The organism is Martelella endophytica, from assembly GCF_000960975.1.
In the GTDB taxonomy this organism is placed as follows: Bacteria; Pseudomonadota; Alphaproteobacteria; order Rhizobiales; family Rhizobiaceae; genus Martelella; species Martelella endophytica.
Genome location: NZ_CP010803.1, coordinates 3,024,420 through 3,251,071 on the forward strand (window position 1 = coordinate 3,024,420; position 226,652 = coordinate 3,251,071).

Annotated in this window: 204 protein-coding genes and 3 pseudogenes (2 of these 207 cut by a window edge); 89 read left to right on the top strand and 118 right to left on the bottom strand. The window is 61.8% G+C overall.

The window, feature by feature from the left end; translation table 11 throughout:
- The 7 genes in view from TM49_RS13825 to nusG are tightly spaced (each overlapping or abutting the next) and all read left to right on the top strand, a layout consistent with a single transcriptional unit that may run on beyond the window.
- On the top strand, positions 1 to 51 hold the final stretch of the coding sequence (locus TM49_RS13825; RefSeq protein ID WP_045682094.1) for a hypothetical protein. 195 nt of this gene lie to the left of the window's left edge; only the last 51 of its 246 coding nucleotides appear in the window; its start codon lies off the left edge, out of view; the stop codon is at positions 49 to 51.
- Positions 48 to 560 carry a GcrA family cell cycle regulator gene (locus TM49_RS13830; RefSeq protein WP_045682096.1) on the top strand — a complete coding sequence of 171 codons (513 nt, stop codon included), beginning with the start codon at positions 48 to 50 and terminating at the stop codon, positions 558 to 560. The genes TM49_RS13825 and TM49_RS13830 overlap by 4 nt, the downstream gene beginning before the upstream one ends.
- Positions 554 to 1,294, top strand: a complete 741-nt coding sequence (locus TM49_RS13835; protein ID WP_045682098.1) for a hypothetical protein — start codon at positions 554 to 556, stop codon at positions 1,292 to 1,294. The genes TM49_RS13830 and TM49_RS13835 overlap by 7 nt, the downstream gene beginning before the upstream one ends.
- Positions 1,294 to 2,373, top strand: a complete 1,080-nt coding sequence (locus TM49_RS22670) for a hypothetical protein (RefSeq protein WP_052699846.1) — start codon at positions 1,294 to 1,296, stop codon at positions 2,371 to 2,373. The genes TM49_RS13835 and TM49_RS22670 overlap by 1 nt, the downstream gene beginning before the upstream one ends.
- A complete protein-coding gene (locus TM49_RS13845) occupies positions 2,357 to 2,800 on the top strand; it encodes a hypothetical protein (RefSeq protein WP_158498638.1) in 444 nt (147 codons plus the stop codon). The genes TM49_RS22670 and TM49_RS13845 overlap by 17 nt, the downstream gene beginning before the upstream one ends.
- Entirely contained in the window at positions 2,787 to 3,530 is a 744-nt protein-coding gene (locus tag TM49_RS13850) for a hypothetical protein (protein WP_144409567.1), read from the top strand. Before TM49_RS13845 ends, TM49_RS13850 begins: the two co-directional genes overlap by 14 nt.
- Positions 3,527 to 4,222 carry a transcription termination/antitermination protein NusG gene (gene nusG / locus TM49_RS22675; protein WP_082074743.1) on the top strand — a complete coding sequence of 232 codons (696 nt, stop codon included), beginning with the start codon at positions 3,527 to 3,529 and terminating at the stop codon, positions 4,220 to 4,222. Before TM49_RS13850 ends, nusG begins: the two co-directional genes overlap by 4 nt.
- Positions 4,223 to 4,669: 447 nt before the next feature.
- Here the strand turns inward: nusG and TM49_RS13860 are convergent, their stop codons facing one another.
- Positions 4,670 to 5,575 carry an AraC family transcriptional regulator gene (locus TM49_RS13860; protein WP_045682103.1) on the bottom strand — a complete coding sequence of 302 codons (906 nt, stop codon included), beginning with the start codon at positions 5,573 to 5,575 and terminating at the stop codon, positions 4,670 to 4,672.
- Positions 5,576 to 5,674: 99 nt separating this feature from the next.
- Here TM49_RS13860 and TM49_RS13865 point away from each other — a divergent pair, with 99 nt between their 5' ends.
- Both TM49_RS13865 and TM49_RS13870 read left to right on the top strand, forming a co-directional pair.
- On the top strand, positions 5,675 to 6,433 hold the full coding sequence (locus tag TM49_RS13865; RefSeq protein WP_045685241.1) for an SDR family oxidoreductase: 759 nt from the start codon (positions 5,675 to 5,677) through the stop codon (positions 6,431 to 6,433).
- A 37-nt stretch (positions 6,434 to 6,470) separates the two neighbouring features.
- Positions 6,471 to 7,427, top strand: coding sequence for an alpha/beta hydrolase family protein (locus TM49_RS13870; protein ID WP_045682106.1), 957 nt, complete (start codon positions 6,471 to 6,473; stop codon positions 7,425 to 7,427).
- Positions 7,428 to 7,508: 81 nt separating this feature from the next.
- Here TM49_RS13870 and TM49_RS13875 read toward each other — a convergent pair whose 3' ends face one another.
- From TM49_RS13875 to TM49_RS13885, 3 genes are all read right to left on the bottom strand, one after another.
- Complete coding sequence (locus tag TM49_RS13875) at positions 7,509 to 8,171, bottom strand: NAD(P)-dependent oxidoreductase (protein WP_045682108.1); 663 nt, start codon at positions 8,169 to 8,171, stop codon at positions 7,509 to 7,511.
- Positions 8,172 to 8,241: 70 nt separating this feature from the next.
- Positions 8,242 to 8,715 carry an SRPBCC family protein gene (locus TM49_RS13880; RefSeq protein WP_045682110.1) on the bottom strand — a complete coding sequence of 158 codons (474 nt, stop codon included), beginning with the start codon at positions 8,713 to 8,715 and terminating at the stop codon, positions 8,242 to 8,244.
- A 54-nt stretch (positions 8,716 to 8,769) separates the two neighbouring features.
- On the bottom strand, positions 8,770 to 9,639 hold the full coding sequence (locus TM49_RS13885; RefSeq protein ID WP_045682112.1) for an SDR family oxidoreductase: 870 nt from the start codon (positions 9,637 to 9,639) through the stop codon (positions 8,770 to 8,772).
- A 108-nt stretch (positions 9,640 to 9,747) separates the two neighbouring features.
- Between TM49_RS13885 and TM49_RS13890 the strand changes: the two genes are divergently transcribed.
- On the top strand, positions 9,748 to 10,638 hold the full coding sequence (locus tag TM49_RS13890; protein WP_045682114.1) for a LysR family transcriptional regulator: 891 nt from the start codon (positions 9,748 to 9,750) through the stop codon (positions 10,636 to 10,638).
- Positions 10,639 to 10,915: 277 nt separating this feature from the next.
- On the opposite strand, the gene TM49_RS13895 is transcribed toward TM49_RS13890, so the two are convergent.
- Positions 10,916 to 11,518: an acyl-CoA-like ligand-binding transcription factor gene (locus TM49_RS13895; protein ID WP_045682117.1), complete on the bottom strand. Its 603-nt coding sequence runs from the start codon at positions 11,516 to 11,518 to the stop codon at positions 10,916 to 10,918.
- Between the two features lie 8 nt (positions 11,519 to 11,526).
- Complete coding sequence (locus TM49_RS13900; protein WP_158498639.1) at positions 11,527 to 12,711, bottom strand: FAD-dependent monooxygenase; 1,185 nt, start codon at positions 12,709 to 12,711, stop codon at positions 11,527 to 11,529.
- A gap of 211 nt (positions 12,712 to 12,922) precedes the next feature.
- On the opposite strand from TM49_RS13900, the gene TM49_RS13905 reads away from it, so the two are divergent.
- Positions 12,923 to 14,083, top strand: a complete 1,161-nt coding sequence (locus TM49_RS13905) for an alpha/beta hydrolase (RefSeq protein ID WP_045682118.1) — start codon at positions 12,923 to 12,925, stop codon at positions 14,081 to 14,083.
- A gap of 381 nt (positions 14,084 to 14,464) precedes the next feature.
- Here the strand turns inward: TM49_RS13905 and TM49_RS13910 are convergent, their stop codons facing one another.
- From TM49_RS13910 to TM49_RS13920, 3 genes are all read right to left on the bottom strand, one after another.
- Entirely contained in the window at positions 14,465 to 15,934 is a 1,470-nt protein-coding gene (locus TM49_RS13910; protein WP_045682120.1) for an aldehyde dehydrogenase, read from the bottom strand.
- Positions 15,935 to 15,966: 32 nt separating this feature from the next.
- Positions 15,967 to 16,545 (bottom strand): flavodoxin family protein, encoded by a 579-nt coding sequence (locus TM49_RS13915; protein ID WP_045682122.1) that lies wholly within the window; start codon positions 16,543 to 16,545, stop codon positions 15,967 to 15,969.
- Positions 16,546 to 16,624: 79 nt separating this feature from the next.
- Positions 16,625 to 17,020, bottom strand: coding sequence for a DoxX family protein (locus TM49_RS13920; protein WP_045682124.1), 396 nt, complete (start codon positions 17,018 to 17,020; stop codon positions 16,625 to 16,627).
- A 119-nt stretch (positions 17,021 to 17,139) separates the two neighbouring features.
- Here TM49_RS13920 and TM49_RS13925 point away from each other — a divergent pair, with 119 nt between their 5' ends.
- The gene (locus tag TM49_RS13925; RefSeq protein WP_045682126.1) at positions 17,140 to 18,045 is read left to right on the top strand and encodes a LysR family transcriptional regulator; all 906 of its coding nucleotides are present in this window, start codon (positions 17,140 to 17,142) and stop codon (positions 18,043 to 18,045) included.
- A gap of 868 nt (positions 18,046 to 18,913) precedes the next feature.
- Here the strand turns inward: TM49_RS13925 and TM49_RS13930 are convergent.
- From TM49_RS13930 to TM49_RS13965, 9 genes and pseudogenes are all read right to left on the bottom strand, one after another.
- Positions 18,914 to 19,993 carry a Gfo/Idh/MocA family protein gene (locus TM49_RS13930; RefSeq protein ID WP_045685243.1) on the bottom strand — a complete coding sequence of 360 codons (1,080 nt, stop codon included), beginning with the start codon at positions 19,991 to 19,993 and terminating at the stop codon, positions 18,914 to 18,916.
- A 36-nt stretch (positions 19,994 to 20,029) separates the two neighbouring features.
- Positions 20,030 to 21,016: pseudogene (locus TM49_RS23070) on the bottom strand (Gfo/Idh/MocA family protein); the annotation flags it as partial.
- 10 nt (positions 21,017 to 21,026) lie between these two features.
- A complete protein-coding gene (locus tag TM49_RS13935; RefSeq protein ID WP_082074744.1) occupies positions 21,027 to 22,154 on the bottom strand; it encodes an ABC transporter ATP-binding protein in 1,128 nt (375 codons plus the stop codon).
- A gap of 72 nt (positions 22,155 to 22,226) precedes the next feature.
- Positions 22,227 to 23,093, bottom strand: coding sequence for a carbohydrate ABC transporter permease (locus TM49_RS13940; RefSeq protein WP_045682128.1), 867 nt, complete (start codon positions 23,091 to 23,093; stop codon positions 22,227 to 22,229).
- Positions 23,083 to 23,985, bottom strand: coding sequence for a carbohydrate ABC transporter permease (locus TM49_RS13945; protein WP_045682130.1), 903 nt, complete (start codon positions 23,983 to 23,985; stop codon positions 23,083 to 23,085). The genes TM49_RS13940 and TM49_RS13945 overlap by 11 nt, the downstream gene beginning before the upstream one ends.
- 47 nt (positions 23,986 to 24,032) lie before the next feature.
- A complete protein-coding gene (locus TM49_RS13950) occupies positions 24,033 to 25,322 on the bottom strand; it encodes an ABC transporter substrate-binding protein (protein ID WP_045682132.1) in 1,290 nt (429 codons plus the stop codon).
- A gap of 106 nt (positions 25,323 to 25,428) precedes the next feature.
- Positions 25,429 to 26,367, bottom strand: a complete 939-nt coding sequence (locus TM49_RS13955; RefSeq protein ID WP_052699849.1) for a LysR family transcriptional regulator — start codon at positions 26,365 to 26,367, stop codon at positions 25,429 to 25,431.
- 657 nt (positions 26,368 to 27,024) lie between these two features.
- Positions 27,025 to 28,299 (bottom strand): sulfatase family protein, encoded by a 1,275-nt coding sequence (locus TM49_RS13960; protein ID WP_158498640.1) that lies wholly within the window; start codon positions 28,297 to 28,299, stop codon positions 27,025 to 27,027.
- 53 nt (positions 28,300 to 28,352) lie between these two features.
- A complete protein-coding gene (locus TM49_RS13965) occupies positions 28,353 to 29,630 on the bottom strand; it encodes an ABC transporter substrate-binding protein (protein ID WP_045685246.1) in 1,278 nt (425 codons plus the stop codon).
- A gap of 261 nt (positions 29,631 to 29,891) precedes the next feature.
- Here TM49_RS13965 and TM49_RS13970 point away from each other — a divergent pair, with 261 nt between their 5' ends.
- Entirely contained in the window at positions 29,892 to 30,821 is a 930-nt protein-coding gene (locus TM49_RS13970; protein ID WP_045682137.1) for a LysR family transcriptional regulator, read from the top strand.
- Between the two features lie 390 nt (positions 30,822 to 31,211).
- On the opposite strand, the gene TM49_RS13975 is transcribed toward TM49_RS13970, so the two are convergent.
- Positions 31,212 to 32,240: a LacI family DNA-binding transcriptional regulator gene (locus TM49_RS13975; RefSeq protein ID WP_158498641.1), complete on the bottom strand. Its 1,029-nt coding sequence runs from the start codon at positions 32,238 to 32,240 to the stop codon at positions 31,212 to 31,214.
- Between the two features lie 422 nt (positions 32,241 to 32,662).
- Here TM49_RS13975 and TM49_RS13980 point away from each other — a divergent pair, with 422 nt between their 5' ends.
- From TM49_RS13980 to TM49_RS14000, 5 genes are read left to right on the top strand one after another with little or no spacing between them, the layout of a single operon-like run.
- Positions 32,663 to 33,556 (top strand): carbohydrate ABC transporter permease, encoded by an 894-nt coding sequence (locus tag TM49_RS13980; RefSeq protein WP_045685247.1) that lies wholly within the window; start codon positions 32,663 to 32,665, stop codon positions 33,554 to 33,556.
- Positions 33,557 to 33,560: 4 nt separating this feature from the next.
- Positions 33,561 to 34,418: a carbohydrate ABC transporter permease gene (locus TM49_RS13985; RefSeq protein WP_045682141.1), complete on the top strand. Its 858-nt coding sequence runs from the start codon at positions 33,561 to 33,563 to the stop codon at positions 34,416 to 34,418.
- Between the two features lie 27 nt (positions 34,419 to 34,445).
- The gene (locus TM49_RS13990; RefSeq protein WP_045682143.1) at positions 34,446 to 35,735 is read left to right on the top strand and encodes an ABC transporter substrate-binding protein; all 1,290 of its coding nucleotides are present in this window, start codon (positions 34,446 to 34,448) and stop codon (positions 35,733 to 35,735) included.
- Between the two features lie 60 nt (positions 35,736 to 35,795).
- Complete coding sequence (locus tag TM49_RS13995) at positions 35,796 to 37,304, top strand: sulfatase family protein (RefSeq protein WP_045682145.1); 1,509 nt, start codon at positions 35,796 to 35,798, stop codon at positions 37,302 to 37,304.
- Positions 37,301 to 38,404, top strand: coding sequence for an ABC transporter ATP-binding protein (locus tag TM49_RS14000; RefSeq protein ID WP_045682147.1), 1,104 nt, complete (start codon positions 37,301 to 37,303; stop codon positions 38,402 to 38,404). The genes TM49_RS13995 and TM49_RS14000 overlap by 4 nt, the downstream gene beginning before the upstream one ends.
- A gap of 265 nt (positions 38,405 to 38,669) precedes the next feature.
- On the opposite strand, the gene TM49_RS14005 is transcribed toward TM49_RS14000, so the two are convergent.
- A complete protein-coding gene (locus tag TM49_RS14005; RefSeq protein WP_045685248.1) occupies positions 38,670 to 40,145 on the bottom strand; it encodes a protein adenylyltransferase SelO in 1,476 nt (491 codons plus the stop codon).
- Positions 40,146 to 40,363: 218 nt separating this feature from the next.
- Positions 40,364 to 41,257 carry a LysR substrate-binding domain-containing protein gene (locus TM49_RS14010; protein WP_045682149.1) on the bottom strand — a complete coding sequence of 298 codons (894 nt, stop codon included), beginning with the start codon at positions 41,255 to 41,257 and terminating at the stop codon, positions 40,364 to 40,366.
- Between the two features lie 134 nt (positions 41,258 to 41,391).
- On the opposite strand from TM49_RS14010, the gene TM49_RS14015 reads away from it, so the two are divergent.
- A complete protein-coding gene (locus tag TM49_RS14015; RefSeq protein ID WP_045682151.1) occupies positions 41,392 to 42,468 on the top strand; it encodes an NAD(P)H-dependent flavin oxidoreductase in 1,077 nt (358 codons plus the stop codon).
- Positions 42,469 to 43,221: 753 nt separating this feature from the next.
- On the opposite strand, the gene TM49_RS14025 is transcribed toward TM49_RS14015, so the two are convergent.
- The 3 genes and pseudogenes from TM49_RS14025 to TM49_RS14035 all read right to left on the bottom strand — a co-directional run.
- On the bottom strand, positions 43,222 to 43,803 hold the full coding sequence (locus TM49_RS14025; protein ID WP_045682154.1) for a hypothetical protein: 582 nt from the start codon (positions 43,801 to 43,803) through the stop codon (positions 43,222 to 43,224).
- Between the two features lie 2 nt (positions 43,804 to 43,805).
- Positions 43,806 to 44,861, bottom strand: a complete 1,056-nt coding sequence (locus tag TM49_RS14030) for a DUF4238 domain-containing protein (RefSeq protein ID WP_045682155.1) — start codon at positions 44,859 to 44,861, stop codon at positions 43,806 to 43,808.
- Positions 44,858 to 45,586: pseudogene (locus TM49_RS14035) on the bottom strand (DNA adenine methylase); the annotation flags it as partial. The gene TM49_RS14030 and the pseudogene TM49_RS14035, both read right to left, overlap by 4 nt.
- Positions 45,587 to 45,779: 193 nt before the next feature.
- On the opposite strand from TM49_RS14035, the gene TM49_RS14040 reads away from it, so the two are divergent.
- The 4 genes from TM49_RS14040 to TM49_RS14055 all read left to right on the top strand — a co-directional run bounded on the left by TM49_RS14040 (position 45,780) and on the right by TM49_RS14055 (position 52,240).
- A complete protein-coding gene (locus TM49_RS14040) occupies positions 45,780 to 46,571 on the top strand; it encodes a response regulator transcription factor (protein ID WP_045682156.1) in 792 nt (263 codons plus the stop codon).
- A 182-nt stretch (positions 46,572 to 46,753) separates the two neighbouring features.
- Entirely contained in the window at positions 46,754 to 48,511 is a 1,758-nt protein-coding gene (locus tag TM49_RS14045) for a ShlB/FhaC/HecB family hemolysin secretion/activation protein (protein WP_045682157.1), read from the top strand.
- Between the two features lie 75 nt (positions 48,512 to 48,586).
- The gene (locus TM49_RS14050) at positions 48,587 to 50,161 is read left to right on the top strand and encodes a serine hydrolase domain-containing protein (RefSeq protein ID WP_045682158.1); all 1,575 of its coding nucleotides are present in this window, start codon (positions 48,587 to 48,589) and stop codon (positions 50,159 to 50,161) included.
- Positions 50,162 to 50,437: 276 nt separating this feature from the next.
- Positions 50,438 to 52,240, top strand: coding sequence for a DEAD/DEAH box helicase (locus tag TM49_RS14055; protein WP_045685250.1), 1,803 nt, complete (start codon positions 50,438 to 50,440; stop codon positions 52,238 to 52,240).
- Positions 52,241 to 52,323: 83 nt separating this feature from the next.
- Here the strand turns inward: TM49_RS14055 and TM49_RS23935 are convergent.
- From TM49_RS23935 to TM49_RS14065, 3 genes and pseudogenes are all read right to left on the bottom strand, one after another.
- Positions 52,324 to 52,443 (bottom strand): annotated as a pseudogene (locus TM49_RS23935) (DNA adenine methylase); the annotation flags it as partial.
- A 36-nt stretch (positions 52,444 to 52,479) separates the two neighbouring features.
- A complete protein-coding gene (locus TM49_RS14060; protein ID WP_045682160.1) occupies positions 52,480 to 52,782 on the bottom strand; it encodes a putative quinol monooxygenase in 303 nt (100 codons plus the stop codon).
- Positions 52,783 to 52,838: 56 nt separating this feature from the next.
- Positions 52,839 to 53,855, bottom strand: a complete 1,017-nt coding sequence (locus TM49_RS14065) for an NADP-dependent oxidoreductase (RefSeq protein WP_045682163.1) — start codon at positions 53,853 to 53,855, stop codon at positions 52,839 to 52,841.
- An 85-nt stretch (positions 53,856 to 53,940) separates the two neighbouring features.
- On the opposite strand from TM49_RS14065, the gene TM49_RS14070 reads away from it, so the two are divergent.
- Positions 53,941 to 54,843: a LysR family transcriptional regulator gene (locus TM49_RS14070; protein WP_082074748.1), complete on the top strand. Its 903-nt coding sequence runs from the start codon at positions 53,941 to 53,943 to the stop codon at positions 54,841 to 54,843.
- A 16-nt stretch (positions 54,844 to 54,859) separates the two neighbouring features.
- On the opposite strand, the gene TM49_RS14075 is transcribed toward TM49_RS14070, so the two are convergent.
- Together TM49_RS14075 and TM49_RS14080 are read right to left on the bottom strand one after the other, a co-directional pair.
- Entirely contained in the window at positions 54,860 to 55,369 is a 510-nt protein-coding gene (locus TM49_RS14075; RefSeq protein ID WP_144409569.1) for a GNAT family N-acetyltransferase, read from the bottom strand.
- A gap of 7 nt (positions 55,370 to 55,376) precedes the next feature.
- The gene (locus tag TM49_RS14080; RefSeq protein WP_158498643.1) at positions 55,377 to 56,993 is read right to left on the bottom strand and encodes a sensor histidine kinase; all 1,617 of its coding nucleotides are present in this window, start codon (positions 56,991 to 56,993) and stop codon (positions 55,377 to 55,379) included.
- Between the two features lie 169 nt (positions 56,994 to 57,162).
- On the opposite strand from TM49_RS14080, the gene TM49_RS14085 reads away from it, so the two are divergent.
- From TM49_RS14085 to thrS, 4 genes are all read left to right on the top strand, one after another.
- The gene (locus tag TM49_RS14085) at positions 57,163 to 57,789 is read left to right on the top strand and encodes a uracil-DNA glycosylase family protein (protein WP_045682168.1); all 627 of its coding nucleotides are present in this window, start codon (positions 57,163 to 57,165) and stop codon (positions 57,787 to 57,789) included.
- An 84-nt stretch (positions 57,790 to 57,873) separates the two neighbouring features.
- Entirely contained in the window at positions 57,874 to 58,359 is a 486-nt protein-coding gene (locus TM49_RS14090) for an Lrp/AsnC family transcriptional regulator (protein WP_045682170.1), read from the top strand.
- Positions 58,360 to 58,461: 102 nt separating this feature from the next.
- Entirely contained in the window at positions 58,462 to 59,148 is a 687-nt protein-coding gene (locus TM49_RS14095) for an outer membrane protein (protein WP_045682172.1), read from the top strand.
- Between the two features lie 137 nt (positions 59,149 to 59,285).
- Positions 59,286 to 61,265, top strand: coding sequence for a threonine--tRNA ligase (thrS, locus tag TM49_RS14100; RefSeq protein WP_045682173.1), 1,980 nt, complete (start codon positions 59,286 to 59,288; stop codon positions 61,263 to 61,265).
- Positions 61,266 to 61,362: 97 nt separating this feature from the next.
- Here the strand turns inward: thrS and TM49_RS14105 are convergent, their stop codons facing one another.
- Both TM49_RS14105 and TM49_RS14110 read right to left on the bottom strand, forming a co-directional pair.
- Positions 61,363 to 62,160 carry a glycosyltransferase family 25 protein gene (locus TM49_RS14105; protein WP_158498644.1) on the bottom strand — a complete coding sequence of 266 codons (798 nt, stop codon included), beginning with the start codon at positions 62,158 to 62,160 and terminating at the stop codon, positions 61,363 to 61,365.
- 98 nt (positions 62,161 to 62,258) lie between these two features.
- Positions 62,259 to 63,206, bottom strand: a complete 948-nt coding sequence (locus tag TM49_RS14110) for a hypothetical protein (protein ID WP_045682174.1) — start codon at positions 63,204 to 63,206, stop codon at positions 62,259 to 62,261.
- Between the two features lie 122 nt (positions 63,207 to 63,328).
- Here TM49_RS14110 and TM49_RS14115 point away from each other — a divergent pair, with 122 nt between their 5' ends.
- Both TM49_RS14115 and TM49_RS14120 read left to right on the top strand, forming a co-directional pair.
- Positions 63,329 to 63,907, top strand: coding sequence for a nitroreductase family protein (locus TM49_RS14115; RefSeq protein ID WP_045682176.1), 579 nt, complete (start codon positions 63,329 to 63,331; stop codon positions 63,905 to 63,907).
- 1 nt (position 63,908) lies between these two features.
- Positions 63,909 to 64,511, top strand: coding sequence for a flavin reductase family protein (locus TM49_RS14120; protein ID WP_045682178.1), 603 nt, complete (start codon positions 63,909 to 63,911; stop codon positions 64,509 to 64,511).
- Positions 64,512 to 64,679: 168 nt separating this feature from the next.
- On the opposite strand, the gene TM49_RS14125 is transcribed toward TM49_RS14120, so the two are convergent.
- On the bottom strand, positions 64,680 to 65,360 hold the full coding sequence (locus TM49_RS14125; protein WP_144409570.1) for a hypothetical protein: 681 nt from the start codon (positions 65,358 to 65,360) through the stop codon (positions 64,680 to 64,682).
- A 225-nt stretch (positions 65,361 to 65,585) separates the two neighbouring features.
- On the bottom strand, positions 65,586 to 66,158 hold the full coding sequence (locus TM49_RS14130) for an NADPH-dependent FMN reductase (RefSeq protein ID WP_045685257.1): 573 nt from the start codon (positions 66,156 to 66,158) through the stop codon (positions 65,586 to 65,588).
- Positions 66,159 to 66,323: 165 nt separating this feature from the next.
- Here TM49_RS14130 and TM49_RS14135 point away from each other — a divergent pair, with 165 nt between their 5' ends.
- A complete protein-coding gene (locus TM49_RS14135) occupies positions 66,324 to 66,719 on the top strand; it encodes a winged helix-turn-helix transcriptional regulator (protein ID WP_045682181.1) in 396 nt (131 codons plus the stop codon).
- 20 nt (positions 66,720 to 66,739) lie between these two features.
- Here TM49_RS14135 and TM49_RS14140 read toward each other — a convergent pair whose 3' ends face one another.
- Complete coding sequence (locus tag TM49_RS14140) at positions 66,740 to 67,450, bottom strand: L,D-transpeptidase (RefSeq protein ID WP_045682183.1); 711 nt, start codon at positions 67,448 to 67,450, stop codon at positions 66,740 to 66,742.
- A gap of 234 nt (positions 67,451 to 67,684) precedes the next feature.
- Here TM49_RS14140 and TM49_RS14145 point away from each other — a divergent pair, with 234 nt between their 5' ends.
- Positions 67,685 to 68,449: a glycosyltransferase family 25 protein gene (locus tag TM49_RS14145; protein WP_045682184.1), complete on the top strand. Its 765-nt coding sequence runs from the start codon at positions 67,685 to 67,687 to the stop codon at positions 68,447 to 68,449.
- A gap of 51 nt (positions 68,450 to 68,500) precedes the next feature.
- Here the strand turns inward: TM49_RS14145 and TM49_RS14150 are convergent, their stop codons facing one another.
- From TM49_RS14150 to parE, 4 genes are all read right to left on the bottom strand, one after another.
- A complete protein-coding gene (locus TM49_RS14150) occupies positions 68,501 to 70,210 on the bottom strand; it encodes an alpha/beta hydrolase (RefSeq protein ID WP_082074749.1) in 1,710 nt (569 codons plus the stop codon).
- Between the two features lie 16 nt (positions 70,211 to 70,226).
- Entirely contained in the window at positions 70,227 to 71,156 is a 930-nt protein-coding gene (locus tag TM49_RS14155) for a patatin-like phospholipase family protein (RefSeq protein WP_045682186.1), read from the bottom strand.
- 211 nt (positions 71,157 to 71,367) lie between these two features.
- Positions 71,368 to 72,501, bottom strand: a complete 1,134-nt coding sequence (locus TM49_RS14160) for an esterase-like activity of phytase family protein (RefSeq protein ID WP_045682188.1) — start codon at positions 72,499 to 72,501, stop codon at positions 71,368 to 71,370.
- A 172-nt stretch (positions 72,502 to 72,673) separates the two neighbouring features.
- Complete coding sequence (gene parE / locus TM49_RS14165; protein ID WP_045682190.1) at positions 72,674 to 74,731, bottom strand: DNA topoisomerase IV subunit B; 2,058 nt, start codon at positions 74,729 to 74,731, stop codon at positions 72,674 to 72,676.
- A 470-nt stretch (positions 74,732 to 75,201) separates the two neighbouring features.
- Here parE and tpiA point away from each other — a divergent pair, with 470 nt between their 5' ends.
- From tpiA to TM49_RS14185, 4 genes are all read left to right on the top strand, one after another.
- The gene (tpiA, locus tag TM49_RS14170) at positions 75,202 to 75,987 is read left to right on the top strand and encodes a triose-phosphate isomerase (protein WP_045682192.1); all 786 of its coding nucleotides are present in this window, start codon (positions 75,202 to 75,204) and stop codon (positions 75,985 to 75,987) included.
- 111 nt (positions 75,988 to 76,098) lie between these two features.
- Positions 76,099 to 76,539 carry a preprotein translocase subunit SecG gene (gene secG, locus TM49_RS14175; protein WP_045682194.1) on the top strand — a complete coding sequence of 147 codons (441 nt, stop codon included), beginning with the start codon at positions 76,099 to 76,101 and terminating at the stop codon, positions 76,537 to 76,539.
- Positions 76,540 to 76,732: 193 nt separating this feature from the next.
- On the top strand, positions 76,733 to 78,364 hold the full coding sequence (locus TM49_RS14180; RefSeq protein WP_045682196.1) for a CTP synthase: 1,632 nt from the start codon (positions 76,733 to 76,735) through the stop codon (positions 78,362 to 78,364).
- Positions 78,365 to 78,432: 68 nt separating this feature from the next.
- Positions 78,433 to 79,185, top strand: coding sequence for a glycosyltransferase (locus TM49_RS14185; RefSeq protein WP_045682198.1), 753 nt, complete (start codon positions 78,433 to 78,435; stop codon positions 79,183 to 79,185).
- Between the two features lie 15 nt (positions 79,186 to 79,200).
- On the opposite strand, the gene TM49_RS14190 is transcribed toward TM49_RS14185, so the two are convergent.
- From TM49_RS14190 to TM49_RS14215, 6 genes are all read right to left on the bottom strand, one after another.
- Positions 79,201 to 81,783: a sensor domain-containing protein gene (locus tag TM49_RS14190; RefSeq protein ID WP_052699854.1), complete on the bottom strand. Its 2,583-nt coding sequence runs from the start codon at positions 81,781 to 81,783 to the stop codon at positions 79,201 to 79,203.
- A gap of 224 nt (positions 81,784 to 82,007) precedes the next feature.
- Positions 82,008 to 82,559: an RBBP9/YdeN family alpha/beta hydrolase gene (locus tag TM49_RS14195; RefSeq protein WP_045682200.1), complete on the bottom strand. Its 552-nt coding sequence runs from the start codon at positions 82,557 to 82,559 to the stop codon at positions 82,008 to 82,010.
- A 13-nt stretch (positions 82,560 to 82,572) separates the two neighbouring features.
- On the bottom strand, positions 82,573 to 83,880 hold the full coding sequence (gene purB, locus TM49_RS14200; protein ID WP_045682202.1) for an adenylosuccinate lyase: 1,308 nt from the start codon (positions 83,878 to 83,880) through the stop codon (positions 82,573 to 82,575).
- 88 nt (positions 83,881 to 83,968) lie between these two features.
- Positions 83,969 to 84,679 carry a DUF2259 domain-containing protein gene (locus TM49_RS14205; RefSeq protein WP_045682204.1) on the bottom strand — a complete coding sequence of 237 codons (711 nt, stop codon included), beginning with the start codon at positions 84,677 to 84,679 and terminating at the stop codon, positions 83,969 to 83,971.
- A gap of 42 nt (positions 84,680 to 84,721) precedes the next feature.
- A complete protein-coding gene (gene rpe / locus TM49_RS14210) occupies positions 84,722 to 85,429 on the bottom strand; it encodes a ribulose-phosphate 3-epimerase (protein WP_045682206.1) in 708 nt (235 codons plus the stop codon).
- Between the two features lie 2 nt (positions 85,430 to 85,431).
- On the bottom strand, positions 85,432 to 86,505 hold the full coding sequence (locus TM49_RS14215; RefSeq protein ID WP_045682207.1) for an ABC transporter substrate-binding protein: 1,074 nt from the start codon (positions 86,503 to 86,505) through the stop codon (positions 85,432 to 85,434).
- A gap of 269 nt (positions 86,506 to 86,774) precedes the next feature.
- Between TM49_RS14215 and TM49_RS14220 the strand changes: the two genes are divergently transcribed.
- Complete coding sequence (locus TM49_RS14220; protein WP_045682209.1) at positions 86,775 to 87,266, top strand: flavin reductase family protein; 492 nt, start codon at positions 86,775 to 86,777, stop codon at positions 87,264 to 87,266.
- Between the two features lie 394 nt (positions 87,267 to 87,660).
- Here TM49_RS14220 and TM49_RS14225 read toward each other — a convergent pair whose 3' ends face one another.
- Together TM49_RS14225 and TM49_RS14230 are read right to left on the bottom strand one after the other, a co-directional pair.
- Positions 87,661 to 89,151 (bottom strand): DEAD/DEAH box helicase, encoded by a 1,491-nt coding sequence (locus TM49_RS14225; protein ID WP_082074750.1) that lies wholly within the window; start codon positions 89,149 to 89,151, stop codon positions 87,661 to 87,663.
- Positions 89,152 to 89,292: 141 nt separating this feature from the next.
- Positions 89,293 to 89,754, bottom strand: a complete 462-nt coding sequence (locus TM49_RS14230; protein ID WP_045685262.1) for a peroxiredoxin — start codon at positions 89,752 to 89,754, stop codon at positions 89,293 to 89,295.
- 178 nt (positions 89,755 to 89,932) lie between these two features.
- Here TM49_RS14230 and TM49_RS14235 point away from each other — a divergent pair, with 178 nt between their 5' ends.
- Positions 89,933 to 93,349, top strand: a complete 3,417-nt coding sequence (locus TM49_RS14235) for a YhdP family protein (RefSeq protein WP_045682211.1) — start codon at positions 89,933 to 89,935, stop codon at positions 93,347 to 93,349.
- A 54-nt stretch (positions 93,350 to 93,403) separates the two neighbouring features.
- On the opposite strand, the gene tyrS is transcribed toward TM49_RS14235, so the two are convergent.
- The 7 genes from tyrS to TM49_RS14270 all read right to left on the bottom strand — a co-directional run bounded on the left by tyrS (position 93,404) and on the right by TM49_RS14270 (position 100,711).
- Positions 93,404 to 94,657, bottom strand: coding sequence for a tyrosine--tRNA ligase (gene tyrS / locus TM49_RS14240; RefSeq protein WP_045682212.1), 1,254 nt, complete (start codon positions 94,655 to 94,657; stop codon positions 93,404 to 93,406).
- A 100-nt stretch (positions 94,658 to 94,757) separates the two neighbouring features.
- On the bottom strand, positions 94,758 to 95,579 hold the full coding sequence (locus TM49_RS14245) for a GNAT family N-acetyltransferase (RefSeq protein ID WP_045682213.1): 822 nt from the start codon (positions 95,577 to 95,579) through the stop codon (positions 94,758 to 94,760).
- A 2-nt stretch (positions 95,580 to 95,581) separates the two neighbouring features.
- The gene (locus TM49_RS14250) at positions 95,582 to 96,328 is read right to left on the bottom strand and encodes an aspartate/glutamate racemase family protein (protein WP_045682214.1); all 747 of its coding nucleotides are present in this window, start codon (positions 96,326 to 96,328) and stop codon (positions 95,582 to 95,584) included.
- A 6-nt stretch (positions 96,329 to 96,334) separates the two neighbouring features.
- Positions 96,335 to 97,153, bottom strand: coding sequence for an ABC transporter permease (locus TM49_RS14255; protein WP_045682215.1), 819 nt, complete (start codon positions 97,151 to 97,153; stop codon positions 96,335 to 96,337).
- Between the two features lie 3 nt (positions 97,154 to 97,156).
- Positions 97,157 to 98,059 carry an ABC transporter permease gene (locus TM49_RS14260; RefSeq protein WP_045682216.1) on the bottom strand — a complete coding sequence of 301 codons (903 nt, stop codon included), beginning with the start codon at positions 98,057 to 98,059 and terminating at the stop codon, positions 97,157 to 97,159.
- Positions 98,060 to 98,291: 232 nt separating this feature from the next.
- Positions 98,292 to 99,584 carry an ABC transporter substrate-binding protein gene (locus TM49_RS14265; RefSeq protein ID WP_045682217.1) on the bottom strand — a complete coding sequence of 431 codons (1,293 nt, stop codon included), beginning with the start codon at positions 99,582 to 99,584 and terminating at the stop codon, positions 98,292 to 98,294.
- 41 nt (positions 99,585 to 99,625) lie between these two features.
- On the bottom strand, positions 99,626 to 100,711 hold the full coding sequence (locus tag TM49_RS14270) for an ABC transporter ATP-binding protein (RefSeq protein WP_045685264.1): 1,086 nt from the start codon (positions 100,709 to 100,711) through the stop codon (positions 99,626 to 99,628).
- A gap of 240 nt (positions 100,712 to 100,951) precedes the next feature.
- On the opposite strand from TM49_RS14270, the gene TM49_RS14275 reads away from it, so the two are divergent.
- Positions 100,952 to 101,665, top strand: coding sequence for a GntR family transcriptional regulator (locus TM49_RS14275; RefSeq protein ID WP_045682219.1), 714 nt, complete (start codon positions 100,952 to 100,954; stop codon positions 101,663 to 101,665).
- Between the two features lie 4 nt (positions 101,666 to 101,669).
- Here TM49_RS14275 and recQ read toward each other — a convergent pair whose 3' ends face one another.
- Positions 101,670 to 103,511 carry a DNA helicase RecQ gene (gene recQ, locus TM49_RS14280; protein WP_045682221.1) on the bottom strand — a complete coding sequence of 614 codons (1,842 nt, stop codon included), beginning with the start codon at positions 103,509 to 103,511 and terminating at the stop codon, positions 101,670 to 101,672.
- A 131-nt stretch (positions 103,512 to 103,642) separates the two neighbouring features.
- On the opposite strand from recQ, the gene TM49_RS14285 reads away from it, so the two are divergent.
- On the top strand, positions 103,643 to 104,437 hold the full coding sequence (locus TM49_RS14285; protein WP_045685266.1) for a DUF1295 domain-containing protein: 795 nt from the start codon (positions 103,643 to 103,645) through the stop codon (positions 104,435 to 104,437).
- A 3-nt stretch (positions 104,438 to 104,440) separates the two neighbouring features.
- The gene (locus TM49_RS14290) at positions 104,441 to 104,959 is read left to right on the top strand and encodes a hypothetical protein (protein ID WP_045682223.1); all 519 of its coding nucleotides are present in this window, start codon (positions 104,441 to 104,443) and stop codon (positions 104,957 to 104,959) included.
- Here the strand turns inward: TM49_RS14290 and TM49_RS14295 are convergent.
- The 3 genes from TM49_RS14295 to TM49_RS14305 are packed head-to-tail and all read right to left on the bottom strand — an operon-like array spanning position 104,956 to position 108,309.
- Positions 104,956 to 106,167, bottom strand: coding sequence for an SAM-dependent methyltransferase (locus TM49_RS14295; protein ID WP_045682225.1), 1,212 nt, complete (start codon positions 106,165 to 106,167; stop codon positions 104,956 to 104,958). The two genes, TM49_RS14290 and TM49_RS14295, sit on opposite strands and share 4 nt — an antisense overlap.
- On the bottom strand, positions 106,136 to 106,948 hold the full coding sequence (locus TM49_RS14300) for a DUF1365 domain-containing protein (RefSeq protein ID WP_045682227.1): 813 nt from the start codon (positions 106,946 to 106,948) through the stop codon (positions 106,136 to 106,138). Before TM49_RS14300 ends, TM49_RS14295 begins: the two co-directional genes overlap by 32 nt.
- On the bottom strand, positions 106,945 to 108,309 hold the full coding sequence (locus TM49_RS14305; RefSeq protein ID WP_045682229.1) for an NAD(P)/FAD-dependent oxidoreductase: 1,365 nt from the start codon (positions 108,307 to 108,309) through the stop codon (positions 106,945 to 106,947). Before TM49_RS14305 ends, TM49_RS14300 begins: the two co-directional genes overlap by 4 nt.
- 235 nt (positions 108,310 to 108,544) lie before the next feature.
- Between TM49_RS14305 and TM49_RS14310 the strand changes: the two genes are divergently transcribed.
- Genes TM49_RS14310 through TM49_RS14320 form a run of 3 tightly spaced genes read left to right on the top strand, consistent with a single transcriptional unit; the run spans position 108,545 to position 110,184 of the window.
- The gene (locus TM49_RS14310; RefSeq protein ID WP_342021363.1) at positions 108,545 to 109,093 is read left to right on the top strand and encodes a sigma-70 family RNA polymerase sigma factor; all 549 of its coding nucleotides are present in this window, start codon (positions 108,545 to 108,547) and stop codon (positions 109,091 to 109,093) included.
- Entirely contained in the window at positions 109,090 to 109,758 is a 669-nt protein-coding gene (locus tag TM49_RS14315; protein WP_045682231.1) for a ChrR family anti-sigma-E factor, read from the top strand. Before TM49_RS14310 ends, TM49_RS14315 begins: the two co-directional genes overlap by 4 nt.
- Before the next feature lie 9 nt (positions 109,759 to 109,767).
- Positions 109,768 to 110,184 carry a DUF2177 family protein gene (locus TM49_RS14320; protein ID WP_045682233.1) on the top strand — a complete coding sequence of 139 codons (417 nt, stop codon included), beginning with the start codon at positions 109,768 to 109,770 and terminating at the stop codon, positions 110,182 to 110,184.
- On the opposite strand, the gene TM49_RS14325 is transcribed toward TM49_RS14320, so the two are convergent.
- A complete protein-coding gene (locus TM49_RS14325; protein WP_045682235.1) occupies positions 110,181 to 112,373 on the bottom strand; it encodes an EAL domain-containing protein in 2,193 nt (730 codons plus the stop codon). The genes TM49_RS14320 and TM49_RS14325 overlap by 4 nt on opposite strands.
- A complete protein-coding gene (locus TM49_RS22680; protein ID WP_052699857.1) occupies positions 112,357 to 114,228 on the bottom strand; it encodes a sensor histidine kinase in 1,872 nt (623 codons plus the stop codon). Before TM49_RS22680 ends, TM49_RS14325 begins: the two co-directional genes overlap by 17 nt.
- Before the next feature lie 502 nt (positions 114,229 to 114,730).
- On the opposite strand from TM49_RS22680, the gene grxB reads away from it, so the two are divergent.
- Both grxB and TM49_RS14340 read left to right on the top strand, forming a co-directional pair.
- Positions 114,731 to 115,372, top strand: a complete 642-nt coding sequence (gene grxB / locus TM49_RS14335) for a glutaredoxin 2 (RefSeq protein ID WP_045682237.1) — start codon at positions 114,731 to 114,733, stop codon at positions 115,370 to 115,372.
- A 22-nt stretch (positions 115,373 to 115,394) separates the two neighbouring features.
- Positions 115,395 to 116,384: a Gfo/Idh/MocA family protein gene (locus TM49_RS14340; protein WP_045685270.1), complete on the top strand. Its 990-nt coding sequence runs from the start codon at positions 115,395 to 115,397 to the stop codon at positions 116,382 to 116,384.
- An 84-nt stretch (positions 116,385 to 116,468) separates the two neighbouring features.
- Here TM49_RS14340 and TM49_RS14345 read toward each other — a convergent pair whose 3' ends face one another.
- Positions 116,469 to 116,939, bottom strand: coding sequence for a RidA family protein (locus tag TM49_RS14345; RefSeq protein WP_045682239.1), 471 nt, complete (start codon positions 116,937 to 116,939; stop codon positions 116,469 to 116,471).
- A gap of 64 nt (positions 116,940 to 117,003) precedes the next feature.
- Positions 117,004 to 118,608, bottom strand: a complete 1,605-nt coding sequence (locus TM49_RS14350; protein ID WP_045682241.1) for a GMC family oxidoreductase — start codon at positions 118,606 to 118,608, stop codon at positions 117,004 to 117,006.
- A 332-nt stretch (positions 118,609 to 118,940) separates the two neighbouring features.
- On the opposite strand from TM49_RS14350, the gene TM49_RS14355 reads away from it, so the two are divergent.
- The 4 genes from TM49_RS14355 (at position 118,941) to pflA (ending at position 126,366) form a co-directional block, all read left to right on the top strand.
- Complete coding sequence (locus TM49_RS14355; RefSeq protein WP_045682244.1) at positions 118,941 to 120,782, top strand: ABC transporter ATP-binding protein; 1,842 nt, start codon at positions 118,941 to 118,943, stop codon at positions 120,780 to 120,782.
- The gene (locus TM49_RS14360; RefSeq protein WP_045682246.1) at positions 120,775 to 122,670 is read left to right on the top strand and encodes an ABC transporter ATP-binding protein; all 1,896 of its coding nucleotides are present in this window, start codon (positions 120,775 to 120,777) and stop codon (positions 122,668 to 122,670) included. The genes TM49_RS14355 and TM49_RS14360 overlap by 8 nt, the downstream gene beginning before the upstream one ends.
- Before the next feature lie 635 nt (positions 122,671 to 123,305).
- The gene (gene pflB / locus TM49_RS14365; RefSeq protein WP_201777005.1) at positions 123,306 to 125,570 is read left to right on the top strand and encodes a formate C-acetyltransferase; all 2,265 of its coding nucleotides are present in this window, start codon (positions 123,306 to 123,308) and stop codon (positions 125,568 to 125,570) included.
- Positions 125,571 to 125,583: 13 nt separating this feature from the next.
- Positions 125,584 to 126,366 carry a pyruvate formate-lyase-activating protein gene (gene pflA / locus TM49_RS14370; RefSeq protein WP_045682250.1) on the top strand — a complete coding sequence of 261 codons (783 nt, stop codon included), beginning with the start codon at positions 125,584 to 125,586 and terminating at the stop codon, positions 126,364 to 126,366.
- 10 nt (positions 126,367 to 126,376) lie between these two features.
- On the opposite strand, the gene TM49_RS14375 is transcribed toward pflA, so the two are convergent.
- Positions 126,377 to 126,772 carry a winged helix-turn-helix transcriptional regulator gene (locus TM49_RS14375; RefSeq protein ID WP_045682251.1) on the bottom strand — a complete coding sequence of 132 codons (396 nt, stop codon included), beginning with the start codon at positions 126,770 to 126,772 and terminating at the stop codon, positions 126,377 to 126,379.
- 50 nt (positions 126,773 to 126,822) lie between these two features.
- Between TM49_RS14375 and TM49_RS14380 the strand changes: the two genes are divergently transcribed.
- Positions 126,823 to 127,632 carry an SDR family NAD(P)-dependent oxidoreductase gene (locus tag TM49_RS14380; protein ID WP_045682253.1) on the top strand — a complete coding sequence of 270 codons (810 nt, stop codon included), beginning with the start codon at positions 126,823 to 126,825 and terminating at the stop codon, positions 127,630 to 127,632.
- Positions 127,633 to 127,664: 32 nt separating this feature from the next.
- On the opposite strand, the gene TM49_RS14385 is transcribed toward TM49_RS14380, so the two are convergent.
- Entirely contained in the window at positions 127,665 to 129,731 is a 2,067-nt protein-coding gene (locus TM49_RS14385) for a lytic transglycosylase domain-containing protein (protein ID WP_045682255.1), read from the bottom strand.
- 208 nt (positions 129,732 to 129,939) lie between these two features.
- On the opposite strand from TM49_RS14385, the gene dapA reads away from it, so the two are divergent.
- Complete coding sequence (dapA, locus tag TM49_RS14390; RefSeq protein WP_045682257.1) at positions 129,940 to 130,821, top strand: 4-hydroxy-tetrahydrodipicolinate synthase; 882 nt, start codon at positions 129,940 to 129,942, stop codon at positions 130,819 to 130,821.
- An 82-nt stretch (positions 130,822 to 130,903) separates the two neighbouring features.
- Positions 130,904 to 131,383 (top strand): SsrA-binding protein SmpB, encoded by a 480-nt coding sequence (gene smpB / locus TM49_RS14395; protein ID WP_045682259.1) that lies wholly within the window; start codon positions 130,904 to 130,906, stop codon positions 131,381 to 131,383.
- A gap of 62 nt (positions 131,384 to 131,445) precedes the next feature.
- Here the strand turns inward: smpB and TM49_RS14400 are convergent, their stop codons facing one another.
- A complete protein-coding gene (locus TM49_RS14400) occupies positions 131,446 to 132,027 on the bottom strand; it encodes a LabA-like NYN domain-containing protein (protein ID WP_045682261.1) in 582 nt (193 codons plus the stop codon).
- Between the two features lie 290 nt (positions 132,028 to 132,317).
- Here TM49_RS14400 and rpoZ point away from each other — a divergent pair, with 290 nt between their 5' ends.
- The 9 genes from rpoZ (at position 132,318) to recO (ending at position 139,738) form a co-directional block, all read left to right on the top strand.
- A complete protein-coding gene (rpoZ, locus tag TM49_RS14405; protein ID WP_045682263.1) occupies positions 132,318 to 132,710 on the top strand; it encodes a DNA-directed RNA polymerase subunit omega in 393 nt (130 codons plus the stop codon).
- A 117-nt stretch (positions 132,711 to 132,827) separates the two neighbouring features.
- Positions 132,828 to 135,032, top strand: coding sequence for a RelA/SpoT family protein (locus tag TM49_RS14410; protein ID WP_045682266.1), 2,205 nt, complete (start codon positions 132,828 to 132,830; stop codon positions 135,030 to 135,032).
- 189 nt (positions 135,033 to 135,221) lie between these two features.
- Positions 135,222 to 135,395: a hypothetical protein gene (locus tag TM49_RS23670; RefSeq protein WP_158498645.1), complete on the top strand. Its 174-nt coding sequence runs from the start codon at positions 135,222 to 135,224 to the stop codon at positions 135,393 to 135,395.
- 54 nt (positions 135,396 to 135,449) lie between these two features.
- On the top strand, positions 135,450 to 136,028 hold the full coding sequence (locus TM49_RS14415) for a DUF2062 domain-containing protein (RefSeq protein WP_045682267.1): 579 nt from the start codon (positions 135,450 to 135,452) through the stop codon (positions 136,026 to 136,028).
- A 27-nt stretch (positions 136,029 to 136,055) separates the two neighbouring features.
- Positions 136,056 to 136,448 (top strand): holo-ACP synthase, encoded by a 393-nt coding sequence (gene acpS, locus TM49_RS14420; RefSeq protein WP_045682269.1) that lies wholly within the window; start codon positions 136,056 to 136,058, stop codon positions 136,446 to 136,448.
- 90 nt (positions 136,449 to 136,538) lie between these two features.
- Positions 136,539 to 137,285 carry a signal peptidase I gene (gene lepB, locus TM49_RS14425; protein ID WP_045682271.1) on the top strand — a complete coding sequence of 249 codons (747 nt, stop codon included), beginning with the start codon at positions 136,539 to 136,541 and terminating at the stop codon, positions 137,283 to 137,285.
- Positions 137,286 to 137,999 (top strand): ribonuclease III, encoded by a 714-nt coding sequence (gene rnc, locus TM49_RS14430; protein ID WP_045682272.1) that lies wholly within the window; start codon positions 137,286 to 137,288, stop codon positions 137,997 to 137,999.
- Between the two features lie 80 nt (positions 138,000 to 138,079).
- Positions 138,080 to 139,003, top strand: a complete 924-nt coding sequence (era, locus tag TM49_RS14435) for a GTPase Era (protein ID WP_045682274.1) — start codon at positions 138,080 to 138,082, stop codon at positions 139,001 to 139,003.
- Between the two features lie 6 nt (positions 139,004 to 139,009).
- Positions 139,010 to 139,738 carry a DNA repair protein RecO gene (gene recO / locus TM49_RS14440; protein WP_045682276.1) on the top strand — a complete coding sequence of 243 codons (729 nt, stop codon included), beginning with the start codon at positions 139,010 to 139,012 and terminating at the stop codon, positions 139,736 to 139,738.
- A gap of 3 nt (positions 139,739 to 139,741) precedes the next feature.
- On the opposite strand, the gene TM49_RS14445 is transcribed toward recO, so the two are convergent.
- The 7 genes from TM49_RS14445 to TM49_RS14475 all read right to left on the bottom strand — a co-directional run bounded on the left by TM49_RS14445 (position 139,742) and on the right by TM49_RS14475 (position 144,523).
- Positions 139,742 to 140,590: an MOSC domain-containing protein gene (locus TM49_RS14445; protein WP_045682278.1), complete on the bottom strand. Its 849-nt coding sequence runs from the start codon at positions 140,588 to 140,590 to the stop codon at positions 139,742 to 139,744.
- 49 nt (positions 140,591 to 140,639) lie between these two features.
- Positions 140,640 to 141,536 (bottom strand): mechanosensitive ion channel family protein, encoded by an 897-nt coding sequence (locus tag TM49_RS14450; RefSeq protein WP_045682280.1) that lies wholly within the window; start codon positions 141,534 to 141,536, stop codon positions 140,640 to 140,642.
- A gap of 84 nt (positions 141,537 to 141,620) precedes the next feature.
- Positions 141,621 to 142,133 (bottom strand): tyrosine phosphatase family protein, encoded by a 513-nt coding sequence (locus TM49_RS14455; RefSeq protein ID WP_045682282.1) that lies wholly within the window; start codon positions 142,131 to 142,133, stop codon positions 141,621 to 141,623.
- Positions 142,130 to 142,750 carry a YfbR-like 5'-deoxynucleotidase gene (locus TM49_RS14460; RefSeq protein WP_045682284.1) on the bottom strand — a complete coding sequence of 207 codons (621 nt, stop codon included), beginning with the start codon at positions 142,748 to 142,750 and terminating at the stop codon, positions 142,130 to 142,132. The genes TM49_RS14455 and TM49_RS14460 overlap by 4 nt, the downstream gene beginning before the upstream one ends.
- 2 nt (positions 142,751 to 142,752) lie before the next feature.
- Complete coding sequence (gene ygfZ, locus TM49_RS14465) at positions 142,753 to 143,586, bottom strand: CAF17-like 4Fe-4S cluster assembly/insertion protein YgfZ (protein WP_045685271.1); 834 nt, start codon at positions 143,584 to 143,586, stop codon at positions 142,753 to 142,755.
- A 101-nt stretch (positions 143,587 to 143,687) separates the two neighbouring features.
- Positions 143,688 to 143,945 (bottom strand): hypothetical protein, encoded by a 258-nt coding sequence (locus TM49_RS14470; protein ID WP_045682285.1) that lies wholly within the window; start codon positions 143,943 to 143,945, stop codon positions 143,688 to 143,690.
- Positions 143,946 to 144,097: 152 nt separating this feature from the next.
- Complete coding sequence (locus TM49_RS14475) at positions 144,098 to 144,523, bottom strand: NUDIX hydrolase (protein WP_045682287.1); 426 nt, start codon at positions 144,521 to 144,523, stop codon at positions 144,098 to 144,100.
- Between the two features lie 60 nt (positions 144,524 to 144,583).
- Here TM49_RS14475 and TM49_RS14480 point away from each other — a divergent pair, with 60 nt between their 5' ends.
- Positions 144,584 to 145,327, top strand: a complete 744-nt coding sequence (locus tag TM49_RS14480; protein ID WP_045682289.1) for an SOS response-associated peptidase — start codon at positions 144,584 to 144,586, stop codon at positions 145,325 to 145,327.
- A gap of 6 nt (positions 145,328 to 145,333) precedes the next feature.
- On the opposite strand, the gene pssA is transcribed toward TM49_RS14480, so the two are convergent.
- The 4 genes from pssA to TM49_RS14500 all read right to left on the bottom strand — a co-directional run bounded on the left by pssA (position 145,334) and on the right by TM49_RS14500 (position 150,606).
- Positions 145,334 to 146,221, bottom strand: coding sequence for a CDP-diacylglycerol--serine O-phosphatidyltransferase (pssA, locus tag TM49_RS14485; RefSeq protein ID WP_045682291.1), 888 nt, complete (start codon positions 146,219 to 146,221; stop codon positions 145,334 to 145,336).
- Positions 146,221 to 146,919 (bottom strand): phosphatidylserine decarboxylase, encoded by a 699-nt coding sequence (locus tag TM49_RS14490; RefSeq protein WP_045682293.1) that lies wholly within the window; start codon positions 146,917 to 146,919, stop codon positions 146,221 to 146,223. Before TM49_RS14490 ends, pssA begins: the two co-directional genes overlap by 1 nt.
- A 185-nt stretch (positions 146,920 to 147,104) precedes the next feature.
- Complete coding sequence (locus TM49_RS14495) at positions 147,105 to 148,991, bottom strand: ABCB family ABC transporter ATP-binding protein/permease (protein WP_045682295.1); 1,887 nt, start codon at positions 148,989 to 148,991, stop codon at positions 147,105 to 147,107.
- 187 nt (positions 148,992 to 149,178) lie between these two features.
- Entirely contained in the window at positions 149,179 to 150,606 is a 1,428-nt protein-coding gene (locus tag TM49_RS14500; RefSeq protein ID WP_052699858.1) for a LysM peptidoglycan-binding domain-containing protein, read from the bottom strand.
- 182 nt (positions 150,607 to 150,788) lie between these two features.
- On the opposite strand from TM49_RS14500, the gene TM49_RS14505 reads away from it, so the two are divergent.
- Positions 150,789 to 151,409 carry an LOG family protein gene (locus tag TM49_RS14505; protein ID WP_045685273.1) on the top strand — a complete coding sequence of 207 codons (621 nt, stop codon included), beginning with the start codon at positions 150,789 to 150,791 and terminating at the stop codon, positions 151,407 to 151,409.
- On the opposite strand, the gene rarD is transcribed toward TM49_RS14505, so the two are convergent.
- From rarD to cysS, 5 genes are all read right to left on the bottom strand, one after another.
- Positions 151,396 to 152,331: an EamA family transporter RarD gene (gene rarD / locus TM49_RS14510; RefSeq protein WP_045682297.1), complete on the bottom strand. Its 936-nt coding sequence runs from the start codon at positions 152,329 to 152,331 to the stop codon at positions 151,396 to 151,398. The genes TM49_RS14505 and rarD overlap by 14 nt on opposite strands.
- 113 nt (positions 152,332 to 152,444) lie before the next feature.
- Entirely contained in the window at positions 152,445 to 154,064 is a 1,620-nt protein-coding gene (gene cimA / locus TM49_RS14515; RefSeq protein WP_045685274.1) for a citramalate synthase, read from the bottom strand.
- A gap of 42 nt (positions 154,065 to 154,106) precedes the next feature.
- Positions 154,107 to 154,577 carry a GFA family protein gene (locus TM49_RS14520; RefSeq protein WP_045682299.1) on the bottom strand — a complete coding sequence of 157 codons (471 nt, stop codon included), beginning with the start codon at positions 154,575 to 154,577 and terminating at the stop codon, positions 154,107 to 154,109.
- Positions 154,574 to 155,062: a GFA family protein gene (locus tag TM49_RS14525; protein ID WP_045682301.1), complete on the bottom strand. Its 489-nt coding sequence runs from the start codon at positions 155,060 to 155,062 to the stop codon at positions 154,574 to 154,576. Before TM49_RS14525 ends, TM49_RS14520 begins: the two co-directional genes overlap by 4 nt.
- A 345-nt stretch (positions 155,063 to 155,407) precedes the next feature.
- On the bottom strand, positions 155,408 to 156,802 hold the full coding sequence (gene cysS, locus TM49_RS14530) for a cysteine--tRNA ligase (RefSeq protein ID WP_045682303.1): 1,395 nt from the start codon (positions 156,800 to 156,802) through the stop codon (positions 155,408 to 155,410).
- 369 nt (positions 156,803 to 157,171) lie between these two features.
- Here cysS and TM49_RS14535 point away from each other — a divergent pair, with 369 nt between their 5' ends.
- Both TM49_RS14535 and TM49_RS14540 read left to right on the top strand, forming a co-directional pair.
- The gene (locus tag TM49_RS14535) at positions 157,172 to 157,852 is read left to right on the top strand and encodes an outer membrane protein (RefSeq protein ID WP_045682305.1); all 681 of its coding nucleotides are present in this window, start codon (positions 157,172 to 157,174) and stop codon (positions 157,850 to 157,852) included.
- A 73-nt stretch (positions 157,853 to 157,925) separates the two neighbouring features.
- Positions 157,926 to 159,065, top strand: coding sequence for an MFS transporter (locus tag TM49_RS14540; protein WP_045682307.1), 1,140 nt, complete (start codon positions 157,926 to 157,928; stop codon positions 159,063 to 159,065).
- A gap of 3 nt (positions 159,066 to 159,068) precedes the next feature.
- Here the strand turns inward: TM49_RS14540 and TM49_RS14545 are convergent, their stop codons facing one another.
- From TM49_RS14545 to rpsF, 11 genes are all read right to left on the bottom strand, one after another.
- Positions 159,069 to 159,641, bottom strand: a complete 573-nt coding sequence (locus tag TM49_RS14545; RefSeq protein WP_425283293.1) for a DUF1349 domain-containing protein — start codon at positions 159,639 to 159,641, stop codon at positions 159,069 to 159,071.
- Positions 159,642 to 159,660: 19 nt separating this feature from the next.
- Positions 159,661 to 160,404 (bottom strand): SDR family NAD(P)-dependent oxidoreductase, encoded by a 744-nt coding sequence (locus tag TM49_RS14550; RefSeq protein ID WP_045682311.1) that lies wholly within the window; start codon positions 160,402 to 160,404, stop codon positions 159,661 to 159,663.
- Positions 160,405 to 160,489: 85 nt separating this feature from the next.
- Positions 160,490 to 161,980, bottom strand: a complete 1,491-nt coding sequence (gene purF, locus TM49_RS14555; protein WP_045685275.1) for an amidophosphoribosyltransferase — start codon at positions 161,978 to 161,980, stop codon at positions 160,490 to 160,492.
- A gap of 65 nt (positions 161,981 to 162,045) precedes the next feature.
- On the bottom strand, positions 162,046 to 162,621 hold the full coding sequence (locus tag TM49_RS14560; protein ID WP_045682313.1) for a CvpA family protein: 576 nt from the start codon (positions 162,619 to 162,621) through the stop codon (positions 162,046 to 162,048).
- A 60-nt stretch (positions 162,622 to 162,681) separates the two neighbouring features.
- Positions 162,682 to 164,079, bottom strand: a complete 1,398-nt coding sequence (gene radA / locus TM49_RS14565) for a DNA repair protein RadA (protein ID WP_045682315.1) — start codon at positions 164,077 to 164,079, stop codon at positions 162,682 to 162,684.
- 20 nt (positions 164,080 to 164,099) lie between these two features.
- A complete protein-coding gene (gene alr, locus TM49_RS14570; protein WP_045685276.1) occupies positions 164,100 to 165,269 on the bottom strand; it encodes an alanine racemase in 1,170 nt (389 codons plus the stop codon).
- 62 nt (positions 165,270 to 165,331) lie between these two features.
- A complete protein-coding gene (locus tag TM49_RS14575; protein ID WP_045682317.1) occupies positions 165,332 to 166,816 on the bottom strand; it encodes a replicative DNA helicase in 1,485 nt (494 codons plus the stop codon).
- Positions 166,817 to 167,249: 433 nt separating this feature from the next.
- Complete coding sequence (gene rplI / locus TM49_RS14580) at positions 167,250 to 167,879, bottom strand: 50S ribosomal protein L9 (RefSeq protein ID WP_045682319.1); 630 nt, start codon at positions 167,877 to 167,879, stop codon at positions 167,250 to 167,252.
- A 12-nt stretch (positions 167,880 to 167,891) separates the two neighbouring features.
- Positions 167,892 to 168,851, bottom strand: a complete 960-nt coding sequence (locus tag TM49_RS14585; RefSeq protein ID WP_045682320.1) for a membrane protein — start codon at positions 168,849 to 168,851, stop codon at positions 167,892 to 167,894.
- Positions 168,852 to 168,992: 141 nt separating this feature from the next.
- Positions 168,993 to 169,241: a 30S ribosomal protein S18 gene (gene rpsR / locus TM49_RS14590; RefSeq protein WP_045682322.1), complete on the bottom strand. Its 249-nt coding sequence runs from the start codon at positions 169,239 to 169,241 to the stop codon at positions 168,993 to 168,995.
- Positions 169,242 to 169,267: 26 nt separating this feature from the next.
- Positions 169,268 to 169,714, bottom strand: a complete 447-nt coding sequence (gene rpsF, locus TM49_RS14595; protein WP_045682324.1) for a 30S ribosomal protein S6 — start codon at positions 169,712 to 169,714, stop codon at positions 169,268 to 169,270.
- 545 nt (positions 169,715 to 170,259) lie between these two features.
- Here rpsF and poxB point away from each other — a divergent pair.
- Positions 170,260 to 171,978, top strand: coding sequence for a ubiquinone-dependent pyruvate dehydrogenase (gene poxB, locus TM49_RS14600; RefSeq protein WP_045682326.1), 1,719 nt, complete (start codon positions 170,260 to 170,262; stop codon positions 171,976 to 171,978).
- A 266-nt stretch (positions 171,979 to 172,244) separates the two neighbouring features.
- On the opposite strand, the gene TM49_RS14605 is transcribed toward poxB, so the two are convergent.
- The 4 genes from TM49_RS14605 to TM49_RS14620 all read right to left on the bottom strand — a co-directional run bounded on the left by TM49_RS14605 (position 172,245) and on the right by TM49_RS14620 (position 175,255).
- The gene (locus TM49_RS14605; protein ID WP_045682328.1) at positions 172,245 to 172,748 is read right to left on the bottom strand and encodes an SRPBCC family protein; all 504 of its coding nucleotides are present in this window, start codon (positions 172,746 to 172,748) and stop codon (positions 172,245 to 172,247) included.
- Positions 172,749 to 173,081 carry an ArsR/SmtB family transcription factor gene (locus TM49_RS14610; RefSeq protein WP_045682330.1) on the bottom strand — a complete coding sequence of 111 codons (333 nt, stop codon included), beginning with the start codon at positions 173,079 to 173,081 and terminating at the stop codon, positions 172,749 to 172,751. It lies immediately after the preceding gene.
- An 88-nt stretch (positions 173,082 to 173,169) separates the two neighbouring features.
- Positions 173,170 to 174,090 carry a sodium:calcium antiporter gene (locus tag TM49_RS14615; protein ID WP_082074916.1) on the bottom strand — a complete coding sequence of 307 codons (921 nt, stop codon included), beginning with the start codon at positions 174,088 to 174,090 and terminating at the stop codon, positions 173,170 to 173,172.
- Between the two features lie 121 nt (positions 174,091 to 174,211).
- Complete coding sequence (locus TM49_RS14620; protein WP_045682334.1) at positions 174,212 to 175,255, bottom strand: aldo/keto reductase; 1,044 nt, start codon at positions 175,253 to 175,255, stop codon at positions 174,212 to 174,214.
- Between the two features lie 207 nt (positions 175,256 to 175,462).
- On the opposite strand from TM49_RS14620, the gene fabD reads away from it, so the two are divergent.
- The 7 genes from fabD to gmk all read left to right on the top strand — a co-directional run bounded on the left by fabD (position 175,463) and on the right by gmk (position 182,266).
- Positions 175,463 to 176,407 carry an ACP S-malonyltransferase gene (fabD, locus tag TM49_RS14625; RefSeq protein WP_045682336.1) on the top strand — a complete coding sequence of 315 codons (945 nt, stop codon included), beginning with the start codon at positions 175,463 to 175,465 and terminating at the stop codon, positions 176,405 to 176,407.
- Between the two features lie 28 nt (positions 176,408 to 176,435).
- A complete protein-coding gene (fabG, locus tag TM49_RS14630) occupies positions 176,436 to 177,173 on the top strand; it encodes a 3-oxoacyl-[acyl-carrier-protein] reductase (RefSeq protein ID WP_045682338.1) in 738 nt (245 codons plus the stop codon).
- A gap of 272 nt (positions 177,174 to 177,445) precedes the next feature.
- A complete protein-coding gene (locus TM49_RS14635; protein ID WP_018062986.1) occupies positions 177,446 to 177,682 on the top strand; it encodes an acyl carrier protein in 237 nt (78 codons plus the stop codon).
- 339 nt (positions 177,683 to 178,021) lie between these two features.
- Positions 178,022 to 179,284: a beta-ketoacyl-ACP synthase II gene (fabF, locus tag TM49_RS14640; protein ID WP_045682339.1), complete on the top strand. Its 1,263-nt coding sequence runs from the start codon at positions 178,022 to 178,024 to the stop codon at positions 179,282 to 179,284.
- A gap of 175 nt (positions 179,285 to 179,459) precedes the next feature.
- On the top strand, positions 179,460 to 180,599 hold the full coding sequence (mltG, locus tag TM49_RS14645) for an endolytic transglycosylase MltG (RefSeq protein WP_045682340.1): 1,140 nt from the start codon (positions 179,460 to 179,462) through the stop codon (positions 180,597 to 180,599).
- A 131-nt stretch (positions 180,600 to 180,730) separates the two neighbouring features.
- Positions 180,731 to 181,618 (top strand): YicC/YloC family endoribonuclease, encoded by an 888-nt coding sequence (locus tag TM49_RS14650; protein ID WP_045682341.1) that lies wholly within the window; start codon positions 180,731 to 180,733, stop codon positions 181,616 to 181,618.
- A gap of 3 nt (positions 181,619 to 181,621) precedes the next feature.
- Positions 181,622 to 182,266, top strand: coding sequence for a guanylate kinase (gmk, locus tag TM49_RS14655; protein WP_045682343.1), 645 nt, complete (start codon positions 181,622 to 181,624; stop codon positions 182,264 to 182,266).
- A 13-nt stretch (positions 182,267 to 182,279) separates the two neighbouring features.
- On the opposite strand, the gene rsmA is transcribed toward gmk, so the two are convergent.
- From rsmA to TM49_RS14690, 7 genes are all read right to left on the bottom strand, one after another.
- Positions 182,280 to 183,110: a 16S rRNA (adenine(1518)-N(6)/adenine(1519)-N(6))-dimethyltransferase RsmA gene (gene rsmA / locus TM49_RS14660; RefSeq protein ID WP_045682345.1), complete on the bottom strand. Its 831-nt coding sequence runs from the start codon at positions 183,108 to 183,110 to the stop codon at positions 182,280 to 182,282.
- A complete protein-coding gene (gene pdxA, locus TM49_RS14665; protein ID WP_045682347.1) occupies positions 183,107 to 184,111 on the bottom strand; it encodes a 4-hydroxythreonine-4-phosphate dehydrogenase PdxA in 1,005 nt (334 codons plus the stop codon). Before pdxA ends, rsmA begins: the two co-directional genes overlap by 4 nt.
- A gap of 4 nt (positions 184,112 to 184,115) precedes the next feature.
- Entirely contained in the window at positions 184,116 to 185,069 is a 954-nt protein-coding gene (locus tag TM49_RS14670; protein WP_045685277.1) for a peptidylprolyl isomerase, read from the bottom strand.
- A gap of 212 nt (positions 185,070 to 185,281) precedes the next feature.
- The gene (locus TM49_RS14675; protein ID WP_045685278.1) at positions 185,282 to 187,567 is read right to left on the bottom strand and encodes an LPS-assembly protein LptD; all 2,286 of its coding nucleotides are present in this window, start codon (positions 187,565 to 187,567) and stop codon (positions 185,282 to 185,284) included.
- A gap of 53 nt (positions 187,568 to 187,620) precedes the next feature.
- Positions 187,621 to 188,691: an LPS export ABC transporter permease LptG gene (gene lptG / locus TM49_RS14680; RefSeq protein ID WP_045682348.1), complete on the bottom strand. Its 1,071-nt coding sequence runs from the start codon at positions 188,689 to 188,691 to the stop codon at positions 187,621 to 187,623.
- On the bottom strand, positions 188,688 to 189,854 hold the full coding sequence (locus tag TM49_RS14685) for an LptF/LptG family permease (protein WP_045685279.1): 1,167 nt from the start codon (positions 189,852 to 189,854) through the stop codon (positions 188,688 to 188,690). Before TM49_RS14685 ends, lptG begins: the two co-directional genes overlap by 4 nt.
- 51 nt (positions 189,855 to 189,905) lie before the next feature.
- Positions 189,906 to 190,652 (bottom strand): phosphatase PAP2 family protein, encoded by a 747-nt coding sequence (locus TM49_RS14690; RefSeq protein WP_045682350.1) that lies wholly within the window; start codon positions 190,650 to 190,652, stop codon positions 189,906 to 189,908.
- A gap of 234 nt (positions 190,653 to 190,886) precedes the next feature.
- On the opposite strand from TM49_RS14690, the gene TM49_RS14695 reads away from it, so the two are divergent.
- Positions 190,887 to 192,377, top strand: coding sequence for a leucyl aminopeptidase (locus TM49_RS14695; RefSeq protein ID WP_045682352.1), 1,491 nt, complete (start codon positions 190,887 to 190,889; stop codon positions 192,375 to 192,377).
- A gap of 6 nt (positions 192,378 to 192,383) precedes the next feature.
- Positions 192,384 to 192,833, top strand: coding sequence for a DNA polymerase III subunit chi (locus tag TM49_RS14700; protein ID WP_045682354.1), 450 nt, complete (start codon positions 192,384 to 192,386; stop codon positions 192,831 to 192,833).
- 259 nt (positions 192,834 to 193,092) lie between these two features.
- Here the strand turns inward: TM49_RS14700 and TM49_RS14705 are convergent, their stop codons facing one another.
- On the bottom strand, positions 193,093 to 193,383 hold the full coding sequence (locus TM49_RS14705) for a hypothetical protein (RefSeq protein ID WP_045682357.1): 291 nt from the start codon (positions 193,381 to 193,383) through the stop codon (positions 193,093 to 193,095).
- Positions 193,384 to 193,479: 96 nt separating this feature from the next.
- Entirely contained in the window at positions 193,480 to 193,695 is a 216-nt protein-coding gene (locus tag TM49_RS14710; protein WP_045682359.1) for a DUF2842 domain-containing protein, read from the bottom strand.
- A 126-nt stretch (positions 193,696 to 193,821) separates the two neighbouring features.
- Between TM49_RS14710 and TM49_RS14715 the strand changes: the two genes are divergently transcribed.
- Positions 193,822 to 194,913 carry a COX15/CtaA family protein gene (locus TM49_RS14715; protein ID WP_045682361.1) on the top strand — a complete coding sequence of 364 codons (1,092 nt, stop codon included), beginning with the start codon at positions 193,822 to 193,824 and terminating at the stop codon, positions 194,911 to 194,913.
- 3 nt (positions 194,914 to 194,916) lie between these two features.
- Here the strand turns inward: TM49_RS14715 and TM49_RS14720 are convergent, their stop codons facing one another.
- Complete coding sequence (locus TM49_RS14720) at positions 194,917 to 195,768, bottom strand: DODA-type extradiol aromatic ring-opening family dioxygenase (protein WP_244464732.1); 852 nt, start codon at positions 195,766 to 195,768, stop codon at positions 194,917 to 194,919.
- Between the two features lie 91 nt (positions 195,769 to 195,859).
- Positions 195,860 to 196,786: an N-acetyl-gamma-glutamyl-phosphate reductase gene (gene argC, locus TM49_RS14725; RefSeq protein ID WP_045682362.1), complete on the bottom strand. Its 927-nt coding sequence runs from the start codon at positions 196,784 to 196,786 to the stop codon at positions 195,860 to 195,862.
- A 383-nt stretch (positions 196,787 to 197,169) separates the two neighbouring features.
- Between argC and TM49_RS14730 the strand changes: the two genes are divergently transcribed.
- Together TM49_RS14730 and TM49_RS14735 are read left to right on the top strand one after the other, a co-directional pair.
- A complete protein-coding gene (locus TM49_RS14730; protein ID WP_144409573.1) occupies positions 197,170 to 198,573 on the top strand; it encodes a hypothetical protein in 1,404 nt (467 codons plus the stop codon).
- A 64-nt stretch (positions 198,574 to 198,637) separates the two neighbouring features.
- The gene (locus TM49_RS14735) at positions 198,638 to 200,017 is read left to right on the top strand and encodes a hypothetical protein (RefSeq protein ID WP_045682366.1); all 1,380 of its coding nucleotides are present in this window, start codon (positions 198,638 to 198,640) and stop codon (positions 200,015 to 200,017) included.
- Positions 200,018 to 200,174: 157 nt separating this feature from the next.
- On the opposite strand, the gene TM49_RS14740 is transcribed toward TM49_RS14735, so the two are convergent.
- Positions 200,175 to 201,428, bottom strand: coding sequence for an AGE family epimerase/isomerase (locus tag TM49_RS14740; RefSeq protein ID WP_045682368.1), 1,254 nt, complete (start codon positions 201,426 to 201,428; stop codon positions 200,175 to 200,177).
- A 298-nt stretch (positions 201,429 to 201,726) separates the two neighbouring features.
- On the opposite strand from TM49_RS14740, the gene metH reads away from it, so the two are divergent.
- The gene (gene metH, locus TM49_RS14745) at positions 201,727 to 205,497 is read left to right on the top strand and encodes a methionine synthase (RefSeq protein ID WP_045685281.1); all 3,771 of its coding nucleotides are present in this window, start codon (positions 201,727 to 201,729) and stop codon (positions 205,495 to 205,497) included.
- 62 nt (positions 205,498 to 205,559) lie between these two features.
- Here metH and TM49_RS14750 read toward each other — a convergent pair whose 3' ends face one another.
- The 3 genes from TM49_RS14750 to TM49_RS14760 form a co-directional block, all read right to left on the bottom strand.
- The gene (locus TM49_RS14750; RefSeq protein ID WP_045682369.1) at positions 205,560 to 206,189 is read right to left on the bottom strand and encodes a glutathione S-transferase family protein; all 630 of its coding nucleotides are present in this window, start codon (positions 206,187 to 206,189) and stop codon (positions 205,560 to 205,562) included.
- 130 nt (positions 206,190 to 206,319) lie between these two features.
- Positions 206,320 to 206,946 (bottom strand): glutathione S-transferase family protein, encoded by a 627-nt coding sequence (locus tag TM49_RS14755; RefSeq protein ID WP_144409693.1) that lies wholly within the window; start codon positions 206,944 to 206,946, stop codon positions 206,320 to 206,322.
- A 137-nt stretch (positions 206,947 to 207,083) separates the two neighbouring features.
- Complete coding sequence (locus TM49_RS14760; RefSeq protein WP_045682372.1) at positions 207,084 to 208,298, bottom strand: NADP-dependent isocitrate dehydrogenase; 1,215 nt, start codon at positions 208,296 to 208,298, stop codon at positions 207,084 to 207,086.
- Positions 208,299 to 208,544: 246 nt separating this feature from the next.
- Here TM49_RS14760 and TM49_RS14765 point away from each other — a divergent pair, with 246 nt between their 5' ends.
- The 3 genes from TM49_RS14765 to TM49_RS14775 all read left to right on the top strand — a co-directional run bounded on the left by TM49_RS14765 (position 208,545) and on the right by TM49_RS14775 (position 211,663).
- Complete coding sequence (locus TM49_RS14765) at positions 208,545 to 209,681, top strand: carbohydrate kinase (RefSeq protein WP_045682374.1); 1,137 nt, start codon at positions 208,545 to 208,547, stop codon at positions 209,679 to 209,681.
- Positions 209,662 to 210,594: a pseudouridine-5'-phosphate glycosidase gene (locus tag TM49_RS14770; protein WP_169749069.1), complete on the top strand. Its 933-nt coding sequence runs from the start codon at positions 209,662 to 209,664 to the stop codon at positions 210,592 to 210,594. Before TM49_RS14765 ends, TM49_RS14770 begins: the two co-directional genes overlap by 20 nt.
- A 70-nt stretch (positions 210,595 to 210,664) precedes the next feature.
- Positions 210,665 to 211,663 (top strand): MDR family oxidoreductase, encoded by a 999-nt coding sequence (locus TM49_RS14775; RefSeq protein WP_045682378.1) that lies wholly within the window; start codon positions 210,665 to 210,667, stop codon positions 211,661 to 211,663.
- A gap of 6 nt (positions 211,664 to 211,669) precedes the next feature.
- Here TM49_RS14775 and TM49_RS14780 read toward each other — a convergent pair whose 3' ends face one another.
- The 5 genes from TM49_RS14780 to pstS all read right to left on the bottom strand — a co-directional run bounded on the left by TM49_RS14780 (position 211,670) and on the right by pstS (position 216,357).
- Entirely contained in the window at positions 211,670 to 212,347 is a 678-nt protein-coding gene (locus tag TM49_RS14780) for a hypothetical protein (protein ID WP_045682379.1), read from the bottom strand.
- A gap of 91 nt (positions 212,348 to 212,438) precedes the next feature.
- The gene (gene pstB, locus TM49_RS14785) at positions 212,439 to 213,269 is read right to left on the bottom strand and encodes a phosphate ABC transporter ATP-binding protein PstB (protein ID WP_244464733.1); all 831 of its coding nucleotides are present in this window, start codon (positions 213,267 to 213,269) and stop codon (positions 212,439 to 212,441) included.
- A 17-nt stretch (positions 213,270 to 213,286) separates the two neighbouring features.
- Complete coding sequence (pstA, locus tag TM49_RS14790) at positions 213,287 to 214,189, bottom strand: phosphate ABC transporter permease PstA (protein ID WP_052699860.1); 903 nt, start codon at positions 214,187 to 214,189, stop codon at positions 213,287 to 213,289.
- A gap of 20 nt (positions 214,190 to 214,209) precedes the next feature.
- Positions 214,210 to 215,181, bottom strand: a complete 972-nt coding sequence (gene pstC, locus TM49_RS14795; protein ID WP_045682381.1) for a phosphate ABC transporter permease subunit PstC — start codon at positions 215,179 to 215,181, stop codon at positions 214,210 to 214,212.
- 135 nt (positions 215,182 to 215,316) lie between these two features.
- Positions 215,317 to 216,357: a phosphate ABC transporter substrate-binding protein PstS gene (gene pstS, locus TM49_RS14800; RefSeq protein WP_045682383.1), complete on the bottom strand. Its 1,041-nt coding sequence runs from the start codon at positions 216,355 to 216,357 to the stop codon at positions 215,317 to 215,319.
- Positions 216,358 to 216,714: 357 nt separating this feature from the next.
- Between pstS and TM49_RS23940 the strand changes: the two genes are divergently transcribed.
- Complete coding sequence (locus tag TM49_RS23940) at positions 216,715 to 218,046, top strand: threonine/serine exporter family protein (protein ID WP_244464734.1); 1,332 nt, start codon at positions 216,715 to 216,717, stop codon at positions 218,044 to 218,046.
- Positions 218,047 to 218,164: 118 nt separating this feature from the next.
- On the opposite strand, the gene TM49_RS14810 is transcribed toward TM49_RS23940, so the two are convergent.
- A complete protein-coding gene (locus tag TM49_RS14810; protein ID WP_045682385.1) occupies positions 218,165 to 218,509 on the bottom strand; it encodes a hypothetical protein in 345 nt (114 codons plus the stop codon).
- Positions 218,510 to 218,577: 68 nt separating this feature from the next.
- Here TM49_RS14810 and TM49_RS14815 point away from each other — a divergent pair, with 68 nt between their 5' ends.
- Positions 218,578 to 219,006, top strand: a complete 429-nt coding sequence (locus TM49_RS14815) for a CoA-binding protein (RefSeq protein WP_045682387.1) — start codon at positions 218,578 to 218,580, stop codon at positions 219,004 to 219,006.
- 33 nt (positions 219,007 to 219,039) lie between these two features.
- On the opposite strand, the gene TM49_RS14820 is transcribed toward TM49_RS14815, so the two are convergent.
- On the bottom strand, positions 219,040 to 219,429 hold the full coding sequence (locus TM49_RS14820; RefSeq protein WP_144409574.1) for a DUF6455 family protein: 390 nt from the start codon (positions 219,427 to 219,429) through the stop codon (positions 219,040 to 219,042).
- A 142-nt stretch (positions 219,430 to 219,571) separates the two neighbouring features.
- On the opposite strand from TM49_RS14820, the gene TM49_RS14825 reads away from it, so the two are divergent.
- A complete protein-coding gene (locus TM49_RS14825; protein WP_045685289.1) occupies positions 219,572 to 220,858 on the top strand; it encodes an O-acetylhomoserine aminocarboxypropyltransferase in 1,287 nt (428 codons plus the stop codon).
- An 85-nt stretch (positions 220,859 to 220,943) separates the two neighbouring features.
- On the opposite strand, the gene TM49_RS22685 is transcribed toward TM49_RS14825, so the two are convergent.
- A complete protein-coding gene (locus tag TM49_RS22685; RefSeq protein ID WP_158498646.1) occupies positions 220,944 to 222,350 on the bottom strand; it encodes a GGDEF domain-containing protein in 1,407 nt (468 codons plus the stop codon).
- 109 nt (positions 222,351 to 222,459) lie between these two features.
- Here TM49_RS22685 and clpP point away from each other — a divergent pair, with 109 nt between their 5' ends.
- From clpP to lon, 3 genes are all read left to right on the top strand, one after another.
- A complete protein-coding gene (gene clpP, locus TM49_RS14835) occupies positions 222,460 to 223,086 on the top strand; it encodes an ATP-dependent Clp endopeptidase proteolytic subunit ClpP (protein ID WP_045685292.1) in 627 nt (208 codons plus the stop codon).
- A gap of 312 nt (positions 223,087 to 223,398) precedes the next feature.
- Positions 223,399 to 224,676, top strand: a complete 1,278-nt coding sequence (gene clpX / locus TM49_RS14840) for an ATP-dependent Clp protease ATP-binding subunit ClpX (protein ID WP_045685293.1) — start codon at positions 223,399 to 223,401, stop codon at positions 224,674 to 224,676.
- Between the two features lie 230 nt (positions 224,677 to 224,906).
- Positions 224,907 to 226,652, top strand: partial view of an endopeptidase La gene (gene lon, locus TM49_RS14845; RefSeq protein ID WP_045682389.1) — the 5' portion only. 672 nt of this gene lie beyond the right edge of the window; the window shows 1,746 of its 2,418 coding nt (coding positions 1–1,746); the start codon lies at positions 224,907 to 224,909; the stop codon falls past the right edge of the window.

A 226,652-nucleotide genomic window follows, 5' to 3' on the forward strand; every position in this document is an offset into this window, starting at 1 on the left:
CTGGCGGACGGATCCGGCCTGACGGTCGATCGGAAGGCTGGTGCAGCATGAGGTACTGGGACCGTCAGGCGATCGAGGCAATGGCCGCGATGCGCCGGGATGGCAAGGCGCTGACGGCGATTGCCGCGGCGTGGGGTGTCTCGCGCATGGTCGTAGCCGGCATTGCCCGCCGCAATCCGGACCTGTTTCCCGTCAGGGAGAGGAAGACCGAAGCGGAGAAGGCAGCCGCCATCGAGGCCGAACGCAAGGCGAAGGCTGCAAGGCTGCTGGCGAAGCGGAAGAAGAAGCCTGCACCAACAACTGCCATCGATGCACCGATCCGCAGGCAGGTGCCGATCGAGGCCTATGACACACAGCACATGCAGCTCCCGGGCAGTCCCACCGTGCCGTTCATCGACTGCGGCGAATTCCGCTGCCGACTGGTGCTGACCCCGGGCGGCGAACGGCTCGGCCCGGATGCACCCTGCTGTGGCAGACCGGTGGCAGAAGGCGCTGCCTACTGCCCGGAACACCAGAAGCTGATGTACCGCCCTTACGAGAGGAGGACGCCGGCATGGTGATCGCCTCACCTCCGCTTCGCCACTTCGAGCGCACCACCGTCGCGCACGGCAGCAGCATGGCTGCAGCCCTGCGGATCGTCTGCGGCTGCTGCGAGGCGAGCGGCTACGCGATCCTCACCGCCACGCTGCGGCAGGCACCAGCCGAGGCCATCACGGACCACTTCCGCACCGGCGGCTGGAAGGTCGGAGCCACACCGGCAGACGACCGGTGCCCGGCCTGCCGCCGAAACACCCGAACCCAAACGAAAGGACAGGACATGGCAACCGCAAAGCCGCGAAAGGCTGCAACGAAGGCCTTCGCCGTGAAGGCAACAACAGCCCTCACAGCAGCCCCGGTATCCTCAGAGGCCACCACCGCGCCGCAGGCAGACCCGCCACCGGCGATGGACCGGGAAGACCGGCGGATCATCACCGAGAAGCTGGATGACGTCTATGGCGACCGCGGCTATCGCGGATCCTGGACCGATGCCACGCTCGCCCGGGACCTGAATGTTCCGCGGGCCTGGGTGAGCGACGTCCGCGAGGCCTTCTTCGGGCCGGAGGGCAGCAATCCGCTGCTGGACGAATACACCGCCGAGAAAGAAGGTTTTGACCGTCTCCATGCCGGCTTCATGGCGGCCCGCAAGGCGCACTGCGAGGAACATGACCGGCTCTTGAAGCTGGCCCTGGATCTTTCCGGCAAGGCCGACGAGATTGCCCGCATCGGCAAGCGGATCGAGCGGGAACTCGGCTGATGACCCCGGTTGCCGCCCTCATAGCCGATCTGGTGCGTGCAGGCGTTGATGCCGATCTGATCGGCCGCACGGCTGCGGCGCTGGCCGAGCGCGAACCTGTGTTCGTGCCGGTTGGTACCGGAGAGGCGGATGACGTCATGGTCGCAGAAGGCCATGGCGGTCGTTCGGCTGCGGCCAGACGACAGGCACGCTATCGGGCACGGAGGGCGGCAAAACCGGAGGCAGACCGTAACGCAGGCATAACGCGTGACGTAACGCGTGACGGTGGGCAGGAGGCAGGCGAGAACGGCAGAGCCCCTGAGATTGCTGGCGAAACGGCAGATCGGACCGCGGTCGGTGACGCTTCAGACCGTAACGCGGCGTTACGCTGTGTTACGGGTGACGTAACGCGTTACGGTGAGCCACAAAAAGACACTTCCCCCCAAACCCCCTATCAGAAAAATTCCCCCCTGAAAGAAAAGGCCCCTAAAGGGGCCCAAAAGAAAGCTCCCCCCATCGGGGCTGAAGCGGGTCTGTTTGCAGCAGAACCGGATGCCGGTCTCAACACCGGTCCCGGGGCAGGTCTCAGGGCCGACCTCGGAGGCGAACCGGAGAGGGCAGGGGCAACAGGCGACACCGTCAGCACCGGCAAGCGCCGGTCCCGTCGACACGGTGGCGATATCACCGGGCTGACGGCGGAGTTCGATGACGCTGTCTGGCCGATCTATCCGCAGAAGGTTGCCCGCAAGACGGCGCTGAAGGCATGGGCTTCGGCACGGCAGCGCGCCGACTTCGACACGATTATCGCCGGCCTGAAGCGCTACGTCGCCAAGACCGACGACCGGCCGTGGTGCAACCTCTCGACATGGCTCAATCAGGACCGCTGGACCGACAGGCCGGCCCCGGAACCCGTGTCCACGCCCGCCGCATCATCGGCCCGGTCGCCGCCATGGCCAGTAACACGCGCCGATCATCTGCGTGAACACCACAGGCGGGCGCAGGCATCCTTCGACAAACGCACAGGGCAGAACAATGGCAAACGAGATGCAGACATCATCGACATCGACAGAACTGACTGGACGGTTGAGAGCCGCACTTGAACCGGCAGGTGCACACCGCTCCGACCTGATGCTGGCGAAGCTGATGCAATACGGCTTCATCCTCCCCGACAGCATCGATCCGGAGATGGCGCCGGAGCTTTATGCGGACGTGCTGAGGGACAAACCCGTCGGTGCCATGCGCCGGGTGTTCGAGAACCTCAGGCTTGGCCGCTATGAGCGCTTCCGCTCGTTTCTGCCGAAGCCGGCCGAACTCTCCGCCCTCGTCGATGAAGCCGCCCGCCATGACCGGGAGATGCTGCGGATCGAGCGCGAGCGGGTGAGTGGCATCGAAGAACGCCGACGGCTGTCGGCATCGCTCTCGCCGGAGGAGAAGCAACGGCGCCGGGAGAAGGTCGCAGCCGCGAAGGCCCTGATCGCCGGAGCCGCGGCTCACCGAACCACAGGAGGGCACGATGACCGGCACTGACAGCGAAGACCGCAGGATGGTGCGAAAGGCCTTCCTGAAGTTCTACCGCCAATGGCCGACCTTCGGCGATGACAGCGACGAGCGGGCCTTTGCCGAATGGCAGGGACTGACGGCGGAAGACCGGGAGAGGGCCTCGACCCTGCTGCCTGCTTTCCTCACCCTTGCCGCGATGAAGGGCAGGGCGGTGAAGTTTGCTGCCAGCACCTATCTCAGGGACAAGCGCTGGCAGGATGTGCCCGAAGGCATGGAAGCCCCGGCAACAGGCCCTGCCATGGCCGCAACGTTCGGCAAGGCGTGGATGGCCGAGCGCTTCATCCGGCTTGCAGAACCCTGCACACCGCTGCCACCGCTCACCCGGTTCCAGGAGCATGAGATCGCTGCAGGCAGAACGGACCGCAACGCCCTCCAGCATGAGCGGATGCAGAAGATGGGCTGGCCTTCCGTGAATGCGATGCATGATCAGGCGGTGCGCTATCCGGGCCGAGGTGTCCGGGTCTCGGCGGAAACGGTGCTGCTCGGCTCTGACTTCGAGCCGGTGAAGGTCGGAAGCGATCTCTGGCTGGCATGGGAGCAGGAGCACAGGGCCCGGGGTTATCCGTGGCTGACCGATACGGGCAGGGCGGAATGGGTCTACTTCCCGCCGCTCGATGACGGCACGCCGGCAACGGCGCTCAACGGCTTCTTCGACAGGTTACAGCGGATCGGACAGAGCGAGGCGGCAGCACAATGACGATAGTGGGGATGGTGGCGGAGATGACGGCAGCAGCAACGGCAAGGATCACAATGACGAGCAGCATCGAAGCGGAACTCGGCGAACGCAGCCTGCGCAAGCTGGAGCGGGACGATGCGATTCGGCGGATGCGGCGGGACGAGCAGGGGGCGCTAGCTTCCGACACCGAAAGCGACACGGCGTGCTGGTATGTGGCCGTTGTTCATCCGGGCCATGAGCAGGAGACGGAAGCAGCCCTGAAGGCGATCGGGGCCGAGGCGCTGGTGCCGATGCGCCGGGGCAAGCGACGCAAGCGCCGTGGCAAGTTGCTGCCGCCGCAGGACGAGGTGCTGATGACCGGCTATGTCCTCGTCCGCTTCGTCAGCACGGCGAAGGCGCTGAGAGGGCTGCTGAGGCAGGAGCATGTCACGGCGATCCTCGGGGGATGGGAGACACCCTATGCCCTCAAGGCCGATGCCATCTCAGCTCTCCTGCGCAAGGCGGACAATGGAGCCTTCGACTACGAGCGGCAGAGCGATGTACTGGTCGTTGCCGGTGACAGGGTGACGGTCGAGGACGGGATATTCGCCGGGCAGTTGGGGACGGTGGTGACGCCCAACACCATGGGCAAGGGTGATGTCGTAATCGAGGTCGATCTGTTCGGGCGGATGACGCCGATGGTCATGCCGTTGGCCTGTGTCAGCAAGGTGTAGCAGAATGGCTGGATTGTCGGCGTCATTGATGCGTTGCTAAATCATCGCGTTCCCGGCGGCCAGATTCAGGCCTTCTGACTGAGTGCCTGGGACGGGTGCAGAAGGGCGGATCGCTTCGGCGGTCCGCCCTTTGGTTTACGGGGTCCGCCAGCCTTCAGAAAACGGCGGGTCCTTCCGCAGCCCCTTGCCCTTGCGGGTATTTGGCACCGCGCGGGTTGCCCAGTCTGAGGCTAAATTCGAAGCCTAAAGTAGGCGCTAAAGTTTAGGGTGGGGGTAAAGTGCTCTTCCAACTAGCTGCCGTTGGGCTTCCGTTAAAAGTTCCGGCGCGCGGACGCCTGTCAAGGTCGCTGAAGACTGAACCCGCAAGCGCGAATGCCGGACTAACAGATGCTAACCTTGGCTCTGATGCGGCATTGAATTCCCCACATATGGAAAGCGGTATACACCTTAATCCGCGACGGGCGTATTGCCTCTTGAATATGCTCCTGGTGACATACCCACATAGCGGCTGAACGCTGTGCTGAAGGCGCTAACCGAGCCATAGCCGACCCGCTCAGCAATCTTCGCGGTGGCCACCTTCTGCCGCAAGAGCTGCTTTGCAAGTGCCATGCGCCAGCCAGTAACATAATCCATCGGAGTAACGCCGATCTCGCGTTGGAAGCGGGCATAGAACGTAGACCGTGACATTGCTGCCTCGCTTGCAAGGCTTTCGGCGCTGATACTGCGGGTCGGGTCTTCATGAATACGCTTCAGCGTCGGGGCCAGTTTCGGATCGGCCATGCCACGCAAAAGACCCGGCGTGGCCTCAGCGCCACCCGTCGAGCGCAGCGCTTCGATGAAGAGAACTTCCAGCAGATGCGAAAGCACGATCTCGCGGGCAGTTCGTCTGGCGCCGGTTTCCTCGTTGATCATCTGCACCAGCAGCATCAGCCGTTTTGCGCCGCGCACATGAATGAGATCCGGCAGAAGCGAAGCCAGAAGCGCTTTGTCGTCGGAACCGAAGGCGCAATGGCCGACCATTGCCCGGATTTCGACAGGCGTTGCGGGATCGCCGAGCCTGAAAACGCCGGGACTGGTTTCCAGCCGCTGGGCGAGCGCCCCGCGCGGCGGCGGCTGAAGGCTGCTCATGGTGAAGGAGTAGGCCTCCGGAATGAGGATAAAGTCACCGACCTTTAGCAGCATGGGCTTCCTGCCCGCAATTGTCAGAAGGCATTCGCCCTCGACGATGGCGCAATAAAACGGACTGCCAAGCTCGGTGCGTTCCACGAGCCACGGCCCGCCGCCTGTCACCTGCTTGGCGATGGAGGGTTGCGGTTTCAGCAGTGAGACGACTTCTGCGACCGGATCGGTCATATTTTCGGACTTTCGATAAATAATAACGGACATACAATTATAGAATGTCCGGGAGCGCAAGCCCATTTTGGTGCAAGTTCAACAACAGGAGATATGAACATGCCCAGGATGCTTGTGAGCGGCGCCTCTTCCGGATTCGGTCTCGCCATCGCCCGGACCTTTCTTGCCAAGGGCTGGGACGTGGTGGCGACAATGCGTGATCCGAACACCAACCAATTGCCCGCCTCCGACAGGCTCACGGTCCTGCCTCTCGACGTCACAGACGCGGAAAGCATCGCGGACGCCGTTACAGCGGCCGGGCCGCTCGACGCGCTGGTCAACAATGCCGGCGTCGGCATGCTGAATGTGCTTGAGGGCGCGGACATGGAGAAGGTGCGCGAATTGTTCGAGACCAATGTTCTCGGCGCAATGGCGATGACCAGGGCGGTGCTGCCGCAGATGCGGCTTCGAGAGACGGGCGTTATCGTCAATGTCAGCTCCAGCGTTACCCTGAAGCCATTTCCGGCCCTGTCTGTCTATAGTGCCAGCAAGGCGGCGCTGAATGCCTTTACCGAGAGCCTTGCCCTTGAGGCGAAATTGTTCGGCGTACGCGCCCGCCTCGTTCTGCCGGGCTCCGCGCCTGCCACAGGCTTCGGCAAGAACGCCGTGGCGCGGATGGGGATGGAGATCCCAGAGCCCTACACCGCCTTCGTTCACGACTATCTGGCAACGCTTCGCTCCGGCACCCTGTTCACGACGCCGGAAGATGTGGCCGAGGCCGTCTGGCAGGCCGTGACGGACGACAACGCTCCGATGATGATCCCTGCTGGCGCGGACACGCGGGCTTTGTTCGAAGGCGAACATAACGCCACAGCCTGAACCCGTCTTTCACACCTCCATTTCAGGAGTTTGATCCATGAATAATCTGATCGATCTGGCGCGGCACATCCCCGCACCTGAGGCGGCGCTGACTGTTGCCTATACGCCGATCCGCCTCGCAATGGCGGGCCGCCAGCCACTGGAATTGCGGCTGACGATGCCCGCAAGCGGAGACAGGTTTCCCATCGTGCTTTTGTCCCATGGCTTCGGACCATCGAACTATATTCCTTCCAAGGATGGCTATGCCCACCTTGCCCAGTTCTGGGCGGAACGCGGCTTTGCGGTGATTCAGCCGACCCATGCCAGCTCGCGCGTCGGCGGCATGCCTGCGGAAAGAGAAGGCGCGCCGTTCTTCTGGCGCGAGCGGGTGGAAGAGCTTAGGGCCATTCTCGACCGTCTGGACGAAATCGAGCAACAGGTAGGTGGCGTTGCCGGAAGGCTGGACGGAAAACGCATTGCGGCGGTTGGTCATTCCTTCGGCGGGCACACGGTTTCCCTGCTGCTGGGCGCGACATTGCAGGGTGAAGATTTCGCCGATCCGCGCATTTCGGCCGGCATTCTGCTGGCAGCACCCGGGCGCGGCGGTGACGATCTGACGGAGGAAAACCCGGCGCGGCTCCCGTTTTTCGATGTCGATTTCTCAATGATCGCCGCACCAAGCCTGGTCGTTTGCGGTGCTGAGGACAATCCGCATTTCACCCCGCGCGGCCCGGAATGGCACGCCGATGCTTTTCATGATGCAGTGGCCTCGGACCGCGATCTGCTGACACTCCACGGTGTTGGCCACGGCCTTGGCGGCATTGCCGGACTGGACGCGAAGGAGACGGAAACCGAGGCCCCCGATGTGCTCGAAGCGCTGAAGCGTTTGTCTCTTGCGTGGCTCAAGTCGGCCCTTGGCGCCGATCCAGCGGCGTGGGCGAAAAGCCGCGCAGCGCTTGAACAGTACGCTCCCTCGCTTGGAGATGTGATCGCCCGGCAGGCTGAAACGCGATAAGGACCCGTATCCGCAGCCGCACTTCAGACGATTTCGGCTCCGCCTGGCGCGGAGCCGTCATGTCGGAGGAGCCCGGTTTTCTCATGCGGTGATCAGCGGCGACTGGTGCAGCCATTCATCCGAAACCAACTGATCGAGCACGAAACGCGCAACGTCTTTGCGGGCAATGCTGCCGCCGTGAAAACCCTGAAGGTCGGTCAGGGCGCGAACGAACTGTGTTCCCGGCTTGTTGGTGAGGATGGTCGGGCGGACGATAGTCCAGTCGAGGCCGCTTTTGCGGATAATGTCTTCCTGCCGGTTCTTGTCGGCATAGACTCTGCGCAGCAGGATCGGGAAAATGGCCTTGTCGAACAGCGCACCGCCGTGACCGCGACTGTCGCCCGCGCCGAGCCCGGTGATCGCGATAAGGCGGGAGACATTCTCCGCCGTCATGGCCTTCACGAGCGCTCGTGTGGCCGTCGACAGGAGAGTGACGTCGCGAAACGGACTAGCAGGCGTGCCGAGCGCACTGATGACGGCATCGCGTCCCTTCAGCGCCTGACGCAGCGCCTTTTCGTCGCGGGCATCGCCAACGACCAGCTTTGCGCCTTTGAGCTCTGCCGCCTTTTCCGGCGAGCGAGCCAGAACGGTAACATCATGGCCGCGCGAGACGGCCTGGGCGACGAGGTGGCGGCCGGTTGGGCCGGTGGCGCCGAGGATGACGATCTTCGGCAGTGGAGATGCGTGGATTTCGGTCGTGGACATGGCGTTCAATCCTTTCGGGGCGGCGGGGCGCCTCTTTCAGGACGCCCGCCGTGGAGTGAGACAGGGGTGATCAGAGCTTGCCCTCCGCGACCAGTTCTCGGGTGCGTTTGAGCGTTGAGGTGAGCGCGGCCTTGTAGCCGTTATCGCTGTCGAACTGTTCCTGTTCGGCCTGTTCTTCCGGGCCGTCCGGCTTTTTGCCGCGAAGCCCGATATAGCAGTAGAAGCGAAGCTGGAGTTCTCCCGCCTCATCCTCGAACAGCTCGTTGACGATGGCGCCTTCGCGCGGACCGGTGGCCTGGAAGAAGGTCACTTTCTTCAGCGGTTCCAGCGTGATGATCTCACGAAGATCGGCGCCGGCAATCGTGACCTCGCGGACGAAATGGGTTTCGCTTTCCTCCGTGACATCGCAGCGTGTGCAAAGCCCAGGCGGGAGGAACAGGCGCGCATCACGTGCCTTCAGTTCCAACCCCTTCCATACCTGCTCGCGGGTGAGCGTAGTTTCGACTGCCGGATTGACTGGAATTGTGGCGGTTGAATAGATCATGACAGAATTCCCTTGTTTGAAAGACAGTTGTTTGAAAGACAGTCGGGCGCGCGCTTAATCGGCGGCGACGGCTTCCAGGATGAAGTTGCGATAGGTGCGCAGCGGGCGGCCGAGAAGGGCTTCGAGGCGGGCAACGTCGCCGCCTTCCGGCAGCATGCCGTCGGTGAGAAAGCGCTCGCCCATCATCCGCATGTCGTAGGCCATCCAAGGCGGCATGAACTGCTTCAGATTGCCTTCGAAGGCGTCCGTGTCGTCGCCGGCATAGGCGATGGTGCGGCCCAATGCTTCCGACCAGATGGACGCCACCTCGGCGCCGGTCAGCGTTTCCGGGCCCACCAAGTTGATCCGGTCAAGGGGAAGCGGCGCCGGCGCGGTTTCGCGGCGCAGCAGTTCGAGGGCGGCAATCTCGGCGATGTCGCGCACGTCGATCATGGCAAGACCCTTGTCGCCGACGGGCATCGGGTAGACGCCGTGGCTGGTGATGGCATCCTTGATCATCATTTCGTTCTGGATGAAGTAGGCCGGGCGCAGGATCGTCGCGCTCATTCCCATCTGCTCGATCATCCGCTCGACGGCGAATTTGCCGGCAAAGTGCGGCACATTGACATAGACATCGGGGTGAATGACCGAGAGGTAGACGATGCGCTCGATACCGGCGGCGCGGGCGACATTCAGGGCAATCAGCGCCTGGGTGAATTCGTCCGGCACGACGGCGTTCAGCAGGAACAGCGTCGAGACGCCGTCAAAGGCGCTGCGCAGGCTGTCGACGTTCAGAAAGTCGCCCTGGACCACGTCGACGCCTGCCGGAAATTCGGCTTTGGACGGATCGCGGACAAGGGCTTTGACGTCTGCGCCCTGGCTTACGAGATGCTGGACGACCTGATTGCCGATATTGCCGGTGGCGCCTGTCACAAGAATAGTCATGATATTTTCTCCGGGTTGGTGTGTTTGCTTGACAACCCGAATATGGATGATCCATTCTTGGTCCAATAGATCGCTAATTTAGACATGCCGTCTCAAAGATGGAACGATATGGACCTTCTTGCTCTGTCTGATTTCAATCTCGTCGCCCGCCATGGCGGCTTCGGCAAGGCGGCGCGCGCCTCCGGCCGGCCCAAGGCCACGCTGTCGCGGCGCGTCGCAGAACTCGAAGCCGCACTTGAACTGCGGCTGTTCGAGCGCGGCGGACGCGATCTGAAACTGACTGAAGAAGGCCGGGCTCTTCACGAGCGCACGGCCGCCCTGCTGACGGAGATCGACGAAACGGCGGCCAGCATTGCCTCGGGCGGGGACACACCGCGTGGCCGCTTGCGCATCAGCGCGCCGCTTCTTCTGTCGCAGACGGCCATGGGCAGGATCGCCGCGGGCTTTGCGCTGAAATATCCCGACGTCCGGCTGGAAATCACCACCGAGGACCGCCCCGTCGACATGATCGAGGAAGGCTACGATCTGGTGATCCGGGTTAACCCGGACGAGGATGAAACGCTGATCGGCAAACCGTTCCTGCACGACCGTCTGGCGGTCGTGGCGGCTCCCGGGCTTGTGCGAAACGAAGCCGACAAACCCGTTCCGGGCGTTGTGCGCGGCGCGAACGTTGCGCAAAGCTGGGAGATGACAACGCCGAAAGGTCTTGAGACCGTCGATGTGGAGCCGGTGCTCGCCTTGTCATCGCTGATCATGGTGCGCGATGCTGTGCTGACCGGTGTGGGCGTCGCCCGCCTGCCGATATCGCTCGTCAGCCACAGTCTTTCCGACGGCAGCCTTAGCCACTGGGGCGATATTGAGGGCTCCGAGATCGCACTTTGGGCGCTCTACCCCTCGCGGCGACTGCTCAGCAGCCGCGTCTCGGCCTTCCTCGCCTATCTGAAAGAGGCCTTCCCGAACGGGACGCCGGATGAGCTTACTGCGTATATCGCCCGGTAGCGTTCATGCCTTTCATGGAGCAGTGGAGACGGCCCCCCTCTGAGCCGCAGTGTGTCGCAGCCGTGTAAGATGCTACCGACCTGCCGGCAAGAGCGGCCTGCAAGACACCGGCTGAACCTGAGCCGTCCATGGTGATGGACAGCTCTAAGGTCTTGATGGGATTCGAACTGTCTATCCCTGATCGAGTTGCTCACGGGCATCGCCACAGAGGGCTTGTCAGTTGAACCTGCTGCCAGTCGCCGCGATCTCAACGACCTCCTACCCGCAGGCCAGAATCCTAGTGGGCCGCGATGTCTTCAATACAGAACTGAGCCATGACCTGCCTAAGCACATCGCTCAGCGAGCCATCCTCGCGGTCGAGCCATAATTCGACAGCCGCATGGATGGCGGCAATCACCACCGCGGCGGCGAGACGTGGCGCCAGGTGCGTCGTGGGATCGACTCCCGCCCGTCGGCCAATTTCAGCGGCGACTTCCTGTTCGATCAACCTATCTGCCTTGGCCGCCTCGGCGAAGAGCGAAGGCTCTGCACGGATGAGACGCGCGCGGGCGATCCAGTCGCGGTCGGGCTCTTCCTCGAAGAGCGCGATCACCGTGGAACGGAGCGCGTCATGAAGGGCAAGCCCGTCTGGCTGACTGCTCAGGATTTCGCAAAGTTGCTCGGCCCGTATCGTCGCACTTCCAACGATTGCGGCTTCCTTGCTCGGAAAATAATTGTTGAATGTACGCGGGGAAACGTCCGCCTCGGCGGCGATATCCTCGATACGGACGTGCGAGACGCCGCGCTCGAGCGCAAGGCGAAGGGCGACATCGCTGAGTTTGACGCGCATGGCGCGCTTCTTGCGCTCGCGCAGTCCGATGGGGGAAATACCAGTGTTCATGCGGCTAATTATAACTGGGCTGACAAGAAAGTGTATGTGCGAAGGACGTCTGTACTGTCGGATTTCCAGCGCGACAAGACGCCCGTCAACGGCGATGACAGAAACAGATTGCGCGCGAGAATACCCGCTCGCGTGCGCGGAACGGTGATGCCGGTGAAAAGTTGCGACTGTTTCAGCTTGACCAGAGGGCGCTGCGCCGCCTCGTATCGCGCCAGAGCCGAGGCGGAAATTCCGCCCTCTGACAGTTCGCCCGTAAGCCGGTAGGCGCCGGTCAGCGCCAACAGTGCGCCGGCCCCTGAGGCTGGAGACGCGCAATAGGCTGCATCGCCCACCAGCACCACGCGGCCATGCGACCAGCACGGCATCTTCGTCTGAGCCAGGGCATCAAAATAGAAGTCTTCGGCGTTGTCCGCAGCATCGAGCAGATCGGGCATATGCCATTCCATCCCGGCGAAGGCATCGCGCAGCAGGCGGCGCTGTGCCGCAACGTCGCGATGGTGGTAGGCAAGCGGCTGGTCGCTCCGGAACATGAAGGTGATCTGCCCCTCTTCGGCGCCGGCGCGATAGACAGCCGCGGACCGGCCCGCCTCATTGAAAAAGGTGGTCCAGCCAGGCTCGCCGATATCCATGTCCGCGGCCACGGAGGCAAAATAGTGCTGGCGGAACTGCACGAAGCTATCCTCGGGGCCGAAGACGATCCGACGGATTGCGGAATGCAAACCATCCGCCCCGATGACAAGATCGAAGCGCCGTTGCACTCCGCTGTGAAACGTCACATCGACGCCCTGGTCATCCTGAGCGAGCGCTGCCACCGCATCGTTGAAAATATACTCCACATCCGCATGTGTGCCCTGGTAAAGCAGCGCCGACAGATCGCCGCGCGTGATCTCGACATCTTCCGACCCGACCATTTTTTCGAGCTCGGAAGCCGCGATCCGCGCTCGCTCTCGGTCGCGCGCATCAACGAAGCGAAGCCCCTCAACGTGAACAGCCCGTTCGAGCACTGCCGCGTCAAGGCCCATGCGGTCGATAACCGCGAGAGCCTCGGCACGAATATCGACGCCGTTGCCGCCTTGGCGCAGCGCGCTGGCCCGTTCGACGATTGTCACGTTGAACCCAGCGCGCACGAGCCAGAATGCTGCAGCAGGACCAGCAATGCTGGCCCCTGAAATCAAGATTGCCGATTTGGTCATGGAACAGAACTCCTGAAGGTTTCGCATGCCTTCTTTCATATATTTGCCTATTTAGCAATCTTTCGTGATGAGCAAACTTGCTTGACACGCACTTTTATGCGAGGAAAGTTTTCGCAAAGACCGCTTCTGGCTCCCGTGCCGCCGACAACGCTGCGCCTTTGCCGGGCCGGTCTCTGCGAAAAACTAGGCTGTTGCTAAAGGAGCAGATACGATGACGATTGAATTCAGCCACTGGCCCCAAAATTATGGAAAGTCATTCCAGGTCACCAAGATCCTCGGCCTTGCCTCCCTCGGCTTCGCCGATGTCACGGAGATTTTCGAGGCGTGCAAACGGATCGATCCCGCGATCGACGAGACATGGGTCAGGGAGTGGCGTGCGACCGCAGAGGCTGTGGAACGGCATGGCCGGGAGGCCGAGGCGACCGGAAACTGGCTCTCCGCGCGCGATGCCTATGCACGCGCCTGCAATTACATCAGAACCGCGGAATTCATGGTGAAGGATGACGAGGCGGAGAAGCTGCGCATGATCCGCAAGTCGCAGGAGCTTTTCGAAGCCGCGGGTCAGTATTTCGATGTCAGGCCCGAAAAGGTGCAGGTCCCCTATGAGGATGCTGTGCTTGACGGCTATTTATTCTCGCCGCACTGGATAGAGGGACCGAAACCGACGCTGTTTGCCCTGAACGGCGGCGAAGAACACTCCACGGAGAACTATTTCAACCTCGGTCCGGCCTTCATCGCGAGCGGCTACAATTTCTTCGTTTATGATCAGCCGGGAACGGGGCTTTCACTTTACGAGAAGGGCAAGACCCGCCGCGCCGACAGCGAGGCTTTTCATTCCAAGGCGATCGATTTCCTGCTCACGCGGCCAGAGGTGGATCCGGACAGGATCATCGTATTCGGAGAGAGCTTCTCCGGCTACGATTCCTTGCGCTTCGCCGCCTTCGATCAGCGCATCGCCGCCGTCATCTCGGATGGCGGCACGCACAAGTTCGACTGGCCGGCCATGCTTAAGTGGATGCCCCCAAGCCTTGCCGCCCATGGCCTGCGCATCCTTGGCGCAGAAAGCCCGGAGGATTTCGCCAACAATCCCCGGTTCGCTTATGATCTTGAGGGCGTTCTGCACCAGATCGAATGTCCGCTCCTGGTCGTGCACGGCGCGGAAGAGGCTCTGGTTCAGCCAAATCCGCTCAAGCAGGCCCTGACGAACTTCGAACAGGCCGGCTCCAGCAACAAGACGTTTTTCCCGATCGAGGATCGGCGTCTTGGCGGCCTGGAGCACTGCCAGGTCGACAACAAGCATGTAGCTCGGGAAGTGGTGTTGAACTGGCTTTGCACCATCGGCCTCGGCCCGTCAGCACCGCGCTCCGCATAATCCGAGCCCATCGGCCTGATCTGGCCGGGCCGATTTCGTTTCGGGCCGGCCAACAAGGACGTTCGGGTGCGTACTTTGGGCTCGGCTATCTCAGCTAAAAACTGCTGTTACCAGCGACGGCCGATTATCACACCCATTTGCGCCGGGATCGTAGCCTTGCGGGCAATCTCCCAGATGATTTCGCCCACATTGCTCGTGTGCATCGCGAGGACTTGAAGGGATATGAACCTAAAACCCGTTCACTGGAGTCGCTGAACGGTTGACCGCAAGCGGCTGAACTGGGCGGCATGAATTTGCGCCATTACTGGCGGTCTTCGGCTTGAACATAGTGACGGCTTTGCCCTTCGCCAAATACCTTGCGCCGGCCGGAGCGTAGTCGCCCTATTCAGAGAACGGATAGCGCGGAGCCCTGGGACCTTCGATCGTGATCCACTGGACGTCTGTGAATTCCTCGAACCCGATGGCGCCGCCCGAGCGTCCGTAGCCACTGTCCTTGACCCCGCCGAAAGGGATCTGCGCCTCATCATCCAGTGTGGCCCCGTTGAGGTGGGACATTCCGGCGTTGAGGCGTTTCGCCATGTCGAGCGCCAGTGTCACGTCACGGCTGAAAATCGCCGAAGACAGACCATAGTCGTTGTCGTTGGCAACGCGCAGGGCGTCCTCCGGGCCATCGACGATCACCACCGAGGCGATCGGGCCGAAGGATTCCTCCTGGTAGAGACGCATCGCGGGCGTGACACCCTTCAGCACGGTCGGAGCAACACATCGGCCATCCGCCGTGCCACCGGCCAGACACTCGGCGCCCTTGGAAACGGCATCCGCGGTCATCTCGACCAAGCGCGTTGCCGCAGCCTGGTTGATCACCGGCCCCAGAACGGTGCTTTCCTTTCGCGGATCGCCATGCGGCACCTTCCGCGCCACGGCGGCAAGGCGCTCACAAAATTCGTCCGCAATGGAACGGTCGACGATGATCCGCTCCGTCGAAAGGCACCCCTGGCCGGCATTGGCGAAAGAGCCGAAGGCTGCGGCGCTGACCGCCCGGTCCAGATCGGCATCGGCGAGAACGATAAAGGGCGCCTTGCCGCCGAGTTCGAGCACCGCGCGTTTCAGATGGCCTCCCGCCTTCTCCGCGATGATCCGTCCAATGCGCGTCGAGCCCGTGAAGTGGATGCGGCGAACGTCGCGATGCGCGATCAAGGCATCGACCACCTCGGCTGCGTTATCCGGGGCGTTGGTAATCAGGTTGACGACACCGTCGGGAAGGCCTGCGTCGGCAAAGCATTGCACAACGAGCGCCTGTGTCAGCGGCGTCTGCTCCGAGGCCTTGATAACCGCCGTGTTACCCACGATTAGGGCTGCGGGCACCGAGGCGCCGACCAGTAGCACCGGCGCGTTCCACGGAACGATGCTCACCACGACGCCGGCAGGTTTGCGGATCGCCATCATAGTGCGGTCGGGATTGTTGGAGGGGATCGCTTCTCCGGTCAGGCCCTGGTAGGCCGCGCCGGCTGCAAAGCGGAGCTTCTCGCAAAGCACCTTGACGTTGTAAGCCCCCCAGCCGGCAGGGCCGCCCATCTCGGCGGTGATCGCGGTCGCGATTTCTTCGGCACGGGCTTCGACAGCATCGGCCGTGGCCATCAGGTAATCTCTCCGCATATGCGGCGCAAGCGAAGCCCAGGGAGCGAAGGCCTGCCGGGCTGCCTTGATGGCCCGATCGACGTCACCCGCTCTGGCGGCAGCGGCGCGGGACGCAATCCCGCCGGTATAGGGATCAAGGCAGGTATAGGTTTGTCCGGTTTCGGAGGGCGACCAGCGCCCGCCGATGAAAAGCGTATTCTCATTCGTCGTCATGTATGTTTTCCTTCCGTGCAACGCTGCTCGGATCAGGCCGCGCGTCCCGCGGCGAACTGGGTTGCCACGGCGGCAACGCGCGCGCCATAGAGACGTGCAGTCTCTAGGTCGCCTTCCGACATCTCTGCCGGAGCGGCATCGGCATCCGACTGGGCCATCGGACCAACATAGGCGCCCATCCGGTTCAGGTCGTCGCGCTTTGCGGCCTTGGTGTTGGCGGGCTTGATTGCGAGCGACACCCAGTGCCCGCCATGCTGACCGGCGAGAAGCATGAAATACTGGAGCGTGTTCAGCTTGTCGCCATTGATGCTGGCGGAGTTGGTGAAACCGCCCATGACCTTGTTTTCCCAAGCGCCGGCGAACCACGGCTTGGAGGAGGCATCGGCAAATTTTTTGAACTGCCAGCTGGGGCCGCCCATGTAGGTCGGCGCACCAAAGATTATAGCATCCGCGGCAAGGAGGGTTTCCCAGGCACTGTCGGGGATATTGCCCTCGGCATCAATGGCGATCAGCGTTCCACCGGCGCCCTCGGCAACGGCCTCGGCGACGCGAAGGGTATGGCCGTAGCCCGAGTGATATACGACTGCGGTGAGAGTGGTTTTACTGGTCATTTTTACATCCTGATGTTCTGAGGATTGGGTGCGTCAGCAGAAAAGCACCGGCACACACTTTTGATGGGCAGATGATGCGTCAGCGACGGATCGGAAGGAGGTCGCGAAGACGCGGGTCACGCAGATAAAGACCACCCCAGGCCAGAAGGCCCAGCAGAAGAGAGAGAAGCTCGGGCGGAGACCCGATTTCGCCCAGGCGGAGGTGCGCGCAGATCGCGCCACCGAGAAAACCGGTGATCAGGATTGCGCCGAGGAAAGAGGTGGCCGGAATGGCATAAAGGATTACGCAAGCAAGCATGATCATGCCCAGAACCGGGGCGATGGTCGTCTCAAACCCCGCCTCTCCAAGCATGCCAGCGGCAAGATCCGGGACAAAGAACTGCACCGAGGCGTCCAAAGGCAGCGCCACGATGACCAGGGCGCTTGCTGAACGTCCGATCCAGAATAGGCGGTCTGGCCTCACTCTCTCCGACATGATGTTCCCTGTGTGAAGTGTCGTTACGTCCCCCTGTCTATCGGACACCATCTATGTCATAAATCATGATAAGCAGAACGCATTGTTACTCTCAGAGAGAACAGATATCGGGCGGGCGTATGTACAATCTCGAACACCTCCTCATTTTCATCCGTGTCGCAGAGATGCGCAGCTTCAGTCGGGCGGCGGAAAGCCTGGGTATCCAGAAGGGGCGCGCCTCGACCGTCGTGCGGCAGTTGGAGGACGAGCTGGGCGTTCGGCTTCTGCATCGCACGACACGCAGCGTGCAATTGACCGAGGACGGGCGAAGCTTTCAGGAGCGCGCGCGGGAACTGCTGACCGATTTCGACGAACTGCAGTCGATGTTTGCAGAGGACGGCGTCGGGCTGCGGGGGCGCCTTCGGGTCGATCTGCCCACCGAACTGGCACGCACGACGATCGTGCCGGTCCTGCCGGACTTCATGGCCGCCTATCCCGCGTTGGAGCTGGAGATGTCGAGCACGGATCGGCAGGTTGACCTGGTCGAGGAAGGGTTCGACTGCGTGTTGCGCCTCGGGCCGGTCGGAGACGAAACGTTGATCGCCCGCCCATTGGGCCGGCTGCGCATGGTGAACGCCGCCAGCCCGGCCTATCTCGCGCGGCGCGGCACCCCACGAACGCTGGAGGATCTGCGGCTTCAGGATCACCGGACGATCCACTACAGCCGGTCCCTCGGCGCAAAACCCTATGGCTGGGAATATCCGGATGGCGATGGCTATGCCACTTTGCCCTTGCCCGGTGCCCTGCATGTCAACAGCGTGCAAAGCTATGAGGCCGCGGGCCTCGCAGGCCTTGGCCTGATCCAGGCTGCACAGACGGGTATTCACCGTCATTTGGAGAGCGGAGCCCTGGTGGAGGTTCTGCCCGATTTTCGCCCGGAACCACTCGACGTATGTCTCGTCGTAGCGCACCGCCGCAACCTCTCGCGCAGGGTTCGCGCATTCATGACATGGATCGCAGAGGTCCTCGCGCCCTACCTGGAATAGCACGACAGTTGCGTATCTATTTGTTTCTTATGGTGACAAATTGAGTCCGTCGTGTTGGTGGTCTCCGCGTCCATTTCCGGATTTGGCCATGTGGATAGGCTCAGGCAGGCGATCACGCAGCGTGATTTCCGACACCTTTTGCCTTTCGGCAACGGTGGGGGATGGTCAGTTCTCAACGGCAATCAATAACTCAGCAGGTCAATCCGTACGCTCAAGAAATCGTGGCTTCGAACAAGGATGTGAACCGGGCGTCGATTCACAGGTCATTAACTGATACGACCCCACGTGGACATGGAATGCCGTACCTGACGCACCTCCTTGAGGTTGTTGGCGTACTTTTTGAGCTACCTGACTAGATCCTTCCAATGAACCCGCTATTCGGACGCTTCACCGCGAGAGTCCGCTCTCGGGACGCAGGGCCGCTTCTTTGAATGACCGATATGGGGGCGCCTTCCGGACCGGCAGCAAGGGGGCCGACTGCTGACTGGCAGGTTTGGTCTCACCAATTAGCGAAGCGGACGTTCGGGCTTGAGAGGCATATAGTCGCTTTCGGCCCAGAGCCGACCTTCGTGCCAGGCGCGGCGGATGACCTGTGTCCGCCCAAAGCGGCTGATGCCAGATGGTAGTGAAAGCGGGTTATGGCGAATGCGCACTGCAAGATGCCCAAGACTCTCCGGAAAAATGGAGGGAAGTCGGGTCTCAGATCACTTCGCGTCTCCCGCTTGTTTCCTCCTCTTCAAACCGTTTCCGGGCCGTTTCGGTTCCCGAGCGTTCGAGGATTTGCAAGAGGCGAGGCCGCAAGCGGGTGTCGAACGAAAAAGGCCGCGCTCGGATGGACGCGGCCTCTGGTCGTCTTCGGCGATATGTTTCAGACCAGCGCGGCTTCCGGCAGCCAGGAGCGGTAGAGCGGGTGGTCGGCCTTGATCGGCATTGGCGTCGGCATGCCGGTGCGCTGGGAATGATAGGCGGCGGTCACAAGCTCCAGCGAACGGCGGGCGTCCTCGAGTGTCACCGGAGGTTCGGTGCCGTCGACGAGCGCCTTGTGGAGGAGCTGGAACTGGCGGGTATAGCCGTCCTCCTCCTCCTTGTAGCCCGAAAGCGCTTCATTGATGCGTGCCTGATGTTCTTCAGTGCCGGCCGTGAAGGTCCAGGGATCGCGGCCCATCGTGTAGGGCTCCAGCACGCTTTCTGCGACGAGATCGGCAAAGCAGAAGCGCAGGCGCGAGATCTCCTTGCGGGAGCCGAGCGTCATCGAAAGTGCTGCGAGCGAGCCGTTCTCCATCTTCACCGACAGTGTCGCGGTGTCCTCGACCTCGATCGGGTTTACCAGCGTCGTGCCGTGGCTGAAGACTTCAGCGCAAGCGCCCTGGACATAGTTGAGCATGTCGTGGGCATGGATTGCGTGGCCAAGCAGGCCGCCGCCGAGTTCGCTCTTCCACTTGCCGCGCCACGGAACCGCGTAGTAATCCGGCCCGCGCCACCAGTGGGTCTCGATGGTGGTGAGATAGGCCCGGCCCGTCAGCCCGTGCTCGATGAGATATTTGAGCTTCTGCAGGCCGGTGCCATAACGATACTGGAAGATCGGCATCACCACACGATCGGTGGTGCCGACGATCTCCATCATCGCGTCGACATCGGCGATCGAGCCGAAGAGCGGCTTCTCGCAGATCACATGCTTACCGGCCTCGATGGCGCGCTTGCAGAGTTCGAAATGCGAATCCGGCGGGGTGCAGATGTCGATGATGTCGAGGTCGTTGCGGGCAAGCAGCGTGTCCACATCCTGGGTATAGTCGGCAATCTTGTGCTCGGCGCAGAGCGCGCGGCCGCGCTCCTCATCGAGCGAGCACAGCACGGCGACCTCGAACAGGTCCGGGTTCCAGCCGAAGCCGGAAAGATGCCGTGCGGCGATGCCGGCGCCGATCACGCCGACGCGAAATTTCCTGGTCATTGCAGATTTCCTCCCTAGCCGCCGATCCGGGCGGCATTTTGCCTGCGCCTCGAGCGAGAGGCGGCAGACTTCATAGACATGCGCCTGCGACATTGCCGTTTCGGTGCGCTCACCGACATCATCGACAAAGGCGCGGAAATAGATGAGCTCCTCGCCGCTGCAATCGATGTAGGTCTTTTCCTCACCGTTGACGAGGAACAGGTGATCCTTGCCGGGCCGGCCGCAGATGTCGATATACTTGCGCAGTTCGATATAGCCCTCGGTGCCGAGGATGGTCAGTCGGCCGTCGCCCCAGGTGCCGAGCGCGTCCGGCGTGAACCAGTCGACGCGGACATAGCCGGTGGCCTTGTCGGAGCGCAGCAGCAGGTCGCCGAAATCCTGGAAGGCGGGCTTTTCCGGCATGGAGAAGTTGCCGACGCTGCTGGCCACGACCTCGCCGCTGGTCGAGCCGGTATAGAACAGGAACTGGTCGATCTGGTGCGAGGCGATGTCGACGATGATGCCGCCGAAGCGCTCGGGATCGAAGAACCAGTCGGGCCGGGTGGGAAGCTGCAGCTTGTGCGGCCCGGTGCCGATGGTCTGGACCACCCGGCCGATCGCGCCCTCCTGCACCAGCCTGCCGGCCTTGACGGCGGAGCGGACGCTGTGGCGCTCGGTAAAGCAGATCGAGAAGATCCTGCCGGTCTCTTCCTGGGTCTTGCGAACCTCGGCCAGTTGCTCGAAGGTCGTCAGACCCGGCTTGTCGACCATCACGTCCTTGCCGGCCTTCATGGCACGGACCGCGAGCCCGGCGCGGTCGGCGGGGATGGCAGCGATGCAGATGACGTCGATCGTCGGATCATCGAATATCCTGTCGCGATCGAGCTTGGGGACGTCCGGATAGCTTTCCTCCATCGCCGTGACGACACCGGGCGCGGTGGTTTCCGGGCAGTAGCCGACAAATTCGGCGCCAGCCGCCAGAAGCCCCTTCACATGGTCGAATATATGGCCGTGGTCGAGACCGACGGCTGCAAACCTCAACATTTCTCACTCCTCATTCCGGGCCGGTCCCTGCCGGCCGCGTCCTCGAATTCCTGTTTGTGCTCGATAAGGCATCCTCCGTGGGCTTCACGGATATGCTCTGTTCTCGGCTGTCGAAAAAATGGGCCTTGTCGAAATCGAAGAACACCTCGACCTGGTCGGCCACCCGCGGCTGCCCATCAAGCAGAACTGTCAGAGGCTGGCCGTCGGCGAGGCTGGCATAAACCACGGTCTGGCCGCCGAGATTCTCCACCAGGTCGACGCTTGCAGAGCCAAGTCTGATGCCGCCGTCACGAGGTTCGATCCGGATATGCTCAGGGCGGATGCCGAAAGTCGCTGCCGGCGTCACGGGAGCGGGCGCCGGCAGCGATACGCCGCCCACTCTGATGCCGTTGGTCGCGGGCTCCGTGGTCAGGAAGTTCATCTTCGGCGAACCGATGAAGCCGGCTACGAAGCGATTATGGGGTGTGTTGTAGAGATCAAGCGGTGTGCCGACCTGCTCGATGCGACCGTTGTTCAGCACCACGATCTTGTCGGCCATGGTCATTGCCTCGACCTGGTCGTGAGTAACGTAAATCGTCGTGTTGCCGAGCCGCTTGTGAAGCTTGGCAATCTCAACGCGCATCTGCACGCGAAGCTCGGCATCGAGGTTGGAAAGCGGCTCGTCGAACAGGAAGAGCTTCGGTTCGCGCACGATAGCTCGTCCGATCGCCACGCGCTGGCGCTGGCCGCCGGATAACTGGCGCGGTTTTCGCGCAAGGAGTTGTTCAATCTGCAGGATCTCCGCTGCATCTTGAACGCGGCGCTTGATTTCCGCCTTCGACATTTTTGCCGTTTCCAACCCAAAGGCGAGATTTTTGTAAACCGACATGTGCGGGTAGAGCGCATAGGACTGGAAGACCATGGCGATGCCGCGTTCGTAGGGGGCGATCCGATTGACCTTCTCCCCGTCGATCATCAAGTCGCCGCCGGTGATCTTCTCGAGGCCAGCGACCATGCGAAGTAGCGTCGACTTTCCGGACCCGGACGGGCCGACGAAGACCACGAATTCACCGGGGTCGATATGAAGGTCGACGCCGTGAACGACTTGAAGTTCGCCGTATGACTTAAAGATGTTGTGCAACTCAACGGTGGATGACATGGATTGCCTCCCGGATGGGCTTAAGTTCTGTGTTCTGGTGGTCGCCGAAGAGGCGGTAGGCCAACGCTCTCGTCATCGCTTCATCCCCGTGGTGGCTATGCCCTCGATGAGTAGCTTCTGGAACACTAGGAAGAAGCCGAAAACGGGCACCAGCGACAGGACGGACATGGCGAACAGGCCGCCGAAATTCGACACGCCGGTCGAATCCACGAAGGTCCTGAGGCCGAGCATGGCGGTATATTGCTCCATGTCGTTCAGATAGATCAGCGGCCCGAGGAAATCGTCCCAGGTCCAGATGAAGGTGAAGATCGAGGCGGTGGCCAGCACCGGCATCGACAGCGGCATGATCACCTTCCAGTAGATCCGCCAGGGCGAGCAGCCATCCATCATCGCCGCCTCGTCGAGTTCCTTCGGGATACCGCGGAAGAACTGCACCATCAGGAAGATGAAGAAGGCATCGACTGCGAGGAATTTCGGCACCACCAGCGGCAGGAAGGTGTTGACCCAGCCTAGTCCCCGAAACAGCACATATTGCGGTATCAGGGTCACGTGATAGGGCAGCATCAGGGTCATCAGCATCAGCGCGAAGAACACGCGTCGGCCCCTGAAATCTAAACGCGCGAAGGCGAAGGCGGCGAGCGAGCAGCTGAACACATTGCCGATAACGCAGAGGATCGCGACCAGGAAGGAATTGCTGAAGAACCGGCCGAAGCTGACCGGAAGCCCGTTCCAGCCCTCGATGTAGGACCTGAGGCTGAAGCTCGATGGGATCAGGCTTGCCGAGGAGAAGATTTCGTTCTCGGGCCTGAACGAGGCCGACAGCATCCACAAAAGCGGATAGATCATCGCGATCGAGGCGCCGATCAGCAGCACGTGAACGAGAATGCCGACGAGGCGAGAACGCGTCGTGGCTTCGGAAAGCGTGGCGTTATTCGTCATAGTGCACCCAATAGCGGCTGGTGAGGAAGGCAAAGGCCGTGAACAGCGCGATGATGATCAGTAGCACCCAGGCAAGCGCTGAAGCGTAGCCCATGCGGAAATAGCCGAAGGCTTCCTGATAGAGATAGAGGGTGTAAAACAGCAGCGAATTGACCGGGCCGCCCGAACCGTTCGAGATGATGAAGGCGGGTGTGAAGGTCTTGAACGCGTCAATGGTCTGGATGATAGCGTTGAAGAAGATCACCGGAGTCAGAAGCGGCACGGTGATTCGCACGAACTGCCGCCAACGGCTGGCGCCGTCGATCTGCGCCGCCTCGTAGACGTCGGCGGGAATCTGCCGCAGGCCGGCGAGGAAGACGATCATCGGGGAGCCGAACTGCCAGACGGCGAGGACAATCAGGGTCCACAGCGAATAGTTCGGGTTCGATATCCAGCTTGGACCCTCGATACCAAACTGGGCGAGGAACTGGTTGACCAAGCCATTGCCGGCAAAAAGCTGCCGCCAGAGGATGGCGATCGCGACGCTCGCGCCGAGGAGCGAGGGCAGGTAGAACAGCGCCCGGTAAAGCGGCAGGCCGCGGATACCGCGGTTGAGCAGGATCGCGACGACCAGAGCGAAGACGAGCTTCAGCGGAACGGAAAACAGCACGTAGACGAAGGTGACCCTGACCGAGGTCATGAACTTGGCGTCGGCCGTGAACATACGGACGTAATTTGCCGTTCCGACCCAGTCCGGAGCCGTCAGCAGGTCGAAATCCGTGAAGGAAAGATAGAGCGACCAGAGGATGGGACCGAGGGACAGACACAGGAAACCGATCCCCCAGGGGAGCAGGAAAAGATAGCCTGCGCCTTCCGCTGAGGCGTACCACGGGCGAGCCTTTCCCCTAACCATCCCCCCGCGCGGGGGGACGGCGTCAGAAGGCGTTGTGATCGTCATGGTCAGCTCCGGCTCAGGAGTTCGTTCGCCTGCTGGACCAGGTCGGGACCTGCGTCGTCAGGCTTCTGCATTCCGAAGGCGACCTGCTGGCTGATATTGGCCAGAACCGACTGGTTGATCTCGCCGGCCGCCGTCGGCGGTGAAGGCGGGATCGGTCCGAGGATGTCGCCGAGGCTCGAGACATATTCGAGGCTTGCCCGCTCGAGCGGCGTCAATGTCGGGGCGAGCGCCTCACGCACCGCCTCCGAACACGGGATACCGCGCTCGGTGCCGAGAACCTTCGCCGCTTCAAGGTCATTGACGAAGAAGCTGAGGAATTTGGCGGCTTCGGCCTTTGCGCGCGACGAGGTGGCGATCGAGAAGAACATCGAAGGCTTGCGATACTGACCGCCGGTCGCATCGGCCGCGATCAGCGGAAAGGGAGCGAGAGCGAGCGGATCCTGCATCAGGGCCTGATAGGCAACCAGGAGATTGGAGTTGTCCGTCTGGATGGCCGCCTTGCCGGTCACCAGCATGGAGGATTCCATCGGTCCCGTACCAAGCGCGGTGTCCTCGGCGGAAACGCAAACGCCGGCATCCCGCAGCTTCGACCACATGATAAACCACTCGGTGGCGTCGTCGGCGTCGAAGGCGAGCTTGCCATCGGCGGTGTAGAGCGCCTTTTTGCGCTGGCGTAGCCAGCTTTCGAGAACCTGTTCGTTGCCGGAGGAATCGGTGATCACGCTGATGCCCTTCGGCAGGCCGGCCTGCTTGAAGAGATCGGCATATTCGTAGAGCTGGTCATAGGTGAAACCGCCCTGCGGCAGTTCGATCCCGGCTTTCTCAAGGATGACGGTATTGTAGACGCAGGCCATCGAATTCGCACCGAGGCTGATGCCGTAGAGCTTGCCGTCGACGGAGCCGCCCTGGATCTGGTCTTCGTCGAAGTCGTCGAGATTGAGCTGCTGGCCGACGAATTCGTCAAGCGGCGCAATCGCGTTGCGTGACGCGTATTCGGTGATGTAGCGGTAATCCATCTGCACGACGTCGGGTGCATTGCCGCCGGCGATCTGGGTCGCGAGCTTGGTCCAGTAGTCGTTCCACGACAGAAACTCGTTCTGGACGGCGATGCCGGTCTTGTCGGCGAAAATCGCGCTGGCCTGGCCCGTCTTGTCGGCGCGGGCCTGTCCGCCCCAGAAGATAAGGCGTAGCCTGTCGGCTGCGGCGTGGGCGATGTTGCTGCTCAAGCCGGCGGTGACTGCTGTAAGGCCGGCAATCTGCATGAACTGACGGCGACCAATGTGATTGATCATATGCTCCTCCTTTGATGCCGAATTCTCCTCAATCGGCGAGAAATGAGGTTATCAACCGGCCAAGCATATGAAAAATACGATTTTCCGACAGCGTTATAGATTCGATCTATGTGTTAGGTTTATCTGGAACGTCAAATCGCGCTAAGCCCAATGCACGAATTTCATCAATCAGCGCGGCGGTTCTTGGGTTCTGATCGGCGTCCTGAGTGGCGTAGATTCCGACATTCTCAAGCGGATTGGTATGGCTAGGCAGCAATGCGACCTCCCTCAGGCCCTTCTCCACGAGCTTATCAGCCAGAAGCGTGGTGAAGCGAAGGACACCATCGCTGTGGAGCATGTAGTCGATGCAGGCGGACATGGAGTTCGAGGCGAAGCCATGACCGTCGATCCTGTAGCGGGGGCTGCCTTCGCCGTCGGGCTGGCGCAGGAATAGTCGTTCATAGCGCTGGTCCGGCGAGCCCGGCGAGACGCGGGGATAGGCCTGGATATCCTCCCGCCTGCGCGGTTCGCCGAGCAGAGGATGTCCCTCTCGTACGAAATAGCCCTGCCGCGCCCTACAGAACGGCACGAAGCGCGTGTTGAACTCCGCCGCGATGGATGGCGTTTCGTGCCCGACAAACATCGAAATCTCGCCGGCCAGAAGTTGATCCATACAGCGTAGTTGGTTGCCGATACTGACGTGGACCGGCGCTTCGGGGTAGAGCCTGCGATGCTCGAAAGCCCAGTCGCGCAGGAAAAGAACCCACCATGTGTAACCGGTGCCGATGCTAATCGAGCGTTCCGTTTGCATCCGCTGCCGTTCGATGAGGTCGATGGTATTGTCGTAGAGCCGGCGCATCACGCGCACGTTTTCGAAGAGCGTCATGCCATATGGCGTTAGCGTCACGCCGCGGGCTGTACGCTTGAACAGAGTGACACCGAGGTTCTCTTCGAGTTTCCGGATGTTGAAGGTTAGGGTCGGCTGCGTGACATTCAATAATTGCGCCGCCCGGCTGAAAGATCCGGATTCCGCGATCGACAGAAACTGTTGCAGAATTTTGTCCATCTAACCTCCCCCATATTGTGCCAGCGCGTTCTATAGCAAGCGGTTGAGAGAGTCTGCCTTAGGTTCAGATTTCTTCAATAGGGAGCCAATTGACTTAAAGTTGCTGGAGATCCAGGCTAGAACGTTTGAGTTTTCGATATGCTGGTGGCCAGCATTGTTGCTTAGCTGAGGTCCAAATGTGGTAACTTTGCAATCTTCCGTAACATGTTTTTATTTTTCTCAAGGGCTTAGTGCGAAGTTTTGAAGCGATCTTGGAAATCCGGACACCTTGTCAAGGTGTATCCTTCGAATTGGAGAGACATGAGAATGTCTCCGGAATTTATCGGTCGTGTTTGAAGCGAAGATCGCGCTTGTGGCGATACGCTGTGACAAAGCGAGCCAGAAGATCGCAGCGAAAGGACCATGTGCGCAGGCTGAAAGGTGGGGCTATCGAAAGCGTGGCGGTTGTGTTCGTCCGGTGCTGCTAGATTGGAAAAGTGGACGGAAGAGGTGGCCAAGAAACTGTAGACCAAGGGCCAATTTAGCAGCAACGCCGGATGCTGTTTCTGCCGCAAACGTCGATGGCGCGAAGCTCGACAAGGCTCGTCACCAATGATGCGCTACCTTGCCACGACGATGCGGAGCACCGCACCGATCAGCTTCACCGTGATGAAAGAGCTACGACTCTCTTGGTTCGAGCCTGAAATGCTCCGGCGGGCGCCATGTATGGTCAAGCAGGGGGTCATTTGTGGACCGCATCCATTCATTCAGACGCGCGTCCAATGTTTTAACAATTTCGACATGCCTTGGGTCGTCAATCACATTGCACTGTTCCTGCGGATCGAGCATCACGTTGTGGAGGGCATTTTCGCGCGGTGGGTTGGAAGTCCAGCCATGGTTCACAAAAAGCTGCTTGGTAGGGCCGTCGTCGACATTTGCCAGCACACGCAGCCTGCCGCCATCTAGACGCTTGATGTAGAGCCATTCGTGCGTGCGGATCGCGCGCATCGGTTCGAAAGCTGCGTGGCACGTAACTTCGGCAAAAATCTCTTGCCGGATTTCGGTGACATCCCCCGCCACAAGGGGCATGACGCTCAAACCGCGCAGCCATGGTGGACGACCGAGCCCGGCAAGCTCCATCACGGTGGGAAAAATATCCAGCTGTGAAATGAGCGCATCGACCACTTTGCCACCTGCAAACCCCTGTGGTCCGCGCATGACAAGTGCAACACCGGTGCCCGCATTGCCCAGATTACATTTGGCGCCCGGCCAGGGAAGGCCGTGATCGGTGGTGAAGATCACAAGCGTATTCGCCGCCCTTCCGGACGCAGCCAGCGCGGCCAGCACCTGACCAACGGCGTCGTCGACACTGCGTAAGCTTGTGTGCAGGCGAGCTGTGTCGAGCCTGTTTTCCGCGGTGTCCGGATAGCCCGGCGGAACAGCGATGTAGTTCGGCTCCTCGCGCGGATCCGGATCCGGGTAGACGCGGTGCGTTTCAATAAAGCCGACTGACAGAAAGAACGGCTTCTCACTCCTGCGTCGGGCCAGCCATTTGGCCGCCGCCGGTCCGACATCCTGAGCGTGATTGCTCGGCGGGGCCTCGACTTCGTTGTATCCCAGCGATCCGAGGTCTTCCTGCGGCGCAACATGCTGCAGCCCGATCAGCCCGCAGTCGTAGCCGACCTCGCGGAGCACGTGGGCCAGATGGTGTCCGGGCGTGTGGAGGCGGGCGCCACGATGGACCAGCCCCAGCATACCGTTCTCGTGCGGCCAGTTCCCGTTGAGGAGAGCCGCACGACTGGGACTGCAGGTCGGAGCCGCGGTGTGGGCATTGCGGAACAGCACCCCCTCACGCGCCAATTGCGCAATATTGGGAGTGGGCACGGCATGACCGTAGGGAGACACGTAACGGCCTGAGTCATGGGTATGGATGTAGACGATATTCGGGCCCAACATGGCCTCCGGTATGACGGGACGAGGGATGTCTCCCTCGTGCGGTACAAAATTCAGCGCGCGCGCTGCAGCGCCTCTTTGGCTGCGGCGATGAACCCGGTGGCGGCATCTTCCGGCGATCGAGTGTCAAAAGCCACCTCCTGGCTTGCCGCGGACAACAACGCCTCGTTGATTTCCCCGCCGCCACTGGGAGATTGCGGCGGTGGCGGGCTGAGCAACGGCCCCAGTCCGCCGACATAGGCAACCGCCGCCTTGGTGGTTTCGTCCAGCGTGTCCGCGATACCCTCCCGAACATGTGCCGATGCGGGGATGCCGCGTTCGGCGCAGAGGATTTTGTTGGCCTCGACGTCATTGACGAAGAAATTGATGAAGCGGGCGGCTTCGGCCTTGTGCGCAGAGTTTTCGCTGATGGAAAAGAACATGGATGGACGGCGGTAATAGCCACCGGGTGCGTCGAGCGCGATGCGCGGAAAGTTCGTCAGGATCAAGGGTGATGTCGTCAGGACCTGGTGGGCAAGCAGCAGGTTTGAGAACTCGGCCATGGACGCGCTCTGGCCGGTGATCAGGGGGGAGGTGGCCGGACCGTCTGCCATGGCCTGCACATCCGCAGCGACGCAGATACCGGCATCGCGGTAGCCTTTCCACAGGCTGAGCCAGCCGGTCATGTCGGCTTCGTCGAATCCCAGCGCGCCGTCTGCCGTATAGAGCGCTTTTCCCTGTTGACGCAGCCAGTTCTCAAGGCCGGCCCACGAACCCGAACGATCATCCGTGACCGTCTGACTGATGCCGGCGCTCTTGAACGCTTCACCGATGTCATAAAGATCGTCCAGCGTCGTGTTCGGACCCGGAATATCGACATTGGCCGCCGCGAAGACTTCGGTATTGACGATCATCCCGAAAGCGTTTGATCCGAGGCTGACGGCGTAGAGCTTGCCGTTGACCTTGCCGGCATCAAGCTGATCCTGATCGAAGTCGCTGAAATCAAGTTCGTTGCCGACAAACGCGTCGAGTGGCGCGATGCCGCCGCGATTGGCGTATTCTGTGATGTATCGGCCGGCGCCGTCCATCTGCACGACATCGGGTGCGCCGCCTCCGGCCGTCTGGGTCGCGAGCTTGGGCCAGTAATCGCCGAACGCCAAGAATTCGGCCGTCATCGGGATGCCGGTCTTTTCTCCAAACAGTTCAATCACCTTGTAGGTGCGATCTCCCCGCACTTGGTTTCCCCAAAACAGCATTCGCAGTCTGGGTTCCTGTGCCAAGGCGGGCGCGATGTAGCTGCTGGCCAGCAGGGCGGAACTCCCGATCAGCATCTGACGTCTGTTCATGTTCATGATGTGCAATCCTCCTCTGATTTCGAATCCAGAGAGCAGCATGACGAGGGCATAGCGCATCAATCGCGTACGCTGGACGCAGCGATGGCAGGGTTCTCAGCATGGTTTTGGTCGGTGGTCGCCGGACTGCTGTCTGTGCGCCTCCGCCGGCTCCTCCTGCCGGTTGGCGGCGCTGTCGAGCACGAGCTAAACATGGCGTGCATCATTTGTAAAATATGAAATAATGCGCCTAAAATAGACAATGTCTATGAGGATGGAGACATGGATCGTGCCCTTCGCCAGTTTCTCGCCATAGCGGATGCGGGCAGCATCACCGCCGCCGCGCGCATGCTCAACGTGACCCAGCCAACGCTCACGGTGAATATGCAGCGCCTGGAAACGGACCTCGGCCTGCCGCTGCTCAAGCGGACGGCCGAAGGGATGAGGTTGACGTCCTATGGCGAGACGCTGTGCGAAAACGTGCGCATGATGCAGCGGATCTACGACAATGCGCTGATCAATCTGAAGGAGCAGAGCGAGCGCAGCGAAGAAGGGATCGCCCTTGCCTGTGGCGACACCTGGTGGACGCTGTTCATCCGGGACGTCGTCAGGAACTATCGCGCGGACCATCCCACCGCGCCGGTGCGCGTGAACATTGCCGATCAGATCCAGAGCATGGAGCAACTGCTCTCGGGCGATATCAGCCTCTTTGTCTCCTATCGCTTCGATGGTCTGCGCGCCAGCACCGGCGCCAGGTTTATTCCGCTCAGCCAGTCTCCGCCCGGTTATTTCGCCCGCCCGGGCCATCCACTCCTGGATCGACCCCGCACGCGCAAGGAAATCTTTGACTATCCGCGCGCCTACCCCGCCACGCCGGAAAACCGATATCGTGCCTTCATCAACGAGGCGGAACGGCTGGAGACCATCGCCAGTGCGTTTGTGGCGTCGCGATTTGCCTTCGCGTCGAACTCGCTGACGGCTTGTATCGATTATGTCACCGACACGGACGCTGTCTTGCACTTCACTAAACTGCTTAGCCCCGAGATCCGCAGACGAGGTTTGCTTGAGATTACACAGGCAGAGGCGCCGGCCTCAAAGACGATGGGAATCTACCTTCTGGCAGATCGCGCAGCAGATCCGAGGATCGCCGATCTCATAGACCGCATCAAAGCCGCAGCCGAAGGCGTCTTGCCAGCCATTTCCATCCAATAATGTCAAGTCTGGAAGGCGACTGTGCGCACTGTACTAACCCGCAGCCCCTCAATTAAGGTTGGGGGCTGGTAACTCAGCCTCTGCGGCTCAGGGCATTTTCAAGAGAAAAGTTCGATTGTGTTATCGTGGCTGTTCTTGTTCTCCGCCGTATGCAGACCGACAGCTTTCGAGAAACCGGCGGACTGACTTAAAAGGCCGACTTCGAGGCGCAAAATAGACTTGCTGAAACGGGGCTAGGTGCGGAATGGCGGTCGTTGGGAAGCAACGCCGCATCGAGCGCTAAGTGGCTTGTCGTAAGCAAGGGATCGCCAACTGAACATCTCATTGGCCATCTGCATGGCACCGATCGCTGCGATCAGCGAAGGCGTACCTCTCTGGAGCGCCACGACGTTATTTCCCGTCCTCTTGCTCCGTCGCCACAGCTTCTCCTTTTGCTGTACTGTCGCGAGTGACCAGGTTGCCGGGGATGGTCTGGGTTCCGTCTTTCAGGGGGTGATCGTCGGTCAGAATCGTCATCGCCCGCTCTGCCATTGCGACATGTGGCAGTATGATGGTCGAGATGTGGAGGTCCTTGGTGAACTCTCTGTTGTCGTAGCCGATCACCGCGATATCGTCCGGGACCCTCAGTCCGAAGTCCCTTATGGCAGCAATCGCACCGCGGGCGATGATATCGTTCTGGCAAACGATCCCATCGGGACCCGCACCCTGCTCCAGCATTTCGGTTGTTGCGATATGTGCCTGTCGGTGTCCCCAGTCGGTGCTGCATTCGAGCGCCGGGTAATGCGCCAGTCCGGCCTGGTTGAGCGCTCGCCGATAGCCTGCGAGGCGTTCCTTGCAGGCAAGCTGCCAGGGGTCGCCAGTGATCGTCGCTATCCGGCGACATCCTCGGTCTATCAGATGCTGGGTCGCAAGCGCTCCATTGTGCCGCTCGGCGGGAAGAACCGAGGTGCCTGCTCCGTCCTTCCTGCGGCAGTTGAGAAATACGTGCCTGTGGCTATCGAGTGCGGGCGACGGCGTGACGATGGTTGTAAACGCGGTCGCGTAGATAACGCCCTCGGCACCAAGGCGTGAAAAATTCCGAAGCGCGGCAGTCTCATGATCCGGATTGAGGCCCGTGACCTGGATCACGACCTGAAACCCGTGGTCATCCGCGAAGGTTTGCAGAGAGTCGATGAGATCCGTCGGATACGCTGCCGCGAGCTCGTTCATGAGAACGCCGAAAATCCGCTTTTGCTCGGGATCGATATCTTCGATCAGTGGGCCCGGGGCATAGCCCAGTTCGCGCGCGACCCTGATCACATGCTGCCGTGTCGCCTCTGCAATCCGCGTGCCGGGGATGTTGTTCATAACCAGCGATACCGTCGTGCGGGACACTTTCGCAGCGTCTGCGATATCGACCATTCTGATGCGCTTCTTCATCACGTTTCCCCGGTTTACGCAATCATACTTGACAAAGATCCCGACGCGAAGCAGATTGCTAAATAAATTTAGCACCCCGTTGACGGTTTGGAAAACCGCAGATGGAGACCGTTGCAAACTCGTTTGCGCGTCAGGGATTTTGCGTGCTTTCGGGAGATGGAACGAAAAAAGCATGACAGTCAAGGCGGCCTCAACGGAGGCTATCGGCCCGCAGTTGTGTGCCTTCCGGTCTCAGATCATCGATCGGATCGGAGGCGGGTTCCCGGCGTATCAATGCTGTTCTCACCATGCCGGGGAGGCCGGCGCCGGTCCCTGCTACAGGTGATAGAGGACGCCAGAAAACAGATTGAATTGCGGGAGGAGACGCATGGGCAATCCAAATATCGCGCGAAGGTTCGTCGCGCGCAAACTTGAAGTCCGCGATGCCGTGGCGCCGTCCGAGCGGGGGGGAGGGCCGGTCGGCCTTCGTCTTTCTGCTGCCATGGCTGATCGGCATCGTGTTTCTGACGACGCTGCCGATGGTCGGTTCGTTCGTGCTGAGCTTCACCAACTACGATCTTCTTTCGACGCCGCACTGGGTCGGGCTGCAGAATTACGAGCGGATGATGTTTTACGATCCGCGCTACATCAAGTCGCTGGAGGTCACCACCACCTACGTCCTGGTGTCGGTGCCGCTGGCGGTTGCCGTGGCGCTGGTGATCGCGGTGGCACTGTCGAAGCAGACGCGCTCTGCCAACACATTCCGCAGCATCTTCTATCTGCCGTCGCTGCTCGGCGGATCGGTTGCTATCGGGGTTCTGTGGCGGCAGATCTTCGGCAGCACCGGCCTTGTCAACATGGTGCTCGGTGGCCTTGGCTTTCAGACCACGAGCTGGATCGGCGATCCGCGCTATGCTCTGTGGACGCTGATCCTGTTGCATGTCTGGCAGTTCGGCGCGCCGATGGTGATCTTTCTCGCCGGCGTCAGGCAAATCCCGAAGGATATCGTCGACGCCTCGGTGATGGACGGTGCCTCACCGGTGCAGCGTTTCTTCCGCATCACATTGCCACTCCTCAGCCCGCTCATCCTGTTCAATCTAGTGATGCAGACGATCACCGCCTTCCAGGCCTTCGTGCCGGCCTATGTGATTTCCAATGGCTCCGGCGGCCCGGTCGATTCAACGCTGTTCTACACCCTCTACCTCTACCTCGAAGGCTTCAGGAACTTTCACATGGGCTACGCCATGGCAATGGCCTGGGTGCTGCTCGCGATCATCGCGGTGTTCACCGCGATCTCCTTCTACGCCTCGCGCTTCTGGGTCTATTACGAGAGCTGACACGATGACCACCACAACCGAAACCGCTCCGCGTGCGCTGCGCCATTACGGCAAGCTCGCCCTTCTGGTCGCCGTCGCACTGGTGATGGGCTACCCCCTGCTGTGGCTGATTTCGAGCTCGTTCAAGCCGGAATCGCTGATCTTTACCGAGCCTGGGCTTATTCCTGACCAATTCACCCTGTCGAACTATATCGAAGGGTGGAACAAGCTCGGTCTGCCGTTCGGCGCCTTCCTGCTGAATTCGGTGATCATCTGCCTGCTGGCGATCGTCGGAAACCTGTTTTCCTGCTCGCTAGCGGCCTATGCCTTCGCGCGGCTGAAATTCCCGTTTTCCAAATTCGCCTTCGCGCTGATGCTGGCGACGCTGATGCTGCCGTTCCACGTCACCATCCTGCCGCAGTACATTGTCTTTCAGCGCCTCGGCGTGGTGAACACGATCGTGCCGCTGGTGCTGCCGAAGTTCTTCGCCGTCGATGCCTTCATGGTGTTCCTGCTGGTGCAGTTCATCCGCGGCATCCCGCGCGATCTCGACCAGGCTGCGGAGATGGACGGCTGCAATCGTTACCAGATCTTCTGGTACATCATCTTCCCGGTCTGCCGGCCCGCGCTCGTTCTCGTCGCCATCTTCACCTTTCTGTGGACGTGGAACGACTTCTTCGCCCAGCTCATCTACCTGGGCTCTCTCGAAAATTACACCGCGCCGCTGGCGCTCAACCTGTTCATCGACGCAACCAGCGGGGAATCCGCCTGGGGGATGCTGTTTGCGATGTCGGTGATCACCCTTCTGCCGCTCTTCGTGCTGTTCATGCTGTTCCAGCGCCAGATCGCGGAAGGCATCGCGACGACCGGCCTCAAGGGCTGATGTCGAACCCAAAAGGAGGAGAAGAAAATGAATTCGAAGTTCAAAGGCCCATCGCTTGACCGCCGGCAGATGCTGAAGGTCAGCATCGGCGGCACCACGGCGCTGTGGTTAGGCCTCAACGGCCCGGCGCTTGCCGCCGAAAACGTCAAGGTCGGCTGGTACGGCGGGCAGGATACCAATGCCCGTATGCAGAAGGCGCTGGCAATTTTCGCCGAGCGCAATCCGGACATCAATCTCGAGGTCGAGTTCGCGCCCTTCGGCGATTTTTACGACAGGCTGCCGGTGCAATATTCCGCCGGCACCGCGCCGGACATGCACCGCCACTCGATGACCTATCTGTTTAGCTACCTGAAGCGCGGGTTGCTCGCCGACCTGTCACCCCATGTCGGCAGCACCATCGATGTTTCCGGCCTCTATCCCGGCGTTCTCGAAATCGGTACCGATGGTGGCGAGACCCACGCCATCGGCAACAACCAGATTGCCTATGCCGTGTTCTACAATGAGCAGGAGCTCGAAAAGGCCGGTGTGACCGCCGATCTCGAGGGCATGACCTGGGACGGCTATCACGATATCGCGGTGAAAATTGCCGAAGCCGGTGGCAACAACCACTACGGTACTTCGGATGACGGCGGCTCGATGGCGCTGTTCGAAATCTTCCTGACCCAGAGGGGCAAGTCCCTCTATCAGGGCGAGGAGCTGGGCTTCGAGGCCGCGGACCTCACCGAATGGCTCACCTACTGGCAGAAGATGCGCGACGACCGCGCGTGCCCGCCATCCTCGATCTCGGCGGAAAGCGCTGGCTTCCAGAATGCGCCCATGGTGCGGGGGCTTGCCGGCATGCAGGCCGGCTGGTGCCAGCAGCTCATTTTCTACACCGACCTGATGACGACCCCGGTCGGCATTCATTCCGGCCCGGTTCCAGAGGGCGCTGCCGACAATGGACATCTGGTCCGCGCGCTTGACTTCTGGGTCGTGCCGACCCGCTCGAAGCGCATCGAGGAGGGGGCCAAGGTCATCGATTTCCTGCTGAACGACGAGGAGGCCATCAAGACACTTGGTCTGACGCTCGGTGGTCCGGCGTCCCAGAAGGCTACTGATATCCTGCTGGAAAACTCGGAAGGCGCCAACATCAAGGTGCTGAATTACCTGACCGATGTGCGCAAGAACGCGCCGAAGCAGACGCCACGCTGGATCGGAGGTCACGGCGAGCTCGAGCAGCTTCTCTCCCGCCAGAACCAATCGGTTGGCTTTGGCCAGGCGACGCCGGAAAAGGCGGCCGGCGATTTCATCAACCAGTCGAAGATGATCCTTCAGTGATGGTCAGGCGGCGGGCGGGATGCCGCTCGCCGTCGCCATGGAAGACCGGTGACAGACAAAATGACACATGAACCGATTGGCAAACCGAATATCGTACTGATCATGACCGATCAGCAGCGGGCCGATTTCTTCGCGTCCGAGGGATTTCCGGTCGATGCCATGCCGCGCGTCGAGGCGCTCGGCCGCAAGGGCACGCGCTTCTCGCGTGCCTACACACCGATGCCGACCTGCACGCCGGCGCGTACCAGCATGATGACCGGCCGTTTTCCCAAGGCGACGCGCGTCAAGCAGAACTGGTCGCCGCGCGACTTCGTCGTCTACGACAGGGACCTGCCGCAGGTGCTGCGCGAGGCGGGCTATACCGTCAACCTCGCCGGCAAGAACCACAGCTATCTGGCGCCTGAGGATTTCGACTACTTCTCGGGCGATTACAGCCACACCAATGGCCCGAAGGATCGAGCAAGCGCCGAAGAGGTCGCGTTTGATCAGTGGCTCGTCGACCTCGACCATACCGTCGCGAAGGAGCCGACGCCTTTCCCGGTGGAAAGAGAGCTCTGCGCACGCATCGTTGATGATGCCATGGACTGCGTCGACAACAACGGCGAGAAGCCGTTCTTCCTGTGGCTGTCCCTGCCGGAGCCGCACAACCCCTATCAGGCACCCGAACCCTATTTCTCGATGTTTTCGCCGGACGACATGCCGGAACGCGTCGGCTCGCGAGAGACCACGCTTGCCCGCGGCGGCCACTGGCAATGGCTTGCCGAGCTGTTCGAGGAGAAGCGACCGGGCTACGACGCCGACTGGCGTCGCTACCGCGCTGTCTATGCCGGCATGATCCGCATGCTCGACGACCAGATCGCGCGTTTCCTCGACCATCTCGATGAGAAGGGCATTGCCGATGATACGCTGGTGATCTTCGTCTCCGACCATGGCGATTTCGCAGGTGACCACGGCCTGCAGCGCAAGGGCGTCGGCCTGCCGGAATGCCTCGTCAGGGTGCCGATGATGATTGCCGGCCCGGGCGTGAAAACGCAGCTGAACGCCACTGATTTTGTCTCTCTCGTCGACCTGTTTCCGACGCTCTGCGAGATGATTGGCGCCGACATTCCAGCTGGTGTTCAGGGGCGCAGCCTTTGGCCGATGTTGACCGGTGGCGACTATCCCGCCCGTGAATTCGAAAGCATCTATTCGGAGCTTGGCATCGGCGATCTGCCTTATGATCCTGGCGAGACGCCGGAACTGCATTTCCCTTACGAGGGCCTGACGATCGACGAGCTCAACGCGGTCACCCAGAGCGGCAATCGCAAGATGGTGCGCAAGGGCGACTTCAAGCTGAATTTCGACGTGATGGGGAATGCCTCGCTTCACGATCTCAGCAAGGACCCCGGAGAGCTGGCAAACCTCTACGACGACCCCGGCCACGCGGATGTGAAGGCCGACATGCTGGCAACGCTGCTTTCGTGGTCGATCCGCACCGAAGACAGCCTGCCACGCGCCAGATATGTCGCCAAACCCGCTCCGCACGGCTGGTACTGGCGCGACGACAAACATGAAGGGACAAGCCGATGACCGCCATCAGCCTGAAGAACATTTCCAAGTCCTACGGCTCGCTGGAAGTGATCAGTGATATCAACCTGGATATTCAGGAAGGCGAGTTTGTCGTCTTCGTCGGTCCGTCAGGCTGCGGGAAATCGACCCTGCTTCGGATGATCGCCGGTCTCGAGGGCATCAATTCCGGTGATCTCGTCATCTCCGGCAAGCGGGCGAACGATGTGCCGCCTGCGGAGCGCGGCATTGCCATGGTGTTCCAATCCTACGCGCTCTATCCGCACATGAACGTCTACGACAACCTCGCTTTCAGCCTGAAGATCGCCCGCGTGGACAAGGCGGAGATCGACCGGAGGGTCCGGGTTGCCGCCGAAATGCTGCAGCTCGGCCCCTATCTCAAGCGCCGCCCGCGCCAGCTCTCGGGCGGTCAACGCCAGCGCGTGGCGATCGGCCGCGCCATCGTGCGTGAGGCCGGCGTCTTCCTCTTCGACGAGCCGCTGTCGAACCTCGACGCAGCGCTCCGGGTTGCGACCCGCATCGAAATCGCCCGGTTGAAGGAGCGGCTCGCCGATACCACGATGATCTATGTGACCCACGACCAGGTGGAAGCGATGACACTTGCCGACCGCATCGTCGTCATCAACCACGGCCATATCGAACAGGTGGGACGTCCGGTGGAGCTTTACGATAGGCCGAAGAACCTGTTCGTCGCCGGCTTTATCGGCTCGCCGGCCATGAACTTTCTGCCGGCCGAAATTTCGTTCGCCGGTGAAGAGGCAGCACTTTCGATCAATGGCAGGCCGCTTCCGAAGACCGGCTTCGCTTCGGGAGGCCGCAGCGGCAGCATTACCGGAATGCTCGGCATAAGGCCGGAGCATCTCTATCCTGCCGATGAAGCCGAGGCTTTGATCTCCGCACCCGTGGAGTTGGTGGAGCATCTTGGCGAGGTGACGATCGCACACCTGAAATTTGCCGACGAGATCACCATCATCGTCAAGTTCGACCGGACTCGCGATCTCCAGAAGGGCGAGGTGCTGCATCTCGCGGCCGCCGCCGCCGACCTGCATGCTTTCGACGACCAGGGGGAAGCACTAGGACGGCCAACCACAAAAGAGCCCTGACGATCTTGCGGGGGAGGCGCGTTGTCTCCCCCTTTTACTGCTGGCTTCCTATGACATTGAGCTTTCAGCTTGGCATCCGCAATTGATTCTCTTCAAAAGCAGCTTTTGCCGAAAGATGAATGGCTAGTTTCATCCGTGCGGCGTGAACGTTGAATGACCGAAATGGGGCGCCTTGAGGGCGGACAGAAACGGGCCCGAAAGCCGCCATTGAGAGAGCCGGTCCTCGGTCTGCCAAAAAGGATCGCGTCGCTCGTGGGCCGCGCGTTTACGTGCCGCAAAAGGTCCGGTAGGCCGTCGCGGACATCGGCGGAAGGCCGGCATAATCGGTGAACTCCGCTTGATCCCCGAAGGGAGTGGCCAGTGCTTCGTTCAGGCGTTCGAAGGGGGCCAGGTCGCCGGCCATCGCGGCGGCAAGCGCTTCCTCGACGAGGTGGTTGCGCGGAATGATCGCCGGGTTCACCGCATCCATCGCTACGCGACGTTCACTTGGCTCTCCCGGTTCGGCCGCGAGGCGCTGACGCCAGCGCGCCGCCCAGCCGTCATAGGCGGTCGGATCAGCAAAGAGACCGCGCACCGCTCCATCGGCCTGCGCGCTTTCTGCTGCTTTGCCGAGCTTGCGAAAGGTCACAGTGAAGTCCGCATTCTGCCGTGCCATATGCCCAAGAAGGTCCTCAATCAACGCGGCGTCTTCCGTCTGTGGTGTCTGCAAACCTATTTTCGCGCGAAAGCCGTCGACATAAGCAGTGTTGAACGCGTCGGCAAAGCCGGAGAGGACGTCCTCGGCGGCTTCAATGGCCTTGTTTTCGTCTGGATCGAGATGGGGAAGCAGACATTCCGCCAGACGTACGAGGTTCCAGTGCGCGATGCGGGGCTGGTTGGCGTAGGCGTAACGCCCATTCCGGTCGATCGAAGAAAAGACGGTCGCGGGATCGTAAGCATCGAGGAAGGCACACGGGCCGTAGTCGATCGTTTCCCCGGCGATCGACATATTGTCGGTGTTCATGACGCCGTGCACGAAGCCGATCTGCATCCAGCGTGCGACAAGTGCCGCCTGGCGGGCGCAGACGCCTTCGAGAAGAGCGCGGTAGGGATTGGAAGCGCCCGCGGCCTCGGGGTAATGCCTGTCGATCACATGGTCGGCGAGTTGGCGAACCGCTTCGTCGTCGCCCCGTGCCGCGAAGAACTGGAACGTCCCGACGCGTATATGGCTGGAGGCGACACGCGTCAGGACCGCGCCCGGCAGGGCCGTTTCCCGGTAGACCGGCTCTCCCGTCGCGACCGCGGCCAGCGCCCGCGTGGTTGGAATTTTGAGCGCGGCCATGGCCTCGCTGACGAGATATTCGCGCAGGACCGGGCCGAGTGCTGCCCGTCCGTCGCCGTTGCGCGAGAAAAGGGTGGGGCCAGCCCCCTTCAGTTGAATGTCGCGACGCCGCCCTTGTCGTTTGACGACCTCGCCAAGGAGTATGGCGCGCCCATCGCCGAGTTGCGGTACGAAGTTTCCGAATTGATGTCCGGCATAAGCGGCCGCGATCGGCTCGGCGCCTGTCGGGAGCCGGTTGCCGGCGAAGATTTCAACTCCTTCAGCATTGCCCAATTGATCCGCGTCGAGCCCGAGTTCCTCGGCGAGCCGTCGGTTCAGCTTCAGGAGATGCGGCGCGGCGACGGGTGATGGCGCGGTTGGCCGGTAGAAGGAGGCGCCGAGACGGGCGTAGCTGTTGTCGAAGTCGAAATGTATCGTCATCTTTTCCGCATCGCTTCCGTCGTACCGCTCGGCCGCTGGCTCTCGACCATTCTGCACTTAGGTGGCGCTGCCGATGTCGGATTTCCAGAGCAATGCCTGACGAGACCATCAACGGATAGACACCGGTGAAGGCGGAGTGGTCAACCCTAAGCGGACGATCAGCGCCAGATCGGCAGCATCTGTCGGGCCGGCTTCTTTCTTTGATGACATCCGGTCTTTCATGCGCTCGTGGAAGGTTCGATGTCCGAGGCCGTCAGGAGACGTTTGCGCCATTCGAGGAATGCAGGAGTGGCGAACCCTGGCCGGAAGGCCAGGTGGGTGTCGACAGCCATCAGTTCATGCTCCTCCACGGAGCCGAGATGGGACAGCGTGTCGGCGACGCTTTTCGGCATGACGCTGACGCAGGATCCTGCCGCGGTGCAGGCGAACATGGCGTGATAGGAGCCGACCTCCTGGATTTTCAGGCGTGCGCGGGCGGGGCTTCCGCCCATCAGCCACTCCTCCGCCAGCATGCGGTAGGTGCAGCCCGGCGCGAAGGCAGCCAGTGCTATCGGTTCCACGTCCGCTGGCGCGCGAACCGCGCGGTGCCCCTTTGGCACGAGCAGGACGAGCTGCTCGCGAAAGACGGGGACTGTTTCCAGCGCGTCGAGCGCGCTCCAGCCATCGTCCGCCGCAATGGCGATGAGGGCGCAGTCGATACGGTGGGCCTGAACCGCATCGACAAGCTGGCGGGTTGGCGCTGTCGAGAGCTCGATCGTCATCTCCGGCCAGTCGCGGTTGAAGGCGGCAAGCAATGAGGGCAGGCGGCTTGCGACTGTGCTTTCCATCGAGCCTATGCGCAGTGTGCCGCCGGGTCCTTCGGGATTGATCTGCTGGCGCGCCTCTTCGGCGAGATTGAGAATGCGTTCGGCATAGTCGAGATAGGTTTTACCCTCGCTGGTCAGCACCATGCGTCGCGTCTCGCGGGCAAACAGCGCCACGCTAATCTCCGCCTCAAGCTGCTGGATTCGGGTTGTGACGTTCGATGGCACGCGACCCAGGAGTTCGGCGGCCCGGGTGATGCTTTCCTCTCTGGCGACGGCCCTGAAGACGGCGAGTGTGGCGAGGTCCATCGAAATTCTCCATTGCAGAACCAATGGAAATATATATTCTTTAAATGGTAATGAACGTCAAGGTGAATTCTCTTTCAGGGAATTTGTGCTGACCTGATCGATATGTATGCGGAACGGTGAAAGGAGATGGCGAAATGCTTGAAGGGCTCGGAATGACGCTGCCAATCATTCAGGCGCCGATGGCTGGCGTCTCGACCCCTGCGCTGGCGGCGGCGGTCTCAAACGCTGGCGGGCTCGGTTCGATCGGCATTGGCGCGAGCGATGTCGCCGGCGCCCGCGCGATGATCGACGAGACCTTCGCCCAAACGGACCGGCCCTTCAACGTCAATGTCTTCGCGCATGGCCCGGCCGTGCAGGACCCGGAACGGGAGGCGGCATGGTTGGCGGCACTCAGACCGGCCTTCGCCGAATTCGGTGCCGCGCCGCCAGCAAGTCTGCGCGTGATCTACAAGAGCTTTTCCGATGATCCGGAGATGCTGTCTCTTCTGGTCGAGAAAAAGCCGGCAGTCGTCAGCTTTCATTTTGGCCTGCCGCCGGCTGAAACGATCACTGCCCTGAAGGACGCCGGCATCCGGCTTCTTGCAACGGCGACGAGCCTTGCCGAGGCCGAAGCCGTCGAGGCCGCCGGGCTCGATGCCGTCATCGCACAGGGGATCGAAGCCGGCGGGCATCGCGGCGTGTTCGATCCGATGGCCGCCGATGATGGTCTTGGCACATTTGCGCTGACGCGGCTTCTGGTCAGGAAAACCGGCATCCCCGTCATCGCGGCAGGCGGAATCATGGACGGCGCGGGCATTGCCGCCGCGCGTGATCTCGGTGCAATCGCCGCACAGCTCGGCACAGCCTTCATCGCCTGCCCAGAGTCTGCCGCCGATGATGCCTATCGCGCTGCACTGAAGGGATCGGGCGCCTTTCACACGCGGCTGACAACTGCGACTTCCGGCCGGCCGGCGCGCGCGCTTGCCAACCGGTTCACGGAACTGGCGGAAACATCGCTTTGCGGAGCCACGCCGCCCGACTATCCCATTGCCTACGACGCCGGAAAGGCCCTTCACGCCGCCGCCAAAGCCTGCGGCGAGGCCGGCTACGGTGCGCAATGGGCGGGGCAGGGGGCTCCGCTCGCGCGTGCCACGCCCGCAGCAGAGCTTATGGCAACGCTCGCGCTTGAAATGCGGTTTGATGAAGTGCTGTGCATCGATCGGCGGAGCTAGCGCCCATGGTGATGCCTCGCCTTCGGGTTTCCTTCTGGCTCCTCTCACATTGATCAGCGTCGTGGGAACCCGAACGCCCGAAGAACTGATGGCAGCTTTCTGAGAAAGAGGTCGGTTTCCGAGTCCATTGGTCGATGAGATGGTGCAGACTGTAGGCGGCTTCCCGAGTACCGGCCGCAACAATTGGCAGGGCATATGCGCGAACACCTTGGGGGGGCGTGAGACGCTTGGCGATCAGATCAAGCTGTTCTATGCGCGCGAAAGGCTCAGACGCGGACCTCGATCGTTTCGGTCCGAGAGGGCTGACGCGATCCTCTCACGGGCAATGACCCCTGTCGACGCCATGGCCGCGATCGTCGCACCCGGAAGCATGAACTCACGGGGCACATTCGGTCGCACGATAGTTCAACCTTAACGTCTGACATGGCCGCAAAAGCGGTCGCAATTGCAGGTTCCTAATTGGTATTGCAGATCCCGATACCTCAGCCGCCTTGTGTGTCACGGATTGTGTAACAGAAAGTGCTACATTTGATCGAATGAGGTGAAATTACTATTTCAAATCAATGTTTGTTGGTCCTCCGGTGTGCTCTCCACGCGCACCAAAATTTAAGAGCTTTTTCGCTATAACCTATTGAAAATAAAATATTTTATTTTGATTGTAGCGTGACGCGCGGTTTTGCAATTTTGACAGCTGGTTTTGCAGCAATCGATTTTCGGCGTGAGCGTTGCCGCAAAAAGATATGAATACCGCTCTTAACTTCTCGGCAACTTCTCCCGGATTTTTTTCAATTCCTCCGCAATTTGGTGGGAGCCTTTTGTATTCCAGCCGCCTCGAAAGCCATCTTTTGCCTGGAAATCATAGCTTAGTGTCTCTCTCGTCGTACCACGCGGACGTTTGGCCCAGCTGATCTCCGCTAAAAAAATAGTCTCACGGACGTCTCGCGACAAAACTGGTTTATGAGCGAGATGGTGACCAGGGGGCAACATTGACAGCTTATAAGTTTGTTCTTTGGATTCTTGTTTCCTACCATCAGGAGAAGGCAATGCTGGGGAGAGCTTGAGTTCAACATCAAAGGCAACCGCGTTGCCGGTGTTTCTAAACGTAAGGTCCAAGGCCGTGGCGTCAGCACCACTCGATTCGAGCCAACAAACGACGAACGGCTGCGCGGTCATCTTGGCGAGGTTCGATGTCTCAACTGCTAAGACCCGGGTAACATTCCAAAGCGCGATGGTGGCGCCAGCGGTGACGAAGGCAGCGATAACTTGCGCTATCACCAAGGCATTATTGGCAACAAATGTGCCTACTGTATAGAACCAATCTCCAAGCAACGTCATGGTCAAATCCCCAGCTTTCCAATTCCTAGCCGAAAGCCTCCGCGTGTGCTCCCTTCTCTTGCGACTACTCGGCGGGCAAGATCAAAATCACTTTTGCGGCAAACTACAAATTCTCGTGCAGACTGCACCTGAAGTGCGTTGTAGTGGTCCATATTCGCGTTGGTTAGCAATATAGGTTTCCCGCTCCCAGCCTCCTCAATAAACTGCTCTAGTTTTAGGAGAGACTTTTCCATCTTCTTCAAGGTGTCGTTAAGTTCGGCTCGTCTACTCGTCTCAAGACTCGACGCTGAAAGTGTGGCCCTAGCTTTTGCATGAAGAGCATCCTTGCGATCTCGGCTCACGTTCGATCTTATGCCTTCGATGATGCTTGGGCACCAAGCTGCCAGCATCAGTTCGTGAGTCAACGGGACATAAATCTGTATGCCCTTTACAGCCAAACCTATATTGCTCCAGGAGCCATCGTTGATCTCTTCGTTTCGCAAGACCACGGGATTATCGCCTAGATAGAATCCTCTGCCTTTGGGCGCCTTAAGCAAAAGAAAGTCCTTTGCTGAAATGGCACTCCGAAAACCGTCGATGCAATTGCCTATAAATTCAAAATGGCGTCGCTTTAACTCATCATCCGTAACGCTCTCCAACCCCTCGACTTTGTCTGGATCAATACCCAAATTCGAAAAATGCGTTCGAAGCTGATGAAATGAGCCACCAAGCTCATCCCGAAATGCTCTGACCCTCACCATTTGGAAGGCGACGAAAAGCGCCAGCATGTCCGCCTCCTCAGCCATTTTAGAAAGACCGACCTTTTCGACAAGGGCTGAATACACTGGAAGAACAAGGTCCTCGATGCGGCAAAACGCTTGTTCAAAACCTAAATATAGATCGGGACCAATCCGAAAATCATTGAATCGGCGTTCAGCCATCACCCCGCGTATGTTGGTGACAAACGACTTAGATGTCGATTTCTGAAATACAGTCACCTGCTCTTTTCGCTGATTCGAAAGAAAGTTGCGGAGGATAAATTTCGGAATGTAGTGATGACTTTCCGCTGCCTTCGTCATCGTGCCTCACTTTGCTGCTGCATAGCAGTTTCAACACGTTGTTTTTCTGAGCCATGTATTATCACCTCCTTCACGCCCTTCCCATTCCCCTCCGATATCGAATAGGTGCAATCGACCTCCTCGATGTCGAACCGCGAGAAGGTTTCGAAGACGCCTTGAACGGCGTTTAAGGACAGGATGAAGGTGCCTTGAAGGCCGGCTAAGGTCTCGGCCATCGCCTCGAAATCCTCCCGGACGAAGACGCCCACGCCATAGTCGGCCTCGTTTCCCCAATAGGGCGGGTCGAGATAGAAGAGCATGCCGGACCGGTCGTAGCGGCGGATGAAGTCTTGCCAGGGCAGGCACTCGATGACGACGCCGGCGAGGCGCTCGTGGATGTCCTCCAGCGTGGATGCGAGCTTGACCAGGTTGAAACGGGCGCCGGTGGTCTTGCTGACGCCGAAGTTCCGGCCCGACACCTTGCCGCCGAAGGCGAGGCGCTGGAGATAGAGGAAGCGGGCGGCGCGTTCGAGATCGGTCAGCGTCGTCGGGTCGGTCTTCATCAGCCGCTCGAATTCGCGACGGCCGGAAATCTGGAAGCGGAGCGTGTCCATGAACTGCGGAAAGTGCCGCTGCAGGATGCGGAAGAAGTTGGCGACGTCGCCGCTGATATCGTTGATCACCTCCGTCCTCGGCTGGCGATCTCGGCGCAGGAACACGCCGCCCATGCCGACGAAGGGCGAAGCCGAGTCTCAGGTCATGTCGTTGAAAGGCCGACATTTGCTGCGGCTCGATGCTTCTCGGACGTCCCTGTTCGGGTAGGTCTGCGCGCTGATGTGTCAGAATATTCGTGGGATGCTCCCTTTTCCTGCTCGTTATGTCGTCGAGTATTGATATAGGAAAAGGTGAAACGACCGAGTTCTACAGTCACATAATCTGATGCTGGACGAGACAATCGATACTGAACGCATTTATGCGCTCTGGGACGAGCTTTCGGATTTCGAAGCTTCGCGTATGCCTGAGGCGCGCGTCCACCTGCTCTCGACCGTTTGCAACATGATCGATGCGCGACAGGCCGACTGGATCGGCGCCGTGAGGCTTGTCGACAACAGACATCGTGACCCGCTTTTCGGCTGGCGGCCGCGCAGCCATTCCGCACTTTATCCAGACGCGGAAACCGCACGGACCATCCAGGAAGCCTTCGCCCTGATGGAGAAGGGCGAGCCCGACATCACCACGATCCGCAATGCCGAACTCGCCGGCCAATTCCGGGTGTTAATGCTGGATGAGCTTGCGACGCCCGAATGGTTTGAGAGCTATTCCTACAAGACCTTCTATCGCGGTCTGGACCGACTGGATTCGATCTGGGTGGGCATTCCCATCAATGCCGATGCCGAAATCCAGATCGGCTTTCACCGCGCAATCTCGCAACCGCGATTCTCGGGACGCGATCGACGGATCGTGACGCACGCCCTGCGCGGCATCCGCTGGTTCTATCGCCTGCAGATGCTGTCGGAAGGGATAGGGGTCGCATCCGAACCGTTGACGCCGATGGAGAGCAAGGTGCTCTGCGACCTGCTGCAGGGGCTTTCGGAACGCCAGATTGCCGAAAACAACGGCCAGAGCCCCCACACCGTCCATGATCACGTCAAGCGGATTTACCGCAAATACGGCGTTTCCAGCCGCGCGTCTTTGATGGCATTGTGGCTGGGCCAGCCCTTACCCCCCTGATCAGGGGATTCCAAACGCAAGACGCCCGGTCGATAAGCTTTGCCAAAACAGGGTCTCGTCAATTCCGGTGCGCCTCGCCGCCGTCATCAGGTTGATTGCGAGAGGGGGGGCCTTATGCAACGATCAGTGGGGGAGCCATGCGTCAAACGACCCTGTCAGAGAATTCCGGTTTCTTGGCAGTAATGCGCCTGCAATTGCTCGCACCGGTCGATGATGAAAAGGCGGAGGACAGCCTTTCGCAGACATCGCGCAAGAGCAGCCCTCCCGCGCGCCCTGCTTCCTCCTGGTGGGGATTTCTCGCCTTTGGACCGCTCGCCTTCGGATGCCTGTTCGCGCAGACCGACACGGCGCTGGCGCAGACCGCAGCGCGGATCGAACAGACGGTTGCCGGCCAGACGACCATTCTCGAGCGGTTCACGCCCCCGCAGTCTACCGGCGCGATCGATATCAAGGTTCAGGACCAGCACCGACGCACCCCCGAAAAGGATGCCGAAGCGATCCGCTTCACGTTGAAATCCTTGACTATCGAGGGGGCGGAGACGCTGCCCGGCACAGCGTTTGCCGACCTCTGGCAGGGCATGACGGGCAAGGTCATTACCCTCGCCGACCTCTATCGGATCGCCGCGGAGATCGAGGCCCGGTATCTGAGCGCTGGCTATCTCGCCATCGCCATCGTGCCGGTTCAGGACTTCTCCTCCGGAAAGATCACGCTCCGCGTCTTTGAAAGCTATGTCGAGACGCTGGAGGTCAATAGTTCAATACCGGGCATCCGCGAGCGTCTCGCGCCCTATATCGATCGGATCATCGCCATGCGGCCGATCCGGATCAAGGAGGCCGAGCGCGTTCTGCTGCTGATGAGCGACCTTGGCGGGCTCGATATCGAGGGCACGTTGATCCGGCCGGAGACCCCGACGGGCGGCGCGACATTTCGCCTCGACATCGGCTTCGAGCGCACTTCCGCCGGCGTCGGGCTCGACAATCTCGGGACCGATGAGGTCGGCCCGCTGGAGCTTTCCGGCAATGTCACCGTCAACGACATGTTGGGGCTTTTCGACAGCGCGAGCCTCGTCGGCGTGACCGTTCCCAACATGCCGCAGGAGATGATCTTCCTGCAGGCATCGCAGGATATTCCCATCGGCTTCAACGGCCTGTCCGCCGGATATGACCTTTCCTACATCACCCAGAAACCGGGCGGCGATCTGAAGTCCGACGACATTGATATCCATTCCGTGATCGGTACGGTGCGGCTCGACTATCCCTTCGTCCGTACCATTGATCAGAGCCTTTTCGGCCGGCTCGAGGTCAATCTGCGCAATGACCGCGTCGATGTGATGGGCGCTCGGGCGACCCGCGAGCAGACGCGCTGGGCGGCCATGTCGCTGACATACGACCGGCAGCACGGATCGACGGCGTTCCTCACAATGGCGGAGTTTGGCCAGGGACTGGGACAGGAAACCGGTCCGCCAGAGGTGCCGCAGGACTATCGGTTCGCGCGGGTGAATTTCGACATTGCGCATGATCTCGGCGCCGATACGGCCATCCGGCTGCGCAGCGCCGGTCAGTATTCCGCAACGCCGCTGCCGGCAGCAGCGCAGTTCTCGCTCGGCGGCGATCCCTATGGCTGGGCCTTTGACGGCGGCACGCTGTCCGGCGCCGGCGGAGCGGCGGCCGCCCTTGAGCTCAGCCACGACTTCGAAACCGGCTGGTCGGCGCTGCCGGGGCTGACCTGGACGACGTTTGCCGATTATGGCGTGGTCTGGAATGAAGCTGCCAACGCTGACTATGCACGCGATGCACTGGGCTCGGTCGGCGTCGGCGTCAGCGGTATGTTTGCGGAAAAGATGAGTTTCCAGCTCATCGCGGCGCTACCATGGTATAGTCCCGACAATGGTGAGGATGAGGGGCTCAGGGTTTTCTTCAGACTGGGTATGCCGCTCTGACGCGGGGAACCGCGACGAAATTCGATAACAAGACATTCCGGTCACGCCGGTGATAGCAATTAGGAGAGGTTTTTCATGTCACAGTTCAGAGCTTCGCGGCGCCGTTTTCTGGCGTCCGCCTCACTGGCTTCGGCCTCTCTTGTCCTGCTCTCGGCTCCGGCACTGGCGGACATGCTGCCGCCATCGCGCACGTCAGGCGTTCCGGTTCCGCCCGGGCAGATCGACGAGGCGGTGGCAGCGCTTGATGGCATTATCGAAGACATCAAGGCCCGCAGCGGCGTGCCTGGCCTTGCCGTCGCCGTGGTACGTGGCGGCGAGACCATTTATGCCAAGGGGTTCGGAACACGCGGCGGCGATGGCGACATGCCCGTGACACCCGACACTGTGTTCCAGCTCGCCTCGCTCTCCAAATCCGTCGGCGCGACGGTCGTTGCCCGTCAGGTCAGCCGCAACGTGGTCTCCTGGGATAGTCGCATGCAGGATCTTCTGCCGTGGTTCTCGCTTTCCGACGCGGCGGTGAGCGAAAGGCTGACGATCGGCGACCTCTACAGCCATCGCTCCGGCCTGCCGGATCATGCCGGCGATGATCTCGAAGACCTCGGCTTCGGCCGCCAGACAATTCTCGAAAGGTTGAGGCTCCAGCCGCTTTCACCCTTCCGCACCAGTTATGCCTATACGAATTTCGGCCTGACGGCGGCCGCCGAGGCCGTTGCCGATGCGTCCGGCATGACATGGAGCGATCTTATGCAAGAGGCCGTGTTCGAGCCGCTTGGCATGACCGAGACGAGCGCGCGCTTTGACGATTTCATGGCGCGCGAAAACCGGGCCACGCCCCATGCGAGAACCGCAGATGGTTTCGCCGCGCTCTATCAGCGCCAGCCCGATGCCCAGTCGCCTGCTGGCGGCGTCAGTTCTTCGGTCAATGACATGACGAAATGGATGAAGATGGTGCTCGCCGATGGTGGTGATCTCATCCGGCCGGAAGCGCTGCAGCCGGCGATCAGCCCGCAGAGCTTCTCCAGCCGGCCGCATACCCCGGATGAGCGCGCGGGCTTTTATGGCTATGGCTTCGGGGTAGGCACAGATCCCAGCGGCCGGGTGATCCTCAGCCATTCGGGCGCGTTCCTTCTGGGGGCGGCGACCTATTTCGCGCTGATCCCCTCGCTTGATGTCGGGATTGTCGTGCTCTCGAACGCTGCCCCGGTGGGTGCGGTCGAGTCGATCGGCGCGAGCTTTAACGACATGGTTCAGACCGGCGGCGTAACCCGCGACTGGTTCTCGGGCTATGAGCCGATGTTTGCAGCCTTTTACACGCCGATCGGCGAGACTGCCGGAAAGCCGTTTCCACAGGCGGCTGCGGCCCCGCCGCCGGCAAGCTATTGCACCGGCCGCTACAGCCACCCCTATTTCGGAACCGTCGAGGTGCGCGAGGACGAGACCGGCGGCCTCGTCTTGCTGGCCGGGCCCGGAGAGGAAACCTTTGAGCTGTTGCCATGGGACGGCGCGATGATGGTGTTCGATATCGATGCCGAGAATGCGCCTTCGGGCTCCCGCTCCGCTGCCACGTTTTCCGGCGGCGGAGACAAAGCCGAAACGCTGGAAGTCGAATTCCTGGTCCTGGAAGGACCTGCGCGGTTCGAACGGATATAATCAGTCGTCAAGCGTTGTGGTGGCCGCCCAATCGCAGGCATAGCAACCCGCCGGTATAAGGCCGGCGGGGATCCAAGACGGGCGTGGATCGACCCGCTCCCGCTCAGCCCGCTGGTTGTCCAACCCGGACCCGGGCGGTTTGCCGCCTCCGCACTCTGTTCGATTTTGCTGGATGCCGTCATTGGCCAGGCGTCACACGGGGCGCAGAACCCCGCAAACTATTGCTATCCAGCGCGCGCACATGATGATATTCGGCGGCTCACAAAGGTGGTGACCATGACCCCGAATACCGATACCAACGCCAAATCCCCGATTGCCGACATACATCCGGCCCTTGCCTCCGCCCTCGCGGCGAAAGGCTACAGCACGCTGACGCCGGTCCAAATGGCGATGACGAATGAAGATCACGTTGACGCCGATCTGCTGGTCTCGGCGCAGACGGGCTCGGGAAAAACGGTTGCCTTCGGCATCGCAATCGCGCCGACGCTGCTTGGACGCGACGCGCATTTCGACGCCGCCGCCGCGCCGCTTGGTCTGGTCATTGCGCCAACGCGCGAACTTGCCATTCAGGTCCAGAGGGAGCTCGACTGGCTCTATGCGGGCGCTGAGGTCAGGATCGCGACCTGCGTGGGCGGCATGGATGTGCGCACCGAACGCCGCGCACTCGACCGCGGCGCCCATATCGTCGTCGGCACACCCGGGCGCCTGCGCGATCACATCACGCGGGGCGCGCTGGATCTCGGGGCCATTCGCGCCGTGGTGCTCGACGAGGCCGACGAGATGCTGGACCTCGGTTTTCGCGATGACCTGGAATTCATCCTCGGCGCCGCGCCCGAGGAACGCCGCACATTGCTGTTTTCGGCGACCGTGCGGCGCGGCATCGCCGAACTGGCCCGAACCGTGCAGAAGAATGGGGTGCGCATCGAGACGACTGCGTCCACCGAGCAGCATGCCGACATCGAATATCAGTTGATGCTGGTGCGGCGCGACGAGCGCGAACACGCCATCATCAATACGCTGCTCGATTCCGACAGTTCAAGCGCCCTGGTGTTCTGCCATACACGCGAAGCCGTTCGCCATTTGACGGCGCGCCTTTCAAATCGCGGCTTCGCGGTGGTTTCGCTTTCGGGTGAGATGGCACAGTCGGAGCGGTCGAATGCGCTGCAATCCATGCGCGACGGGCGCTCGCATGTCTGCGTGGCGACCGATGTCGCAGCGCGCGGCATCGACCTCCCGAACCTCGACCTCGTGATCCACGCCGACGTGCCGAGCAACCCGGAAACCCTGCTGCATCGCTCCGGCCGAACCGGTCGCGCCGGCCGAAAGGGCGTCTGCGTGCTCATCGTTCCGGAAAACAGGCGTAACGCGGCCCAGCGCGTGCTTTCATTGGCGAAGCTGACGGCGACCGTTCGTGCAGCGCCTGGCATTGCCGATATCGAGGCGCGCTACCGCCGGCGGATCATCGATGCCGCCGCCTCTTCCGCGCTGCCCGACGCAGCGGAGGCGGAAATCATCGCCGAATTGCTGGAGCGTGCGGGGCCCGAACGCATCGCAGCGGCGTTCCTTCGCCTGCAACGGGCGGCTCACCCCGTTCCCGAGGAATTGTCTCCGCTTTCCGCCGAAGCGCTCAAGGCGAAGACGCCCGCCCGTGCCCGCCGGTCCGAAGACAAGCACACGTCAGCACGCGAGCCGCGCAACACGGACATGCAGGATGGCGTATGGTTCACCATCTCGCTCGGGCGCAGGCAGCGCGCCGATCCGAAATTCCTGTTGCCGATGATCTGCAACGCCGGCGGTGTGACCAAACGCGATGTCGGCAGGATCAAGATCGATGACACCGAAACCCGATTCGAAATTTCCGCCGACAAGGCTGCCGGTTACGCGGAACAGATCAGGCAGCCCGGCAGTCTCGAGAAAGGCATCAGGATCGCGCCGGCCGGCAAGATGCCCGAAAAGCCGAGACAAGCGAAACCGAAATTCAAGCAGGACGGCAAGCCGACCCGCAAACACCAGCCTCCGTCGGCCGATCGCGGCAAAACGCCGAAACACAAAAGCCGAAAACCCAAACGGCCCAACTAATCGGAGCGCTTCTGCTCTGCGCCGCTTCAATGCCGGCTTCCGGGAGCCACGCGCGATCGCCCGAGCGTCCAGCGTCGAGGCTGTTTTACGATGTTGAAGCGGGGGCCGGTGGTCTTGCTGACGCCGAAGTTGCGGCCGGCCACCTTGCCGCCGAAGGCGAGGCGCTGGGGGGCGAGGAAGCGGGCGGCGCGTTCTAGATCGTCAGGGTCCGCGCCCCTTCTGGGTGGTCGCTGGCGGCGTCAGTTGTCGGTGAGGGCGCGCTCGTTGGAAGCGTCGTATTTGCGGATGTCGCCCCACATGCGTCCCTGCCAGCGTTGGCCGAAGGCTTTGGTGTCGTCGGCTTTAAGATGGGCGGTGAGGGCGGCCTGGTCGGCCCAGCGCTCGGCGATGAGCAATCGCCCGGCCGGCGCGTCTTCCACCGCCGCGTCATAGGCGATGTTGCCGGGACGCTGGCGTGTGGCGAGCGCAAGTGAATGCAGGTCCGCAAGGAATGCCTCAAGATCGGAGGGGGCGACATTCATGATGCCGGTGACGATCAGCATGGTTCTCTCCTGTCAGTTGCGCGCCCCGGGCCGTTGCGGACCGGAGCGCCGAGAAATCAGAGGGCGGTCAGGACGATCTTGCCCTGGATGCTGCCTCTGGAAGCGCGCTGATGGGCGGCCGAGGCATCGGCCAGCGTAAAGGTGCTGTCGATCACGACGCGAACCGTGCCGTCATCGAGCAGGCGTCCGGCCTCTGCCAGTTGGGCCCCATTGGAGCGAACCTGCGTTGAGGACACTGTGATGCCGCGCCCTGTGGCTTCATCGTGGCCGGCGAAGCCGAGCGGGTTGACCAGAAAGAGGGCGCCGCCCGTCTTGATGATCTTGAGGAAGCGCTCCATCTTCGCGCCGCCGACGGCATCAATCACAAGGTCGATATCGCTCGCGGCGGTTTCGGCGGCCTTGGCGGTGTAGTCGATGAATTCATCCGCGCCGAGGTCCTGCAGCAGTGATCGATGCTTGCCGGAGGCGACCGCGATCACCTTCGCACCCTTCCATTTCGCGATCTGGACGGCCAGATGGCCGACACCGCCGCCGGCGCCATTGACCAGCACGGTCTTGCCCTCAAGCGGAACCGGAGCATGGTCAAAGGCCTGGAACGGGTTCGGCGCATCGTGGCCGCGTTCGACGAGGAACTGCCATGCCGTCAGCAGCGACATCGGCGCGGCGGCGGCGGCCACGTGGTTGATGCCCGCCGGCTTCAGTGCGAGATCGGCGGCCGGCACGACGACATAGTCGGCATAGGCATTGCTGCCGGTCATCAGATTGTGCGGAAAGCGCACCATCGCATAGACGGCGTCGCCGACGCTGAACCCTTCAACACCCTCGCCGACCTGCGCGACGACCCCTGAAATATCGGTGCCGAGGATCAGGGGGAAGGTCGGACTGGGCTGCCACTCGGGCGGAAGTGCGCGATAGCCGTCGCGCAGATAAAGATCAGGCGGGTTGATGCCGGCCGCATGCAACAGAACCAGCACTTCATCCTTGCCGGCGACCGGCCGGGGCGCGTCCTCATAGTGCAGCACTTCCGGCCCGCCAAAGGCGTGCAGGCGAACGGCTTTCATCATCTCGGTCATGTGAACCTCTCTTCGGTTTTGTCGACCCGATGTATGTTTGTTTTATCAGATTGATAATAGCGCTCTTATTCGCTTTAATAGTGCCATGACGGAACAGATAGCCATAGAGAGACTGACTGGCCTGATCGCCTTCGCCCGCGCCGGCGCGCTGGGGAGCTACACGGCTGCCGCCCGTTCCCTTGGGGTTTCTCCCTCGGCGGTCAGCAAGAGCGTGCAGCGGCTCGAGGCGCAGCTGGGCGTGACGCTTTTCACCCGCACAACGCGGTCGCTGACGCTGACGAATGAGGGGCGCGACCTGCACGAGCGTGCGCTGCGGCTGCTACGCGATGCCGAAGACATCGAGCAGGCTGCGAAGGCTGCCCGTGCCGAGCCGGCCGGAACATTGCGGATCGCGGCCTCATTGCCGATCGGGCTCCATGTCATCGCGCCCCTGCTGCCGGGATTTTGCGAAACACATCGAAAGGTGACGGTTGACCTGCGGCTCAACGACCAGAGGGTGGATCTCATCGATGAGGGCATAGACCTCGCCGTCCGGATCGGCGACCTTCCCGATAGCCGCCTCCTGTCGCGTCGGCTCTCGCCACACCGGCTCTGCTGCTATGCCGCGCCGGATTATCTCGCCTCGCATGGCGCGCCGGACCATCCTGATGCGCTTCCGGCGCACCAGACGGTGAACTTGCGCTACCAGAGCACGGGTCAGCTGTTCCGCTGGCCGTTTCGCCTCGGCGATCGCGAGATCGAGCTCGTGCCGGCGGCGGCGATCGTCGTCGATGCCAGCGAGGCTGTCCTCGCGACGGTTGCTTCGGGCGGCGGCATCGGGATGGCCACCAGCTTCATGGCGGCGCCATGGGTCAAGCGCGGAGCGCTGGTTCCCGTTCTCTCGCAGTTCGCCGTCGAACGCCACAACATCACGGCAGTGTGGCCCGAAAGCCGCCGGACCAATCCCGCAGTGCGTGCTTTCCTGGAGGTGCTGAAGGGCGCCTTCTAGGCCCAGGCCGATGCAATCAGCCCGGAAGGTGCCGGTAGACGAGGCTGGTCGGGTCCGGTGCCTCGGCTTCCGGATCGCGCCTGGCCCCGAGGCGTTCCGCGAGCCGGATCGAGCGGTGGTTTTCGGGGTCGATATAGCTGACGCATTCGGCCATGCCGAGCGTCTGGAAGCCCCAGTTGCGCAATGCCGCCGCAGCCTCGAAGGCAAAGCCCCGGCCTTCGGCGCCGGCAAAGACGAACCAGCCGAGTTCGAGTTCCGGAAACAGTGGCCCCTTGCAGAGCGCGACCTGGCCGAGCGTCGTTCCGCTCGCGGTTTCCTCGAACATCAGTGCGCCATGGCCGAAAAGCGTCCACTGGGCGATGTCATTGCAGAAGAAGGACCAGGCGGTGTCGACCTTGTGCGGTCCGCTCATGAACCGGGCCCGCTCTGACGCGAGAAAGGCCGAATAGGCCGGCCAGTCATCCCAGACGAGCGGCCGGAGCGTCAGCCGCTCGGTGGAAAGGGTCGGTGGGGTGTCGGATTTCATACGCTGCTCATGCGGCATCGGCCGAGGTGCGGGCAGCGTCGAGCGCATCGATGATCTCGGCCTCGAGCTGTTCTTCCAGCATATGCTCCGCATCGGGAGCGGCCTGACGGGTATCGTCATTGGCGACCCTGCGGGCACGGCGCTTCAGCGCGGCGGCAAGGCGATCACGACCGGTGCGGGTCGTGGCCTCGACCTCGATGCTGTCGATGGCAAACGGAAGGCTTGCTGCCGGCGACAGCGGAAGCTGGGTCCCGCTCGTCGCTTCGACGACGGCGGCGGCCGGAAGGCTGACCACGCGCGCCGCCGGAAACAGCACGGCGGCGAGCGTGCCGTCGCCGGGCGCCGACTGCAGATCAAGGGTTGCCTGATGCGCGTCCGCCAGTCCGCTGACGATCGAGAGGCCGAGACCGAAGCCTTCGACGTTATCGGCATTGGCGCCGCGTGCGAAGGCATTCGTGGCCTCTGCCAGGGCTTGCGCGTCCATGCCGGCGCCATGGTCGCGCACGGCGAGATACTGGCCGCCCGTTTCGGTGAAGCCGGCGCTGACGATGATTTCGCTGCCATCGGGCGAGAATTTCACGGCATTGGACAACAGGTTGACCAGGATCTGCTTCAGCGCACGGCTGTCGGCCATCAGCGGCGACAGGCGCGCTTCGGCTTCGGTGCGGATGGCGATGCCGCGACGGGATGCCTCGCTGCCGGCGATCGCCATCGAGGCATCGATGATATCGCTCAGGAACACCGGCTGTTCGGTAAGGCGGTAGCCGCCGGCCTCGAGCCGCGACAGGTCGAGCACGCCGTCGATCATGTCGAGCAGGTGCCGGCCGGAGCGATGGATGTCGCCGGCATATTCGCGATAATAAGGATGGCCGATCGGGCCCATCATCTCGTTCTGCATGATTTCGGAAAAGCCGATGATGGCATTGAGCGGCGTGCGCAGGTCATGTGACATGGCGGCGAGGAAGGCGGACTTTGCCTTGCTGGCCTGCTCGGCGGTTTCGGCGGCGGCTTCGGCCTGGCGCAGGCTGTCGCTCAGCCGGGCATTCAGCGCGTCCTTCTCGCTCTCGCTGGCGCCGAGCGCCTTGTCGCTCTCGTCGATGTGGCTGTTGAAGAAGGCGATGAACACCATCACCACGGCAAGGGCGGCGGCAAGGCCGATATCGAAGGTGGAGCGGCTCTGCCAGGCGACGACGCCGAAGGCGGCGACGGCGGGCATGAAGACATGCCAGGCCGAGCGGGGCAGGGCGGCAGCGCTGAGTGCCATCATGGCGAGCGCGATGATGACCATGGCGCCCTTGAAAAAGGGCAGGGCAGTGCCGGAGCAGGCGCCGCAATCGATGAAGGCAAGCAGCGCCCAGGCGCCACCGGCAATCCAGTGGGCGCCGATGACGCGAGCGTTCCATTGGGCAAGCCGTTCGGCATCACCACCTTCGCGACGTGCGCGCCGGATCATGATGAGGGCGATTGCATGCAGGGCGAGTGCGGCGAGTGCCCAGAGAAGGAAGATGAGATCGCGGCCGAGATAGACGAAACCGGCCGATGTCAGCATCAGGAAAATGCCGAGCGCCGGAGCATTTCTATCGATGGTGGCAAGCGCCTGTCGGAAGCGTCCCGCTTCGGTCATTTCGGGGGCGCCTTCGGATATCACGGGTCTGTTGTCTCGGTTCAGCATCGCAATTCCCATCGTCGGTTGCTTTCAACCATAAGAAGGAATTGTTAAGAAATACCTTCCGTAAACGGTTTGTTAGCCCTGTTTGTTAACTGGGCGGCAAGCTTTCCGACAAAGGTGCCTCTTGCCTGAAGTTCCCGATCGCCTGGAAGGCACGATAGCGGCCTGCCGCATCTGTCGTGACTGTCCCGCCGGCGGGCCGGAGCGGCGGCTGCCGCATGAACCGCGTCCCGTCGCATGGCTTTCCCGGTCTGCGCGGGTTCTGATAGCGGGCCAGGCGCCGGGGCTGAGGGTCCACGAAACCGGCATCCCCTTCAACGACCGTTCTGGCGACAGGCTGCGCGACTGGATGGGCGTCGATCGCGACCGGTTCTATGATCGGGAGCGGTTTGCCATCCTGCCGATGGGCTTCTGCTTTCCGGGCTACGACGCGCGGGGCAGCGATCTGCCGCCGCGACGGGAATGCGCGCCGCAGTGGCGGGAGAGGGCTATGGCGTCGATGCCGCAGATCGAGCTGGTACTCGCCATCGGCATGTATGCGCAGGCCTGGCACATGGGGGAAGCGAGCCGCAAGACACTGACCGAGACCGTCCGCAACTGGCGCACGGCCTTCTTTGCCAACCAAGCGCCGCGCATCCTGCCGCTGCCGCATCCAAGTTGGCGCAACACGGCGTGGCTGAGGCGCAATCCCTGGTTCGAGGACGAGGTGTTGCCGGAGCTGAAGGCCGCCGTGCGGCTTTATGGCGGCTAGGCGGCGCGATGCCGGCGCGCGAATCCCTCTTTTCAACGGCGCCAGCAATGCTATAACAGCAAAAATTTTTTACGGAGGCTGGAAATGGACCGGTTGGATAGAAAGATTTTGCGTCTCCTGCAGGAGGATTCGACGCTGGCGGTTGCCGATATCGGCAAGAAGGTCGGGCTTTCGACCACGCCCTGCTGGCGGCGCATCCAAAAGATGGAGGAAGAGGGCGTGATCAAGCGGCGGGTTGCGCTGCTCGACCCGGAAAAGGTCAATGCCAATGTCACCGTCTTCGTTGCGATCCGCACCAACAGCCACTCGGTCGAATGGCTGAAGCGCTTTGCGGAAGTGATCGCCGACTTTCCGGAAGTGCTGGAATTTTACAGGATGAGCGGTGATGTCGACTATCTCCTGCGCGTGGTGGTTCCGGATATCGCGGCCTATGACGCTTTCTACAAGCGGCTGATCGCCAAGATCGAGATCCGCGATGTTTCGTCTTCCTTCGCCATGGAGCAGATCAAGTTCTCCACCCAGCTGCCGCTTGACTATATGCAACTGGACGCTGCACGCAGCGGCGATTGAGCCATTTTGCCGTCCGCGTTAACCCGCCGTAAACCTTAACGAGACGCTTTCTTAACGCTTCTCCGCTACCACTTTGGCGATTGTTCTTGAACGGAGTGGGGCATGAAGAAGTTTGCAGCGTCAATGCTGGCGGTCTATGCGGCGGGGGCGGCGCCAGGCCATGCGGCGGATGTCGTGGCGGTACCGTCGCCGCAGCCGTTCGTCTACCAGGAAGTCTATGTCGATGAGGAGCCGCAGTGGGACGGGCCGTTTGCCGGTCTGCGCGGCGGTTACGGCTGGAGCCGGGCGCGAGGAACGCTCTCCGGCTACGGGTCTTCGTCCGAAAACTTCGATGGCGCGATCGCCAGTGCCTTTGCCGGCTACAACAAGCAGCTCGGCAATGTGGTCCTCGGCGTCGAAGCCGATGCCGGCTATAACTGGGCCAACAAGAGCTATCCGACCGGTCTCGGCTTCAATGTCGAGGAGGGAACGGACTGGAACGGTTCGCTGCGCGGGCGTGTCGGCTATAGCTTCGGCAATCTCCTAGCCTACCTGACCGCGGGTGCCGCTGTTGCCAATTATTACGGCAAGGCGCTCAACGTCGACGTCAGCGATGCTCTCTACGGATATACGGTCGGCGCGGGCGTCGACTATGCCATCACAGACAACATTTTCGCCCGCCTCGAATACCGCTATACCGGCTATCCCGATCAGAAGGTGCTCGAGGATATCGCGCGCCTGGCCGGCACGGATGCAAAGCTCAACATGCATACCCACGCAGTCACCGCGGGCGTCGGCGTCAAGTTCTGATCCTGTCCCCATCCGATGGCAACGGCCTTGCGGCTTTACGCAGGGCAGTTTTTTTTATATTGAGCTGCCTCGTCGCCGTTCGAAACGGCATTTGTCCACCCGCATTCGTTGGCGGGACTGGTTTCAAGGAGAAGACAGTGTCAGACCAGATTTCCCTCATCTTTCCCGATGGCTCCAAGCGCGAATACGCCGCCGGCACGACCGGCCGCGACGTTGCCGAGTCCATTTCCAAGTCGCTGGCCAAGAAGGCCGTCGCGATAGCCCTTGATGGCGAACTGCGCGATCTCGCCGATCCGGTGACCGATGGCCGCATCGAGATCGTCACCCGCACCGATGACCGCGCACTGGAACTGATCCGCCACGACGCAGCGCACGTGATGGCCGAGGCCGTGCAGGAGCTCTGGCCCGGTACGCAGGTCACCATCGGTCCGGTGATCGAAAACGGCTTCTACTACGACTTCGCCCGCGAGGTTCCGTTCACCCCGGAAGACCTGCCGAAGATCGAGAAGAAGATGAAGGAGATAATCGCCCGCAACGCGCCCTTCACGAAGGAAGTCTGGTCGCGCGAGAAGGCCAAGCAGGTTTTTGCCGAGAAGGGCGAAGCCTACAAGGTCGAACTCGTCGACGCGATCCCCGAAGGCCAGGACCTAAAGATCTATCACCAGGGCGATTGGTTCGACCTTTGCCGTGGTCCGCACATGACCTCGACCGGCCAGATCGGCAACGCCTTCAAGCTGATGAAGGTGGCCGGTGCCTATTGGCGCGGTGACAGCAACAATCCGATGCTGACCCGTATCTATGGCACGGCCTGGGCCGACCAGAAGGACCTCGACGCCTATCTGACCTTCCTCGAGGAGGCCGAAAAGCGCGACCATCGCCGCCTCGGCCGCGAGATGGACCTGTTCCATTTCCAGGAAGAGGGGCCGGGCGTCGTGTTCTGGCATTCCAAGGGCTGGCGGATGTTCCAGTCGCTGACCGCCTACATGCGTCGTCGGCTCGCCGGAAACTATGAGGAGGTCAATGCGCCGCAGGTGCTCGACACCTCGCTGTGGAAGACGTCCGGCCACTGGGAATGGTATCGCGAAAACATGTTCGCCGTGGCCTGCGCCGACGAGGAAGCGGAAGACAAGCGCGTCTTCGCGCTGAAGCCTATGAACTGCCCCGGGCACGTTCAGCTCTTCAAGCATGGCCTCAAGTCCTACCGCGAACTGCCTATTCGCTATGCGGAATTCGGTGTCGTGCACCGCTACGAGCCTTCGGGCGCGATGCATGGCCTGATGCGCGTGCGCGGCTTCACGCAGGATGACGCCCACGTCTTCTGCACCGAAGAGCAGCTTGCCGACGAGTGCCTGAAGATCAACGACCTGATCCTGTCGGTCTATGAGGATTTCGGCTTCAACGAGATCGTGGTGAAGCTTTCCACCCGTCCCGAAAAGCGTGTGGGTTCCGATGAGAGCTGGGATCACGCGGAAGAGATCATGACCTCGGTTCTGAAGACCATCGAGGAACAGTCCGGTGGTCGCATCAAGACCGGTATCCTGCCGGGCGAGGGCGCGTTCTACGGGCCGAAGTTCGAATATACGCTGAAGGACGCGATCGGTCGCGAATGGCAGTGCGGCACGACCCAGGTCGATTTCAACCTGCCGGAACGCTTCGGCGCCTTCTACATCGACTCGACCTCGGAAAAGAAGCAGCCGGTCATGGTCCACCGCGCCATCTGCGGTTCGCTGGAGCGTTTCCTCGGCATCCTGATCGAGAATCATGCCGGCCATATGCCGCTCTGGTTCGCGCCGATGCAGGTGGTGGTCGCGACCATCACGTCGGAGGCCGATGGCTATGGCGAGAAGGTTGCGAAGAAGCTGCGGGCCGCAGGCCTGTCCGTCGAGACCGACTTCCGCAACGAGAAGATCAACTACAAGGTCCGCGAACACTCCGTCGCCAAGGTCCCGGTCATTCTCGTCTGCGGTATGCGCGAGGCCGAGGAGGAGACGGTCAATATCCGCCGTCTCGGCTCCCGCGACCAGCAGTCGATGTCGCTTGCCGAGGCGCTTGCCATGCTGGTCGAAGAGGCGACGCCGCCCGATCAGGTGCGAGCGCTTGCGGAAGCTGCCGAGTGATCAGAGCAACTCCAGGTGAAGCGGGTACCGTTTCACCGGTGGAAATTGCGCCACAACAAAGAAAAAGGGCGGGGCCATCGGCTCCGCCTTTTTCCGTTCAGCCGAACTCGACCATCTGCTTGCGGTTGCCGGCGATGCGGTTCCTCAGCCGCAGCGAATAGAACCGCAGCCGGTCCATGATCCGAAAGCCGAAGCGCTCGAGTGCATTGCTGCCATAGGAGCGGCGGAAGGCCGGGACCGGGATATCGGTCTCGAAGCGCTTGGCGCCCTTGTCCTCCGGCACCAGCCCGTCCTGAACGCAGAGTGCCGGCGTCATCTGGTAGACGGTGAGGCTGAGCTTGCCGCGCCGGCGCGGGTTGAAGATCAGCGAATCGACGCCGATCGCGATCCTGTCGCTGGCGGCGAGAAGTTTTTCCGCACCGGCCCGGCTCAGCGCATAGCCGGCGGCACCCAAGTGGTTGCCGACCAGCCGGTGGATCGCTCGACCCTCGGCGCTGCCGACGGGCGCCGAATGCATCTCCACGGCCTTCAGGTGGGTCTCGAGCTTGACGACGTCGGCGCCCTCCGGAAACCAGCGATCCGGCTCGTCGAAGATCGGCTTCAAGCCGGTGGCGAGATGAGCATCGTCCTCGAAGAAGGAGGCCACCTTCGCATCGCTGGCGAGAAAGCGCTTCCAGGCCTCCATATGGCTCAGATAGCAGGCGATCTGCGCCGCGTTCAGCTCCTGGCTTCCCGCCTGCGGATAGGCGGAGAGCGCCTTCACGCGCTCCTGCGAGAGCGTCGCGCCATCCACGGCGGGGATCCGCTCGAAGGATATGCCGTTCTGCTCGAACTGGTCGGCCATGTGCGCCAGCCTGTCAGGGCGCCGTTCGAGATTGATAAGATATGCCTGCAAATGCATGCCCCCTGCATTTGATGGCAGCACTCTCCCTTCCGGAAAAGATGCTGCCGCCCCACATTGTCAAACATCGACAGGAAGAAGCTCTGCCTGCCTCAGTCGACGGTTTCGGCCGACATGTCCTGGTCGTCGACATTGGCCGCATCCTCGCTGATCAGCAGTTCGACATGCTGCGTCTGCCCCGGCGAGACCGAGAAGCTCTTTTCATAGACATCCTGCTTGTTGCGGGCAACGACGGTATAATTGCCCTCGGCGAGGATCATCGTCGGATAGACGCTGCCACTTTCGGTGAGCACATCGCCGGAAGCACCGAGCACCGTCCATGCCGTATCGGCGAGTGCTTCGCCGCCGGCCTCGGCGACGAGTTTCAGCGTCACTACGGCGGCGTGCTGCTTCAGCGTCGCTTCGGTGATTTCACCGGCCCGGACCTTCAGCCGCGCCTGGGTTTCGGCATTGAGATCGCCATAGGTGGAGACGATTTCATAGGTTCCTTCGCGCAGCCGCACGATCGTCTGGGGGGAAATGTCATCAATCACGAGTTCGCGCTGCCGGCCGCTGTCGTTGTATATGGCGAAGCGCAGCTTGTCGGCGTCGGCGGGCAGGGTATCGCCGAGCGTGGCATTGAGCACCAACCCGCCCGCATTGAGCACGAAGGTGAGCGTGTCGTCGCCGCCGGTGCGCTCGACGGAAACCCGGCGCGTCGTCGAGGCCCGGCCAAAGGCGCAATTGATGAAGTAGTCGCCGACGGGCAGCGTCAGCGTCTGGATGCCGCCCTCGGCCGAGGCCACGAGCTGGAGCTGGCCGCGGGCGTCGGGAACGGTGGTGAACACTCGCCAGGTGAGGCCGTCCTGCATCAGTCCGCCGCCTTCGGTGAGGCTCGCCTGAAGCGTGATCGCCCGCTTGTCGCCGGGCGTCGCTGTCCCGCGCATCGGCGCGAACGGATCGGCCTGCGCCATGGCCTGCCCGGTGACGAGGCAGAGGGCGAGCGTTAGGAGGACAAGCAGTCTTGCAAAGGGCAGCGCGTGGACGCGGTTTCGATACATGCGGGTCGCCGGTTGACTTGCGAGAGGCAAGCGTTCACTTCAGTTCAGGAAAGAGTTCTGACCCGATTATGATGGCGTTTTCAAGAGCGTCACGTGAGTTTTTGATCCGAAAGAGGTTTGCCTTGAAGAATGATGCCGTCATCGATTTTCTGAAGACCCGCCGCTCCACCCCTGTGCTGCAGCTGGCCGAACCGGGCCCAGGCAAGGCCGAGCTGGAAGAGATGCTGACGATCGCGTCACGCGTGCCCGACCACGGCAAGCTCGCGCCCTGGCGTTTCATCGTTTATGCCGGCGAGGCGCGCGCGGAGGTGGGTGATGCGCTCGCCGCCATTGTGGCCGCCGATGATCCCACGGCAAGCGCGGAGCGCCTCGACCTTGAGCGCAAGCGCCTCAGCCTCGCGCCGGTCGTCGTCGGTGTGGTCTCGACGGCATCCATCCATCCGAAGATCCCGGAGTGGGAGCAGATCATGTCGGCGGGGGCCGCGAGCTACAATCTCCTCGCCGCTGCCAACGCCTTCGGCTACGGCGCCACCTGGCTGACTCAGTGGTACGCCTTCGACGAGCGCGCCTTTGCTGCACTCGGCGTGGCCGATGGCGAGAAGGTCGCGGGGTTCGTGCATATCGGGACCCGCAAGGAGGCGCCGTTCGAGCGGCCGCGCCCCGCGCTTGCCGATGTCGTGACGTGGCGAGGCGCGCTCTGATATGTTCTACACCACCGACACCAATGCCCATGGCCTGCCGCACGATCCGTTCAAGGCGATCGTCTCGCCGCGTCCGATCGGCTGGATCGGCTCGCGCAGCAGCGCCGGTCAAGACAATCTCGGGCCATATTCCTACTTCAACGCCGTTTCCGATCGGCCGAAGGTGGTGATGTTTTCGTCGAGCGGCATCAAGGACAGTGCCCGCAACATTCAGGAAACCGGTGTCTTCACCGTCAGCCTGGCGGGGCTTGCTCTGGCGCAGCAGATGAATACGTCGTCGGCGCCGCTGCAGTCGGGCGAGAGCGAGTTCGTGGCTGCGGGCCTGACGGCTGTGCAGGGGCGGCTGGTCGATGCGCCCTTCGTCGGCGAGGCCTATGCCGCACTCGAATGCCGCATGACCGCGATCATGGACGTTCCGACGCTTGACGGGGTGCCGTCATCCAACACCATGATCTTCGGTCAGGTGGTCGGCATCCATATCCGTGAGGACGCGATCACCGAGGCCGGGCGCCTCGATATGGCAAAGGTCCGACCGCTCGGCCGCATGGGCTACATGGACTACTGCGCATCAGGCGATATATTCGAGATGAAGCGACCGTCATAAAATACTGTTATTACAATTCTTTCTGTTTTACGGGTGGGTTGGATTCGTGGGCGTGGAGCGGCATGCCTTGTTTCACCGCAATGCCGTGAACGAGGATCGAGCCGACGGCGACGGCATACCAGACGAAATAGTTGTCGGTCCGCTCGATGCTCCGTGCAGTTGTCGCGCTCAGGCGGCGCCGAAGGCGTTCTTGATGATGCCGATGTGGGCCGGATGGGCGGCGAGCTTGCCGGCAAAGCCGTTGCGGGCGGCGCGATGGCACGACGTCTCGAAGGCGCCCGAGGCGCTCTCCGCACCGGTGAAATCGATTGCCGGAATACCGAGATTGCGGGCGGCAAGCATGGTCGTCACCGCGCCGTGACGCGCGACGTCGTTGCCGGCATGACCACCATCGAGCGGCCCGGCGTCATAGCCGAGTGCGATCAGCCGTCCGGGCTTGTGGACGAAATGGCGGGCGTTCAGCAGGCCGCCGCCATTGTCGCCGATCATCGCGATCAGCGCGATCGCGCCTTCCTCCAGCCCCTCGCGGGCTTCGACCACCCGCAGCAGCGTTTCGGCCATCTGGATGCGTGCGGCACTTTCAACGCCGCGCAGGATGATGCCGTCGGGGGCAGCCCGCGCCGCCTCGGTGAAGCCGGCGACGTTGTAGGCCTGCGAAATCGGCTCGCAGATGAGGAAGATGGGCAGCGATGGCAGGATGCCACGGAGACTTTCGACCCGATCGCCGAGGTCGCCGTCGCCCGTTGCCGGAAGGCAGAGACAGTCGGGATAGGATTGCGTCAGATCGAAGGGAAGAGGGGTGTCGGCGGCCGGTCCCAGCATCCAGACCTTCATGCGGCGAATGTCCATCGTCATTCTCCTCCATCTTGAGCGCGGCCCGATTCTCGGCGGCGGCTCGGTCTCACGCAAGGCAGGATGATCCGATTTGCGTCACATGCAAGCGGTGGCCGGGCCTTTCCACTTGATTTGTGACAGTTTTGCGTCCGCTGCCATTTTGGGTGGATTTTTCGGCATGGAATCGAAACGGCCCCCGCAGGGGCCGTCCAGCTGTCGTCGGTGGCTTCGCCTGCAGACTTAGCCTTCAGCGCGCATGCTGGCGAGCGGGCCCGCCCATTTGTAAAGCTCGTCCAGCAGACCGGTGGCACCGGCCTTCATCTCGTCATTCGCCGTGAACGCGCCGTTCTCATCGATGAATTTCGGGAAGAAGGGTACCGGCACGACCTGCGGCAGGGCGTGGGCATTCTGGGTGCCGATCAGCGAGCGCAGCTCCTGCGAGGCGCGCAGACCACCGGAGATGCCGCCATAGCTGACGATACCGGCGGGCTTGTAGGCCCATTCCTTCGACAGGGCCTGCAGCGCATTGATCAGCGAGGCCGGCGGGAAGTAGTCGTATTCGGGCGTCACGAAGATGAATGCGTCGGCCGAGGCAACGCTCGCGCTCCACTTCTTTGTATGCTCGTGCGTATATTCCTGCATGCGCGGATGCTTGGGTTCGTCGAGAAGCGGCAGGCCGAAGGCTTCGAGATCGACGAGCTCGACTTCAAACTTGCCGTGCTCGCGGGCAAAGGCATCAACCCATTTGGCAATGGTGGGCCCGACCCGACCGGGGCGGGTGCTGCCGATAATGATATTAAGCTTCATGAATATCTCCTGTCGGGCCGCCCTGATGGCAACCCTGTCAGGCCTCTTGGTTGGACTGTTGCGTCGCCGCTGGTGGGAGGTCGCGGCCGCGGATGTCACAGAATGTGACTTGCTCTAACTATGTGACCGACTATCGTGCTGCAAGGACGTAATTTGCAAGGACCAGGTCACATGGATTTGACCACCAGCAATGACAGGATCAGGCATGTTTTCGGCGAATGCCGCCGGGTGGCGCCGGTTCTCGCGCGGGTCGGCGACAAGTGGTCGGTGCTGGTCATCATGGCGCTGATCGACGGCCCCTGCCGGTTCAATGCACTGAAGCGGCGAATCGACGGCATCTCGCAACAGATGCTCACCCGGGTTCTGAAGCTTTTGGAACGCGACGGCATGGTGACCCGAACCACCTATCCAACCAATCCCCCACAGGTCGAATATGCCCTGACGGAGCTGGGCCTGTCGCTGAGCGAACCGGTGATGGCGCTGGGAAGCTGGGTGCGGGGAAATATCGACCGTATCGAGGATGCGCGGGAGCGCTATGACGGTCGGGTCGGCGCTGGACCGGCCTGAAGAAGGCCGGCCCCTGTCGATTACTGAAGCACGACGATCGGCGTCGGCAGGTTGTTCACACGGTTGTAAAGGTCGATGACATCCTGGTTCAGCATGCGGATGCAGCCTGAGGAAACGGCCTTGCCGATGGAGGTCCATTCCGGGTTGCCGTGAACGCGATAGAGCGTGTCCTTACCGTTCTCGAAGATATAGAGCGCGCGGGCGCCGAGCGGGTTCATCGGACCGCCTTCCATGCCGCCGTTCTTCTCCGAATAGATCTCGAGCTTCGGATCGCGCTCGATCATTTCCTTCGGCGGGAACCACTTCGGCCATTCCTGCTTCCACTTGATGACGCCATTGCCGCCCCAGGAGAAGCCGGCGCGGCCGATGCCGACACCGTAGCGCATGGCCTTGCCATTCTCGCCGACGAGGTAGAGGAAACGGTTGGGGGTATCGACCACGACGGTGCCGGGAGCCTTGCCGGTCGGGTCCTGCACTTCCTGGCGGTAGTACATCGGATCGATCTGGTTCCACGGCACGGCCGGAATGATGAAACCGCCGTCTTCCTTCTGGCCATACATCTCGTTGAGTTCTGCAACAGTGTAGGGAGAGCCCTGAACACGCGGGGAAGGAGGAACCGCGGGCATGGACGGCGTTACGGTGCGGTCGCTTACGCAGCCCGCCAGAACGGCAGTGGTAGATACGGCGCCGAGGAGGAAAGTTCGGCGCGACATCGTGTTGGAAACGAGCATTCAGGCCTCATATTTTGGTAGTAAGCTTATCTTTAACGGCTTGTAGCCGAGCGCGTTTGCGCTTCATAGCAATGTCTCTTCACAATCCCGGCATTTCGCAACTTGGTTGGAGAGTGTGACCAAATTCCATCATTTTTTCGCGGGCGAGCCGCCCCGCCGCGGCCGCCGGCGATTGCGCGAAGGGGCGCGTTGCAGTACCAAGCCACTGATTTCCACAAGCCCGCGACAGGTCCCATGCCGCACATCAAGGCGTTCGTCATCAACGTTGCTTCCAACACCTACCGCCGCGACCATTTTATGGCGCAGGCGGAACGGCTCGGCATGCCCGTCACGGTCTTTGACGCGGTGACGCCGCAGACGATGGATATGTCGGAGCTTCGCTACGACGAGGGGCGGGCGCGCCGGTTCACCGGCCGGCCGATGATGGAGACAGAAAAGGCATGTGCCCTCAGCCATCTCAGCCTGTGGCGCGCGCTGCAGCGGGACGAGATCGCCGATTATTACCTTATCCTTGAGGACGACGCTGTCATTGCCAGGGATATCGCGGCCGTGCTCGCGGAAATCGATCTGGCGCCTATCGATTTTCTCAAACTCAGTGGCAAGAAGGAGCGGCCGATGCGGGTCGTTTCCGAACTTGCGAGCGGCGCGCGGCTCGTCCGCTACGCCTTCGGGCCGCTCGATACGGCTGCCTACCTGGTTTCCAGGCGCGGGGCTGAGCGCCTTGCGGCCTATTGCACGCAACTGTTCACACCGCTCGACCTGATGATGGACCGGTCTTACGATCACGGCGTGCCGGTCTATGGCGTCATGCCTTATCCCGTCCATGCCGAGTTCTGCATGGACCCCGAGCATCCGCTGTTCAGCGATATCGGTACCCGCGGCAAGTTCGCTGACGATATCACCCTTCTGGAGCGCATCACGGTCCGCCTCCACAGGATCGTCGGCAGCGTGAAGCGCCAGCTTTCGGCGCTGATGCTGCGATTCAGTTCGGCTCCGTAACCTCCGGAAAAGGTGGCGTTTTCCGCCACCAATTCCGGATGTTTTCGAACGTCAGGGCATCTTGCAGCCCGTATCCTTTCCAAGATTGCAGATCGCCTTCAAAGCTTCGGTTTGTTCCTGGCTCCAGTCCGGCGGGTTGGAGATGGCGACCCAGGCGTCGATATATTCGTGCGCCAGATAGTTGTGGCCGTAACCAGCCGGCAGGGCCTTTGAAAGCGCCATATCGAGGGCAAGCTGGAACTGGGTGACCACCGGCACGAATCGCAGGTCCGGCGAAACGTCGGGCGCCGGCTCCTCGCGCATCCATTCCGGCTCGCGGAACACCGATCCAGGCTCGAAGAACACGATCGGGTCGGAGGCATGCTGCAGGAAGACGATGCGGATTCGACCCCATGCGTCACCTTGTTCCTGCGGGGTCACGAACTGCGATGAAAAGCGTGCCACCTCGCCCTGGTCGACTTCCGGCAGAACGTAGGGCGAACCCGGATTGCGCGCCGCAACCGTGCGTCGCCAGATGTCCGAGGGGAAGGGCGGGCCGGTCCAGAGCGCACCGGCGACCGGCTCGTCCAGCATCTGGAAGACGTTGAACGAATACATCGATGACCATGCGCCGAGGCTGATACCGTGCATGTAGAGCTGCGGCCGGCTGTCTTCCGGCAACGTCCGCCAGTAACGGTAAATCTCCTCCATCGTCGCACTCGCCTGCTCAAGCCCGGTCGTGGTCTCGAAGATCAGCGCCAGCGGCGACTGCAGGAACGAGTACTGCACGGCCACCGTCGCAACGTCGCCGTCCTGCATGAATTCGAGCGTGTCGTGGGCACCGGGATCGAGCCAGCCGGTGCCGGTGGGGCTTGCGACCAGCAGGATGCGGCGATCGAAAGCACCGAGGCGCTGCAGTTCCGCGAGCGCGATACGCGCCCGCTCATGCGGGTCGTCATCCTGCGAGCGGCCGACATAGACGCGGATCGGACGCTGGGCCGGGCGGCCGGTGAAGCGGGCGATATCATCGGCGGACGGTGCACCGGTCACGAAGTTGCGGCCCGGCTGGCCCATGGCGGCCCAGTCAACGAGGGAGCCGGGGCCGCCGGCGATGAAGGAATCATCCGGGGCAGGCGGCGCCGTCTCGAACAGGTCCTGCGCGGTCTCGTAGCTTTCGTCGAGGAAATCGATGGCGGAGGGAAGCACCCAGTCGCGGGAAGCAACGAAGACGATGCCGAGCACGATCACAAGGCCGAGCAGATTGGCTGCCCGCGGCGCCATCACCCGGTAGAGCCGGACGCGAACGGCATCGAAGGCGAGCTGGAAGCCGGAACCGATGAGAAACAGAACGGCGAAGATGGCAAGGCCGATCGCCAGCACGCCGAGCACGGTCGCACCGTCTTCCGGATCCATGCCGACACGGATGCGCACCGAGTTCTGCCAGTGCGCGGCCATGGCCAGACAGAAGACCAGCAGCGCCAGCGCCGCGCCGACCAGGAGGCCATGCAGCCACAAAGCCCGGCGGCCCCTTGCTTCAGGAAACTGCATGCCGCGCCAGAGCGAAACGCAGAAACGGCCAATCATGTAGCCAAGCGCCATCACCAGGCCGGCAAGTGCGCCCTGCAGCGGCCATGCCCGCGGAATGAGCGAGGGCGTCAGCGAGGCGGCGAAGAAGGCAAGCCCGAGTGCAAGCGCCACGTAGCTGATGAAATGACGACGTGGCCTTGAGGCGGCCGATGTGCTGGCCGATGCGCCAGTTGATTTCTGAAGGCTGGAGCGCATCCTGCTGACCCGTTTCCTAGATTTTGTTGATATCGACAAGCGCGGCGACCCTGCGCTTGAAAGCGTCCTGTTCTCTGTCTGCCGCGACGAGAATGTCTTCGATCGCGAAAAAGTCCATCGGTGAGAAGCTGCCGACGGCCGGAGCGATGAACAGGTCCGGCCGCGCGTATTTGAGTTTTTCCATGACGATCGAGTGCTGGGTGATGGCAAGCGAACCAGCCCAGGTTTCGAACGAGCTAGGGATGTCGTCGGATCTTTCCGTTGTTGTGCCGGTCACGTCGATGGCAATGGTGGCATAGGCGGCATTGTCGAGCAGGTCGAACGGCGTCGGGTTGACGAAGCCGCCGTCGATCAGCACCCGTCCGTCGCGCTGCACCGGCGTCAGCAGAACCGGCAGCGCCGAGGAGGCGGCGATCGCCGAGAGCAGCGGACCCGAGCGCATGACATATTCGGCCTGATCGTAGAAATCGGTGGCGACGACCGTCAGCGGAATGCCGAGATCGGCAAAGTCCGCCGGAAAATCGAGAGGCAGCGCCGCAGCAAGCAGCACCTCCGGCTCGATGACAGCCGGGCGGAAAAGGTTGACGAGCGAACCCCAGGTGTCGCCGCTGTCGATCAGCAGTCGCTTGAAGAGCGACTGGCGCTCGGAAAAGAGATCGAGCGTGTACTCGCGGATCTGCTGCCCGCTCATGCCGGAACAATAGAGCGCGCCGAGGATCGAGCCCATCGATGTGCCGGCCACCTGCTTCGGTCGGATGCCGAGGCTGTCGAGGCTCTCAAGATAGGGGATATGGGCGAAGGCCTTGGCCGCGCCGCCGCCTAGCGCCAGCGCGAATCCATCGCCGGCGGACGCCGTTCCGCTGGTCGGTGCGGCTCCTTCGGCGAAGGCCTTTCCGGCGACCAGTGTGGCGCCGCTGGCCAGGAGGAAGTTTCGACGGGAAGCCATTGTTTCAGACCGATAATTTGTTTCTCTTCGATCTGACTATAGAGGGCGCGTTCGCCTGCGACAAGCCGGACAAGCGGGCTTCTGGACATGCAGTTAACGTGGCGCATTAACCCGTTAATTGGGATTATCAATAAATATAACTAACGTATTGTAATTTATGGTTAACATGATTGTGGCCACGCCAAACTTCGCCGGCGCGGCCAACTGAGGCTCAATGGCTGGCAAGCGGCGCGGTCCCGATCGCGAAGGCGAGGAACTGGGTCTTCTGCTCGGCATTGAAGTTGTTGTCGGAGGCCAGCACGAGCAGGTCGTTGCCATCGGCATCCCTGCCCACGGTCATCGCCTCGATATTGTCCGGCTTGAGGCCGATCGCACCGAGGTCAAGGACCAGCGACTTCGCCACCGGCACGATGGTTTCTTCGCTTGTGGCAAGCGCCGGTACGGCGGAAACATCCGTCGCGCCGCGAAGGTCGACGAGGAACAGGCGGATGGTGAAGCCGGCATTCTCAGCAAAGCTGCGCTCGGCCACGAGAAGCCGGTGTTCGTCGAGCGCCATCATGTCCGAAACGCCGTTATCGTTCCATTGTCCGCCATCGATCGGGGCATGCGGGATCGGGTCGATCATGTAGACATACTGACCGGCGGGCGTGCCGCTTTTGGCATCATAACGCACGATGCGGGTCGGGCTCGCCGTTGTCAGCGTCGAGATCGGGCCGTCCTGAGAGAGCGCAGATTCATTTGCGACGAGCACATCGCCGGAAGGCAGCAGGGCAATGCTTTCGAAGGCGTTGTTGTTGCGAATGCCGCTGGTCTTGTCCGTTGTCGGGGCGAAACCATCGGGCAGGGCGAATTCGCGGACGAAGGTGCCGTCGCGCGCGGTGATGCGAACGAAGGGCGCGATCATCGCGTTGGCATCGCCCTCGCTTGACCAGATAAGGCCCTCCGGGAGGACACGGATCTGTTCGGGATCGACGGCCTTTTCGGCGAAGGTGCTGCCGTCCTTGTCCTTCAGCGTCACCGTGCGGACCACGGTGACATCGCCGATGCCGTCCTTGCCGGCGGCGATGTCGAGTTTGTAGAAGCGTGCGGGTGCCTTTTGCGAGCGGTCATCCGAGATGGCGATGTAGTGGCCGGTTGCGGCATCATAGTCGAGCCCGGAGATGCCGCCGAATTCGACCTCGTCGAAGGCGGTCCCGGTTTCGATTGCCGCCTCGCTGACAAAGGTCAGGCTGATGGCATTCTCGCAATCGTTGATCGGGCAATCGACGGAGACCGTCTTGCCCGGTTCTGCCGCCGCGGCAGCGCCGGCGGAAAGCATCAGAAGGGTTGTGAGCAGGATTTTCATGGCAGCGACCTCGTTGAAGGGGCGGCCATGGGTTCAAATCGGTGCCGCCGTCCGCAAGGTTAACTGCGCTCGTTCGGTATCACCCGTATGACGACGGGCCGCAATACGAAGCCAATTGTGCGGCGCCTGTGCGCAGCCGAAGCGCTTCTTGTAGTTAACGTGTCCCGAGGTGTCAGATATCGAGGTTTTCCGCGAAGGCGGCGTTGTCCTGGATGAAGCGGAACCGTGCCTCGGCCTTGGTGCCCATCAGGTCCTCCACCGCGGTCTTGGTGCCCTCGAAGTCGACCTCGTCGATATCGACCCTCAAAAGCGTGCGCTTCTTGGGGTCCATCGTGGTTTCCTTGAGCTGAGCCGGAAGCATCTCGCCAAGCCCCTTGAACCGGCTGATCTCGACCTTGCCGCGCCCGTTGAACATCGTCCGCATCAGTTCCTCGCGGTGAGCGTCGTCGCGGGCATAGGCGGTCTTGCCGCCCTGGGCCAGCTTGTAGAGTGGCGGGACGGCCAGATAGAGGTGCCCCTGCCGGATCAACTCCGGCATCTCCGTGTAGAAGAAGGTGATCAGAAGCGAGGCAATGTGGGCGCCGTCGACGTCGGCATCGGTCATGATGACGATGCGTTCGTAGCGCAGGTCCTCTTCACGGTACTTCGTCCGCGTGCCGCAGCCGAGCGCCTGGATGAGATCGGCAAGAAGCTGGTTGGCGGTGAATTTGTCGCGGCCGGCACTGGCCACGTTCAGGATCTTGCCTCTGAGCGGCAGGATCGCCTGATTGGTGCGGTTGCGCGCCTGCTTGGCCGAGCCGCCAGCCGAATCGCCCTCGACGAGGAAGAGCTCTGCGCCTGCAGCGGTGTTCTGCGAGCAGTCGGCAAGCTTGCCCGGAAGGCGCAGCTTTTTGACTGCGGTTTTGCGGTTGACCTCGCGCTCCTTGCGGCGGCGCAGCCGCTCCTCGGCGCGCTCGATCACCCAGTCGAGCAGCTTTTCCGCTTCCGCCGGATTGGCCGAGAGGTAGAGATCGAAGGGATCGCGTAGCGCGTTCTCGACGATGCGCTGGGCTTCAACGGTCGCCAGCCGGTCTTTGGTCTGGCCGACGAATTCCGGCTCGCGGATGAAAACCGACAGCATGCCGATCGCCGAAATCATCACGTCGTCGGTAGTGATCTGGGCGCCCCGCTTGTTGCCGATCATCTCGGCATAGTTTCTGAGCCCGCGCATCAGCGCCTGGCGCAGGCCGGCCTCATGCGTGCCGCCCTCGGGAGTCGGCACGGTGTTGCAGTAGGAATGGACATTGGGGTCGCCGCCATACCAGGCAACGGCCCATTCGACGGCGCCGTGGCCGCCGGTCTTTTCCGTCTTGCCGGCGAACATCTCGCGGGTGACGGTGAAATCCTTGCCGATGGTGGCGGCGAGATAGTCCTTCAGCCCGTCGGGGAAGTGGAACACGGCTTTTGCCGGAACGTCCTCCTTGCCCTCGACCAGCGACGGTTCGCAGGACCAGCGGATTTCGACGCCGCCGAAGAGATAGGCCTTGGAGCGCGCCATGCGGAAGATGCGGGCCGGATCGAAGCGGGCGCGGGCGCCGAAGATCTCGGGATCGGGGTGAAACCGCGTGCGGGTGCCGCGACGGTTCTGGACAGGGCCGAGGTCTTCCAGCCCGCTCTGCGGCACGCCGCGTGAAAACGTCTGGCGCCAGAGCCGCCGGTCGCGGGCGACCTCGACTTCCAGCATGTCGGAAAGCGCGTTGACCACCGAGACACCGACGCCATGCAGACCGCCCGAGGTCTCGTAGGCCTTGCCATCGAACTTGCCGCCGGCATGGAGCTTGGTCATGATCACTTCGAGTGTCGACTTGCCGGGGACCTGCGGATGGTTTTCCACCGGTATGCCGCGACCGTTGTCGGTGACGGTCAGCGTGCCGTCGGTGTCGAGATAGACGTCGATGAAATCGGCATGGCCGGCCACCGCTTCGTCCATCGAGTTGTCGATCACCTCGGCGAAGAGATGGTGCAGGGCCTTCTCGTCCGTGCCGCCGATATACATGCCGGGCCGCATGCGCACGGGCTCGAGCCCCTCGAGCACGCGGATCGACGAGGCGCCATAATCACCGGAGGGCGCTTCCGCAGAAGCGCGCGCACGCGGCGGCTCGGGCGCAGGGCGCGAGGGCTCTTCCGGCGGCGTTCCGGCTTTCTTGTTCGTTCCGGACAGATCGGCGAAAAGATCTTTGCTGTTATCCACGGCGGGCTGCTCTTCAGATTCAGGTTTGCTCGCGCCTTAGCGCGAATCATTCTTCTATTTTGACAAATATTGCCGGTTTAAGCGATGCTGCGGCAAATTGTCGCGGAAAGGGTGTGGAAAGGTTCTCGTTTCTTCAGCGGCCAACACAGGGGAATGCGACACTTGCGGATGCCGGCCGCCATTTAAATCGAAATCAAACCGATTTGCATCCGGGCTAACCATATTTGGGCGCAACTTGTTCTAGCGCAAAGTATTTTCCCCTCAGCGGGCGCAACTGAGCCTCCCGGCAAGGCTCTCATTTGCGTATCCTGAGTGAATAACGGATGAAGGTGGTTGGTGAAGGAGAAGCTTTGGTTTGCCGTGCACGTGTTCAAGAGCCGGCACGACCGGGAATCTAGATTGGCGCACCGTTTCCACACCGGCAGGCCTGCCCGTCGGGATGGCGGCGCCAAAGGGGAGTATGAGAATAGATGACGTCCGATATCCGCCCGCTCGTGGCCGGCAACTGGAAAATGAACGGAACGCGGTCCTCGCTTGACCAGATTCGCGCGATTGCGCACGGGGTCAGCGGTCCGCTTTCGCGCAAACTCGACGCCCTGATCTGCCCGCCGGCGACGCTTCTCTACGTGGCGACGACGCTGACGGTGGACACGCGCCTGATGATCGGCGCCCAGGATTGCCACCAGAAGGCACGCACCGGCGCCCATACCGGCGATATCTCCGCCGAGATGATCCGCGATTGCTTTGCCACCCATGTCATCGTCGGCCATTCCGAGCGGCGCCAGGAATATGGCGAGAGCAATCATCGCGTATTGCTGAAGGCCCGCGCCGCCTACGACCAGGGGCTGACCGCGATCATCTGCATCGGCGAGACCCGCGAAGAGCGGGCCGAGGGCCGGACGATGGAGGTGCTCCACCGCCAGCTCCGTGGTTCGCTGCCCGATGATGCGACGGCGGCCAACACGATCATCGCCTATGAGCCGGTCTGGGCCATCGGCACCGGTCAGACGCCGCGGGCCGATGAAGTGGCGAAGGTGCATGCGCGCATCAGGGCCGACCTTGTCGCGCGTTTCGGCGAGGGCGGGGAGACGATACGCCTGCTCTATGGCGGCTCGGTCAATCCGGGCAATGCGAAGGAGCTTCTCGGCATCCCGCATGTCAACGGCGCCCTCATTGGCGGTGCCAGCTTGAAGGCGGCCGACTTCCTCTCCATCTATCACGCATACGAGGATATCCTGTCGTCCGTCGAGGCCTGAGGAGCGTCTGCAAAAAGGGGTTTCATTGCGCGCGCGGCTCATGTAGAGAAGCGCCAGATATTCCCAGCTTTCGCCCCGCAGGCTTCTTTTGCGGGGCCGGATTGGACAATCATGCAGACGGTACTGATCGTAATTCATCTGATAATTGTCGTGGCGCTCGCCGGTGTCATCCTCATCCAGAGGTCGGAAGGCGGCGGTCTCGGCATCGGCGGTGGCTCCGGTTTCATGACGGCGCGCGGCACGGCGAATGCGTTGACGCGCACGACCGCCATTCTCGCGGCGCTGTTCTTCGTGACCTCGCTCGGGCTCGGCATCCTCGCCCGTTATCAGGACAACCCCTCCGACATTCTCGACCGGATCGAGCAGAACGCGTCGACCGACGAGCAGGGCATCCTTGACCAGCTTGGCGGCTCGATCACTTCCGAGACACCGGCAACCGACGGCTCGGCGGTTCCGACCTCCGGCGACAGCGCGGCACCCGCGACGGACGCTCCGGCGGTCAGCACGCCGGCGCAGGATTCGAACGCCACCGGCGTTCCCACCGGCGACTGAGCGCCGACATATGACCAGACCCTGATCCGGCGGACCGAAAAGCCCGCCGGATTTTCTTTGAGCCAACCACCGGCGCGCGCTGCGGCACGAGCCGGCGGGTTAGCGTTGTTTTGACAATGGACCGGGGATGCCACGGCTTTTTTGAAGAAAGGCTCTGGCAGAATCGGCAGAGAAACGGTATCGGAATAAGCCCATGGCGCGATATATCTTCATCACCGGCGGCGTGGTTTCCTCACTTGGAAAAGGCATAGCCGCAGCAGCACTCGGAGCATTGCTGCAGTCACGGGGCTACAGGGTCCGGCTCAGGAAGCTCGACCCCTACCTCAACGTCGATCCGGGCACCATGAGCCCGACACAGCACGGTGAGGTCTTCGTCACTGACGACGGAGCGGAGACCGACCTCGATCTTGGCCATTACGAGCGCTTTACCGGCCGCTCGGCGACCAAGACCGACAACATCACCACCGGCCGCATCTACAAGAACATTCTCGACAAGGAACGCCGCGGCGACTATCTCGGCGCGACCGTGCAGGTCATTCCGCACGTCACCAACGAGATCAAGGAATTCGTGCTTGAGGGCAACGAGGACTTCGATTTCGTGCTCTGCGAGATCGGCGGTACGGTCGGCGACATCGAGGCCATGCCGTTCATGGAGGCGATCCGCCAGCTCGGCAACGACCTGCCGCGCGGCAACGCCGTCTATGTTCATCTGACGCTGATGCCCTATATCCCGGCGGCCGGCGAGCTGAAGACCAAGCCGACCCAGCATTCGGTGAAGGAACTGCAGGCGATGGGCATTCATCCCGACATCCTGCTGGTGCGCGCCGACCGCGAAATTCCGGAAGCCGAACGGCGCAAGCTGTCGCTGTTCTGCAACGTGCGGTCCTCCGCCGTCATCCAGGCGCTCGACGTTGCCAATATCTACGACGTTCCGCTCGCCTATCACCGCGAGGGTCTCGATGACGAGGTGCTGCACGCCTTCGGTATCGATCCGGCGCCCGTGCCGCGCATGGATGCGTGGAAGGAAGTCGGCGAGCGCATCCGCACGCCTGAGGGCGAGGTGACGATCGCCGTCGTCGGCAAGTATACCGGCCTCAAGGACGCCTACAAGTCGCTGATCGAGGCGCTCGCCCACGGCGGCATCGCCAATCGGGTCAAGGTGAAACTCGAATGGATCGAATCGGAGATCTTCGAGAAGGAAGACCCGACGCCCTACCTGGAAAAGGTTCACGGCATTCTGGTGCCCGGCGGCTTCGGCGAGCGCGGCTCGGAAGGCAAGATCCGCGCGGCGCGGTTTGCCCGCACCCACAAGGTTCCCTATTTTGGCATCTGCTTCGGCATGCAGATGGCCGTGATCGAGGCGGCGCGAAACCTCGCCGGCATCAAGAACGCGTCCTCGACCGAATTCGACCGCAACGCGGCCGAGCCCGTCGTCGGCCTGATGACCGAATGGGTGAAGGGCAACGCGCTTGAAAAGCGCAGCGACACCGACGATCTCGGCGGCACCATGCGTCTTGGCGCCTACAAGGCGCGGCTTGGCGGCGATACCAAGATTGCGGATATCTACGGTTCCACCGAAATCTCCGAGCGCCACCGTCACCGCTATGAGGTGAACTTCGGCTATCGCGAGAAGCTCGAATCCTGCGGCCTGGTGTTCTCCGGCACCTCGCCGGACGGCGTGCTGCCGGAAACCATCGAATATGCCGATCATCCGTGGTTCATCGGTGTTCAGTATCACCCGGAACTGAAGAGTCGGCCGCTGCAGCCGCATCCGCTGTTCTCGAGCTTCATCGCCGCGGCGCTGGAGCAGAGCCGGCTGGTCTGAGCGGCGAAGGACGTTTCCATCTCCCCCCTTGTTGGGGGAAGGCGATATCGGGAGCCTGGAGGATCGGGATGAGGGACATCAACGCATTCTGGTACGGCCCCCGTCTTGGCCCGGTCCATGCGGCCTGCCTCCGCTCGTTCCTGAAATTCGGCTATCGCGTCCGCCTGCATGTCTATGACCCGCCGGAGGATGTGCCGGAAGGGGTCGAGCTGTTCGATGCCGAGACGCTTCTGCCGCGTGCCGATGCCCGTCCGCACAAGCGCAGCGGCAGCTATGCCTTTGCCTCCGACATCTACCGCTATCGCATCCTGCAGGCCGGGCTCGGCGTGTACGTCGATTGCGATGTTTTTTGCGTCAAGCCGCTTCCCGACACATCTTATCTTTTCGGTTTCGAGAAGGAGGGGCGGCTGAACGGCGCCGTTCTCGGCGCGCCGGCGGACAGCGAATTCGTTTCCTATCTGAATGGCGTCACCAGGCTCCGGGCCTTCGTCCCGCCGTGGGAGAAGAAGAAGAAGCGGATGAAGCTCGGCATCAGGGCGAAGCTCGGTCTATCCATCGACCCGTCCAGCCTGCCCTGGGGCGCCTTCGGCCCGGCGCTGGTGACCCACGCGGCGCAGACGCTCGGGCTGATGGGAGAGGCTCAACCGATCGATGTCTTCTATCCGCTGCACTATGACCATCTGTCGCTTCTGACTGAGCCGGATCTCTCCCTCTCAGATATTGTCACCGCGCGCACGACCGCGATCCATCTCTACAATCACAAGATGAGCGCCGCGGATATTCCAGAGAACAGTCCGCTGGGCGAAATTCTGAGGGCCTAGAGCCGCCGGGGTGGATCAGCGTTTGCGGGCGGTCGTGCGCGGCGGCGGCGCCGGCTTTGCGTTCTCGTCCACGAGCAGGGCGGAGAGCGCCTCGTACGGCATCGGCCTCGCGAGCCAGAACCCCTGGAGCGTGTCGCAGCCAAGCTCGGTCAGGATATCGGCGTGCTGCTCCGTCTCCACACCTTCCGCGATGACCCTGATATCGAGCGCGCGGCCGATATCGACGATCGACTTGATAATGGCGCGCTGCTCGCGTGAAAGCACCAGCGGCAGCACCAGTTCCCGCGCGATCTTCAGACCGTTCGGCATGACCTTGAGAAGGCCCGATATCGAGGTATAGCCGGTACCGAAATCGTCGACGTCGATATCGATGCCGAGACGGCGTATTTCACGCAGATTGTAGGCGCTGACATCGTCCTGATCGTCGAGGAAGATCGATTCCAGCAGTTCGAAGGCAAGCCGTCCCTCCGGCAGGAGATCGATCTCCTGCAGCGAGGCGATGAGGGCAGGGTCGCTCAGGCGTCGCGGTGACAGGTTGAGCGACAGCCGCGGCGGCGCAATGCCGAGTTGCGATAGCCGGCCGTAATCGTTCAGCGCCTGACGCAGGATGCTGGTGTCAATCAAGGTCATCAGGTTCAGCGTCTCGGCAAGCGGAATGAAGCTTCCGGGTTCACCGAAGGTCCCATCCGGGCGGCGCCAGCGGGCAAGCGTTTCGACCCCGGCGAGCGTTCGTGTGCGAGCATCATATTGCGGCTGATAGAACGGCACGAAGGCGTCGTTTTCGACGGCTTCGATCAGCGCGTCTGCCGGGGCGCGGCTGGCAACGGCCGCAGCCTGCAATCCCCGCTCGAAGAACACGATCCGGTTCGGGCCTTCGGACTTCGCCCGTCTGACGGCGATGTCGCTTTCCTTCAGGAGGCCGCTTGCCGTTTTCTCTACGGATTGCTCCACCGTGGCAACGCCGATGCAGGCGCTGATCTTGCAACGCGTCCCGTCAATCTCGAAGTGTTTGGATATTTCGAGCAGGATCCGTCGCGCCGTGCTTTCCAGGGCGTCAGTGCCGCATTCATAGCTCGAAACCAGCACGAACTCGTCGGCGCCGATCCGCGCGACGAAGTCATTGTGCTTGCTGACATGCAGCAGCACCTGGGCGACATGGTTGAGCACGCTGTCGCCGCCGGAAAGGCCATAGGTGTTGTTCACCAACTTGAACGCGTCGATATCCACCAGCATCAGGGCGAAACCACTGGTCGATTCGATTTCGATGCGCCGAGCGAGTTCTTCCTCCAGAAAGCGCCTGTTGGGCAAGGCGGTCAAATAATCGTGAAGTGCTGCATTCTCGACGTCGTAGCGGGCGCGTTCGAGTTCGAAATTGCGCGCTTCTGCGAGTTGCTTGGCGGTCACGAGGTCCTGGCGCAGCCGCGTCTCCTCGGTGACGTCCCAGTTGATGCCGACGAGGTATTCGATACCCTCTGCGTTTTTCTGGCTGGTGACGAGATGGCGGACGTGGCGGAGGGCACCGTCGCTCTCGCGGAAAATCCGGAACTCGTCTTCCACCGGAATGTCATCGCCACCAGCAGCGAGGCGCTTTTCAAGGGCGCGGTGGCGGTCATCCGGATGGATCAGCGCGGTGAAGCGGCTGAACGGGACGGTTTCCGGGTGATCCGTGAAACCCCAGATTTCGCTTAGCCGATCATCGACGGAGACATCGCCAGTCGACCGGTTGTGTTCGAACACGCCGATCTGCGATGTCTTGAGTGCAAGCTCCAGTCGCTGTCGCGTTCGCGTGAGAAGGGCTTCGCTCGTCTTGCGGTCGCTGATGTCGCGGTCCGTACCGACAACCCGCGCCGGTCTGTTGTCGTCGAAGAACTCGACGGCATCGCCCCTGCATTCGATCCACATCCAGTGGCCGTCGGCATGTTTTTCCCGGTATTCAAAATTCATGAAGCGCGGATCGCCGAGCTTCTGCTTTTCGATGGCCTCAGCAACGAAGTCGCGGTCGTCCGGGTGAATCGATTGCAACCATTCAGTCGTCGAGGAAAAATGCAGGTCGCCGTTGACTGGCAAGCCGCGAATCGTTCGCCATGTCGGCGAATAGAAATAGGCGCCGGCACGGTAGTCATGATCCCACACGCCGAGGCCGGAACTGACGAGCGCGTAGTTCCAAAGCCGTTCGCGGGCTGCCGTGCGGGTTTCCTTTTCCTTCCAGTGGACGATGTCGATGATGGACAGCAGGATCCTCGCCGGCATGCCTTCGGCGCTGGCTGAAAGCAGGGTCGCGGCGATGAACATGCGGGGATACTCAACCTGGCCGTCCGGGCCGAACCGAAGCTCCAGGGCGCCCCCCGCATCATCACCTGCAGCGACGACTTGCAGATAGTCGCGTAGCCGGCTGCGTTCATCAGGATGGACACAGTCGATGACGCCCTTGCCGCTGACCGACTGGCTCGTGCAGCTTTTACGGAAATTGGCGTTCGTGGAGACGATCTCGAATGTGCTGGAATCGATCAACGCGACAGCGACAGGGATATCCTCAAGCGCCAGCAAGGCAACTTCGGCATCGTCCGGAATAATCGCACTTGTCGTGTCCCTCGCCAAACGCTTGGCCTTCCAGCATTTTGCGGATTCTCGGCGCGTTTTCCGACGTTCAGCACCTTATGCATATAACGGCCGCACTTGGCGAACATCACGGCAGAAACACGTCCCTCGAACGAGAAACCGCACGTCATTTCGTGTCTTCTAATTCAACTAATGTGATGGATGTGAGCCGGATGTCAATTGGAGCGTTTGGCGAAAGACCTGTCAGGCCCTCGGCAGATACGCTATTTCAGGCGTGCGAGGAAGCGGCCGAACATCAAGATGCCCTCGGGCCAGGGACCGAAACCGGTGTCTGGACTGATATGTCCGGCCTCGCCGAGATCGAAGAATTCCGAGCCCCAGGCATTGGCGACATCGCCCGCATGCTCGAACGAACCGAAGCTGTCATTGCGACTGGCGATGACGATGCTCGGGAAGGGAAGCGGTTCGCGCGGGTAGGGGCCGAAGCTCATCAGGTGTTTCGGCCGGATCTTCGGATTGTCAACCTCCGGTGGTGCCACCAGGAAGGCCCCCGCGATCGGCTTGCGGAACTGCGAAATGGCGAGAATGGTCGTCGGCACGCCCAGCGAGTGGGCGACTAGCACGACCGGCCGCTCCGCAGTATTCACGGTTTCGGCGATCCGGTTTACCCAGGGCTCGCGCTCGGGCTTGGCAAAGTCATCCTGCACGACGCGGCGCGCGGTGGAGAGTTTCTTCTCCCAGCGGCTCTGCCAGTGTTCGGGCCCGGAATCCTTCAGGCCCGTAACGATGATGATATCTGCTTCGGATGCTCTCATGGCGCTTCAGCAATCAGGCTTCGCCGAAGACGCGCCGGAAGATCGTGTCGGCGTGCTTGGTGTGGTAGCCAAGGTCGAATTTCTCGCGGATGATTTCTTCGGACAACGCCGCGCGGACCTCTTCGTCGGCGAGAAGCTCTTCCTGGAAGTCCTTGCCCTGTTCCCAGACCTTCATCGCGTTGCGCTGGACGAGGCGATAGGCATCCTCGCGCGAGACGCCGGCCTGGGTCAGCGCCAGAAGTACGCGCTGCGAATGAACAAGGCCGCGGAACTTGTTGAGGTTGTTCATCATATGCTCGGGGTAGACGAGCAGCTTGTCGATCACGCCGGTGAGCCGTGCGAGCGCGAAATCGAGCGTCACCGTCGCATCCGGGCCGATCATGCGTTCGACCGAAGAGTGCGAGATGTCGCGTTCGTGCCAGAGTGCCACGTTTTCCATGGCCGGCAGGGCGTAGCCACGGACCATGCGGGCAAGCCCGGTCAGGTTCTCGGTCAGCACCGGATTGCGCTTGTGCGGCATGGCGGACGAGCCCTTCTGTCCCGGCGAGAAGTACTCCTCCGCTTCCAGCACCTCGGTGCGCTGCAGGTGGCGGATCTCAACCGAGAGACGCTCGACCGAGGAGGCGATCACGCCAAGCGTCGCGAAATACATCGCATGCCGGTCGCGCGGAATGACTTGGGTCGAAACCGGTTCCGGTTTCAGGCCCATGGCTTCGGCGACGTGCTCTTCGACGCGCGGATCGATATTGGCGAAGGTGCCGACGGCGCCCGAGATCGCGCAGGTGGCGATTTCCTCGCGCGCGGCGACAAGGCGGTCACGGCAGCGGGCAAACTCGGCATAGGCCTGCGCCAGCTTGATGCCGAAGGTGGTCGGCTCGGCGTGGATGCCATGCGAACGGCCGATGGTGATCGTGTCCTTGTGCTCGAAGGCGCGGCGTTTCAAAGCTTCGAGAAGCTTGTCGAGGTCGGCGAGCAGCAGGTCGCTTGCCCGCACGAGCTGCACGTTGAAGCAGGTGTCGAGCACGTCGGAAGAGGTCATGCCCTGGTGCACGAAGCGGGCGTCCGGGCCGACGATTTCCGCAAGATGGGTCAGGAAGGCGATGACGTCGTGCTTGGTGACGGCCTCGATTTCATCGATGCGGTCGACATCGAAGGTGGCTGCGCTTCCCTTTTCCCAAATGGTCTTCGCTGCGCTTTCAGGAATGACGCCGATTTCGGCGAGCGCGTTGCAGGCGTGGGCCTCGATCTCGAACCAGATGCGGAACTTGGTTTCCGGCGACCAGATGGCCGTCATCTCGGGGCGGGAATAACGCGGTATCATCGAGGGCTCGTCCTTCAGGATTGTCTTTGCGCATGCGCATAGAACATTTCCGTCACAAATGAAATCTTTTCGGCCGGATAAATCGCCCTCAGGGCTTGAAGGGGAGGGCGAGCCAGCGTCCATCCGGGCCTTCGAAGCCCTGCGTCAGCACATTGACGAGCGCCACATGGACGGGCGAACCGGCGTCGAGATAGGTCATCACGCCGCCGAGTCGGTAGCCAAGCGGGCAGCCGCGACTGGCGGGAATGCGGTCGTCCGCGTGAAGTACGCGGCTTTCGCCCTCCGGTGGGGTGAAGGTGAGGCGATAGCCGCGGCCATCCTCGGTCACTGCGGCGCAGGCCGATCGCGCCGGAAGCGGAAAGTCCTCCAGCGAAAGCTGATAGACCGGCGAAAGATTGGGGTGGCTGCGGTAGTCCAGCGTGTCTCCGGTATCCTCCTCCGTCACCGGATTGAAGGCGGCGAGCCAGCCGGGATGATCAAGCAGGCTATACTGCTGGATGAGACCGATGGCCTCGCCGACGGCTGCGGCACGCGCTCCTCCGACCGTCGCAGCCTCATCGTCGAGACGCACCCGATAGGGCGTGCCGTCGAGGAAGGAATCATTCTCCGTGTCGATGAAGAAGATGTTGGAATAGGGGAAGCCGGACCCGTCCTGAACACCGTATTCCTCGAAGGCGAATACCTTGCCGTCGTCGGAGAATCCGATCGGAACGAAGGTCGCGAAATCGCCGGCTGACGCGGTGCCGGCCGCAAGGCCGGCAATGAGGGACAGGGTGGCAAACAGGGGCGCTCCGGCCATTCTTCTCTCCTTCTCGTCACCGCATTGCGGCGCTGTGCAGAACTATTTTTCGGCGGCCCTCAGAGCCTCGATCGCGGCCGAGTAGCGGCCGCCCTCGGCCTTGCCGAAGATGGCGGAACCCGCGACAAGTACATTGGCGCCGGCCTCGGTGACCGCCCCGACCGTATCGGGGGCGATGCCGCCATCGACCTGCAGTTCGATCGGCCGATCGCCGATGAGGGCATTTGCCTGACGGATCTTTTCCAGTGTTGCGGGAATGAAGGCCTGGCCGCCGAAACCGGGGTTCACGGTCATGATCAGGATGAGGTCGACATCGTCGATGACGTGTTCGATCATCGAGACCGGGGTTGCCGGATTGAGCGCCACACCGGACTTCTTGCCGAGATTGCGGATCGTCTGCAGCGAGCGGTGCAGATGCGGGCCGGCCTCTTCATGCACGGTAATGCGGTCGCAACCAGCCTTGGCGAAGTCTTCCAGGAACGGATCGGCCGGCGCGATCATCAGGTGGCAGTCGAACACGGCATCGGTATGCCGGCGCAGCTTGCTGATGATCGGCGGGCCGAAGGTGATGTTGGGCACGAAATGGCCGTCCATGACATCGAGATGGACCCAGTCGGCGCCGTCGTCGACAACGGCCTTCACCTCTTCGCCGAGGCGCGAGAAGTCAGCCGAGAGAATGGAGGGCGCGATGCGCAGGGGACGTTTCACTGCCGTATTCCTTGAGTTTCGCCCGTCAGGGCGGTGTTGCATGCTCAGTCCGCCTGGCGCTCCGAATCGAACATCGGTACGAACTGCCCGTTCTGCCAGCGGAGCAGCATGAACGGGTTTTCGGTAAGTTCGTGGTTCTCCGCGAAGGTGAGGGGACCCATGAAAGTGTCAAACGTTTTACCGGAAAGCGATGCCGGGTTACCTGCTGCCACCGCCTGTGCACCAAGTTCAACGGCCGATGCTGCAGGAACGAAATAGCCTTCGGCAACAATGCCGGCCTGCTCGGCGCGCGCCACCAGGTCAGCGGCCGGGGGAAATTCGCCGTATTCGGGCAGGCCGATCGCGAGAACCCCGTCCCTCAGCGGCACTTCGGTTTCGGCGGCGATCAGCGCATCCCCACCAAGAATGGTGAGCGCGCTATCCTGGTCGGCCGCGTCGCGGGCGATGATGGCAATGTCGCCGCGCGTGCCGCCGATGAGCACGCGCCGGGCTCCCGCCTGGGCGAGGCGGCGCACCAGCGATAATTGCTGTTCCTGGGCCGGGCGGAAGGTATCGACGAACACGGGTTTCAGCCCACGCTGTTCGATGGCGTTGCGTACGGCATTGACCAGCTCGCGGTAATAGATCGTACCGTCATCGACGAGCGCAACCGGATCGTCCGCCCATTCCGACATGATGAAGTCGACGATGGCCGTGGTCTGCTCGGTTTCGTTCGGGGCCATGCGCCAGAGCGGCCAGTCATTGGCAAGCGCGTCGTTCATCAGCGGCATCGAGCGGACCGAGAGCGTGATCGCCGGAATGCCGGCGGTTTTCAGCACCGGAAGAGCACCGGTTAGCGTTTCGGAGCAGAGGAAGCCGATGGCCACGTCGACATCCGCTTCGGCAAGAGCTTCGCCGATGTCGGTGCCGCTTCCTTCCTCGCAGGTTTCCTCGACCACGGTGATATCAGCATTCGACGGGCCTGCCTGCAACTCGGCGCCGTTCAGGATCTGCTGACCGAGCACGGCATATTCCCCCGATGCCGGGGCGACGACGCCGATTCTGGCATTGGCGGCCTCTGCCGGAAGCGGGGCTGCAAGCAAGATCACGGCGAGGGTGGCGGCGCGCTGAAACGTCATCAAAGTCCGTTGAGGCTGGAGCATTTTCGTCCTCTTCTATCTCCGATAATGCTCTATCTCCTTGATTTCCCGCAATTGTATCGCGGGGTGACGGCCGGCCCCGGTGGCGACTAACGTCTTCGATCCGTGCTTCGTTCCGCGCGGTTCGGCATAGGGTTTGCTGGCCGTCGCGCTAGTCATACCCCTTGCAATGGGAGGGGGCAACGCCGTAAGTAGCCGGGCAAGCGCTCAGGATTGCGCTTTTTCAGGATTTTCGGGGCCGATACAGCATGCATGACGAGAATTCATCTCCCAAGACCTACCGTGACGCGATGGCGCGCTACGCCGGCCATGTGCAGATCGTCACGACGGCGGCCGGGGGGATGATGCGCGGCGTCACGGCGACCGCCTGCACATCCGTGTCGGATGCGCCCCCGACGGTGCTTGCCTGCGTCAACCGCCACAATCCGCGCAACGGCCTGTTTGCGGAAGCCGGCAACTTCGCCATCAACACGCTCGGAACCCGCCATCGCGCCCTTGCCGATGCCTTTTCCGGCCTTGGAGGGCTTTCAACCGAACAGCGCTTTGCCGAAGCGACGTGGGATCTTTCAGGCAGCGGTGCGCCGGTGCTTGTCGGTGCGCTTGCCAGTTTCGACTGCCGGCTGATCGAGGCCAGGGAGGTGGCATCGCACTGGATCCTCATCGGGGAGGTTATCGGCGTGCGTCTTGGCGATGCCGATAAGCCGCTGATCTATTTCGATCGCGGCTACTGCTCGATGTAGCCCTGCGTCAGGCGAATATCAATTTGTTCGAAAACAAGGCTTGACTAAAAAAGCATCATCACATTAGAATGATCGCATATTGAATATATGCTCAAAGATTTTTCAGAGTGCATTTTCATTCAAGGTCACGCTATTATCTGCGTATTCTGATCTTATCAAACGACCGATTTGAAAATCCAATTAGAGCCGCATTTCACTCCCAGGAAATGCGGCTCTTTCTCATTTTGTTCAGACTTAATCGCGGCGCTATGCACTAAGTGCATGGCTTTGTGTTTCCGGACCGCCGTTCGTCTCCGGCACCCCAACCATAAAAAAACGCCCCGCCTTCAAGAGGAGGGGCGCGGACGGCAGGGCCGTTGATCAGATCGAGATCAGCCTTGCGCGGTGCCGAGGCTCAGGCCTTGGCACCGATCAGCATGAAAGCCGGTATATCGTCGCCGAAACCGACGGGCGTCGGCTCGTCGTCGCGGTCGCGATAGCGGCGGCGGTCGTCGTTGGCGGGCCTGTTGCCCTTGCGTGACGACCCGTTGTTTGCGGCGGTGCGGGGTTCCGCCGTTTCCGCCTTCCTTGCCGTATTCTGCCTCACCGGTTGCTCCTTCGGCTTTTCGGTCGACTCTTCCTTGCTGGACGCCTGCTGGCGGCCGGATGCCGGCTTGCCGCGGCGGCCGCGCGCGGGCTTTTCGGCTTCCTCTTCCTGGCCAAGCGACGATAGTTCGCTGCCTTCAAGCCAGTCGATCTTCCGGTCGATCAGCTTTTCGATCGCATCGACAAACTTGGTGTCTTTCGAGGTGACGATCGTATAGGCCTTGCCGGAACGCCCGGCGCGGCCGGTACGGCCGATGCGGTGGACATAGTCCTCGGCGTGGATCGGCACATCGTAGTTGAAGACGTGGCTGACGTCGGGAATGTCGAGGCCGCGGGCGGCGACATCGGATGCGACGAGAAGCGGCAGCTTGCCGTCGCGGAAGTTCTGCAGGATGGTCGTGCGCGAATGCTGGTCCATGTCGCCATGGAGCGCGCCGCAGGGATATTCATGACGCTGCAGCGAGCGCAGCAGTTCCGCGACCGATTTCTTGCGGTTGCAGAAGATGATCGCGTTCTTGAGATCATCCTGCTTGTCGATGATCGACCGCAGGGTCGCGCGCTTGTCGTAGTCCTTGCCCTTGGAAGCGACGAGCTTCTGTTCGACGGTTGCCGCGGTTGAAGACGGCGGGGCAACCTCGACGCGGGCCGGGTTCTGCAGGAAGCGGTCGGCCAGCTTCTGGATTTCCGGCGGCATCGTCGCCGAGAAGAACAGTGTCTGACGGGTAAAGGGAATAAGCTTGGCGATGCGCTCGATGTCGGGAATGAAGCCCATGTCGAGCATGCGGTCGGCTTCGTCGATCACGAGGATCTCGACGCCGGTCATCAGAAGCTTGCCGCGCTCTGTGTGGTCGAGCAGGCGGCCCGGCGTTGCGATCAGAACATCGGCGCCGCGCTCGAGCTTGCGGTCCTGCTCGTCGAACGAGACGCCGCCGATCAGAAGCGCGACGTTCAGCTTGTGATTCTTGCCGTACTTGTCGAAGTTTTCCGCGACCTGCGCAGCGAGTTCGCGCGTCGGTTCGAGAATGAGGGTGCGCGGCATGCGCGCCCGGGCCCGCCCGCGCTCCAGAAGCGTCAGCATCGGCAGGACAAAGGATGCCGTCTTGCCCGTTCCGGTCTGCGCGATACCGCAAACATCGCGGCGCTCAAGCGCAAACGGAATGGCACCAGCCTGGATCGGCGTGGGTTCACTGTAGCCAGCTTCGGTGACGGCCGAGAGTACTTTCGGGCTAAGCCCGAGTTCTGTAAATGAGGTCAAAGGGAAACGTGTTCCGTGTTGTGGGTCACAAACTCGACGGTCCATCGCCGCCGACGTATTCACGGAAGGCGGGATAGTCTCAAATGCCCGAAGAGTCAAGGAAACCCGGCGCCGGAAGGCTTCAGATGGGCCTTCAGCATGTTTTTTCGATCGTGAATGCCGCCATATGACAGCACAATGACAGCTTTATTGCAGAGCGGCCAGCACAGCTTCCGCATGGCCCGCGACCTTCACCTTGGGCCAGACGGCGATCACTGTGCCATCTTCGCCGATGAGGAAGGTGGAGCGAACAATGCCCATGAATTTGCGCCCGTACATGCTTTTTTCCTGCCACACACCGAAAGCTTCGGCCGCCTTGTGGTCCTCGTCGGCGGCGAGCAGCACGGAGAGTTCGTGCTTGTCGCGGAACTTTGCATGGCTTTGCAGGCTGTCGGGCGAAATGCCGACAACAATTGCACCCGCCTTCTCGAAATCGCCCGAAAGTCTTGTAAAGTCGAGCGCTTCGGTGGTGCAGCCCTTGGTGTTGTCCTTCGGATAGAAATAGAGAACCAGCTTCTTTCCGGCAGCGTCGGCGAGCGTGAATGTCTTGCCGTCAAGGAGCGACAGTTCGAAATCGGGAGCCTTGTCGCCGGGGGCGGGAATTGCCATCGCCATGTCCTCTGTTCATCTCGTGTTCAAGCGTTGCGGGCGAGGTTAGCGGCGGCACGGGGCATCGGCAAGACGGCGGCTTGCCATGCCGGCCTTTCTTCACCGATAGTGGCGACAGGACCAAGGGATTCGCCCCGGATGCACATTGGTCCGAGACATATTCTCTGGAAGAGCGGATTTGAGCGGGAAGCGGCAGAAACAGCCACATATTCGGGGCGAACGGACACGGTTCAGCAGGCGCGAGCGGGCGGCATTCCACACGTTTCCCTCTGCGCAGGCGCATGAACCGCTGCTCGTCCACAGCCGGCCTCACCGCTCGCTCTCCCATCTCTGCGTCCGGGCCCTGATTTTCTTTGCCCTGATCGCAGCGATCGTGTTCTCGCTGATATTCTATGTGATCGAGAGCGGCTCGCTCGACCGCTTTCTCGCCGCCAAGGCGAACGAACAGATCCGCGCCGCGATGCCGGAAGGCTATCATGCGCGCATCAGTGCGGCGACGCTGCGCCTCGGCCCCAGTCTGAAGCTCGAGCTAAACGTCAGCGGCGTCACGGTCGCGAACCCCGACGACAAGCAGATGGCGGCGATCGGCACATTGGCCTTCGCTGTCGATCCGGTGGCGCTCGCGCGCGGCCAGATCGCGGTCAATTCGGTCTCCGCCGATGACATACGCTTTGATTCGTCCGCACTGCCGTCTACCGGAACCTTCCGGCTGACCGAGCATCGCGTTGACACGCTTCCGGTGCTGGTCGAGACGATTTTCCAGCAGACCGATTTTGTCCGCGGCATTCTCGCCGCCGCCGATACGCAGTCCATCGAGCTGAGCGATATCGCCTTTCCGGTCGGTAGCGCATCGCCGGGCCAGACTGTTGCCGTGGATGTCCGTTCGCTCAGCCTGAACCTGCTGCCGGACGGGATCCTGCGCGCCGATGGCGAGGTCTCGCTGGATGGAACCGTCGCCGGCGTCTCGATCGAGGCCAGCGGAAAGGACGGGCGGACAGAAAGCCTGCAGGCGGAGGTCGGCAACATCGTGCTGACGCCCTTCCTGCTGCGCACCAACAATGACGGTGAACCGGCGCTCGGCGTCGAGGGCACGACCGATGTCGCCCTGCAGATGACCCGTGCGGAGGAGGGGGGCGATCCCGAGGTCTATGCCGCCTTCGATCTCGCCACGGGCAGTTTCATTGCCGATACCATTGCCCGGCCGTTCACCGATGCGCGGCTGAACCTTTCCTACGACAACGACAAGCATTCGATCGAGCTCACTGATTCGTCGATCGATTTCGATGGCAGCCAGTTTCCGTTTACCGGCGGCATCATCGACCTCGATCGTGTCGATTCGGATGCAAATGACGGCTACGGCCTTGATTTTCTGGTGCGCGGTGGCCGGTTCAAGTCCCGCGAGCCCGGCTTGCCGCCGCTGATCTTCGATGCCAAGGCAACCGGTGAGTTCCGCCCTGCCGAACCCCACCTCCTGCTCGACAACATCACGGTGTCCAGCCCGCAGGGGATGATGGCCGCATCGTTCAAGGCGGTGTTCGGCGAGGCCAGTCCGGAGCTGAGCTTCGGCGCCCGCATCGAGAGAATGGACACCGAGGCGATCAAGCAGCTCTGGCCGTTCTGGATTGCCCGCAAGCCGCGTGAATGGGTGAGCAACAATCTCCATGGCGGCGTCGTGACCAATGGCGATATCGCGGTGTTCCTGCCGGCCGGCCGGCTTCAGGGCGTCGGTATTCCGATCAATCTGGATAATAACGAACTGCGCATCGGCTTCGACATCGACGATACCCGGATCACCCTCAATGATACCTTTCCCGACGTCAACCGCTCCGACGCCCATGTGCGCATCGAAGGCGGCGCCGTGTCTGTCGATATCGCCGATGGCAGCTTCTCGGTCGGCAAGGGGCGCACGATCAAGCTGGAGAACGGCGATTTCACCATCGCGGATGCCTATAGCAGGCCGGTGACCGGCGCCGTCGACGTTACACTGTCCGGACGGGTGCAGGACGTTCTGACCTTTGCCGATGCGCCGCCGATCAACGCTCTCAAGGGCACCGACTTCACGCCTGACGATTTTTCCGGTGACGGGGTGGTGCATGTGCAGGCTTCGTTCCCGCTGGAGGCCGGGCAGTCGTCGGTGCCGGAAAACTGGCACGTGGCCGCCGATGTTCAAAACGGCGCGATCGCCAAGCCGATCAGCGGCTATGCGGTTAGCGACCTCAACGGCCACATCGAGGTCGCGCCGCAGCAGATCGTCTACAAGGGCAAGGGTGGCGTCGACGGCATTCCGATCGACATCGACTGGACCCAGCCGCTTGGAAAGGCAGCGGGGGGCAGCACGCTTGTCGTCGCCGGCGCGCTGGATGATGCCCAGCGCGACAAGCTGGTCCCGGGGCTTGGCAATTATGTCTCCGGCCCGATGACAATGACCCTGAACGGTGCCGACAACGTCAACACGATCTCGCTGGACCTGACCCGGACGCGCCTGTCTCTGCCCTGGATCGGTTGGTCGAAACCGGCTGGCGTCGCCGCCAGGCTGAGCTTCGAAAGCACAGCAAAGGACGGTGTTACGACTCTGAAAAACCTCAATCTTTCAGGGGAGGGACTTGCGGCGACCGGCGAAGTCACCCTGGACAAGGGCGGCCTCAGCGCCGCAACGCTCAACGGTGTTCAGCTCGGCCCCGGCGACGACTTCAACGTCGCGCTGCAGCGGAACGGCTCCGGTCTCGATGTCGCCGTGACCGGTCGCTCCTTTGCGGCGGCAAGCCTCCTCGACAAGCTCACCAAGGACGGCAGCACCGGTGGCGGCACGAGCGGCAGCGGCGGCGAGAACGTCAACCTGCACCTCGATCTAGCGCGTGTTGGCGGTGAGGGCGACCGCTATCTCGCGAATGTGGTCGGCGACCTTTCTGTGGTGAACGGGGCGGTCGGCAATGGCGCTTTCACGGCCGTGACGGCCACCGGCCAGCCGCTTTCCATCGAGGTCGGGCCCGATAACGGCGCGACCGCGGTTCATGTCAAGACCTCCGGTACCGGCGCGCTGTTGCGGTTCCTCGGCATCTACCAGAAGATGTCGGGCGGGGCGCTGACCTTCGACATGATCCAGACGCCACAGGGCTGGCGCGGCATGCTGACGCTTAACGATTTCGACCTCATCAACGACGAGCAGCTGAAGCGCCTTCTGTCCACACCGACGGGCAAGAACGGCAAGAGCCTCAATGCCACCGTCAGCAACAAGATCAATGCTTCGAGCCAGCATTTCCAGCGCGCCCAGGCGATCGTCGATCTTTCCGACGGCGTGCTGCGGGTGTCCGATGCCTTCGTGCGCGGCGACCAGGTGGGCGCCACGTTCAAGGGCGTGGTGCGCGACGCGGCCGGCAATATCGACATGACCGGCACCTTCATGCCGGCCTACGGCCTGAACCGGATCTTCGCCGAAATCCCGCTGATCGGGCCCATCCTCGGCAATGGCCAGGACAAGGGCCTGTTCGGCATCACCTTCAAGCTGACGGGCAAGACGGAGAAGCCGGAACTGGTCATCAACCCGCTCTCGGCGATCGCACCGGGGGTTTTCCGGCGTATCTTCGAGTTCCAGTAGCAAAAGAGGCGGGCCTGTGGCCCGCCTCGGACGGTTTTGACTTGGGGCGTGTCGTCAGACGGGCCGCACCAGAATGTGCTTCTTCTTGCCGACGGAAAGCTTGACGACGCCTTCGCCGGAAACTTCGCCGGAGCCCACGGTGAGGCGGTCATCGGCAACGGCCTCGTCGTTGAGCTTCACAGCACCACCCTTGATGTGCCGTCGCGCCTCGCCGTTGGAGCCGGCAAGGCCAGCCTGCACCAGAAGCGTCAGGATGCCGAGGCCGGCGTCGAGATCGGCCTTCGGGACCTCAATCGTCGGCAGGTTTTCGGCAAGCGCACCTTCCTCGAAGGTCTTGCGGGCGGTTTCGGCCGCCTCTTCGGCCGAAGCCCGGCCATGCAGCATCGCCGTTACTTCGGTTGCGAGGATTTTCTTGACCTCATTGAGCTCCGCCCCGCCGAGGGCCGAGAGCCGCGCCACTTCGTCCATTGGCAGCGTCGTGTAAAGCCTCAGGAAGCGCGGAACGTCGGCGTCCTCGGTGTTGCGCCAGAACTGCCAGAAGTCATAGGCCGAGAGCATGTCCGGGTTAAGCCAGATCGCGCCGGAAGCGGACTTGCCCATCTTGGCGCCCGACGAGGTCGTCAGCAGTGGAGCCGTCAGCGCGTAGAGCTGCGGGGTTCCCATGCGGTGGCCGAGATCGATGCCGTTGACGATGTTGCCCCACTGGTCGGAGCCGCCCATCTGCATCCGGCAGCCGGTCTGCTTGTAGAGCTCGACGAAGTCGTAGGCCTGCAGGATCATGTAGTTGAATTCGAGGAAGGACAGCGATTGCTCGCGGTCGAGCCGGGTCTTGACGCTTTCGAACGACAGCATCCGGTTGACCGAGAAGTACTGGCCGACATCGCGCAGGAATTCGAGGTAGTTGATTTTGCGTAGCCAGTCGGCATTGTTGATCATCAATGCCGGGGCGTTGCCGCTTTCGTAGTTGATGTAGTTGGCGAAGACGCGCTGGATCGAGGCAATGTTTTCCTCGATCGTATCGAGCGTCATCAGCTTGCGGGCCTCGTCCTTGAACGACGGGTCGCCGACCATGCCGGTGCCGCCGCCCATCAGCGAGATCGGCCGGTGGCCGGTCTTCTGGAACCAGTGCAGCATCATGATCTGGATCAGCGACCCGGCATGAAGGCTCGGCGCCGTTGGGTCGAAGCCGATATAGGCCGTCACCTGCTCCTTGACCAAAAGGTCATCGAGGCCCGATTCATCGGAAATCTGATGAATGAAGCCGCGCTCGGAGAGCGTGTGCAGGAATTCGGATTTGAACTTCGACATGAGCTTATCTTCGATTGCTGGAACTTGGACGCGCGCGCTTTAGCACGGTTTTCCGCTCCTGTGCAGCCGTTTTGCGCGTGGTGGGCAAAACGGCCGGCGGTCAGCCGAGTTCAAGGCTCGTCACGGCGAAGACGTCCGATAGCCGCAGGTCGGGTTTCGGCCCGCGATACATGCGCGCCGTCTCGAACCCGCGGGTCAGGCCCGACGCCTCGAGAACCGCAATGAAATCGGTCTGTAGCAGCGGCACGTCGATGTCGATGCGGGAAGGGCCGATATCGGCGACAAGATCGGCGAGAAGCCTCACGGCATCTTCGGCTGTCTCGGCGAAAAGAGGTCCGACCTTGACGCCGTCCAGACATTTTCGCGCCGCGCCGAAGGCGACGATGGAGCCGTCGGTCTCTATCACCCGGGCGCTCTCGGCGGCCTTCAGCCATTTTGCGAGAAACATATGCCGGATTGCGGGAAAGCGATCGAAGGCTGCAAGCGCCGGCAGGTCGGCGAAGCCCGCGCGGCGGGATGCGCCGCTGCGCGACAGTCCGGCCGGCTTGCCGCTCCAGCGGGCGGTCCCGTAATCGGCGGCGAAACCCATGCGGGCATAGTTTGCCTGTTGTTCCGGGACGCCATCGAGCCCGATGGTGCGGTTGCCGAGATAGTCGATCGCGTGGTCCCACAGGCGTCGGCCATAGCCATTGCCGCGCATGTCGGGGCGGGTGATGTAGAGACCGACGAAGCCGAAGCGGTCGTCATAGGCGACTGCGGAAATGCCCGAGACCATTTCACCGTCGAGGAAACCGCCGAAATAGCCCTGTGGGTCTGCCGCCTGGAAGGCACTGGCGTCGGCAAGGCCGGGATTCCAGCCCTCGGCCCCCGCCCATCGAACCAGGATCTCGATCTGCTGAAGGGAGAGGGTACGGATTTCCATTCTTACGTTCCGGAAAGAAGCTGTGGTGCGAAGTCGGCTAGCATCCCATCATAGCGCTTGGCATAGGGGCGGGCATAGGGGCCACGCTTGGCTGTTGACAGGCCGAGGCCGACCAGCGCTTCGGCCTGCTTCACCGCCGCCGAGACGCCGTCGATCACCGGAAGGCCGAATTCTCGAGTCAGGTCGTCGGCAAGGTCCGCCATGCCGGCGCAGCCGAGCACGATCGCCTCCGCGCTATCTTTCGCTATGGCCGAGGTGATTTCCGAGCGCAGCCGGTCGCGGGCGTTCGATTGCGGGTCCTCAAGCGAGAGCACCGGTATGTCGGCGGCGCGCACCCGGACATCGCCGGCTGCGCCATAGCGCTTGACGAGTTCCTCGATCGGGATGCGCGACCGTTCGGTGGTGGTGACGATGGTGAAACGGCGCGCGATAAAGCTTGCCATCCTGACGGCGGCCTCGCAGATGCCGATGACAGGAATGCCGGCGAGCGCCCGGGCGGCGTCGAGGCCGGTATCGTCGAAGCAGGCGATGATCGCCGCTTCGGCGCCGGCCTGCTCGCCTCGAGCGATTTCGATGAGGAGGCCGGGGACGGCCAGTGCCTCGTCGTAATAGCCCTCGATCGAGACGGGCCCCATGGAGGAGGTGACGGCGGTGATCGCCGTTCCCGCATTGGCGGCCTTGCGCGCGGCCTGGCCGATGGTCTCGGTCATCGAGCAGGTGGTGTTCGGGTTGACGACGAGGATGTTCATGCGCTTTCAGCCCTTCGCGCGGCCGCGGTTCAGCGCCCGGATGAGGCCGAGCGCGATGCCGATGACGATGAAGGAGAACACCGTCGTCACCGTGCCGAGCGCATAGAGCACCGGCGTGGTGACATTGGTGGTCATCGCCATGATTTCGAGCGGCAGCGTGTTGTAGGTGCCAGCCGTCAGCAGCGTGCGGGCGAATTCGTCATAGGAGAGCGTGAAGCCGAAGAGGGCGACGCCGATCAGGCTGGGGGCGATCATCGGCAGCACGACATAGCGGAAGGTCTGCCACGAGGTGGCGCCGAGGTCGCGGGCGGCTTCCTCGTAGGAGGGCGAGAAACGGTTGAACACGGCGAACATGATCAGCACGCCGAAGGGCAGCGTCCAGGTGAGCTGAGCGCCGAATGCGGAGGTGAACCAGGCGGGCGCGATACCCGATTGCTGGAACATCACGCCGATGCCGAGCGAGACGATGATCGAGGGCACCACGAGGCTCGCGATCGCCAGATAGAACAGCACCGTTGCACCGAGGAAACGGCGGCGGAAGGCGAGGCCCGCCATCAGCGAGACGACGACCGTGACGATCATCACCATCAGCCCGAGCGTCAGCGAACGGCGCATGCTGCCGCCGAAATCGCCGACCGCCTGTGTCTCGAACAGGTTGAAGAACCAGTGCAGCGAAACGCCGTTCAGCGGAAAGGTGAGGCCGCCGCGCGGGCCCTGGAAGGAGAGGATCAGGATCGCCGAGAGCGGCCCGTAGAGGAACAGCACGAACAGCGTGAAGAAGATCGCCAGGATATAGAATTCGCGGGTTCGTTTTTCGCCGTGCATGGTTCAGAGCTCCTTGCGGATATCGACGATGCGGAGGATGCCCGCGACCATCATCAGGACGACGATCAAAAGCACGACCGCGTTGGCGGCGGCACCAGGATATTGCAGCAACGACATCTGGTTCCGCATCATCAGCGCCACAGATGCGCTCTGACCGCCGGACATGACGAGCACGGTGATGAAATCCGCCATCACCAGCGTGACCACGAAGATCGTGCCGATCGCCATGCCGGGCTTTGCCAGCGGGATAATGACATTGGTGAGGATCTGCGTGCTCGATGCGCCGGCATCGCGGGCGGCCTCGATCAGGGCGCGATCGATACGGATCAGCGAGTTGAAGATCGGCGTCACCATGAACAGGGTGTAGAGATGGACCATGGCGAGAATGACGGCAAAGTCCGAATAGAGCAGCCATTCGACCGGCTCGCGCACGATGCCCATGCTGACCAGCGCCGAATTGACGATGCCGTTGCGGCCGAGAACCGGGATCCACGAGATCATGCGGATAATGTTGGAGGTCAGGAACGGCACAGTGCAGATCAGGAACATCACGGTCTGCATGGCGGCGGAGCGGATGTGGAAGGCGAGGAAGTAGGCGACCCAGAAGCCGATGACGAGGGTCAGCGCCCAGACGATGGCCGCATATTTCAGCGTGTTGAGATAGGTCTTCCACGTCACCCAGGAGCCGAAGGTCTCGGCATAGTTGAAGGTGTAGAAACCCGGATACATCATCGCGAAATCGTAGTCCCAGAAGCTGACCACAACGATCAGCAGCAGCGGGATCACCAGGAACACGCCGAGAATGACAGCAAGCGGCGCGGCCTGCAGCCACGATACCACGGCCAGAGGCAGCCTGAGGCCCGGACGGGCGCGCTTTTGCGGTTCGGCATTCGCGGTGGTGCTCATGGGGCGTTCCCTTTATTCTCACGGTAGGCCGGCGTCATTCAATCTCCCCCTTGAGGGGGAGATGTCGCGAAAGCGACAGAGAGGGGTAGAGGGCGTAAGCCCTGGAAGCCGCAATCTCCGTGCGCTCGGATAGGGTTCACCCCTCTCTGCCCCTGTCGGGGCATCTCCCCCTCAAGGGGGGGATCGATTGGAATGCAACCGCGAGGGGAGCGGCGAACCGCTCCCATGGTCATCACGAAGCGATGAACTCGTTCCAGCGGCGGACCATGTAGCGGTCTTCGTCCATCACCGAGTTCCAGCAGGCGACGTGGCCCATGCGTTCCTCGAACGAGCCGCCGTCGCGCACCGCGCCGGTCTTTTCCATGACCTGGCCTTCCGGCGAGAGGATATCCTCGGTCGCGGGCTTGCCCTCGATCCAGTAGCCCCACTCGTTGTCGGACATGAACTTCTTGGCGGTGTCCATGCAGGCGGAGTAGTAGCCCTGGCGGTTGAGGTAGGCACCGACCCAGCCGGAGAGGTACCAGTTGATGTATTCGTAAGCCGCATCCAGCTGGGCGCCTTCCAGATGCGAGGCGAGGCCGAGGCCGCCGCCCCAGGCACGATAGCCTTCCTTCAGCGGCTGATACTTGCACGGAATGCCCTTGGCGCGAACGGCCGCGACGGCCGGCGACCACATCGACTGGATGACGACTTCGCCGGACGACATCAGGTTGACGCTCTCGTCGAAGGTCTTCCAGAAGGCACGGAACTGGCCGTCCTTCTTGGTTTTCATCAGGAATTCGATCGTCTTGTCGATCTCTTCCTTGGTCATGTTGCCCTTGTCGCCATATTTGATCTGGCCATCGGCTTCCATGATCATCGCGGCATCCATGATGCCGATCGACGGGATGTTGAGGATCGAGGTCTTGCCCTTGAAGGCCGGGTCGAGAATATCGGCCCAGGAATTGATCTCGCGGCCGACGAGATCGGGGCGGATGCCGAGCGTGTCGGCGTTGTAGATGGTCGGAACCATCGTCATGTAGCCGGTTGGCGCGTCGGCGAAGGTCTTGTCGCCGGGGGCGTTGACGAAGCCGACGGTGTGCGGGGCCGTGCCCTGGGCGATTTCGCTGTCGGGCGTCAGCTTGCCGGTTTTGAACAGCGGCACGATGTCATCGTAATAGGTGAGCTTGGAGACATCCATCGGCTGGATGACGCCGGTGGCCCAGATCTTCTTCAGGATCCAGTATTCGATGTCGGCGATGTCGTAGGAGTTCGGCTGGGTTGCCGCGCGCTGGGCGGCGGCGTCCGAATCCATCGCTGTCATTTCGAGCGTGATGCCGAGATCTTCCTTACATTTCTGCGCCACCGCATTGATGTTCGAAACGCCGGTGCCGAACTGGCGCAGCGTGATCGGATTCTGCGCCCAGATGGTCGGGAAGCCGGTGATCACGCCGGAGCCGATGGCAGCACCCGTGGCGGCGGCGGTCGTCTTCAGAAGCTTGCGGCGCGTGAGGCCGCCCTTGGTCTTTTTCGTAGCATCAGTCACGTCTGTTCTCCTTGCTAGAGGTAACCGGTTGAATTCGATTATTATTTTTGTTGTCCGAGGATGATCGCGTCATACGGGTTCCAGTGCACGGAAACCGCTTCCCCGACGCGAACGGGGGTCTCGAAGAAACGGCTGTCGGAGAGGATCACAGTAAAACCCTCCACGCCGGCGCCGTTCATGATCAGCTTGACCGTCGAGCCGAGATATTCGACCGTGGCCACGATGCCGGTGAAGCCGAGGCCCGGTTCTTCGGTCTTGCCGATGCGGATATGGTCGTTGCGCACCGCGACATCGGCCTTTTCTCCGACCTCCGGCGCGCGGCCGATGGCCGCGAACGTGCCGCCTTCGGCCGCCTCGAGCATGATCCCGGCGCCGGTCTTCTCCTTGACCTTGCCGGAAATCACATTGTGGTCGCCCATGAACCGGGCGACGAAGGCGGTCGCCGGCTTCTCGAAGACTTCGCGTGGCGTTGCCGCCTGCTCGATCCGGCCGTCGTTCATGACGACGATCAGGTCGGCGAGCGCCATCGCCTCTTCCTGGCTATGGGTCACGTGGACGAAGGTGATGCCAAGCGAGGTCTGCAGCTTCTTCAGTTCGGCGCGCATCTGCACCTTGAGGAAAGGATCGAGCGCAGAGAGCGGTTCGTCGAGCAGCAGCGCTTCCGGATCGGTTATCAGCGCGCGGGCAAGCGCCACACGCTGCTGCTGGCCACCGGAGAGCTGTGCCGGCCGGCGTTCGGCATAAGGCTCAAGCTGCATCAGCTTCAGCATGTCGAGCGCCTGCTTGCGGCGCTCTTCCTTGCCGACGCCTTTCATCTTCAGGCTGAAGGCGACGTTTTCGACAAGGTCGAGATGCGGGAACAGGGCGTAGGACTGGAACATCATCGCGGTGCCGCGTCGCGCCGGGGGCAGGTCCGTGACGTTCTTGTCGCCGAGCAGCACATCGCCCTTGGAGATGCTTTCGTGGCCGGCCAGCATGCGCAGCGTCGAGGTCTTGCCGCAGCCGGACGGGCCAAGCAGGCAGCAATAGGTGCCGGCGGGTATCTTCAGGTCGATGGCATCGACAGCGGTCGTATGGCCGTAAATCTTCGATACGGCAATGATCTCGATCGCGGCGGCTTTGGTCATGCGCGGTCCCCTGTTCGTTGCAATAAGCCATGCATCAACCGTGCCAAATTGACGCGATGACGGTAGGCGATTGTTTTTGAAAACGAATTTCTCACGGATGTATCGCACGCCAGTGTCGCGATATTTTGCATGCATAAAAAATCAGCATTGCATGCAATCAAAAGGTCGTATTGTGTGCACGGATATCGGTAGAGGGTTTGCAGCCTTTTCAAATCGCCGCGGCCGGAGTACAAGAGCCCCATGGAACAGAACATTTCTATCGGCCCCTCAATCGACTCCAATCATGAAGACCGCGCGCGCGCCATTCGCGATTCGCTGCGCGATGCGATCGTCGATCGCAGGCTTGCTCCCGGCACGCGCCTGCCGGAGGCCGAGGTCGGAACCCTGTTCAGCGTCTCGCGCACGGTGGTACGCTATGCGCTGCAGATGCTGGCTTTCGAAGGCTTGGTTCAGAGTGAGCGAAACAAGGGTGCTTTTGTATCCAATCCATCGCCGGAAGATGCTCGCCAGGTGTTTGCCGCGCGGCGGATGATCGAGCCGGGGATCGTTGCCGCCGCCATCAAGCGCATCACGCCGGCCGACATCGCCAACTTCCGCGAACAGCTCGCCGAAGAGGATCGCCACAAGAGCCGGCGCGGGGTCGAGGCCAAGCGCGCCGAGATCAAGGCCTCCGGCGATTTTCATCTGCTGCTGGCCTCCGTTGCCGACAACGCGATCCTGCAGAAGTTCATGAGCGAGCTCGTTGCGCGTTCGTCCCTGGTGATCGCGCTCTACGGCCGCTCGGGCGTCTCGAGCTGCGGCCATTCGGAGCACGAGGATATTCTCGACGCCGTGGAAGCCGGAGACCGCGAACGCGCTACGACGATGATGCTCCACCACCTCGACCTGATGGAAAGCGATCTCGACCTCAGGCCCCGCGAAGGGCTGACCCTGAAGGACGCGCTGGCGATCTGACGTCCTAGCCGTGGCTGCGGATCACCGCCAGAAAATCCTCGCCGAAGCGGGCGAGCTTGCTGTTGCCGACGCCGGAGACCTGCAGCATGTCTTCCGGCGTTTCGGGACGCTCGGTCGCGAGCGCAATCAGCGTCGTATCGGGGAAGATCACATAGGGCGGGACCGACAGGTCCTTCGCCAGCGCCGTGCGGGTCGCGCGCAGTGCCTCAAACAGTGACTGGTTTTCGGCCGAAAGTGCGGCCTTGGCCTCGCGCGAACGGGCAGAGGAGGCCGATTTCGCCGCCTTGCCGCGGGTCGGCCGGTCTGAGCGGAAGCGGATGGTGCGTTCATGCCGGAACACGGCGCGCGCTTCCGCTTCCAGTTTCATCGCGCCATAGGCCTCGTGGTCGACGCGGATGAGCCCCATGGCCAGAAGCTGGCGGTAGACCGATTGCCAGGTCTTGACCGGCAGGTCGCGGCCGGCGCCGAAGACGGGCATGGAATTGTGGCCGAAGCGTTCGGTCCGTTCGGTCTCGTTACCGGTGAGCACATCAATGACGTGCCCGGCACCGAAGCGTTCGCCGGTGCGGTAGATCGCCGCAAGCGCCTTGATCGCGGCTTCCGTGCCCTCCCAGGTGTCGACCGGCTTCAGGCAGGTGTCGCAATTGCCGCACCCGCCGGGATGGGCCTCTCCGAAATGGGCAAGCAGCGCCTGCCGCCGGCATCCTGCTGTCTCGCAGATGCCGAGCAGGGCGTTCAGCTTGGCGCGTTCGACGCGCTTGATTTCCTCGCCTGCGGTACCCCGCTCGATCATCTTGCCGCGCTGGACGACATCGGCCATGCCATAGGCCATCCAGGCTTCAGACGGCAGGCCGTCGCGGCCGGCGCGGCCGGTTTCCTGATAGTAGGCTTCCACCGACCCTGGCAGGTCGAGATGAGCGACATAGCGGACATTCGGCTTGTCGATGCCCATGCCGAAGGCGACCGTGGCGACAAGGCAGAGTTCTTCTTCCTTGAGGAAGGCATCCTGGTTGGCGTCGCGGTCTTCGCGGGTCATGCCCGCATGATAGGGCAGGGACGGGATGCCTTGCCCATTCAGCCACTCCGACGTTTCATCCACCTTGGCGCGGGAAAGGCAATAGACGATGCCGCTTGCGCCCTTGTGGCGGTTGAGGAATTCGAGAAGCTGGCGGCGGGGCTGGTCGCGCTCTACGATCTCGTAGGTGATGTTTGGCCGGTCGAAGGAGGTGGTGAAGACGGCAGCGTCCTCAAGCCCGAGCCGCGCGATGATGTCCTCGCGGGTGTGCGGGTCGGCGGTTGCCGTCAGCGCCATGCGCGGCACGCCGGGAAAGGTCTCGCGCAGCGCGTCGAGCGCGCGGTATTCCGGCCGGAAGTCATGGCCCCACTGCGAGACGCAATGGGCCTCGTCGATGGCGAACAGAGCGATCTCGACATTTGCCATCATCTCGCGGAAACCGGGGGTGGCGACCCGCTCGGGCGTCACATAGAGAAGATCGAGCGTGCCGGCGTCAAGCGCGCGGCGGACAGCGCCGTAATCTTCCCGCGAGATCGACGAGTTCAGTGCCGCTGCATTGACGCCGAGCTGCTTCAGCGCCTCGACCTGGTCTCGCATCAGCGCGATCAGCGGCGAGATCACCACGCCGACGCCAGGGCGGCAGAGCGAGGGCACCTGATAGCAGAGCGATTTGCCCGCACCCGTCGGAAACAGCACCACCGCATCACCGCCGGCAACCACCTGTTCGACCACCGCCTGCTGCTTGCCGCGAAAGGCCGGGTAGCCATAGACGGACTTGAGCACGGCGAGCGGTTCGCTGGGAGCGGTGAAAAGCGGATCGGTGAGGGACATCGGGACTCCTTGCTGGGCATCCCATTATGGCAAATGCCGCCCGTGCAGGCGAGAGCGCCGGGCCGATTTTGCGGGGAAAGACGATCCACGCCGGCATGGGCTGCGTTGAGAAGGAAAACACAGGAGGTCACATGTCCCTTGCCATTCTTCTCATCCTGTTTGTCGGTCTTTGTGCCGGCATGGCGATTGCCTGGGCGGTTCAGCGCTCGACGGGAAACAGCGGCTGGATCGACACGATCTGGGCGGCGCTCTGCGGTATTGCCGGGCTTTTCGTCATCATCGCTGCGGAGGATGGCAATCCGGGACGCAAGTGGTTCGCGGGGCTCATTGTCGGGATCTGGGCCGTGCGCCTTGCGGGCCATATCGCGATGCGCTCCTCCGGCAAGAAGGACGACCCGCGCTATGCGGCGCTGATCGAAAGCTGGGGCGACAAGGCATCAATCAGGCTGTTGTGGTTCCTCGAGATCCAGGCCTTTGCCGCCTTCGTGCTGGCGCTCTCGATCTATGCGGCGATCCTCAATCCGGCGCCGTTCCCCGGCGTGCTCGATCTTCTGGCGCTGATCGTCGCGCTCGTCGCGATTGCCGGCGAGGGGACGGCCGACTATCAGCTTTCGAAGTTCAAGAAGGAAAAGCCGGTCGGCAAATCCGTTTGCGACATCGGTCTGTGGAGCTGGTCGCGGCACCCGAACTACTTCTTCGAGTGGTTGTGGTGGTGCGCTTGGCCGCTGGTCGCCTACGCCGGCTTCGAACGCGGTTGGATCGGCTTCCTCGCCTTTCTGGCGCCGGTGATGATGTACTGGCTGCTCAACCATGTCTCGGGCATCCCCTATCTTGAGGAGCACATGGAAAAGACCCGCGGCGAGGCGTTTGCCGCCTACAAGCGCCGCGTCAGCGCCTTCTTCCCCCGACCGCCGCGGCAGGAGTGATCGATGAGCGGTAGCGAAGACAGGCTCACATCGGCGGCGGGGTCCGTGGCTCTGCTGATGGTGCTGAACAAGCCGGTCTACCCGATCTATGTCTGGTTCCTGGCGAACAGCATGTTCCATGCATCGCTGATTTCGCTGGCATCGCTCTGGCTTTACATTGCCGTCTGGCTGATGGCGCGAGGCGGGATCGGTCTGAAAGCGCGGGCAGGGCTGGTGATCACCGGCACGTTGGACACGATCGTGATTGCCATCGGGCTCGGTCCGGGCAGCGGCGCGCTGTGGTTCCTGTTTCCGTGCCTGATGCTGGCCGCGAGCCTGTTCTACGCGGAAGAGAAATGGCTGTCGCGGACCATGGTCGCCGCCGTGTTCGTGGCCTTCATCGCGTTGCTCGGCCGCTATGGCAACCCGCCGGTGGATGACGCCGCGTTGCGCAATCTCTTCGCGCTCAACGTCTCCGGTGCGGCGGCACTTGCGGCCTTCATCGCGCTGCGGTTTCCGCGCATTGCCGCAAACAGACGCTAGACTGCCGGCTTGTGCAGGTGAAACTGGGCAACATCGATATTGCCGGCGTTGAAGCCGCTCGCGCAATAATGCAGGTAATAGCGCCACATCCGCCGGAAACGATCATCGAAGCCGAGCGGCCGGATTGCCTCCCATTCGGCAAGGAAGCGTTCTTCCCATTCGAGCAGTGTGCGGGCGTAGTCGCGACCGAAGGCGAAGAGTTCGCGCACCTTCAGCCCGGCCTCGCCAGCGCATTTCGAAAAACTCTCGAAGGAGGGCAGCATGCCGCCGGGGAAGATGTAGGCCTGGATGAAATCCGGGTTTCGGCGGTAATGGTCCAGGCGATGGTCCTCGATCGCGATCGACTGGATGACCGCGGTGCCACCGGGGGCGAGCCTGTCATGGACGGCATCGAAGAAGGTCGGCCAGTTCTCCTCGCCGACGGCTTCGAACATCTCGATCGAGACGATCTTGTCATAGGTGCCGGTGCAGTCGCGATAATCCTCAAGACGGATGTCGGCGCGATCGGACAGGCCCTTTTTCGCCAGCCGCTCGCGGGCATACTTCGCCTGTTCTTTGGAAAGCGTCAGTCCGGTGACATGACAGCCGGTGACGGCCGCAGCCCTTTCCGCAAAGCCGCCCCAGCCGCAGCCGATCTCCAGCACCCGGTCCTCGGGCCCGATCTGCAGCCGGGCGATAATCCGGTCGTACTTCGCAAGCTGGGCTTCCGAGAGCGAGCGCTCGCGCCCCTCGTAGAGCGCGGATGAATAGGTCATCGTCTCATCCAGCCAGCGTTCGTAGAAGGCGTTTCCGAGATCGTAATGGAAGGCGATGTTGCGCTTGCTGCCGGACTTGGTGTTACGGCGCAGGCGGTGACGGAAGCGGGAGAGGGCGGTGAACACGGTCGAGGACGAGAGCACCGCGTCGAGGTGGTCCTCATTGACGATGGCAAGTTCCAGCAGCGCCGAAAGATCAGGGCTCTCCCAGTCGCCGTCGATATAGGAGCGGGCAAAGCCCAGGTCGCCATCGGTCATCAGCCGGAACAATGGTCGGGCGTTGCGGAGCGTGATCTCTGCCGTCGGGCCGTCCGCACTGCCGGTCACGGTCGCACTGCGGCCGCCGGGGAAGTGGAGCGTCAGCGTACCGATCCGGATGCGGCTCGCCATGCGCACGACCATGCGCTGCCAGAAATTGAGATCACGCTTGGGTTCGTTCTTCGATCCGTTCATAGGCCTCGTCTTCCGCATGTCTGCCGCCGGCTACGACGCTCCGCACACGCGCCGCCGCCGGCGTGTGTCTGAAAAACGGAGCGCCCTTCAGCACAAGCCGGAGCGCTTCAAAATGAATACCCGCAAAAATCTTCAGCGTCATCAGCGGGTAACGCAGAAAAGCGTGGAGCAGGGTCCGGTCGGTCAGCGCCTGCCGCTTGCCGGCAAAGCCTGCATAGAGCAGCGGCCCCTCAGGATCGGTCTCGTTGATGCGCACGGAGACGGCGTCTTCAGGCGGGCTGATCGCGAAATGATAGACGCAATCCATCGGCATGAAGGGCGAGACATAGAACTGCTTTTCGGCCGACTGCCGCACCGGCCGGATATCGTCCTTCACCGGGATGATATAGGTGAATCGCTCCTTGAAGGTGTTGCAGACCTCATAGAGGATGCCGACCAACCGGCCATCGTCGCCATAGCAAAAGAAGACCGTCAGCGGATTGAAGACATAGCCGAGAATGCGTGGATAGCAGAGCATCTCGACGCGAACTGCTTCAAGACCGGCGCTTTCCAGTTCGCCGAGCGCCCAGGCCTTGAGATCGCCGCCGGTGAGACTGCCGTGGTCGCGGTCGAACAGGCTGAACAGCGCGAAGCGGTTGTGTGCAAAGAGCTTCAGCCGCCGGTCAAGCGCCGGCAGTTCGTCGAGGTCGATCAGCAGCGAAAACACCCGGTAGGAAAGCCGGTGCTTTTTTGGTCGGTGGCGCTGATGGATGACCTCGCCTCTGAAGATTCCTGATCTCATTCGGCCGCCAAACGTTTGGTTGCGGGAATGAATATCCTGCCCGATTCGTTTTCGACCTGCCAGGGACGGCGCACGCCGGCGATCGCTTCCGCCACCGCCAGGCCGGATTGCAGGCCATCCTCATGGAAGCCGCTGCCGAAATGGGCGCCGCAATACCAGACATTGCCGCGGCCCTGGATATGCCAGAGCGCGCGCTGCGCCTCGATCGCTTGCCGGTCGAACAGCGGGTGGGTGTAGCAGAAGCAATCGTGGATCTTGCCGGGATCGATCGCACGGGCCGGATTGAGCGTGACGAACAGCGGGTAGCGCTCGTCGATCGATTGCAGCCGGTTCATCCAGTAGGTCACGCAGAGTTGCGGCTGGCCTGAGCTTCTGTCCTCCAGGTAGTTCCAGCTCGACCAGACCTTCCGCCGTTTCGGCATCAGCGACGCGTCGCTGTGCAAAATCGCGTCATTGTAGCTGTAGCGGAAGGAAGAGAGCAGGTTGCGCTCCTCGTCGTCGGCGTGGGCGAGCATCGACAGGGCCTGGTCGGCATGGGTGGCGATGACGACATCATCGAATCGCTGCCGTTCGCCGTTCTCCAGGGTGAGCCAGACGCCGTCCTCGCGACGGTCGACGGCCTTTACGGGCGTGGAAAGGCGCAAGGGACCGCTGAGGTCGAGCAGGGCCCGCTTCACATATTCGCGGCTTCCGCCGGTGACCGTGCGCCATTCCGGCCGATCGGCAAGAGTCAGCAGACCGTGGCTTTCGAAGAAGCGGGTGAAGGCGAGGAGAGGGTAGGCCCGCATCTTGTCGGCCGTCGTCGACCAGATCGCAGCCCCCATCGGCAGGATATGGTCCTCGACAAAGCGCCGCGAATAGCCGCGCGCGTCGAGATAGTCGCCAAGCGTCAGCGCATCGGCCGCGCTGTGGTTGGCGACAAGCGGTGCCTCGCGGTAGAAACGGAAGATGTCGTAGACCATCCGCCAGAAGCTGAACCGCAGGATATTGGACTTCTGCGCCAGCATCGTCGCGATATTGGTGCCGCCATATTCGAAGGCGCCATCGTCGAGCGAGGCCGAGAACGACATTTCCGAGGGCTGCGTCTTGACGCCGAGATAATCGAGGAAGGCTGTCAGGTTCGGATAGTTGCGCTCGTTAAAGACAATGAAGCCGGTATCGACCGGGACGCTTCTGTCGGCGAATGTCGCAACGGCCGTATTGGAGTGACCGCCCGGCCGGCTGTCGGCCTCGAAGAGGGTCACCCTGGCCGTCTTGCTCAGCAGCCAGGCCGCTGAGAGCCCGGAAATCCCCGAGCCGATGACGGCGATTTCGGCCGAAGCCCGGTGGCGTCTGAATGAACGATCTGGCCTGAATTGCATGCCTTTGAGCTCTCCCTGTTTCAAGTCACTCTACGCTTTGGCTGAAAGCGCGGATTGAAAAGCGGAAAAATTTGTTAGAACCTCAATCCGGAGGGCGGCCTGGCGCGTAACGTTCATCATGTTCGAGCTTGTCCAACCCTCACGACCCCGCGTCGCACGCCTGCGTCCTTCCGGACGCATGCCGCGTGTGACGCCCATTGGAATGAAAACCGCGAAGGGCGGACGCTTGGACGAAGTGACATCATCGGAAATGACCCGATGCCTCATCCGTGTGGGTGAGGCGCGGGACCGCGCGGCCTTCGAGGCGCTCTTCCGTCACTTCGGGCCGCGCGTCCGAGCCTATATGCTGAAGCGCGCTTTCGACGTCGCGCTTGCCGACGAATTGATGCAGGAAACGATGATGACCGTCTGGCGCAAGGCCGGACAGTTCGATGCCGGCCGCGGCAATGCCTCGGCCTGGATCTTCACCGTCGCCCGCAACATCCGCATCGACAGCCTGCGCCGATCGCGCCGGCCGGAATTCGATCCCGAGGATCCGGCACTGGTGCCCGAGGCGCCGGCGGCGCCCGACCAGAATTTCGAGGACGGCCAGGATGCCGAGCGCATCCGCGTCGCACTCGCCACGCTGCCGAGCGAACAGGCCGAACTTCTCAGAATGTCGTTTTTCGAGGAAATACCGCACAGCATGATTGCAGAAAGGATGTCGCTGCCGCTTGGAACCGTGAAATCGCGTATCCGGGCAGCGTTTTCAAAATTGAGATATGCGCTTGGAGACGAACGATGACCGTTTCCGCAAGACACCACGTCAGCGACGACCTGTTGCTCGAATATGCCGCGGGCAGCCTCAGCGAAGGCTGGAGCCTCGCTGTTGCCACCCATCTTGCCTATTGCCCGGACTGCCGCAAGCGGCTTTCGATGATGGAGGCGGCAGGCGGCGCTCTGCTGGAAGACATCAAGACCGATGAAGCCGATGTCGATGATGCCTGGGCCACCATGCTCGGCCGGCTCGACAGCGATGATACGGAGGATCGCGAGCCGGTTGCGGCGGTGCCGGCTGATGCAAAGGCCGATGTCCCCGAACCGCTGCGTTCCTATCTCGGCGGGGCACTTTCTGATGTCCGGTGGAAGCGGCTCGGGGTCGGCGCCCATCAGTATCTCGTGCCCACCGGCGACACGGCCGTGACCGCAAGGCTTTTGCGGGTGCCAGCCGGAAGTCCCCTGCCGGAGCACAGTCATGGCGGCCGCGAACTTACGCTGGTGCTGACCGGAAGCTTCGTGTCGGAAGGCGAGACCTATGCGCCGGGTGATCTAGAGGAGGAGGATGACGAAACCCTGCATCAGCCGGTGGTGACGCCCGATGCGGAATGCATCTGCCTCACCGTCACCGACGCCCCGCTGCGCTTCAGTAGCCGGCTGATGCGCATCGTCCAGCCGTTTCTCGGGATCTGAGGAAAGATCATGCGCGCGCGCCTCATCGCCGTCATTGCCACGGTTGCGGTCTTTTCGCTCTGCGATTTCATCTGGCTCGGGACCGTCGCCTTCAGCTTCTATGAAGCCGAAATCGGTGGACTTCTGCTTGCCGAGCCGAACTGGACGGCGGGCCTTGCGTTTTACGGCATGTATATGATCGGGATTTACTATTTCGGCGTGCTGCCTGGAATCCGCCGGCGTTCGCGACTGCGGGCGCTGTTCAACGGTGCCCTGTTCGGTCTGATGGCCTACGGAACCTACGACCTGACCAACATGGCGACGCTTGAAGGCTGGTCATGGAATGTCGTGGCACTCGACATGGCGTGGGGCCTGTTCGCTTCGGGGCTGACGGCGTTTCTTGCCACCTGGGCAGGCATCAGGTTCTCGGCAAGCCGCCAAGGTTAAACCTCGACCAGACCATTTTCCATTGCAAAGCGCTCAGGCGGAGCCGGCCGGCCGAAAAGATAGCCCTGGCCGGTCCTGCAACCGATCAGAAGCAGCGCCCGGAGCTGTCCTTCCGTCTCAATCCCCTCGGCGACGCAATCGACACCGAGCCTCTCGGTCATCGCCACGATGACGGAGGACAGGTTCCGGGGGGCGGTCTCGACCGAGAGGCCGTTGATGAAGCTCCGGTCGATCTTCAGAGTCGAGATCGGCAGCCGGTGGAAATGGCTGAGCGATGCATAGCCTACGCCAAAGTCATCAAGCGAAATCCTGTAGCCCTCTGCGGAAAGCGCGCGCACCTGCTCGGCAGCAACGCCTTCGCGCATGGCAACGGCCTCGGTGATCTCGAATTCGAGCGTTTCGGGTGTCAGGCCCAGCGCTTTAGCGCGTTCGGAAAGCCAGGTGGAAAAGCCCGGCATGTTGAGATCGGCCATCGACAGGTTGATGGCGACCGGTAGTGTGCGACCGTCGGCGGTGCGGTGGTTCGCCGACCAGCGGGCGACATGGGTGAGAACCGTCTCGGTGATGTGACGGGTGAGGCCGCTGCGCTCGGCGATCGGGATGAACTCGGCCGGCGAAACCATTTCACCATTGAGCGTCCAGCGCACCAGCGCCTCTGCGCCGCAAAGCCGCCGGTCGCTCAGATTGACCTTGCCCTGGAGATAGATCTCGAAGCTGTCGGCAATGTCGGTCGACTGCTTGAGGGCGGCCTGCAGCATGCCTTCGCGTTCGACGGAGCGGCGCTGGCCGTCGTCATAGCGGACATGCTCGCCGGAGCGTTGGCGCGTGATGTGGAGCAACGCACCGGCGGCGGTTCGGGCGATCTGCGTCGGGTCGGCGGGAAGACCGCGCAGTTCGAGCAGGACCGACGTCGACTGCATCGCCAGGTCGACGCCGTTGATGGCGTAGTGTCGACTGAGGGTCTCGGCCAGCAGTTCGGGTGTGAGGCGGCAATCCCGGTCGATGATGCCGAACGTGCCTTCCGCGACCTTCGCGATGGGACAGCGGTGACCGCAGAGCCCGTCGAGGCGGGAATAGGCCTCCTGCATCAGCTGGATGGCCACCGGCCGTCCGTAGGCCGCGATCAGCCCCTGGAAATCGCAGACGCGCACTTTGACGATCTGGCCATGCATGCCGGCGTTGACGGCCTCCTCCAGTGACTTCTCGAAGGCATTGAGATTGGGCAGGCCGAGAATGGCGTCTTGGAAGGCCAGGCGGTCCAACGCCTCGATCAGGGAAAGGTTGCGGAAGCCGACCGAGATGTTGCTGGAGAACAGGCGAAGCAGGCTGAGGTCGTCACGCGAGAGTGTGGCGGGTGATTCCAGCACCACGAAAAGTGCGTGACCTGAATCGCTGTCGAATCGGAGTCCCATATAGGGCGGCGCGAAGACCGGTTCGTCGGTCTCCCGGCAGGCCTCGAGCAGGGCGGTGATCTCGTCATCGGCGGTAGAAATCGACTTTCCGATCAAACCCGCGAGTGGCCCGACCCCGGTGATCACCTGAACGTCGTCATCCTCGGGCAATTGGACGGAGACGAAACCGTTGGCCTCGAGGCTGAGCAGGGCGGCGATCTGCGTCAGGATGCCCTGCGCGAAAAGCTGCAGGCTGGTGCGCTTGAAGATCTGGCGCGCGCTTTCGATGATAAGCTCGAGCCCCTTGCGGCTTTTCGACATCGCCCGGATGCGCTCATAGGCACGGACGGAGGTGGTGAGGATGGAGATAAGGCGGGTGCGGGTCAGTTCCTCCTTGGTGTGGTAATCATCGATCTCGTATTGGGTTGCGACGGCAAGTTCGGGCGCATAGCCGGGATAGCCGGTGCGCAGGACGATCCGGGTCTCGGCGAAGCCCGCGGAGCGCAGGTCCTCGACGAGTTTCAGTCCGGCATCCGGCGTTTCCATCACCACATCGACCAGAGCGACCGCGATGTCGCTCTCGCGCGTCATCTTTTTCAGCGCCTCGTTTCGCGACAGAGCCGTGATCAGTTCGATGGGGCGGTCGAGGATGGTCACGCCGCGAAGCGCAAAGGCTGTTGCCTTCTGCACATCCTCGTCGTCATCGACAACCAGGACCCGCCAGGCCCGGTAGAGTTCCCATTCTTCGTCGAAACCGGAAAAATCAATGATTTCAATCGGATTATCCTGGTGGTTCATGAAGTTCTCCAGATCCGGTTGCGGGCGCTGAAAGCGGGATTGTCACCGTCACGGTCGTGCCATGGCCGCTCCTGCTTTCAACCTCGATTGTGCCGCCCAAGATGTCGACGACGATGCTGTGGACGATGCTCATGCCAAGCCCGCTGCCGCCGGCGTTGAGCCTCGTGGTGAAGAACGGGTCGAAGATCCTCTGCCTGACCGCGTCCGTCATGCCCTTGCCGTCATCGCTGACGACGATGGCTCCGTTGTTTTTGCTTGCTGCATGCGTGCTGATGGTGACTGTGCCGCTTTCACCTTCGTCGAAACCGTGCATCATCGCGTTGGAAACGAGGTTGGCGATCACCTGTCCAAGCGGTCCCGGATAGCCGTTGACCCTTACCGGGTGCAGTTTTCCCAGCACGAGCCGGACCGGTCGGCTCCTGAACTGCGTTTCGATCAGCCGCACCGTGTCGCCTAGATAGGCGTTGAGATCGAAACGGCGGCGGCGGTCGCTCGTCTGGTCGACCGCGATCTGCTTGAAGTTGCGGATGATCTCCGTAGACCGGGACAGGGCGCTGACGACCATCCGCGCACCATCGGAAATCTCAGCCAGCAGCCTTTCGAGATGCGCCCGTCCGATCTTTCCGTCTTCGACCGCGCGGCGCAGTTCGCCGGCGTGGGCGTCGAGCGTCGTCGATATCGTCAGCGCATTGCCGAGGGGCGTGTTGAGCTCGTGGGCGACGCCAGCGACGAGGCTGCCGAGGTGGGCCATGCGCTCGGTGCGCAGGAGTTGGTGCTCGGCGCGTTCAGCACGGCGTTCGGCATCCTTCCGGGCGCTGATGAGCCGGGTGCCAAGGACTGCGGCCGCTGCGCAGAGGAGGGCAAGGAGAAGGAAGCGAGGAATGTTTTCGACCCGCCAGAGTGGCGGGACGTCCGCATATTCGACAATGAGGTACCAGGAACGGTCGCCGGAAACGCCGACTGCGGGATGGAGCCTTTCGAGAAGCCGGGCGATCGGCGAGAATTGCTGGAAAACGAAATGGCGGCCGTCTGCGCTGAAGGAGCCGGACGGTGCAGAGGACACCTGCTCCCAGACCTCCGGTCTCAGTTTTTGGAGGCTGCGACCATTGTCGAACATGAAGCCCCAGAGATCTTCCTTCGGCGCTCCGGCAAGCCAATATCCCTCGTTGTTGAGAAGCTGCAGCGTCTCGAACGGCCTGTTGGCGATCTGTCTCAGTTTCGCGATGACCTCGCTCGCATCGAGATTGATCACGAGCACGCCGCCGGCAATATCGCCGCTAAAACGGACCGGCCGGGCCAGGCGGATCATCGGGCGCCACGGCTCTTCCACCACGCCCCGTTCGACATTGAGGTCGAAGGGGGAGAGATAGACGCCATTCGGTGGCAGGCCGATCGTTTCCTGGAAATAATAGCGGTCGGACTTGTCCTGCAACTGGTCGTTCTGAACAATCGAGATTGCGCTGTCATTCTGATCAACCCTGATGCGTTCCTGACCGGTCGCGTCCAGCAGACGCAACTGCGCCAGTTCCCTGCGGCTGGAGGCCCAGGCGACGAAATCATGGGTCAGCCTTGCGCTGGCCTCGGAGCTCGCGTCGAACGAAATCAGTGTGTAGCTTTTCGAGAGCCCGGCGAGGTCGGCGGCATAACCGTCGATGAAGCTGTCGAGCCACAGCCGCGCCTCTTCGAGCGTTCCGAGCGCGGCGACCTCGGCGCTGCGGGCGCGCAGTCGGCTGTCGAAGAAATGCAGCATCTGCCAGGCTGCCAGCGAGCCCAGGAACAGAAGAGAAAACAGGATGACGAGGAGGCGGATTTCGAGCGGCGTCGGGCGTCGGACGAGATGTCCGATTCTTGTCATTGTCCCTCCCAAAACACGCTCGCTTGGCACCGTCGTGACCCAATTCGGCTTCCATGCTTTTGGATAGACTAACATGGAATCAGCGGTTGTTAAGTCCAAGTCGGTAACTGTTGCGTGTAGACCCGGCCTAGAAGCAAAGCAAAATCATCGTTTTGCGTGTGACATTTGCAAAGTGTTCCGTCAGTCCCAAAGGGAAAGCTTTGCCTTTCGTAAGTGTTCGGCTGCGCAGAGGTTTTTGAAAAAATTATGACAAAACAGAACCTTTGTGTCGCGCGGCCGTGTCTTTTGGGCGGTAGCAGCCAATACCAATCAAATGCAATCCATGTTTGCAGACGGTAGACTATTTGTTCCGGAAACACGAAATTGCCAGACCGGATTATTGACGATAGGTTCTCACCCAGTCGCGCCTTTGGGGCTGTCACCAGTGCCCTGAAAGGGTCCCGCTTCGCCTGTTTCCACCAGGTCTCGCCATATTTCGACAATTTCTTCCGGGAGGACCACTATGAAGCTACACGTCTATGATCATTGCCCATTCTGCCTGCGGGCGAGGGTGGCGCTCGGCCTTAAGGGGCTTCCGTTCGAACTCGTCTTTCAGGCAAACGACGACGAGGCGACGCCGATCGGGATGATCGGCAAGAAGATGCTCCCGATTCTCGAGGACGAGGACGGCTACATGGGTGAGAGCCTCGATATCGTGGCGAAGGTCGACGGCCTCTCGGGCGCCCGGGTCTTCGATGCCGCACCGCGCCAGGCCCTCGTGGACTGGATCGAACGCACCGGCGGACCAGTCGGAAAGCTCGTCACGCCGCGGACGCCGGATGCGGTCTATCCCGAGTTTCGCACCGAATCGGCGCGTGCCTATTTCACGCGCAAGAAGGAAGCCAATATCGGCCCGTTCGCGCCGCTGATCGCGAGAGCCGACGAATATCGCGCCGAGATGGAGCAGGCGCTCGCCGAACTCGTGCCAATCCTGCCGGATGCCGAGGGGGCCTCGATGGAGGACGTCCTGCTGTTTCCGGTGCTGCGGTCGCTTTCGATCGTCCCGGACCTGAAACTGCCGCCGGCGGTCGAAGCCTATCGCGATCGCATTGCCGAGCGCGCCGGCATCCCGCTGGTCAATGATTTGCGTAGTCAGGCCGCCTGAGCGGTCCAAGAAAGGAATGAACATGGTCGACAAACTTCGCTGGGGCATCCTTGCCACGGGCGGCATCGCCGGACGTTTCGTCACAGATCTCATCGCGTCGGGGCTTGATGTCCGTGCGGTGGGTTCGAGATCGCAGGAGAAGGCAAACGCCTTCGCCGAACGCTTCGGCATCGCCAATGCGCATGCGAGCTACGAGGCGCTCGTTGCCGATCCCGAGGTCGATATCATCTATGTCGCAACGCCCCATCCGCAACATGCAGCCTGCGCGGCGATGGCGCTCGAGGCCGGCAAGCATGTGCTTGTCGAGAAACCGTTCACCCTGAACGCCACCGAGGCCGAAGCGATTGCCACACTGGCGCAGGAGAAGAACCTTGTCCTGCTCGAGGCCATGTGGACGCGCTTCCTGCCGAATATGCGGCGCATCCATGAGATCATCGATGCCGGCACCATCGGCGAACTGCGCTCGCTTCACGCCGAGCATCGTCAGTTCCTTCCGTCCGACCCGCTGCATCGGCTGAATGCGATCGACCTCGGCGGTGGCGCGCTGCTCGACCTCGGCATCTATCCGGTCTCCTTCGCCTTCGACCTCTTCGGGGCGCCGGAGAAGGTGACGGCCACCGCGCGGTTCCGCGATACCGGTGTCGATGCCGAGATCGCCGTCGTCATGCAGCATGGCGGCAATGTCATGTCGACGAGCGTCTCGGCCCTCGACTGCGCCGGCCCGAACACGGCTGTTATCTACGGCTCGAAGGCGCGTATCGAGATCGCAACCGTCTGGTATATCCCGACGACGTTCCGGGTGGTCGACTACACCGGCAACGTGCTCGAGGAGTATACCGAACGCGTCGAAGGCCGCGGCATGCAATTCCAGGCTTTCGAGATGGAGCGACTGGTGCGCGCCGGCGAACGCGAAACCGCGCTGATGCCAATCGATCAGACGGTGGCGATCATGCGCACGCTTGACGACATCCGCCGCCAGATCGGCCTCGTCTATCCCTCCGAGCGATCCTGAGGCGCTTCAGTCGAGCACCCGCTGTCGTGGCGCAAATGGCGGCGGGTATTGACGATTTCGGGATACGCCCCGTCGTGAAAAGCCTCAGCGGCCACGAAGCTCGATGATTGCGTCGACCTCGACCAGCGCATTGGCCGGCAGGCTTGAGACGCAGACGGCGGTGCGGGCGTGGCGGCCGGCATCGCCGAAGAGGTTGATGAACAGCTCCGAGGCGCCATCGGCGATCTTCGGGCCATCGGCGAAGCCGGACGGGGCGGAAACGAAGGCGCCGAGGCGGAGAACCGCAGCGACATCGTCGAGCGAACCTGCCGCCTCGCGCGTGTTGAACAAGAGGTTCAGCGCGCACATCTCCGCCGCCTTCTTCGCTGCGGCAAGGTCGTGATCTTCGCCGACGGGCCCGAAATATTGCGGCACGCCATTCCATTCGCAGATCTGCCCGGCGAGAAAGAGGAGATTGCCGGATTTCCTGTATGGCAGGAAATTGGCGCGCGAGGGCGAAGAGGAGGGGAGTGACAGGCCAAGTTCGGCGAGCCTGTCTTCTATCTTTGAGGGCATGATCTTTTCCTTCGGCCGGACACGTTCCCGGCTATAGACGCAAGAACCATGCCGGGTCTTTCGCTCAGCCTTTCGCCATCATCAGCTGGCAGGCCCGGTCGGCGATCGCCATCGCCGGGGCATTGGTGTTGCCCGACATTAGCTGCGGCACGACTGACATGTCGAAGATACGAAGCCCCTCGACGCCCCTGACCTTCAGCTCCGGCGTCACGACCGCCATGGGATCGCTCTCGCCACCCATGCGGCAGGTGCCGACGGGATGGTAGTTGGTCTTCACCGTGCGGCGGGCGTGTTCGGCGAGTGCTTCGTCGCTGGTGACGCCGGGACCGGGAAAGATCTCGCGGACGACCTCGCGGGCGAGATGGCTGGTTGCGAGCACCTCGCGAGCGGCTCTGAGGCCAGCGACCTGGTAGCGCAGGTCGCGCTCGGTCCCGAGAAAATTGTTGTCGATGACGGGATCGGCCAGCGGATCGGCGGAGGCGAGCCGGACGCTGCCGCGCGATGACGGGCGCAGAAGGCAGGCATTCAGCACGAAGCCGTCGACATCGGGCACGCCCGTCACATCGGGGTCCTTGTAGGCGGTGGTCGGCACGCAGTAGAGCTTGATGACCGGATCGCCGGTTTCGTCGTCGGGCACCAGATAGGAGCAGGCTTCCGTGCCGCTGGAAGAGGCTCGGCCGCGGTGGGTCAGCACGTATTCGAGGCCGTTCTTCAGCATGTTGAAGCCGGAATCCTGGCCGTAATAGCCGAGATGCCGCTTCGTCTGGGCCATGATCGGCGCCTCGTGATGATCCTGCAGATTGGCGCCGACGCCGGGGGTGTCGACCACGGTCGCGATGCCGTGGCGCTTCAGCTCGTCTGTCGGACCAATGCCAGAAAGCATCAGCAGTTTCGGGGTAACGAAGGTGCCGGCGGTGAGGATCACCTCGTTTGCCGCGGTGACGCGATGCGTTTCGCCCTTGCGAAGATATTCGATGCCGGTGGCGCGGCCGTTTTCGAGGAGAATGCGGGTTGCTGTCGCGCCGGTTACCACTGTCAGGCGCTTGTCCTTGATGATCGAGCGGATGAAGCCATCGACCGTGCTCCAGCGGCGCCCGCGTGTCGCGGTCACCTGCATGAAGCCGACGCCGCGCGGATTGCCGTCGTTGAAATCCGGGTTGAAGGGCAGGCCGAGTTCCTGAACCGCGCGCACATAAAGATGCGACATCTCACTGATATAGTTGATGTCTCCCACCTTCTGAGGACCATCAACGCCATGGAATTCATTGTTGAACTTGGCATTGGCCTCGAGTCGGGTGAAGTGCGGCAGGATGGTTTCCCATGACCAGAGGTCATTGCCGGCGTAATCGCGCCAGGCGTCCCAGTCGGCGGCGCGGCCGCGCTGGTAGACCTGGGCATTGACGCTGCTGCCGCCGCCGAGGACATTGCCTTGCGGAACGACCTGCACCCGCCCGAAGAGCTGCTTTTGCGGCACGGATTTGTAGAATTTCAGAAACCGGCTGCCATTCAGGAATTTGATGAAGCCCGAGGGAAAGCGCAGCAGCGGGTGCCAGTCGTTGGGGCCTGCCTCAAGCAGCAGGACGCGCGCATCGTGCTTTGTCACGAGATTCCACGCCGTCACGCATCCGGACGTTCCTCCGCCGACGATGATGTAGTCGAATTCCGGCATGTGCTCCTCCGTTCCGGTCCCTGACCAGGAAGACCTATCAGAATTCGCCAATGAGGCCAGTGGCCGCGATTGGCTTCTGTCAAAAAAATCGATGCGGAAAGCACAGAATTTTGCCCCTGTACGGCGACATCGCCGCAAAACTGTACTAAGTTAAATCCGACTCGGAATGGGTGAGGCGACGGCGGAGGAGGCTGGGCGTCTTTTTTTGACCCGCGGCGCCGGTTCCGAGTGTTCCCGCTGCATGACCATATCCTTCCCTCGGCAGCCTTCCGGAACATTTCAACCGAACAATCGGACGCAGAACCTTGTCTAGCGAAGTCGCCAGCGACACCTTGAAACCCCGGGAGAACTTCTTCTCGGCAAAGCCCTCTGATCTGTCCGAGGGCATCGGCATTCTCACCCGCATCACCAGGATGACCTTCGAATATCGCTGGCAGGTGGCGCTTGCCGTCATCGGCACGGTCGCCGCCGTTGCGATGCAGCTTTCGATCCCCGTCCTTCTGGGGCGCGCGGTGGACGAGACGCAGCGGGTGATGAGCGGCGGCGATGATGGTCTCGCGGCGCAGCAGGCGCTGTGGGTCACGGCGGTGGCGCTGTTTGCGGTCTCGGTCGCGCGCGGCCTGTTCACGCTGGTGCAGAACTATTACGCGGAATCGGTCGGCCACCACGTCGCCTATCGCATCCGGCTGATGTGCTACGAGAAGATCCAGAACCTGAGCTTCAGCTTCCACGGCAAGGTGCATTCCGGCGATCTCATCACCGTCGGCCTCCTCGACGTCGAGGGCGTCAGGATGTTCTTCTCCACCGCGCTGATCCGCATGCTGCTGCTGACGCTGCTGATCGGCATCGGCGCCTTCATGTTGCTGTCGACCGATCTTCTGCTGGGGCTGCTGGCACTGAGCTTCGCGCCTTTTGTCGCCTGGCGTTCCTCCGTCTCGCAGCTTGCGCTCAGAGCTGCCTGGTTGAGGTTGCAGGAATGGCTCGCCGTGCTGACGCAGGTGATGGACGAGAACCTCGGCGGCATCCGCGTCGTGCGCGCCTTTGCCTCGCAGGCCTATGAGCTCGCCAAGTTCGACAAGGTCTCCAAGGTCACGCTCGGCCTTCAGCATGAACGTGTCGATATCCGCGTGCGCAATTCGAGCGCCATGACCTTCTCATTCTTCGTCTCGATGGCGCTGGTGCTGATCGTCGGCGGCTATCAGGTGATGAACGGCCATATCAGTGTCGGCACGCTGACCTCGTTCCTGACCTTCATGACCATCCTGCAGATGCCGGTGCGCCAGATCGGGCTGATGGTGAATGCCTTTGCGCGCGCCTCCACCTGCGGCGCCCGGCTGTTCCAGCTTCTCGATCTCGAGCCGGACATCCGCGATGCCGATGATGCGAAGGCGCTGGCGGTGAAGGAGGGCGTGCTGCGTTTCGATCATGTCAATTTCGCCTATCCGAACGCTCCCGACCGTCCGGTGCTGAAGGACGTCTCCTTCGAGGCGCATCGAGGCCAGACCATCGGCATCGTCGGCCCGCCGGGCAGCGGCAAGTCGACGATCGCAAGCCTCATCCCGCGCTTCTATGATGTGACCGGTGGCGCGATCACCATCGACGGCGAGGATGTGCGCAAGGTCACCCTGGACACGCTGCGCAACAGCGTCGGCGTCGTGCAGCAGGACTCCTTCCTGTTCACCACGACGATCGAGAACAACATTGCCTATGGCGATCCCTGGGCGACCGGCCAGCGCATCGAACGCGCCGCCGAATCCGCGCAGCTGCACAACTATGTCCTGGGGCTGCCGGAGAATTACGGCACCATCGTCGGCGAACGCGGCGTGTCGCTTTCGGGCGGTCAGCGCCAGCGGCTTTCGATCGCCCGCGTGCTGATGTTGCGTCCACCGATCATCATCTTCGACGATTCGACCGCGGCCATCGATGCCGGCACGGAACAGCGCATCCGCTCGGCAATGAAGAAGCTTGCGGGCGAGGCGATCACCATTGTGATTGCCCACCGCCTGTCCTCGCTGATGCATGCCGACCAGATCCTGTTCCTTGAAGAGGGCGAGATCGTCGAGCGCGGCACGCACGACGAATTGCTGGCGCTTGGCGGTCGCTACCGTGCGCTTTACGAACTGCAGGTTCGGCCGGGCGATGAAATGCTGGAGGAGGGCGCCACCCATGGATAAGACCTATCAGGGCACTGAGCACGCGCCGGCGAAGGACAAGAACCGGCCCCCCAAGGCGGTCGTCGGCTCGCACCTCGATCAGGAAGAGGTGATGTTCGGCAAGGTGTTCGACGGCAAGGTCGTCGGGCGCATCTGGAGCTTCGTGCGGCCCTATCGTCGCAACATCATGATCTCGGTCGCCGCCGTTCTGGTGTTCACCGCGACGCAGCTCCTCCTGCCGCTGATCATCGGTTTTGCGATCGACACCGGCATGAACCCCGAAGCGCCGAGCGTCAACGCGCTGATCGTAGCCGGCGTTGCCTTCATCGCCCTCATTCTGGTCAATTACGGCGCGAGCTTCGTTCAGGAGAGCGTGGTCGGCAAGACGGCGGAGAATGTGCTGTTCGATCTGCGCCGGGCGATGTTTGCCCATCTGCAGCGGGTGTCGCTGTCCTTCATGGACAAGACCGAAGTCGGGCGGCTGATGTCGCGGCTTCAGGGCGACGTCAACTCGATGCAGGAGTTTCTGGAAACCTCGGTGCTGGCCGTGGGTGACCTGGCGCTGTTGTTCGGCATTATCTTCGTCATGCTCTGGCTCGATCCGCGGCTCGGCCTGCTGACGATGGCGGTGATGCCGATCCTGTTCGTCGTCCGGATATTCTGGCTGCCGCGCGCCCGCAAGGCCTTCATGGCGGCGCATGAGACCAACTCGGTGACGAACGGCGCTCTGGCCGAAGCGATCAACGGTGTGCGCGCGGTGCAGAGCATGGCTCGGCAGAAGACCAACTTCATGCTGTTCGACGACAAGGCCAATGCCAATCTCCAGACCCATCTGACGGCGGCGCGCTATGCCCAGGTGATGGTGCCGATCGTTGATACGCTGACCGGCTTCGCCATGGCCGTCGTCATCGTCGGCGGTGGTTCGCTGGTGCTGAACGGCGCGCTCGATGTCGGCGTCATGGTCGCGTTCCTCTTCTATATCCAGCGCTTCTTCGACCCGATCCGCTCGCTGACCATGCAGTATTCGGTGATGCAACGGGCCATGGCATCGGGGCAGCGCATCATCGAGGTGCTTGATGTCGATGTCGCTGTGAGCGACAAGCCGGATGCCGAACCGCTGCCGCGCGACAATGACGGCTCCGTCGTCTTCGACAACGTCGTGTTCGGCTACAATCCCAAATACCCGGTGCTCAAGAATGTCAGCTTCACGGTGAAGCCGGGCGAGACGGTGGCGCTGGTCGGGCCGACGGGCTCCGGCAAGTCGAGCGCCATGGCGCTGGCGCACCGGTTCTACGACGTCCAGCAGGGCGCCGTGATCGTCGGCGGGCGCGATGTGCGCGATGTCACCCAGGAATCGCTCGGCCGCAACATCGCCATGGTGCTGCAGGAGCCCTTCCTGTTCACCGGCACCGTCTTGGAAAACGTCCGTTACAACAAGACCGAAGCCACCCGCGAGGCGGTGATCGAGGCGTGCAAGACGGTCGGCGCTCACGATTTCATCATGAAACTCGAAAAGGGTTACGACACCGAGCTTGGCCAGCGCGGCGAGAATCTGTCGCTTGGCCAGCGCCAGCTCCTGAGCTTTGCCCGCGCGCTGATCGCCGACGCGAAGATCCTGGTGCTCGACGAAGCGACGGCAAACATCGACTCCTATACCGAGATGCTGATCCAGAAGGCGCTGGTGAAGCTTCTGCAGGGGCGTACCGGCCTCGTTATCGCCCATCGGCTTGCCACCATCCGCGGTGCTGACCGCATCGTGGTGCTGCAGGACGGCGGTATCGTCGAAACCGGCAATCATGACGAGCTGATGCAGCGCGGCGGTCTCTACTCCAAGCTCTATAACCTCAACTATTCGTCCTTCGATGATCTGGCCGAGGCGGAGAGCGCTGGCGTTGAAACGACCACCTGAGATGCGTTGCGGTTTTCGGCGCTGAAGGCGGCCCGTTGATCGGGCAGCCACGCTCAGGTCTTTCGAAATCAAGGTCACCGGCGATGCCGGTGGCCTTTCTGATTCGAAGTCGAGGCTTGGCGGACGGCCGAGAGCGTACTAGACTACCGCTCAAGGCGCGTGGTGGCAGAACGTTCAAGAAATCCGGCCACTTTTGATCGAGGTCAACGTATGGCCTTTCATGATGTGTTCTAATTCTTGACTTTCATCAATATAGCTTTGTTTTTACTTAAAAAAATAAGTAAAAAAGTCAATTTTCGATGGACTTTCTACACCTTTGGTCCCATATAGAGGTCGTCAAAAGCAAGAGTGTTGACGGTTTGGCGTCAACAATCGACGCGCTGCGGCAACCGCCACAGATCAGCGCCAGGCGCCAAAGTCAGCCACAGATGCGACGGGCCTTCCCCGTCGCGGGAATTGGTGAAGTGAAAATGCCCCGGATTTGCCCCGTTCTCGTCGGTTTCAAGCGACAGGATACTCGTGCGTCCCGGCTTTCCGTTTTGCCGAACGAAGGGTCAGTTTTCCGTTCTTCTCCCAATCACGGACACTGACACCACACTGTTCCTCTTATTATGGTGAGGGCCTAGATTATGGATATGTATGCCAAAAACGCGAACGTTCATGCCGACCCGTGGGACGGGTTTTCGGATGGTGCATGGCGCAATGCCATCGACGTTCGCAACTTCATTCAGGAAAACTACACGCCTTATGAGGGCGATGCTTCCTTCCTGGCGCCGGCAACCGAGCGCACGAAGCAGCTGTGGGACGAACTGAGCGACCTCCTGAAGAAGGAACGTGAAAAGGGCGGCGTCCTCGACATTTCGTCGGACAAGCCCTCGACGATTACCGCGCATGACGCCGGCTACATCAACAAGGAACTCGAAATCATCGTCGGCCTGCAGACCGATGCGCCGCTGAAGCGCGCGATCATGCCGAACGGCGGTCTGCGCATGGTCGAGGGCAGCCTCGAGACCTATGGCTTCAAGGTTCCCGAAATGGTCCACGATGTGTGGACGCATTATCGCAAGAGCCATAACCAGGGCGTGTTCGACGTCTACAGCCCCGACATTCTGGCCGCTCGCAAGTCGGGCGTGATCACCGGCCTGCCGGATGCCTATGGTCGTGGCCGCATCATCGGCGACTATCGCCGTGTTGCCCTTTACGGTACGGATTTCCTGCGGGCCCAGAAGCAGAAGGAATATCACGAGCTCGACGACGCCATCTTCAACGACAAGACGATGCAGCTGCGTGAAGAGGTTTCGGAACAGTTCCGCGCCCTCGACGAACTGCGCGAAATGGCTGCCAAGTATGGCGTCGATATTTCGAAGCCTGCCCGCAATGCTCGCGAAGCCATCCAGGCCGTCTATTTCGGCTACCTGGCTGCCGTGAAGGAGCAAAACGGCGCTGCCATGTCGATCGGTCGTATCTCGACCTTCCTCGACATCTATGTCCAACGCGACATCGACGCCGGCTTCATCTCGGAAGAAGATGCCCAGGAGATGGTTGATGACATGATCATCAAGCTCCGCATCGTCCGCTTCCTGCGTACGCCGGAATATGATGAACTGTTCTCGGGCGATCCCGTATGGGTCACCGAGGCCATTGGCGGCATGGGCGAAGATGGCCGGACGCTGGTTTCGAAGAACAGCTTCCGCTTCCTCAACACGCTCTACAATCTCGGCCCCGCGCCGGAACCGAACCTCACGGTTCTGTGGAGCCCGAAACTACCGCAGGGCTTCAAGCACTTCTGCGCCAAGGTTTCGGCCGACACCTGCGCCATCCAGTACGAGAACGACGAACTGATGCGCCCTGAATGGGGCGACGACTACGGCATCGCCTGCTGCGTCTCGTCGATGCGGATCGGCAAGCAGATGCAGTTCTTCGGTGCCCGTGCCAACCTCGCCAAGGCTCTGCTTTACGCGATCAATGGCGGCGTCGACGAAATGAAGATGAAGGGCAAGAAGGTTGCGACCGGCCTGGAGCCGATCACCGCCGACGTCCTTGAATATGACGAAGTCGTTGCCAAGTTCGACAAGGCGATGGACTGGCTTGCCAAGACCTATGTGAAGGCGCTGAACGCAATTCACTACATGCACGACAAGTATGCGTATGAACGCATCGAAATGGCGCTGCATGACCGTGATATCCTTCGCACCATGGCTTGCGGTATTGCCGGCCTCTCGATTGCCGCAGACGCTCTGTCGGCCATCAAGTATGCCAAGGTCGAAGTTGTTCGCGATGAAACCGGTCTGGCCGTTGACTACAAGATCACCGGCGACTTCCCGGCCTTCGGCAACAATGACGACCGCGTCGATGAAATCGCCGTATGGCTTGTCGAAACCTTCATGAACAAGGTCAAGGCTCAGCCGTACTTCTATCGCGAAGCCATGCCGACCCAGTCGATCCTGACGATCACCTCGAACGTGGTCTACGGCAAGAAGACCGGCAATACGCCTGACGGTCGTCGTGCCGGAGAGCCCTTCGCACCGGGTGCAAACCCGATGAACGGTCGTGACAAGAAGGGTTTCGTTGCTGCCGGCGCATCGCTTGCCAAGCTGCCTTATTCGGCCGCTCTGGACGGCATCAGCTGGACCGCTTCGGCAACCCCGGGCAGCCTCGGCCATACCGAGGAAGACCGTATTGCCAACCTGTCGAATTGCCTTGATGGCTACACGGCAGCCGGCGGCTTCCACGTCAATGTCAATCTCCTCAACAAGGAGACCCTGCTTGACGCCATGGATCATCCGGAGAAGTATCCGCAGCTCACAATCCGTGTTTCGGGTTATGCGGTGAACTTCATCAAGCTGACCAAGGAACAGCAGCTTGATGTGATCAACCGGACCTTCCACACCTCGATGTAAGCGAGACTGAAAAATGCACCAGCGCGTTTCCGCTCCGAAAAAACTCCCCGGCGTCCATGTGGACCTCGACCATGGATTTCTCCACTCGGTCGAGAGCGGGGGAGCCGTTGACGGCCCGGGAATGCGCTTCGTGTTCTTCATGGCCGGCTGCCAGTTCCGTTGTGTCTATTGCCACAATCCGGATACCTGGAAGCTCCACAATGGCCGCAGGGTCGATGTGGATGCCATGCTTGCGGAAGTCCGCCCCTATGCGGGCTTCCTCAAATTCGCCGGCGGGGTGACCTTCTCCGGCGGCGAACCCATGATGCAGGCCGGCTTCGTCGGCAATGTCATGCGTCATATCAAGCAGGAAATGGGCCTCCATATCGCACTCGACACCCAGGGCTACCTGCATACCGGCGTCGAGGACGACTGGTTCGACAATGTCGACCTGGTGATGCTCGACATCAAGCATATCGATCCCGAGAAATACCACGCCATCACGGCGCAGTACCTGCAGCCGACGCTCGATTTCGCCGAGCGGCTGAAGCGGCTGAGGAAGAAGATGTGGATGCGCTACGTGCTCGTCCCCGATCTCACCGACGATACCGATGACGTCAACCGCATGGCCGATTTCGTCGCCACGCTCGGCGATATCGTCGAACGCGTCGAAGTCCTGCCGTTCCATCAGATGGGCGTTTCCAAATGGGACGCGCTGAAGATGGAATACACGCTGCGCGATACACGCACGCCGACGAATGAAGAGGCGGAAGCCGCCCGCGATATCTTCCGGGCTCGTGGTCTCGTCGCTTCCTGAGCGCCTTATGTCAGCGCCGCTGCTTTTCCTGTCCCTCCGGGTGTCGCTGTGAAAACAGCCTGACAGACATCAATACCGGCATCAGGTCACGTCCTTGTTCCGTCAGCCGGTATTCGACCCGTGGGGGCTGCTCGCCGAAATCTTCCCGTTCTATAAGCCCGTCTTCTTCGAGCGCCCGCAGATGCTGGGTGAGCATCTTCTGCGAAATGCCGGGGATGTCGCGCAGCAATTGCGAACTGCGCAGCGAGGGTTCGGCAAACAGGCGGAAAAGGATCGGCAGTTTCCAGCGTCCGCTGAGCATGCGGAAAACGCGGGTGACATGTGCAACCGAACCATCAGGCCCGAGGCAGACATCGCGCTCCTCAAATCTTATGGGTACTTTTAAGTGCGTAATTGCTTCATCCATGGGCGCCGCCGCATAACCTGTCCTGTTTGTACCAAGATAGGAGATGCAGCATGGATTTGGAACTGCAAGGACCTGTCGCACTGGTCACCGGCAGCAGCAGGGGGATAGGCGAGGGCATCGTCCGAGGGCTGGCGCAGGAAGGCGCCACCGTGATCGTTCATGGCCGCAGCAGGGCGGCAGCTGAAGCCGTCGCTAAGGAAATCGTCGCAGGTGGCGGGCAGGCTTTTGCCGTCACCGGTGATCTCACCGATGATTCCGCTGTCGAGAATCTGGTGGCCGAAGCGATTTCACTCGCCGGCCCGATCAGCATCCTGGTCAACAATGCTGGCGGATCGGGCGCGACCGAGGACTGGAGCACAACCAGACCGGAAACCTGGTCTGAAGGCTACGACCGAAATGTGCTTGCTGCGCTTCGCGTCACGACCCGTGTGCTGCCGGGAATGCGTGAGGCCGGGTGGGGCAGGGTTATCAATATATCGAGCATGGCAGCCCTGATGCCGCCCTTCAAGCGTCCCGATTATGCGGCCGCAAAGGCGGCGATGATCACCATGACGTCGTCTCTCGCCAAGGCGGTCGCGACAGAAGGCATCACCGCGAATTGCGTTTCACCGGGCACGATCCGCAGCGACAGCCTCGAAAAGGCTTTCCGCACCGTCGCCTCCAATCAGGGAATGCCTCCAGAAACGACATGGCAGAAAATCGAAGAAAAGGTTCTGCCATTGTTTGCTGATGTTGCCATGCGCAGGGTTGGCACGCTCGCGGAAATCTCCGATGCCATCGCCTTCCTCGCCAGTCCGCGCGCGAGCTATATCACGGGCACGAACCTCCGCCTTGACGGTGGCATGTGGCCTGGCCTTTGAAACGTTACGGCCGGGCTTGCCCCGGCCGTCGATCACCCGTTCCGCCCGTAGATCAGGTCTCGTTCGATATTGGTGCGTTCGCCGAGGCGGGCCTTGTAGATCTCGTAGTTCTCCATGATCCGCTGCACGTAGTTGCGGGTTTCCGGATAGGGGATCGATTCGATCCAGTCGACGACGAAATCGATGTTCTTTCCGCGCGGATCGCCGAAGCGGTCGATCCACTGCGGCACGCGGGCAGGGCCGGCATTGTAGGCGATGAAGGTGAGGATATAGGAGCCGCCGAACTTGTCGATCTGCTCGCCGAGATAATGCGCGCCAAGTGTCGCGTTATAGCCCGGATCGGTGGTGAGCTTTGCCGCCGAATAGGACATGCCGTGGCGGCTCGCCACACGCTGCGCGGTCGAGGGCAGGAGCTGCAGCAGACCGCGCGCATCGGCCGGCGACACGGCAGCCGGATTGAAGGCGCTCTCCTGCCGCGCGATCGCATAGGCGAGCGCCATGCCGGAGCCTGAGATATTGGCGCTCGGCGGGATCACGCCGGTCGGGAAGGCGAGTGCCGCAACATCGACGCCCTTGCCATAGGCGATCTTGCCAACCTGCAGGGCCAGTGCGTGGCTGCGGTCGGTCTCCGCCTGATAGGCGAGGATGGCGAGTTCGCCGGGGCTGGTGAGCTGTTCGGCAAGCGCCCGGTAGAGCGCGTCCGTCCGCCAGCCGTGGCCGACACTCTCTAGCCGGTTGATCGCCTGAACGGCCGGGGCCTTCTGGAAATTGGCGCGATCGGCCGCCGTCGGGCTCGGGTAGTCGACGTTGAACTGGGTCTGGCCGAGCTTGGCCAGGGCCAACTGGCCGTAGAAGGTGGTCGAATACTGGCCGGCAAGGCGGTAGAAATCGCGAGCATTGCCGGGGCCGCCTGCCTCTGCCGCGCGCCCCTGCCAGTAGTAGGAGCGTGACGACGAGATCGGGGTCGGCGAAATCTTGACGATCTCTGCGAAATGGCGCGATGCCGTCCGGCCGTCCTTCAGACCGCGCAGCGCGAACCAGCCGGCGTGGAACTCGGCGTCCAGCCGGTCGACGCGGTCCTCGGGCATGGCGGCGTTGACGAGATTATAGGCATCGCGCGGACGGCCGTCCTCATAGTACTGGCGGGCGATGATACGGCTTTCATCCCACCACTGGTCGGCGTTCACCAGCGTTTCCTGATTGCGCGGCATCTTCTTCAGCAGCGCCGCAGCGGTGTCGTACTGGTTGTTCTGGCGCGCATTGCGGATCTGGATGTAGAGGAAGCCCGGATCGCTGTGCCAGGAAGGGTGTACCGCGTTGATCAGCGCGCCGGCATTGGACTGGCGGCGGATCACCGCGGCCCAGGCCTTGTAGAACGACTGGGCGTCGCCGAGGCTGGAGAAGCGCTCGGCCTGCGTCGCGCGGTCGCGGTAGAGCAGGTAGACCATCCGTTCCTTGTGGTCCTCGGTCGTCAGGATCGGACCGAATTCCTTCAGGATCCTGTTTTCCGTGCCGGTGTCGAGCGCCCAGCCTGTCCAGGCGCGGGTGAGAACGTCATGGGCCTGCTTGCGCTGGCCGGTCTGCAGCAGCGCGCGGGTAAGGACGATCGTGCCGTCGGAGGTTTCCGGCAGCGTATTGCCGAAAGCCGCGATGACGGCATTGGCCGACGGATTTTCAGCGGCGAAGGCGCGTTCGGAATTGGCGCGCAGCGATGAGAGCCCCGGCCAGCCGCGCAGTTCCTGCTGTGCCTCGGCGATTTCGGAGGAGGGGACGCCCCTCTCGCCGGAGACGGCGATGGCCCAGCTCAGAATCTGGTGGTCGAGCGAGCCGTTGGCAAGCTGGCTGCGGGCGCGTAGCGCGTTCGGGACATCGCCATCCTGCAAGGCGTCGAGGCCGCGCTTGAGCACGGAACTGTTTGCCGGATTGACCACGGGCTGCGAGATCGCGCCGGTGATTTCAAAGGAGGGCGGAACGGCCGGCCGGTCGGGACGGGCGTAGGGAATGGGGGCAATCGAGGGGAAATCCTCGGCGTTCGCGACAGGAATCAGAGCCGCCGTCACAGAGGCGGCGAGTGAAAACATGCAAATCGTCTTTTTCATTCGAGCGTCCCGGATCGAATTCAACAGCGATTTTCTGATATCAGTGCCCCGGTTAAAATCGCGTTAACCTTTCGAAAACCCTACGCGATCCAACCTTGCGAAGGGCCCCGTCAATGCCTGCTTGCGAAGCAATACCTCCGGCATTATGGTGCGCGCGATTTTGTAACGAGAATGCGGCCTTAAAATGAAGACCGCAAGGAGAAACTCCATGTTCAAGGGGTCCATTCCCGCCCTTGTCACCCCTTTCACGCCGGAGGGCGCGCTCGATGAGCAGGCCTTCGTCGAACATGTCGAGTGGCAGATTGCCGAGGGCAGCCATGGCCTGGCCCCGGTCGGGACCACGGGCGAGAGCCCGACGCTCAGCCACAGCGAGCACAAGCGCGTCGTCGACCTCTGCGTCGAGGCTGCGGCAAAGCGGGTGCCGGTGATTGCGGGCGCAGGGTCGAACAACACGCGCGAGGCCATCGAACTCGGCCTCCATGCCGAGAAGGCGGGCGCTGACGCACTGCTGGTGGTCACACCCTACTATAACAAGCCCACCCAGAAGGGCCTTTACGCCCACTATGCGGCGATTGCCGAGGCGGTGACGCTGCCGATCATCATCTACAACATTCCGCCGCGCTCGGTCATCGACCTGATGCCCGAGACGATGGGCGCGCTCGTCAAGGCGTTTTCGAACATCGTTGGCGTCAAGGACGCGACGGCGAAGCTCGAGCGCGTTTCCGAGCAGCGTATCACCTGCGGCTCTGACTTCGTCCAGCTTTCCGGTGAGGATGCGACGGCTCTCGGCTTTTACGCGCAGGGCGGTGTCGGCTGCATTTCGGTGACGGCCAATGTCGCACCAAAGCTCTGTTCCGATTTCCAGAACGCGCTCGCCGCCGGCGATTTCAAGAAGGCCTTGTCGATCCAGGACCGGCTGATGCCGCTGCACAAGGCGATCTTCCTTGAACCGGGCGTGTGTGGCACTAAATATGCGCTGAACAGGATTGGCCGGATGAACGGCACGGTTCGCCTCCCGCTCGTCGATATCGAGGAAAAGACGGCGCATGCCATTGATGCGGCGCTCGGCCATGCGGGCCTGATCGGCTGAGGAGGCCGTAACGACACACGAAGACCGGTCCGCCTGCGCCATCTTGCCTTGAATGCGCCGCGGACTGGCAAGGATATTGAGAATGGCTCCGAAAGGTAGCAAGGACGGCCCGTCGAAACTGGTCGCCGAGAACCGCAAGGCGCGGTTCAACTACGAAATCGTCGATACGGTTGAAGCCGGCCTGGTGTTGACGGGCACGGAGGTGAAGTCGCTGCGCGAGGGCAAGGCCAACATCGCCGAGTCCTACGCATCGGATGAAGATGGCGAGATGTGGCTGATCAATTCCTATCTGCCGGAATATCTGCAGGCTAACCGCTTCAATCACGAGCCGCGTCGCCGCAGGAAGCTGCTGTTGAGCCGGCGCGAGATCCATCGTCTGCGCTCCGCCGTCAACCGCGAGGGCATGACACTGATACCGCTGAAGCTCTACTTCAATGATCGCGGCATGGCCAAGCTTCTGCTGGCGCTCGGCAAGGGTAAGAAGGTTCATGACAAGCGCGAGACGGAGAAGAAGCGGGACTGGAATCGCCAGAAGAACCGGCTCCTCAAGGAGCTTGGCTGAGGCGATCAACGCCGTTCGCTGACTGATGAGAGGGGCCTGAGGCCGCGGTTTTCCGCCGCGGCTCAGTCTTCGTTATAGTCGGCGGGCTGTGGTTCGCTCTGGCGGACCGGCCGTTCCGAAGGATCGCGGCCGACTTCGGGCCTCAGGCTGACGAGATCGATGAAATGATCGGCCTGACGGCGCAGATCGTCGGCAATCATCGGCGGCTGGGTCGCCATGGTCGAAACCACGGACACCTTTCGTCCCTTGCGCTGCAAGGCCTCGACAAGGGTCGTGAAGTCGCCGTCGCCGGAAAAGATCACCAGGTGGTCGACGGTCGCGGACTGTTCCATCGCGTCGATCGCCAACTCGATATCCATATTGCCCTTGATCTTGCGGCGGCCCATGGAGTCAGTGAACTCCTTCGCCGGCTTGGTGACGACCTTGTAGCCATTATAGTCAAGCCAGTCGATCAGCGGCCGTATTGACGAATATTCCTGGTCTTCAATCAGTGCCGTGTAGTAGTAGGCGCGGAGCAGATAGGCCTTCTTCTGAAAGGCCTTCAAGAGCTTGCGATAGTCGATATCGAAGCCAAGACTTTTCGAAGCGGCGTATAGATTGGCCCCGTCGATGAAAAGCGCTATTTTTTCGCGCGGGTCGAACATGCAAAAATACCTTTCAGTGAAACTTCAATTGCCGCGCTTCAACGAATTTTCAAGGCCGTTCACGCGATAAATTCAAAAATGCTAATGTTTACTGCAGCTTCGATCTATACCAGCAACTTGATTTAAGCACGGTTCGTCAAATATTCAACCCGAAGTTATATGTTGACTCGTACAGCCCCAGACGATTGCGAGGTCTGGCCGTTTGTGAAACATGATTGCGCTCTTGAATTCTCAAAACGGACTCTTTATGAGAACCCTTTCTACCACATCATGTCTAAAAAGGACAGGCAATGGCACGTGTCACAGTAGAAGACTGTATTGATAAGGTCGACAACCGGTTCGACCTCGTCCTGCTTGCCGGTCACCGCGCGCGCCTCATTTCCCAGGGCGCATCGATCACCGTCGACCGCGACAACGACAAGAACCCCGTCGTTGCCCTGCGTGAGATCGCCGATGAAACGCTGTCGCCGGATGACCTCAAGGAGGATCTCATCCACTCGCTGCAGCGTCATGTCGAGGTTGATGAGCCGGAGGCCGATGCCTCGCAGGCCGCAAGCGCCGAAGAGAATACAGACGAAGCCCCCGATCAGCCCGATGCAATTCCCTTCGACCAGATGTCGGAAGAGGAGCTGCGCGCCGGCATCGAAGGCCTCGTGCCGCCGGAAAAAGGCGACGATTACTGAGTATAGCGGGTGCGGCGGGGCAGGGGCTCCGCTGCACCTCTTCCTTCCCTCCCGGAACGTCCCGAGCGGGCTGAGCGCCACCGCTCCGTCGCCCGTCATGGGCCTGGTCGAAACGCCATGATGCGGCAATACGAACTGGTCGAGCGCGTACAGAAGTACAAGCCGGACGCCGATGTGGCGTTGCTCAACAAGGCCTATGTCTATGCGATGCAGAAGCATGGACGCCAGAAGCGCGCCAGCGGCGATCCCTATATTTCCCATCCGCTTGAAGTTGCGGCCATCCTCACCGACCTGCATATGGACGAGTCGACCATCGCGGTCGCGCTTCTGCATGACACGATCGAGGATACCTCGGCGACCCGCGCGGAGATCGACCAGTTCTTCGGCGACGAGATCGGCGCGCTGGTCGAAGGGCTGACCAAGATCAAGCGGCTCGACCTTGTTTCCCGCAAGGCCCAGCAGGCAGAGAACCTGCGCAAACTCCTGCTTTCGGTCGCCGACGACGTGCGTGTGCTGCTCGTCAAGCTCGCCGACCGGCTCCACAACATGCGCACCCTCTACTACATGCGTCCTGATAAGCGGCGGCGCATTTCCGAGGAGACGATGGAAATCTATGCGCCGCTTGCCGGCCGCATGGGCATGCAGGACATGCGCGAGGAGCTGGAAGACCTCGCCTTCCAGTACATCAATCCCGAAGCCTACCAGACCATCCGCGACAAGCTGCAAGACCTCTCCGGCCAGAACAAGGTGCTGGTGCAGAGCATCGAGGAAGAACTCAAGGCGCTCCTGATCAAGCAGGGGCTCGGCGAGGTGAAGGTCAAGGGGCGCCAGAAGAAGCCCTATTCTATCTTCCACAAGATGCAGACCAAATCGCTCTCCTTCGAGCAGATGTCGGATCTTTATGGGTTTCGCATCATCGTCGACGAGGTGGAGGACTGCTACCGCGCGCTTGGTCTCGTCCATACCACCTGGCGGATGGTGCCGGAGCGGTTCAAGGATTACATCTCCAACCCGAAGCAGAACAATTACCAGTCGCTGCACACCACGATCGTCGGCCCGCAGCGCCAGCGCATCGAGCTGCAGATCCGCACCAAGCGGATGAACGAGATCGCCGAATACGGTATCGCCGCGCATTCGCTCTACAAGGAGGGGAAGACCGGCCGCAGGGAAGTCGCCGACGACGAGACCAACGTGTTCTCCTGGTTCCGGCGTACCATCGAGGCGCTCGCCGAGGGTGATAGCCCAGAGGAGTTTCTGGAGCATACCAAGCTCGAGCTCTTCCAGGACCAGGTGTTCTGCTTCACGCCGAAGGGCAAGCTCATCGCGCTGCCGAAGGATGCGACCCCGATCGACTTCGCCTATGCGGTACACACCAATGTCGGCGATACATGCGTCGGTGCCAAGGTGAACGGGCGGATGATGCCGCTTGTTACCCGCCTCAACAATGGCGATGAGGTCGAGATCATCCGCTCCGGCGTGCAGGTGCCGCCGCCCGCCTGGGAAGGCATCGTCGTCACCGGCAAGGCTCGTGCGGCGATCCGCAGGGCGACGCGCCAGGCCATCCGCAAGCAATATAGCGGCCTCGGCTACCGCATTCTCAACCGGACGTTCGAGCGCTCCGGCAAGACCTTTTCCCGCGAGGTGCTGGCGCCGGCACTGCATCGGCTCGGCCAGAGCGATGTCGAGGACGTCATCGCCGCCGTCGGCCGCAACGAGCTTTCCTCCTATGATGTGCTGCGCGCGGTGTTCCCGGACCACAAGGACGAACGCGCCACGGCCAACGTGAAGCCCTCCACCGAGGAAGGCTGGGTCAACCTGCCGAAAGGCGAGGGCATGGCCTTCCGCCTGCCGGACAATAACGGCGAGGCCGCTGCCGGCATGCCCTTGCGCGGCCTTTCGGCCGGCGTCACCGTGCGGTTTGCGCCCTGGGGTGCCGTACCGGGTGACCGGGTCGTGGGAATTGTCGAGGACGACAAGAGCATCACTGTCTATCCGATACAGTCGCCGGCGTTGCAGAAATTCGATGACCAGCCGAACCGCTGGATCGACATACGCTGGGACCTCGACAGCACCGACGACATCCGCTTCCGGGTGCGCGTCGACATGAATGTCCTGAACCTGCCCGGCACGCTTGCCCGCGTTTCGGAGAAAATCGCGACCCTCGACGTCAACATCCGCTCGATCCAGATGGAGGTCGTGGCCGACGATTTCGCCGAGGTGAAGATGGAGCTCGAGGTCTGGGATTTGCGCCAGCTCACCCAGGCCATCAACCAGCTGCAGGCGCTCGATTGCGTGGCGAATGTCACGCGCGTTTTCGAGTAGACCGGCCCGCCGCCATTGGAGTTGGCATCCGTCAATTGTGGCGGTGGCACACCTTTGCATCGGGCGTTTCCATCGCCAGAATGCCATGCGACGGCCGCAATGTTTTAGGAACTTTCGGCGGTCCGGCTCATTGTCCTAGAAAGGCTTCTCAGCACGGGAGCTCGGGCCTGAGCGAAAGGAAGGCAGATCATGATGGATCGTTTGAAACATTTCTTCCAGCGTTTCACGCATCCCAAGGTGGATGATCGCGAAATCGAGGGCGTCACGCACGTCATCAACAACATCGACCACGGCTTCGAACCGGATCGTCCGCGGCCGGAACAGGTCGACGAAAACAAGCGCGAGGACGAAGAGCGCGTCTGAACAACTGGCCGGAAAATGGCTTGCATTCGGACCAGCAGATGTCGAAACTAGGCCATGCTTTTCAAGAGACGTTCTCCGGCGAGTCTAACCCAGCGCGTTCGCGCCGCCATCTGGCCCAGAAAGGGCCTCTGGCGGGCGCCGGTTTACCTTTATCACCGCACGGTGCGGCTGAGGGCGACGCCGCATGCGATTGCGATGGGCATCGCCGCTGGCGTTGCGGTGTCGTGGACTCCTTTCATCGGCTTTCATTTCGTCTCCGCCTTCGCCCTGGCATTTCTTTTTGGCGGCAACTATTTTGCCGCAGCCCTTGGTACCGCCTTCGGCAATCCCTTCACATTTCCGTTCATCTGGCTTTTGAGCTGGCGTTTCGGCAACACGCTTCTGTCGCGATCGACGTTTGACCGAGACCACATCAATCTGGTCGAGCTGGTTAAGACCTTCGATTTTGCCGATCTGTGGAAGCCGTTGCTCGAGCCGATGGCGGTTGGCTGCATCCTGCCGGCGCTGGTCTGCAGCGCGATTTTCTATGCCGCGACCTATTTCGCGGTGCAGTCGTTCCAGACTCGCCGCAAGGCGATGCTTGAGGCTCGCAGCGACCAGCTCGCTGCCGAAGCCGGCCGCAGCAACGGCTAGGCCTTCAACGTCACCGGAGACACCAGCATGATTGTCGGGCTTGGAAGCGACCTCATCGATATCAGGCGCGTCGAAAAGACCATTGCGCGATTCGGTGAACGCTTCACCGAGCGCTGCTTTACCGAAGTCGAGCGGCTGAAGTCCGACGGCCGCAAGGCGCGCGGGGCTTCCTATGCCAAGCGCTTCGCCGCCAAGGAAGCCTGCGCCAAGGCGCTCGGCACGGGCATTGCCCGCGGCGTGTTCTGGCACGAGATGGGCGTCGTCAACCTGCCGGGGGGAAAGCCGACAATGGAGCTGACAGGGGCTGCGGCCGTCCATCTGGCAGCCTTGATCCCGGCCGGCATGGAAGCGCGCATCCACCTGACCATCACCGACGACTATCCGCTGGCCCAGGCCTTCGTCATCATCGAGGCCGTCTGAGCCCTCTGCTTAAAAATATTGCTCCCCCGCCGGGAAGCGGATAAAGCTTCATCCGAACGAACCGGTCGGCGACAAGAAGGAAAAGACTGCGTGTCCGAAAAAGCTGAAAAACAGGAAAGCTCGCTCTGGAGCAACGTCAAGGTCATCATCCAGGCGCTGCTTCTGGCGCTGGTGATCCGAACCTTCCTTTTCCAGCCGTTCACGATCCCCTCCGGCTCGATGATGCCGACGCTGCTTGTCGGCGACTACATCTTCGTCAACAAGTTCTCCTACGGTTACTCGAAGTACTCCTTCCCGTTTGCTCCCGATTTCTTCAACGGGCGCATCTTCGAAAGGGAGCCGGAGCGTGGCGATGTCGTCGTGTTCCGGTATCCACCGAACCCCAAGGTTGACTATATCAAGCGCCTTGTCGGTCTGCCGGGTGACCGCATACAGGTTCAAAACGGTATTCTCTACATCAATGGCGATCCGGTACCGCGCACGGCCGATGGCACCTTCACCTCGGATTACCGCAACGATCCCGGCCGCGATATTCCAGTGTTCCGTGAAACGCTTCCCGATGGCGTGACCTATGACACGCTCGACGAAATTCGCGGATCACGCGGCGACAACACCCGCGAATTCGTGGTCCCGGAAGGCCATTATTTCATGATGGGTGACAACCGCGACAATTCGCTCGACAGCCGTTTCGATGTCGGTTTCGTGCCGGCTGAAAATCTCGTCGGCCGCGCCAGCGTCATTTTCTTCTCGCTCGGCAACGACACCTCCTTCGCCGAAATCTGGAAATGGCCGGCCAACATGCGTTGGGGCCGTATCTTCAAGGGAATCGGTGGCTGAATGGCGCGACGAGGCACGGGCGAAAACGATATTGCAGCTTTTTCCCGCCTGATTGGCTTTGAATTTGCCGACCGGGACCGTATCGCCCGGGCGCTCACCCATTCGAGCGCCCGCAGCGGCAAGGGCAGCAATTACGAGCGGCTCGAATTTCTCGGCGATCGGGTGCTGGGACTGGTGATCGCGGAGAACCTGTTCAGGCTCTACCCGACGGCCAGTGAAGGCGAACTTTCCGTGCGCCTGAACCAGCTCGTCAGCGCCGAGGCCTGTGCGCGGGTGGCCGACGAGCTGGACCTGCACCGCTTCATCAAGACCGGGCAAGACGTCAAGAAACTGACCGGCAAGCGGGTGCTCAGCATCCGCGCCGATGTCGTGGAAAGCGTGATCGCCGCGATCTACCTGGAAGGCGGGCTGGAGCCTGCACGGCATTTCATCGAGACCAACTGGGCGCCGCTCTTTGCCGATGGCGTGACGCTGAAGCGCGATGCCAAGACCGAGTTGCAGGAATGGGCGCATGCGCATTTCGGCGAAACACCGGTCTATCACGTCGAAGATCGCAGCGGCCCCGACCACGAGCCGCGTTTCACCGTGAAGGTGACTGTAAAGGGCGTTGCGCCGGAGACCGGCGTCGAGCGTTCCAAGCGGGCGGCAGAGCAGGTGGCCGCGACCCGGCTTCTCGAGCGCGAAGGCGTGTGGGCGGCATCCTCGGAAAGTTGAGGCGCCCGGTCTGGGCCTTTGCAACGATTTTTTTGATTTTCATCCGGAATGGGCGCAGCATGGCGCTGCAGGAGTGATTTATGAGCGAAGCTGAAACCACTGAGGAAAACGGCGCAACGCACTCGGGTTTCGTGGCGCTGATCGGGCCGACCAATGCCGGCAAGTCGACGCTGGTCAACCGGCTTGTCGGCGCCAAGGTATCGATCGTCAGCCACAAGGTTCAGACGACGCGGGCGATGCTGCGCGGCATCGCCATTCACGACCGGACGCAGATCGTGTTCATGGATACGCCCGGTATCTTCAAGCCGCGCCGCCGGCTCGATCGTGCCATGGTGATGGCCGCCTGGACCGGCGCGCGCGATGCCGACCTCATCATGCTGCTCGTCGATAGCGAGCGCGGCCTGAAGGGCGATGCCGAGGCGATTCTGGAAGGGCTGAAGGAGGTCCGCCAGCCGAAGATCCTGGTGCTGAACAAGATCGACCGCGTGCGCCACGAGGACCTGCTGGCGCTTGCCGCCAAGGCCAATGAAACCGTCGAATTCGACCGCACCTTCATGATTTCGGCGACCAACGGCTCGGGCTGCGATGATCTGATGGACTGGCTGGCGACGACGCTTCCGGAAGGCCCTTGGTATTATCCCGAGGACCAGATTTCCGACCTGCCGATGCGCCAGCTCGCCGCCGAGATCACCCGCGAAAAGCTGTTCCTGCGCCTGCACCAGGAGCTTCCTTACTCCTCCCACGTCGAGACCGAAAAGTGGGAAGAGCGCAAGGATGGCTCGGTGCGCATCGAACAGGTGATCTATCTGGAGCGCGATAGCCAGAAGAAGATCGCCCTCGGCAAGGGTGGCGAGGCGATCAAGTCGATTTCGATGGCGGCCCGCAAGGAGCTGTCCGAAATCCTCGAGCAACCCGTCCACCTTTTCCTGTTCGTGAAGGTGCGCGAGAACTGGGGCGACGACCCGGCGCGCTATCGCGAAATGGGGCTCGATTTCTCGGAATAAACGGTCATGGAGTGGCAGGACGAAGGCATTGTTCTTGGTGTGCGCCGCCATGGCGAGACCAGCGTTATTGCCGAAGTCATGACCGCCGTCCATGGGCGCCATCTCGGTCTTGTGCGCGGAGGCCGTTCGCGGACGCTGCGGCCGGTGCTGCAGCCCGGCAACCGCGTGGCGCTCACCTGGCGAGCCCGGCTCTCCGAGCATCTCGGCGAATATCGTGTCGAGCCTCTGTCGCAACGCGCGGCACTGCTGATGCAGTCTGCAACCGCGCTTTACGGCGTGCAGGCGATGGCAGCGCTGCTGCGACTGCTGCCGGAACGCGACCCGCATGGGCATCTGCTCGAGGCAATGGAGGTGATCATCACCCATCTCGACGAGCCGGAGTCGGCGGGTGAGCTCTATGTCCGCTTCGAGCTTGCGCTGCTGAACGAGCTGGGCTTCGGCCTCGACCTTGAAAAATGCGCTGCGAGCGGCTCGCGGCTCAACCTCGCCTATGTCTCGCCGAAAACGGGCAGGGCGGTCTCGCGCGACGCCGGTGCGCCCTATGCGGACCGGATGCTGTCGCTGCCGCCATTTCTGCGGCCGGACCTCAACGAGGCTGCCGACGCCGAGGGGCTGAGTGCCGCCTTCCGCCTCACCGCCTTCTTCCTCGATCGCCACGTCTTCGAACCGCGCGGCCTGAAACCGGACACGGCCCGCGACAGTTTTGTCACCGCGACGCTGAAGGCGCTGGCCTGAGGATCAGGCCCGCCTCTGCTTCAACGGCCAGCGCTCGCTGCGGCTTGCGGTTATCGTGACGGTGTCGCCGACCTTCAGCAGGCCTTCGCCGCGGGGAACGGCATTCCAGCCGAAAAGTGGTCCCGGTGCGCGGCGGTCGGCGGACATGCGCAGGCGGCCGAGCGCCGGCAGCGGATTGGCGATCTCGCGCGAACCGGTCGTCTGGTCCTGGGTCGTCATGATGCAGCGGGCGCAGGGCTTGACGAGGTCGAGCACGATGTCGCCGATGGCGATGCTCTCCCAACCGTCCTCGGCCCAGGCCTCGTCGCAATCGATCACGATATTGGGCCGGAACCGCTCCATGCCGACGGTTGCCGCCCCATGGCTTTCGAGGTCGTCGTTCAGCGCTGCCAGCGAGCCGGTGGTTGTCACCAGGATCTGGAAGCCGTCGGCAAACGAGACCGGCGTGTCGCGCGGCACGAAGTCACGGCTGGCGGTGCGGTTCGACTGGCCATCGAAGAAGTGCAGCGCGACATCACGGTCGAACCAGTTGGAAAGCATCGCATTGACGGCATCTGCAGCGTCCGCCGCATTTACGGTGTCGCTCCAGACCCGGATATCGCTGCGGCTTTCCGCGGGCACTGCCTCGATTTCACCCTTGCCCTCCATCGAAAGCCGCAATCCGTCTGCCGACGGCGTCACGCTGAGGCGGGCGAGCGGCGGCATGTCGCGCTGGGTAATGGCGTTGCCGGCGCGATCCGCGATCACGGCGATGCGATCTCCCGAAAGCCCCATCGGGCCGCAATAGGCCTCGGCGAGGGCCAAGCCGCGGGCGCTCTTGAGCGGAAAGACATTGAGGGCACTGATCTTCATGGAGATATTCCCGGAATCAAAAACCGGCGCGGATGCGCCGGCTTAAAGCTTAGCTGTTCTTGTCGGCGTTTTCCGCCGGTTTTTCCTCGATCAGCAGATTTTCGTCTTCGTTGAGGGTCGACAGCGTCATCTGCGGGAACGGGATGGAGATGCCGGCTTCGTCGAAGGCGAGCTTGGCGTCGCGGGTCATGACATGCGTGGTCTTCCACCACAGCGGCCCCGGCACCCAGTAGCGCATAGCAACGACCACCGCGCTGTCGCCCAGCTCCTTGACGAAGGCGTAGGGCTCGGGATCGGTGAGAACGTTCTCGTTATTCTTGGCGAGGTCGAGCAGGATATTGATCGCCTGCTTCAGGTCGTCGTCATAACCGATGCCGATGGCAAGCTCATGCATGCGCTGCGAGACGCGGGAATAGTTGGTGATCGCGACATTCCACAGGGTCGAATTCGGCGCCAGACGATAGAGGCCGTCGAAGGTCTTGAGTTCGGTTGCGAACAGGCCGACCTCGAGCACCGTGCCGTCGATTGAGCCGGTGGAGATGTATTCCCCGACCCGGAACGGGCGCAGCACCAGCAGCATGATCCCGGCGGCGATATTCTGCAGCGTGCCCTGCAGGGCGAGACCAATGGCTAGGCCGGCTGCACCAAGAGCGGCGAGGATGGAGGCGGTCTGCACCCCGAACTGACCGAGCACCATGATGATGACGATGGTCAGGATGCCATAGCGGGCAATGTTGCCGAAGAAGCCGGCGAGTGTCTTGTCGACGTTCTCGAAGCGGGAGAAGGTGTTCTTGATCGATCGCTGGACAAGCGCTGCGATAATCCAGCCGACAATCAGCAGTATGATCGCGCCGAGCACGGAGAAGGCATAGGTGACGACGAGCGCGATAATGGCATCGGCAAAGTCGCCGGTCGCCTTGATCAACTCAGTGGCTTGTTCTTCCATCAAAACTTGTCCCTGGTTTTGGTGTTGAGCTTGGGAATCGTCTGGATGCTAGGAAATCCTGACCATCACTGCAACGTGCGAGCCTCAGGAGAGGTCCAGAACAAATGGCAGGCCGGTCGCGCATTCTGCGCCACGGCCGATCTCCGCGACCGCCTCGATCAGTCTTCCCTCGCGTCCAAGCGCCTCGTCGCCAAGGGCGATGAGCCGTCGGTTCGGCGTTGCGAAGGGGGCGGCGCTGCGGAGCCTGCCGGCAAGGGCAGCGTCGCTCAGGCCAGGCAGCAATGCCAGCGCCACGAGCAGCGCGGCTGCTGGGGAGCGCGAGACGCCGAGCCAGCAATGGACGAGCAACGGGCCATCGAATGCCCAGCGCCGGGCGAACTCCATCAACTCGCTGACATGCTGCGCGCCGGGGCCGACAAGCTTGCCGGTGCCCGCAAAGGCGATGTCGTTCATGCGCAGCGTGTGGTGGCTCTCGACGATGCCCGGTTTGGCGAAATCATGCCCATTTGCCATCAGCGAAAGCATATGGCGGCAGTGGTAGCGTGCCGCCATCTCGCCGGCGCGCGCGAGCGGTGCAACAATGATGGTGCGGCTCATGAGGCTGTCCGTTCCCGGGCAAGGCGCTTCTCTTCGATCGCCTCGAAACGGGCGAGGAACAGGGCCTGGGCGTCGGCGGTCGGCATCGGTTCGATCGGCAGCATGTCGGCCGAGATCCGGTTTGGCTGGCCGAAGAACCGCGTGGCCTCCGCAATGGTGAAGCCTGCAAGGGTCACGGCCTCGAAATAGGCGGCGATGCGATCGGCGGCCTTGATCTTCGCCTTCAGCGTTCGCGCCGGGTGCGGCGGCAGCGAATAGCGCAGGTGGATCGCCGCTTCCAGCCGCTTCTCCACGGTCTTGTAGCCGCCACCGACCACAGCCTTGAACGGTGAGATCATGTCGCCGATCACATATTCCGGCGCGTCGTGCAGCAAGGCCATCTGGCAATCCTCGGCGCTCGGCCGGTTGAGATGGGTGAAGATCGTTTCGACCACCAGCGAATGCTGGGCCACCGAATAGGCGTGCGCGCCGAGCGTCTGGCCGTTCCAGCGGGCGACACGGGCGAGGCCGTGGGCAATGTCGGAGATTTCGACATCCATGGGCGAGGGATCGAGCAGGTCGAGCCGGCGGCCGGAAAGCATGCGCTGCCAGGCGCGGGCGTCATTGCGGGTCGCCATGTTTACGCGTCCTCGCCCGTCGTTTTGTCGAGCGAGACGCCGCTCCAGGCATAGGGCGTGACGGTGACAGGCGTCCCGCCGGCGACGATGGCTTCACCAGTGGTGAGTGCGGATGCCACACGATCTATGCGCACGATCGCCATGCCGACACCTTTGAAGGTCGTGCCGAGTTCGCCGACCGGCTTGCCGGCCGCCGTCAGCGTCGTGCCGGGCGTCGGAAGCGCCGCCGTGGCATCGATCCGCACCAGCCGCCGCCGTGCCGTGCCGCGATGCTGCATGCGCGAGACGACTTCCTGGCCGACATAACAGCCCTTGCGGAAGGAGAGGGCGCCATTGGTGTCGAACAGCACGTCATGGGGAAAGACGTCCTGCGGCGCGAAGTCCCGGTGCATTTCGGCGACGCCGGCGGCAATGCGCAGCGCGTCGTCGGAGCCCTCGTCGCCGTGTTTGCCGGGGCGGCGGAAGATCGTCATGCCGGCGCGGGCGAAACGCTGGTCGGCGAAGACGCCCTCTGCCGTTGCCGCATCCTCGAAAAGGGTGACGCCTTCCGTCTCTGCCAGGGCGATCTGCACCTTGGCACGCAGCTTGTAGAGGGTCAGACGCTGGACGAGGCCTGCCGCGTCTTCGGCGTGGGTCTCGATCAGGAAGCCATCGCCGTCGCGCGCGATGAGGAAGTCGAACTGGATCTTGCCCTGCGGCGTCAGCAGCGCACCCGGCCAGGATTCGCCGGCAGCGATCTTGGCGATATCGGTGGTGACGAGGTTCTGCAGGAAATGCTCCGCTTCCGCGCCGGAGAGCGTGATGAATTTCCTGTCCGGGAGATAAATATTTGCCATCATCCATCCTCTGCTTCGCGCGCCGGCAAGACCGGAATCGGATGGGGCTTTTTCACGTGGAAGTGCTTCGAGGTCAATGCTCCTCGGCCGCAAATAAAGCCTTACTGGACCGTGCGGTCTGGGGAGAATTCACCGGCCAGCATGCGCTCCCGCAGCGATTCGAGCATCGCCTCGGCGCCTTCCTCACCGATCATCCGCACGGTTTCACGCATGGCAAGCGAGAGGGCGGCATCGGCAATGATTTCGGGTTCGATGCCGTCGGCGACACCATCGGCCCAGGCTTCATTCTGATATTCGAGAGCCGCCTGCATCTTCTCATGCACGATCATATCGTCGATGTCATTGGCATTCGGCTTCATTTCTGTTCCTTGTCGGCTTCTTGCTCTTTCGGCGTCTGTCGAAACATAGCAAGTTTTTCACGGAAGCGGCAGCGCCGCCAGCGGAAAAAGTAAATATCAGGTTAATCGCACTCGGCGCCCCGGGGTTTCGGCAGAACCATGTGATGGTTTGGTCACACCAGGTTCGGGGCGGTCGTCGCCGCGAGTTTCTCGGCGCATTCCAGCACGCTTGTCGGCACGGGCAGCCCGCGGATTTCGGCGAGCGTATACCAGCCCAGTTCGTCGGCGTCATCGGCTGCGGTGGCGATTGCTGCCGGATCGGCTTCCGCCAGAAAGACGCTGAGCCGATAGAAACTGGTGATCGTTCCGGTCGAATCGCGGTCGATGAGATCATAGACCGCGAAGAACTCCGCCCGCTCGGCCACAAGACCGGTTTCTTCCACGAGTTCGCGCAGCGCAGCCTGTTCCGGGGTCTCGCCAGCTTCGGCTCGGCCACCGGGAAAGGCATACATCGCCTGCGCCGGCGGGTTGGCCCGCCGCACCAGAAGAAAGGCCTCACCGCGCCTGATGATGACGGAGGAGGCAGGCTTCGGGTTCATCGCGTCTCGCTTTCTCCAGCCGGGCTTGTTTCCGGCCGGCCATCATGGAATGGATACCCAATGTGTGGACGTTTCGGACTGATAACAACCCCTGAAGCCGTGGGGGAGGCCTTCGACCTCACCGGCGTGGACCCGTTTCCGCCGCGCTACAACATCGCGCCGTCGCAGCCGATCCTGATGGTTGCCGATGCCACGGAGGCGCTCGGTGGCCGCGGTGTCGGCCGCACCATGCTGCTTGCCCGCTGGGGGCTGATACCGGCCTGGGTGAAGGATGCGAAGGACTTTCCGCTGCTGTTCAATGCCCGCAGCGAAAGCGTGATCGAAAAACCGGCCTTTCGCGGTGCCATGCGCCATTTCCGCGCTTTGGTGCCGGCGAGTGGCTTTTATGAGTGGCGGCGCACGGCCGCAGGCTCCGAACCGTTCTGGGTCAGGCCGCGGCATGGGGGACTGATCGCCTTTGCCGGCCTTCTGTCGCCTTGGATGGGGGCCGATGGTACGGAACTCGACACCGGCACGATCCTGACCACGGAAGCAACCGGCGTGATGGCGAAGATCCATGAACGCCAGCCGGTGATCATCCTGCCGGAGGACTATCCGCGCTGGCTCGACTGCCGCACCCAGGAACCGCGCCATGTCGCCGATCTGCTGAAGCCGCCGCCGCCCGGCTTTCTTGAGGCGATCCCCGTCTCGAAGGCTGTCAGCAACGCCCGCAACATGGGGCCACAGGTGCAGGAGCCGATCGGCCCGCCGCTTGCCGCAGACGACGAGCTGCCGCCCGAAGGGGGCCAGATGGACCTCTTCTGAGATTGTTCAGATGTCGAGGTCGAGACGGTTCTTGCGCAGGCTCTCGTCGGCCTCCTCATCGTCTTCCAGATGCACGTCGCTTTCCATTACCAGCGTGCCGTATTTGGCATGCCAGGCGCGCGCCCCGAGGGGGAGGGTAGCGAGATACAGCGCGGAGCCGGCAATCATCACATGCCAGGTGTAGCTGACGAGAAGCGCCACGGTAAGCACCGCGACGAGCATCATCGGCAGCGCGAACTCACGACGCACCACATTGAGGCCGAAGCTCTTGCCCGACCAGACGGGAAGCCGGCTGATCAGCAGGAAGCCGACGATCACGGTGTAGACCGAGGAGGCAAGTGCCACGCCGCGCCCGCCCTGCATGCCGAGAAAGCCGAGATAGACCGGCAGCAGCACGATGATCGCGCCGGCCGGCGCCGGCACGCCGACGAAATATTCTCCCTGCCAGCTCGCCTTGCGCTTGCGATCCGCCATGACGTTGAACCGTGCTAGCCGCAGCCCCGCCGCGATCGCATAGAGAAGCGCGGCGATCCAGCCTGGCGTGCCGGCATCGTGCAGCAGATAGATATAGGAGACCAGCGCCGGTGCGATGCCGAAGTTGACGATGTCGGCGAGCGAATCCATCTGTTCGCCGAATTTCGACGAAGCCTTCAGGAGCCGAGCCAGCCTGCCGTCGATGCCATCGAGAAAGGCTGCAATCAGCAGCATCACCACGGCCTGGGCGAATTGTCCTTCGATTGCCTGGCGGATGCCGGTCAGTCCGGCGCAGATCGCCAGCACTGTGACAAGGTTCGGCAGGATCAGCCGGAGCGGAATTTCGCGCAGCCGGGGTCCGCGGCCCGAGCCATCCGAGGACGGCCGGTGCGGGGCAGGGGTATTGTCATCCTCTGCCATCAGACCCGGCGTCCGATCACGGGTTCGGCGGTCGTGTCGAAAACGGCGAGCGTGGTTTCACCGGCGGTCGCCATCTGGCCGATCGCGACGCGCGGTACGGCGCCTTCCGGCAGGTACACATCGAGCCGCGAGCCGAAGCGAATGAGGCCGAAGCGTTCGCCGGCATCCACGGGATCGCCATCCTCGACGAAGCAGACGATGCGCCGCGCGACGAGGCCGGCGATCTGGACGACGCCGATCTCGCCATGGGCGGTGTCGATAACGAGGCCGTTGCGCTCATTGTCCTCGCTCGCCTTGTCGAGTTCGGCGTTCAGGAACTTGCCGGCGCGATAGTGGATCGAGCGGACGCGGCCGGCCATCGGCGCGCGGTTCACATGGCAGTTGAACACGTTCATGAACACGCAGATCCGCAGCATCGGCATCGCGCCGAGGCCCATTTCGGCTGGCGGGATTTCCATGCTGATCGACGACACGCGGCCATCGGCGGGGCTGATGACGAGGTCCGCATCCTGCGGCACGACCCGGTCCGGATCGCGGAAGAAATAGGCGCACCATGCCGTCAGGAAGAGGCCGATCCAGAACAGCGGTTCCGCCAGCCAGCCGAGCAGCAGGGTGACGACAAGGAAGATGGCGACGAAGGGGTAGCCTTCCTTGTGGATCGGCACGATGGCCTTTCGGATCGAATCGAAGATGGTCATGAACGGAAACTCCGGCTGGCGCAAATATCCTGGCGGCGGAGTCTAACCGCTTGCGAGGACGAAGAAAATGGCCGTCCGTCCGAAACCGGCCATTTTCCGGAAATGTCGGGTGTTCTTCCCGTGTTTCTTGCAAGGAGCAGGGCTGAGCCAAATGGCATGGCTCATGCGTCTCTCCGGCGCCGGGCCTACTTCGCTGGGTCCATCCGCAGGATGACGCCCATGTCGTCGCTTTCGCGGACCTGGCGCAGATGCTCCTCGGCAAGCGTCGCCTCGCGCTGGCGTTCCCACATCTGGGCGTAGAGCCCGTTCTGGGCAAGCAGCGCCGTATGCGTGCCGCGCTCGGCAATCTCGCCACGGCGCAGCACGATGATCTCGTCGGCGCCGATGACGGTCGAAAGCCGGTGGGCGATGACCAATGTCGTGCGGTTCTTCGAGACGACGTCGAGCGCCGCCTGGATTTCCCGCTCGGTCTGGGTGTCGAGCGCGGAGGTCGCCTCGTCGAGCACCAGGATCGGCGGTGCCTTGAGGATGGTGCGTGCGATTGCCACGCGCTGCTTCTCGCCGCCGGAAAGCTTCAGTCCGCGCTCGCCGACCTGGGTCTCGTAGCCCTCGGGAAGCTGGCGGATGAAATCGCCGACCTGGGCGAGTTCGGCTGCAGCATTGACCTCCTCGTCGGTCGCGCCGGTGCGGCCATAGCGGATGTTGTAGGCGATCGTGTCGTTGAACAGCACGGTATCCTGCGGCACCATGCCGATCGCCTCGCGCAGGCTCGCCTGCTGGACTTCACGCAGATCCTGGCCATCGATGGTGATGGCGCCGGAATTCACGTCGTAGAAGCGGAACAGCAGTCGCGAGATCGTCGATTTGCCGGCACCCGTCGGGCCGACGATGGCCACGGTTTTGCCCGCCGGCACCTCGAACGACACGCCCTTCAGGATCGGCCGGGCGGGATCGTAGGAAAAGTGGACATCCTTGAAGGCGATCGCGCCCTGGCGCACCTGAAGCGGTTCGGCATCCGGCTTGTCGGTAATCTCGGGATCGACCTCGAGAATGTCGAACATCTGCTCGATATCGGTCAGGCCCTGACGGATTTCGCGATAGACCGAGCCAATGAAGTTCAGCGGGATGGCGAGCTGGATCAGCATGGCATTGACGAAGACGAAGTCGCCGATCGTTTCTGTTCCGGCCTGAACCGCGCGTGCGGACAGCACCATCATCGCCGTCATGCCGATACCGAAGATCACGCCCTGGCCGAAGTTCAGCCAGCCGAGCGAGGTCCAGATCCGGGTGGCAGCCTCCTCATAGCGCGCCATCGAGCTGTCGAAGCGGCGAGCTTCCATGTCCTCGTTGCCGAAATATTTCACCGTCTCGTAGTTGAGCAGCGAATCGACCGACTTGGTGTTGGCTTCGGTATCGCTGTCGTTCATCTCGCGGCGGATGGCGATGCGCCAGTCGCTAGCCTTCACGGTGAACCAGACATAGACGACCACCGTCACGGCGGTGATGGCGAGATAGTCGAAGCCATAGCCCCACCAGAAGATGATGGCGACGAGGACGAATTCGAGGACGGTCGGCAGCGTCGCGAGGATGGTGAAGCGGACAATGGTCTCGATGCCCTTGGTGCCGCGCTCGATGATCCGCGACAGGCCGCCGGTCTTGCGCGACAGGTGGAAGCGCAGCGCGAGACGGTGCATGTGGACGAAGACGCGATGGGCGAGCTGGCGCACCGCATATTGTCCGACGCTCGCAAACAGCGCGTCGCGCAGTTGGTTGAAGCCGAGCTGGCCGATGCGGGCGAGATTGTAGAACAGCACAAGTGTCACCGCGCCAAACAGGAAGGCCGGCAGCATCGTCTCGATCTGCAATTCGCCTGTCAGCGCGTTGGTGACCCATTTGAAGGTGTATGGCACAAGCAGGAGCACGAGCTTGGCCACGATCAGACAGAGCGTCGCCAGAACCACCCGGCGCTTCAGGTCGGGCCGGCTGGAAGGCCAGATATATGGCCACAGGTTGATGATGGTCTGAAACGGACTCGCGGAATCCGCTGAAATGGTCTTTTGCCTGTCGGCCATAGCATGTCCCCGGCTCTAGAGGCCGCTCGGGCCGAGCCTCGGCTGAAATGAGTTCGCGCTCCCGGCGCGGCGGTCGACCCCGCAAATAAGCGAGGCCGCAGGCATTTGCAATGCCCGCGGCCGGTTCGAAGATATATATTTCCACATTCTTGGAAGAGTGGAAGTGAGGCGTCGTGCTACCGCGCCCTCAATTGCTGCCCGGATTATCGCCAGCTGGCAATTGATACTCCGGACCGACCGGCTCGCCCTGAAGCAGGCGCCGGTGGATGGTCTCGGCCTCGCCGATCGGCAGCGGGTCGACAGGAACCGAGAACACCTGGCCGGGCAGGATGATATTCGGATTGACGATCTGCGGCTCGTTGGCGAGGTAGATCGTGGTGTAGCGCACGCCGCGACCATAAAGCCTGCGGGAGATCCGCCACAGATTGTCGCCGCGCCGGATGATCACGGCGTTGTCGCTGCCCTGAAGCTGAGGTTGCATGAAGGTCTGGGTGCCGTCGTCCTGCGTCTCGCTCTCACCGGCGGGAGCCGTGGATACGGCCGCGACCTGATCGCCGGGCGGGCGATCGAACGGCACGATGGCGCGCGCGATCACGCTGCCGTCCTCGCCGAGCATGTCGATGCGCACGGTATGCATGCCGACGGCGACATCGACCTCGGATTCGACGACGAAATTACCCTCTACATTGACCTCGCTGTCGGAAAGAACCGTGTCGTCAATATAGCCGCGCACCGTCGCGCCGGTCTTGCCTTCGCCGGCGATGAACAGCCTGTTGCCCTCGATTTCGACGGCCTTGATCGTGACCGTCGCGATCACGGTCTGCTGGTTGCGGTTCTCGGTCTGGCTCTCGGCGGAAATCTCGGCATCGGTATTGACGTCGACACTTGGAAGCTCTGTGTCCGCCGTCGGGCGTGGGGACCTGGCCGCGGTCTCATCCTGAGGGCTGCTTTCGGTTTCGGGCTGTTGCTCCGGCCTCGTGGTGACCTGGATGCCGCCGGTACTGTCCGCTTCGGGCATCTGGACGATGTCGGAGGCCTTGCCGGGTTCGGTGATCAGCGCCAGCAGCTCTCCGCCGGGCGCCTCGGGAATGGAGATCGTCGCCGTCTGCAGCGAGCGCGCCTTGCGGCCGTCCGGCATGCTGACATCAAGGTAGATCAGATGGTCGCCGGGTGTCAGCGGCGTGTCGATGATGGCGACGAAATCGCCGGAGTCGCCCACGTCCGCAGTCGTCAGCACGCTATCGTCTTCCATGACATCAAGCCGGCCCTTCGGCTCGGCAGCGCCGGCAATGACGGCCGTTCCGTCCGGCTCGACGCGTAGAACGTCGAAGGTCGGGATGCGCAGGCCGGTGACCGTGTCGTCACCCTGCTGCTGGGCGCTGTCATCCTGTCCGGCCGCTTCCTGATTTTCGTTGCCCGTGGCATCGGCCTGGTTTGCCGGCTCGCTCGTCGCGGCTGGTTCCTCGTCCTCGGCGGCCGGCTGGTTCTCGGTGACGGGCGCGGGCGGTGCCTGCGCGTCATCCTTGTCTCCGTTCATGACGAAATAGGCGCCGATTGCGATCAGCACGAGCAGGATCACGATGACGATACCGAGAGTCCGGTTATTGCTTTTCATTCTCCACTCCAGACATGACCGCAGGCCAGGGCGGTCAATTCTCTGAAAACGCTAGCCATACCACCGGTTATACACAAGTCTTCTTTCATGCTGGCGCCAAAGCATAAACAGGGTAAATGCGCGCCTGTGGTCGATTTGCAATGAACTTGACCAAAACCAGACAAATGCGCTTCAGTGATGGCATGAAAAAAGCAGACGATACGATTCGACGCATCTGCGTCTACTGCGGCTCTCGGCCCGGAACCGACGCCGCCTACATGGCCGCCGGCACGGCGCTCGGCACGGCCATTGCCGAGGCCGGATATGGGCTGGTCTATGGTGGCGGCACCAAGGGCATCATGGGTGCCGTGGCCCGAGGCGTTCTGGACCGCGGCGGCAATGTGCTCGGCATCATTCCGGAGTTCCTCGTCGACATGGAAGCGACGCGCGACCAGCTCGCCGCCCTCGACGAACTGATCATCACCCCCGACATGCACGTGCGCAAGCACAAGATGTTCGAACGGGCGGATGCCTTCGTGGCACTGCCGGGTGGCATCGGCACGCTTGAGGAGATCGTCGAGATCATGACCTGGGCGCAGCTCGGCCAGCATCAGAAGCCGATGATCTTCGCCAATATCGAGGGCTTCTGGAACCCGATGATCGAGCTGCTCGACCATATGCACGGGCAGGGCTTCCTGCATTCGAGCCATCAGGTGCGCCCGCAGCTCATCGATCAGATCGAAGATGTGCTGCCGGCGATCGAGGCGTCCTGGGAAGAAACGGCGGCCGAGGATGGCCAGTCCGGCATCATCAGCCGGCTTTGACCGACGCCATCCGCAGCCGCCGGCGCGCCTTCAGCATCGACCAGGTATAGACAACCAGCGCCGTCCAGATCAGCGCGAAGGCGGCGAGCTTGGAAGCCTGAAGCGGTTCGCGGAAGATGAAGATCGCCACGAGGAAGATCGCGCTTGGTGCGATATACTGCATGATGCCGATGGTCGACAGCCGCAGGAGCTTGGCGGCATTGGCGTAGATCATCAGCGGAATGGCGGTCACCGCCCCGCATCCGACCAGAAGAAGCGCTGTCCGCGGCGAGCTGAACAGGTGACCGGCGCCGGTCGCCTCCAGCCAGACGATGTAGGCGAGGGCGGGGAGCGCCATGATCAGCACCTCCAGCATGAAGCCCGGATTGCCGCCGACGGGAACCGTGCGGCGCAGCAGCGCATAGATGCCCCAGCTGAAGGGCAGCACCAGCGCCACCAGCGGCAGCCGGCCCGTCTCGATCGTCAGAATGGCGACGGCGATGGCGGCGAGCGCGATAGCGGCGATCTGGCCCCTGGCAAGCTTCTCGCGCAGCACGACGGCCGCAAGCGCGATGGAAAACAGCGGATTGATGAAATATCCAAGCGCCGCATCGACGGTGTGCTGATTGCTCACCGCCCAGATATAGGTGCCCCAGTTGAGGCTGATGAACAGAGCGCAAAAGCCCGCCATCACCACTACGCGCGGCTTCTTCAGCGCGGCCCGCACTTCGCCGCCCTGCCGGGCCGCGGCCACGATCACGGCGCTGAAGGGGATCGACCAGACGATGCGATGGGCAAGCACTTCAAGCGGCGGCAGATCGGCGACGAGCTTGAGGTAGATCGGCAGAATGCCCCACATCAGATAGACGGTGAGCGCGAGGGCGAAGCCCTTCGGCGTATCTTCGCCGACGCTCGCCGATGGAGTGGCCGCCTGATCTGCCATTTCGAATTGTCCCTGTCGTGATCAAAGCAACGACTTACGCGCCCGGCAGCGGGAAAGCCACTCGGTTCTGGTGAAGCGACCATCAAACAAATTGATGGATGCCAGCCGCGATGTCATTCCGCCGCGGCGCGGCCGGCAAGCTTGCGGTTCTTCATCAGCTTGAAGGTGACCGAATCCATCAGCGCCTGGAAGGAAGCGTCGATGATGTTCTCGGAAACACCGACCGTCCACCAGCGGACACCATCATCGTCGATGCTCTCGATGAGGACGCGGGTGATCGCCTCCGTGCCGCCGTTGAGGATGCGCACCTTGTAGTCCGCAAGCTTGAGATCGGCGATCTCGTTCTGGAACTTGCCGAGATCCTTGCGCAGCGCCTTGTCGAGCGCGTTGACCGGGCCGTCGCCTTCGGAGACCGACATGACGCGACGCTCGTCGATTTCGAGCTTCACCACCGCTTCCGACACGGATTTTACCCGGCCGTGACTGTCATAGCGACGTTCGACCATCACCCGGAAGCTCTCGACATGAAAGAAGTCGGGCACGCTGCCGAGTTCGCGAAGCGCCAGGAGCTCGAAGCTCGCATCGGCGCCCTCATAGGCATAGCCGGAGGCCTCGCGCTCCTTGACGATCGTTATCAGTTTGTCGAGACGCGGATCATCCTTCGAAACCACAATACCGCGTCGCTTCAATTCATTGATAAAATTCGATTTTCCACCCTGGTCCGAAACCATGACCTTGCGGGTGTTGCCGACCCGGGAAGGATCGACATGCTCGTAGGTACGCGGGTCCTTGAGCAGCGCCGAGGCATGAATGCCGGCCTTGGTGGCAAAGGCCGAAGCGCCGACATAGGGGAGCTGAGGATCTGGCGCGCGATTGAGCAACTCGTCAAAACCGTGCGAAAGGCCTGTCAGATCGGTTAGCCCTTCAGCATCGATGCCGAGCTCATAGCGGCTGTTGTAGCGCTCCTTGAGGGCGAGGGTGGCGGCGAGCGTGATGATGTTGGCATTGCCGCAGCGCTCGCCGATACCGTTCAGCGTGCCCTGTACCTGCCGGACGCCGGCCTTGACGGCGGCCAGCGAATTGGCGACGGCCTGGCCTGTGTCGTTATGGGCGTGGATGCCGAGCGCTGCGCCTGGAATGCCGCTTGCGATGACATCGGCGATGATCTCAGCGATCTCGTCCGGCTGTGTGCCGCCATTGGTGTCGCACAGCACGACCCAGCGAGCGCCGGCTTCGTGGGCGGTCTTGGCGCAGGCCAGCGCATAGCTGCGGTTCGCCTTGTAGCCGTCGAAGAAATGCTCGCAATCGACCATCGCTTCCTTGCCGGCATCGGCCACTGCGGCAACGCTTTCGGCGATGCATTCGAGGTTCTGGTCGTTGGTGATGCCGAGCGCGACTTCGACGTGATAGTCCCAGCTTTTCGCCACCAGACAGACGGCGTCGCTTTCGCTGGCGATCAGTGCGGTGAGGCCGGGATCGTTGGAGGCGGAGACGCCGGCCCGCTTTGTCATGCCGAAGGCGGTCATCTTCGCCCGGCCGGTGCGCTTCTTTGCAAAGAAGGCGGTATCGGTCGGGTTGGCGCCGGGATAGCCGCCCTCGACATAGTCGATGCCGAAGTGGTCGAGCATGTTGGCGATCGCGATCTTGTCCTCGACCGAGAAGTCGATGCCTGGCGTCTGTTGGCCATCGCGCAATGTGGTGTCGAACAGGTAGATGCGCTCGCGTTCAGTCATGATCTCCATCCCAGAATAATCGGGCCCGTCCGGGGCCTCTCGTTATGCACCCGGTTCGTCCTCGGGTGGCCATTGTTCGGTGTCGTGATCGGGGTGCTGCCAGGAAACAACCGGCTCCTCATCGGGCCCGTGCGGGATCACCGGTTTTTCAAACAGCGTCTCGATCCAGGGCAGCCGGCATTCGTGATTCACTTGAACCTGCGGCTCGAACAGAGCCGGCTCGTCGAATGCGCCGATGGCAAGCTCGATACCACCCTTGTGTTGATAGGTCAGGGGCGTTCCGCAATGCTCGCAGAAACCGCGCAGGAAATTGGCCGAGGAGCGATAGAGCTTAGGCTTGCCGCGGGTCCATTGAAGATGGGCGATGTCAGCCGTGACAAAGGCCGCAAAGAAACCGCCGAACGCCTTCTGGCACATGCGGCAATGGCAGATCGACGGGCGTCCGAGGTGGCTTGCGCGAAACCGCACCGCGCCGCACTGGCAGCCGCCGCTGTAGCTTTGCGCTTCGTTCATCGGGTGGGCTCCGGCCAGCGGTCGGTGTCATGGTCGGGATGCTGGTGGCTGCTGGACGCGATCTCGTCGAGAAGCGCCGGCGCATCACCGAAATAGGTTTCCGCGCCGGGCAGGCCGGCAAGTTCATGGAAGAACGGCACGCGACCCTCGCAGCCTTCCTGTGTTTCCGGCGGGAAGGCCGCCGGATCATCGAGGCTGCCGAGCGCCACCGCGATCCGGCCCGAGCCGATCCGCTGATAGAACAGCGGCGTGCCACAGGCCTCGCAGAAGCCGCGGCGGATCGGATCGGAGGACTGGAACCAGCGCGGCGCACCGCGCGTCATCGCCACGTTCTCCTCTTCCGTGCCCGCGAGCGGCATGAAGAAGTTACCCGCCGCCTTCTGACACATCCGGCAATGGCAGATATGCGGCTCGCTGAGCCGGCCCGCGATAGTGTATCGAACGGCGCCACACTGGCAGCCGCCGGAAAAGGTCTCAGCGCTCATTCGATTGATCCCCCAATGGTTCGCAGAATGTGGGTGCGGACGGCGTCGACTGTCCCTTTCGGGGCCTCTCCCCCTCAAGGGTCGGCCAATGACAGATGGCCTTGGATTTCGCTCCCAATATTCTCTCCCGCTTGCGGGAGAGATGCCCCGAAAGGGGCAGTGAGGGTGAAGCAGCATTTCCGTTCGTGAGGGCGTCCGTATGGATGAACTCCCCCCTCACTGTCGCTTTCGCGACATCTCTCCCCTCCGGGGCGAGAAGACTTGGGCGTTGTGCGGCGAAAGCATATGAGGCCGCGCCACCCTCAAGGGGGGAGATCGATTGGAGCGAGGCTGCGAAGCCGGGGTTCACCGCTGGACCTCCCAAGTGGTGATACGCTCGCCGGTTTCCTTGTCCTTGGCGTCCTTCAGCAGGATACCCTTTTCGGCCAGTTGGTCGCGAATGCGGTCGGCTTCGGCCCAGTTCTTTTCGCGGATCAGGGCGAGGCGCTGGTCGACGAAGGACTGGACGTCGAAGTCGGCCAGCTTGGGACGAAGATTGAGGCCGAGAAGGTCGCCGGCGGCGAGCAGGTCCGGCGCGGTGACGCCGCCGCTCAGCATGTGCCCGATGTAATCCGGCGTATTGAGGTCATCGGCGATGGCATCGGCAAAGCTTTCGGAAAGGATGCCGGCTTCTGCGCCTTCCGCCTTGCGGCGGAGCTTAACCAGAATGTTTTCCGCCTCTTCCAGCCTCTTGACCGAAAAGTCGATGGGTTCGCGGTAGTGCGTCATCAGCATGGCGAGGCGCAGCACTTCGCCCGGCCATTTCCGCCCGCCGAAATTCTCCGTCTCCAGCAATTCGTGGATGGTGAAGAAGTTGCCTTCGGATTTCGACATCTTGCGGCCTTCGACCTGCACGAAGCCGTTATGCATCCAGACATTCGCCATCACGTGGTTGCCGTGGGCCGAGCAGGATTGGGCGATCTCGTTTTCGTGGTGGGGGAAGATCAGGTCGAGGCCGCCGCCATGAATGTCGAAGGTCTCGCCGAGATGCTTTTCCGACATCACCGAGCATTCGATATGCCAGCCGGGGCGGCCGTGGATCGCAACGGGCGAGCCGTCGACGGAGAAGACGCCCTCCCAGCCGGGCTCATCAGCGTCGCTTTCCTTCCACAGCACGAAATCCGCGGGGTTCTTCTTGTGACTTTCGACGGCAATGCGGGCGCCGGCCTGCTGGTCGTCGAGATTGCGCCGGGACAGCCTGCCGTAATCGGGCATGGAGGGGACGTCGAAAAGCACCTCCTTGCCCTCGGGCCCCTCGGCAACATAGGCATTGCCCTTCTCGAGAAGCCGCTGGATCATCGCCACCATGCCGTCGATATGTTCGGTGGCGCGGGGCTCGACCGTCGGCTGCAGCACGCCGAGGGCGGCAACGTCGCTGTGGAACTGGTCCGCAGTCTTTTCGGTGACCGCACGGATCGCCTCGTTGAGCGGCAGGTCGGGATAGTCGCGCTTCGCCCGCGCGTTGATCTTGTCGTCGACGTCGGTGATGTTGCGCACATAGGTGACGTGGTTGTCGCCATAAAGGTGACGCAGCAGGCGATAGAGCACGTCGAACACGATGACGGGGCGGGCATTGCCGATATGGGCGAAGTCATAGACCGTCGGCCCGCAGACATACATGCGCACATTGTCCGGGTCGATCGGCGCAAAGGCCTGCTTTTCGCGTGTCAGCGTGTTGTAGAGCTTCAGGGCTCCGCCCATGGTCTTCTCCCGGTCATGTCAAATTCCAGCGCCCCGGCCGGGTCGTCTGTCATTCATTTTGATATCGGGACAAGAACGGCCAGGCCAGCGGTAAGCTAGCGAATAATGGTGCAGATAATGCAAAGGGCCGTGTTCATAGGCCGACTTATGCCTCGCGGTGTTCGTGGCGTCAAGCCCTTCCACGTGAGGCAGTCCTGGAGGGGTTTATAATATAATAAGTTACTTATAAATATATTTTGAATTTAGGTGTGTATTATATAGTGATATAATAATTGTATTCGCTTACTACTAAATATAGTAATTGTATTATAGCTATATGAAAGGTAGTCAAACTTGGTGCGTTGCGTCTAACGTACCAAGGGGGACTACGTGAAGCTGTTCTGTGTCTGCGTATCAACGCTGTTCGTTTTGTCAGGTCATTCGTTTGCGAACGATCTGACTTCCGCAACGCCTGAAACCAATTCCTATACGTGGTCGGGCTTCTACGTCGGGGCTCAGGGCGGGTATCAGACGACACAGTCGTTTCCGGATACAAACAGGATCGTCAGCCAGGAAATGAAGGCGGAAGGCGGACAGCTGGGTGGCTTCGCAGGCTTCAACCATCAGTTCGCGAACCAGCTCGTCCTCGGCCTCGAAGCGTCGTTCTATTATGCCGATGGACAGGAAGACCAGACCTTCACGGCGACCTATCGTCGCTGGACGCTGACCGGGAAGGGCAGCTTCGCCCTCGGTTGGGGCGGCGTCCTGCAGGCCCGCGCCGGCCGTGCCTTCGGCCGCACGCTTGTCTATGCCACTGCAGGCGGCGAGGTGGCATCGGGCGAGCTCAGTGGCAGCGTCGCCGCCATCTCGATGGACACCGACCCCAAGCCGTTTCTCGGCTGGACAGTCGGCGCCGGGGTCGAACGCGCGCTTACCGACCATGTCTTCGCGCGTCTGGAATATCGTTACGCAGAGTTCCCCGAGACGGACTGCAGCTTTTCCTGGGACCGCGATTTCAGCCTCCGCTCGCGCCGCAACGTCATGCAGGTTGGTCTCGGCTACAGATTTTGAGCCCGGGCGCCCCTTGCGCGCCCATGACAAACGGCAATAATGCCCGTCTCGATTCCACTCTGGCGGGCTCACCGTGCATTCCTCACTTTCCCTGCGCCTTGCAACGCTGATCGCCGGCGTCTTGCTCATCGGCGCGAATTCGTTCGTTCTCGGGCCGATCCTTGGCGATGTCGCCGAAGCGCTGGGCACCAACGCGATCGCCATCACGCGAGCGATCTCCGCCTTTGGCGGGGCGACGGCGATCTCCGCCTTCTTCCTCTCCCGGCTGAATGACCGGTTTGAAAGCCGGGTGGTGCTGACCGGCGCGGTGCTACTGATGATGGTCGGCTTTGCGGGATCGGCCGCAAGCTGGAACTGGCAGTCGCTGGCGATCGCGCAGGCACTTGCGGGGCTCGCCACCGGCGTTCTGCTGCCCGGCATCTATGCCGAGGCGGTGCGGATTGCCCCTGTGGGTCAGGGCGCGCGGGTGCTCGGCAGCGTGCTGTCGGGATGGTCGATAGCGTTGATGGCCGGCGTGCCGGTATCGGCGCTGCTGACCGACTATCTCGACTGGCGGGTCGCCTATGTGCTGCTCGCCGTCATCGCGCTTGCCGTTGCTGTGGGCCTCGCCTGCCTCTCCGAGGCCGGGGCGCAGCGCCAGCCGCGCGCGCCGGCACGGCTTGCGGCGCTCAAGGTCACCGGCGTCAAGAGCCTGCTCCTCACCGGCCTCTGTTTCATGACGGCGTTTTACGGCACCTATGCCCTGCTTGCCCATCATATCCGTGACGTGCAGGGGATCTCGGCTTCGCTCTCCAGCCTTGTGGTCGTCGCCTATGGTCTTGGCTTCGGCCTCGGCGGCATGTCGGCCCGCCACGCCGATCGGTTCGGGCCGGGGCGGGTGTTCCCGTTCTTTCTGATGGCCTCGGCCGTGCTTTATCTTCTGCTGGTGCCGGCGGCTCACCACTTCGGCTGGTCGCTCCTGACGGCGCTCGCGCTCGGCTTCTTCAACCATTTCGGTCTTAACCTGGTGGTGCTCCGGCTCGCAGGCCTCTGGCCTGAAGCCCGTGGAGCGCTGATCGGCCTCAACACCACGGCAACCTATATCGCGGTCTTTTGCGGCCCGCTGCTGACCGGGGCTCTCTATGCAACGGTGGGCTTTGCTGCTGTTGGCGTTGCTGCCTTTCTGCTGCTCGCCGTCTGTGTCGTCCTGATGTGGCGTATCCGGCTGCTATAGCCCTCAGTCGTGGAGCCGCCGCGGGATCGGTGGCCCGACCGTGAAACCTGAAAAGCGAACCTTGAGGCCCTGCCGCTCGGGCGTGCAGGCGGTCATGCCGACATAGGCATCGTCCGCCGGAAACGGACAAAGCCGCGCCATCTGGAACCGCCCGTCGCCGGTATGGAATTGTACCCGCACGGCATCGCCATGGCGTGTCAGGCGGATCGTGACCGGTGTGTCCGGTCGTGCGTCGTGCAGCGGGATCACCGACCAGTCGGAAACATCACGGGTCACCACAGTCGAAAAATGCATCAGCCCGTCGGTGAATTCGATACCGGCCTTGATCCAGTGCGTTTCGTCGATCCTCAGCATCAGGCCGGCCTGATCGTAGAGCTCGGCATAATCCGCCGTCACCGTGACGATCGCCGAGAAGTCGCCCAGAACCGGGTGGAGGAAGGCGTGGCCGCTGTCGCGGACGAAACCGTAGAAGGTGGTTCGCCAGAAGTCGGTCGCCTTTTCGGTGACGAGCGAAAGGCCGCCATCCGCCGCCTGCCATTCGGCCGGTTCATTCAGCCACATGTTCCCCTCCCGGATCGATGGCCAAGACGAAGCTCTAGTCAGGCATACGATAGTCTTTCAGCCGGTCCTCGGCAAAGACATAAAGTCGGCCACTTTCCTGATAGTCGGGCAATGTCAGCGGCACGATCTTCGCGGCGACTTCCGAGGGGTGCGGTAGCGTCATCGGGTCCTCTCCCGGCGCGGCCTGGGCGCGCATGGCGGTGCGGGTGCGGCCGGGATCGACGCTTGTGACTTTCAGCGGCGTGTGCGCCGTTTCGCCGGCCCAGGTGCGGGCCAGTGCCTCAATCGCAGCCTTGGAGGCGGAATAGGGGCCCCAGAAGGGCTTGCAGCTATGCGCAGCGGCAGAAGAGAGCACCACGGCGCGGCCGGCATCGGACTTCACCAGAAGCGGTTCCAGAGAACGGATCAGCCGCCACGTCGCGGTGACGTTGACGGTCATCACCTGTTCGAACACTTTCGCCTCGATATGGGAAAGCGGCGAGACCACACCGAGTACGCCGGCATTGGCGACGAGGATGTCCAGCTTGCCCCAGCGTGCAAAGATCGAACCGCCGAGGCGATCGATCGCCGGCATGTCGGCAAGGTCCATCGGCACCAGCGTCGCCGAGCCGTTGCCATCGGCCTTGATCGCGTCGTCGAGCTCTTCCAGTCCGCCGATGGTGCGCGCGCAGGCAATGACGTGGGCACCCTGCCTCGCCAGCTCGAGTGCGGTGAAATAGCCGATGCCACGGGAGGCGCCGGTGACGACCGCAAGCCGGCCTTCAAGTGGATTTGTCATGATCTAGTCCAGTGAACAGTTTGTCCGGGAAAGCGAAAGCCTTGCCCGGACAATGTGCAATTTCTCAAAATGTTGAGCAAGTCACTCAGCCGTTACCGGCAAGCAACTCGATCTTGGAGAACTCGTCCTCATGCTCCTTGTCGAGCAGGCGGGTCGGGTAATCGCCGGTAAACTGATGGTCGGTGAATTGCGGCAGCGCATTGTTGCGTTTCTCGCCGCCGACCGCCTCGTAAAGCCCGTCGATCGACAGGAACTGCAGCGAATCGGCGCCGATGAACTTGCACATGTCTTCAAGCGTCTCGTGATTGTTCGCGAACAGCTTGTCGCGGTCCGGCGTGTCGATGCCGTAATAGTCCGAATAGAAGATCATCGGGCTGGCAACACGGATATGCACTTCCTTCGCACCGGCATCGCGCAGCATCTGCACGATCTTCACCGATGTGGTGCCACGCACGATCGAATCGTCGATCAGCACGACGCGCTTGCCGGAGATCACTGCTCGGTTCGCCGAGTGCTTCAGTTTGACGCCGAAGGCCCGGATCTGCTGCGTCGGCTCGATGAAGGTGCGGCCGACATAGTGGTTGCGGATGATGCCGAGTTCGAAGGGGATGCCGCTTTCCTGGGCAAAGCCGATCGCCGCGGGCGTGCCGCCATCCGGCACGGGGACAACGACATCGGCCTCGACCGGCGCTTCCTTGGCCAGGTTGAAGCCCATGTTCTTGCGGGTCTGGTAGACATTGCGGCCGCCGACGATCGAATCGGGACGGGCAAAATAGACATATTCGAACAGGCAGAGCCGTTCCTTCTGCTGCAGCGCGGGCTTGCGGCTGTCGATCGAGATCGAGCCGTCCGGCTGGACTTCGCAGATGATGACTTCGCCGTTCTCCACATCGCGCACGAACTTTGCGCCGATGATGTCGAGTGCACAGGTTTCCGAGCAGAAGATCGGTTTACCGTCGAGCTCGCCCATGACCAGAGGGCGGATGCCCGTGGGGTCGCGCGCGGCAATCAGCTTGGTGCGGGTCATCGCGATCATCGAATAGCCGCCTTCCATCTGGCTGATGGCATCGATGAAGCGGTCGGACGAGGTTTTCGCGCGGGAGCGGGCGATGAGATGCAGCACGACTTCGGTGTCGGAGGTCGACTGACAGATGGCACCGTCGGAAATCAGCTTGCGTCGCATCGACAGGCCATTGGTGAAATTGCCGTTGTGCGCGATGGCGATGCCGCCGACCGCAAGCTCGGCAAAAAGCGGCTGGACATTGCGCAGCACGGTTCCGCCGGTGGTCGAGTAACGCACATGCCCCATCGCCATCTGGCCGGAAAGCGCCTCGAGCATGGCCGGGTCGGTGAAGTGATCGCCGACGAGACCCATATGCCGCTCGGAGCGGAACTGCTGGCCGTCATAGGAGACAATGCCCGCGGCTTCCTGGCCGCGATGCTGGAGCGCGTGCAGGCCGAGCGCCGTCAGCGCCGCTGCATCGGGGTGCCCCAGAATGCCGAACACGCCGCACTCTTCATGCAGCGTGTCGTCATCGAGGCTGAAATCGTCAAAATCTTGAAAACTGCTGTTCATCATCCGATCCGGAAATGGCTGGGGCAAGGCCCGTCCGAAATTGTGGTTGAGCGAAGTTCGGTATCTTACGCCGGCAAATGGGGGGCCGGTGGAATAATTGCAATCACATTCCCGTCAACGACCGCGAACAGCTGGTCGCCAGGGAGGGAGGCTTCGGGGCCGGGTCCGCCCGGCAGAAGCGATTCGAGCTTTGTCGCCAGAATGTCGAGCGCCGGTTTCGATTTGGCATTGCGGATCCAGTCAGGGCTCTGGGCATCGCCAACGAGCCAGTTCCAGAACGCAACGGCGACCGCGAGAATCAGCACGCCGCGCACCACGCCGAACACGAAACCGAGCGAGCGATCGAGAGCGCCAGCGCGGCTGTCCATAATATAGTCCGCAAACCGTGACGTGACCAAGGAGATAAGTATCAGCGCCACGAGAAAAATGATGGCGAAGGCGCCGGCCATGGCGATCCGGTCGTCACCGAGGAAATTTTCCAGGGGAGGCGCGAGATAGGGATAGCCGAAATATCCGATGACGGCCGAAAGGCCCCAGGCGAGGATCGACATGATTTCACGCGAAAAACCACGAACCATCGCGAGGAGGGCGGAAAACACAATGACGAGGAGAACGATCAGATCGAACAACGTGACTGGCATTCAAAGCTCCGCTTGTCCTTCGGCCGCAAGCGGCCGGGCGTCGAATTCCCGCATGCAGGCCTAGTCGTCCGGGTCGGACATGGCCGCCTTCGAGCCTGCAATGCGGACGACGAGATCCGGCAATGCCGATAACTCGTTCAACCCGCCTGTCTTCTGCGTTGCAACTTCGGCCGAGCCTGCCGGCAGGCAGGCACCGGAAAAGCCGAGCTTCAACGCTTCCTTCAGCCTCTGGGCCGCATGCGACACCGGCCGGATGGCACCGGAAAGACTGACCTCGCCGAAATAGACACAATCGGCGGGGAGAGCAAGTCCGGCGAGCGAGGAAATCAGTGCGGCGGCAACCGCGAGGTCTGCCGCAGGTTCGCTGATGCGGTATCCGCCGGCGATGTTGAGGTAGACATCGTGATTGCCGAGCCTGACCCCGCAATGCGCTTCGAGCACGGCGAGGATCATCGAAAGCCGTGAGGAATCCCAGCCGACAACGGCTCTTCGCGGTGTGCCAAGCGAGGTCGGCGCCACCAGCGCCTGCACCTCGACCAGCACCGGTCGCGTGCCCTCCATGCCGGCAAACACGGCAGCGCCCGGCGCCTTGTCGTTGCGTTCGCCGAGAAACAGTTCCGACGGATTGGCAACTTCGCGCAGCCCGATATCGCTCATTTCGAACACGCCGATCTCGTCGGTCGCGCCGAAACGGTTCTTCACTGTGCGCAGGATTCGGTAATGGTGGCCGCGTTCGCCCTCGAAATAGAGCACGGCATCGACCATGTGCTCGACAACGCGCGGGCCGGCAATCTGCCCTTCCTTGGTGACGTGGCCGACCAGCACCATGGCGGCGCCCGTCTGCTTGGCAAAGCGGATCATCGCCTGCACGCCGGTGCGCACCTGCGTCACTGTGCCGGGCGCGGCTTCCGCCATGTCCGACCACAGCGTCTGGATCGAATCGATGATCACGAGGTCCGGGCGCTGGCCTTCGGCAAGCGTCGCAAGAATGTCCTCGACATTGGTTTCAGCGGCGAGCAGCACGGCCGTGTCTGAAGCGCCGAGCCTCTTGGCGCGAAGCCGCACCTGGGCGATGGCTTCCTCGCCCGACACATAGATGACCCGATGGCCCTGGCGCGACAGCGCGGCAGCCGCCTGCATCAGCAGCGTCGATTTTCCGATGCCCGGATCGCCGCCGACCAGCACCGCCGAGCCGCGCACGAAACCGCCGCCTGTCACCCGGTCGAGTTCGGCAATGCGGCTTTCGACGCGCGGCGCCTCTTCGCTCTCACCATCAAGGGCGACGAGGGCGACCGGGCGGCCCTTCTTCGGCGCCCGCGCCGGGCCGCCGCCGATGCCGGCTGCCGGATTGTCTTCGATGATCGTGTTCCAGGCGCCGCAGGCGTCGCAACGTCCCGCCCAGCGCGGATGCACCGCGCCGCAATTCTGGCAGATGAACTGGGTCTTCGGTTTGGCCAAGGTCTCTTCCTTGTCGCGTCTCAGTCCGGCTGGGTATAACGGCGGGTGTAGCGCAAGCCAAGGGATGTCAGCATTTCATACCCGATCGTGCCCGCCGCAGCTGCCGCCTCGTCGAGCGGCATGTTCGGGCCGATGAGTTCGATATAGTCACCGGCGCGGATGGTTCTTTCAGGAACATCGGTGACATCGAAAATGGTCATATCCATGGTGATACGTCCGGCGATCGGCACGCGGTGTCCCGCGACGAAGCCGTAGCCACCCTGTTCGACGGCGCCGCGCAGCGGCGTACCGGAGCCTGAAAGTGCCCGGTGATAGCCGTCCGCATAGCCTGCCGCCACGATCGCAAGCCGGCTGTCGCGGGAAAGCGTCGTCGTGGCGCCGTAGCTCACCGTCTCGCCAGCGCGCGCGCTGCGGATCTGAACGATCCGCGCCTCCGCCGTCGCCACGGGCCTCAGCCGCTTCGACGTTCCGACCTGCGAATCGCCGCCATAGAGCGCGATCCCCGGCCGGGTCAGGTCGAAGTGATAGTCGGAGCCGAGAAAGATGCCGGCAGACGCCGAAAGACTGGCCTCGATGCCCTCAAAGGCATTGGCGACCTGACTGAAGCGGGCAAGCTGCTCGACATTCATCGGCGACGCCGGATCGTCACCGCAGGCGAGGTGCGAGAGCACCAGCACGGGCTCGATGTTGGCAGGGCGAGATGCGTCGCCGGCAAACGCAATCGCTTCCTCCGGCGTCAGGCCGAGGCGGTTGAAGCCGGTGTCGACCTGCAGGGCGCAAGGATAGGGGCCGGGTACCACCGAAGTGAAGAAGGCGATCTGCTCCTCGCTCGCCAGCACCGGCACGAGGTCGTAGCTGAAGAAAAGCGCTTCGGTCCCCGGCCACATGCCGGACAGCACGAAAATGCGCGCATCCGGCGCAAATTCCCGAAGCGTCGCCCCTTCTTCCGGCACGGCAACGAAGAAATCCTGAGCGCCGGCTGCATAGAGCGCTTCGCCGACATCCTCGATGCCGAGGCCGTAGGCATCCGCCTTCAGGACGGCCGCCGTGCGCGCGCCGCCTGAAAGCGCGCGCATCGTCTTCCAGTTTTCGACGATCGCGCCGAGATCAACCGTCAGCCGGGCAGGGGCGGTATCGAAAACCTGTGATTCGTCCTCGTCATCGATAAGATCGTTCGAATAATCGTTCATGAAATCGCCGTTCGTTGCGTCGTTGCGGCGAATATAGCGCGATTGCGCCAAATGCCACAGGATTATTCGTCGAAGTTTGAGAATGACGGGTCGGCCAGGTCGGCAAACCGGGTGTAGGCTGCCTGGAAGGCGAGGTTGGCGGTTCCGGTCGGTCCGTGACGCTGCTTGGCGATGATCACGTCGGCCGTGCCGCGCACCTTCTCATACTTCATCTTCCACTCGTCATAGGCCGGATCGTCCGGATCGCGCGGCTCGAGGTTCTGGACGTAATATTCCTCACGGAACACGAACAGCACCACGTCGGCGTCCTGCTCGATCGAGCCCGATTCGCGAAGGTCGGAAAGCTGCGGGCGTTTGTCCTCGCGGTTTTCCACCTGACGGGAGAGCTGGGAGAGCGCGATGATCGGTGCGTTCAGCTCCTTCGCCAGCGCCTTGAGGCCGGTGGTGATCTCGGTCACCTCCTGCACGCGGTTGTCGCCGGATTTCTTTGAGCCGGTCATCAGCTGCACATAGTCGACCACCAGGAGGTCGAGGCCGCGCTGGCGCTTCAGCCGGCGGGCGCGGGCGGAAAGCTGGGCAATCGAGATGCCACCGGTCTGGTCAATGTAGAGCGGCACCTTCTGCATGGTCTGCGAGCAGGCCACCAGCTTATCGAAATCGGCCTCGGTGATGTCACCGCGGCGGATCTTCGAGGAGGAGACCTCGGTCTGCTCCGAGATGATACGGGTGGCGAGCTGTTCGCCGGACATTTCGAGCGAGTAGAAGGCAACAACGCCGCCCTGTTTGGCCTCGATCGTGCCATCGGGCAGCACTTCCGGCTCATAGGACGAAGCGACGTTCCAGGCGATGTTGGTGGCAAGCGATGTCTTGCCCATGCCGGGACGGCCGGCGAGGATGATAAGGTCCGAACGCTGCAGGCCGCCCATCTTGTTGTCGAGGGTGTGGATGCCAGTCGAGATGCCGGAAAGGTGGCCGTCGCTCTCGAACGCCTTGCCGGCCATCTCGATGGCGATGGTGACGGCATTCTCAAACGTCTGGAAGCCGCCCTCGTAACGGCCGGTCTCGGCCAAGGCGAAGAGCTTGCGTTCGGTATCCTCGATCTGTTCGCCGGGCGTCAGGTCGATCGGCGCGTCGTAAGCCGTGTTGACCACGCCTTCGCCGATATCGATGAGCTGGCGGCGGATGGCGAGATCGTAGATCGTGCGCCCGTAATCCTCGGTGTTGATGATGGTGACCGCTTCCGCGGCGAGGCGAGCGAGATACTGCGACACCGTCATGTCGCCGACCTTCAGGTCGGAGGGGAGGTGGGTCTTCAGCGTGATCGTGTTGGCGATCTTGTCCATGCGGATCGTGTCGCCGGCAAGCTCGTAGATCTTGCGGTGCAGCGGCTCGTAGAAATGCTCGGGCTTGAGAAAGTCCGAGACGCGGTAGAAAGCGCTGTTGTTGACGAGGATTGCGCCAAGAAGCGCCTGTTCGACTTCCAGATTGTTCGGCGCCTCGCGCTGTGGCGTGGCCTGAAAGGAGGATGAGGGCAGGATATCGTTCATTGGCTTTTCCGGAGTTCCCGACTGGATGAGACGAGCATAGTCGATTGCGCCTTCTGCCGCATCCGACCTGACCTTATTACCCGGTCTGTGCCCACGATCCACGGAATTCACAGGCTGGAGAAATAAACCGGGCCGCAGGCGCGAAAATCTGGCCCGCCGCCTTGACACGACTCATCACTGGTAAAGCCGCATGATACACCGGCGAGCGAAGATGAAAAATGCCTGCCGGCAACCCTCAGACCTGTCAGTCCCCAATCTCCCCCCTTGAGGGGGAGATGTCGCGAAAGCGACAGAGAGGGGTAGAGGGCGTAAGCCCTGAAAGCCACAATCTCCGAATTTGCCGATAGGGTTCACCCCTCTCTGCCCCTGTCACACAAAAAGCCGGGCCACATCGCTGCGGCCCGGCCTTTCAAATGCAATCGGACAAGAAAACTTACTTGTCGTCTTCCTCTTCGCCGGCTTCTTCGCCTTCGGCAGAGGCTTCTTCCTGCTCGTCCTCGATGTCGTAGTCGGCATCGGGGTTGAAGAAGTCTTCCGGACGCAGCGCGTCTTCGTCGACGCCGTAGATGGCTTCGGCGGAGGTGAGGTCTTCACCCTTGGCCTGGCGCTCGGCTTCTTCGGTGGTGCGGGCAACGTTCAGCTCGATGGTGATCTCGACCTCGGCATGGAGGTGGATTTCAACCTCGTGCACGCCAACCGTCTTGATCGGGGCGTTGAGAACGACCTGGTTGCGCGAGATGTTGAAGCCTTCGGCGGCCAGGATCTCGATCACGTCGCGGGCAGCGACCGAACCGTAGAGCTGGCCGGTTTCGCCAGCGGCGCGAACGGCGATGAAGGACTTGCCGGCAAGTACGTCGGCCACTTCCTGGGCTTCGTTCTTGCGCTCGAGGTTGCGGGCTTCGAGAACGGAGCGTTCGGCTTCGAAGCGGGCCTTGTTGGCGGCGTTGGCGCGCAGCGCCTTGCCGGCCGGCAGGAGGTAGTTACGGGCATAGCCGTCGCGGACCTTGACGGTCTGGCCCATCTGGCCGAGCTTGGCGATGCGTTCAAGCAGGATGACTTCCATGGTTCATTCCTTTCACTGGTTGTCGGAGGACGCGCCCGGCGACAGGGCAATGGCGCGCCGCGTATCAAGAAGACCCATGGTCACGAAGATCAGGGCCGGGAAGCTGAAGATCAGCGAGAGATAAGAGAGAATGATCACCGGCACGGCCCAGCTCTTGCCGCGGGCGGCAAGGTGCATGCGGGCGAGGCCGGCGAGCATGAAGCCGCCACCGAAGGCGCCGAGGCAGGCAGCGCCCACAAGGCCGATCGTGCCGCCGAAGAAGGTGGCGATCAGCGCCGCGACGAACACGAAGATGGCATTGGTATGCATGCGCAGCGACTGCGCCACATCCTCGCGCGGACGGCGGCTGAGGCCGGCGGCGCCGACGATGCGGGTGGCGAAGTGGAAGGCGACGAACAGCAGAACGACCGAGGTCGCGCCCTGCACCATCGGCAGCATCAGCGTGAACATGCCCTTGAACTGGTCGATCACAGCCTGATCGGCGGCCAGCTCCGGGTTCTGCGTCACCAGCGCATCCATGAAACTGTCGACCAGCGCGCCGGTCGTTTCCGGGCCGTAGCCGGCGACCGTGCCGAGGATGACGAGCGCGAGCGTGATCGCGGCGCATAGATGCAGCAGGATGTCGGAGAGCGGATACCAGGCCGTCAGCCCCTCCGGCCCGCCGATCTCGTTAGCCGGGCGGGCGAGGTTGCCGAGGTGGCTCAGCCAGCCGGCCGGCACCAGCGTCACCGCCAGCATGTAGAGCGCGAAGAAGGGGGAGGCGAGGGCCGCGCCAAGCGCGCCGGCAACGATGATCGCAATGATCGCCGCGATATTGCCCCAGCCGAGGCCGGCAATCAGGATCGGCAGTGCGGAAGCGGCGGCGAGAAGCGTGGAAAACAGGAGATTGAAGCTCGCCGCCATGGCCAGCATGAATGCCGCCACGCCGGAAAGCGCGCCAATCGCCAGAATTTTCACGTTGAAATTCTTCATCTCGCTGTCCTGCTTTTCGCAGTTAGGGAAAACGCTCGTTTCCCAACCTGGGTATCTTCAAGCTGCTGCGCGCCCACCGCGCCGGAGCCGGTTGCGAAAGGCGACGGGCGCCTTTCGCGAATGCATTGTCGACGTCAGGCCTTACGAAACGACGTAGGGCAGAAGGCCGAGGAAGCGGGCGCGCTTGATGGCGCGAGCCAGCTCACGCTGCTTCTTCTGGCTGACGGCGGTGATGCGGGACGGAACGATCTTGCCGCGCTCGGAAATGTAGCGCTGCAGGAGGCGAACGTCCTTGTAGTCGATCTTCGGAGCGTTGGCGCCGGAGAAGGGGCAGGTCTTGCGACGACGGTTGAACGGGCGACGCTGCGGAATAGAAGCGATAGCTACCATGATATGTTCTCCTTAATCTCGCAAAATCAGGCGCGCGGGCGGCGTTCGCCGCGATCGCCACCACGGTCGCCACGATCACCGCGATCGCGGTCACCACGGCCACCATCACGATTGTCGCGGCCGCCATCGCGGCGCGGACGGTCGTCACGGTCGCGCTTCTGCATCATTGCGGAAGGGCCTTCCTCGTGCGCTTCGACCTTGATGGTCATGTAGCGCAGGATGTCTTCGTTGATGCGCATCTGGCGTTCCATCTCGTGGATCGCGGCCGCCGGGGCGTCGATGTCCATCAGGGCATAGTGCGCCTTGCGGTTCTTGCGGATGCGGTAGGTCAGGGACTTGAGGCCCCAGTTTTCGATACGGCCGACCTTGCCGCCGTTTTCTTCGATCAGACCCTTGTACTGTTCGACGATAGCGTCGACCTGCTGGGCCGTGATGTCCTGGCGGGCCAGGAACACGTGTTCGTAAAGTGCCATAGGTTTTGCCTTTCTTGCATCTTTGGTCCGTTCCTCGGCGGCTAAGCCTCAACGACTGCTCCTGAGGGCGGACCCAGCAAGAAAAGCGCTATGACGAGACGGTCGAGAGCGGCGACACGGGAGGCTGCGCATTGTTGCGCCAAACGTCTTCGATGCGGACAATCCCACACCCAAAACGGCCCTCCGTTCAGCCACCAGCCTGAAGACCGGACCTGCGGATGAGCGGCTTATACGGATTTTTGGCGGGAATGCAAGGGGTGCGAGAGGGTGTAAGGAGCGAGGTTGGACTGTATGTAGGCTTTGCGCTCCCAAGCCGGGCTTTCACGGCGAACGGCGTCCTTACGAAAAGCTGCCGTTTGTTCGGATTACACCAAGGTCCTGAGAGATGAGCTGTATTTTCGCGCGCAACGCCGCGATTGTAATCCATTTTGCAGCGATGAAGCCCAAAACCTTGACCCCGAACCGCCGAAGCGTAGCTTAACATAAGCGCCACACAGAACGCCAAACGAGGGCGCCCCTGATCCGCTTTTGAAAGGACGCTGCCGATGACCTCTCTTGCCAAACTTCTTGTCGAAACACTCGCCGCCGCCGGGGTGACGAGGATCTGGGGCGTGACGGGTGACAGCCTCAATGCCGTCGACGGTGCCCTGCGCGAGAACGGCGAGATCGCGTTCATGCATGTCCGAAACGAAGAGGCCGGCGCATTTGCCAGCGGCGCAGAGGCGGCGGTCACGCGCAAGCTGGCGGTCTGCGCGGGCAGTTGCGGACCGGGCAACCTGCACCTGATCAACGGGCTCTACGACTGCTACCGCAACCGGGTCCCTGTGCTCGCCATCGCGTCGCATATCCCCTCGACCGAGATCGGACTGGGCTTCTTCCAGGAAACCCATCCCACGAAACTGTTTGAAGAATGCAGCGACTTTTGCGAACTCGTCACCACGCCCAAGCAGATGCCTGGCGTTCTGCACAGGGCCCTGCGGACGGCCATCGGGCAAAATACCGTCTCGGTTATCGTGATGCCCGGAGACGTGTCGCTTCAGAACTTCGACGGCGACACACCGGTCTTTGTGCCGCCATCACCGGTGCGCCGCGTGCCGGTCGATGCCGATATCGCGGCCGCGGCGGACCTTTTGAACGGGTCGCGTAACGTCACGATCTTGGCGGGGGCCGGCACAGCGGGCGCGCATGACGAGGTCGTGGCGCTGGCCGACGCGCTGAAAGCGCCGATCGTTCACGCCTTCCGCGGCAAGGAAGTCATGGAATGGGACAACCCTTTCGACGTGGGCATGACCGGACTGATCGGCTTTTCGTCTGGGTATCAGGCGATGAAAGACTGCGACACGCTTTTGATGCTCGGTACCGACTTTCCCTATCGGAACTTCTATCCCGAACACGCCAAGGTCATCCAGGTTGACCGCGAGCCCGGCGCGCTCGGCAAGCGTGTGGCCCTGACGATGGGGATCGAGGCCGACGTTGTCGAGTTTGCCCGGATGATCACGCCGAAGATCGACGACGGCCGGCCGCACGAGTTCCTCGAAAAAGCGCGCAAGCATTATGCCAACGCGCGCCGTGACCTTGACGATCTGGCGACCCCGACCAAGCCGGGTAAACCCATGCACCCGCAATATATCTATTCCGTCGTCAACGAGGTGGCCGCAGAGGATGCGATCTTTACCGTTGACGTGGGCACGCCCGCAATCTGGTCTGCGCGCTATCTCAAGACCAATGGCAAGCGCAGGCTTATCGGCTCTTTCAATCATGGCTCCATGGCCAACGCGATGCCGCAGGCGCTGGGGGCGCAGGCAGCGTTTCCGGACCGGCAGGTCGTGTCGATGTCGGGCGATGGTGGGGTGGCTATGCTGTTCGGCGAATTGCTGACGGCCGTGCAACTGAACCTGCCTGTCAAGATCGTGGTGCTGAACAACGGCACACTCGGCTTCGTGGAGCTGGAACAGAAGGCGGCCGGCTACCTGCCCGAGAATGTCGGCTTGCAGAATCCCGATTTCGCAAAGGTCGCGGAGGCCATCGGCCTGAAGGGCATCCGTGTCGAGGCGGCCAGCGATCTCAGAGGCGCGCTGCAGGAAGCCTTCGCCTACGACGGCCCGGCATTGGTCGACGTTGTGTCGAACCGACAGGAGCTGGCCATGCCGCCGACCCTCGAGGCCAAGGAGGGCATAGGGTTCAGCCTCTACGGAATGCGCGCGATCCTCAACGGACGCGGGAACGAAATCGTGGAACTGGCCACCAGCAACCTCTTCAGATGAGCGCAGCGGAATCGGTCGGTATCTTGCATCTCATCGGGCGTTGAAACAATCAGACGGAAAGACCAAAAGGCAAGATCGCCATATGCGAACAAAAGCGCTGTGCGGAGCCATTGGGTTACCAACATGGCCGCTTTTCAACTTCGGTGTTCTGAAGCGGACAGGCTGAAGACGGCCCCGTTTCCGCCGAGGGTGGGAAAGAAAGCGGCCGCCTCATAGCCTGGGCTGCTGTCAGGCAGACAGGCAGGTTTGGGGGGCAGCGGTTGCGTTTAGGCCGTCAAGGTCGGCAACAGTTCGTCCAGCCGATCCAGGGTGGAGGCCATGCCGGCTTCCAGACCCATGTCGATGGCCTTCTGCAGGTCCTCGCCCGATGCGTAAACCACGACCGTCGTGACCATGGTCCGCCCGGACGCGTCTTCGAAGGTGACCGTCCACCGCGAGCGGGGCATATCCGGGTTGATGCTTCCGGCCGCATTGCTGAAACCATCCATGGCCGTATAGCCGGTCGTTGGGTGGATGGAGATGTAGTCCAGGCGGTTCCAGTATTCGTCGCCCTCAGGCGTCACCATGGCGTAGTGCCAGTATCCGCCGTCGCGGAACTCCATCTGCTTGGTTTTGGTGGAGAGCGGCTTTGGCGCGAACCATTGGTCAAGCAGCTCGCTCTTCGTGTGGCAATCCCAGACGAGCTGTCGATTGGCGGCGAACTCGCGCGAAATCGTCAGGGTGCGGCTCTCCTTGTCGGCCTTGAAATCGTAATGCAAATCAGCTGCCATCTACTTCGACTCCAGTTTTGCGAGGAGGTTATCGAGGTTGGCGTATCGGCTCTGCCAAACCCTGTTTTGCTCTTCAAACCATCGTTCCGCCGCGACGAGACGTTCGCGGTCGACGGAACAGGTTCGCACCCGGCCCTTCTTGTTGCAGCTGATGAGCTGCGCGCTTTCCAGGACGGATATGTGTTTGAGGAAGGATGGCAAAGCCATCGCAAAGGGCTCCGCAAGGTCCTTGACCGTCGCCGGTCCGCCGACGAGCCGGGCAACGACCGCCCTTCGCGTCGGATCCGAGAGGGCGTGAAAGACATGGTCCAGTTCGCTGCGTTCATTAGCCATACGGCTAACTATTATGCTTCGCATCCAAGGTCAATGGGGGACAATAGGGGGCCGGTACCGGGCGCCGCCGCCCGATATGCCCGAGAGCCTAAACCAACACCCCAATATACCCCGCATAGGCCGCAATCATCACCACGCCCGTCGCCCGGTGAAATTTCGGTGCGAAGAACAGCATGCCGGCGAAGAAGACGGAGGCTGCCAGCATCACCGGCACGTCGAGCATGGCGAAGCCGGACGGCACGGGCAGGGGGGCGATGAGGGCGGTGGCGCCGAGAATGCAGAGGGTGTTGAAGATGCACGAGCCGGTGACATTGCCGATGGTGACGTCGGAATGGCGCTTGGTGGCGGCAATCACGGCGGTCGCCAATTCCGGCAGGCTGGTGCCGACGGCGACGACGGTGAGGCCGATCACCGAATCGGACACGCCGAAATGGGCGGCAAGCGCGGTTGCGCCGCGGATCAGGAATTCGGCGCCTGCAATCAGCAGCGCCAGCCCGGCGGCGATCAGGGCGACCATCTTCCAGACCGGCAGGCCCGTGTCGAAGACGGTGTCCTCGTCGATATCGGCGGCGCGGGCGGCCCTGTAGGTGCGGAACAGGTAGAGCGCCAGAAGCGCCAGCAGCATGGCGCCGGCAAGATGCGAGATGATGCTGAACTGTACCAGCGCCAGCAGCACCACGGCGGAGAGGAGCATGGCGGCCGCATCGCGGCGCACGCTGCGGTCCCAGCCGGAAATCGGGAAGATGATGGCGGCAAGGCCGACGATCAGCAGGATATTGGCGATGTTGGAGCCGACGACATTGCCGAGCGCAATGCCCGGTGCGCCGGTCAGAGCAGCGCGGACGGAGACGAGCAGCTCGGGCAAGGAAGTGCCGAAACCGACAATCAGCAGTGATGCGATCAGCGGCGAGATCCCCACCCGCCGCGCGGTCGCCACCGCTCCGCCAACCAGCCATTCGGCACCGAAATAAAGCCCGAGCAGGCCGGCCGCTATCAAGATGTAATCCACAATATCCCCTTTGCCCTCGTCATACATGGTCGCGGCCGGAACGTTTCCGCTCCGGCCGCCAACCCTTCAGATGAGATATGGGCATTGTTCGGCGCATGACAATGCGCAAGCGCGACGGTTTTCAGATCGGCATCGGATATTGCCGGTGAACCGCGGCGATCTCACGCAGCACGTCGTCGGAAAGCGTCACTTCGGCCGCACCGATATCCGTCTTCAGTTGCGCAAGCGAGGTCGCGCCGACAAGGGCCGCGGTGATGAACGGCCGGGTCAGCACGAAGGCAATCGCCATCTGCGCGGGATCGAGGCCGTGGCGTTCGGCAATCGCGCAATAGGCCTCGACCGCCGGCTCCTGATGCGGCTTCAGGCGGCCGCCGAGGCCGGGATTGAACACCGCGCGCGAACCTTCCGGGATATGGCCGTTGCGATACTTGCCGGTGAGAAGCCCGGTTGCCAGCGGCGAGAAGGCGAGCAGGCCGACATCCTCGTAATAGGAGAGCTCGGCCATATCGAGGTCGTGGTGGCGGTAGAGCAGGCTGTATTCGTTCTGGATCGTCGCGATCCGGGCGCGGTCCTTGCGTTCGGCAAGCGCCAGATAGCGCATGGCGCCCCAGGAAGACTCGTTGGAAAGCCCGATGGCGCGGATCTTGCCGGCCTTCACCAGTTCGTCGAGCGTATCGAGGATGACTGCGATGTCGGTTTCGACCTGGTAGCGGTCCTCGCCATAGGGGTTGTAGTCCCACGAGTTGCGGAAATGGAAATGGCGGCGGTTCGGCCAGTGGATCTGGTAGAGGTCGAGATAGTCCGTCTTCAGCCGCTTCAGGCTGGCATCGAGCGCATCGCGGATGATCTGTGGCGTCGTCGGCTTGCCGCCATGGATCCACGGGCGTCCGGGGCCTGCGACCTTGCTTGCCAGCACGATATCATCGCGCTTGCCACGCTTTTCGAACCATGTGCCGATATAGGCCTCGGTGCGGCCATAGGTTTCGGGGCCGGCGGGGGTGACAGGATAGAGCTCGGCGGTATCGAAGAAATTCACGCCGTTTTCCACGGCATAATCCATCTGCGCGTGCGCTTCGTCCTCGCTGTTCTGCGTGCCCCATGTCATGGTGCCGAGGCAGATTTCGGACACTTCGATGCCTGTGCGACCTAACGTATTGGTTTTCATGAATTTACCTTCGGGAAGCGCGGGAGGGTGAGGGGAGAAATCTAGCGGCAACGCCGGCGAGCGCAAGTCACGCCTTCTTTTTTCTGCCGCATTGCCGCCGGAGAAACGGCGCGTCGCGCACTTGACTTGCGGGCGCGAAGTGTGAATTGGAAAGCTTTTCCGGCGGGGGACCGCCGATTGGAACGCAAGCGGAAGGGGCTGATAACAATGGCAGTCGCATTCACCTTTCCCGGCCAGGGAAGCCAGAGTGTGGGCATGGGCAAGGCGCTCACCGAGCAGTTCGCCGCCGCCCGCCACGTCTTCGAGGAAGTGGACGATGCGCTCGGCGAAAAGCTGTCGCGCACCATCTTCGAAGGGCCGGAAGACGCGCTGCAGCTGACCGCCAACACCCAGCCGGCGCTGATGGCCGTTTCGCTCGCCGTCGTGCGCGTGCTGGAAGCCGAAGGCCTCGATCTGAAGGCCGACATCTCTTATGTGGCCGGCCATTCGCTCGGCGAATATTCGGCGCTCTGCGCCGCCGGCACGTTCTCGCTTGGCGACACGGCCCGGCTGCTGCGCATCCGCGGCAACGCCATGCAGAAGGCGGTTCCGGTGGGCAAGGGCGCGATGGCGGCAATCATCGGTCTTTCCGATGAGGATGTCGAAGCCGTCTGCAAGGAAGCTTCCTCGCTCGGCGTCTGCGAGATTGCCAACGACAATGGCGGCGGCCAGCTGGTCATCTCCGGCGAGAAGACGCCCGTCGAAAAGGCGGCCGAGCTTGCCAGCGCCAAGGGCGCCAAGCGCGCCATCCTGCTGCCGGTCTCCGCGCCCTTCCACTCTTCGCTGATGCGGCCTGCGGCCGATGCCATGGAGGAAGCGCTTGACGGGGTCAAGAAGTCCATTCCGGTGGTTCCCGTGATTGCCAATGTCAGCGTCGAGCCGGTCGAGGATCCGGACGAGATCGCGAAGCTGCTGGTGGCGCAGGTCACCGGCCGCGTGCGCTGGCGCGAGACGGTCTCCTGGTTTGCCGCGGCCGAAATCGCCACACTTTATGAACTCGGTGCCGGCAAGGTCCTTTCCGGCCTTGCACGCCGCATCGACCGCTCCCTGAACGCCGTTTCCGTCGGCACGCCGGAGGATATCGACGGCGTGCTGAAGGCGATCAAGGGCTGAGACGAATTCATTCCGAAGGGGATATGACATGTTGGATCTGACCGGCCGCAAGGCACTGGTAACGGGCGCAAGCGGCGGCATCGGCGAATCCATCGCCCGCAAGCTGCATGCCCAGGGCGCAATCGTCGGCCTGCACGGCACGCGCGCCGAAAAGCTGGAGGCGCTGGCAACCGAACTCGGCGAACGCGCCCATGTGTTCGCCGCCAACCTTTCCGACCGTGAGGCCGTCAAGGCGCTCGGCGAAAAGGCCGAGGCCGAGCTCGAAGGCGTGGACATCCTCGTCAACAATGCCGGCATCACCAAGGACGGCCTGTTCGTGCGCATGAGCGATGCGGACTGGGAAAGCGTGCTGGAGGTCAACCTGACGGCAGCCTTCCTGCTGACGCGGGCCGTGATGCACCCGATGATGCGCCGTCGCTATGGCCGCGTCATCAACATCACCTCGATCGTCGGCGTCACCGGCAATCCGGGCCAGGCCAATTACTGCGCCTCCAAGGCCGGCATGATCGGCTTTTCCAAGTCGCTGGCGCAGGAAGTTGCTCCCCGCAACGTCACCGTGAATTGCGTTGCGCCCGGTTTCATCGAGACCGCGATGACCGACAAGCTGAACGACAAGCAGAAGGAAGCGATTCTCGGCGCTGTGCCGATGAAGCGCATGGGCAGCGGTGATGACATCGCCGTCGCCGTCGCCTATCTCGCTTCTCAGGAAGCGGGTTACGTCACCGGCCAGACATTGCATGTCAACGGCGGGATGGCCATGATCTGAGGAAGGGCCGGTTTGCACCTTCGGCGGGCATCGATTTGCCTTTGATGGCTGCAAACAGGCGCTTTTTAGGCTTTGCGCCATGAACAAACCATGGTAAGCGGGCCGGGACTGCATTGAACAGTCCAAGTGCGATACCCGGTTTTTTGCGAACCGGGTATTTCCAAAGTGGGCTTTGGTTCACATGATTGCTGCCGCTTCCGCCCATGGAGCGGATGGCGCTAACTTCACCGGGCGTAATCCCGTGGAACTTGAGACAGGTCGAGGAAACCGACATGAGCGATATCGCAGAACGCGTTAAGAAAATTGTTGTAGATCACCTGGGCGTGGATGCCGACAAGGTTGTCGAAAGCGCGAGCTTCATCGACGATCTCGGCGCGGATTCGCTCGATACCGTCGAGCTGGTCATGGCCTTCGAAGAAGAATTCGGCGTCGAAATTCCCGATGATGCTGCTGATTCCATCCTGACGGTTGGCGACGCGATCAAGTTCATCGAAAAGGCCCAGGCCTGATCCATCGATGATGCTGAGGCGGGTTTGCAGCCAAGCTGAAAACCCGCCTTGCCCGGCCCGGTCATACGGGCCTTTTTTTATCCGCCGACACGCTGGCCCACGGCCCCCGCTATGATTTTTGCTGGACCATGGGTGGCGTTTCGGGGAACATCGACAAAGCCGGATCGTCCTGCGTTGAGGCCAGAAAGGCCCAGCCATGAGCGCGGCCCGGCCGGATTTCCGAACCGGAGCGCAAGGTCCGCAAGGCAATCGGTTCCCTGACAGATGCGCCGGATCCGCTCGGATAATGCGCAGCGTCAGGACATGACAAGAACAATGAGGCAAGGGGGCGATCCGACAATGAGGCGTGTCGTAATCACCGGTCTGGGTATGGTAACGCCGCTTGGATGCGGCGTTGATGTCACATGGTCGCGACTGCTCGAGGGCAGGAACGGGGCCAGCAAGGTCACTGCCTTCGAGGTCGAGGATCTGCCGGCGAAGATCGCCTGCTCGATCCCGCTCGGCGATGGCTCGGACGGCACCTACAACGCCGACCAGTGGATGGAGCCCAAGGAACAGCGCAAGGTCGACCCGTTCATCGTCTATGCGATGGCCGCCGCCGACATGGCGCTTGCCGATGCCGACTGGCATCCCGAAAGCGATGAAGACCAGATTTCCACCGGCGTCCTGATCGGCTCCGGCATTGGCGGTCTCGATGGCATTGTCGAGGCCGGCTACACGCTGCGCGATCGAGGCCCGCGCCGGGTCTCGCCCTTCTTCATCCCGGGTCGTCTGATCAATCTGGCCTCTGGCCAGGTTTCGATCCGCCACAAGCTGCGCGGCCCTAACCATTCGGTGGTTACCGCCTGCTCGACCGGCGCGCACGCGATCGGCGATGCAAGCCGTCTGATCGGCTTCGGCGATGCCGATGTGATGGTCGCCGGCGGCACGGAGTCGCCGATCTGCCGTCTGTCGCTCGCGGGCTTTGCCGCCTGCAAGGCGCTCTCCACCGATTTCAATGATGATCCGCAGCGCGCCTCGCGTCCCTACGACGTCGATCGTGACGGCTTTGTCATGGGCGAGGGCGCCGGTGTCGTGATTCTGGAAGAGCTGGAGCATGCCAAGGCGCGCGGCGCCAAGATCTATGCCGAAGTTGTCGGCTACGGTCTGAGCGGTGATGCCTATCACATCACTGCGCCCAGCGAGGATGGCGAAGGCGCCTTCCGCTGCATGACCTCGGCGCTGAAGCGCGCCGGCATCTCGGCCGCAGACGTCGACTACATCAATGCCCACGGCACCTCGACGATGGCCGATACCATCGAGCTTGGAGCGGTCGAACGCCTGCTCGGCGATGCGGCAAGCAAGGTCTCGATGTCCTCGACGAAATCGGCGACCGGCCATCTTCTCGGTGCGGCCGGCGCGATCGAGGCGATCTTCTCGACGCTGGCGATCCGCGACAACATTGCGCCACCGACGCTGAATCTCGACAATCCCGAGCGCGAGACGCCGATCGACCTCGTTCCGAAGGTGGCCCGCAAGCGCAATATCGATGTTGCGCTGTCGAACTCCTTCGGCTTCGGCGGCACCAACGCCTCGCTGGTGCTGAGGCGATACGCCGACTAGCGCCGCGACACCGCAAGCATAAGTCCGCACCTGTGGACGGAGAAAAGAAACGGCTGACATCATGCAGCCGTTTTTTTATCAGAGATCGACGCCAATTGCTGCGTGCGGCCGAATGGACCACGCTTGTAACGCCGGTGGTGCGCCGGTTTCGTGATGATTGTCGGAAGGGGGCCCGGTGAGCGGTCAGGACCAGGGACGCGAACATTCGGATACCTCCGGAAACGGGCGGCGGCCAATCGTGCCGAAATCGGCCAAGGAGGCGCTGCGGCCGGAGCGCGTGCCGCCACCGGTGCAGCGTTCCCGCAAGGCCAAGAGCCAGGTCATCGTCTTCCTGAACTTCCTGATGACGCTCGTTGTGCTCGGCTGTGCTGCTGCGATCGGCATCTATTACTACGCCATGTCGAGCTACCGCGACCCCGGTCCGCTTGCCGTCAACACCGAGTTCACCGTGCGCAGCGGGACGGGCCTCGCAACCATCTCCCGCGATCTCGAGAATGCCGGAATCATCAGTGATTCGCGTATCTTCCGCTATGTCACGACCGCCCACATGCGTGATGGCGAGACGCTGAAGGCCGGCGATTACGAGATCAAGGCGGGCGCCTCGATGCAGGAAATCGCCGACTTGTTCGAATCGGGAAAGACCATCCTGTTCAGCATATCCTTCCCGGAGGGGCTGACGGTCCAGGAGATCTTCGACAAGCTCGCAGAGGATCCGGATCTTGCGGGCGATCTGCCCGATGAACTGCCGCCGGAAGGCAGTCTGATGCCGCAGACCTTCAGGTACAGCCGCGGTACGGCGCGTACCGAGATCCTCGCCCAGATGGAGGCCGGCCAGCAGAAGCTGGTGGATGACATCTGGCTGAAGCGCGATCCCGATCTGCCGATCGACAGCAAGGAAGAACTCGTCACGCTCGCCTCGATTGTCGAGAAGGAAACCGGTCTTGCCGAAGAGCGCCCCCGCGTGGCGGCGGTCTTCCTCAACCGGCTGAAGAAGGGCATGCGGCTGCAATCTGACCCGACGGTGATCTACGGACTTTTCGGCGGCGAAGGCAAACCCTCCGACCGGCCGATCTACCGGTCCGATCTCGAAAAGGAAACGCCCTACAACACCTACCGCATCAACGGACTGCCGCCGGGCCCGATCGCCAATCCCGGCCGTGCGGCGCTTGAGGCTGTAGCCAATCCCGCCCGTACCGAAGACCTCTATTTCGTCGCCGACGGCAGCGGCGGGCATGCCTTTGCCTCGACGCTCGACGATCACAATGCCAATGTTCGGCGCTGGCGCGAACTCGAGGCGCAGGAACAATCCAACTGACGATCCTCGCGCCTGTCTTCTCGTTTCGCCGAGTGCTATAGACGTTTGCGAGACAGGGCGAAGCCTTCCCGCGGCACGAACCGATGGGATGGCCCTTCGTCGGACAGTCGGCCACGGGTTATGGGGGACGCATGAAACTGCAATCGATGACCGGATTTTCCCGCAGCCACGGCGAGGCCGGGCGTTATCGCTGGGCATGGGAACTGCGTTCGGTGAACGGCAAGAGCCTCGACGTCAGGCTGCGGCTGCCACCCGGATTCGACCATATCGAGACCGCCGTCCGCAAGCTCGCTGCCGAGCGTTTCACCCGCGGCAACCTTCAGGTCGGCTTGTCGGTGACGCTGTCGGAAAGCCGGTTGGAACTGGTGGTCAACGATGCGGCGCTGGCGGCCGTCACGAGCCTGAAGGACCGGCTCGGTGACCGCATTGCCGACACGCCGCTGACGCTTGAGGGTCTGCTCGGCCTGCGTGGTATCGCCGAATTCCGTGAGGTCGAGGAAGACGATACGGCGCTCGAGGCGCGCGACCGGCAGGTGCTTGATGGACTTGAGGCGGCACTTGTGGCGCTTGCCGAGATGAGGGCCGTGGAAGGCGCGAAGCTCGCGGATGTGCTCTTTCGCCAGATCGACCGCATCGAAACCCTCGCCGAAACCATCGAGAACGACCCCGCCCGCAGCCCGGAAGAGATTGCGGCCCGGTTGGCCGATCAGGTTTCCCGCCTTGTCGAGGCAGCGCCTTCGCTTGACAGCGAGCGGCTCTACGCCGAGGCGGTGCTGCTTGCGACGAAGGCGGATCTGCGCGAGGAAATCGATCGTCTCTATGCCCATGTGGCGGCAGCGCGCGAGCTCATCGCTGCCGGTGAACCCTGCGGCCGGAAACTCGATTTCCTGGCGCAGGAATTCAACCGCGAGGCCAATACCATCTGCTCGAAATCCAATTCAGTGACCATCACGGCAGCGGGCCTTGAACTGAAAACGGTTATCGATCAGCTTCGTGAACAGGTTCAGAATCTGGAGTAAATCATGGCGGACATCGCTGAAAATCCCGGCCGCCGTCGAGGGGTCATGCTGGTTCTGGCGGCGCCGTCCGGCGCGGGCAAATCGACGATCGCGCGACGGCTGCTTGCCGAGGACCCGATGATCGACCTTTCCATTTCCGCGACCACGCGCGGACGGCGCAAGAGCGAGGAAGAGGGCATTCATTACTTCTTCCTGACGCCTGAAGCCTTCATGGAAAAGCGCGATGCCGGAGCCTTTCTGGAATGGGCAGCGGTCCACGGCAATTTCTACGCAACGCCGCGCGATGCTGTCGAGCGTTCGCTTGCTGCGGGCCGCGACGTGCTTTTCGACATCGATGTCCAGGGTGCCGAGCAGCTCAAGCGAAAGATGCCCGAGGATGTTGTCGGCATCTTCGTTCTGCCACCATCGATGGAGGCGCTGAAGGCGCGGCTCAATGCCAGGGCCGAAGACAGCAAGGCGGCGATGGAAGTCCGACTTGCAAACGCCACCGGCGAGATCGCGCGCTGGCATGACTACGAATATGTCGTGATCAACGACGACCTCGACGACGCCTACGATCTCGTGCGCTCGATCCTGCGCGCCGAACGCGCCAAGCGTGAGTACAAGAGCGTCATCCCCCACCATGTCGAGGCGCTGCTCGGCGAATAGCCGAAGGCACGCCTCAGCCGATTGCGTTCGCGAGGGCGCAGAATTCGGCGACGGAGAGCGTCTCCGCCCTGCGGGTCGGATCGATGCCGGCGCGCTCGAGCAAGGCCTCGCCGCCGAGGCTCTTGACGCTCTGGCGCAGCATCTTGCGCCGCTGGCCGAAGGCGGCCTGCGTGACGCGTTCCAGCGCCTCTGCCGCGACCGCTAGGGGCGCTTCCCGCGGCGTGAGATGAACCACGCTGGAGGTGACCTTCGGCGGCGGCGTGAAGGCCTGCGGCGGTACATCGAAGGCGATCCGCGCCTCCGTGCGCCAGCCTGCAAGAACGCCAAGCCTGCCATAGTGTCCGTCGCCGGGACCGGCGACGATCCGCTGGGCGACTTCCTTCTGAAACATCAGCGTCAGCGATTGCCAATAGGGTGGCCAGCTGCCTGGCAGAAGCCAGTTCACCAGGAGCTGGGTGCCGACATTGTAGGGCAGGTTGGCGATAATCTTGACCGGCGCGTCGCCGGCAAGGGTCGCAAAATCGACCTTCAGCGCATCGCCCTCGATGATTTCGAGCCGTCCGGGATAGCGTTCGCCGATCTCCCGCAGCGCCGGCAGGCAGCGCTCGTCCCGTTCGATGACTGTGAGGCGTGCCGCGCCCAGCGACAGGATGGCGCGGGTCAGGCCGCCGGGCCCGGGGCCGACCTCGATGACATGGGCGCCTTCCAGCGAACCGGCGTTGCGCGCGATCTTCTGTGTCAGGTTGAGGTCGAGAAGGAAATTCTGGCCGAGTGCCTTCTTCGCGTTCAACTCATGGGCGGCGAGCACGTCACGCAGCGGCGGCAGATCGTCGATCGCACTCATGCGGCCCGCTCCGCCATCGTTGCGGCAAGCCTCAGCGCCGCTTCCAGGCTGCCGGGATCGGCAATGCCGCGCTGGGCGATGTCGAAGGCCGTGCCGTGGTCGGGCGAGGTGCGGATGAAGGGAAGGCCAAGGGTAACGTTGACGCCTTCCTCGAAGCCGAGGGTCTTGACCGGGATCAGAGCCTGATCGTGATACATGCAGATCGCCGCATCATAACGCTCGCGCGCCGCGCGGTGGAACATGGTGTCGGCGGGCAGGGGACCGGCGATGTCGAAGCCCTCCTCGCGCAAGGCCTCAAGCGCCGGGCGGACGATCTCTTCGTCCTCACGGCCAATCGTACCTTGCTCGCCGGCATGCGGGTTGAGACCGGCAACGGCAAGCCGCGGCCTGACGATGCCGAGGCGCGCTGAAAGGTCACGGGCGGTGATGCGGATCGTTTCGACGATGAGGTCGTGGGTCAGGGCCTCCGGCACGTCCTTCAGCGGGATGTGAATGGTGACAGGCACGACCTTCAGCGCACTGCAGGCGAGCATCATCACCGGACGCAGGGTCGTGCCGGTTTCGCGGCGGCTGAGTTCGGCGAGATATTCGGTGTGGCCGGGGAAACCGAAACCGGCACCATAGAGCACCGATTTTGCGATCGGGTTGGTGACGACGGCAGCGGTCTTGCCGCGCATCGTGAACTTGACCGCCATGTCGATCGCCGCGATCGTTCCCGGCGCCGTGCCGGAGTCGGGTTCTCCGGGCGCCACCTGCAGCGCCGCATCGATCGCGAAAACGGGAAGGGCGTCGGCAAACACGGACGCGGCGGTCTCGGGTGCTGCCGTCTCGATCGGCACGTCGAGACCCAGCATCGAGGCGCGCGCCTGCAATATGCGGGGATCCCCGAGATAAAGGAAGGCCGGCAGCGCGGTTTCGCGCCGACGGGACCATGCCTTGAGCGCGAGCTCCGGTCCGATCCCCGCCGGATCACCCTGCGAGAGTGCGAGTGGTTTGGTCATGACCTCAGGACTTGCCAGGGGTCACGATCGTCGCCTTGTCCTTCAGTTCCTTCATGTAGGTCTCGCTTTCCTTCTCCATGTCATCGGCGCCGGCATTTTCTTCGGTGCTGAGAACGAGACGGGCGGCATAGTCGTCGTCAGCGACCTTGCGCTCGCAGATGGCGAGGAACTCGGCGCCGATCGGCGTTGTGATGACCGAGGTGGTATCGCCCTTGGCCTTGACCACGGCATCCTTCCACTGCGCCGGCAGCTGCGGCTCGAGGAAGCGGCCGAGGTCGAGCACGGTGACGTCGTTCATGGACGCCGCAAAGGGAATGGCCTGGTCGCAGCCCGGGAATTTCGAGCGGGCGGATTCAGCCTCGCGCTTGCGCTTGGCGAGCAGCGAGCCGCGCTCCTTTTCCGGCACGACGAAGACGATGCGCTTCAGGATATATTCCGTCGTTTCCGGCTTCTTGCCTTCCTTCTCGGCTTCCTGGAGCTGGGCAATGAACTGGTCGTCGGACAGGAGCTGCTGATTGCCGTAGCGTGCCCTGAGAAGCCGGCTCCAGCTCATCGAAACGGCGATATAGAACTTGAAGTGTTCGACCCCGACGCCAGCCTTGTCGAGGATGGTGCCCATCTGGGCGACGGACATCTTGTTGCTGCTGGCGAAGTTCTTGAACGCGTCATCCACCTCGGTCTGGGTGACGGACATATTACGGAAGGCGATCTCGGATTGCTTGAGCGCCTGGTCGATCATGTCCTCGCGCGCCTGGGAATCAAGATTGCCCTTGGTGCCCATCAGGCGGAGCAGGTTGCGACGCTTGGTAATGTCGTCGTTGGTGATCGGGACATTGTTGACGACGAGCGCGATGTCGACGGTGCGTGCGGCAGCTGGAGCAGGCGCCACGGTGACGACGCTGGATACCGCAATGACGGCTGCGGCAAAAAGGGTGACTGGAAATCTTGCGGCTGTCATCTCTTGTCCTTTCAGGAGCGGTTTCGCCGACCGCTCTTGTGTTTCCTCGCATGCCTTCAGGCAGGTCGCAACAGGCAGGCCAACCGGCCGCCGCGACAATTTCTCTTGTCCGCGGCGACTGCGCCCGTGGCCCGATGGCCCGCAATCAGTTCAATGTTTTGTCCATTTTGCAGGCGAAAGCAAGGCATTGCCCCGTTTTCGGCTCCAGGTCATCACTGGAAAGTGCTGCTTCCGACGGAGCCGACGTCAAAATCGCCAAGCGTGCGGAGCGTCAGCCTGGCGCCGATGGTCCAGTCGACGGCCGACTGGTTGTCCGTGTCCCAGTTGTCCTGGTAGACGATCGAGAACGAGGTGCAGATGTCCTCATAGGTCAATCCGACCCAGCGGCGGGTCACGAGATTGTCGTCAAGGTCATAGGTGAGCGAGCCCGAAACGCCCCAATTGTCATTGAACCGGATCGTGCTTGTCGACTGCAGCTCGCTGTTCTCGTCTTCGTAGGCATAGCCTGGCTGGGCGCCGACATTGGTATAGGTCAGAGCCGTGTCGAAGCGGTGCGAGGTAAAGGCGATGCTGGCGTCCGTGCGGTTCAGGTCGAAGGTCTCCTGATCGAAGCGCGCACCGCCATTCAGCGAAACGCCGAACGGGAACTTGAGTGTCGCGCCGCCGACGAAGTCCGAGACATCGGATTCGAGGCCTGAATCGATGCCGACGCCGACCAGATCAGGCGTCGCATAGGAATTCAGTCCTGCGATCTGATAGGACTGGCCGAAAACGCCGTCGATGAGGATGTCGTTGTCGAACGTACCCCGATAACGGAAGCCGACATTGGCGCGCGTGCCGCCTTCGACGCGATCAAAGCCCGAAAACTTGTCGCGTTCGAACAGGTTCGAAGCGCCGAAGACGAAGCTCTGGGCATCTTCGTTCGGCAGGCCACCGGCATATTGCTCGTCCGGCCGCACGTAAATCTGGGCGATGGGCTCGATGATGTGCGAGCTGAAGCTGTTGCTCAAAAGCCAGGGATAGCGGACCTCAAGCCCGGCGGTGACCATGCCGCGCGCTGCCGCTTCCTGATCGACGAAGCTGCCGTCATAGCTGTAGCCGCTGATATTGTTCGGGTCGTCGACATTGAGCAGATAGCCGTCGGCGCGGGCCGACAGGAGTGGCGTGAACATGATGCCGCCGGGGCTGGTGAAGGTTCTCTCCCAGGTCGCCTCGGTGGTCAGTCTCGTGCTGTTGCCCTTGAGGCCGAGGAAGCGGTCATTGACGCTCGTCGTCTCGATATCATTGTGTTCGCGGACGATGTTCGTCAGGTTGCTGGTCACGGAAAGCTGACCGCCGAAAACAGGTTCGGGGGCGATGTAGTCATAGTCGATGACCGGCAGCGCGATTGCCTGCTGCTTTTCGGCGGCGTTTTGCGGGTCGGCGTCCTGAACGTCGAAGTAATTCAGCTTGGCGGAGAAGGCGCTGCGCTTTCCGAGCCCTTCAAGATAAACCTGATTGTTGAAAGTGTCGTCGTCATGGCCGGTGATCGAGTAGGTGCGGGCGAAATTGTTGTCGCTCTGCGCCATCACGTCCCAGCCGAAGACCCAGCGCGGATTGATCTGGAATTCGGCCGTCGAAGCGATCATCCCCCGCGCTTCGGCCTTGGCGTCGCTGGTATTGCTCGAAAACTGATCGCTGCCCATCTGATCGATGCCGGCGATGCGCAGGATATGCGTGCCGTTGCGATAGCGCTTGCGGTACTCGGCCTCGAGCAGGAAACCCTGCTCGGTATAGCCCGTGGTGGTCAAAGTGACGTCTGAGCTCGGCGTAATCGGAATGTAATAGGGTACCGAAAGGCCGAAACCGAGGTTCTCATCGACGCTGGCCGTCGGGAACAGGAAGCCGCGCTTGCGCTTGACGGTGCCATCGGGAACCGTGATCGACGGCATCACCGCAATCGTGCGGCCAAGAAGCTGGAAACGCGGGGCTTCCAGGCGAACCGTGTGGGTCTCGCCATTCTGGATGACGCGCTGGGCGCGGATCTGCCAGAAGGGCGGCTTTTCCGGGTTTTCGGAGCACGGCACGCAGGCGGTATAAACGCCGTTCTCGAGTTCCATCTGCTTGCCGTCGATGCGGGTCGCGCGTTCGCCGGCGATCGCGACATTGTCGGGCGTGCGGACGCTGATCGAGTTAAGGAAGCCGTTGGCGAAATCGTCAGTGACGTCGAGCTTTTCAGCGCTCAGCCGGTTGCCGGCCGGGTCGATGATCTCGATGCCGCCATAGGCCATTAGACGTCCGGCCTTCTGATCGTATTCGACCTTGTTGGCCACCATGCGATAGCCATTATAGGCGATCTGCACGCCGCCGAGGGCATAAACCTGCTGGGTGTCGTGATTATAGACGAGTTCGTTGGCCGTCAGCAGCATCGGGCCTTGCTGATCGGCCGGCGCCGTGAAGTCGCCGACGACGTCCTGCGCGCGTGCTAGTTCGACCGGCGCCAGACTGGCAGCCGTCATCGCGCCGGCAAGGGCGAAAACGAGGCGGTAAGAGCGTGCCGCGCGCCGAGCCACTAACCGTCCTCCTGATGCAACAAAATGGTCAAACCCAACGCCGCCGCTACTATCACTGGAATCCAGGCTGCCAAGAGGGGCGACAGGACACCGCTGCTACCAAACGCTTTTACAAGCACGCTCGTCACATAAAGCAGAAAGCCGGAGAGGATTCCACCCAAAATAACGATGGGAGATTGTGCGAAGCGTGAAAATTTTAGACAGACCGTGGCTGCGATCAGGGTCATGGCCACCAGCAATAAAGGCAATGAAAGCAAATAATTGTACTGGGTTTCGAGCGCTTTTGTCGAAACGCCGAATTGACGGGCGTCAGAGATGCGGTCCTTGAGATCGTAGATGCTGACGAGGTCCGGCTGGACAAGGTGCTGCTGGACGAATTCCTCGTCCAGATTGGTCTTCACCCGGACTTCGGCGGAATGTGTGGAAAGCTCGCCCAGCCGGGTCTCGGTCACGTCGTGCAGGGTCCACCAGCCATCCGAAAGCGTGGCGGTCTTGGCGTCCTGACGCTTTTCGATTCGGCCCTGATCGTTGAAATAGATCACCACCGCGCCGATCAGTTCCGAACCGTTCTCGGCAATGCCGCGGCCACCGATGATCGTGTCCTGGCCGTCGGTGATCTGGCGCAGCCAGGGAATCGTGTCGGTATTGCCGCCAGCCATCGCCTGCAGGCCGAGCGCCTTGGTCTGGCTCCAGGAAGCAAGCGGGTTGAGTGCGAAAACGGCGGCAAGACCCAGCAGGAAGGAGCCGAAGACGAAGGGCAGCATGAACTGCCAGACGGAAATGCCGGCCGCGCGGGTCACCACCAGTTCATGACGCCGGTTAAGCGCGATCAGTGCCACCATGCCGGCGAAGAGCGCGATGAAGGGAACGGTCTGCTGCAGGATATAGGGCAGGCGCAGTGCCGTGATGATGAGCGCGTCACCGATATTCTGGCCTGCTTCCGCCGTGACGTTGCCCGCGACTTCGCTGAAGTCGATCAGGTAAATGATCGCCACAATGCCGAACAGGAACCAGCCAACCGTGACGATATAGCGTGCCAGAAAATAGCGGCCGAGGGTCGAGAAGATCATGCCGCGCCTCCGTTGCCCGACGGGCTGCGCCGGAAGAGGGCGAGGAGCCTGGAGCCGAGACGACCGATCGGGCCTGAAGCCGTTCGTGCCCGCCTCGGTTTGAGCAGCAGCCACAATCCGCCGAAGAGTGTCAGGAACGTGAACCCGTAAGCGACGTAAACGAAGATCGGATCGACCTCGGACTGGTTGATGCTGAAATGGCCGAAGAGACGCAATGCCAGCGTCAGGGTGAAGGCGCTTGCCATCGGAGGAATGCGCCGTTCGCGATGCGATCGCGCATCACCGACGATGACGAGGGTGAATACGGCGTAGATGAAGGGGAGCGTCCATTCATTCAGGCGGCGTGTCAGTTCGGCTCGGTAAGCTGCTGGATTTTTTAGGTAATCAGGGTCATCTTTAGGTGGGTTGAGCAGGAAGGCGAGGCTGCGGTCGCTGGCTCTCCGGCTGGTCTGGCCCTTGTCTGCTGTCAGCTCCGAGAGGTCGAAGCTGTAGGAATCGAACTGAACGATCGAGACCTCGCCCTCGGCATTTTCGCGCTGAACCTGGCCGTCCTTCATGATCAACTGGCTGCCGCTCTGATCGACGGCGCCCTCGGTCGCATAATAGATGTACGAGTTGTCCGGCTCGCGGTAATCGGCGACGAACAGGCCCTTCAGAACGCGGCCGGAAAGCCGCTCAGATATCTGGATGTAGAGGCCGTCCTCGATCTCGCGGAAGGTCTTCTCCTCGATCACCGTCGATAGCAGGTCGGCATAGACCGAGGCGATCAGCGAGCGTGCCTCGGCGCGGGATTTCGGTTCGATATAGTTCTCGAGCACGAAGGAAAAGGCGCAGAGCACGATGGCGAAGAGCAAGATAGGCCGATAGATCACGGATCGGCGGGCGCCGGCGGCATCGATCACCGCGAGCTCCGAATCATTGTTCATCGACGTCAGTGTCTGTGACGCACCGAGCACGATGCCGAAGGGCAGCACCGTTGGAATGACCGTCGGTAGAATCAGCGTCGCGAGCTTCAGGAACGACATGATCGACTGGCCGCTGTCTGTGACGAGGTCGACCCGGCCAAGCACCTGCGTCAGCCACAGGATCGCCAGCACCGGCAACAGTGTCGCCAGGAACATCCGCACGGTGCGGTTCAGTATGTAGCGTTCCAGTATCGTCATGGTTCGGTCTTCCACGGGGCCGCGCGCCAGCTGGCTAGCGGTGAATCGCGGTCAAATCAGGGTCCTTTGTTGCCGAGAATGCGTTGGATGAGCATGCCCCCGTGTGAAAGCATACAACGTGCCGACAAAGATGACGACAGATGAGAGCCACGCGAGGATGACATCGGACAGATAGTGGCCTCCATAGGCGAGCCGCATCACCGGCGAAATGAGCGAAATCGCGATCAGTACCGGCATCAGAAGCGTTGTATAGCGCGGCGGCAGCAGGAAGAGGGCGTAGCAGAACAGCCAGCCGGCGCCCGCGGCCTCTCCGGAAATGAAGGAACAGTTGGATACGCAGGCACCGGAAAAGTCGCCGACGGGCCTGAAGTCGAGCAACCCGCCGAACACGTCTGTATTTCGCGGCCGGGGACGGTCGGAAACCTCCTTCAGAAACACGTTGACGAGCAGCACGGGCCCGAGCAACAGCGAAACGATGCCAGCCTTCAGCCGCGCCGAGAGGGCAGCGTCATAGGTCTTGCCGTGCTCAGACCAGACGAGAATCAGGCGGTAGATCAAAGAAACGCCCAGAACGACCGGCAGCCAGAAGAAGAAGTCGCGCAGCGGCCCGAGCGAAACATTGAACGCGATTGGAAAATGTCCGCACACCTTGCCGGCCGGCGCGTCGACGTTGCATCCGGTGGTGATGAAGAAAGCGCGCGAGGCGGCAATATCGAGGCCGGGAAACAGATAGAAGATGGCGAGAATCACCCACCAAAGCGCAAACAGAAGCAGAAACGCCGCCTTGAGCGGCGGCATCGTCCGGAATCGGGTGCCGATTCTGGGAAGCCGTGGATGCGGTTTCGGGCTTGGCAATATGGCGTTTCCGGCTTCAGATACTTCCCGATGCAGGCCTTCACACCGGTTTCAGTTTTGTCGTTTTAAGTGATATGGGGATAGGGTCAACCGTTCTTGCGGAGTTGCGTTAACAAGCCGTAGCCATCCGCGTCTGCCATCGCGGCGATTTATCCTTTCAGACTTCGGAGCAGTCACATGAAATTCTCGATTTCCTTTACCGGTCAGGTTGAGCCGACGGGCAAGACGGCCATTGCGCTGACGCTGTTGGATGGCGTTCCGGCGGGCCTCGATGCGCTCGGCGAAGTCCGCGACACACTGTCACGGGCGGGCGAGACGGCCGGTTTCAAGGGCAAGCTGCTTTCGACGCTCGATGTGATTGCACCTTCCGCCAGCAGCGCCGACCGTATCCATCTCATCGGGCTCGGCGAAAGCAACAGCCTGAATGCGCACGTCTGGCTTCGTGCCGGCGGCCGGGCCGCGGCGCTTGTCGGCCGCGCCAGGAAGATTGCCGTCTACCTCGATGCGCCGGGCAGCACGCCCGATGGCGACAATGCTGCCGATTTCGCGCTCGGCATGATTCTCGGCGGTTACAGCTTCGACCGTTTCAAGACGAAGGGGCGCGAGGATGATGGGGAGGAGAGCGAGGTCGCCGTCGAGATCGCCACCAAAGACCCCAAAGCGGCCGAAACGGCTTTTGCTGCGCGCAAGGCCATCGCCGATGGCGTCGTGCTGGCCCGCGATCTCGTCAACCTTCCGGCAAACCTCCTCGGTCCGCAGGAATTCGCCGAGAAGGCGCTCGAACTTCAAGGTCTCGGCGCCAAGGTCGAGCTGCTCGACCGGGAGAAGATGGAAAAACTCGGCATGGGTGCGCTGCTTGGCGTCGCGCAGGGCTCTGTCCGCCCGCCCTATCTCGCCGTCATCGAATGGAACGGCAGCGAGAGCAAGGAGCCGCCGATCGCCTTCGTGGGCAAGGGCGTTTGCTTCGACACGGGCGGGATCTCGATCAAGCCCGCGGCCTCGATGGAAGACATGAAGGGTGACATGGGTGGTGCCGCTGCTGTCATCGGGCTGATGCATGCGCTCGCCGCCCGCAAGGCGAAGGTGAATGCCGTCGGCATTCTCGGTCTCGTCGAGAACATGCCGGACGGAAATGCCCAGCGTCCCGGCGACATCGTCACGTCGATGTCCGGACAGACGATCGAGGTCATCAACACCGATGCCGAGGGTCGGCTCGTGCTGGCCGATGCGCTCTGGTATTGCAAGGAGACCTTCAAGCCGCGCTTCATGGTCAATCTCGCCACGCTCACCGGCGCCGTGATGGTCGCGCTTGGCGCCTATCACGCCGGTCTCTTCAGCAATGATGACGAGCTTGCGGCCGAACTCAGCGATGCCGGCGAGACGACCGCGGAAAAGGTCTGGCGCCTGCCGCTTTCGGAGGACTACGACAAGATGGTCGACAGCCGCTTTGCCGACATGCGCAACACTGGCGGCTCGCGCTTTGCCGGCTCGATCACGGCGGCGCAGTTCCTGAAGCGCTTCGTTGGCGACACACCCTGGGCTCACCTCGATATCGCCGGCACGGCCATGGGTGCGCCGAAGACCGAGCTTTCGCGCGGCTGGGCCTCCGGCTTCGGTGTCAGGCTCCTGAACGAGCTCGTGCGCGCGCATTATGAGGACCGGGACTGAGTGGGGATGACAGAAGTTCTCTTCTATCACCTGACGGAATCACTGCGGGAGGCGGCGCTGCCGCCTCTCGTCGAGAAAAGCCTGGAGCGTGGCTGGCGGGTTGCCATCCAGACTGCAAGCGAGGCCGAGCGCGACCGGCTGGACGAACTGCTCTGGACGTTCCGGGCCGACAGTTTCGTGCCCCACGGTCTCGACAGCGAAGACGGTGCTGAGCGCCAACCAGTGCTGCTGACGGCAACGGAGGCAAGCCCGAACGGGGCCGATATCCGCTTCTTCGTCGAAGGGGCCGAGGTCAGCAATGTCTCGGATTACAAGCGCGTGGTGGTCATGTTCGATGGCCATGATGTCGACGAACTGACCAGAGCGCGAGGCCAGTGGAAGGCATTGCGCGGCGGTGATCATCAGCTCACCTATTGGCAGCAGGGCAGCGACGGGCGCTGGCAGAAAAAGGCGTAAGGCCTCCCGGCTGCTGGCAAATCCAAAGCTTCTGAGATTGTCACTCCCCGCCACAGGGGGATGCTCGTCCTCGATCCGAGCATCCAGGCGGATCAACCGATGGATTTCCCTGAGTTTTATTGCGGGCGCTGGCCGTGCTGCCTGGATCCTCGTGTCAAGCACGAGGATGACTCCGAGTTTAGGAAGGGGGTGTCAGCAGATTAAAGGCGAAAAACGACTTTTGTTTCAATCGTTTCTTAGCTTATTTTAAGGAACGCTATCAGCCGTCGTTGGCCGAGTTCAGGTCCTCCGGGCGGATGCCGTCGCAGGGATCGATCGAGTGTTTCAGCCGCACACCCGGGCCGCCGCCGCTTTCGCCGTCCTCAATGAAGGCGACGCCTTCCTTTTCGAACCAGGCTTCGAGCGCCTCGATCACCTGGAAATCGCGTTCGGCCGCATCGGTTTCTGCAGCCTGCAGTGCTGCGATATCAAGGCCGGCGAGGGCCGCCAGATGATCGTCTGTGAAGCCGAGGAGAGCGCGGGCGGCGCGAATCTGGCGGGCTGAAATCATGGTTGCTGGGCCTCCTGGCGTTGATGGGCAATCATATCACGTTCAATGTGCGAAATCTGCGGCAGGTTCCCTGCCGTTCACCGAAATCTGCTGTTCTCAGCGCCGATTGACCGGCGGTCCGGCCATCCATTTGATGATGAACATGGCGGGAACGATCCACAGCACGCCGGTGAAGGTGAAATAGAGCAGCGCAGCCCACCAAGGCCGGTTGTCGAGGATGAGGGTTGCGAGGATGGTGGCCGTCAGTGCATAGACGATGACCAGGCTGACGATGGCTATCGTCCCGATAAATTTGCGCAATCTGACTGGCACTGCGACAATTCCCCCCTTATGAAGAAGTCCAGATTATGCGGTAGCATGCCGCGTGTGAAGCCCGCCGGCCGGCGGGTCCCCGGAATTCGGCGCGGCGGATCGGCCGGGATGGATGGAGTGTGACGTATGGCTTTCGGTAGATCCCCTGCATGGACGGAGAAGGAGCAGCGCTTGAATGCCGCTCTCGTTCGCAACTGGCTCTATTTCGTGGTGCTGGTGCTGTTCTGTCTTGTGCTGGTGGGCGGCGCAACGCGGCTGACCCATTCCGGCCTGTCGATCACCCAGTGGAAGCCGCTGCACGGCGTTATCCCGCCGCTCAATCTTGCCCAGTGGCAGGAGGAGTTCGAACTCTACAAGCGCATCCCTGAATATCAGTTGCTGAACAAGGGGATGACGCTCTCCGAATTCCAGGGGCTGTTCTGGTGGGAGTGGGCGCACCGGCTTCTGGCGCGCACCGTCGGGCTGATCTTCGCCGTGCCGCTTTGCTATTTCTGGCTCTCCGGCCGGCTTTCCAAGGGCCTTGGCTGGCCGCTACTGGGCGTGCTGGCGCTTGGCGGCCTGCAGGGGTTCATCGGCTGGTGGATGGTATCCTCGGGCCTTTCCGACCGCACAGACGTCAGCCAGTACCGGCTCGCCGTCCATCTCATCATGGCCTGTCTGATCATCGCCTCATCGGTCTATATCGGCCGGGGCCTGAAGCCGCGACGACATGAGGATGCGCCGACGGCGGTCTCGCATGCGCTGGCGGTGTTGCTTATCCTGGCTGCCTTCGTGCAGATCTATCTCGGTGCGCTCGTCGCCGGGCTCGATGCCGGCCTCTCTTACAACACCTGGCCGCTGATGGACGGCGCTCTGGTGCCGAATGACCTGTTGCTGCAGCAACCGGCATGGCTCAATTTCTTCGAGAATCCCAAGACCGTGCAGTTTGCCCATCGCTGCGGTGGCTATGTGCTGCTGTTGATCGCGCTGGCGCACTATCTCGTCGAGTGGCGGGGTGCGGTGTCTCGTGGGCTGGACCTGGAGCTGTCGCAGCACGCCCGTGGCGCGCTGCTGATCCTGATCGCGATTCTGCTGCAGGCGGTGCTCGGCATCATCACGCTGGTCACGCAGATGCCGCTCGGCCTGGCGCTTGCACACCAGGCCGGTGCGATCATCGTTCTTATCCTCGTCACCGGCCATTTGCGCGGCTATCGCCCGCCTATGATCGAGGTCGACTAAGCCTCAGCCGAATCGATAGGCCGAGTAGGGCTTGCCACGGAAATTGCCGCGGAAGATCTGCTGGCCGGTATCGGCGCCGGCCGCGCCGGCCGCGGCGAAGACCGGAACAAGGTGGTCATGGTCGGGCACGTGGCAGGCCAGTGCGTCCGGATTTTCGGTCCAGGTCGCAAGTCGGGCGTTGCGCTGCGCCGGGTCCTCGATCGCGAGTGCTTCCTTCAGCCACGCATCGAAACGGGTCGCCGCTGCGGCATGCTCGGGATCCTCGCGGTAGAACATCCGCATATTGTGGTAGGACAATCCCGATGCGACGATCAGAATATCTTCGTCGCGCAGGGACTGCAGGGCCTCACCGATGCGGAAATGGGTTTCGGCAGAGAGATCCGGATCGAGCGACATCATCGCGATCGGCACGTCGGCATCCGGATACATCATCATGAACGGGATGAAGACGCCGTGGTCGAAACCGCGCTCGGAATCGCTCTTCGTCTCGATGCCTGCCTTCGCCACCACGTCCCGCACATGTTCGCCAACCTCCGGAGCGCCCGGGGCGGGGTAGGAGAGTTCGAACGTATGCTTGGGAAAACCGTAATAGTCGAAGAGCATGCCCGGATGGGCCGCCGTCGATACGGTCAGCTGATCGACCTTCTCCCAATGAGCGGAAATGACCAACACAGCCTTCGGCCGGCGGCCGAGCGCCTTGTCGAAGCCCTTGAGGAAGACTTCGAGTTCCTTCCACGGATCGTTGTCCGGAAGGATGCCCTCCGGACCATGCATGAACGGCCAGGGGCCGCCCCCATGGGGGATGAAGAAGACCGGAAGTCGCGATTGCGTCGACATGGCTGAAACCTCGCTCATTTGCTTGGCTTCAATATAGACACGCTCAACCGGACGCGCGACGGCGCAACCGGTCGACGGATTGTTCACCGTTTGCGTTCAAGGCGGAAGCTCAGGCGGAGAGCATCAGATCCATGTTCTGTACCGCGGCACCCGATGCACCCTTGCCGAGATTGTCGAGCTGCGCCACGAGATTGACGTGGCGGCCGTTGCCGAAGACGAAGAGCTTCATGATGTCCTGGCCGGCGAGCTCTTCGGCGTTGACGCGCGGGAGTGCTGCGCTGGACGCGAGCGGCACGACCTGAACGATGTCCTGACCAGCATAGAAATCGGCAAGCGCAGCGTGGATGGTTTCCTGCGTCTGGCTGCCGCTGAGGTCATCGAGATAGAGCGGCACCTGGACCAGCATGCCCTGGGCGAAGCGTCCGACGGAGGGCGAGAAGATCGGCGGCCGCGGCAGCAGGCCGTGGGTCGTCATCTCCGGCACGTGCTTGTGCTCGAGGCTGAGGCCGTAGAGGAAATGCGGCGCGTCGATATGGTCCTCGCGGCCCTCATCCTCCATCTGCGCAATCAGGTTCTTGCCGCCGCCGGTATAGCCGGAGACGGCATTGATCGTCACCGGATAGTCGTCGGGAATGATGCCTGCTGCCCGCAGCGGCCGGATCAGGCTGATGGCGCCGGTCGGATAGCAGCCGGGATTGGCGACATAGCGGGCGGAGCGGATGCGACCGGCCTGCGCCTTGTCCATCTCAGCAAAGCCGTAGGCCCAGTCGGGGTCGACGCGGTAGGCCGTGGAGGTGTCGATGATGCGCACGCCGTTATTGCCGGCAAGCATGGTGACGGCTTCCTTCGAGGCAGCATCGGGCAGGCAGAGGATTGCGATATCGGCGCTGTTGAGTAGGTCTTCCCGCATCTGCGGATTGCGCCGTTCCTCATGCGGGATCGACAGCAATTCGACATCGCGGCGGCTTTCCATGCGACTGCGGATCTGCAGCCCGGTTGTGCCGTGTTCGCCGTCGATGAAGATCTTCGCTGCCATGGTCTCGTCCTTCGGATGGGTGGATGAGGGTCTATATAGTTCGATCGGAGTTTGCCCGCAATCGTTCGATGGACCAGGCGGCAATCGTAGCGGCACGAAGGATCGAAGTCTCGCGCGGTAGGTGACCGAGCTGTGATTCTGACAAGTTTGTCGAAAGTATAAATTTCGAATTATTGTTGTTTAGCTTTAAAAATAAAAAGTAAATAACATGCAAAACGAAATAATAATCGATAAATTTATGAGTAATATTTACAGCAGTGATCATCCGTATTTATATGATCGGGGTAAGCTATTGTTAGTTATCGGGCGAGCCATGGTGGTTCGCTCAGAGATGCTGCGGGGCAAGTGGTCTTCGATCCGCTGGCCTTATCACGGAGGCGCATATGAAATTCGGTGGCAAGCCTTTTCGAGCGGGGGCGACAAAACGTTTCGGTTTGATCGAGCGATGTGTGGTCGTTTTGTCGGCTACGGCGCTCAGCGTGGCCGTCGCTGTCCAGGCAGAGTCCGCCTCTCTGTTTCAGGTCGGCGAAAGTTCCGGCCAGGAAGGCGTCGCAGCACCAGAAGACTACCCGCTCCCCGAGCTCTATTGGAATGGCGGAGCTACGAACCCGGCGGACGGTGTCGTTTGGGGCGGTGACGGAATATGGAACAACACGCTCGCGAACTGGACCGATGAGAATGCAAGGAACGCATGGCCGTGGCCGGGCGGATCGACAAGAGCCGTTTTTTCGAACCATCGTGGCACCGTAACTGTGGTTGGGCCTATCGAGGTTCAGAATATCGAGTTTCGAAGCGATTATGAGATCAAGGGCGATGCCACGACCGCAGGTACGCTGATGTTACCTCTTGGTCGCTCGGCTTCGATCAAAAGCCTGGAAGATGTCGATCCAACTATCTATGCGAACATTGCGACCCAGGGCGGTTCAGGTCGCTTCCCGATAGCTGGCAGGCTTCTGATCGAGGGATGGGTATCCTTTGTCGGAGACAAAGAGTATCTCGGCGGTACATCCCTGAAGCAATACAGCGGTCTTTTCCTCGGTGAGCATGGGATTGGCATGGGGTCCGTAAAGGGCGAAATCGAATTCCTGATGGATCACGAATCGCAAGGCGATGTTACGCATACGATTTCGGTCTACTCCGAGCTTGAGCAGGAATTCACCAATACGCTCTTCGGTCCGTCGAACGGAGCCGAGCTCATTTTCAATTGCCGCCTCAGTCCGTATCAGTCTGTTCGCCCTGTCATATATGTAACCGCGAACAATGCGTCGTTTTCGGGGAACTCCGAAATCGGCGATTGCGCCCTCGATGTCAGTGGCGCGCTGGGCGGATCCATAAAAACCGAGGGGAACGGATTGAGCGAAATCAGAGGGGCCGGAACGATCGGGAGTGTCGGCAAAGGAGCATCGCTGATCTCCACGACGATCAAGCCGGGTGTCGCCGGCGGAGCGCCCGGTCGCCTGACATTTGCCGGAAATCTCTCGCTCACGAACAGCGACGATGCCGCAACGTCATCGACCTTCGAATTCAACCTCACCAGCCCCGACGGTGCCAATGACAGTGTTGCGGTTGCCGGCCGGTTGAGCCTCGACAAGACCGTTTATGTGCGGATCTCGGGGGTCGGACGCGGCACAGGCTTTGCTCCGGGAACCTATGTCTTGATGACCTTTGGCTCGCAGCGTGGCCTCGATAACCTGCAATTGGTGCCGCCTGCGGACAGCGCGACCGTCCATTATGACCTCATCAAGGATCCGATGCGTGGTGAGGTGAGATTGAAAGTCGGCAACTAGGCAAACGGCCAATGCCTCCAAGCGGCATGGGCCTTGCATTTTCACCAGAAAGCAGGAGGGAGTGATGAGGATTGCCCAATATCATGTCAGAGCGTTTGTCCATCTCCTGAGGTGCGGCCTTTATGCGAAGCGCGCGATCGTGTCAGCATCGATAGCAAGTCTTGTGGCTGGGGGCTGTGTTCACGCAGAGACTGTCGTCTCGCAGGCGTTTGGCGTCGAGAAGCTCTACTGGAACGGCGGCGCGTCGGACCCAGCAGGCGGCAGCATCGTTGGTGGCAGCGGCGTATGGAACACAGTGGATGCCGTTTGGGCCGATGAAAGCGGGCGCAACGCCTCGCCTTGGCCAGGCGGTCCGACAGTTGCCGTTTTTTCGGCCGCGGCCGGTCATGTGAGCGTGCCATCAGTGATTTCTGTGCAGAACATCGAAATCGAAAGTGGCTATACGCTCGAAACCAGTCGCGGCACTGCGGGCACGCTGAGCTTTCCCATCGGCCGGCAAGCGTCGATCAACGTGACAAACGCCAACGCTTTTCCGACGATCAGCGTCAACATGCAGACCGAGCAGGGGCTGGGCGGGCGAATACCACTGCTGGAGGGCGGCCTGAAAATCAACGGCCGGGTGCTCTTTGTTGGCGAAAAGACCTATTTAGGCACGACATCGCTGATGCCCGGAAGCCAGCTCTCACTTGGACAAGTGGGTTTTGGGGAGGCATCTGTCGCGGGAGATATCGAGTTTCTTGCCGGTGATGGAAGCCAGCAGGTGCTTGAGGTCTACACCGAACAGCGGAGAAATCTGGACAACCGGCTTACGGGCGAAGACACGCGTAACGTAAAACTGAATTTCGTTTGCGGAGAAACTTACACAAACGCAGCCAAGCCGGAAGCGACCATCGATGCATCAGTGGATAACTCAGACTTCGGCGGTCAGACCAACATCAGTGATTGCGCACTCAGGGTCATGGGGAAACTTGGCGGCTCACTGAGAACGAACTCCAGTGGTCTATCCGAAATCAGGGGGACGGGCGTCATCGGCGGAGCCAATACAGTCGCGAAGCTTTTTGCCACAGTGGTCAGGCCGGGGGCCGGTCCCGAAGAGATTGGCACGCTGCATTTTGGAGGCGACGTCGAAACCTTCGATGGGACGGCCGATGCAACAACCAAATTCCATTTTAAGCTTTTCGACGACATGACGGGAGATCACGACATGATCGAAGTGCCAGGAGCGCTTCGTGTCAATGGCGATCTCCACATCTCGTTTTCCGACCCGGATGGCCGTCACCGTGAGTACATGGAGGGTGACTATGATCTGGTGAGCTACGGTCGCTATGGAGGCACGGGGCAGCTCGTGCTCGATGCGCCCTCGGGCACCAATTTCACTTATGCGATCGAAAATGACGCACTGCGCAGGAAGATCGTGCTCCACATCGTCGAGAACGCACAATAGCCTGCGGCCCGTCAAGAGATCGCGGGCGTGCATTTTTCCCGGTTTGGCAGGCAACAGACGCCTCGGGGCTTCGTCCTCCGAAAGGTGATTTGGCACAGACCTGACGCATTGAGCCTCGCCCTTCCGCCCGTCCTGCGGGCGGAAGGGGGGATTGGTTTCAGTGCTTCACGTCGCGGAACACCATTTCCGGAAGGCTGCCGACGGCCGGATAGAGCGGGATGAGGCAGGCCTGGAGGGCGTGGTAGATGTCGCCCTTTCCGGCAAACAGCGTCGTCTGCGGTACCAGGTCTTCAGAAAGCTCCTCGTGCCAGCCGCCCTTTTCGTGGTCGAGCAGGTGGTTGGCGATGAAGCTCCACTGCTTGCGATAGGCATACATGTGCATGTCCTGACCGAAATGGGCGGTGAGGAAGTGGGTGGCGCCGATGCCTTCGGCGTGCGGCCACCAGAGCTTGGAGCGGTTCTTCGGTTGGTTGTTCCAATCGAGCGTATAGAAGAAGCCGCGCTTCTCATAATCCCAACCAAGCTTGAAGGCCGAGATGAACAGCTCATGCGCTGCCTTGGGCATCCAGGAGTGCGAACGGCCGGTCAGTGTGTGCAGCTGGAGAAGCAGGCGGGTCCATTCGAGCCAGTGGCCGGGCGTGGTGCCGGAGGGGCGGAACATCTCGTTGCCGGAATAATTGTAGTCGACCTTCCAGTCCTCGGTGAAATGTTCTGCAACGCGATAGCCGCATTCCGTCGCGTGCTTCTTGATGATCATCTCGGCGATACGCTTGGCCTTGCTCAGGTATTCTGGGTTGCCCGTAACCTCGTAGGCCTCCATCAGCGCTTCGGTCATGTGCATGTTGCAGTTCTGGCCGCGATAGCCGGGCACCGGCGTCCAGTCGGTCTCGAATTCTTCGGCGACGGTCCCGTACTCTTCCTCCCAGAAGTACTTGTCGATGACGTCAGTGACGTCCGCAATCATCTGGTCGGCGAGCGGATGGCCCGCAAACTTGGCGGAGGAGGCTGCAAGCAGCACGAAGGCGTGTCCATAGGCCTGCTTGGTCGGCTCGCCGAGCGGGCCGTTATTGTCGACCTGCCAGAAGTAGCCGCCTTTCTCTTTGTCGCGGTGGTGCTCCCACAGATAGTTCATGCCGTGATCCATGAGATCGTCGCAACCCGGCCGGCCGAGAAGGTGGCCGATCGCCATGCAGTGGATCATGCGTGCCGTGGTGTGGATGCCGCGCACCGGGTTGTCGCCGCCGAGCGGATTGCCGTCCTTGTCGAATTCATAAAAGCCGCCAGCGGGATTGATCGAGCGGTACTGGAAGTAATCGAAAAGGTTGTTGGCCTGCTGCCACAGCCATTCACGGTGGTATGGACGCTTGATCCAGCGCGGCGGCGCGACGAGTGTGTTGATCTTCGGCTTCATGGCATATCCTCCCCTGGTGGCGGCCGGGCCGCAGGGCCGCGGTCACTGCCGTATGATTTGAGAGCGCGAGCGCGCGGTGCCGGATTCGGCGGGCTTTGCGTGATTGTTCAGCCGATTAACCTATATCGCGACAAGGCCATGATCTCAATTCTGATTTGCATCAGCCTTGATCATGCGCAATGAATGCGGCCCAAGTTGCCCTGAGCTTGAGGATGTCGCGACAACCGACCTCTCGTATCATATATTGACATAAAGATATCTTTATGTGATTTGCAGGGCTTCAATTCTGGAGATGATGATGTTTGACGAACTGTTCGGGGAAGAAGCACCGAAGCGCGATGGCAAGGAGATCCGCGCCGCGCTGACGAAGGCCGCGCGTGAGCGCATTCTGATCCTCGACGGCGCCATGGGCACGCAGATCCAGGGGCTCGGCTTCGACGAGGACCATTTTCGCGGCGACCGTTTCATCGGCTGTGCCTGTCATCAGCAGGGCAACAACGACCTTCTGATCCTGTCTCAGCCGAAGGCGGTGGAGGACATCCACTTTGCCTATGCGATGGCCGGCGCCGATATCATCGAGACCAACACCTTTTCCGGCACGCGCATCGCGCAGGCCGACTATCAGATGGAGAACATCGTCTACGACCTCAACCGCGACGGTGCCCGCGTGGCGCGCCGCGCGGCGCTGAGGGCGGAGAAGGAAGATGGCCGCCGTCGGTTCGTGGCCGGTGCCGTGGGTCCGACAAACCGCACGGCGTCGATCTCGCCGGACGTGAACAATCCCGGCTATCGTGCTGTTACTTTTGATCAATTGCGCGACGCTTATCGCGAGCAGATCAACGGGCTCATCGATGGTGGCTCCGATCTCATCCTGATCGAGACGATCTTCGACACGCTGAATGCCAAGGCCGCCGTCTTCGCTGCGCGTCAGGCTTTCCGCGAGAAGGGCATCGAGCTGCCGCTGATGATTTCCGGCACGATCACCGACCTTTCCGGCCGGACGCTGTCGGGCCAGACGCCGACGGCGTTCTGGAACTCGATCTCGCATGCGAACCCGTTCACCATTGGTCTCAATTGCGCGCTTGGCGCCGATGCGATGCTGCCGCATCTGCAGGAACTCTCCGGTGCTGCGGACACGTTCATTTGCGCCTATCCGAATGCCGGCCTGCCGAACGAATTCGGCGCCTATGACCAGGATGCCGAGCAGATGGCCGAGCTCATCCGGCCGTTCGCGGCCCAGGGGCTGGTCAACATCGTCGGCGGCTGCTGCGGCTCGACGCCGGAGCACATTTCCGAGATCAGCAGGGTCGTGGGTGAATATGAGCCCCGCGACGTGCCGGAGCACCGTTCGGTCATGTCGCTCTCGGGCCTCGAGCCGTTCACGTTGACGAAGGACATTCCCTTCGTCAACGTCGGCGAACGCACCAACGTCACGGGCTCGGCCAAGTTCCGCAAGCTGATCACCAATGCCGATTATGCCGCGGCGCTCGATGTCGCGCGCGATCAGGTGGAGGCCGGCGCGCAGATCATCGACATCAACATGGACGAGGGGCTGATCGACTCGCAGAAGGCGATGGTCGAGTATTTGAACCTGCTCGCCGCCGAACCGGATATCTCTCGCGTGCCGCTGATGATCGATTCCTCGAAGTGGGAGATCATCGAGGCCGGTCTGAAGTGCACCCAGGGCAAGGCGCTGGTGAACTCGATCTCGCTGAAGGAAGGCGAAGAGCAGTTCATCGAGAAGGCGCAGCTGATCCGCGACTATGGTGCTGCCACTGTCGTGATGGCCTTCGACGAAACCGGCCAGGCCGATACCTATGAGCGCAAGGTCGAAATCTGCTCCCGTGCCTACAAGATTCTCACGGAGAAGGTCGGCTTTCCGCCGGAAGACATTGTTTTCGATCCGAATATCTTTGCTGTCGCGACCGGGATCGAGGAGCACAACAATTACGGTGTCGACTTCATCGAGGCGACGAAGACGATCCGCGAGAGACTGCCTTACGCGCATATCTCGGGTGGTGTCTCGAACCTCTCCTTCTCCTTCCGCGGCAACGAGCCTGTGCGTCAGGCCATGCATGCCGTGTTCCTCTACCACGCCATTCAGGCGGGCATGGACATGGGCATCGTCAATGCCGGCCAGCTGATCGTCTATGAGACCATCGATCCGGAACTGCGCGAGGCCTGCGAGGACGTGGTGCTGAACCGCCGCGATGACGCGACCGAGCGGCTGCTCGAGATTGCCGAGCGCTTCCGGGGCACCGGCAAGACCGAGGAGCGCAAGCAGGATCTCGCCTGGCGCGAATGGCCGGTCGAGAAGCGGCTGGAGCATGCGCTGGTGAACGGCATCACCGAATATATCGAGGCTGATGTCGAAGAAGCGCGTCAGGCTGCGGCGCGGCCGCTGCACGTTATCGAAGGGCCGCTGATGGCCGGCATGAACGTCGTTGGCGATCTCTTCGGCGCCGGCAAGATGTTCCTGCCGCAGGTGGTCAAGTCCGCTCGCGTGATGAAGCAGGGTGTCGCGGTGCTGCTGCCCTACATGGAAGAGGAAAAGCGCCTCAGCGGCGCGGAAGCTGCCGGCTCCAACGGCAAGATCATCATGGCCACCGTGAAGGGCGACGTGCACGATATCGGCAAGAACATCGTCGGCGTCGTGCTGGCCTGCAACAATTACGAGATCATCGACCTCGGCGTGATGGTGCCGTCGGAAAAGATCCTGGCGGCGGCGAAGGAGCACAAGGCGGATATCATCGGGCTTTCCGGCCTGATCACGCCGTCGCTCGACGAGATGGTCCATGTCGCCGCCGAAATGGAGCGCCAGGGCTTCGATATTCCGCTGCTGATCGGTGGGGCGACCACCAGCCGCACACACACGGCGGTGAAGATCCACCCGGCCTATGAGAAGGGCCAGGCGATCTACGTTACCGATGCCAGCCGCGCCGTCGGCGTCGTCAGCAATCTGCTGACGCCCGAGGCCAAGGACGGCTATGTCGCCGGTATCCGCGAGGAATACGTCAAGGTTGCCGATGCGCATCGCCGAGCGGAAGCCGCAAAGAACCGCCTGCCGCTGCCGGCCGCCCGCGCCAACGGGGTCAAGGTCGACTGGTCGGCCTATGAGCCGCACCGTCCTTCCTTCCTCGGCACGAAGGTGTTCGAGGACTATGACCTTGCGGAGCTCGCAAACTACATCGACTGGACGCCGTTCTTCCAGACCTGGGAGCTGAAGGGACGCTATCCCAACATTCTCGACGACGAGAAGCAGGGCGAGACCGCCCGCCAGCTCTTTGCCGATGCCCAGGCGATGCTAGAGAAGATCATCGACGAGAAGTGGTTCCGCCCGCGCGCGGTCATCGGCTTCTGGCCGGCGAACGCCGTCGGCGACGATATCCGCCTGTTCGCCGACGAGAACCGCAAGGACGCGTGCGCAACCTTCTTCACGCTGCGCCAGCAGCTGTCCAAGCGTGGCGATCGTCCGAATGTCGCGCTGTCGGATTTCGTCGCGCCCGAGGATACGGGCAAGGGCGATTATGTCGGCGGCTTCGTCGTTACGGCCGGCATCGAGGAGATCGCGATTGCAGAGCGTTTCGAGCGCGCCAATGACGATTATTCGTCGATCATGGTCAAGGCGCTCGCCGACCGCTTCGCCGAGGCCTTTGCCGAACGCATGCATGAGCGCGTGCGCCGCGAATTCTGGGGCTACGCGCCGAACGAGAATTTTTCCAATGCCGAACTCGTGGGCGAGGCCTATGGCGGTATCCGTCCTGCACCCGGCTATCCGGCGCAGCCGGACCACACCGAGAAGAAGACGCTGTTCGAGCTGCTGGACGCCACCAACGCGACCGGCGTCGAGCTGACGGAGAGCTATGCGATGTGGCCGGGCTCGTCGGTTTCCGGCATCTATATCGGCCACCCGGACAGCTATTACTTCGGCGTTGCGAAGGTCGAGCGCGATCAGGTCGAAGACTATGCCCGCCGCAAGGGCATGGATGTCGGGGAGGTCGAGCGCTGGCTCGGCCCGGTTCTGAACTACATTCCCGGCAATGACGAAAAGGTCGATGACGCCGCCTGAGCGGCGTCATCGACCTTCCAGAAAGTCGTCAGTAGCAGTGGGCTTACAGCGATATCTGCGTCTCAGGCGGCACTGGCCTTCATTCTCGCCAAAGCCTCTTCGTCAAGGCGGGTCGCGCGCTTGAGGGCGGGGCGGTCGGAGACGCGGTCGGCATAGGCCTCGAAAACCGGGCGTTTTTCGATGGCGCCGGAATTGAAGCACCAGATCAGCTGGGAGCTGAAATAGATGTCGGCGGCGCGGAAGTGCTCCCCACAGATATAAGGCCTGCCGGTCAGCACCTCTTCCAGAGTTTCCGCCACATCTTCGGCCCGGCCGTATCCCATCATGCCCTGGCGCTTCGGCGGGACCTCGAAGCCCAGCTCCTTGTTGGTGACGAGCTCCTCGAGCGGACCGGCGGCGAAGAACATCCACCGATAACAATCGGCTCTTTCGCCCGGCGTCGGAGCAAGTCCTGCTTGCGGGAAGGTCTCGGCCAGATAGGTGCAGATAGCGGCGACTTCGGTGACAATCGCCTCGCCGTGGCGGATGGCTGGCACCTTTCCCATGCGGTTGATCGCAAGATAATCCGGCGCCTTCATCGCGCTGCCGTATGCCAGGAGATGCGTTTCGTATGGAACGCCAGTTTCCTCAAGCATCCAGCGGATGATGCAACCACGCGACTGCGGGTTGGTGTAAAAGTGCAAGTCCTCCATCGGGCATCCCCTCCCATCGACTTTTGCGCTTTCCGGCTTACTCCCGCTTCCACGAGGCGGCAAGATCGCAGGCGGCTGGAGCCGGTGCATTGCAGCGTTTTGCGCGCAAATGTCGCAGCACCGGCAGCCTCTACGCGCTCACGCCCGATGCGGCTGCGTCATCATCCAGCTCGTTGGCGCGGATAAAGGCAGGGCGAGGGCTCAGCCGGTCGGCATAGGCGCGGAATGACGGTCGGTCCTCCACCGTCCCGAACTGCACGCCCCACAGGATCTGCGAGCCGACATAGACGTCGGCGGCGGTAAAGGCTTCGCCGGCAATGTAGGAGCTTTCCGACAGGTGCCTGTCGAGTGTCTTCATGACATGAGCGAAATTGCCGTAGCCGATGGACCGCTCCCGCTCCGGAGGCACGGCGAGGCCGAGCGCACGGTTGCTGACCGAGGCCTCCAGAGGGCCGGCGCCGAAGAAGAGCCAGCGATAATAGGCGGCGCGCTCCGCCGGCGGCGGCGCGAGCCCGGCGTCTGGAAACGCATCGGCGAGATAGGCGCAGATCGCCGCGCATTCGGTGATGACTTTGCCGTCGTGGACGATGGTCGGCACCTTGCCCATGGGATTAATCGCCAGATAGGCCGGTTCCTTCATCGTGCCGTTATAGGTGAGGATGTGGGTCTCGTAGTCCGCCCCCACTTCCTCCAGCATCCAGCGTGCCATCCGTCCGCGCGATTGCGGGTTGGTATAAAACTCTATCCTGCTCACGATGTGCCTCCATTTGTTCTTTTTATGTTCCAATTATTATCGCGGCAAAGCGCGTTGGTAAAGGGCAAAGAGCGGCGCGCTGACCAACAAAAAACCCGGCCCAATGGCCGGGTTTCGTATTCTCACTCGTTAAGCCTGGCTCAGGCAGCCATGGCGTTCTTGAGGTTCTCGTCGATCTTGTCGAGGAAGGCGGTGGTCGACAGCCACGGCTGGTCGGGGCCGATCAGCAGCGCCAGGTCCTTCGTCATGTGGCCGCTCTCGACGGTGTCGATGCAGACCTTTTCCAGAGTCGCGGCAAAGGTCGCGAGTTCTGAATTGTCGTCGAGCTTGGCGCGGTGGGCGAGGCCACGGGTCCAGGCGAAGATCGAGGCGATCGAGTTGGTCGAGGTTTCCTGACCCTTCTGGTGCTGGCGGTAGTGGCGGGTCACCGTGCCGTGCGCGGCTTCGGCTTCCACGACGCTGCCATCCGGCGTCATCAGAACCGAGGTCATCAGGCCGAGCGAGCCGAAGCCCTGGGCAACGATGTCGGACTGGACGTCGCCGTCATAGTTCTTGCAGGCCCAGACATAACCGCCGGACCACTTCAGCGAGGCAGCGACCATGTCGTCGATCAGGCGGTGCTCGTACCAGATCTTCTTGGCTTCGTACTTGTCCTTGAACTCGGCGTCGAAGACTTCCTGGAACAGATCCTTGAAGCGGCCATCATAGGCCTTCAGGATCGTGTTCTTGGTCGACAGGTAGCAGGGAACGCCACGGCCGAGAGCATAGTTGAACGAGGCGCGGGCGAAGTCGCGGATCGAATCGTCGAGGTTATACATCGCCATGGCAACGCCGGAGGAGGGGGCGTCGAAGACTTCGTGCTCGATTTCCTGGCCGTCCTCGCCGACGAACTTGATCGTCAGCTTGCCCTTGCCCGGGAAGCGGAAGTCGGTGGCGCGGTACTGGTCGCCGAAGGCGTGACGGCCGACGATGATCGGCTGGGTCCAGCCGGGAACGAGGCGCGGCACGTTCTGCATGATGATCGGCTCACGGAAGATCACGCCGCCGAGGATGTTGCGGATCGTGCCGTTCGGCGAGCGCCACATCTTCTTCAGCGAGAATTCCTCGACGCGGGCCTCGTCCGGGGTGATCGTCGCGCACTTGATGCCGACGCCGTGCTTCTTGATGGCGTTGGCGGCATCGACCGTCACCTGGTCGTCGGTGGCATCGCGGTTCTGCACCGAGAGGTCGTAGTATTCGATCGGCAGATCGAGATACGGCAGGATGAGCTTGTCCTTGATGAGCTGCCAGATGATGCGCGTCATTTCATCGCCGTCGAGATCGACAACCGGATTTGCCACCTTGATCTTCGTCATGCTTCTTCCTCGTCTGTCGGGCGCCGCGGTCGACACCCCGTGTTGCAATGGGTCCCGAGCGCTATAGCATCGCACCGGCAGCGAAAAAAGGCATTCCCGCGGGAAACTGCACGAAAAGTCAAAGCCATGCGGATTGATGGCGGGCAAGTTCCGAAGAGGGCCTGCGACAACCTTCCTCCTAACCTTCGAAAACAATTGTTATACAGAAAACTTTTGTTATGATGGCGTCCTGCAACGGAGCCAACCATGTCCGAACTGAGCGAGACCGAAACAGCCCTCCTGCATCTCATCCGCGAAAATCCGTTTGCCGGCCAGCAGCAGATGGCCGACCAACTCGGCCTGTCGCGCTCTGCCGTCGCCGCCCACGTGGTGAAGCTGACGGAGCGGGGCTATATTCTCGGGCGCGGTTATGTGCTGCCCGGCGAAGACCGGATCGTGGCGCTTGGCGGCGCCGTCATCGATCGCAAATATGTTGCGCGGGCGCCGTTGATTGCCGGTACCTCCAACCCGGTGGAAGGCATGCGCAGCTTCGGTGGCGTCGCCCGCAACGTCGCCGAAAACCTGGCGATGCTGGGCGCCAGCGTCGGCTTCGTTTCGGTGGTCGGCGCTGATGAAAGCGGTCGCGACCTGACGCGCCATATGCGCGAACGCGGCGTCGACGTATCGAATGTGCTGTCGCTTGCCGATGAGCGCACCGCCGAATATGCCGCCATTCTCGAACCCACCGGCGACCTTGCCTACGGGATCGCCGACATGGCGATCTTTGACCGGCTGACACCGGAGCTCCTGGAAAATGCAGGACCCGCGCTTGCGGCCGCCCGGCTCGTCTTCGGAGATTGCAACCTGCCGGCTGAAGCGCTGGCGGCGCTGATCGAGCGTCGCCGCGCCGGCCGTTTCGACCTAGCGATCGATGCGGTCTCGACGCCCAAGGTCCGGCGTCTGCCGCAAGACCTCGAAGGGGTTGATCTGCTGTTCCTCAATCTCGATGAGGCGTCGGCTTTTCTCGGAGAGACATTCTCCCGCGATGTCGGCAGCATGCGCGCGGCGGCGCTGCGGCTGAATGCGGCCGGGGCGGGCGCGGTGATCCTCACTTGCGGTACAAGCGGCGTCGTCGTCGCCACTCACGGCTCAGCCTTCAGCCTGCCCGTCGTTGTCGCCCAGCCGGTGGACATGACCGGGGCCGGCGACGCGATGATTGCCGGCACGCTTTATTACTATCTGCAGAATGCCGACCTCAGGGAGGCGGTGCGGCGGGGTGGGCTCATCGGCTCGCTGACCACCGAGACGCCTGCGAGCGTTCACCCGGCGCTTTCGGCCCGCTTCGTCGAGGCCAACCTGCACCGGCTCGAAACCGTTTCAAACCATGGAGACACCCTTGTCTGATATCGAAATCATCCTCAGTGCCGAGGTCAGGGAGGCGCTTGCCGCCGGCCGTCCGGTGGTCGCATTGGAATCGACCATCATCACCCACGGCATGCCCTATCCAGCCAACCTCGAAACTGCGCTCGGCGTCGAGGCCGTTGTCCGCGAAAATGGAGCCGTGCCCGCGACTATTGCCGTCATAGACGGCAAGCTGCATGCAGGACTCGACCCCGCCGTGATCGAGCGGCTGGCAAAGGTCGAGGATGGTGTCGTCAAGGCATCGGGACGCGACCTTGCTGTTGCCATGGTCAAGGGACAGACGGCGGGCACGACCGTTTCCGCGACAATGAAGATTGCGGCGCTCGCCGGCATTCCGGTCTTCGCCACCGGTGGTGTCGGTGGCGTTCATCGCGGCGCCGCGCAGACCTTCGACATCTCCGCCGACCTGATCGAACTCGGCCGCACGCCGGTCACTGTCATCTGCGCCGGGGTGAAGTCGATCCTCGATATCCCGAAGACGCTTGAATATCTGGAGACCCAGCGGGTTCCGGTGATCGCCTATCAGAGCGATGACTTTCCGGCCTTCTTCACCCGTTCCAGCGGCTATCCGGCCGATCACCGCCTCGACAGTGCCGAGGCACTCGCCGAGACGATCCTCACCCATCACAGGCTCGATACCGGCACGGGCATCCTCGTCGCCAACCCCGTGCCGGAAGCCGATGCGCTGACGCATGCCTTCATCGACGACACGATCGAGGCCGCGCTGCGCGAGGCGGACGAGAGGGGAATCACCCGCAAGGAACTGACGCCGTTCCTGCTTGGCCGCATCAACGAGCTCTCCGATGGCAACAGCCTTCGCGCCAATATTGCATTGGTCAAGAACAACGCCGCCCTCGCGGCCAGAATTGCCGTTGCAATGGCCTCGGCGGCCTGAAGCGGCCCGAAGCGGATTGCATCCGTCGGCGAGGCGGCGTTAGGTTCGGGCCAAACAGGGAGCCCCCGAGATGACCGATACCTTCCCCGCCATGCTGATCCGCGACAAGGACCACCTGCAGGCAGAGCTGACGACGCTGAAACGCTCCGATCTTCCCGATCTGCCGGTCCTGGTCCGGGTCGATTATTCGAGCGTCAACTACAAGGACGGCCTTGCCGTCAGCGGCAAGGGCCGTATTGCGCGGCGCTTCCCCATGGTGCCTGGCATCGATGTCGCCGGTACCGTGGTGGAATCCGCAAGCCCGCTGTTTGCGCCCGGCGACAAGGTGATCGCCAATGGCAACGGCCTTTCCGAGACCGAATGGGGCGCCTTCAGCACCTATCAGAGGCTGAAGCCCGAATGGCTGATGCGGCAACCGGATAACCTCACCCAGAAGCAGGCGATGGCGATCGGCACGGCGGGCTATACGGCAGCGCTGTGCGTCAACCAGTTGATGGCCTGGGGCACCATTGCGCCGGGCGAGGGCAGCGTGCTGGTGACGGGGGCGGCCGGCGGCGTCGGTTCATATGCGATCGCGCTTCTGGCGGCGCTCGGCTTCAACGTCACCGCCTCGACCGGCCGTCCGGAAACGCATGACTATCTGGCGAGCCTCGGTGCCCGCGCCTTCATCGACCGCAGGGAGCTCTCTGAACCGGGACGGCCGCTGCAGGAAGAACGGTGGACGGGCGCCGTCGACAGCGTCGGCTCCACGACGCTCGCCAACGTTCTCGCCCAGACTGTCTACGGTGGTGCGGTGGCGGCCTGCGGGCTTGCCGGCGGGCCGGATCTTCCGACAACCGTGATGCCGCATATACTGCGTTCGGTCACGCTGATCGGGGTCGATTCTGTGATGGCCGCACCGCGCCGTCGCGAGGCGGCGTGGCGGCTGCTCGCAAATACGCTGACGGCCGGGCACATGGAAAGCGTCACTGCAGGTGAGATCGCGCTTGCCGATCTGCCTGGCGCGGCGAACGATATTTTTGCAGGAAAGGTGCGCGGACGGCTTGTGGTGAAGGTGGCGGCGGACTGAGCGGGCTCAGCTGGCCTGCAGCGACTTCGTCTTCACCAACAGGCTGTCGTCTTCGTTTTCCTGAAGGAAATTGGCGAAGTAGCGGGCGAGCTTGGGGATCTTGATCAGTTCGTCGAGCGAGTATTTATGCGAGTCCCGCACCAGCGTCGAGGGATTGAAATAGGCCTCGGCGTTTTCCGGCGTCAGCACGAAGGGCGGCTTTCCCTGGAGCCCGAGGAGGTAGCTCATGATCAGTGCGCCAGTGCGGTGATTGCCTTCTATGAAGAGCTGCGGCCGGCTCAGCACCCGGACATAGACGCCGGCGGCGAGCTTGCGCACGGGCTTTGAGGTGTGGCGCTGATACCAGTCGACGAGGCCGCCGATATCGCCCGCCTCGCGGTCGTAGAAATGCGCTTCCGTGCGTTCGATATGGTTGCGGAATTCGGCGCGCCGCTCCGAGGACGAGCCGCAGAGCACCAGATGGTTGAGCTCCAGCAGGTGGTGGAATTCGCCGAGTTTCATGATTTCGGTGCCGTTGATCAGCAGCCGGTTCACATAGGCATAGCCCTCCAGCATCTGCTCGATGATGGCGTCGGGCATGCCGTCGCGGCGCATTGTCAGAAGCGCGTTGATGCGGTCAAACTCGCGCTGGGTCTCGCGCAGCCTGGCTTCGATCTTCTCAAGGTCGAGGCAATGCTTGAACATCCGTCACTTTCCAGAATGCCGGTGCACCATACAAAAGGGCGGCCTTGATGAAAAGCCGCCCTGTAACCGGTGGTTGAAACCGAGGCGTGCCTCAGCTGAACTCGCCCGAGAGATATTCCTTGGTGAGCTGCTGCTGCGGGTTCTCGAAGATCTGCTTGGTGTCGCCCATCTCGACGAGGAAGCCCGTGCGGCCGCCCTGCGACATGTCGACCGAGAAGAACGCGGTCTTGTCGGCAACGCGGATTGCCTGCTGCATGTTGTGGGTGACGATGGCGACCGTGTAGTCCTTCTTCAGCTCCAGCATCAGCTCTTCGATCTGGCGGGTGGCGATCGGGTCGAGCGCCGAGCAGGGCTCGTCCATCAGGAGAACGGTCGGCTCGGTGGCAATCGCGCGGGCGATGCACAGACGCTGCTGCTGGCCGCCGGAGAGCGACAGGCCGTTCTGCTTCAGCTTGTCCTTGACCTCGTTCCACAGCGCCGCACGGCGCAGCGCCTTTTCGACGCGGGCCGAAAGGTCGCCCTTGAAGCCGTTGAGGCGCAGACCGAAGGCAACATTTTCGAAGATGCTCATCGAGAACGGGTTCGGCTGCTGGAACACCATGCCGATGTGACGGCGAACGACGACCGGGTCGACATTCTTGCCGTATACATCCTGGCCGAGGAAGTGGACGTGACCCTCGAGGCGGAAGGAGGGGATCAGGTCGTTCATGCGGTTGAGGGAACGCAGCACGGTCGACTTGCCGCAGCCCGACGGACCGATGAAGCCGGTGATCTTGCCCTTTTCGATGTTGACGGCCGAGTCACGGACGGCGAGGAAGTCGCCGTAGTAGATCTTCTCGATGCGAGCGCCGATTGCGACATCACCGCCGGCGTCCTGCTCGGCTGTGGCATCAACCTTTTTCGCTTCCATTTCCAAAGACATGTTCTCGCCCTTTTCTCTTACACGCGGCGGGTTCCAAAGGAACGGCTCAGTATGTTGAAGACCAGCACAATGAGTACCAGTACCAGCGAAGCCGTCCATGCAAGTTCGATCTGATTTTCATAGGGCATTGCCGAGAAATTGTAGATCAAGATCGACAATGACGCCGTGGGCTCCGTGAAGCTTCCGATCCAGTAATTCGAAAACAACGCCGTGAACAGAAGCGGAGCCGATTCCCCCGATGCTCCTGCCACCGCGAGCATGACGCCGGTCATAACACCGGGAAGGGCCGTCGGCAAAACAATTTTTGTCGCAACCTGTGTCGCATTGCAACCCATGCCGTAGGCCGCATCCTTCATCCGCTGCGGCACCATGCGGAAGGCCTGTTCGGAGGTCAGAAGAATGGTCGGCAGCATCAGGATCGCCAGCGACAGGCCACCGGCGACGGCCGAGTAGGTTTTCATCATGATGACCAGCCAGGCATACACGAACACGCCGGCAAGGATCGAGGGAAAGCCGGTCAAGACCTTGCCGACGAACCGAACGAGTGACGAGAAGCGGCTGCGAGGGTTGATCAGTCCGGTATAGATCCCGCCAAGCACGCCGATCGGGATCGAGATGAGCGATGCGATCGCAACCATCACCAGCGTGCCGACGATCGCATTGCCGATGCCGCCACCCTGTTCGAAAGGTGCAGGCGGAAGCTCGGTGAAGAGCGCCAGGCTGAGGCGAACGCCGCCGCGGCTGATCAGCATGTAGAGGACCGAGATCAGCGGCACGGCGGCAACCGCCGCCAGCAGCCACAGAATGACGGTCTGGATGAAGTTCATCAGTGTCCGGCGTTCGCCGAAGGAAAAGCTCAGATTGGGATCACCGAGGGCAACAACCTCGGGGTTCATGATGGTCTGATCGGTCGTGGTCATGATGTCAGTTCCCCAAAGCCTTACGTCACGGTCTGGCGCGCGGTGTAGTTCATGATGATCGTGCCGATGATGTTCACGGCCATGGTGATCACGAGAAGGACGATCGCCGCATACATCAGCGGTCCGATCTGGTTGGCGCCGGCTTCCGGGAAGGTGGAGGCGAGCAGCGAGGCCAGCGTCGTGGCGGGCGCAAACAGCGAAAGCGTGACCTGCTGCGAGTTGCCGATCAACATCGCAAGCGCCATGGTTTCGCCCAGCGCGCGGCCGAAGCCGAGGACCAGCGAAGCGAAGATACCGCCGGAGGCCGTCGGGATGATCACCTTGCGGATCGCTTCCCACTTGGTGGTGCCCATGCCATAGGCCGCTTCCTGGATCTTCATCGGGATAGCCTTGAAGGCGTCCTGCGAGATCGCGGCGACCGTCGGCAGGATCATGATCGACAGCACGATCATCGCCGGGAACATGCCGGGGCCGGCAAGGTTGGTGGAGAAGAACGGGATGAAGCCGAGCGTCTCATGCAGCCAGTGCGCCAGCGGGCGGATCGCCGGGATCAGCACATAGATGCCCCACAGGCCGAAGACCACCGAGGGAATGGCGGCGAGCATTTCGACGATCAGGCGGAAAATCCACGCAAGCCGTGCGTTCAGAAATCCCTGTGTCAGGAAGATCGCAACCGCCACGCCGAGGACGCCGCCGAAAAGAAGGGCAAGGAATGACGAATAAAGCGTACCCCAGATTTCCGCGAGGATACCGTATTCGTTGGTATTGGCATTCCATTTGACCGTGGTCAGGAAGTCGAGGCCGTATTTTTGCATGGCCGGAGCAGCCTGGCCGCCAATCTTCCAGAAGATGTAGACCAGAAGTGCAATCGTGACGAAGCCGGCGGCGAAAGTCAGAGCCCGGAAGGATTTGTCGTAACCATATTCGAAGGCGGTCGGCGGTCGCGAAACGCTTCCGTCGCGCGGCGCCACGGATTTCGGGGTATCGGCCATCAAAGGGCTCCTGCTAGCGGCGATCGGGGCGATCCGCGATCTGACAATGGAGTGCTTTAATCTTCTGCAGTCTGAATTTCACAAAAGCCGGGGCGTAAGCGAATACGCCCCGGCGAAAGCAACAACAGCCAGAAATCAGCCGCCGATTTCTTCCATCGACTTCTTGTCGGTTTCGACAACGTTTTCCGGAAGCGGGATGTAGCCGAGCTTGTCAGCCATCGTCTGGCCGGTCGTCAGGCCGTATTCGATCATCTGCTTCAGAGCGTCGACCTTGGCAGCGTCCTGGCCGGCGTCCTTGTAGAACATCATCCAGGTGAAGGTCGCGATCGGGTAGGAGTCGTCGCCAGCCGGATCAACGATGAAGGCAACGTTGTTTTCGTCGAGTTCAGCCGAAGCGAGAGCGGCGCTACCAGCTTCCGGGCCAGCCTTCACGAAGTTGCCGGCCTGGTTTTCAAGCATGGCGTAAGGCGTGTTGGTCTGCTGGGCATAGCCGTATTCGATGTAGCCGATCGCGCCGGGGGTCTGCTTGATCGTGGCGGTGATGCCCTGGTTGCCCGGAGCGGCTACGAAGTTCGAAGCGTTCGGCCACGGAACGGTCTTGCCGCCGCCGACCTTGCTTTCGAAATCGGAGCTGATGGCCGAAAGGTGGTTGGTGAAGTTGAAGTTGGTGCCCGAGGAGTCGGAGCGAACAACAACAGTGATGGTTTCGTCGGGGAGCTCGACGCCTTCGTTGGCAGCGGCGATTTCCGCGTCGTTCCACTTGGTGATCTCACCGAGGAAGATCTTCGGGTAAACATCGCGCGGCAGCTTCAGTTCGGAAACGCCGTCGAGGTTGTAGGCGAGCACGATTTCGCCAGCCGTCATCGGCAGCATGACAACGCCGCCCTCGATCTTGGCGAGTTCTTCTTCAGACATGGCAGCATCGGAAGCAGCGAAGTCGACAACACCGTTGGTGAAGTCTTCGATGCCACCACCGGAGCCCTTGGCCTGGTAGTTAACCTGAATGCCGGTCTTCTGGCCAAAATCCTTAAACCAGGCCGAGTAGAGCGGGAAGGGGAAGGATGCGCCCGAACCCGTCAGGTTTACGCTCTGTGCCTGAGCAACAGTGCCGGTAACGACCATGGCGGCGGCGATTGCTACGACCTTAGCGCCCTTGGAAAAATTTCCGATTTTCATCAGATAGCCCTTTTGAGGTTTGGTTGAAAACGGAAGTGCTATAACAATGAAAGTCTATCCAGCATAGCATGTTGTAAAAAATTCATATTTACCGGAATTATGTCGATTTATTTTATATAAATTTCAAGAATACGTCATAAAAGTGTCATATAAGGGCGACCTTCGGGTTATTACTTCCGAAATATGCAACCGAAAGGGGCGTTTTGCCAATTTCGGGGGATGCCGTACCGGATGCCTCGAGCCAATTGTGACAGTCCGATAACCGGCACAACGTTGCATGCCGACGCTTGACTTGGCGCATGGCCAGGCCGCTATGCTGGGCTATTGTGCCGGCGGCCAAACAGCAAAGGACACCAGATGACTGACAGCACTGCCGAGACTGCCGCATTCGAGGAGGAAGAGGGGTTTCACGGAGAGCTCATTTCCCGCCAAAGGCGGCTCGAGGAGGTGGCGCTGGTGGCGCTGGAGGCGGGCAAGGTGCTGATGGAAACCGGCGCCAAGTCCGCCGTGGTTCGTGAGGGCATCGAGAAGATCGCCAAGGGTCTCGGTGTACGCAGCGTCGATATCCGCGTCGGCTTTGCCTCGATCTCGACGACGGTGGGGGATGGCTTCTGCACCTCGACTCACATGGTCGGGGTCGGCCATCACGGCGTCAACATGCGGATCAATCACCGGGTCCGCGAGATCTGCGCGGAGGTTGCCCGTGGCGGGTGGGCACCGGATGACGTTCGCCTTGCGCTTTTCCGAGCGAAGACGGAAACGCCCAAGCATCATCGGGCGCTCAACGTGTTTGCCGCGGGGCTTGCCTGCGCCGCCTTCGGCCGGCTGCTCGGCGCCGATGCGCCGGCCTTCGTGACGACGCTGATTGCCAGCATGGCGGGCCAGTACGTGCGCCTCCATCTGCTTGAGCGTCACTTCAATCCCTTCGTCGTCACTGCGACGGTCGCCTTCGTCGCCGCCGTTCTGTCGGGGATCGGTGCGGTGTTCGCCGGCAGCACCATGGTCGCAACCTCGATGAGCGCCGCCGTGCTGATGCTGGTGCCGGGCGTGCCGTCTATGAACGCCCAGACGGATATCATGGAGGGGTATCCGACGCTCGGCAGCGCCCGCTTCGTGTCGGTGGCGATGATCCTGGTTTTCATCACCGTCGGCGTCGGCGCCGCCCATATCGTCTTCGGCGGCAGCATGGTGGATGCCGCCAAACCGGTTCCGAATATCCTTCACCACGCTTTTTTCGGGGCCGTTGCGGCTGCCGGCTTCGGGGTTCTGTTCAATTTCGGCTATCGCAATCTCGGCTGGGCGGCGCTTGCCGGGGCCTTGGCGCTGGCAGTGCGGACCTTCTGTATGCGCCATGGCTGGCCGCTCGAGGCGGCCTCCTTCGCAGCCGCAATCGCCGTCGCGCTCGCGGTCGAGCTCTCCTACAACACGCCGTTTCCGGTGCGCCGTGTCGGCAATGCGATTGCGGTCGCGGGCTGCATCCCGATGGTTCCGGGCAGTGCCGCAGCGCAATGGATCATCGGCCTTCTGGAAATCACGGTGCAGCCGCTTGAGAAATCCGACCTGATGCTTGCCGCCACGACCAGCGCCGGCCTGCAGGTCATCTTCACCGTCGGGGCCATCGGTGCAGGCCTCACGGCGATCTCGTCGCTCTTCCGCCGGCCGGAGTTTCCCGAGGGCGAAAGTCGCTGAGGGAGGGAGCGGGCACGCCGCTGAAACGAAAGACCCCGCAGCCTGACAGGATGCGGGGATTTCAATTACAGCGCTTCGAGCCTGACCGAACGGCAGGGCCGAGGTTTGTGGAAGCGTATCAGTTGTCGCTAATGCAGAAGAGACCGCCATCGCGATCGCATTCCCGCGGACCCGGCTTGCAGGAAAACGTCGGACAGTTTGGTGTGTCTCTGACCGGAACCGTGCGCTGGATCGCGTGGTTGCCTTCCCCAACGCAAACCAGTGGATCGCGAACGTAACGATCGTAAAGTGTCCTGCCGCTGCCGTTTGGTGCCGGATAGCGCAGGATCGCCGCGCCCTGCTGGTCAAGAATTGTGTGGACCTGATTGCAAGTCATGTCCTGGATATCATATCTGTTGATGTCATCGGCGCCGGCAGACCCGACGGAAATGGCAAGAAAAGTCGCCGCAAGCAGGTATTTCATGGTTTTTTTCGACCCTAAGGCCGCCTCCGTTATTTTCGAGACGCTAGCACAGGTAGAAAGGTGCTGTCATGACACAAGCAATTGAAGACGACGCACAGATCCGGGACATCCTGAACTTCGTAGACACCATAGCGCTGGTGGGTGCCTCGCCGAAGCCTGAGCGGCCGAGCAACGGTGTCATGGCCTTCCTGCTTTCGAAGGGCTACCGCGTCTTTCCCGTCAATCCCGGGCTTGAGGGCAAGGTCATCCACGGCCAGAAGGTGTTCGCGCGGCTTTCCGATATTCCCGAGCCAATCGACATGATCGACATCTTCCGCGCGTCGGAACATGTCGGCGGCGTGGTCGATGAAGCGCTGCAATTGGAACCGCTTCCGAAAGTGATCTGGATGCAGCTCGGCATTCGCAATGATGCCGCGGCGGCGCAGGCCATGGAAAAGGGCCTGAAGGTGGTCATGAACCGATGCCCGGCGATCGAATATCCGCGGCTGATGTCCTGAGCCGGAGCAATGCGGGCACTCTGATGTGAAGCGTCAGCCGTCGCTCAGCAGGATGTCGGGATTGGCCTGCATTTCGGTCAGCAATTCATTGTTTTCGCAATATTCGCGGAAGTGGCGGGCGGCTGCGCTGCAGGCGAGGTCGTCGCGGCAGCGCTGCTTGGCGCGGCATCCGGCGCAATTGGCCTGCATGCCGTAATAGAGCCGGCGATATTGGAACTCGGCCTCGACCGGGTCGATGTTGAGCGCCTTCATCATCTCGGTCATTTCGGCGGCGTCGCGCGGCTCCGCGCGGTCCAGATCTTCCGCCGCAAGGCGTTCGAGAAAGGCGAGTGCGGCCGATTCCTCACCGACCGTGTGCTCAGCCTCGCGCCACGCCGCAAAACGGTCCGCTGCATGGTTGTCGTCTTCGCTCAAAGCGTTCATGGTGCCTGTCCTCATGGTCGCGGTCACTATTGACGTTTGTACAAATCGCAGCATTGATCCTGATCAAAAACGAGTTCTGCCTGTCCGCGTCGGCCGTTCGAGCCGGCAGGGCTTTACCGGAAAAATAGGGAAGGAAAGAATGATGGAAGACAGGAAGCCGGGATTTTCGACGCTTTCGGTTCACGCCGGCGCCGCGCCAGACAGCGCCACGAACGCGCGGGCGACACCGATCTATCAGACGACCTCGTTCGTCTTTAACGATTCCGATCATGCGGCCGCACTCTTCGGCCTGCGCGAATTCGGCAATATCTATACCCGCATCATGAACCCGACGACGGCGGTGCTGGAGGAGAGGGTGGCGGCGCTTGAGGGCGGCACGGCGGCGCTTGCCGTCGCCTCCGGTCATGCAGCCCAGTTTCTGACCTTCCACATGCTGATGCAGCCGGGCGACAACTTCGTTGCGGCACGCCGGCTCTATGGCGGATCGATCAACCAGTTCGGCCACTCCTTCGAGAATTTCGGCTGGTCGGTGCGCTGGGCGGATTCGGCCGATCCAGCCGCTTTCGCTTCACAGATCGATGATCGCACCAAGGCGATCTTCATCGAAAGCCTGGCAAACCCCGGCGGCACCTTCGTCGACATCGCGGCGATCGCCAAGGTGGCGCACGAGCACAACCTGCCGCTCATCGTCGACAACACGATGGCGACACCCTATCTCGTGCGACCGCTGGAGCACGGCGCCGATATCGTCGTCCATTCGCTGACGAAGTTCCTCGGCGGACACGGCAATTCGATGGGCGGCATCCTGGTCGATGGCGGTACGTTCGACTGGGCAAAATCGGGCCGCAGCTATCCGATGCTGTGCGAGCCGCGCGCCGAATATAACGGTCTGGTGCTGGCGGAGGCCTTCGGCACGATGGCCTTTGCGCTCGGGGCGCGGGTTCTGAGCCTGCGCGACCTCGGGCCGGCGATCTCGCCGTTCAACGCCTTCATGATCGCGACCGGTATCGAGACGCTGCCGCTCAGGATGCAGCGCCACTGCGACAACGCGCTGAAGGTCGCGCGCTGGCTCAAGCAGTCCGACAAGATCGCCTGGGTGAGCTATCCGGGGCTTGAGGACGACGACAACCACGCGCTGCAGCAGACCTATTCGCCGAAGGGGGCAGGGGCCGTCTTCACCTTCGGCCTGAAGGGCGGCTACGAGGCCGGCAAGGCCTTCGTCGAGGGGTTGCAGCTGTTCTCGCATCTTGCCAATATCGGCGATACGCGTTCACTGGTTATCCACCCTTCATCCACAACCCATGCACAGCTTACGCCGGAGCAGCAGGTCGCCGCCGGCGCCGGTCCCGACGTCGTTCGGTTGTCGGTCGGTATCGAGGATGCGGACGACATCATCGCCGATCTGGAGCAGTCTCTGGCCAAGCTCTGAGGAAAGGAGGACGGCTGCGGGAGCCGCGGCCGTCCCAACATTTTCGGCTGCTGTGGAAAACAATGCGGGCGGGCTGTGGAAAACATCAGGCCTGCAAGGCGACCTTGGTGCTCGGCTCGCCGGCAACCTGCCGAGGCGCGATTTCCACCGGGGTGCCGTAGATCGCCACACAATTCCGCCCGGCCGCCTTGGCTTCATACAGGGCTCTATCTGATTGCGCTAACATGGACTCCAGGTTGTTGATCCGCCCGCGCCGAAGCGCCACACCTATGCTGGCTGTCATGCGGATCTCCGTGTCGTCCTCGATAAAACTCGTTTCCTCGACCTTGCGGCGAATGCGTTCGGCAATCTGTCGCGCGGTCTCCTCATCCGGCACGGTGGCGAAGACGGCGAATTCCTCGCCGCCCATGCGGCCGAAGATGTCCGCTCCGCGCAAAACTTCGGCCACAGACTTCGTCAGGTTGATCAGCGCTCGGTCGCCGGCAGTATGGCCGAAGACGTCGTTGATGGACTTGAAGTGGTCGAGGTCGATTGTCAGATAGGCGAAGAGCCGCTCCTTGCCCGTATGGCTCAATGCGTGTTCGATGCTGCGGAACACGCCGCGACGGTTGAGGACGTCGGTGAGCGGATCGTTGAAGGCGAGGCGGCGAAGATCGTGCTCGAACTTGTCGACCGAAAGCCAGACGCCCAGAAAGATCTTGCCGGAAAACACCAGGAAACTGATGACCAGTGCCACCGACGTGACATGGGCGGTCATGCGGGCATTACCAACCACCAGGATCATCACAACCGGTACGATGACCGAAGCGACTGCCTCGACGGCAAACAGCAGCGGCACGGCCCGGAAAGCACGGACCCGTCCGAAATCGGCGGAGCGGTAGAAGAAATAGAGCGCGTAGACTGCGACAGCAATGGAACCAACATAATAGCCTGCAACAGCGGCAAGGGCGCCGAAGCCGGCGATGCTCAGGAGCAGGGTCGCCGCGAGCCAGATCGCGAAGCTGATGAGAACCAGCTGCCAGGGACGGCTTTCGCCATAGACCGAAATCAGGCCGGCGGCCATCAGCCCCTCGGTCAGCATGAACAAGCCCGCGACCCAGACCGGCGGTGCCTGTAGGCCATAGCCGGCGAAGTACGCCATTGCGCCGAGCGCCAGGGCTTTGGTCATCAACGCAACAAACCATAACAGGACAAAGGTCCGGCTTCGGTCTCGCAGCCAGAGCGGAAAGATCAGGATTGATAACAAGAAGCAATCAGCCGCCCAGGCGACGACAGCAGTCACGTTGTATGCCAAGGCGAGCGATCTCTCGTTTCGACTGTTGCTGAATTTCCCTTGGGGTTGCGAATGATAGTCTGAGCAATGCGGAAAGGCCATGTCCGCGCCGGACCAAAATTGGTTATAATCGATTTGAAACCGCCAGTTTCTGCAGGGAATTCCCGTCCAATTGATAACGCTAACTTTGCGGAAGTCATATCTGTCATCGAAAAGCATTGGCTTTCGTTTCAAGCCATCTCTTGAAGTGACCCTGTTTGGCACTCTATGTAGGAGAGGAAATTCAGATTCGATTGGTTCCGGCATTTCGGCCGGTCAAAGGATGGACATGAAAAATCCCGTAGATACCGCGATGGCCCTCGTTCCGATGGTCGTGGAGCAGACCAATCGCGGCGAACGCTCCTATGATATCTATTCGCGCCTTCTCAAGGAACGCATCATCTTCCTCACCGGCCCGGTGGAAGATCACCTTGCGTCGCTGATCTGCGCGCAGCTCCTGTTTCTCGAAGCCGAGAACCCGAAGAAGGAAATCGCGCTTTACATCAATTCGCCGGGCGGCGTCGTGACCGCCGGCATGGCGATTTACGACACGATGCAGTTCATCCGTCCGGCTGTGTCGACGCTTTGCATTGGTCAGGCCGCCTCCATGGGCTCGCTTCTTCTTGCTGCCGGCGAGAAGGGCATGCGCTTTGCAACGCCGAACGCCCGTGTGATGGTGCATCAGCCTTCGGGCGGCTATCAGGGCCAGGCCTCGGACATCGAACGCCACGCCCGCGACATCCTGAAGATGAAGCGTCGTCTCAACGAGGTTTATGTCAAGCATTGCGGCCAGACCTACGAGGAAGTCGAGAAGACCCTGGACCGCGATCATTTCATGGATGCCGACGAGGCAAGGGAATGGGGCGTTATCGACAAGGTCATGACGTCGCGCAGCGAAATCGAGGGTGGCAACTGAAACCGGTTCGATCGAGAGCATTGATTTGCCGGCCCTCTGGCTGGTCTTCATCGTCCGAGAGCCACGGCGGTTTCCGCCCTGATCGTGATGCATGGCGGCCTCGCGCGCTTTTTGGGGTTTCCTCAGGCGCGCGAGCCGTTAATACTATTGAAAAGTCAAATCCGTTATGACGTTCTGACCGTAAGGAACGTTGATGTCGTGTTATTGCCCTTTTGGTTTGCGAGCATTCTCTATAAGGGAATCGGTAACAGGCGACGAAAGTAAGTATCTGTTCCGGGCGTTTCCGGAATGGTTTGCTGGAAGGAAGTGATGATGAGCAAAGTCAGCGGGAACAATGGCGGCGACTCGAAGAACACGCTTTATTGTTCTTTTTGCGGTAAGAGTCAGCACGAAGTCCGCAAGTTGATCGCTGGTCCGACCGTCTTTATCTGCGACGAGTGCGTCGAACTGTGCATGGACATCATCCGCGAGGAGAACAAGACCTCGATGGTGAAGTCCAGCGACGGCGTTCCGACGCCGCAGGAAATCATGGGCGTGCTTGACGAGTATGTTATCGGTCAGGGCCATGCCAAGCGCATCCTGTCGGTGGCCGTGCACAACCACTACAAGCGCCTCTCCCATGCGTCCAAGAGTTCGGATATCGAGCTGTCGAAATCGAATATTCTGCTGGTCGGTCCGACGGGCTGCGGCAAGACCTATCTTGCGCAGACGCTTGCGCGCATCATTGATGTGCCCTTCACCATGGCCGATGCGACGACGCTGACGGAAGCAGGCTATGTCGGTGAGGATGTCGAGAACATCATTCTGAAGCTGCTTCAGGCTGCCGACTACAATGTTGAACGCGCCCAGCGCGGCATCGTCTATATCGACGAGGTCGACAAGATTTCGCGCAAGTCCGACAACCCGTCGATCACGCGCGATGTCTCGGGCGAGGGCGTTCAGCAGGCGCTGTTGAAGATCATGGAAGGCACTGTCGCCTCCGTGCCGCCGCAGGGCGGGCGCAAGCATCCGCAGCAGGAGTTCCTGCAGGTCGACACCACCAATATCCTGTTCCTGTGCGGTGGCGCCTTCGCTGGCCTCGACAAGGTGATCTCCGCCCGTGGCGAGCGCACCTCGATCGGCTTCGGCGCCTCGGTTAAGGCGGCGGACGATCGCCGCGTCGGCGATGTGCTGCGCGATCTGGAACCGGAGGATCTGGTGAAGTTTGGCCTGATCCCGGAATTCATCGGCCGTCTGCCGGTGATCGCGACGCTGGAAGACCTCGATGAGCCGGCCCTGGTTCAGATCCTGACCGAGCCGAAGAACGCTCTGGTCAAGCAGTATCAGCGCCTGTTCGAGATGGAAGATGTCGAACTCACCTTCCACGAGGATGCCCTGCTTGCGATTGCGCGCAAGGCGATCGAGCGGAAGACGGGTGCACGCGGTCTGCGTTCGATCATGGAGAAGATCCTGCTCGACACGATGTTCGATCTGCCAACGCTGAAGGGCGTGCGCGAGGTCGTCATCTCCGACGAGGTGGTCGACGGCACGTCGCAGCCGCTCTACATCTATGCCAATCGCACCGAGGACAAGGCCAACGCCTCGGCCTGATGAAAGTCAGTTCGGTCTGACGGAAAGGCAGGACCGCGGTCCTGCCTTTCTGCGTTTTCGAACGCGCATTCGGCATGAAACGATCGAGCCGGCGCATTGTTCCGAGGGAAAACCCGCCAAAGGTTGAAATCTTCCTTCCAAAGCGCCACTTGTTCGCTAACAATTGACAACAAGGCTGCCTCCCAACAGCCATTGCCCGGTTTCTGCCGGGTGTCGGAAAGGAAAAGAACATGACGCAGAACGCGCCAGCAGCGGAAAACGCTGCGTTTCCCGTGTTGCCCCTGCGCGACATCGTGGTCTTCCCCCACATGATCGTCCCGCTCTTCGTCGGTCGCGAGAAATCCATCCGCGCGCTCGAAGAGGTGATGAATGCCGACCGCCAGATCATGCTGGTCACGCAGGTGAATGCGGCCGACGATGATCCGGCTCCGGACGCGCTCTATCGTATCGGCACCATCGCCAATGTGCTGCAGCTGCTGAAACTGCCCGATGGCACCGTCAAGGTGCTGGTCGAAGGCAAGTCGCGCGCTGCTATCGGTGACATTCGTGTCGAGAATGAATTCTACGAAGCCGAAGCCGAAGTGCTTGCCGAGCCCGAAGAGGATGCCGTCGAGATCGAGGCGCTGTCCCGTTCGGTCGTCTCCGAATTCGAGAACTATGTGAAGCTCAACAAGAAGGTTTCGCCTGAAGTCGTTGGCGCTGCCGGCCAGATCGAGGATTACTCGAAGCTTGCCGATACCGTTGCCTCGCATCTCGCGATCAAGCTGACCGAGAAGCAGGAGATGCTGGAAACCACCAGCGTCAAGGAACGCCTTGAAAAGGCGCTCGGCTTCATGGAAGGCGAGATCTCGGTCCTTCAGGTCGAGAAGCGCATCCGCACCCGCGTCAAGCGACAGATGGAGAAGACCCAGCGCGAGTACTACCTGAATGAGCAGATGAAGGCCATTCAGAAGGAGCTCGGCGAGAGCGAGGACGGTCGCGACGAAGTCGGTGAACTTGAAGAAAAGATCAAGAAGACCAAGCTTTCCAAGGAAGCCCGCGAAAAGGCTGAGGGCGAGCTGAAGAAGCTGCGCAACATGAGCCCGATGTCGGCAGAAGCGACTGTGGTCCGCAACTATCTCGACTGGATTGTCGGCCTGCCCTGGAACAACAAGTCCAAGGTCAAGCGCGATCTGAAGGCTGCCGAGAAGGTGCTCGAAGAAGATCATTTCGGTCTCGAAAAGGTCAAGGACCGTGTGGTCGAATACCTCGCCGTCCAGGCCCGCGCCAAGAAGCTGAAAGGCCCGATCCTGTGCCTCGTCGGCCCGCCCGGCGTCGGCAAGACCTCGCTTGCCCAGTCGATTGCCAAGGCAACCGGCCGTGAGTACGTGCGCATGGCGCTCGGTGGCGTCCGTGACGAGTCCGAGATCCGCGGTCATCGCCGGACCTATATCGGTTCGATGCCCGGCAAGATCATCCAGTCGATGAAGAAGGTGGGCAAGAACAACCCGCTCTTCCTGCTCGACGAGATCGACAAGATGGGCGCCGATTTCCGCGGCGATCCGTCCTCGGCTCTGCTTGAGGTGCTGGACCCGGAACAGAATTCGACCTTCATGGACCACTACCTGGAAGTCGAATACGACCTGTCCAACGTGATGTTCATCACCACGGCGAACACGCTCGACATTCCGGGCCCGCTGATGGACCGCATGGAGATCATTCGCATTGCCGGCTACACCGAAGAGGAAAAGCTGGAGATCGCGAAGCGTCACCTGCTGCCGAAGGCGATCCGCGAACACGCACTGAAGTCCGAGGAGTTCTCGGTTGATGATGCGGCGATCACGCGGGTCATCCAGCAGTACACCCGCGAAGCGGGCGTGCGCAGCCTCGAGCGCGAGCTGATGAAGCTTGCCCGCAAGGCCGTCACCGAGATCGTCAAGGGCGACAAGACGGAAGTCCATATCACTGCCGATAATCTTGAGGATTATCTCGGTGTC

What these genes read in the sequence shown, in the direction of transcription:
- TM49_RS13830 (WP_045682096.1), top strand. Translation starts at nt 48, where the DNA reads ATGAGGTACTGGGACCGTCAGGCGATCGAGGCAATGGCCGCGATGCGC.
- TM49_RS13835 (WP_045682098.1), top strand. Translation starts at nt 554, where the DNA reads ATGGTGATCGCCTCACCTCCGCTTCGCCACTTCGAGCGCACCACCGTC.
- TM49_RS22670 (WP_052699846.1), top strand. Translation starts at nt 1,294, where the DNA reads ATGACCCCGGTTGCCGCCCTCATAGCCGATCTGGTGCGTGCAGGCGTT.
- TM49_RS13850 (WP_144409567.1), top strand. Translation starts at nt 2,787, where the DNA reads ATGACCGGCACTGACAGCGAAGACCGCAGGATGGTGCGAAAGGCCTTC.
- nusG (WP_082074743.1), top strand. Translation starts at nt 3,527, where the DNA reads ATGACGATAGTGGGGATGGTGGCGGAGATGACGGCAGCAGCAACGGCA.
- TM49_RS13860 (WP_045682103.1), bottom strand. Translation starts at nt 5,575, where the DNA reads ATGACCGATCCGGTCGCAGAAGTCGTCTCACTGCTGAAACCGCAACCC.
- TM49_RS13865 (WP_045685241.1), top strand. Translation starts at nt 5,675, where the DNA reads ATGCCCAGGATGCTTGTGAGCGGCGCCTCTTCCGGATTCGGTCTCGCC.
- TM49_RS13870 (WP_045682106.1), top strand. Translation starts at nt 6,471, where the DNA reads ATGAATAATCTGATCGATCTGGCGCGGCACATCCCCGCACCTGAGGCG.
- TM49_RS13875 (WP_045682108.1), bottom strand. Translation starts at nt 8,171, where the DNA reads ATGTCCACGACCGAAATCCACGCATCTCCACTGCCGAAGATCGTCATC.
- TM49_RS13880 (WP_045682110.1), bottom strand. Translation starts at nt 8,715, where the DNA reads ATGATCTATTCAACCGCCACAATTCCAGTCAATCCGGCAGTCGAAACT.
- TM49_RS13885 (WP_045682112.1), bottom strand. Translation starts at nt 9,639, where the DNA reads ATGACTATTCTTGTGACAGGCGCCACCGGCAATATCGGCAATCAGGTC.
- TM49_RS13890 (WP_045682114.1), top strand. Translation starts at nt 9,748, where the DNA reads ATGGACCTTCTTGCTCTGTCTGATTTCAATCTCGTCGCCCGCCATGGC.
- TM49_RS13895 (WP_045682117.1), bottom strand. Translation starts at nt 11,518, where the DNA reads ATGAACACTGGTATTTCCCCCATCGGACTGCGCGAGCGCAAGAAGCGC.
- TM49_RS13900 (WP_158498639.1), bottom strand. Translation starts at nt 12,711, where the DNA reads ATGACCAAATCGGCAATCTTGATTTCAGGGGCCAGCATTGCTGGTCCT.
- TM49_RS13905 (WP_045682118.1), top strand. Translation starts at nt 12,923, where the DNA reads ATGACGATTGAATTCAGCCACTGGCCCCAAAATTATGGAAAGTCATTC.
- TM49_RS13910 (WP_045682120.1), bottom strand. Translation starts at nt 15,934, where the DNA reads ATGACGACGAATGAGAATACGCTTTTCATCGGCGGGCGCTGGTCGCCC.
- TM49_RS13915 (WP_045682122.1), bottom strand. Translation starts at nt 16,545, where the DNA reads ATGACCAGTAAAACCACTCTCACCGCAGTCGTATATCACTCGGGCTAC.
- TM49_RS13920 (WP_045682124.1), bottom strand. Translation starts at nt 17,020, where the DNA reads ATGTCGGAGAGAGTGAGGCCAGACCGCCTATTCTGGATCGGACGTTCA.
- TM49_RS13925 (WP_045682126.1), top strand. Translation starts at nt 17,140, where the DNA reads ATGTACAATCTCGAACACCTCCTCATTTTCATCCGTGTCGCAGAGATG.
- TM49_RS13930 (WP_045685243.1), bottom strand. Translation starts at nt 19,993, where the DNA reads ATGACCAGGAAATTTCGCGTCGGCGTGATCGGCGCCGGCATCGCCGCA.
- TM49_RS13935 (WP_082074744.1), bottom strand. Translation starts at nt 22,154, where the DNA reads ATGTCATCCACCGTTGAGTTGCACAACATCTTTAAGTCATACGGCGAA.
- TM49_RS13940 (WP_045682128.1), bottom strand. Translation starts at nt 23,093, where the DNA reads ATGACGAATAACGCCACGCTTTCCGAAGCCACGACGCGTTCTCGCCTC.
- TM49_RS13945 (WP_045682130.1), bottom strand. Translation starts at nt 23,985, where the DNA reads ATGGTTAGGGGAAAGGCTCGCCCGTGGTACGCCTCAGCGGAAGGCGCA.
- TM49_RS13950 (WP_045682132.1), bottom strand. Translation starts at nt 25,322, where the DNA reads ATGATCAATCACATTGGTCGCCGTCAGTTCATGCAGATTGCCGGCCTT.
- TM49_RS13955 (WP_052699849.1), bottom strand. Translation starts at nt 26,367, where the DNA reads ATGGACAAAATTCTGCAACAGTTTCTGTCGATCGCGGAATCCGGATCT.
- TM49_RS13965 (WP_045685246.1), bottom strand. Translation starts at nt 29,630, where the DNA reads ATGAACATGAACAGACGTCAGATGCTGATCGGGAGTTCCGCCCTGCTG.
- TM49_RS13970 (WP_045682137.1), top strand. Translation starts at nt 29,892, where the DNA reads ATGGATCGTGCCCTTCGCCAGTTTCTCGCCATAGCGGATGCGGGCAGC.
- TM49_RS13975 (WP_158498641.1), bottom strand. Translation starts at nt 32,240, where the DNA reads ATGAAGAAGCGCATCAGAATGGTCGATATCGCAGACGCTGCGAAAGTG.
- TM49_RS13980 (WP_045685247.1), top strand. Translation starts at nt 32,663, where the DNA reads ATGCCGTGGCGCCGTCCGAGCGGGGGGGAGGGCCGGTCGGCCTTCGTC.
- TM49_RS13985 (WP_045682141.1), top strand. Translation starts at nt 33,561, where the DNA reads ATGACCACCACAACCGAAACCGCTCCGCGTGCGCTGCGCCATTACGGC.
- TM49_RS13990 (WP_045682143.1), top strand. Translation starts at nt 34,446, where the DNA reads ATGAATTCGAAGTTCAAAGGCCCATCGCTTGACCGCCGGCAGATGCTG.
- TM49_RS13995 (WP_045682145.1), top strand. Translation starts at nt 35,796, where the DNA reads ATGACACATGAACCGATTGGCAAACCGAATATCGTACTGATCATGACC.
- TM49_RS14000 (WP_045682147.1), top strand. Translation starts at nt 37,301, where the DNA reads ATGACCGCCATCAGCCTGAAGAACATTTCCAAGTCCTACGGCTCGCTG.
- TM49_RS14005 (WP_045685248.1), bottom strand. Translation starts at nt 40,145, where the DNA reads ATGACGATACATTTCGACTTCGACAACAGCTACGCCCGTCTCGGCGCC.
- TM49_RS14010 (WP_045682149.1), bottom strand. Translation starts at nt 41,257, where the DNA reads ATGGACCTCGCCACACTCGCCGTCTTCAGGGCCGTCGCCAGAGAGGAA.
- TM49_RS14015 (WP_045682151.1), top strand. Translation starts at nt 41,392, where the DNA reads ATGCTTGAAGGGCTCGGAATGACGCTGCCAATCATTCAGGCGCCGATG.
- TM49_RS14025 (WP_045682154.1), bottom strand. Translation starts at nt 43,803, where the DNA reads ATGACGTTGCTTGGAGATTGGTTCTATACAGTAGGCACATTTGTTGCC.
- TM49_RS14030 (WP_045682155.1), bottom strand. Translation starts at nt 44,861, where the DNA reads ATGACGAAGGCAGCGGAAAGTCATCACTACATTCCGAAATTTATCCTC.
- TM49_RS14040 (WP_045682156.1), top strand. Translation starts at nt 45,780, where the DNA reads ATGCTGGACGAGACAATCGATACTGAACGCATTTATGCGCTCTGGGAC.
- TM49_RS14045 (WP_045682157.1), top strand. Translation starts at nt 46,754, where the DNA reads ATGCGCCTGCAATTGCTCGCACCGGTCGATGATGAAAAGGCGGAGGAC.
- TM49_RS14050 (WP_045682158.1), top strand. Translation starts at nt 48,587, where the DNA reads ATGTCACAGTTCAGAGCTTCGCGGCGCCGTTTTCTGGCGTCCGCCTCA.
- TM49_RS14055 (WP_045685250.1), top strand. Translation starts at nt 50,438, where the DNA reads ATGACCCCGAATACCGATACCAACGCCAAATCCCCGATTGCCGACATA.
- TM49_RS14060 (WP_045682160.1), bottom strand. Translation starts at nt 52,782, where the DNA reads ATGCTGATCGTCACCGGCATCATGAATGTCGCCCCCTCCGATCTTGAG.
- TM49_RS14065 (WP_045682163.1), bottom strand. Translation starts at nt 53,855, where the DNA reads ATGACCGAGATGATGAAAGCCGTTCGCCTGCACGCCTTTGGCGGGCCG.
- TM49_RS14070 (WP_082074748.1), top strand. Translation starts at nt 53,941, where the DNA reads ATGACGGAACAGATAGCCATAGAGAGACTGACTGGCCTGATCGCCTTC.
- TM49_RS14075 (WP_144409569.1), bottom strand. Translation starts at nt 55,369, where the DNA reads ATGAAATCCGACACCCCACCGACCCTTTCCACCGAGCGGCTGACGCTC.
- TM49_RS14080 (WP_158498643.1), bottom strand. Translation starts at nt 56,993, where the DNA reads ATGACCGAAGCGGGACGCTTCCGACAGGCGCTTGCCACCATCGATAGA.
- TM49_RS14090 (WP_045682170.1), top strand. Translation starts at nt 57,874, where the DNA reads ATGGACCGGTTGGATAGAAAGATTTTGCGTCTCCTGCAGGAGGATTCG.
- TM49_RS14095 (WP_045682172.1), top strand. Translation starts at nt 58,462, where the DNA reads ATGAAGAAGTTTGCAGCGTCAATGCTGGCGGTCTATGCGGCGGGGGCG.
- TM49_RS14110 (WP_045682174.1), bottom strand. Translation starts at nt 63,206, where the DNA reads ATGTATCGAAACCGCGTCCACGCGCTGCCCTTTGCAAGACTGCTTGTC.
- TM49_RS14120 (WP_045682178.1), top strand. Translation starts at nt 63,909, where the DNA reads ATGTTCTACACCACCGACACCAATGCCCATGGCCTGCCGCACGATCCG.
- TM49_RS14125 (WP_144409570.1), bottom strand. Translation starts at nt 65,360, where the DNA reads ATGGACATTCGCCGCATGAAGGTCTGGATGCTGGGACCGGCCGCCGAC.
- TM49_RS14135 (WP_045682181.1), top strand. Translation starts at nt 66,324, where the DNA reads ATGGATTTGACCACCAGCAATGACAGGATCAGGCATGTTTTCGGCGAA.
- TM49_RS14140 (WP_045682183.1), bottom strand. Translation starts at nt 67,450, where the DNA reads ATGCTCGTTTCCAACACGATGTCGCGCCGAACTTTCCTCCTCGGCGCC.
- TM49_RS14145 (WP_045682184.1), top strand. Translation starts at nt 67,685, where the DNA reads ATGCCGCACATCAAGGCGTTCGTCATCAACGTTGCTTCCAACACCTAC.
- TM49_RS14150 (WP_082074749.1), bottom strand. Translation starts at nt 70,210, where the DNA reads ATGCGCTCCAGCCTTCAGAAATCAACTGGCGCATCGGCCAGCACATCG.
- TM49_RS14155 (WP_045682186.1), bottom strand. Translation starts at nt 71,156, where the DNA reads ATGGCTTCCCGTCGAAACTTCCTCCTGGCCAGCGGCGCCACACTGGTC.
- TM49_RS14160 (WP_045682188.1), bottom strand. Translation starts at nt 72,501, where the DNA reads ATGAAAATCCTGCTCACAACCCTTCTGATGCTTTCCGCCGGCGCTGCC.
- tpiA (WP_045682192.1), top strand. Translation starts at nt 75,202, where the DNA reads ATGACGTCCGATATCCGCCCGCTCGTGGCCGGCAACTGGAAAATGAAC.
- secG (WP_045682194.1), top strand. Translation starts at nt 76,099, where the DNA reads ATGCAGACGGTACTGATCGTAATTCATCTGATAATTGTCGTGGCGCTC.
- TM49_RS14180 (WP_045682196.1), top strand. Translation starts at nt 76,733, where the DNA reads ATGGCGCGATATATCTTCATCACCGGCGGCGTGGTTTCCTCACTTGGA.
- TM49_RS14185 (WP_045682198.1), top strand. Translation starts at nt 78,433, where the DNA reads ATGAGGGACATCAACGCATTCTGGTACGGCCCCCGTCTTGGCCCGGTC.
- TM49_RS14195 (WP_045682200.1), bottom strand. Translation starts at nt 82,559, where the DNA reads ATGAGAGCATCCGAAGCAGATATCATCATCGTTACGGGCCTGAAGGAT.
- purB (WP_045682202.1), bottom strand. Translation starts at nt 83,880, where the DNA reads ATGATACCGCGTTATTCCCGCCCCGAGATGACGGCCATCTGGTCGCCG.
- TM49_RS14205 (WP_045682204.1), bottom strand. Translation starts at nt 84,679, where the DNA reads ATGGCCGGAGCGCCCCTGTTTGCCACCCTGTCCCTCATTGCCGGCCTT.
- rpe (WP_045682206.1), bottom strand. Translation starts at nt 85,429, where the DNA reads ATGCAACACCGCCCTGACGGGCGAAACTCAAGGAATACGGCAGTGAAA.
- TM49_RS14215 (WP_045682207.1), bottom strand. Translation starts at nt 86,505, where the DNA reads ATGACGTTTCAGCGCGCCGCCACCCTCGCCGTGATCTTGCTTGCAGCC.
- TM49_RS14220 (WP_045682209.1), top strand. Translation starts at nt 86,775, where the DNA reads ATGCATGACGAGAATTCATCTCCCAAGACCTACCGTGACGCGATGGCG.
- TM49_RS14225 (WP_082074750.1), bottom strand. Translation starts at nt 89,151, where the DNA reads ATGGACCGTCGAGTTTGTGACCCACAACACGGAACACGTTTCCCTTTG.
- TM49_RS14230 (WP_045685262.1), bottom strand. Translation starts at nt 89,754, where the DNA reads ATGGCAATTCCCGCCCCCGGCGACAAGGCTCCCGATTTCGAACTGTCG.
- tyrS (WP_045682212.1), bottom strand. Translation starts at nt 94,657, where the DNA reads ATGTCGAAGTTCAAATCCGAATTCCTGCACACGCTCTCCGAGCGCGGC.
- TM49_RS14245 (WP_045682213.1), bottom strand. Translation starts at nt 95,579, where the DNA reads ATGGAAATCCGTACCCTCTCCCTTCAGCAGATCGAGATCCTGGTTCGA.
- TM49_RS14250 (WP_045682214.1), bottom strand. Translation starts at nt 96,328, where the DNA reads ATGAACATCCTCGTCGTCAACCCGAACACCACCTGCTCGATGACCGAG.
- TM49_RS14255 (WP_045682215.1), bottom strand. Translation starts at nt 97,153, where the DNA reads ATGCACGGCGAAAAACGAACCCGCGAATTCTATATCCTGGCGATCTTC.
- TM49_RS14260 (WP_045682216.1), bottom strand. Translation starts at nt 98,059, where the DNA reads ATGAGCACCACCGCGAATGCCGAACCGCAAAAGCGCGCCCGTCCGGGC.
- TM49_RS14270 (WP_045685264.1), bottom strand. Translation starts at nt 100,711, where the DNA reads ATGACCAAAGCCGCCGCGATCGAGATCATTGCCGTATCGAAGATTTAC.
- TM49_RS14275 (WP_045682219.1), top strand. Translation starts at nt 100,952, where the DNA reads ATGGAACAGAACATTTCTATCGGCCCCTCAATCGACTCCAATCATGAA.
- recQ (WP_045682221.1), bottom strand. Translation starts at nt 103,511, where the DNA reads ATGTCCCTCACCGATCCGCTTTTCACCGCTCCCAGCGAACCGCTCGCC.
- TM49_RS14285 (WP_045685266.1), top strand. Translation starts at nt 103,643, where the DNA reads ATGTCCCTTGCCATTCTTCTCATCCTGTTTGTCGGTCTTTGTGCCGGC.
- TM49_RS14290 (WP_045682223.1), top strand. Translation starts at nt 104,441, where the DNA reads ATGAGCGGTAGCGAAGACAGGCTCACATCGGCGGCGGGGTCCGTGGCT.
- TM49_RS14295 (WP_045682225.1), bottom strand. Translation starts at nt 106,167, where the DNA reads ATGAACGGATCGAAGAACGAACCCAAGCGTGATCTCAATTTCTGGCAG.
- TM49_RS14300 (WP_045682227.1), bottom strand. Translation starts at nt 106,948, where the DNA reads ATGAGATCAGGAATCTTCAGAGGCGAGGTCATCCATCAGCGCCACCGA.
- TM49_RS14305 (WP_045682229.1), bottom strand. Translation starts at nt 108,309, where the DNA reads ATGCAATTCAGGCCAGATCGTTCATTCAGACGCCACCGGGCTTCGGCC.
- TM49_RS14315 (WP_045682231.1), top strand. Translation starts at nt 109,090, where the DNA reads ATGACCGTTTCCGCAAGACACCACGTCAGCGACGACCTGTTGCTCGAA.
- TM49_RS14320 (WP_045682233.1), top strand. Translation starts at nt 109,768, where the DNA reads ATGCGCGCGCGCCTCATCGCCGTCATTGCCACGGTTGCGGTCTTTTCG.
- TM49_RS14325 (WP_045682235.1), bottom strand. Translation starts at nt 112,373, where the DNA reads ATGAACCACCAGGATAATCCGATTGAAATCATTGATTTTTCCGGTTTC.
- TM49_RS22680 (WP_052699857.1), bottom strand. Translation starts at nt 114,228, where the DNA reads ATGACAAGAATCGGACATCTCGTCCGACGCCCGACGCCGCTCGAAATC.
- grxB (WP_045682237.1), top strand. Translation starts at nt 114,731, where the DNA reads ATGAAGCTACACGTCTATGATCATTGCCCATTCTGCCTGCGGGCGAGG.
- TM49_RS14340 (WP_045685270.1), top strand. Translation starts at nt 115,395, where the DNA reads ATGGTCGACAAACTTCGCTGGGGCATCCTTGCCACGGGCGGCATCGCC.
- TM49_RS14345 (WP_045682239.1), bottom strand. Translation starts at nt 116,939, where the DNA reads ATGCCCTCAAAGATAGAAGACAGGCTCGCCGAACTTGGCCTGTCACTC.
- TM49_RS14350 (WP_045682241.1), bottom strand. Translation starts at nt 118,608, where the DNA reads ATGCCGGAATTCGACTACATCATCGTCGGCGGAGGAACGTCCGGATGC.
- TM49_RS14360 (WP_045682246.1), top strand. Translation starts at nt 120,775, where the DNA reads ATGGATAAGACCTATCAGGGCACTGAGCACGCGCCGGCGAAGGACAAG.
- pflB (WP_201777005.1), top strand. Translation starts at nt 123,306, where the DNA reads ATGTATGCCAAAAACGCGAACGTTCATGCCGACCCGTGGGACGGGTTT.
- pflA (WP_045682250.1), top strand. Translation starts at nt 125,584, where the DNA reads ATGCACCAGCGCGTTTCCGCTCCGAAAAAACTCCCCGGCGTCCATGTG.
- TM49_RS14375 (WP_045682251.1), bottom strand. Translation starts at nt 126,772, where the DNA reads ATGGATGAAGCAATTACGCACTTAAAAGTACCCATAAGATTTGAGGAG.
- TM49_RS14380 (WP_045682253.1), top strand. Translation starts at nt 126,823, where the DNA reads ATGGATTTGGAACTGCAAGGACCTGTCGCACTGGTCACCGGCAGCAGC.
- TM49_RS14385 (WP_045682255.1), bottom strand. Translation starts at nt 129,731, where the DNA reads ATGAAAAAGACGATTTGCATGTTTTCACTCGCCGCCTCTGTGACGGCG.
- dapA (WP_045682257.1), top strand. Translation starts at nt 129,940, where the DNA reads ATGTTCAAGGGGTCCATTCCCGCCCTTGTCACCCCTTTCACGCCGGAG.
- smpB (WP_045682259.1), top strand. Translation starts at nt 130,904, where the DNA reads ATGGCTCCGAAAGGTAGCAAGGACGGCCCGTCGAAACTGGTCGCCGAG.
- TM49_RS14400 (WP_045682261.1), bottom strand. Translation starts at nt 132,027, where the DNA reads ATGTTCGACCCGCGCGAAAAAATAGCGCTTTTCATCGACGGGGCCAAT.
- rpoZ (WP_045682263.1), top strand. Translation starts at nt 132,318, where the DNA reads ATGGCACGTGTCACAGTAGAAGACTGTATTGATAAGGTCGACAACCGG.
- TM49_RS14410 (WP_045682266.1), top strand. Translation starts at nt 132,828, where the DNA reads ATGATGCGGCAATACGAACTGGTCGAGCGCGTACAGAAGTACAAGCCG.
- TM49_RS23670 (WP_158498645.1), top strand. Translation starts at nt 135,222, where the DNA reads ATGATGGATCGTTTGAAACATTTCTTCCAGCGTTTCACGCATCCCAAG.
- TM49_RS14415 (WP_045682267.1), top strand. Translation starts at nt 135,450, where the DNA reads ATGCTTTTCAAGAGACGTTCTCCGGCGAGTCTAACCCAGCGCGTTCGC.
- acpS (WP_045682269.1), top strand. Translation starts at nt 136,056, where the DNA reads ATGATTGTCGGGCTTGGAAGCGACCTCATCGATATCAGGCGCGTCGAA.
- rnc (WP_045682272.1), top strand. Translation starts at nt 137,286, where the DNA reads ATGGCGCGACGAGGCACGGGCGAAAACGATATTGCAGCTTTTTCCCGC.
- era (WP_045682274.1), top strand. Translation starts at nt 138,080, where the DNA reads ATGAGCGAAGCTGAAACCACTGAGGAAAACGGCGCAACGCACTCGGGT.
- recO (WP_045682276.1), top strand. Translation starts at nt 139,010, where the DNA reads ATGGAGTGGCAGGACGAAGGCATTGTTCTTGGTGTGCGCCGCCATGGC.
- TM49_RS14445 (WP_045682278.1), bottom strand. Translation starts at nt 140,590, where the DNA reads ATGAAGATCAGTGCCCTCAATGTCTTTCCGCTCAAGAGCGCCCGCGGC.
- TM49_RS14450 (WP_045682280.1), bottom strand. Translation starts at nt 141,536, where the DNA reads ATGGAAGAACAAGCCACTGAGTTGATCAAGGCGACCGGCGACTTTGCC.
- TM49_RS14455 (WP_045682282.1), bottom strand. Translation starts at nt 142,133, where the DNA reads ATGAGCCGCACCATCATTGTTGCACCGCTCGCGCGCGCCGGCGAGATG.
- TM49_RS14460 (WP_045682284.1), bottom strand. Translation starts at nt 142,750, where the DNA reads ATGGCGACCCGCAATGACGCCCGCGCCTGGCAGCGCATGCTTTCCGGC.
- ygfZ (WP_045685271.1), bottom strand. Translation starts at nt 143,586, where the DNA reads ATGGCAAATATTTATCTCCCGGACAGGAAATTCATCACGCTCTCCGGC.
- TM49_RS14470 (WP_045682285.1), bottom strand. Translation starts at nt 143,945, where the DNA reads ATGAAGCCGAATGCCAATGACATCGACGATATGATCGTGCATGAGAAG.
- TM49_RS14475 (WP_045682287.1), bottom strand. Translation starts at nt 144,523, where the DNA reads ATGAACCCGAAGCCTGCCTCCTCCGTCATCATCAGGCGCGGTGAGGCC.
- TM49_RS14480 (WP_045682289.1), top strand. Translation starts at nt 144,584, where the DNA reads ATGTGTGGACGTTTCGGACTGATAACAACCCCTGAAGCCGTGGGGGAG.
- pssA (WP_045682291.1), bottom strand. Translation starts at nt 146,221, where the DNA reads ATGGCAGAGGATGACAATACCCCTGCCCCGCACCGGCCGTCCTCGGAT.
- TM49_RS14490 (WP_045682293.1), bottom strand. Translation starts at nt 146,919, where the DNA reads ATGACCATCTTCGATTCGATCCGAAAGGCCATCGTGCCGATCCACAAG.
- TM49_RS14495 (WP_045682295.1), bottom strand. Translation starts at nt 148,991, where the DNA reads ATGGCCGACAGGCAAAAGACCATTTCAGCGGATTCCGCGAGTCCGTTT.
- TM49_RS14500 (WP_052699858.1), bottom strand. Translation starts at nt 150,606, where the DNA reads ATGAAAAGCAATAACCGGACTCTCGGTATCGTCATCGTGATCCTGCTC.
- TM49_RS14505 (WP_045685273.1), top strand. Translation starts at nt 150,789, where the DNA reads ATGAAAAAAGCAGACGATACGATTCGACGCATCTGCGTCTACTGCGGC.
- rarD (WP_045682297.1), bottom strand. Translation starts at nt 152,331, where the DNA reads ATGGCAGATCAGGCGGCCACTCCATCGGCGAGCGTCGGCGAAGATACG.
- cimA (WP_045685274.1), bottom strand. Translation starts at nt 154,064, where the DNA reads ATGACTGAACGCGAGCGCATCTACCTGTTCGACACCACATTGCGCGAT.
- TM49_RS14520 (WP_045682299.1), bottom strand. Translation starts at nt 154,577, where the DNA reads ATGAACGAAGCGCAAAGCTACAGCGGCGGCTGCCAGTGCGGCGCGGTG.
- TM49_RS14525 (WP_045682301.1), bottom strand. Translation starts at nt 155,062, where the DNA reads ATGAGCGCTGAGACCTTTTCCGGCGGCTGCCAGTGTGGCGCCGTTCGA.
- cysS (WP_045682303.1), bottom strand. Translation starts at nt 156,802, where the DNA reads ATGGGCGGAGCCCTGAAGCTCTACAACACGCTGACACGCGAAAAGCAG.
- TM49_RS14550 (WP_045682311.1), bottom strand. Translation starts at nt 160,404, where the DNA reads ATGACAAATCCACTTGAAGGCCGGCTTGCGGTCGTCACCGGCGCCTCC.
- purF (WP_045685275.1), bottom strand. Translation starts at nt 161,980, where the DNA reads ATGAACAGCAGTTTTCAAGATTTTGACGATTTCAGCCTCGATGACGAC.
- TM49_RS14560 (WP_045682313.1), bottom strand. Translation starts at nt 162,621, where the DNA reads ATGCCAGTCACGTTGTTCGATCTGATCGTTCTCCTCGTCATTGTGTTT.
- alr (WP_045685276.1), bottom strand. Translation starts at nt 165,269, where the DNA reads ATGAACGATTATTCGAACGATCTTATCGATGACGAGGACGAATCACAG.
- TM49_RS14575 (WP_045682317.1), bottom strand. Translation starts at nt 166,816, where the DNA reads ATGAACGATATCCTGCCCTCATCCTCCTTTCAGGCCACGCCACAGCGC.
- rplI (WP_045682319.1), bottom strand. Translation starts at nt 167,879, where the DNA reads ATGGAAGTCATCCTGCTTGAACGCATCGCCAAGCTCGGCCAGATGGGC.
- TM49_RS14585 (WP_045682320.1), bottom strand. Translation starts at nt 168,851, where the DNA reads ATGAAGAATTTCAACGTGAAAATTCTGGCGATTGGCGCGCTTTCCGGC.
- rpsR (WP_045682322.1), bottom strand. Translation starts at nt 169,241, where the DNA reads ATGGTAGCTATCGCTTCTATTCCGCAGCGTCGCCCGTTCAACCGTCGT.
- rpsF (WP_045682324.1), bottom strand. Translation starts at nt 169,714, where the DNA reads ATGGCACTTTACGAACACGTGTTCCTGGCCCGCCAGGACATCACGGCC.
- poxB (WP_045682326.1), top strand. Translation starts at nt 170,260, where the DNA reads ATGACCTCTCTTGCCAAACTTCTTGTCGAAACACTCGCCGCCGCCGGG.
- TM49_RS14605 (WP_045682328.1), bottom strand. Translation starts at nt 172,748, where the DNA reads ATGGCAGCTGATTTGCATTACGATTTCAAGGCCGACAAGGAGAGCCGC.
- TM49_RS14610 (WP_045682330.1), bottom strand. Translation starts at nt 173,081, where the DNA reads ATGGCTAATGAACGCAGCGAACTGGACCATGTCTTTCACGCCCTCTCG.
- TM49_RS14620 (WP_045682334.1), bottom strand. Translation starts at nt 175,255, where the DNA reads ATGAAAACCAATACGTTAGGTCGCACAGGCATCGAAGTGTCCGAAATC.
- fabD (WP_045682336.1), top strand. Translation starts at nt 175,463, where the DNA reads ATGGCAGTCGCATTCACCTTTCCCGGCCAGGGAAGCCAGAGTGTGGGC.
- fabG (WP_045682338.1), top strand. Translation starts at nt 176,436, where the DNA reads ATGTTGGATCTGACCGGCCGCAAGGCACTGGTAACGGGCGCAAGCGGC.
- TM49_RS14635 (WP_018062986.1), top strand. Translation starts at nt 177,446, where the DNA reads ATGAGCGATATCGCAGAACGCGTTAAGAAAATTGTTGTAGATCACCTG.
- fabF (WP_045682339.1), top strand. Translation starts at nt 178,022, where the DNA reads ATGAGGCGTGTCGTAATCACCGGTCTGGGTATGGTAACGCCGCTTGGA.
- TM49_RS14650 (WP_045682341.1), top strand. Translation starts at nt 180,731, where the DNA reads ATGAAACTGCAATCGATGACCGGATTTTCCCGCAGCCACGGCGAGGCC.
- gmk (WP_045682343.1), top strand. Translation starts at nt 181,622, where the DNA reads ATGGCGGACATCGCTGAAAATCCCGGCCGCCGTCGAGGGGTCATGCTG.
- rsmA (WP_045682345.1), bottom strand. Translation starts at nt 183,110, where the DNA reads ATGAGTGCGATCGACGATCTGCCGCCGCTGCGTGACGTGCTCGCCGCC.
- pdxA (WP_045682347.1), bottom strand. Translation starts at nt 184,111, where the DNA reads ATGACCAAACCACTCGCACTCTCGCAGGGTGATCCGGCGGGGATCGGA.
- TM49_RS14670 (WP_045685277.1), bottom strand. Translation starts at nt 185,069, where the DNA reads ATGACAGCCGCAAGATTTCCAGTCACCCTTTTTGCCGCAGCCGTCATT.
- TM49_RS14675 (WP_045685278.1), bottom strand. Translation starts at nt 187,567, where the DNA reads ATGACGGCTGCCAGTCTGGCGCCGGTCGAACTAGCACGCGCGCAGGAC.
- lptG (WP_045682348.1), bottom strand. Translation starts at nt 188,691, where the DNA reads ATGATCTTCTCGACCCTCGGCCGCTATTTTCTGGCACGCTATATCGTC.
- TM49_RS14685 (WP_045685279.1), bottom strand. Translation starts at nt 189,854, where the DNA reads ATGACGATACTGGAACGCTACATACTGAACCGCACCGTGCGGATGTTC.
- TM49_RS14690 (WP_045682350.1), bottom strand. Translation starts at nt 190,652, where the DNA reads ATGCCGCCGCTCAAGGCGGCGTTTCTGCTTCTGTTTGCGCTTTGGTGG.
- TM49_RS14695 (WP_045682352.1), top strand. Translation starts at nt 190,887, where the DNA reads ATGAAATTCTCGATTTCCTTTACCGGTCAGGTTGAGCCGACGGGCAAG.
- TM49_RS14700 (WP_045682354.1), top strand. Translation starts at nt 192,384, where the DNA reads ATGACAGAAGTTCTCTTCTATCACCTGACGGAATCACTGCGGGAGGCG.
- TM49_RS14705 (WP_045682357.1), bottom strand. Translation starts at nt 193,383, where the DNA reads ATGATTTCAGCCCGCCAGATTCGCGCCGCCCGCGCTCTCCTCGGCTTC.
- TM49_RS14715 (WP_045682361.1), top strand. Translation starts at nt 193,822, where the DNA reads ATGGCTTTCGGTAGATCCCCTGCATGGACGGAGAAGGAGCAGCGCTTG.
- TM49_RS14720 (WP_244464732.1), bottom strand. Translation starts at nt 195,768, where the DNA reads ATGAGCGAGGTTTCAGCCATGTCGACGCAATCGCGACTTCCGGTCTTC.
- argC (WP_045682362.1), bottom strand. Translation starts at nt 196,786, where the DNA reads ATGGCAGCGAAGATCTTCATCGACGGCGAACACGGCACAACCGGGCTG.
- TM49_RS14730 (WP_144409573.1), top strand. Translation starts at nt 197,170, where the DNA reads ATGAAATTCGGTGGCAAGCCTTTTCGAGCGGGGGCGACAAAACGTTTC.
- TM49_RS14735 (WP_045682366.1), top strand. Translation starts at nt 198,638, where the DNA reads ATGAGGATTGCCCAATATCATGTCAGAGCGTTTGTCCATCTCCTGAGG.
- TM49_RS14740 (WP_045682368.1), bottom strand. Translation starts at nt 201,428, where the DNA reads ATGAAGCCGAAGATCAACACACTCGTCGCGCCGCCGCGCTGGATCAAG.
- metH (WP_045685281.1), top strand. Translation starts at nt 201,727, where the DNA reads ATGTTTGACGAACTGTTCGGGGAAGAAGCACCGAAGCGCGATGGCAAG.
- TM49_RS14750 (WP_045682369.1), bottom strand. Translation starts at nt 206,189, where the DNA reads ATGGAGGACTTGCACTTTTACACCAACCCGCAGTCGCGTGGTTGCATC.
- TM49_RS14760 (WP_045682372.1), bottom strand. Translation starts at nt 208,298, where the DNA reads ATGACGAAGATCAAGGTGGCAAATCCGGTTGTCGATCTCGACGGCGAT.
- TM49_RS14765 (WP_045682374.1), top strand. Translation starts at nt 208,545, where the DNA reads ATGTCCGAACTGAGCGAGACCGAAACAGCCCTCCTGCATCTCATCCGC.
- TM49_RS14770 (WP_169749069.1), top strand. Translation starts at nt 209,662, where the DNA reads ATGGAGACACCCTTGTCTGATATCGAAATCATCCTCAGTGCCGAGGTC.
- TM49_RS14775 (WP_045682378.1), top strand. Translation starts at nt 210,665, where the DNA reads ATGACCGATACCTTCCCCGCCATGCTGATCCGCGACAAGGACCACCTG.
- TM49_RS14780 (WP_045682379.1), bottom strand. Translation starts at nt 212,347, where the DNA reads ATGTTCAAGCATTGCCTCGACCTTGAGAAGATCGAAGCCAGGCTGCGC.
- pstB (WP_244464733.1), bottom strand. Translation starts at nt 213,269, where the DNA reads ATGTCTTTGGAAATGGAAGCGAAAAAGGTTGATGCCACAGCCGAGCAG.
- pstA (WP_052699860.1), bottom strand. Translation starts at nt 214,189, where the DNA reads ATGACCACGACCGATCAGACCATCATGAACCCCGAGGTTGTTGCCCTC.
- pstC (WP_045682381.1), bottom strand. Translation starts at nt 215,181, where the DNA reads ATGGCCGATACCCCGAAATCCGTGGCGCCGCGCGACGGAAGCGTTTCG.
- pstS (WP_045682383.1), bottom strand. Translation starts at nt 216,357, where the DNA reads ATGAAAATCGGAAATTTTTCCAAGGGCGCTAAGGTCGTAGCAATCGCC.
- TM49_RS23940 (WP_244464734.1), top strand. Translation starts at nt 216,715, where the DNA reads ATGACTGACAGCACTGCCGAGACTGCCGCATTCGAGGAGGAAGAGGGG.
- TM49_RS14810 (WP_045682385.1), bottom strand. Translation starts at nt 218,509, where the DNA reads ATGAAATACCTGCTTGCGGCGACTTTTCTTGCCATTTCCGTCGGGTCT.
- TM49_RS14815 (WP_045682387.1), top strand. Translation starts at nt 218,578, where the DNA reads ATGACACAAGCAATTGAAGACGACGCACAGATCCGGGACATCCTGAAC.
- TM49_RS14820 (WP_144409574.1), bottom strand. Translation starts at nt 219,429, where the DNA reads ATGAACGCTTTGAGCGAAGACGACAACCATGCAGCGGACCGTTTTGCG.
- TM49_RS14825 (WP_045685289.1), top strand. Translation starts at nt 219,572, where the DNA reads ATGGAAGACAGGAAGCCGGGATTTTCGACGCTTTCGGTTCACGCCGGC.
- TM49_RS22685 (WP_158498646.1), bottom strand. Translation starts at nt 222,350, where the DNA reads ATGCTTTTCGATGACAGATATGACTTCCGCAAAGTTAGCGTTATCAAT.
- clpP (WP_045685292.1), top strand. Translation starts at nt 222,460, where the DNA reads ATGAAAAATCCCGTAGATACCGCGATGGCCCTCGTTCCGATGGTCGTG.
- clpX (WP_045685293.1), top strand. Translation starts at nt 223,399, where the DNA reads ATGAGCAAAGTCAGCGGGAACAATGGCGGCGACTCGAAGAACACGCTT.